207 protein-coding genes, 1 tRNA gene and 3 pseudogenes (1 of these 211 cut by a window edge) are annotated in these 229,377 nt (G+C 63.7%); 132 read left to right on the top strand and 79 right to left on the bottom strand.

Annotated elements, in window-relative coordinates; genetic code table 11:
• The 3 genes and pseudogenes from ABIB91_RS12220 to ABIB91_RS12230 all read right to left on the bottom strand — a co-directional run.
• A protein-coding gene (locus tag ABIB91_RS12220; RefSeq protein ID WP_354161060.1) for an AAA family ATPase crosses the window boundary here: on the bottom strand, positions 1-4,741 show its 5' portion. The gene continues 1,139 nt to the left of window position 1, outside the view; 4,741 of the gene's 5,880 nt are visible here — the first part of the coding sequence; the start codon lies at positions 4,739-4,741; its stop codon lies off the left edge, out of view.
• A 510-nt stretch (positions 4,742-5,251) separates the two neighbouring features.
• Complete coding sequence (locus ABIB91_RS12225; RefSeq protein WP_354161063.1) at positions 5,252-5,518, bottom strand: hypothetical protein; 267 nt, start codon at positions 5,516-5,518, stop codon at positions 5,252-5,254.
• A 17-nt stretch (positions 5,519-5,535) separates the two neighbouring features.
• Positions 5,536-5,862: pseudogene (locus ABIB91_RS12230) on the bottom strand (alpha/beta-hydrolase family protein); the annotation flags it as partial.
• A 72-nt stretch (positions 5,863-5,934) separates the two neighbouring features.
• Here ABIB91_RS12230 and ABIB91_RS12235 point away from each other — a divergent pair.
• The 4 genes and pseudogenes from ABIB91_RS12235 to ABIB91_RS12250 all read left to right on the top strand — a co-directional run.
• Positions 5,935-6,054 (top strand): annotated as a pseudogene (locus ABIB91_RS12235) (hypothetical protein); the annotation flags it as partial.
• A 122-nt stretch (positions 6,055-6,176) separates the two neighbouring features.
• Positions 6,177-6,287: pseudogene (locus ABIB91_RS12240) on the top strand (hypothetical protein); the annotation flags it as partial.
• Positions 6,288-6,299: 12 nt separating this feature from the next.
• Positions 6,300-6,707 carry an AMP-binding enzyme gene (locus ABIB91_RS12245; protein ID WP_051058399.1) on the top strand — a complete coding sequence of 136 codons (408 nt, stop codon included), beginning with the start codon at positions 6,300-6,302 and terminating at the stop codon, positions 6,705-6,707.
• 241 nt (positions 6,708-6,948) lie between these two features.
• Positions 6,949-7,719 (top strand): hypothetical protein, encoded by a 771-nt coding sequence (locus ABIB91_RS12250; protein ID WP_354161066.1) that lies wholly within the window; start codon positions 6,949-6,951, stop codon positions 7,717-7,719.
• A 759-nt stretch (positions 7,720-8,478) separates the two neighbouring features.
• Here ABIB91_RS12250 and ABIB91_RS12255 read toward each other — a convergent pair.
• Entirely contained in the window at positions 8,479-9,333 is an 855-nt protein-coding gene (locus ABIB91_RS12255) for a caspase family protein (protein WP_354161069.1), read from the bottom strand.
• Positions 9,334-9,456: 123 nt separating this feature from the next.
• On the opposite strand from ABIB91_RS12255, the gene dusA reads away from it, so the two are divergent.
• A complete protein-coding gene (gene dusA / locus ABIB91_RS12260) occupies positions 9,457-10,452 on the top strand; it encodes a tRNA dihydrouridine(20/20a) synthase DusA (RefSeq protein ID WP_083869798.1) in 996 nt (331 codons plus the stop codon).
• Positions 10,453-10,485: 33 nt separating this feature from the next.
• Here dusA and ABIB91_RS12265 read toward each other — a convergent pair whose 3' ends face one another.
• The 5 genes from ABIB91_RS12265 to ABIB91_RS12285 form a co-directional block, all read right to left on the bottom strand.
• The gene (locus tag ABIB91_RS12265) at positions 10,486-11,040 is read right to left on the bottom strand and encodes a TIGR02281 family clan AA aspartic protease (protein ID WP_007592605.1); all 555 of its coding nucleotides are present in this window, start codon (positions 11,038-11,040) and stop codon (positions 10,486-10,488) included.
• Between the two features lie 28 nt (positions 11,041-11,068).
• A complete protein-coding gene (locus ABIB91_RS12270) occupies positions 11,069-11,272 on the bottom strand; it encodes a DUF1289 domain-containing protein (RefSeq protein ID WP_354161533.1) in 204 nt (67 codons plus the stop codon).
• A 44-nt stretch (positions 11,273-11,316) separates the two neighbouring features.
• Positions 11,317-12,912 (bottom strand): sensor histidine kinase, encoded by a 1,596-nt coding sequence (locus ABIB91_RS12275; protein WP_354161074.1) that lies wholly within the window; start codon positions 12,910-12,912, stop codon positions 11,317-11,319.
• A gap of 137 nt (positions 12,913-13,049) precedes the next feature.
• Entirely contained in the window at positions 13,050-14,327 is a 1,278-nt protein-coding gene (gene nhaD, locus ABIB91_RS12280; protein ID WP_354161077.1) for a sodium:proton antiporter NhaD, read from the bottom strand.
• Positions 14,328-14,349: 22 nt separating this feature from the next.
• Positions 14,350-15,222 (bottom strand): NAD(P)-dependent oxidoreductase, encoded by an 873-nt coding sequence (locus ABIB91_RS12285; RefSeq protein WP_354161080.1) that lies wholly within the window; start codon positions 15,220-15,222, stop codon positions 14,350-14,352.
• Between the two features lie 182 nt (positions 15,223-15,404).
• On the opposite strand from ABIB91_RS12285, the gene ABIB91_RS12290 reads away from it, so the two are divergent.
• The 5 genes from ABIB91_RS12290 to ABIB91_RS12310 all read left to right on the top strand — a co-directional run bounded on the left by ABIB91_RS12290 (position 15,405) and on the right by ABIB91_RS12310 (position 19,984).
• Positions 15,405-15,842, top strand: coding sequence for a VOC family protein (locus ABIB91_RS12290; RefSeq protein ID WP_354161083.1), 438 nt, complete (start codon positions 15,405-15,407; stop codon positions 15,840-15,842).
• Between the two features lie 53 nt (positions 15,843-15,895).
• Positions 15,896-17,038 carry an Mrp/NBP35 family ATP-binding protein gene (locus tag ABIB91_RS12295; RefSeq protein WP_354161086.1) on the top strand — a complete coding sequence of 381 codons (1,143 nt, stop codon included), beginning with the start codon at positions 15,896-15,898 and terminating at the stop codon, positions 17,036-17,038.
• Positions 17,039-17,255: 217 nt separating this feature from the next.
• The gene (locus ABIB91_RS12300; protein WP_007592593.1) at positions 17,256-18,347 is read left to right on the top strand and encodes a TRAP transporter substrate-binding protein; all 1,092 of its coding nucleotides are present in this window, start codon (positions 17,256-17,258) and stop codon (positions 18,345-18,347) included.
• Between the two features lie 411 nt (positions 18,348-18,758).
• Positions 18,759-19,109: a YunG family protein gene (locus ABIB91_RS12305; RefSeq protein WP_354161090.1), complete on the top strand. Its 351-nt coding sequence runs from the start codon at positions 18,759-18,761 to the stop codon at positions 19,107-19,109.
• 122 nt (positions 19,110-19,231) lie between these two features.
• Positions 19,232-19,984, top strand: a complete 753-nt coding sequence (locus ABIB91_RS12310) for a molybdate ABC transporter substrate-binding protein (protein ID WP_007592588.1) — start codon at positions 19,232-19,234, stop codon at positions 19,982-19,984.
• 179 nt (positions 19,985-20,163) lie between these two features.
• Here the strand turns inward: ABIB91_RS12310 and ABIB91_RS12315 are convergent, their stop codons facing one another.
• Positions 20,164-21,228, bottom strand: a complete 1,065-nt coding sequence (locus ABIB91_RS12315) for an alpha/beta fold hydrolase (RefSeq protein WP_354161096.1) — start codon at positions 21,226-21,228, stop codon at positions 20,164-20,166.
• A gap of 316 nt (positions 21,229-21,544) precedes the next feature.
• Here ABIB91_RS12315 and ABIB91_RS12320 point away from each other — a divergent pair, with 316 nt between their 5' ends.
• Together ABIB91_RS12320 and ABIB91_RS12325 are read left to right on the top strand one after the other, a co-directional pair.
• Complete coding sequence (locus tag ABIB91_RS12320) at positions 21,545-22,219, top strand: response regulator (RefSeq protein WP_354161099.1); 675 nt, start codon at positions 21,545-21,547, stop codon at positions 22,217-22,219.
• Position 22,220: 1 nt separating this feature from the next.
• Complete coding sequence (locus ABIB91_RS12325) at positions 22,221-23,630, top strand: sensor histidine kinase (protein ID WP_007592580.1); 1,410 nt, start codon at positions 22,221-22,223, stop codon at positions 23,628-23,630.
• A gap of 165 nt (positions 23,631-23,795) precedes the next feature.
• Here the strand turns inward: ABIB91_RS12325 and ABIB91_RS12330 are convergent, their stop codons facing one another.
• On the bottom strand, positions 23,796-25,097 hold the full coding sequence (locus ABIB91_RS12330; protein WP_354161103.1) for a M20/M25/M40 family metallo-hydrolase: 1,302 nt from the start codon (positions 25,095-25,097) through the stop codon (positions 23,796-23,798).
• 279 nt (positions 25,098-25,376) lie between these two features.
• On the opposite strand from ABIB91_RS12330, the gene ABIB91_RS12335 reads away from it, so the two are divergent.
• Positions 25,377-26,465, top strand: coding sequence for a TRAP transporter substrate-binding protein (locus ABIB91_RS12335; protein WP_354161106.1), 1,089 nt, complete (start codon positions 25,377-25,379; stop codon positions 26,463-26,465).
• A 77-nt stretch (positions 26,466-26,542) separates the two neighbouring features.
• On the opposite strand, the gene ABIB91_RS12340 is transcribed toward ABIB91_RS12335, so the two are convergent.
• From ABIB91_RS12340 to ABIB91_RS12360, 5 genes are all read right to left on the bottom strand, one after another.
• Positions 26,543-28,198 (bottom strand): TRAP transporter large permease, encoded by a 1,656-nt coding sequence (locus tag ABIB91_RS12340; protein ID WP_354161109.1) that lies wholly within the window; start codon positions 28,196-28,198, stop codon positions 26,543-26,545.
• 27 nt (positions 28,199-28,225) lie between these two features.
• Entirely contained in the window at positions 28,226-28,807 is a 582-nt protein-coding gene (locus ABIB91_RS12345; protein WP_354161112.1) for a TRAP transporter small permease subunit, read from the bottom strand.
• 169 nt (positions 28,808-28,976) lie between these two features.
• Positions 28,977-30,011 carry a GTP 3',8-cyclase MoaA gene (moaA, locus tag ABIB91_RS12350; RefSeq protein WP_354161115.1) on the bottom strand — a complete coding sequence of 345 codons (1,035 nt, stop codon included), beginning with the start codon at positions 30,009-30,011 and terminating at the stop codon, positions 28,977-28,979.
• A 108-nt stretch (positions 30,012-30,119) separates the two neighbouring features.
• Positions 30,120-30,620, bottom strand: a complete 501-nt coding sequence (locus ABIB91_RS12355; protein ID WP_354161118.1) for a hypothetical protein — start codon at positions 30,618-30,620, stop codon at positions 30,120-30,122.
• 136 nt (positions 30,621-30,756) lie between these two features.
• Positions 30,757-31,446 carry an HAD-IA family hydrolase gene (locus ABIB91_RS12360; RefSeq protein ID WP_354127838.1) on the bottom strand — a complete coding sequence of 230 codons (690 nt, stop codon included), beginning with the start codon at positions 31,444-31,446 and terminating at the stop codon, positions 30,757-30,759.
• A 175-nt stretch (positions 31,447-31,621) separates the two neighbouring features.
• On the opposite strand from ABIB91_RS12360, the gene rpiA reads away from it, so the two are divergent.
• From rpiA to gor, 3 genes are read left to right on the top strand one after another with little or no spacing between them, the layout of a single operon-like run.
• Entirely contained in the window at positions 31,622-32,335 is a 714-nt protein-coding gene (gene rpiA / locus ABIB91_RS12365) for a ribose-5-phosphate isomerase RpiA (protein ID WP_219682536.1), read from the top strand.
• A 2-nt stretch (positions 32,336-32,337) separates the two neighbouring features.
• Entirely contained in the window at positions 32,338-32,856 is a 519-nt protein-coding gene (locus tag ABIB91_RS12370) for a DUF2059 domain-containing protein (protein WP_354161122.1), read from the top strand.
• A 55-nt stretch (positions 32,857-32,911) separates the two neighbouring features.
• A complete protein-coding gene (gene gor / locus ABIB91_RS12375; protein ID WP_354161125.1) occupies positions 32,912-34,300 on the top strand; it encodes a glutathione-disulfide reductase in 1,389 nt (462 codons plus the stop codon).
• A gap of 9 nt (positions 34,301-34,309) precedes the next feature.
• Here gor and ABIB91_RS12380 read toward each other — a convergent pair whose 3' ends face one another.
• From ABIB91_RS12380 to ABIB91_RS12410, 7 genes are all read right to left on the bottom strand, one after another.
• A complete protein-coding gene (locus ABIB91_RS12380) occupies positions 34,310-35,449 on the bottom strand; it encodes a hypothetical protein (RefSeq protein ID WP_354161128.1) in 1,140 nt (379 codons plus the stop codon).
• Positions 35,450-36,036: 587 nt separating this feature from the next.
• Positions 36,037-37,260 carry a carboxylate-amine ligase gene (locus tag ABIB91_RS12385; RefSeq protein WP_354161131.1) on the bottom strand — a complete coding sequence of 408 codons (1,224 nt, stop codon included), beginning with the start codon at positions 37,258-37,260 and terminating at the stop codon, positions 36,037-36,039.
• A gap of 21 nt (positions 37,261-37,281) precedes the next feature.
• A complete protein-coding gene (locus ABIB91_RS12390; protein WP_354161134.1) occupies positions 37,282-38,109 on the bottom strand; it encodes a class II glutamine amidotransferase in 828 nt (275 codons plus the stop codon).
• A gap of 92 nt (positions 38,110-38,201) precedes the next feature.
• Complete coding sequence (locus tag ABIB91_RS12395) at positions 38,202-38,828, bottom strand: FMN-binding negative transcriptional regulator (RefSeq protein WP_354161137.1); 627 nt, start codon at positions 38,826-38,828, stop codon at positions 38,202-38,204.
• 74 nt (positions 38,829-38,902) lie between these two features.
• Positions 38,903-40,369: a MocR-like pyridoxine biosynthesis transcription factor PdxR gene (pdxR, locus tag ABIB91_RS12400; protein ID WP_354161140.1), complete on the bottom strand. Its 1,467-nt coding sequence runs from the start codon at positions 40,367-40,369 to the stop codon at positions 38,903-38,905.
• A gap of 50 nt (positions 40,370-40,419) precedes the next feature.
• Positions 40,420-41,016, bottom strand: a complete 597-nt coding sequence (locus ABIB91_RS12405) for a redoxin domain-containing protein (protein WP_354161143.1) — start codon at positions 41,014-41,016, stop codon at positions 40,420-40,422.
• A 15-nt stretch (positions 41,017-41,031) separates the two neighbouring features.
• Positions 41,032-42,786, bottom strand: coding sequence for an MOSC domain-containing protein (locus tag ABIB91_RS12410; RefSeq protein ID WP_354161146.1), 1,755 nt, complete (start codon positions 42,784-42,786; stop codon positions 41,032-41,034).
• A 165-nt stretch (positions 42,787-42,951) separates the two neighbouring features.
• Here ABIB91_RS12410 and ABIB91_RS12415 point away from each other — a divergent pair, with 165 nt between their 5' ends.
• From ABIB91_RS12415 to ABIB91_RS12435, 5 genes are all read left to right on the top strand, one after another.
• A complete protein-coding gene (locus tag ABIB91_RS12415; RefSeq protein WP_354161149.1) occupies positions 42,952-43,332 on the top strand; it encodes a nuclear transport factor 2 family protein in 381 nt (126 codons plus the stop codon).
• Between the two features lie 276 nt (positions 43,333-43,608).
• Complete coding sequence (locus tag ABIB91_RS12420; protein ID WP_354161152.1) at positions 43,609-44,082, top strand: TerB family tellurite resistance protein; 474 nt, start codon at positions 43,609-43,611, stop codon at positions 44,080-44,082.
• Positions 44,083-44,084: 2 nt separating this feature from the next.
• Complete coding sequence (locus ABIB91_RS12425) at positions 44,085-44,447, top strand: hypothetical protein (RefSeq protein WP_354161155.1); 363 nt, start codon at positions 44,085-44,087, stop codon at positions 44,445-44,447.
• Complete coding sequence (locus tag ABIB91_RS12430) at positions 44,444-45,079, top strand: TerC family protein (protein ID WP_007592545.1); 636 nt, start codon at positions 44,444-44,446, stop codon at positions 45,077-45,079. Before ABIB91_RS12425 ends, ABIB91_RS12430 begins: the two co-directional genes overlap by 4 nt.
• Positions 45,080-45,112: 33 nt before the next feature.
• A complete protein-coding gene (locus ABIB91_RS12435; protein ID WP_354161158.1) occupies positions 45,113-45,697 on the top strand; it encodes a TIGR00645 family protein in 585 nt (194 codons plus the stop codon).
• A 38-nt stretch (positions 45,698-45,735) separates the two neighbouring features.
• Here the strand turns inward: ABIB91_RS12435 and ABIB91_RS12440 are convergent, their stop codons facing one another.
• Both ABIB91_RS12440 and ABIB91_RS12445 read right to left on the bottom strand, forming a co-directional pair.
• Positions 45,736-46,683: a helix-turn-helix domain-containing protein gene (locus ABIB91_RS12440; protein WP_354161161.1), complete on the bottom strand. Its 948-nt coding sequence runs from the start codon at positions 46,681-46,683 to the stop codon at positions 45,736-45,738.
• A 95-nt stretch (positions 46,684-46,778) separates the two neighbouring features.
• Positions 46,779-47,717: a LysR family transcriptional regulator gene (locus ABIB91_RS12445; RefSeq protein ID WP_007592541.1), complete on the bottom strand. Its 939-nt coding sequence runs from the start codon at positions 47,715-47,717 to the stop codon at positions 46,779-46,781.
• Between the two features lie 157 nt (positions 47,718-47,874).
• Here ABIB91_RS12445 and ABIB91_RS12450 point away from each other — a divergent pair, with 157 nt between their 5' ends.
• A complete protein-coding gene (locus tag ABIB91_RS12450; protein WP_354127846.1) occupies positions 47,875-48,450 on the top strand; it encodes a hypothetical protein in 576 nt (191 codons plus the stop codon).
• 33 nt (positions 48,451-48,483) lie between these two features.
• Here the strand turns inward: ABIB91_RS12450 and ABIB91_RS12455 are convergent, their stop codons facing one another.
• Positions 48,484-49,566, bottom strand: coding sequence for a substrate-binding domain-containing protein (locus ABIB91_RS12455; RefSeq protein ID WP_354161165.1), 1,083 nt, complete (start codon positions 49,564-49,566; stop codon positions 48,484-48,486).
• 108 nt (positions 49,567-49,674) lie between these two features.
• On the opposite strand from ABIB91_RS12455, the gene ABIB91_RS12460 reads away from it, so the two are divergent.
• Together ABIB91_RS12460 and ABIB91_RS12465 are read left to right on the top strand one after the other, a co-directional pair.
• Positions 49,675-51,159, top strand: coding sequence for an aldehyde dehydrogenase family protein (locus ABIB91_RS12460; RefSeq protein WP_354161168.1), 1,485 nt, complete (start codon positions 49,675-49,677; stop codon positions 51,157-51,159).
• A gap of 188 nt (positions 51,160-51,347) precedes the next feature.
• On the top strand, positions 51,348-51,611 hold the full coding sequence (locus ABIB91_RS12465) for a hypothetical protein (RefSeq protein WP_354161171.1): 264 nt from the start codon (positions 51,348-51,350) through the stop codon (positions 51,609-51,611).
• 130 nt (positions 51,612-51,741) lie between these two features.
• Here the strand turns inward: ABIB91_RS12465 and ABIB91_RS12470 are convergent, their stop codons facing one another.
• Positions 51,742-53,499 (bottom strand): adenylate/guanylate cyclase domain-containing protein, encoded by a 1,758-nt coding sequence (locus ABIB91_RS12470; RefSeq protein ID WP_354161174.1) that lies wholly within the window; start codon positions 53,497-53,499, stop codon positions 51,742-51,744.
• A gap of 187 nt (positions 53,500-53,686) precedes the next feature.
• Positions 53,687-54,583 carry an alpha/beta hydrolase family protein gene (locus ABIB91_RS12475; protein WP_354161177.1) on the bottom strand — a complete coding sequence of 299 codons (897 nt, stop codon included), beginning with the start codon at positions 54,581-54,583 and terminating at the stop codon, positions 53,687-53,689.
• A 181-nt stretch (positions 54,584-54,764) separates the two neighbouring features.
• Between ABIB91_RS12475 and ABIB91_RS12480 the strand changes: the two genes are divergently transcribed.
• The 3 genes from ABIB91_RS12480 to ABIB91_RS12490 all read left to right on the top strand — a co-directional run bounded on the left by ABIB91_RS12480 (position 54,765) and on the right by ABIB91_RS12490 (position 58,367).
• Complete coding sequence (locus tag ABIB91_RS12480; RefSeq protein WP_219682552.1) at positions 54,765-56,153, top strand: class II 3-deoxy-7-phosphoheptulonate synthase; 1,389 nt, start codon at positions 54,765-54,767, stop codon at positions 56,151-56,153.
• A gap of 4 nt (positions 56,154-56,157) precedes the next feature.
• On the top strand, positions 56,158-56,511 hold the full coding sequence (locus ABIB91_RS12485) for a diacylglycerol kinase (RefSeq protein WP_354127850.1): 354 nt from the start codon (positions 56,158-56,160) through the stop codon (positions 56,509-56,511).
• Between the two features lie 98 nt (positions 56,512-56,609).
• Complete coding sequence (locus ABIB91_RS12490) at positions 56,610-58,367, top strand: NAD+ synthase (protein WP_354161181.1); 1,758 nt, start codon at positions 56,610-56,612, stop codon at positions 58,365-58,367.
• 166 nt (positions 58,368-58,533) lie between these two features.
• Here the strand turns inward: ABIB91_RS12490 and ABIB91_RS12495 are convergent, their stop codons facing one another.
• On the bottom strand, positions 58,534-59,721 hold the full coding sequence (locus tag ABIB91_RS12495; protein WP_035992901.1) for a DUF2865 domain-containing protein: 1,188 nt from the start codon (positions 59,719-59,721) through the stop codon (positions 58,534-58,536).
• 130 nt (positions 59,722-59,851) lie between these two features.
• Entirely contained in the window at positions 59,852-60,157 is a 306-nt protein-coding gene (locus tag ABIB91_RS12500) for a hypothetical protein (protein WP_354161184.1), read from the bottom strand.
• 293 nt (positions 60,158-60,450) lie between these two features.
• Between ABIB91_RS12500 and cysS the strand changes: the two genes are divergently transcribed.
• The 4 genes from cysS to ABIB91_RS12520 all read left to right on the top strand — a co-directional run bounded on the left by cysS (position 60,451) and on the right by ABIB91_RS12520 (position 64,568).
• Positions 60,451-61,833 carry a cysteine--tRNA ligase gene (gene cysS / locus ABIB91_RS12505; RefSeq protein ID WP_354161187.1) on the top strand — a complete coding sequence of 461 codons (1,383 nt, stop codon included), beginning with the start codon at positions 60,451-60,453 and terminating at the stop codon, positions 61,831-61,833.
• A 115-nt stretch (positions 61,834-61,948) separates the two neighbouring features.
• A complete protein-coding gene (locus tag ABIB91_RS12510) occupies positions 61,949-62,458 on the top strand; it encodes a GNAT family N-acetyltransferase (RefSeq protein WP_354161190.1) in 510 nt (169 codons plus the stop codon).
• Positions 62,455-64,053 (top strand): citramalate synthase, encoded by a 1,599-nt coding sequence (cimA, locus tag ABIB91_RS12515; RefSeq protein ID WP_007592513.1) that lies wholly within the window; start codon positions 62,455-62,457, stop codon positions 64,051-64,053. Before ABIB91_RS12510 ends, cimA begins: the two co-directional genes overlap by 4 nt.
• A gap of 140 nt (positions 64,054-64,193) precedes the next feature.
• Positions 64,194-64,568: a VOC family protein gene (locus tag ABIB91_RS12520; RefSeq protein WP_007592511.1), complete on the top strand. Its 375-nt coding sequence runs from the start codon at positions 64,194-64,196 to the stop codon at positions 64,566-64,568.
• On the opposite strand, the gene ABIB91_RS12525 is transcribed toward ABIB91_RS12520, so the two are convergent.
• Positions 64,565-65,170 carry an LOG family protein gene (locus tag ABIB91_RS12525; protein WP_007592508.1) on the bottom strand — a complete coding sequence of 202 codons (606 nt, stop codon included), beginning with the start codon at positions 65,168-65,170 and terminating at the stop codon, positions 64,565-64,567. The two genes, ABIB91_RS12520 and ABIB91_RS12525, sit on opposite strands and share 4 nt — an antisense overlap.
• 203 nt (positions 65,171-65,373) lie before the next feature.
• Here ABIB91_RS12525 and ABIB91_RS12530 point away from each other — a divergent pair, with 203 nt between their 5' ends.
• The 13 genes from ABIB91_RS12530 (at position 65,374) to ABIB91_RS12590 (ending at position 82,864) form a co-directional block, all read left to right on the top strand.
• Positions 65,374-67,329 (top strand): ABCB family ABC transporter ATP-binding protein/permease, encoded by a 1,956-nt coding sequence (locus ABIB91_RS12530; RefSeq protein WP_354127855.1) that lies wholly within the window; start codon positions 65,374-65,376, stop codon positions 67,327-67,329.
• Positions 67,330-67,406: 77 nt separating this feature from the next.
• Positions 67,407-68,111 carry a phosphatidylserine decarboxylase gene (locus ABIB91_RS12535; RefSeq protein ID WP_256375820.1) on the top strand — a complete coding sequence of 235 codons (705 nt, stop codon included), beginning with the start codon at positions 67,407-67,409 and terminating at the stop codon, positions 68,109-68,111.
• 86 nt (positions 68,112-68,197) lie between these two features.
• Positions 68,198-69,079 carry a CDP-alcohol phosphatidyltransferase family protein gene (locus tag ABIB91_RS12540; RefSeq protein ID WP_007592503.1) on the top strand — a complete coding sequence of 294 codons (882 nt, stop codon included), beginning with the start codon at positions 68,198-68,200 and terminating at the stop codon, positions 69,077-69,079.
• A 131-nt stretch (positions 69,080-69,210) separates the two neighbouring features.
• Entirely contained in the window at positions 69,211-69,930 is a 720-nt protein-coding gene (locus tag ABIB91_RS12545; RefSeq protein ID WP_007592501.1) for an RraA family protein, read from the top strand.
• Between the two features lie 357 nt (positions 69,931-70,287).
• Positions 70,288-71,061, top strand: a complete 774-nt coding sequence (locus tag ABIB91_RS12550) for a motility protein A (RefSeq protein WP_007592499.1) — start codon at positions 70,288-70,290, stop codon at positions 71,059-71,061.
• 23 nt (positions 71,062-71,084) lie between these two features.
• Positions 71,085-71,915: an OmpA/MotB family protein gene (locus ABIB91_RS12555; protein ID WP_007592497.1), complete on the top strand. Its 831-nt coding sequence runs from the start codon at positions 71,085-71,087 to the stop codon at positions 71,913-71,915.
• Positions 71,916-72,188: 273 nt separating this feature from the next.
• A complete protein-coding gene (locus tag ABIB91_RS12560) occupies positions 72,189-74,087 on the top strand; it encodes a potassium transporter Kup (protein WP_354161198.1) in 1,899 nt (632 codons plus the stop codon).
• A gap of 140 nt (positions 74,088-74,227) precedes the next feature.
• A complete protein-coding gene (locus tag ABIB91_RS12565; protein ID WP_354161201.1) occupies positions 74,228-76,156 on the top strand; it encodes a potassium transporter Kup in 1,929 nt (642 codons plus the stop codon).
• A 171-nt stretch (positions 76,157-76,327) separates the two neighbouring features.
• Entirely contained in the window at positions 76,328-76,654 is a 327-nt protein-coding gene (locus ABIB91_RS12570) for a rhodanese-like domain-containing protein (protein ID WP_007592491.1), read from the top strand.
• An 8-nt stretch (positions 76,655-76,662) separates the two neighbouring features.
• Positions 76,663-77,841 carry an aminotransferase gene (locus tag ABIB91_RS12575; protein ID WP_007592485.1) on the top strand — a complete coding sequence of 393 codons (1,179 nt, stop codon included), beginning with the start codon at positions 76,663-76,665 and terminating at the stop codon, positions 77,839-77,841.
• A gap of 5 nt (positions 77,842-77,846) precedes the next feature.
• Positions 77,847-78,953, top strand: coding sequence for a polyamine ABC transporter substrate-binding protein (locus ABIB91_RS12580; RefSeq protein WP_354161205.1), 1,107 nt, complete (start codon positions 77,847-77,849; stop codon positions 78,951-78,953).
• 717 nt (positions 78,954-79,670) lie between these two features.
• Positions 79,671-80,651, top strand: a complete 981-nt coding sequence (locus ABIB91_RS12585; RefSeq protein ID WP_354161208.1) for a hypothetical protein — start codon at positions 79,671-79,673, stop codon at positions 80,649-80,651.
• A gap of 80 nt (positions 80,652-80,731) precedes the next feature.
• Positions 80,732-82,864, top strand: a complete 2,133-nt coding sequence (locus ABIB91_RS12590) for a DNA/RNA non-specific endonuclease (protein ID WP_354127858.1) — start codon at positions 80,732-80,734, stop codon at positions 82,862-82,864.
• 241 nt (positions 82,865-83,105) lie between these two features.
• Here the strand turns inward: ABIB91_RS12590 and ABIB91_RS12595 are convergent, their stop codons facing one another.
• The 6 genes from ABIB91_RS12595 to ABIB91_RS12620 all read right to left on the bottom strand — a co-directional run bounded on the left by ABIB91_RS12595 (position 83,106) and on the right by ABIB91_RS12620 (position 87,950).
• The gene (locus ABIB91_RS12595) at positions 83,106-84,038 is read right to left on the bottom strand and encodes a lipid A biosynthesis lauroyl acyltransferase (protein ID WP_219682562.1); all 933 of its coding nucleotides are present in this window, start codon (positions 84,036-84,038) and stop codon (positions 83,106-83,108) included.
• An 8-nt stretch (positions 84,039-84,046) separates the two neighbouring features.
• Entirely contained in the window at positions 84,047-85,324 is a 1,278-nt protein-coding gene (locus ABIB91_RS12600; protein WP_007592479.1) for a beta-ketoacyl-ACP synthase, read from the bottom strand.
• Positions 85,325-85,423: 99 nt separating this feature from the next.
• Positions 85,424-86,629: a beta-ketoacyl-ACP synthase gene (locus ABIB91_RS12605; RefSeq protein ID WP_007592478.1), complete on the bottom strand. Its 1,206-nt coding sequence runs from the start codon at positions 86,627-86,629 to the stop codon at positions 85,424-85,426.
• Complete coding sequence (locus tag ABIB91_RS12610; RefSeq protein ID WP_007592477.1) at positions 86,626-87,096, bottom strand: 3-hydroxyacyl-ACP dehydratase FabZ family protein; 471 nt, start codon at positions 87,094-87,096, stop codon at positions 86,626-86,628. The genes ABIB91_RS12605 and ABIB91_RS12610 overlap by 4 nt, the downstream gene beginning before the upstream one ends.
• Before the next feature lie 10 nt (positions 87,097-87,106).
• Positions 87,107-87,394, bottom strand: a complete 288-nt coding sequence (locus ABIB91_RS12615; RefSeq protein ID WP_007592476.1) for an acyl carrier protein — start codon at positions 87,392-87,394, stop codon at positions 87,107-87,109.
• Between the two features lie 214 nt (positions 87,395-87,608).
• A complete protein-coding gene (locus ABIB91_RS12620; RefSeq protein ID WP_007592473.1) occupies positions 87,609-87,950 on the bottom strand; it encodes a hypothetical protein in 342 nt (113 codons plus the stop codon).
• A gap of 270 nt (positions 87,951-88,220) precedes the next feature.
• Between ABIB91_RS12620 and ABIB91_RS12625 the strand changes: the two genes are divergently transcribed.
• Both ABIB91_RS12625 and ABIB91_RS12630 read left to right on the top strand, forming a co-directional pair.
• Positions 88,221-88,844, top strand: coding sequence for a ParB-like protein (locus ABIB91_RS12625; protein WP_211399711.1), 624 nt, complete (start codon positions 88,221-88,223; stop codon positions 88,842-88,844).
• Between the two features lie 150 nt (positions 88,845-88,994).
• The gene (locus tag ABIB91_RS12630; RefSeq protein WP_354161218.1) at positions 88,995-89,138 is read left to right on the top strand and encodes a hypothetical protein; all 144 of its coding nucleotides are present in this window, start codon (positions 88,995-88,997) and stop codon (positions 89,136-89,138) included.
• 17 nt (positions 89,139-89,155) lie between these two features.
• Here ABIB91_RS12630 and ABIB91_RS12635 read toward each other — a convergent pair whose 3' ends face one another.
• The 3 genes from ABIB91_RS12635 to ABIB91_RS12645 all read right to left on the bottom strand — a co-directional run bounded on the left by ABIB91_RS12635 (position 89,156) and on the right by ABIB91_RS12645 (position 92,719).
• Positions 89,156-90,097: a hypothetical protein gene (locus ABIB91_RS12635; RefSeq protein WP_354161221.1), complete on the bottom strand. Its 942-nt coding sequence runs from the start codon at positions 90,095-90,097 to the stop codon at positions 89,156-89,158.
• Positions 90,098-90,297: 200 nt separating this feature from the next.
• Complete coding sequence (locus ABIB91_RS12640; RefSeq protein ID WP_219682566.1) at positions 90,298-90,876, bottom strand: peroxidase-related enzyme; 579 nt, start codon at positions 90,874-90,876, stop codon at positions 90,298-90,300.
• Positions 90,877-90,979: 103 nt separating this feature from the next.
• Complete coding sequence (locus ABIB91_RS12645) at positions 90,980-92,719, bottom strand: ATP-binding protein (protein ID WP_354127860.1); 1,740 nt, start codon at positions 92,717-92,719, stop codon at positions 90,980-90,982.
• Between the two features lie 438 nt (positions 92,720-93,157).
• Here ABIB91_RS12645 and ABIB91_RS12650 point away from each other — a divergent pair, with 438 nt between their 5' ends.
• On the top strand, positions 93,158-94,126 hold the full coding sequence (locus ABIB91_RS12650) for a catechol 2,3-dioxygenase (protein ID WP_007592461.1): 969 nt from the start codon (positions 93,158-93,160) through the stop codon (positions 94,124-94,126).
• Here ABIB91_RS12650 and ABIB91_RS12655 read toward each other — a convergent pair.
• Together ABIB91_RS12655 and ABIB91_RS12660 are read right to left on the bottom strand one after the other, a co-directional pair.
• Entirely contained in the window at positions 94,123-97,653 is a 3,531-nt protein-coding gene (locus ABIB91_RS12655; RefSeq protein ID WP_354161226.1) for a molybdopterin cofactor-binding domain-containing protein, read from the bottom strand. The genes ABIB91_RS12650 and ABIB91_RS12655 overlap by 4 nt on opposite strands.
• Positions 97,653-98,135: a (2Fe-2S)-binding protein gene (locus ABIB91_RS12660; protein ID WP_354161229.1), complete on the bottom strand. Its 483-nt coding sequence runs from the start codon at positions 98,133-98,135 to the stop codon at positions 97,653-97,655. Before ABIB91_RS12660 ends, ABIB91_RS12655 begins: the two co-directional genes overlap by 1 nt.
• A gap of 278 nt (positions 98,136-98,413) precedes the next feature.
• Between ABIB91_RS12660 and ABIB91_RS12665 the strand changes: the two genes are divergently transcribed.
• The 9 genes from ABIB91_RS12665 (at position 98,414) to ABIB91_RS12705 (ending at position 107,046) form a co-directional block, all read left to right on the top strand.
• Complete coding sequence (locus ABIB91_RS12665; RefSeq protein ID WP_354161232.1) at positions 98,414-99,871, top strand: 6-hydroxynicotinate reductase; 1,458 nt, start codon at positions 98,414-98,416, stop codon at positions 99,869-99,871.
• Complete coding sequence (locus ABIB91_RS12670; RefSeq protein ID WP_354161235.1) at positions 99,868-100,767, top strand: UPF0280 family protein; 900 nt, start codon at positions 99,868-99,870, stop codon at positions 100,765-100,767. Before ABIB91_RS12665 ends, ABIB91_RS12670 begins: the two co-directional genes overlap by 4 nt.
• 27 nt (positions 100,768-100,794) lie before the next feature.
• Positions 100,795-101,379 (top strand): amino acid synthesis family protein, encoded by a 585-nt coding sequence (locus tag ABIB91_RS12675; protein WP_354103794.1) that lies wholly within the window; start codon positions 100,795-100,797, stop codon positions 101,377-101,379.
• A 25-nt stretch (positions 101,380-101,404) separates the two neighbouring features.
• Complete coding sequence (locus ABIB91_RS12680) at positions 101,405-102,607, top strand: ABC transporter substrate-binding protein (RefSeq protein WP_354161238.1); 1,203 nt, start codon at positions 101,405-101,407, stop codon at positions 102,605-102,607.
• Positions 102,608-102,764: 157 nt separating this feature from the next.
• The gene (locus ABIB91_RS12685) at positions 102,765-104,654 is read left to right on the top strand and encodes an ABC transporter permease (RefSeq protein WP_354161241.1); all 1,890 of its coding nucleotides are present in this window, start codon (positions 102,765-102,767) and stop codon (positions 104,652-104,654) included.
• A complete protein-coding gene (locus ABIB91_RS12690) occupies positions 104,651-105,442 on the top strand; it encodes an ABC transporter ATP-binding protein (RefSeq protein ID WP_354161244.1) in 792 nt (263 codons plus the stop codon). The genes ABIB91_RS12685 and ABIB91_RS12690 overlap by 4 nt, the downstream gene beginning before the upstream one ends.
• Positions 105,439-106,143, top strand: a complete 705-nt coding sequence (locus ABIB91_RS12695) for an ABC transporter ATP-binding protein (RefSeq protein WP_007592446.1) — start codon at positions 105,439-105,441, stop codon at positions 106,141-106,143. Before ABIB91_RS12690 ends, ABIB91_RS12695 begins: the two co-directional genes overlap by 4 nt.
• A 14-nt stretch (positions 106,144-106,157) precedes the next feature.
• Entirely contained in the window at positions 106,158-106,613 is a 456-nt protein-coding gene (locus tag ABIB91_RS12700; RefSeq protein WP_354161247.1) for a MarR family winged helix-turn-helix transcriptional regulator, read from the top strand.
• Between the two features lie 43 nt (positions 106,614-106,656).
• The gene (locus ABIB91_RS12705; protein ID WP_354161250.1) at positions 106,657-107,046 is read left to right on the top strand and encodes a hypothetical protein; all 390 of its coding nucleotides are present in this window, start codon (positions 106,657-106,659) and stop codon (positions 107,044-107,046) included.
• 58 nt (positions 107,047-107,104) lie between these two features.
• Here the strand turns inward: ABIB91_RS12705 and ABIB91_RS12710 are convergent, their stop codons facing one another.
• A complete protein-coding gene (locus tag ABIB91_RS12710) occupies positions 107,105-108,301 on the bottom strand; it encodes an amidohydrolase family protein (protein WP_354161253.1) in 1,197 nt (398 codons plus the stop codon).
• A 156-nt stretch (positions 108,302-108,457) separates the two neighbouring features.
• On the opposite strand from ABIB91_RS12710, the gene ABIB91_RS12715 reads away from it, so the two are divergent.
• The 8 genes from ABIB91_RS12715 (at position 108,458) to ABIB91_RS12750 (ending at position 112,323) form a co-directional block, all read left to right on the top strand.
• The gene (locus ABIB91_RS12715; RefSeq protein ID WP_354161255.1) at positions 108,458-109,231 is read left to right on the top strand and encodes a ferredoxin--NADP reductase; all 774 of its coding nucleotides are present in this window, start codon (positions 108,458-108,460) and stop codon (positions 109,229-109,231) included.
• A 106-nt stretch (positions 109,232-109,337) separates the two neighbouring features.
• Entirely contained in the window at positions 109,338-109,664 is a 327-nt protein-coding gene (locus ABIB91_RS12720) for a hypothetical protein (protein ID WP_007592438.1), read from the top strand.
• An 89-nt stretch (positions 109,665-109,753) separates the two neighbouring features.
• The gene (locus tag ABIB91_RS12725; RefSeq protein WP_354161258.1) at positions 109,754-111,010 is read left to right on the top strand and encodes a cytochrome P450 family protein; all 1,257 of its coding nucleotides are present in this window, start codon (positions 109,754-109,756) and stop codon (positions 111,008-111,010) included.
• A 133-nt stretch (positions 111,011-111,143) separates the two neighbouring features.
• Complete coding sequence (locus ABIB91_RS12730; RefSeq protein ID WP_007592434.1) at positions 111,144-111,326, top strand: hypothetical protein; 183 nt, start codon at positions 111,144-111,146, stop codon at positions 111,324-111,326.
• A gap of 9 nt (positions 111,327-111,335) precedes the next feature.
• Positions 111,336-111,536, top strand: a complete 201-nt coding sequence (locus ABIB91_RS12735; protein ID WP_007592432.1) for a hypothetical protein — start codon at positions 111,336-111,338, stop codon at positions 111,534-111,536.
• 3 nt (positions 111,537-111,539) lie between these two features.
• Positions 111,540-111,767, top strand: coding sequence for a hypothetical protein (locus ABIB91_RS12740; protein ID WP_219682579.1), 228 nt, complete (start codon positions 111,540-111,542; stop codon positions 111,765-111,767).
• 15 nt (positions 111,768-111,782) lie between these two features.
• Positions 111,783-112,046 (top strand): hypothetical protein, encoded by a 264-nt coding sequence (locus ABIB91_RS12745; RefSeq protein ID WP_035992883.1) that lies wholly within the window; start codon positions 111,783-111,785, stop codon positions 112,044-112,046.
• A gap of 34 nt (positions 112,047-112,080) precedes the next feature.
• Positions 112,081-112,323, top strand: coding sequence for a hypothetical protein (locus tag ABIB91_RS12750; protein ID WP_007592431.1), 243 nt, complete (start codon positions 112,081-112,083; stop codon positions 112,321-112,323).
• Positions 112,324-112,361: 38 nt separating this feature from the next.
• On the opposite strand, the gene ABIB91_RS12755 is transcribed toward ABIB91_RS12750, so the two are convergent.
• A complete protein-coding gene (locus tag ABIB91_RS12755) occupies positions 112,362-113,612 on the bottom strand; it encodes a DUF763 domain-containing protein (RefSeq protein ID WP_354161264.1) in 1,251 nt (416 codons plus the stop codon).
• Between the two features lie 127 nt (positions 113,613-113,739).
• Here ABIB91_RS12755 and ABIB91_RS12760 point away from each other — a divergent pair, with 127 nt between their 5' ends.
• Complete coding sequence (locus tag ABIB91_RS12760; protein ID WP_354161267.1) at positions 113,740-114,888, top strand: mechanosensitive ion channel family protein; 1,149 nt, start codon at positions 113,740-113,742, stop codon at positions 114,886-114,888.
• A gap of 86 nt (positions 114,889-114,974) precedes the next feature.
• Here ABIB91_RS12760 and ABIB91_RS12765 read toward each other — a convergent pair whose 3' ends face one another.
• Positions 114,975-115,955, bottom strand: a complete 981-nt coding sequence (locus tag ABIB91_RS12765; protein ID WP_354161270.1) for a tripartite tricarboxylate transporter substrate binding protein — start codon at positions 115,953-115,955, stop codon at positions 114,975-114,977.
• A 115-nt stretch (positions 115,956-116,070) separates the two neighbouring features.
• On the opposite strand from ABIB91_RS12765, the gene ABIB91_RS12770 reads away from it, so the two are divergent.
• The 7 genes from ABIB91_RS12770 to ABIB91_RS12800 all read left to right on the top strand — a co-directional run bounded on the left by ABIB91_RS12770 (position 116,071) and on the right by ABIB91_RS12800 (position 122,302).
• Complete coding sequence (locus tag ABIB91_RS12770; protein WP_354161273.1) at positions 116,071-116,781, top strand: TetR/AcrR family transcriptional regulator; 711 nt, start codon at positions 116,071-116,073, stop codon at positions 116,779-116,781.
• Positions 116,782-116,810: 29 nt separating this feature from the next.
• Positions 116,811-117,695 (top strand): amidohydrolase family protein, encoded by an 885-nt coding sequence (locus ABIB91_RS12775; protein WP_354161276.1) that lies wholly within the window; start codon positions 116,811-116,813, stop codon positions 117,693-117,695.
• Positions 117,692-118,990, top strand: coding sequence for a C4-dicarboxylate transporter DctA (dctA, locus tag ABIB91_RS12780; protein ID WP_354161279.1), 1,299 nt, complete (start codon positions 117,692-117,694; stop codon positions 118,988-118,990). The genes ABIB91_RS12775 and dctA overlap by 4 nt, the downstream gene beginning before the upstream one ends.
• 42 nt (positions 118,991-119,032) lie before the next feature.
• On the top strand, positions 119,033-119,746 hold the full coding sequence (locus tag ABIB91_RS12785; RefSeq protein WP_354161282.1) for a PIG-L deacetylase family protein: 714 nt from the start codon (positions 119,033-119,035) through the stop codon (positions 119,744-119,746).
• Positions 119,743-120,426, top strand: a complete 684-nt coding sequence (locus ABIB91_RS12790) for a 4-carboxy-4-hydroxy-2-oxoadipate aldolase/oxaloacetate decarboxylase (protein WP_354161285.1) — start codon at positions 119,743-119,745, stop codon at positions 120,424-120,426. The genes ABIB91_RS12785 and ABIB91_RS12790 overlap by 4 nt, the downstream gene beginning before the upstream one ends.
• Positions 120,427-120,509: 83 nt before the next feature.
• Positions 120,510-121,379, top strand: a complete 870-nt coding sequence (locus ABIB91_RS12795; protein ID WP_354161288.1) for a substrate-binding domain-containing protein — start codon at positions 120,510-120,512, stop codon at positions 121,377-121,379.
• Positions 121,379-122,302, top strand: a complete 924-nt coding sequence (locus ABIB91_RS12800) for a DUF1932 domain-containing protein (RefSeq protein ID WP_354161291.1) — start codon at positions 121,379-121,381, stop codon at positions 122,300-122,302. Before ABIB91_RS12795 ends, ABIB91_RS12800 begins: the two co-directional genes overlap by 1 nt.
• Before the next feature lie 12 nt (positions 122,303-122,314).
• Here ABIB91_RS12800 and ABIB91_RS12805 read toward each other — a convergent pair whose 3' ends face one another.
• Positions 122,315-122,626: a hypothetical protein gene (locus ABIB91_RS12805; RefSeq protein ID WP_354161294.1), complete on the bottom strand. Its 312-nt coding sequence runs from the start codon at positions 122,624-122,626 to the stop codon at positions 122,315-122,317.
• Positions 122,627-122,840: 214 nt separating this feature from the next.
• On the bottom strand, positions 122,841-124,082 hold the full coding sequence (locus tag ABIB91_RS12810) for an amidohydrolase family protein (RefSeq protein ID WP_354161297.1): 1,242 nt from the start codon (positions 124,080-124,082) through the stop codon (positions 122,841-122,843).
• Between the two features lie 143 nt (positions 124,083-124,225).
• Between ABIB91_RS12810 and ABIB91_RS12815 the strand changes: the two genes are divergently transcribed.
• Positions 124,226-124,645 (top strand): nuclear transport factor 2 family protein, encoded by a 420-nt coding sequence (locus ABIB91_RS12815; protein ID WP_354127875.1) that lies wholly within the window; start codon positions 124,226-124,228, stop codon positions 124,643-124,645.
• A 178-nt stretch (positions 124,646-124,823) separates the two neighbouring features.
• Positions 124,824-125,732, top strand: coding sequence for an amino acid ABC transporter substrate-binding protein (locus ABIB91_RS12820; protein ID WP_354161300.1), 909 nt, complete (start codon positions 124,824-124,826; stop codon positions 125,730-125,732).
• Positions 125,733-125,943: 211 nt separating this feature from the next.
• Here the strand turns inward: ABIB91_RS12820 and ABIB91_RS12825 are convergent, their stop codons facing one another.
• Both ABIB91_RS12825 and ABIB91_RS12830 read right to left on the bottom strand, forming a co-directional pair.
• Positions 125,944-127,155 carry an acyl-CoA dehydrogenase family protein gene (locus tag ABIB91_RS12825; protein ID WP_354127877.1) on the bottom strand — a complete coding sequence of 404 codons (1,212 nt, stop codon included), beginning with the start codon at positions 127,153-127,155 and terminating at the stop codon, positions 125,944-125,946.
• Between the two features lie 43 nt (positions 127,156-127,198).
• Entirely contained in the window at positions 127,199-128,824 is a 1,626-nt protein-coding gene (locus tag ABIB91_RS12830; RefSeq protein WP_354161303.1) for a long-chain fatty acid--CoA ligase, read from the bottom strand.
• A gap of 177 nt (positions 128,825-129,001) precedes the next feature.
• Between ABIB91_RS12830 and ABIB91_RS12835 the strand changes: the two genes are divergently transcribed.
• From ABIB91_RS12835 to ABIB91_RS12885, 11 genes are all read left to right on the top strand, one after another.
• Positions 129,002-130,855: a flavin-containing monooxygenase gene (locus tag ABIB91_RS12835; protein ID WP_354161306.1), complete on the top strand. Its 1,854-nt coding sequence runs from the start codon at positions 129,002-129,004 to the stop codon at positions 130,853-130,855.
• Positions 130,856-130,893: 38 nt separating this feature from the next.
• A complete protein-coding gene (locus ABIB91_RS12840; RefSeq protein WP_354161309.1) occupies positions 130,894-131,712 on the top strand; it encodes a lytic murein transglycosylase in 819 nt (272 codons plus the stop codon).
• A gap of 196 nt (positions 131,713-131,908) precedes the next feature.
• Positions 131,909-132,130: a hypothetical protein gene (locus ABIB91_RS12845; protein ID WP_007592399.1), complete on the top strand. Its 222-nt coding sequence runs from the start codon at positions 131,909-131,911 to the stop codon at positions 132,128-132,130.
• A gap of 12 nt (positions 132,131-132,142) precedes the next feature.
• Positions 132,143-132,565: a hypothetical protein gene (locus tag ABIB91_RS12850; RefSeq protein ID WP_007592397.1), complete on the top strand. Its 423-nt coding sequence runs from the start codon at positions 132,143-132,145 to the stop codon at positions 132,563-132,565.
• Between the two features lie 381 nt (positions 132,566-132,946).
• Positions 132,947-133,393 carry a MaoC family dehydratase gene (locus ABIB91_RS12855; protein ID WP_354161313.1) on the top strand — a complete coding sequence of 149 codons (447 nt, stop codon included), beginning with the start codon at positions 132,947-132,949 and terminating at the stop codon, positions 133,391-133,393.
• Between the two features lie 93 nt (positions 133,394-133,486).
• On the top strand, positions 133,487-133,999 hold the full coding sequence (locus ABIB91_RS12860) for a hypothetical protein (protein ID WP_354161316.1): 513 nt from the start codon (positions 133,487-133,489) through the stop codon (positions 133,997-133,999).
• Between the two features lie 320 nt (positions 134,000-134,319).
• Complete coding sequence (locus ABIB91_RS12865; RefSeq protein WP_354161319.1) at positions 134,320-135,477, top strand: helix-turn-helix transcriptional regulator; 1,158 nt, start codon at positions 134,320-134,322, stop codon at positions 135,475-135,477.
• A gap of 231 nt (positions 135,478-135,708) precedes the next feature.
• A complete protein-coding gene (locus tag ABIB91_RS12870) occupies positions 135,709-136,680 on the top strand; it encodes a helix-turn-helix transcriptional regulator (protein ID WP_007592387.1) in 972 nt (323 codons plus the stop codon).
• A gap of 82 nt (positions 136,681-136,762) precedes the next feature.
• Complete coding sequence (locus tag ABIB91_RS12875) at positions 136,763-137,011, top strand: DUF6894 family protein (protein ID WP_007592384.1); 249 nt, start codon at positions 136,763-136,765, stop codon at positions 137,009-137,011.
• Positions 137,012-137,162: 151 nt separating this feature from the next.
• Positions 137,163-138,281, top strand: coding sequence for a helix-turn-helix transcriptional regulator (locus tag ABIB91_RS12880; protein ID WP_354161322.1), 1,119 nt, complete (start codon positions 137,163-137,165; stop codon positions 138,279-138,281).
• Positions 138,282-138,393: 112 nt separating this feature from the next.
• Positions 138,394-139,512: a helix-turn-helix transcriptional regulator gene (locus ABIB91_RS12885; RefSeq protein WP_219684631.1), complete on the top strand. Its 1,119-nt coding sequence runs from the start codon at positions 138,394-138,396 to the stop codon at positions 139,510-139,512.
• 242 nt (positions 139,513-139,754) lie between these two features.
• Here ABIB91_RS12885 and ABIB91_RS12890 read toward each other — a convergent pair whose 3' ends face one another.
• Complete coding sequence (locus ABIB91_RS12890) at positions 139,755-140,018, bottom strand: hypothetical protein (RefSeq protein WP_219684632.1); 264 nt, start codon at positions 140,016-140,018, stop codon at positions 139,755-139,757.
• A 165-nt stretch (positions 140,019-140,183) separates the two neighbouring features.
• Here ABIB91_RS12890 and ABIB91_RS12895 point away from each other — a divergent pair, with 165 nt between their 5' ends.
• Positions 140,184-140,912 carry a sulfite exporter TauE/SafE family protein gene (locus ABIB91_RS12895; protein ID WP_354127889.1) on the top strand — a complete coding sequence of 243 codons (729 nt, stop codon included), beginning with the start codon at positions 140,184-140,186 and terminating at the stop codon, positions 140,910-140,912.
• Here the strand turns inward: ABIB91_RS12895 and ABIB91_RS12900 are convergent.
• Together ABIB91_RS12900 and ABIB91_RS12905 are read right to left on the bottom strand one after the other, a co-directional pair.
• Complete coding sequence (locus ABIB91_RS12900; RefSeq protein ID WP_007592372.1) at positions 140,909-144,097, bottom strand: efflux RND transporter permease subunit; 3,189 nt, start codon at positions 144,095-144,097, stop codon at positions 140,909-140,911. The two genes, ABIB91_RS12895 and ABIB91_RS12900, sit on opposite strands and share 4 nt — an antisense overlap.
• Before the next feature lie 151 nt (positions 144,098-144,248).
• Positions 144,249-145,490 (bottom strand): efflux RND transporter periplasmic adaptor subunit, encoded by a 1,242-nt coding sequence (locus ABIB91_RS12905; RefSeq protein ID WP_354161327.1) that lies wholly within the window; start codon positions 145,488-145,490, stop codon positions 144,249-144,251.
• Positions 145,491-145,690: 200 nt separating this feature from the next.
• On the opposite strand from ABIB91_RS12905, the gene ABIB91_RS12910 reads away from it, so the two are divergent.
• Complete coding sequence (locus ABIB91_RS12910; protein WP_007592368.1) at positions 145,691-146,296, top strand: TetR/AcrR family transcriptional regulator; 606 nt, start codon at positions 145,691-145,693, stop codon at positions 146,294-146,296.
• A gap of 21 nt (positions 146,297-146,317) precedes the next feature.
• Here the strand turns inward: ABIB91_RS12910 and ABIB91_RS12915 are convergent, their stop codons facing one another.
• A complete protein-coding gene (locus tag ABIB91_RS12915) occupies positions 146,318-147,808 on the bottom strand; it encodes an amidase (RefSeq protein ID WP_502916971.1) in 1,491 nt (496 codons plus the stop codon).
• Positions 147,809-148,073: 265 nt separating this feature from the next.
• Here ABIB91_RS12915 and rnz point away from each other — a divergent pair, with 265 nt between their 5' ends.
• Complete coding sequence (gene rnz, locus ABIB91_RS12920; RefSeq protein ID WP_219684637.1) at positions 148,074-148,976, top strand: ribonuclease Z; 903 nt, start codon at positions 148,074-148,076, stop codon at positions 148,974-148,976.
• A 58-nt stretch (positions 148,977-149,034) separates the two neighbouring features.
• Here the strand turns inward: rnz and ABIB91_RS12925 are convergent.
• Positions 149,035-149,108: transfer RNA gene (locus ABIB91_RS12925), tRNA-Gln, on the bottom strand.
• A gap of 299 nt (positions 149,109-149,407) precedes the next feature.
• Between ABIB91_RS12925 and ABIB91_RS12930 the strand changes: the two genes are divergently transcribed.
• Positions 149,408-149,770 (top strand): DUF1428 domain-containing protein, encoded by a 363-nt coding sequence (locus ABIB91_RS12930; RefSeq protein ID WP_007592362.1) that lies wholly within the window; start codon positions 149,408-149,410, stop codon positions 149,768-149,770.
• Positions 149,771-150,086: 316 nt separating this feature from the next.
• On the opposite strand, the gene ABIB91_RS12935 is transcribed toward ABIB91_RS12930, so the two are convergent.
• The 3 genes from ABIB91_RS12935 to ABIB91_RS12945 all read right to left on the bottom strand — a co-directional run bounded on the left by ABIB91_RS12935 (position 150,087) and on the right by ABIB91_RS12945 (position 155,035).
• Positions 150,087-150,653, bottom strand: a complete 567-nt coding sequence (locus tag ABIB91_RS12935) for an invasion associated locus B family protein (RefSeq protein WP_354161335.1) — start codon at positions 150,651-150,653, stop codon at positions 150,087-150,089.
• A gap of 66 nt (positions 150,654-150,719) precedes the next feature.
• Positions 150,720-153,866, bottom strand: a complete 3,147-nt coding sequence (locus ABIB91_RS12940; RefSeq protein WP_007592357.1) for a multidrug efflux RND transporter permease subunit — start codon at positions 153,864-153,866, stop codon at positions 150,720-150,722.
• Positions 153,863-155,035: an efflux RND transporter periplasmic adaptor subunit gene (locus tag ABIB91_RS12945; RefSeq protein WP_354161339.1), complete on the bottom strand. Its 1,173-nt coding sequence runs from the start codon at positions 155,033-155,035 to the stop codon at positions 153,863-153,865. Before ABIB91_RS12945 ends, ABIB91_RS12940 begins: the two co-directional genes overlap by 4 nt.
• 364 nt (positions 155,036-155,399) lie before the next feature.
• Here ABIB91_RS12945 and ABIB91_RS12950 point away from each other — a divergent pair, with 364 nt between their 5' ends.
• The 6 genes from ABIB91_RS12950 to ABIB91_RS12975 all read left to right on the top strand — a co-directional run bounded on the left by ABIB91_RS12950 (position 155,400) and on the right by ABIB91_RS12975 (position 161,304).
• Positions 155,400-155,639: a hypothetical protein gene (locus ABIB91_RS12950; protein ID WP_007609012.1), complete on the top strand. Its 240-nt coding sequence runs from the start codon at positions 155,400-155,402 to the stop codon at positions 155,637-155,639.
• Positions 155,640-155,867: 228 nt separating this feature from the next.
• Positions 155,868-158,393, top strand: a complete 2,526-nt coding sequence (locus ABIB91_RS12955) for a TonB-dependent receptor (RefSeq protein WP_354161344.1) — start codon at positions 155,868-155,870, stop codon at positions 158,391-158,393.
• A gap of 20 nt (positions 158,394-158,413) precedes the next feature.
• On the top strand, positions 158,414-159,103 hold the full coding sequence (locus ABIB91_RS12960; RefSeq protein WP_354161347.1) for a Fe2+-dependent dioxygenase: 690 nt from the start codon (positions 158,414-158,416) through the stop codon (positions 159,101-159,103).
• Positions 159,100-160,020, top strand: a complete 921-nt coding sequence (exbB, locus tag ABIB91_RS12965; protein ID WP_354161350.1) for a tonB-system energizer ExbB — start codon at positions 159,100-159,102, stop codon at positions 160,018-160,020. Before ABIB91_RS12960 ends, exbB begins: the two co-directional genes overlap by 4 nt.
• Positions 160,021-160,023: 3 nt before the next feature.
• Positions 160,024-160,479: a TonB system transport protein ExbD gene (exbD, locus tag ABIB91_RS12970; RefSeq protein WP_354161353.1), complete on the top strand. Its 456-nt coding sequence runs from the start codon at positions 160,024-160,026 to the stop codon at positions 160,477-160,479.
• A gap of 9 nt (positions 160,480-160,488) precedes the next feature.
• Positions 160,489-161,304 carry an energy transducer TonB gene (locus tag ABIB91_RS12975; RefSeq protein ID WP_007592345.1) on the top strand — a complete coding sequence of 272 codons (816 nt, stop codon included), beginning with the start codon at positions 160,489-160,491 and terminating at the stop codon, positions 161,302-161,304.
• Here the strand turns inward: ABIB91_RS12975 and ABIB91_RS12980 are convergent.
• From ABIB91_RS12980 to gntR, 7 genes are all read right to left on the bottom strand, one after another.
• Complete coding sequence (locus ABIB91_RS12980; RefSeq protein ID WP_354161536.1) at positions 161,292-161,714, bottom strand: hypothetical protein; 423 nt, start codon at positions 161,712-161,714, stop codon at positions 161,292-161,294. The two genes, ABIB91_RS12975 and ABIB91_RS12980, sit on opposite strands and share 13 nt — an antisense overlap.
• 63 nt (positions 161,715-161,777) lie before the next feature.
• On the bottom strand, positions 161,778-162,458 hold the full coding sequence (locus tag ABIB91_RS12985) for a site-2 protease family protein (protein WP_354161356.1): 681 nt from the start codon (positions 162,456-162,458) through the stop codon (positions 161,778-161,780).
• A 145-nt stretch (positions 162,459-162,603) separates the two neighbouring features.
• A complete protein-coding gene (locus ABIB91_RS12990) occupies positions 162,604-162,996 on the bottom strand; it encodes a GFA family protein (protein ID WP_211396363.1) in 393 nt (130 codons plus the stop codon).
• Between the two features lie 7 nt (positions 162,997-163,003).
• Positions 163,004-163,750: an SDR family NAD(P)-dependent oxidoreductase gene (locus tag ABIB91_RS12995; protein WP_354161360.1), complete on the bottom strand. Its 747-nt coding sequence runs from the start codon at positions 163,748-163,750 to the stop codon at positions 163,004-163,006.
• Between the two features lie 16 nt (positions 163,751-163,766).
• Positions 163,767-164,498 carry an SDR family oxidoreductase gene (locus tag ABIB91_RS13000; RefSeq protein WP_354161363.1) on the bottom strand — a complete coding sequence of 244 codons (732 nt, stop codon included), beginning with the start codon at positions 164,496-164,498 and terminating at the stop codon, positions 163,767-163,769.
• A gap of 112 nt (positions 164,499-164,610) precedes the next feature.
• Positions 164,611-166,440 carry an IlvD/Edd family dehydratase gene (locus ABIB91_RS13005; RefSeq protein WP_354161366.1) on the bottom strand — a complete coding sequence of 610 codons (1,830 nt, stop codon included), beginning with the start codon at positions 166,438-166,440 and terminating at the stop codon, positions 164,611-164,613.
• A gap of 122 nt (positions 166,441-166,562) precedes the next feature.
• The gene (gene gntR, locus ABIB91_RS13010) at positions 166,563-167,663 is read right to left on the bottom strand and encodes an HTH-type transcriptional regulator GntR (protein WP_007592329.1); all 1,101 of its coding nucleotides are present in this window, start codon (positions 167,661-167,663) and stop codon (positions 166,563-166,565) included.
• Positions 167,664-167,865: 202 nt separating this feature from the next.
• Here gntR and ABIB91_RS13015 point away from each other — a divergent pair, with 202 nt between their 5' ends.
• The 14 genes from ABIB91_RS13015 to ABIB91_RS13080 all read left to right on the top strand — a co-directional run bounded on the left by ABIB91_RS13015 (position 167,866) and on the right by ABIB91_RS13080 (position 180,793).
• The gene (locus ABIB91_RS13015) at positions 167,866-168,927 is read left to right on the top strand and encodes an ABC transporter ATP-binding protein (RefSeq protein WP_007592328.1); all 1,062 of its coding nucleotides are present in this window, start codon (positions 167,866-167,868) and stop codon (positions 168,925-168,927) included.
• Between the two features lie 78 nt (positions 168,928-169,005).
• Positions 169,006-170,319 (top strand): ABC transporter substrate-binding protein, encoded by a 1,314-nt coding sequence (locus ABIB91_RS13020; RefSeq protein WP_354127903.1) that lies wholly within the window; start codon positions 169,006-169,008, stop codon positions 170,317-170,319.
• Between the two features lie 66 nt (positions 170,320-170,385).
• Entirely contained in the window at positions 170,386-171,333 is a 948-nt protein-coding gene (locus ABIB91_RS13025; protein ID WP_354161371.1) for a carbohydrate ABC transporter permease, read from the top strand.
• A 2-nt stretch (positions 171,334-171,335) separates the two neighbouring features.
• Positions 171,336-172,211, top strand: coding sequence for a carbohydrate ABC transporter permease (locus ABIB91_RS13030; protein ID WP_007592322.1), 876 nt, complete (start codon positions 171,336-171,338; stop codon positions 172,209-172,211).
• A 79-nt stretch (positions 172,212-172,290) separates the two neighbouring features.
• Positions 172,291-173,277 carry a D-erythronate dehydrogenase gene (gene denD, locus ABIB91_RS13035; RefSeq protein WP_354161374.1) on the top strand — a complete coding sequence of 329 codons (987 nt, stop codon included), beginning with the start codon at positions 172,291-172,293 and terminating at the stop codon, positions 173,275-173,277.
• A gap of 23 nt (positions 173,278-173,300) precedes the next feature.
• Positions 173,301-174,269, top strand: coding sequence for a sugar kinase (locus ABIB91_RS13040; protein WP_354161377.1), 969 nt, complete (start codon positions 173,301-173,303; stop codon positions 174,267-174,269).
• A gap of 13 nt (positions 174,270-174,282) precedes the next feature.
• Positions 174,283-174,933 (top strand): bifunctional 4-hydroxy-2-oxoglutarate aldolase/2-dehydro-3-deoxy-phosphogluconate aldolase, encoded by a 651-nt coding sequence (gene eda / locus ABIB91_RS13045; protein ID WP_007592316.1) that lies wholly within the window; start codon positions 174,283-174,285, stop codon positions 174,931-174,933.
• 59 nt (positions 174,934-174,992) lie between these two features.
• Complete coding sequence (locus ABIB91_RS13050) at positions 174,993-176,162, top strand: acetyl-CoA acetyltransferase (protein ID WP_027569542.1); 1,170 nt, start codon at positions 174,993-174,995, stop codon at positions 176,160-176,162.
• Positions 176,163-176,291: 129 nt separating this feature from the next.
• The gene (locus tag ABIB91_RS13055; protein ID WP_027517389.1) at positions 176,292-176,498 is read left to right on the top strand and encodes a hypothetical protein; all 207 of its coding nucleotides are present in this window, start codon (positions 176,292-176,294) and stop codon (positions 176,496-176,498) included.
• 121 nt (positions 176,499-176,619) lie between these two features.
• Positions 176,620-177,843, top strand: a complete 1,224-nt coding sequence (locus ABIB91_RS13060) for a CaiB/BaiF CoA transferase family protein (RefSeq protein ID WP_354161382.1) — start codon at positions 176,620-176,622, stop codon at positions 177,841-177,843.
• A complete protein-coding gene (locus tag ABIB91_RS13065) occupies positions 177,840-178,976 on the top strand; it encodes a thiolase family protein (protein WP_354161385.1) in 1,137 nt (378 codons plus the stop codon). The genes ABIB91_RS13060 and ABIB91_RS13065 overlap by 4 nt, the downstream gene beginning before the upstream one ends.
• Positions 178,973-179,332, top strand: a complete 360-nt coding sequence (locus tag ABIB91_RS13070) for a Zn-ribbon domain-containing OB-fold protein (protein WP_354161388.1) — start codon at positions 178,973-178,975, stop codon at positions 179,330-179,332. The genes ABIB91_RS13065 and ABIB91_RS13070 overlap by 4 nt, the downstream gene beginning before the upstream one ends.
• Before the next feature lie 605 nt (positions 179,333-179,937).
• The gene (locus ABIB91_RS13075) at positions 179,938-180,465 is read left to right on the top strand and encodes a carboxymuconolactone decarboxylase family protein (protein WP_007592305.1); all 528 of its coding nucleotides are present in this window, start codon (positions 179,938-179,940) and stop codon (positions 180,463-180,465) included.
• 25 nt (positions 180,466-180,490) lie between these two features.
• Positions 180,491-180,793: a nucleoside triphosphate pyrophosphohydrolase family protein gene (locus ABIB91_RS13080; protein ID WP_007592303.1), complete on the top strand. Its 303-nt coding sequence runs from the start codon at positions 180,491-180,493 to the stop codon at positions 180,791-180,793.
• A gap of 5 nt (positions 180,794-180,798) precedes the next feature.
• On the opposite strand, the gene glsA is transcribed toward ABIB91_RS13080, so the two are convergent.
• The 4 genes from glsA to ABIB91_RS13100 all read right to left on the bottom strand — a co-directional run bounded on the left by glsA (position 180,799) and on the right by ABIB91_RS13100 (position 186,533).
• The gene (gene glsA, locus ABIB91_RS13085; RefSeq protein WP_354127905.1) at positions 180,799-182,646 is read right to left on the bottom strand and encodes a glutaminase A; all 1,848 of its coding nucleotides are present in this window, start codon (positions 182,644-182,646) and stop codon (positions 180,799-180,801) included.
• Between the two features lie 22 nt (positions 182,647-182,668).
• The gene (locus ABIB91_RS13090) at positions 182,669-184,744 is read right to left on the bottom strand and encodes a TRAP transporter permease (protein WP_354161393.1); all 2,076 of its coding nucleotides are present in this window, start codon (positions 184,742-184,744) and stop codon (positions 182,669-182,671) included.
• Positions 184,745-184,977: 233 nt separating this feature from the next.
• Positions 184,978-186,144: a TAXI family TRAP transporter solute-binding subunit gene (locus ABIB91_RS13095; RefSeq protein ID WP_354127907.1), complete on the bottom strand. Its 1,167-nt coding sequence runs from the start codon at positions 186,142-186,144 to the stop codon at positions 184,978-184,980.
• 167 nt (positions 186,145-186,311) lie between these two features.
• Positions 186,312-186,533: an acyl-CoA carboxylase biotin carboxyl carrier protein subunit gene (locus tag ABIB91_RS13100; protein WP_354161396.1), complete on the bottom strand. Its 222-nt coding sequence runs from the start codon at positions 186,531-186,533 to the stop codon at positions 186,312-186,314.
• Positions 186,534-186,627: 94 nt separating this feature from the next.
• Between ABIB91_RS13100 and ABIB91_RS13105 the strand changes: the two genes are divergently transcribed.
• The 6 genes from ABIB91_RS13105 to ABIB91_RS13130 all read left to right on the top strand — a co-directional run bounded on the left by ABIB91_RS13105 (position 186,628) and on the right by ABIB91_RS13130 (position 195,564).
• Positions 186,628-187,602, top strand: a complete 975-nt coding sequence (locus ABIB91_RS13105) for an IclR family transcriptional regulator (protein WP_354161399.1) — start codon at positions 186,628-186,630, stop codon at positions 187,600-187,602.
• The gene (locus ABIB91_RS13110) at positions 187,532-189,091 is read left to right on the top strand and encodes an acyl-CoA carboxylase subunit beta (RefSeq protein WP_354161402.1); all 1,560 of its coding nucleotides are present in this window, start codon (positions 187,532-187,534) and stop codon (positions 189,089-189,091) included. The genes ABIB91_RS13105 and ABIB91_RS13110 overlap by 71 nt, the downstream gene beginning before the upstream one ends.
• Positions 189,092-189,513: 422 nt before the next feature.
• Complete coding sequence (locus ABIB91_RS13115) at positions 189,514-191,211, top strand: GMC family oxidoreductase (RefSeq protein WP_354161405.1); 1,698 nt, start codon at positions 189,514-189,516, stop codon at positions 191,209-191,211.
• A 264-nt stretch (positions 191,212-191,475) separates the two neighbouring features.
• Positions 191,476-192,990 (top strand): ATPase domain-containing protein, encoded by a 1,515-nt coding sequence (locus tag ABIB91_RS13120; RefSeq protein ID WP_035992861.1) that lies wholly within the window; start codon positions 191,476-191,478, stop codon positions 192,988-192,990.
• Entirely contained in the window at positions 192,987-194,696 is a 1,710-nt protein-coding gene (locus tag ABIB91_RS13125; protein ID WP_354161408.1) for a response regulator, read from the top strand. Before ABIB91_RS13120 ends, ABIB91_RS13125 begins: the two co-directional genes overlap by 4 nt.
• 304 nt (positions 194,697-195,000) lie before the next feature.
• Positions 195,001-195,564, top strand: coding sequence for a hypothetical protein (locus ABIB91_RS13130; RefSeq protein WP_007592281.1), 564 nt, complete (start codon positions 195,001-195,003; stop codon positions 195,562-195,564).
• Positions 195,565-196,280: 716 nt separating this feature from the next.
• Here ABIB91_RS13130 and ABIB91_RS13135 read toward each other — a convergent pair.
• The gene (locus ABIB91_RS13135; RefSeq protein ID WP_354161411.1) at positions 196,281-197,456 is read right to left on the bottom strand and encodes a patatin-like phospholipase family protein; all 1,176 of its coding nucleotides are present in this window, start codon (positions 197,454-197,456) and stop codon (positions 196,281-196,283) included.
• Positions 197,457-197,711: 255 nt separating this feature from the next.
• Here ABIB91_RS13135 and ABIB91_RS13140 point away from each other — a divergent pair, with 255 nt between their 5' ends.
• From ABIB91_RS13140 to ABIB91_RS13150, 3 genes are all read left to right on the top strand, one after another.
• Complete coding sequence (locus ABIB91_RS13140; RefSeq protein ID WP_354161414.1) at positions 197,712-198,491, top strand: acetoacetate decarboxylase; 780 nt, start codon at positions 197,712-197,714, stop codon at positions 198,489-198,491.
• Between the two features lie 109 nt (positions 198,492-198,600).
• Positions 198,601-199,617: a transporter gene (locus ABIB91_RS13145; RefSeq protein ID WP_354161417.1), complete on the top strand. Its 1,017-nt coding sequence runs from the start codon at positions 198,601-198,603 to the stop codon at positions 199,615-199,617.
• Between the two features lie 22 nt (positions 199,618-199,639).
• Positions 199,640-201,043 (top strand): carbohydrate porin, encoded by a 1,404-nt coding sequence (locus tag ABIB91_RS13150; RefSeq protein WP_354161420.1) that lies wholly within the window; start codon positions 199,640-199,642, stop codon positions 201,041-201,043.
• Here the strand turns inward: ABIB91_RS13150 and ABIB91_RS13155 are convergent.
• From ABIB91_RS13155 to ABIB91_RS13165, 3 genes are all read right to left on the bottom strand, one after another.
• Positions 201,040-202,335 carry an MFS transporter gene (locus tag ABIB91_RS13155; protein ID WP_354161423.1) on the bottom strand — a complete coding sequence of 432 codons (1,296 nt, stop codon included), beginning with the start codon at positions 202,333-202,335 and terminating at the stop codon, positions 201,040-201,042. The genes ABIB91_RS13150 and ABIB91_RS13155 overlap by 4 nt on opposite strands.
• A 110-nt stretch (positions 202,336-202,445) precedes the next feature.
• Positions 202,446-203,642 carry an acetyl-CoA C-acyltransferase gene (locus ABIB91_RS13160; RefSeq protein WP_354127912.1) on the bottom strand — a complete coding sequence of 399 codons (1,197 nt, stop codon included), beginning with the start codon at positions 203,640-203,642 and terminating at the stop codon, positions 202,446-202,448.
• 265 nt (positions 203,643-203,907) lie between these two features.
• Positions 203,908-204,678, bottom strand: coding sequence for an enoyl-CoA hydratase (locus tag ABIB91_RS13165; protein WP_354161426.1), 771 nt, complete (start codon positions 204,676-204,678; stop codon positions 203,908-203,910).
• Between the two features lie 148 nt (positions 204,679-204,826).
• On the opposite strand from ABIB91_RS13165, the gene ABIB91_RS13170 reads away from it, so the two are divergent.
• Positions 204,827-205,366, top strand: a complete 540-nt coding sequence (locus tag ABIB91_RS13170) for a PaaI family thioesterase (RefSeq protein ID WP_354161429.1) — start codon at positions 204,827-204,829, stop codon at positions 205,364-205,366.
• Positions 205,367-205,425: 59 nt separating this feature from the next.
• Positions 205,426-206,049: a TetR/AcrR family transcriptional regulator gene (locus tag ABIB91_RS13175; RefSeq protein WP_354161432.1), complete on the top strand. Its 624-nt coding sequence runs from the start codon at positions 205,426-205,428 to the stop codon at positions 206,047-206,049.
• A gap of 52 nt (positions 206,050-206,101) precedes the next feature.
• Here the strand turns inward: ABIB91_RS13175 and ABIB91_RS13180 are convergent, their stop codons facing one another.
• Positions 206,102-207,016, bottom strand: a complete 915-nt coding sequence (locus ABIB91_RS13180) for a LysR family transcriptional regulator (protein WP_354161435.1) — start codon at positions 207,014-207,016, stop codon at positions 206,102-206,104.
• A gap of 101 nt (positions 207,017-207,117) precedes the next feature.
• Between ABIB91_RS13180 and ABIB91_RS13185 the strand changes: the two genes are divergently transcribed.
• The 8 genes from ABIB91_RS13185 (at position 207,118) to ABIB91_RS13220 (ending at position 216,493) form a co-directional block, all read left to right on the top strand.
• The gene (locus tag ABIB91_RS13185; RefSeq protein ID WP_007592262.1) at positions 207,118-208,614 is read left to right on the top strand and encodes a CoA-acylating methylmalonate-semialdehyde dehydrogenase; all 1,497 of its coding nucleotides are present in this window, start codon (positions 207,118-207,120) and stop codon (positions 208,612-208,614) included.
• A gap of 119 nt (positions 208,615-208,733) precedes the next feature.
• A complete protein-coding gene (locus tag ABIB91_RS13190; protein ID WP_354161440.1) occupies positions 208,734-209,879 on the top strand; it encodes an isobutyryl-CoA dehydrogenase in 1,146 nt (381 codons plus the stop codon).
• Entirely contained in the window at positions 209,876-210,943 is a 1,068-nt protein-coding gene (locus ABIB91_RS13195; protein ID WP_219683316.1) for an enoyl-CoA hydratase/isomerase family protein, read from the top strand. The genes ABIB91_RS13190 and ABIB91_RS13195 overlap by 4 nt, the downstream gene beginning before the upstream one ends.
• Before the next feature lie 30 nt (positions 210,944-210,973).
• Positions 210,974-211,864, top strand: a complete 891-nt coding sequence (mmsB, locus tag ABIB91_RS13200; protein WP_354161444.1) for a 3-hydroxyisobutyrate dehydrogenase — start codon at positions 210,974-210,976, stop codon at positions 211,862-211,864.
• Entirely contained in the window at positions 211,864-213,582 is a 1,719-nt protein-coding gene (locus ABIB91_RS13205) for an AMP-binding protein (protein ID WP_354161447.1), read from the top strand. Before mmsB ends, ABIB91_RS13205 begins: the two co-directional genes overlap by 1 nt.
• Positions 213,583-214,062 (top strand): MaoC family dehydratase, encoded by a 480-nt coding sequence (locus ABIB91_RS13210; protein ID WP_219683313.1) that lies wholly within the window; start codon positions 213,583-213,585, stop codon positions 214,060-214,062. It begins immediately after the preceding gene.
• 290 nt (positions 214,063-214,352) lie between these two features.
• Positions 214,353-215,270, top strand: coding sequence for an SDR family NAD(P)-dependent oxidoreductase (locus tag ABIB91_RS13215; protein ID WP_219683312.1), 918 nt, complete (start codon positions 214,353-214,355; stop codon positions 215,268-215,270).
• Complete coding sequence (locus tag ABIB91_RS13220) at positions 215,267-216,493, top strand: BaiN/RdsA family NAD(P)/FAD-dependent oxidoreductase (RefSeq protein ID WP_354161539.1); 1,227 nt, start codon at positions 215,267-215,269, stop codon at positions 216,491-216,493. The genes ABIB91_RS13215 and ABIB91_RS13220 overlap by 4 nt, the downstream gene beginning before the upstream one ends.
• 9 nt (positions 216,494-216,502) lie before the next feature.
• On the opposite strand, the gene ABIB91_RS13225 is transcribed toward ABIB91_RS13220, so the two are convergent.
• Positions 216,503-217,720, bottom strand: coding sequence for an MFS transporter (locus ABIB91_RS13225; RefSeq protein ID WP_354161451.1), 1,218 nt, complete (start codon positions 217,718-217,720; stop codon positions 216,503-216,505).
• A gap of 91 nt (positions 217,721-217,811) precedes the next feature.
• Here ABIB91_RS13225 and ABIB91_RS13230 point away from each other — a divergent pair, with 91 nt between their 5' ends.
• On the top strand, positions 217,812-218,714 hold the full coding sequence (locus tag ABIB91_RS13230) for a LysR family transcriptional regulator (RefSeq protein ID WP_007592243.1): 903 nt from the start codon (positions 217,812-217,814) through the stop codon (positions 218,712-218,714).
• Here the strand turns inward: ABIB91_RS13230 and ABIB91_RS13235 are convergent, their stop codons facing one another.
• The 3 genes from ABIB91_RS13235 to ABIB91_RS13245 all read right to left on the bottom strand — a co-directional run bounded on the left by ABIB91_RS13235 (position 218,715) and on the right by ABIB91_RS13245 (position 222,170).
• Positions 218,715-219,794 (bottom strand): alanine racemase, encoded by a 1,080-nt coding sequence (locus ABIB91_RS13235; protein ID WP_354161455.1) that lies wholly within the window; start codon positions 219,792-219,794, stop codon positions 218,715-218,717.
• Positions 219,795-219,858: 64 nt separating this feature from the next.
• Positions 219,859-221,664: an ABC-F family ATP-binding cassette domain-containing protein gene (locus ABIB91_RS13240; protein WP_354161459.1), complete on the bottom strand. Its 1,806-nt coding sequence runs from the start codon at positions 221,662-221,664 to the stop codon at positions 219,859-219,861.
• A gap of 8 nt (positions 221,665-221,672) precedes the next feature.
• Positions 221,673-222,170: a YaiI/YqxD family protein gene (locus ABIB91_RS13245; protein ID WP_007592237.1), complete on the bottom strand. Its 498-nt coding sequence runs from the start codon at positions 222,168-222,170 to the stop codon at positions 221,673-221,675.
• 141 nt (positions 222,171-222,311) lie between these two features.
• Here ABIB91_RS13245 and ABIB91_RS13250 point away from each other — a divergent pair, with 141 nt between their 5' ends.
• Positions 222,312-223,112 (top strand): hypothetical protein, encoded by an 801-nt coding sequence (locus ABIB91_RS13250; RefSeq protein ID WP_354161463.1) that lies wholly within the window; start codon positions 222,312-222,314, stop codon positions 223,110-223,112.
• 179 nt (positions 223,113-223,291) lie between these two features.
• Here ABIB91_RS13250 and ABIB91_RS13255 read toward each other — a convergent pair whose 3' ends face one another.
• The gene (locus ABIB91_RS13255; RefSeq protein ID WP_354161466.1) at positions 223,292-225,664 is read right to left on the bottom strand and encodes a xanthine dehydrogenase family protein molybdopterin-binding subunit; all 2,373 of its coding nucleotides are present in this window, start codon (positions 225,662-225,664) and stop codon (positions 223,292-223,294) included.
• Positions 225,665-225,875: 211 nt separating this feature from the next.
• Between ABIB91_RS13255 and ABIB91_RS13260 the strand changes: the two genes are divergently transcribed.
• Both ABIB91_RS13260 and ABIB91_RS13265 read left to right on the top strand, forming a co-directional pair.
• Positions 225,876-226,943 (top strand): Ppx/GppA phosphatase family protein, encoded by a 1,068-nt coding sequence (locus ABIB91_RS13260; protein ID WP_354161469.1) that lies wholly within the window; start codon positions 225,876-225,878, stop codon positions 226,941-226,943.
• A gap of 1 nt (position 226,944) precedes the next feature.
• Positions 226,945-227,631 carry an RlmE family RNA methyltransferase gene (locus ABIB91_RS13265; protein WP_007592230.1) on the top strand — a complete coding sequence of 229 codons (687 nt, stop codon included), beginning with the start codon at positions 226,945-226,947 and terminating at the stop codon, positions 227,629-227,631.
• Positions 227,632-227,735: 104 nt separating this feature from the next.
• Here the strand turns inward: ABIB91_RS13265 and ABIB91_RS13270 are convergent, their stop codons facing one another.
• Positions 227,736-229,226, bottom strand: coding sequence for an MFS transporter (locus tag ABIB91_RS13270; protein ID WP_354161472.1), 1,491 nt, complete (start codon positions 229,224-229,226; stop codon positions 227,736-227,738).
• Between the last annotated feature and the right edge of the window lie 151 nt (positions 229,227-229,377).

Genomic DNA, 229,377 nt, shown 5'->3' on the forward strand with positions numbered 1-229,377 from the left:
TCAGGTCAACGACAAAGGAGACGCCCTGGTCTCGTTGTTCGTCGAACGCAGCCATGCCGATCAACACCGACACGCGGCTTCCGTCCTTGCGGAAATACTCTTTCTCGAACGGCTGCACGCTACCCATCTTTTTTAGTTCCGGGATCCACCATCGCTCGTGGCGGTCGAGCCATTCAGGCGGCGTCAGGTCAGTCCAGCGCAGGCGGCCCGAGACGAGATCCTCACGGTCGTATCCCACGATGCTGAGAAACGCATCGTTGGCCTCCAGAATCGAACCTTCAAGCTCCCAGATGATGATTCCGATGATGTTGGCATCGACAAGGCGTCGGATTTTCGCTTCCCGTTCTCCGAGATCGCGGTACAAAGCCGCATTTTCCAGCGCGATTGCTGCCTGTGAGGCGAGCAGCTTCAGCACCGCAATTCGCGCCGGTGCAACAACGTAGGGCGTCAGTGTATTCTCGAGGTAAAGCACGCCGATAACTTTCGCACGGTTGATCAGGGGCATGCAGAGAATGGAACGAGCGTTGCGCTGATTAACGTAGGGGTCCGTGGCAAAGGGAGGCTGGACCGTGGCATCCCCGAGAACCGCGCACTCTCTAGTTCGCAGTACGTAATGGAGAACGGATTCGGGAAGGAGATCCGCGGCCACCGCTGTATTGCGCAGTTCAACAGTAACTTTATCGCCGGTTGTCGTGGCTTCCGCTTCAATGCGCGGCTCGGTGTCGTGCGACAGGATCAGCAGACCGCGTTCAGCCCCTGCTTGTTCGATGGCAGTGCGCATGAGCGTCTCGATAAGCGTCTCCAGCACCATCTCACCTGACACCGCTTCCGACACCTTGATGACAGTGGCGAGGTCGAGATGCTCGATCGGCGCTCCAATCGTGCTCATCGGGCCTGGCTCTGATCTCGCCTCCCTGAGGTGCGGGTGCATATCCTCAAGTTGCCGCACTTTGCCGTCTGCCCCCCAACGAACATAGCAGTCGCGCGCTCTCCGCAAATAGATGCCAGCAAATTCTTCGAAACCACGCGCGCCGTAAAACCGCGCGGCCAATTCATAAGCGATCGCCTCGTGGTGGACGAAGCCGTTGTCGCGAGCGGAGCGGATGGCTTGTTCATAGAGACGCTCCGCGTCCAGTTCTCTGCCTTGGAGACGGGCGATCTCGGCGCCCGTTAGAATAGCGCGGTCCGCGAAATTCTCCGGGCAATTCTGTGCCCACAAATCGAGCTGCGTGTGGTGCCCAGTCAAGGCCTCAAGGTGCCCTTGACGTTGTTCGGGGTGTGCCGAATTCCAGCATGCAGCGTGCGATAGCGCTGCATAGAACTCGTATTCCACCGTCTCGAGTAGCTGCGGTGGTGACCACGGCAGTCTCCGCGCCTTCGATGCGGCGTCGACGGCCGGCGAATAGTCGCCGGCAAAGAAGCACGCTTGCAGCTTGCGGATCCAATACCAGCTCTCGGGCAGCGCGAATGCCGGATCGGCGGCCAAACTCCGTTCGAACCGAAGCTCGTCGGACGGGTCGTCGTGCAGAGCGCCGAAACGCCGCGTCAGGCCGCGCAGCATACGGATTAGCCCAAGCTGCGGCATTATGATGTCGGCCACCAACGCAAACTTCGCCTTCTTGCTCAACTGCAACCCGTGCTCGGCTTCGCGCTGCGCTTCTGCAAGCGCATCGCCCGCCGCAAGGAAATTCGTATTCAAGCTGGCGCAACTGAAGGCCGCGAACGTGACGTCGCCACTGCTGCTCGCGGCCTCAAATGCGCGCTGAAAGGCGTCTCGGGCATGCTGGAGGTGCTTGGTCCATGAAAGGACAAGGTTGCCATAGTTCAGGTAGGTCCTGGCGTGCACGCGCGAAAATCCGCGCCGCTCGACCAGCTCAGTGCCGATACGGCTGAATCGAAGGCCCGCCTGATAGTCGCCGAAGCGCGCGCCGGCAATGGCGCCGAACATGACGTAAGGAACGCATGAAGCATCGTTGTTCCCCCACTCGAGGCTGATCTCCACCGCTTTTAGGGCCACCAGCGAGCGAAGGTTCGCATCAGTGAAAAACGCCGGCGGCATGAGCGCCGTCAAAAGATCTATGGTCGCTAGTGCGAGTGCATCACTCATCAACGGCAGATCCAATAGCTCCTCGACCGACCGATTCCCGAGCCGAGATCGGACGTGCTCGTATTCGCGTCGGACGTCATCATCGCTTGGGTGGACTACCCATCGAATCCCGAGTTGTTCCAGATAGCTGAGACCGGCGCTAACCGCGCGGTCCGGCTCACTGAGCGCCGTGTACAGATCCACCCGGCGGCGCGCGACGACAGCAAGGTCGGCGGCGGTCGCGGTTCGCGTCGTCAGCTCCTGCAAGCGCTGTTCTGCCTCCAGGACCGAGCCAGTCACGAACTCGCATTCGGCGCGATGCAACTCGAACGCAAAGGCAAGCTGCTGGCGTTGCTCCCAGCAGTCGTCTGGTAACAACGCGGCACCGGCAGCGGCATAGTTGAGCGATGCCGCGTAGGCCGCCGCCCCCCACGCGCGCAGGCTGGCTGTCAGATTAAGCTCTGCGAGTTGCTCGCGTTCGTCTCGCGAGGTGATCAAGGGCTCGCCACGGTTGAGCTGGTTGACGATCTCGAAAATAGCCCTCTCCCACTTCTCCCGGGGGGTCTGCGCCAGCAGCTCCCGACCGATTCGCAAATGCAGCGCCGCGCGTTGATCATCCGCAATCAGCGAGTAGGCGGCTTCGTGCACTCGATCGTGGACAAACCGATACACTCCTGGCTGGTGCTCGACCAATTCCTGGCGAATGGCCTCCCACAGATCCGCGTGTACCCGCTGCTCGGAGCGACCGAGGACGATCGAAATTGTCCTCGTGTCGGCGATGTTGCCGAGACAGGCCAGCCGCTGCAGCGTGATCTGCGTCTCGGCAGGCAGGCGGGTCAGCTTTGCGATCATCAGATCCACGACATTGTCGGTGTGGCCCTTGACGTGAATGCGAGCGAGATCCCAGCACCAGCACCGTGCGTCGTGATCGAAGCGGACCAATCCCTCTTCGGCAAGCGCCTGAAGGAATTGAATCACAAAGAATGGGTTGCCAGCCGTCTTATCGTGAATCAACTTCGCGAGTGGCGCGGCACGCGTCGAATCGCAGCGAAGAGCATCGGAAATCAAACGCGAAATGTGTGAGCTGGCAAGCGGCGCTAGAATGATCTGCTGCACGTTAGCGCCAGCACTCTTTATGGCCTCAAGCCTGTACCACAATGGATGAGCGACGGTGACCTCGTTGTCGCGAAAGGCGCCGATCAGCATCAGGTATTGCAGTTCGGAGCGGGTTAAAAGGTCCTCAATCAGATCGAGCGTGGCGGCATCGACCCACTGGAGATCGTCGAGGAACAACGCCAATGGATGCTCGGACTGTGCGAATACCCCTATGAAGCGCCGGAGCACGAGACGGAAGCGGTTCTGTGCTTGCTGCGGAGGGAGCTCAGGGAGGGGTGGCTGCTCTCCGATGATCAACCGCAATTCAGGGATCAGATCGGTAACAAGTCGTCCATTGGCGCCCAGCGCACCACGAAGCGCTTGGCGCCAGTGCGTCAGCTCGGCTTCGTTGTTGCTCAGAAGGAACCGCACGAGACTCTGAAAAGCCTCCACTACCGTTGAATAGGGAATATCGCGTTTGTACTGGTCGAACTTGCCTGATGCGAACAGCCCGTGGGACGGAACAAGGCGACGATGGAGCTCATTGACTACCGAGGATTTACCAACGCCGGAATAGCCGGTAACCAGCATCAATTCCGGCGCGCCGCTCTTGATCATCCGGTCAAAGGCGGCCAGCATGGCTTCAATCTCGCGGTCTCGTCCGTAGAGCTTCTCAGGGATCCGCAGTCGGTCGGGCGTGTCGTATTGTGCGAGCGCGAACTCTTCGACGCGGCCTCCGGTTTCCCATTCAATCAGGCAGCGGCGTAGATCATGTTCGAGGCCTGAAGCGCTCTGGTAGCGTTGCTCGGCGGATTTGGCGAGCAGCTTGAGGACTATGGTCGAGATTGCAGCCGGTACAGTGCTTACCCGCTCGCCGGGCGCCACTGGCTTTCGCGCAATGTGGCAATGCACCCACTCCATGGAATGTGCCGCTGAGAACGGCAACGAGCCGGTCAGCATCTGATAGAGCGTAACGCCAAGTGAATAGAGGTCACTCCGGAAATCGATCGACCGGTTCATCCATCCGGTCTGTTCGGGAGCCATATAGGGCAGCGTGCCCACGATGAATTCCGGCGGCCCAGGGGCGCGTCGCTCGCGGGCGAGGCGCGAGGCGATACCGAACCCGGTGAACCGGACCCGTCCGTCCTCGCAGTTCACCATAATATGCGCCGGCTTCACGTCCTTGTGGACGAGGCCGCGTTGGTGCACCTTGTTCAGGGCTGCGGCGATGCCGATCGCGAGCTGCAGAAAGCGTCCGATGGCCATGGGCGCACCAAGCAACTGTTCGAGCGGCTGGCCACCAGGATCCTCGAGCACCAGCACTGGACGGTCACCATCGCACTCCAGCCCGAGCGGCCGCATTGCCCAAGTCTCATCTAATTGGTCTTTCAGCGCAAACTCGTGATCAAGACGATCGAGGAGGCCGGACGAAGCGTGTTTCGCCTTGGGAAGTACGGCCAATACAGTTCTGCAGGCGCCATCGGAAGCCGGACGCAATGGCCGGCAAAAGATGCGGTCATCGTCCTCCCATAGCACTTGGAACCGGCTATCCATGCGCATCAACCCAAAACGCTGGGTTCAACCCCGAAGCCTCCGCGTGACCAATATCGGGCGAGGAGGTACTGTGTTGCGCTCTGTGGCTACATCGACACTGCCATAAAAGCGGGCTTCTGCCCAGCGTAAGCTGCGGCGCCAGGCAGATGACGGCGAGAAAGCCGAAGCGCCGCTAGCCGGACACCAACCGTGTTCGCGCGCGAGCCGGCGGGCGAATTCAGCTGCGTATCGAACTCGAAATATGCTGCCCGATGCGTCGCCACAACTTCTGCTGGCCGTCCGGACCGGCTCGAATGCGAACGGCTTCTGCGGCTCAGGTGTGGTCTGGGCACCGGATTGCTATGCGGTGCGGCCCACGAGCTGATTGGCTCATAAAGCGGAAGCGCACCGCCTTTGATTCCGGTCGCCTTCATCCCACTCTATGGTAGCAATCCGTTGTTAATGTCCACCATCATTCAGAATTCAGAGCATTTGTTAGTTGGCGTCGTGTGCACCGGGACATCAAACAAAATCTCTCTAAAGGCGGCGGAGGCAGGCGAAAGAGAAGCGGATGTGTGCGCCACTGCAGAATGGCTGGCGGGCGATGCAGATCGAAGGTGTGATGGAGCAGCAAACCCAACCCGCCAGCACCACAGCTTGAACGATCAGCGAAGAATTCCTCGCACTCGCCGATATCGTTGACAAAGCTGAGGTCAACTTGATCTTGTCGAAGTGAAAAGCGGTGCAGATGGCCGAGTGATTAATTCTCAGTGCCGAGGCATTGAGCGCAACGCGAGCGGCCATTATCTTTCCCTGTCGAATTAGGGATTGTCGCCGCAGACGCCGGCAGAGACGTTCGCAGCCCTTCCGAGATGACTCTTAAGTCTTCCAAGTGCCTCGGCCGGCCAATTTCGGAGATTGGCCACAGCAACCCATGCATCGGGATAGTGTTCTGGCGCGTAGACATGGCCATAACCGAAGGGCGTGCCGGTTGCGACCGCCATGTCAACGGCGATCTGCAGCATGGTCACGACCGGATACCATCGAAGTTCAGGCGAAACGTCCCGACCGCGCGGTGCATTCATCTAGGCCGGGCGCCGGTAGGCGTACCGATAATCGAAGAATACGATCGGGTCACTTGCAACCTGCTGGTGGCCGGGCGAGTTTCCGGACTGCTTCGCCAAAATCGTCCATCCGACCGCATCTACGGCGTGCTGCCGATGTCTCACATCGTCGGCTGTTCCATTCTGCTGATTTCGACGCTGATGCACGGCAGCACCTTGCACGTCATCGCCAAGGCCGATCCGGCTGCGCTCGCTCATGCCATCGCCGAGGAAGGGATTACCAGCCTGTTCGGCGTGCCGGCCACGTATCAGCGCTTGCTCGAATACAAGGCGGTCAAGGGCATCCAGATCGAGGACGAGTTTTGTATTCCGCTCCTGAACAATTATGGCATTACCGAATGTTCACCGGGTCTCTCCGGTGTCCGCTCAGACCTGTTCCAGACGAGTCGGTTGGCCCCTTTCTTCCCGGTATCGAGCACCGGATCGTGGACGGGCAAGGCAGGACGGTTGCGATCGGCGAAGTGGGCGAGCTGCACGTTCGCGGCCCCAACGTGATGCTGGGCTACTATCGTGCTCCGGAGCTGACGGCGGCGGCGATCGACAGCCAGGGCCGGTTCAACACAGGGGATCTCGCCCGGGTGAACGGTGAGGGCCATCTCTACATCGCCGGCCGCACCAAAGAACTCATCATTCGCTCCGGGTTCAACGTCTACCCCGCCGAGGTCGAGGCGGTTCTGAATGCGCACGATCAGGTCGTGCAATCGGCCGTGGTGGGACGATCTGTCGATGGCAACGAGGAAGTCGTTGCGTTCGTCCAACTGCTGCGAAGCGGGATCTGCAAAGGCGTTGGGAAGGTCCGCGCCTGTCCAAAGAATGTAGTCGTCGGGTTGGCCCGCCACGCCAATTTCGAGGAAGCGCGCATAGTTTAGGCCATCTATCGTAAATTGCCTGTTTGAGAAATTCTGCTTCAGTAATGTAATGCCGTGGAAGATTGATTTAAGCGCTTCCGCAACTTTTTCCTGTGCCACTGTCGGAAAGTCTTTCTTATCTGTCCGGTTCTGGATACAGCGCCTTGAAGCGTTCCGCCACCGGCGCGGGCAGTCTTTGCAGTCACCTCAGAATCTTGGCATAAGGACGTAATTCGCTCAAGAAAATGAAATTGAGGAACTGATGTCTGCCGGGTCATCCAATCGGGGCTACTTCATTTTAACGCTCGCACCCTTATCGGGAGACGCGGAATACACGGACGCTGGCACCTTCGATGATTTCGATGAAGCAATGCGTGAGGCGGAAAAGCTTAGCGGAGCTAATCAAGACAAGGGCGTCTACCTGAGCGAAGCTGCGGTGTTCAAAGTCGGACGTTCCTCAAAGGAGGAGCCGATGATGTTCTGGTGGAACAAACCCTACGCTGACATGCTCGAAGAGGTGCCTCGCGCCAGAGGATACGGCTACCACACGCCTAAGAGGGGCGGCGCGAGATTTATCGAGTACGAACCAGACCCAGCTTTTCAAACATTCGAAGATTTGGAAGAACAGCTAGGCGATGCCGATGAAGCAGAGTCGGACGAGGCCGAGTACGCCACAGGACATTGCGAATCCTGCGGCAAGATCGTTCCCCTTTACGAGCTGAGCGATTTCACCACCAGCGAAGAAGCCGGTCGTTTATCGGGATCAACTCGCACAGGACGGTCTTCCTCGAGACGCACTTCGCCTAGGAGCTCTTCATACACTAGCGGCTCTTCGTCTTCGAGTTCGTCCGGGCGCGGAGAAGGCGACGCGGGAATGGACGAAATCCCAGCCAGCGCCGCGTCTCTTGTTCGGACCACTGGCGAGAAGAGCCGGGTCGCTGAGCCGGGACAGGTCGACCACGTAAAGCCCTGCATCGCCTCGGAATGGCGCTCACCACCGGACGGTTCGGCTGCGCCTTCGCGCGGCGCCTGATGCACTCCGCCGAATTAACTTCCAACAGCAACATACGATTCACATATGTGGATGCTGGAACAACGTCGGCGGATTTCAGTCTCCGTTGCATCATTTTCCCGATTGGTCCACCGGCGGGCCATGATCCAAGCTTGTTAGAAGGCTTGGTTGGGGGTTACACGACATGCGTGAATATCCCGGTCCAGCGGCTGACGCCATTGTGCGGCTGCATGAGCGTCTAGAACAGCTTACGTCTCAATTGTCCGAACTGGAGTGTCTTCGGGCCCGCGTGCTCGAAGCGGAGCGGAGCGTACTGATCACTGTCGAAACCGCTCCGTCCCGTTCGCGAGCGCCATCGCGGCATACGCGTTTTCCAGTTTCCCCAGTCCGTTCATCTCTTTGAAGTTGTGGCACGCGAACTTTAGCCTCCCCTTGACCTCGTCCGAGGCTCTGGCAGAGGCCGCTAGCGACGGTGCCGCGTTGGAACGCTTCGCCGATTACCGAATGTTCCCGGCACACGGCCCCAAAGTGGGCAATGCAGTCGTGCCCCAGCTCCCCCAATCCCTCGGAGCCGGGGCAACCCAGTCCACCACCATGTTTAGAGGTTTTGCTATCGCGCTATTTGGGCTGACCATTCTTTCGCAGCTCGATCAGGCGCTCTTCCTATGGTCGAAATACTGACGCTGCGCGCAGGCTTGTGCGGCAGATTAGTCGCAGTTTTGGGTTGTAGGTGAGCCGTGCTGCCATCATTCGCGCGAGGCATGTGAGCTTCCTCAACGGCTACTTCTTCAACAGTATCCCTACCTGAACAGACGAAGCGTCCGGGAATAATGCATTGTATTCGGTGCCAGGCCGCAATACCGGAACCGCTATTTCCCCTTCAACGTGACCAAACATAACTGGGGTTTGCACGTATCCAAATAGCGCAGCATCCGCGCGCACTCGTACGGTAGTGTCATGAACCAGCTTTACAACACTGTTTGCGATATCGCCCTCCTGAAGGAGCGCGATGATTGCTTGGGTAAAATGCCCATGTTGAGAAATCGGATCCTCAAGCGCCTCTTCGGTCACACCGCACGCAGCGAATAGAACGCGCCCATTACCGGTAATCTCCACAAAGGCTGACCCAGCGTCGCGAGGAATTGGGCTACCTTCGAGAACGCGCGCCGGGGCGCCACCACTAAAGCAACAATCGAGGAAACAAATGACGGCCTTTGCGCGTGAGACCTTGAATCGACGGGCTAGCTCATCCATTGGGAGAGTCGTGGCGGCTAGGTCAGAAAATTGCGTGTCATGAGTGACTAGGCGATGGTCATGGGTACCATGGCCTGCGAAACTCAGAATGACCGTGTCTTCAGGTCCTGCTGCATCAAGTGTTGAAGTGAGCAGGTCGCGGATGGCTGCAAGGGTATCCTCGACGTGAAGGTCGATGATGTCGCCGAACGTTCGAGCCTGCACAGCAGCCTTCGGTTTTGGTGATCCACCGCGGTCGATGTTGCGCTCCATATCGAGCGCCCAGTCCTCGCCGTCCTTGCGCCGACGGAAAGTCTCTGACACGTAGCGGTTCTTGCGGCGGACCTGGACGCGCCAGTTCCCGGAAGACAATTGCGTGAAGCTGGCGACGGCCGTGTGCACTCCCCAATTCGTGTGCGCTACGTGTGCACTGAGAGGTCAAAACAGGTACAAACGTGTGCAAATTCGGCTAGTTTGGAGTGCACACGTTCATGCTTCATCCTATTGAAAGCACAAGGTAAATCATTGAAATCGCAACACTATCGCTTTTCTGTGGCGCCCATGATGGATTGGACCGACCGGCATTGCCGGGTGTTCCACCGTCACCTGACGCGGCGGGCGCTGCTCTATACGGAGATGCTGACCACTGGTGCCATCATTCATGGTGACCGGGAGCGGCTGCTTGGGTTCGACATGGTCGAGCACCCGGTCGCGCTTCAGCTTGGCGGGTCGGATCCGCGCAAGCTGGCGCTGGCGGCGCGGATCGGCGAGGAGTTCGGTTATGACGAGATCAACCTCAACGTCGGCTGCCCCTCCGACCGCGTAAAGGACGGCCGTTTCGGCGCTTGCCTCATGGCAGAGCCTGATCTCGTGGCCAGGTGTGTCGAGGCGATGAAGGGTGCGGTGGCCGTGCCCGTGACCGTGAAGTGCCGCATCGGTATCGACGACCAGGATCCGGAGGTCGCACTCGACAAGCTTGCGCGCGCGGTCGTCGCCTCCGGCTGCGATGCGCTTATCGTGCATGCCCGGAAAGCATGGCTCAACGGTTTGTCACCGAAGGAGAATCGCGACATCCCGCCGCTCGACTATGATCGCGTCTATCGCCTCAAGCGCGCGATGCCCAATGTGCCTGTCATCATCAACGGCGGCATCCCCGGTGTCGACGAGGCCAAAGCACATCTCGATCACGTTGACGGCGCGATGCTCGGACGGGCCGCCTATCAGGAGCCATGGCGGCTGCTCTCCGTCGATACCGACATTTTCGGCGAGGAGGCGCCGCATGCCTCGATGCAGGATGCGCTCGAAGCGATGATGCCCTACATCGAACAACAGCTCGCGCGCGGCACGCGGCTGCACTCCATGACGAGGCATTTCGTCGGCGCATTCCATGCCGTGCCCGGCGCGCGCGCCTTCCGCCGCCATCTTGCCGAGCAGGGGGTGAAGCCGGGCGCCGGCCTCGAGGTGCTGCGCGATGCGATTGCACGTGTCGGTGCCCGCGCGCCGGCAGAGGCGGCGGCCTAGCCGTAGTCGCATGACGAGCCGGATTGCAAAAGTCTAGTCGACTGCCAGGCGCGAGCGGCGGTGACTGGTCTGGAGCTCCGGATAACCGGTGAGCATCAGCTTGTCGGCGCGCACGCCCCAGCTCTCCAGGCGATCGAGGAAGCTCATGCCGAGCAGGTTGGTCTTCATCTGTCCGCGCTGCACGACGAGGGCCGGCACCGATTTCTCGACGAGGTGGCCGACGGAGAGACGGTCGATCGTGAGGCGGGCCGCCTTGGTGTGACCGCCCGCGGTTTCGAGATCGACGTCGTATTCGAGCATCTCGAGCGGCAGCCCGATCGCTTTCGCGGTTTCCCAGGTCAGCACCACCGAGGTCGCGCCGGTGTCGATGACCATCGGTGCGGCCACGCCGTTGATCTTGGCGCGCAGCGCGAATTCGCCGCCCTGGCCGCGCTGAATCTGCACGGCGGGGGCGGGCGCTGCGGTCTGCGTGCGAAAGATATGCGAGACCTTGCTGCTCGCGCGCGCGATTTGGTCGGAATCGCCATAGGCGACGACGGCACCGGCCGTGCAGGCGAGCATGATGAGAACGAGCAGGAACCGGATCATTGCGCATCTCCCGATGCGCTCAGGCCGGTCAGCTGCGTTTCGGCGATCCCGCGATGGGCGCAAGTCCAGCCTGATTCATGCGCGCCGGCAACAGCGCCATGAGCGCGAGCCGTTCCGCGCTCTCCATGGCGTGCCAGCGCGCGATCTCCGGCAATGTGCGTCCGCAGCCGAAGCACAGCCTGGTCTTGGGATCGATCATGCAGACGGCGACGCACGGCGTTTCGTTGCTCATTCGGAGATAGTGGCGGATGGTCGGGCATGTCTGCAAGCATCTCGTTACGAGCCCGTACCTGCGCTCATGATCGGCTTGCGACGGGGCCGGCGCTTCTCGTCCGCTACCGCAGAACTCTCGGGCTGGAGCGGCGGAGAATCATCCGACATCGGTGCCAGCGCGCTCATCACGCGCTCGGGCGGCAAGGTGACGATCACTTCGGTGCCGATGCGCAGCTTCGACTTCAGCGTGAACGTACCGCCATGCAGGTCGATCAGATTCTTGGCGATCGGCAGGCCGAGGCCGGCGCCCTGTTCGGCCGACTTGATCGAATTGGAGCCTTGGCCGAACGAGGCCAGCACGACCGGGATCTCGTCCTCGGGGATTCCGGAGCCGGTATCCTTCACCGAGAGATATTGTCCGCCTGAGGCCGTCCAGCCCGCTTTGAGCCAGATCTCGCCGCCTTGCGGAGTGAATTTGATCGAGTTGGAGAGCAGGTTGAGCACGACCTGGCGGATCGCGCGCTCGTCGGCCCAGAGCCGCGGCATTGCCTGCTCGAACACCTCGTGGATGGTGATGCCACGGCTCGAGGCGCGCAGCTTCATCAAATGATGGCAGTCGGCGACGATGCCGACCAGCGAGACCGCTTCCTCGTTGAGCTCGTAGCGGCCAGCCTCGATCCGCGACAGATCGAGGATCTCGTTGATGAGGTTGAGCAGGTGGACGCCGGAATTGTGGATGTCGGCCGAGTACTCCTTGTAGACCGGCACGGCATGCGCGCCGAAAATCTCGCTCTTCATCACCTCGGAGAAGCCGAGGATCGCATTGAGCGGCGTCCGCAGTTCGTGGCTCATCTGCGCCAGAAAGCGCGACTTGGCGACATTGGCGGATTCGGCGCGGTGGCGCGCCTCGTCCGAGATCGCCTTGGCCTGTTCGAGCTCGCCGATCAGCGCGTCCTTCTCGGCGCGCGCCTCGAGCGTGGCGAAGGTCGAAGAGTGCAGACGGTGGGCCAGCAGCACGAAATAGCCTTCAGCGGCGAGGGCGAGCGCGGCCAAGATGTAATTGTCCAGCGAGCCGGTCATCACGAAGCTCAGCGCCATCGCGACCGCGACCGGTGCGGTGGCGGCGAGGGCGGCGATCGGCAGATTGGCGGCCAGCATGCTCGATACTGCGATCACCAGCAGCATCAGGAACATCATCAGCGATTCCGTGATCATGTCGAGCACGGGATGGATCAGGATCGCCATCCAGCAAAGGCCATAGAGCAGGTCGAGGACGACGAAGCGTGTCTGCCATGCGCGCGTTCCCGCGGGCGAGGCGGGCTCGGCCAGGAAGCGATGGCAGCTGCGGATCATCGCGGCATGGATGCAAAGCATGCCGGCGGTCCAGGCCGCGGCCGGGATCGGCTGCATCCACAGCCCAAACAGCACGCCCGTCGCGACCACAAGCAGCATCACGACATAGGAGGCCGACAGCCGGGTCTGGGCGTAATGGCGCAGCATCTCGGCGTCGAAAGCCGGCCGGGTTCCACTGGTCGACGTTAACTTGTCGCGCGCCTCGCGCACCCGCTGTGCCGCAGCCCGGCGATGGCTCGCCGACGGCACGCTCACCGGCTCGGCCGGAAGCTGCACAACCTCGGGCTTTTCAGCGGGTTTACTCATCGCACAACAACAATTCCTGCCCGCGCGGGACGGGCCTTCTGCATTGTCTATCTCTGGCAAGAAATCCTTAAGAGGTGACTTAAGGAGCTAAAGAATTACGTTAACCCGGCGTTAATTTTGGATCCGGCGTCAGCCGCTCAATGCAGCGCGGCGTGCTGTGCGATGTACACCACTGCTCCCGCCAGATAGCCGGCGAGCGCCGGGAGGGCGATGCGACGGGCGTACCAGAGGAACTCGATGCGCTCGAGCCCCATGGCGGCGACGCCCGCGGCCGAGCCGATGATCAGGATCGAACCGCCGGTGCCGGCGCAATAGGCGATGAACTCCCAGAGGAAGCTGTCGGGTGGATAATGCGCCAGGTCGTACATTCCCATCGTCGCGGCGACCAGCGGCACGTTGTCGATGACTGCGCTGAGCAGCCCGAGCACGATCACGATGATGTCCTGTCGGCCGATCGCGGTGTCCAGCCATTTGGCCAGCATGGAGAGCAGGCCGGCATGTTCGAGGCAGGCGACCGCGAGCAAGATGCCGAGGAAGAACACGATCGAGCCCATGTCGATCCGCGTCAGCGCATTCGCCAGCGTGAGCGGACCGCGGACGTGCTCATCCTTATTGCGATGAACGATCTCGCCGACCAACCACACGATGCCAAGCCCGAGCAGGACGCCCATGAACGGCGGCAGGTGCGTGACCGTCTTGAAGGCGGGCACCGCAATCAGCACGCCGAGTCCGAGATAGAACATCACGTTCCGCTCGAACGGATCGACGCCCTGCAATCCGTCCTCTTTCGGCGGCGGTGCGATGGTCTTGCCCTTGAGCGAAAAGCTGATGAATGCGAGCGGCACCAGCAGGTTCAGCAGCGAGGGCAGGAACACCCCGCCCATGATTTTTAGGGGCGAAATCTGTCCGCCGATCCACAGCATGGTCGTGGTGACGTCGCCGATCACGGTCCATGCACCACCGGCATTTGCGGCGATGACGATGAGTGAGGCGAACAGCAAGCGGTCGTCGCGCTTGGCGATCAACCGCTGGATCAGCGAGACCATGACGATGGTGGTGGTCAGATTGTCGAGGATTGCGCTGAGGAAGAAGGTCACGAAGCCAATCAGCCATATCAGACGGACCTGACTGGTCGTGCTGATGCGGGAGGTGATGACCTCGAAACCGTCATGGGCGTCGATGACCTCGACGATGGTCATCGCGCCAACCAGGAAGAACACGATCTGCGCGGTGGCGGCGACGGACTCGTCAAGCTGACGGCCGACCAGCGTGTGGTCGCCGGTCGCGAGCGCGTAGATTGTCCAGAGCACGCCCGCGCCGAGTAGCGCAGACGCGCTCTTGTTCACCCCGATCGGATGCTCAAGCGCGATCGCCGCATAGGCGAGGACGAAGATTGCGGCGAGTGCGATCAGCAAGGCAGGATCACTTCGTCAGGTGTCAGCGATTAAGGCGCGCGAGCAGGCTCGACGTATCCCAGCGCTTGCCGCCCATCTTCTCGACCTCGGCGTAGAACTGGTCGACCAGCGCGGTCACGGGCAGGTTGGCGCCGTTGCGGCGGGCTTCAGCCAGTGAGATCGAGAGATCCTTGCGCATCCATTCGACCGCGAAGCCGAAATCGTACTTGTCCTCGTTCATGGTCTTGTAGCGGTTCTCCATCTGCCAGGACTGCGCGGCGCCCTTTGAGATGGTTTCGATCACGGCGGCGACGTCGAGGCCACTCTTCTTGGCGAAGTGAATACCCTCGGAGAGGCCCTGGACGAGGCCGGCGATGCAGATCTGGTTGACCATTTTGGTCAGCTGGCCGGAGCCGGCGGGCCCCAGCAATTTGCACATCCGCGCATAGGCGCCCGTGATGATCGGCTCGGCACCCGCATAGGCGTCCTGCGTGCCGCCGCACATCACCGTCAGCACGCCGTTCTCGGCGCCGGCCTGGCCGCCGGACACGGGTGCGTCGATGAACTTGAAGCCGGCCTTGGTCGCGGCAGCATCAAGCTCACGCGCGACCTCGGCGGAAGCGGTGGTGTGGTCGACGAAGGTCGCACCCTTCTTCATGCCGGCAAACGCGCCGTGGGCACCGATCGTGACCGCGCGCAGATCGTTGTCGTTGCCGACGCAGCACATCACGAAATCCTGGCCCTCGGCCGCGGCCTTCGGGGTCGCCGCGGTCTTGCCGCCGATCTTGTCCGCCCACTCCTTCGCCTTGGCCGCGGTGCGGTTATAGACGGTGACCTCATGGCCCCCTTTTTTCACGAGGTGTCCGGCCATGGGGAAGCCCATCACGCCGAGACCGAGGAAAGCGACTTTAGCCATCTGTGGTACCTTGTCCGTAGTTTGGGTTTTACGGTTCTTGCCGGGCGAGGGGCGCCCGGTTCCGCCATTGCGGCAGATCGGCCGCACCATAAACCCTTGAGGCCGGAGGGCAACGGCTTCGTTTGGCCCCTGCCTGTGCTAGGATGGCGGACTTAAGGACTTCAAAAAATTGGAGCGAAGGCATGGGCGGCGTAAGCGTGGGCGTGCTCGATCATTTCAACATCCGGACCCGGAATCTGGCCGAGACCGTCCGCTTCTACGAGGACGTGCTGGGCCTGGAAAAAGGCCCCCGGCCGAATTTCGCCTTCCCCGGCGCCTGGATGTACAGCGAGGGTAAACCGGTGGTGCACCTGGTCGATATTTCTCCGACTGCCGAGCCACAAAAGCCGGATTCCGGCGTTGTCCACCACGTCGCCTTCGCCAGCCGCGGCTTTGACGGCATGAAACAGCGGCTGGCCTCAAAGGGGATGAAGTTCGACTCCCGCCAGGTGCCCGGCGGCGAACTCTGGCAGATCTTCGTCCATGACCCGAACGGGGTCATGATCGAGCTGAACTACGAAGCGGCCCTGGAGCAGGGCGCCGCGCCCGCCGAGATGGCTGACGATATCGGCAGGCAGTAGCCTTTTGGGCGTTTCCGCTCTAATGGGGCATCTTGAATTCTAGGAGATGCGCTTTGAGCGTGACGCAGCAACAGGTTCTCGACAGCCTCGCCAGGATCAAGTCGCCCCGCGGGGTTGCGCTCACCAATGCCAATGTGCTGAGCGCGATCAGCGCGGCCGACGGCAAGGTGTTCTTCTCGATCAATGTCGATGCCGCCGAGGCGCGCGCCTGGGAATCCGTCCGAGCCGAGGCCGAGGCCGCTGTGCGCGCCATTCCCGGCGTCACCACCGTCATGGTGGCGTTGACCGCCGAGCGCAAGGCCGGCGCGGCACCACCACCGCCGCCAACTCCCAGCCGCGGCGCGCCGGGCGTGCAGCCGGTCCATGCCCACAAGCCGCCGCCGCAGGGCGGCGCCCAATCGCCGATGGCGCGGCAGTCCGAGATTCCGGGCGTCGCGGCCGTGATCGCGGTTGCCTCGGGCAAGGGCGGCGTCGGCAAGTCCACCACTGCTCTCAATCTTGCGCTGGGCCTGCGCGATCTGGGCCTCAAGGTCGGGCTGCTCGATGCCGACATCTACGGCCCCTCGGTGCCGCGGCTGACGGGCCTGCATGAGAAGCCGGAGCTGGATGGCGACCGCAAGATGATTCCGCTCAGGCGCTTTGGCCTGGCCATCATGTCGATCGGCTTCCTGGTGGAGGAAGAGACGGCGATGATCTGGCGCGGGCCGATGGTGATGTCGGCGGTGACGCAGATGTTGCGCGACGTCGCATGGGGCCAGCTCGACGTTCTCGTCGTCGACATGCCGCCAGGGACCGGCGATGCCCAGCTCACGCTGGCGCAGAACGTCCCTTTGAAAGGCGCCGTGATCGTCTCGACCCCGCAGGACCTGTCGCTGATCGACGCAAGGCGGGGGCTTGCGATGTTCAAGAAGGTCAACGTGCCCGTACTCGGCATCGTCGAGAACATGAGCTATTTCCAGTGCCCGCAATGCGGCACCAAATCCGACATTTTCGGCCATGGCGGCGCGCGTCACGAGGCCGAGAAGCTCGGGGTACCGTTCCTGGGCGAGATCCCCCTGCACATGGCGATTCGCGCCACCTCGGATGCGGGCACGCCCGTGGTCGACAGCGAGCCGGACGGTCCTCATGCGGCGATCTACCGCGCCATCGCGGGACAGGTTCGGGACCAGCTCAAGGGCGTCATCGCCGCCGCCTGAGCGGACCCAGTCAATCCCTTCAAACCAATACCCTGGGGACATGCGACTTTCGTAGAGCCCTGTCATGCCAATGTCGCGTTTCGAAAGCAGGGCTTCCGTGTTAAAGGCCCACGGCAGTCAAGCCCCTTCGGTTCGACGCGGCCCAAGAACGCGTCGCCGGAATGAGCGGCAGCAAAGAGGAAGTTAGGGGAAACGCCCCAACAAGGAGAGACTGAAGATGAAGCGTCGTGATTTTCTGAAAGTGTCGGCAGCCGGCGCGGCGGCGACCGCCGCGGTGGCCTCGCCGGCAATCGCGCAGTCCTCGCCCGAGATCAAGTGGCGCCTGACATCGAGCTTCCCGAAGTCGCTCGACACCATCTATGGCGGTGCCGAGCAGATGGCGAAGTACGTCGCCGAGATGACTGACAACAAGTTTCAGATCCAGGTCTTCCAGGCGGGTGAAATCGTCCCGGGCCTGCAGGCGCTGGATGCGACCCAGAAGGGCACCGTCGAGATGTGCCACACGGTGTCGTATTACTACGTCGGCAAGGACCCGACCTTCGCGATCTTCGCGTCGGTGCCATTCGGTCTGAACGCACGCCAGCAGAATTCCTGGCTCTACCAGGGCGGCGGCAACGAGCTCGCCAACGAGTTCTTCAAGAAGTCGAACGTGATGGGTTTCCCCTGCGGCAACACCGGCACCCAGATGGGCGGCTGGTTCCGCAAGGAAATCAAGACCGTTGCCGACCTCTCGGGCCTCAAGATGCGCATCGGCGGCATTGCCGGCCAGGTGCTCCAGAAAGTCGGCGTGGTACCGCAGCAGCTCGCCGGCGGCGACATCTATCCGTCGCTGGAGAAGGGCACCATCGACGCGGCCGAGTGGGTCGGTCCCTACGATGACGAGAAGCTCGGCTTCGCCAAGGTCGCCAAGTACTACTACTACCCGGGTTTCTGGGAAGGTGGTCCGACCGTTCACGCCTTCGCCAACATCGACAAGTGGAACGAGCTGCCGAAGAACTACCAGGCGATCCTCACCAACGCGACCGTCAACACCAACACCTGGATGGCCGCGCGCTACGACATGGTGAACCCCGGCGCCCTGAAGCGTCTGGTCGCCGGCGGAACGCAGCTTCGCCCGTTCACCAATGAAGTTCTGGAAGCCTGTCTCAAGGCCACCAACGAATTGTGGGGCGAGATCTCGGCCAAGAATCCCGACTTCAAGAAGTCGATCGACGCCATGCAGGCCTACCGCTCCGACGAATATCTGTGGTGGCAGGTCGCCGAATACACCTACGACAGCTTCATGATCCGCTCGCGCACCCGCGGCTGATCTTCGAACAAGTCGCAAGACGACACGCCCGGTCTCGTTCGCGAGGCCGGGCTTTTCTTTGGGGCGACGCGGTCGGAATAGGCGAGGCCGATGCCGCCGAGCGGCGGTGTCGCCGGGGGACGGGCGGCGCCTCCAACAAAAAATCTGAAAAACAACCCCATGCACAGTAGACGAGGGTTGAGAGGACAAGGCGTTGCGAGTGCAGCCAACAGCTTGATGCGATGGAGCTAATTGGGAGGCAGGCCCGAGCATCGCGCGGTCGATGGCAACTTTGCATTTTGGGAGCGAAAGCGGGAGGCGCACCAAGCGCGTGCTTCAGCGAGACCGTTTGACTCGTCGGGCAAAACAGTGGCATAAAGGCATTATCGCAAAATCCGAAATGAGCGCCTCGGCGGCTGGCCTGGGTTGACGATGAGCTTCGATCCCGATGAGGTTCAAAGCGCGCTGCGCAAGGCCTGGTCGTCGTCGACATCAAGCCAATGGACGGTAGACAATCCAGCCGCAGGGCAATGCAACGTCACCGCGTTACTGATTCACGAACTGTTCGGCGGCAAGCTGCTGAAGACGCCGCTGCCGGCCGGCGACCATTTCTACAATCGGATCGGAGGCGAGAGGTACGACTTCACGGCGAGCCAGTTCGATCGGCCGATCGCCTACATGGACGTGCTGACGGATCGGGCCGACGCAGAGCTGGGTGCAGCACACGATCAGTTGGCGGAACTTAGGGCCGCTTTCCGGGTGCACTGTCCGCACTCGGACTAGGGTGTGTCTTCATAAACGTCGGCTTGCCAACGCAAAGCGGACATTAGGGGGTGGACCTGAAACAACGTAGCGCCCACCTGCGATCAAAGCGCTCAGTTGAGCTTAAGCTCTTGGAGGGTCATATGAGGACGCGTTCTTTCGCGGCAGTAGGTATCCTGGCAGGTATGATGCTGTCGTCGGCCGCGAACGCAGCTGAGTTGAGGGTGCTGGCCGGCGGTGCCATGACAGCGGTGTGGTCGGTTCTAAAGCCGAACTTCGAGCAAACTTCAGGCCACAAGCTTGACGTCTTCTTCGGCACCACACCGAACCTGATCAAGGAAGCGACGTCCGGCAAGCCGTTCGATGTCGGCGTCGTGCCGGTCGAGGTAATGAGGGACGCCGCCGCGCGATCACACTTCGCAGCCGGGCCGACGCTGGACATAGCTCGCGTTGGCCTCGGTGTCGCGGTTCGCGACGGTGCGCCGAAGCCCAACATCTCCACGCCCGACGCGTTTAAAGCTGCCTTGCTTAACGCGGAATCGGTCGCCTCGATTCCGGAAAGCGCAACCGGCTATTCAATCGCGAAGGTATTCGAGCGTCTCGACATCACCGAGCCGATGAAAGCCAAGATGAAAGCGCAGCCGACCCCCGCACAGGTCGTCGCTGTAGTCGCCAACGGAGAGGCTGAACTAGCGCTATTCCTGATGAACGTCTTGACGGCACCGGGTTTGGATGTGGTTGGACCTTTCCCCGCTGACTTGCAGCAGGATGTCGTATTCACGGCCGCGCTCGGTGCGGGCACAAAGGAAGCGGCAGCCGCGAAGGCGCTCCTCGATTACCTGAAAACGCCGGACGCCGTATCGGTGATCAAGGGCAAAGGTATGACGCCGGGGTAACAATCAGCCGTTTCGTCACGCAACGACGTTCTGATCAACAGCGGATGCTTTAAAAAGCGGGCCGCTGGCGCATGTCGGCTGACGCCAACGTCCTAGCATCGCCGAAGGACCGCTTTTCAGGAGCATCGTACGAAGCAGGTCAGGGCCAAATAGGTGACATTCGACTTTCCTCGCGCTCGTCAGGCGCCGGAAGTCTCTCGCGACTGCTGTACGCCCGGACCTTCACTCCCATGGGTCAACACGGCCTCGGCAGCAGCTTCGTCGATGGCCGCCATTACCTGAGCGGTTGCGGAATGATGAATCATGTGTCCCGCGCCGTCGATCCGGCGCAATTTGCTCTGCTTGATCTCGCCATGCAGCCTGACCGACTGCTTGATATCGATCATACGATCGCCCTGGCCCGCGATAATGATCGTGGGCATCTTGAGTTCTGCATAAGTCTTCGAACCCGAGAATGCGGCAGGGATCAACATCGTCGCTTCAGCGGCTGTGGCCCGCATCTGTGATGGGCGGAGCGCCATTTCTTTCGGAAAGCCCGTGAACTTGTTCGGGACCGGCCGGGGCCCAAACAACTTGCGCAACGTCGCGGGCCACATCATCCGACCGGCTAGCGGCGAAATCGTGGAGCTGATGAGGTCCCCGAGCACCGGTAGGGCGGACAGCACTGACGCGGCGCTGTCCGAGCGGGGAGTCGGGAAATAATAGCCCGAGGCCAGCACGAGAGCCTGCACGAACGAAGGATGTCTTGTCGCCAGCGCAACCGCAACCGCAACCGACGCTCCCCACGAATGGCCAAGGACGATCGCTTGAGAGACGCCGAGCTGATCGAGCGCCTTCTTGAACAGGTCCGCCTGGGCATCCGGAGTCCAGACGACGTGCCTCGGCCGCGAGCTATGCCCAAAACCGGGGCGATCGAACACCATAACCCTGTAGTTCTCGGCTGCGAGATCGATCAATCCACTCGAGTCGAAATCCTGGACCAGGCTGCCATTGCCGTGAAACAAAACCAGCGGCTTGCCCCTGCCGCGTTCCAAATAGTGCAGGCGAACCCCCTCGACATCGATGAACCGACCCTGCGGAGGATTATCGCGTTGCGCTTTGTTCGCGAGCCGCCGATTTACGATTGCGGTAGCCGCAATGAGGGTACCTGCGGCAGCAAACGCGGCGACGCCCGGACGTCGCGTGATGGCGGTCAAGCAATCGGATAGAAGGGAGCTGGAACGTGTTCGTCGTGCAAGGCGCATGTGCATTACCTTAGGTGGTCTGCACGACGCCCCATCAAATGAGAAATGTTGCAGCTGAGTTGAACGGTTCGCCGGGGTGTTCGTTCCTTGGCAGGATCGATGCGGCGCCGGCGGCGGGGCCCAAGGGGGCAAACGTCCGCGCCATCCGCGACCTCATCCGCAGGTGCCCTGATTGGCTTACAGGAACCTGACGGAAGGGAGCGGCGCCCCGCCGGGAAGTGCTTTTTCGCTGGCCGAGATGCCCCGGATGGTGGAAGACAGCGAAGATGCGGCGCGAGCCGTGCGGTGATACCGGAACATCCCGCGGGAAAATGCGATGCGCCTTCTGATCGTCGAGGACAATGCCGAGCTGTCACGGCTCGTTGCCGGCGGGCTGTCGACGGCCGGCTATGAGAGCGACATCGTCGGCAGCGCCGCCGAGGCGCGCGAAGCCGTGAGCAGTGTCAGCTATGCCGCGATGATCCTGGACCTCGGACTACCCGACGGCGATGGCCTGTCGGTGCTGCGCGAGCTGCGCCGGCAGATGGAGCCCTTGCCGGTGCTGGTGCTGACCGCGCGCGGCGGCTTGCAGGACCGCGTCAGCGGACTGCGCAGCGGCGCCGACGACTATCTCGCCAAACCGTTCGCGATGGAGGAACTGGTGGCGCGGCTGGAGGCGATCCTGCGCCGTCCGGGCCAGTTGCTCGGCCGCTCGCTGCGCCTCGCCAACCTCGTCTATGACACCGAAAGCCGTCAGATCTTCGTCGACGACCAGCCGCGCATCATCTCCGCGCGCGAGACCTCGGTGCTTGAGATCCTGCTGCGCCGGCAGGGCAGGGTGGTGCCGAAGAAGAACGTCGAGGACCACATCTTCGGTCTCGACGGCGAAGTCGCCTCCAATGCGGTCGAGGTCTACGTCTCGCGGTTGCGCAAGCAGCTCGCCGAGCACGGCGCCAAGGTCGTGATCCACACCATCCGTGGCGTCGGCTATCTCATGGCCGAGGAGAAATAGCGTGGCCCGGATCGGATCTCACGCCGGATTCCGGGCCGGAATCCATGCGAGGTCGCCAACGTTCAAATCGCTGATCTGGCGCATCGTGTTCCTGCACATCGTGGCGGTCGCGGTGGTCGCGATCTTCCTGCCGCTGGTGCTGTTCTGGCTGCTCAATTCCGAGATCGACCAGTTGCATCGCGATGCCATGCGCGCGCAGGCCGAGGTGTTGGCCGAGCGCATCGTCGCCCAGCCCGACGGGCTGTTGACGTTCAACCTGCCGGACAGTCTCAAGGGCCTTTATTCGGAAGCCTATGGCCGCTACCAGTACGACATTCGCGATGCCGAGGGGAATCTCCTGTTCTCGTCGCGGCGCAAGACCGGCACTGCCACGGCCGCGCCTCCGCCGCTCTCCGAAACGATTTCCGGCGCCGGCGTCACTCGCATCATCGACGGCAAGGTGATGCGCATTCGCGTCGCGGAGGACCTCGCGCACCGCGACGTCATCATCGATGACATTGTCTCGAACTTCTTCCGGCGGGTCGGGTGGATCACGATTCCAATCCTGCTGGTCCTGCTCGCCATCGACATCATCATCTTTCGCCGCGCCGTCGCGCCGCTGTGGAAGGCCTCCGAGGAGGCAAGCAATATCGGCCCGGCGCGCACCGACATCCGCCTGCCGACGGAGCAGATTCCGCGCGAGATCATGCCGCTCGTCACCGCCGTCAACCAGGCGCTCGACCGCCTCGAGGACGGCTTTCGGGTGCAGCGGCAGTTCACCGCCGACGCCGCGCACCAATTGCGTACGCCGCTCGCGATATTGCGCACGCGCATCGAGACGCTCGGCGACGGCGCCGCAAGGCAGGCGCTGCATGCCGACATCGAGGGCATGAGCCGCATCGTCGCGCAGCTGCTGGAGATCGCCGAGCTCGACACGCTGGTGCTCGATCCCGGCGAGACCGCGGATTTGCGCGCGGTCTGCGCCGAGGTGGTCGGTTCGATCGCGCCGCTCGCGATCGCGCAGCACAAGGATATCGCGCTTAGGGGCAGCGAGGCGCCGGTGCTGATCCACGGCAATTCGGTGATGCTCCAGCGCGCGATCTTCAACCTTGCCGAAAACGCCATCAAGTTCACGGCAAAGGATACGTCGGTCGATGTCGATGTGAGCGAGAACGGTGCGGTGCGCGTGCGCGATTGCGGACCGGGAATTGCGGAAGCCGAGCGTGAATTGATCTTCCACCGCTTCTGGCGCGCCGACCGCCAGCGCAGCGACGGCGCCGGCCTCGGGCTCTCGATCGTGCGCGCGGTGGCGGATGATCACGCGGCGACGGTCGCGGTGGAGAATCTTCCGGGCGGCGGCGCGCAGTTCACGCTGCGGTTCAGGCTGGCGGAGAAGCGGGGCGACGTTGATTTGAACGCAGTGCGGCACTGACGCTGCACCCTCGCCCCTTGTGGGAGAGGGTGGCTCGCCGCGACAGCGGCGAGCCGGGTGAGGGGTCTCTCTCCGCGAGTCCGACTGCGAGTTGAATGCGCGGAGGCAACCCCTCATCCGGCGCTTCGCGCCACCTTCTCCCACAAGGGGAGAAGGAAGAGAGCGCTATTTCAGCTTGCCGGTGGACAGATCCATGATCATGCGCGTGGTCAGATAAAGGCGCGGCACGATGCTGTCGAGTTTGACATATTCGGCGTCGTTGGAATGCGCGCCGAAACCCGACAGGCCCATGCCTTCGACCACGGCTCCGCTGGTCTTCAGCGCGGCAAACGCGGCATCGGTGCCGCCGCCGGTCGCCTTCTCGTCGACCTTGAGGGGCAGTCCGATCTCCCCATAGATGGTCTTGCCGTGGGCCGCGACGCGGCGCGAGGCGTCGTTGGCCTCCAGCGGCGGGCGACGCACCTCGAATTTGAGCGCGACCTTGGAGTCGGGCAGCAGGTGATTTTTGATCTTCTCCTGAAGTGTTTTCTCCAGCTCGCCGAAATCGGCAACCTTGAGTGCGCGCGCATCGGCCTGGGCCGTGGCCTCCGCGGGGATGACGTTGCGGTTGGTACCGGCCTTGGAGACCGTCCAGTTTAGTTTCAGGCCCTGCTCCGGTTTGGACAGGTCCTTCATCTGCAGCAGCTGGTGCGAGAGTTCGTACAGCGCATTGACGCCGCCCTCGGGCGGCGAGCCTGCATGCGACGACTTGCCCTGCACCGTGAGATAGGCCGAGCCGATGCCGCTGGTGGCCAGCCGCAGCGTGCCGTCGGTGCCGCCGCCTTCAAACGAGAACACCACATCCTGATCCGCGGCGAAGCTGGTGATGGTGCTGCGCCAACCGGGCGATGAGATCTCCTCGTCGCCATTGGTGAGCACCGTCAGCGTGCCGTAATCCCGGAAGCTCAGCTTCTGCAGCAACGCTACGGTGTGAAGAATGAGCGCGACGCCCTGCTTGTCGTCGGCAATGCCGAGGCCGTAGGCCTTGTCGCCGTCGATGCGGAACGGTTGATCCTTCAGCATGCCCTTCAGGTACACGGTGTCCATGTGGGCGATCAGCATGATCTTCTTGCTGCCTGTGCCCTTGAATACGGCGTGTACGGCCGGGCCGATCTTCTCGGGTGTGTCGTCGAGGCGATAGACGTCGGTGGGCTGCAGGATCTCCACCGTGCCGCCGAGCTGCTTGAGCTGGCCGGCAACGCGCTCGGCGATCTGATTCAAGCCTTCGACATCCTTGCTGCCGGATTCGATGCTGACGAGATCGCGCAGCGTGTCGAGCAGCGGCTGCTGCTCCTTTTGCGCCAGCGCATGGACGTCGGCCACGACATTCGCACTGGGCTCCGCATGCGCCGGCATTGCCGCACATGCCAGCCAGAGCGACGCGATCAACGGAGCAACGAGCGATGGAGCAGGGTGGGATCGAGACATTCGTGGCGGCCCTAGGTTGGGGGGATGGCGCGGTATGCCCGTGTTTCCGGCGCTTGTCACGCGCCCGGGGCACCCGGCATGCCCGGCCGAGGCGGACGTGATGGGAAGGGCCAGGGCGCCGGCCGCCTAAGCCTAAAGTCGTAGGATCGGATGGCGTGGGAGCTGAGCATTTTTGTCCCTCACATCGTGAGGGATGGAAATCGGACGACACTTGTTCCATGCTGGCCCCCAAGCCTCGGCAAGAAGGCCCACCGTCACAATCCATCAGGGTAGGAAATCATGAAAAGACGAGATTTTATCAAGGTCACCGGGCTTGGTGCGGCGGGTGTCGCCACGCTCGCCGCTCCAGCGATCGCGCAGACGACGCCCGAGATCAAATGGCGCATGCCGACGAGCTGGCCGAAATCACTCGATACGCTCTATGGCGGCGCCGAGATGATGGCCAAGATGGTCGCGGAAGCGACCGACAACAAATTTCAGATTCAGACATTTGCCGGCGGCGAGATCGTGCCGGGCCTTCAGGTGCTCGATGCCGTGCAGAACGGCACCTGCGAAATCGGCCACACCGCGTCCTACTATTATTTCGGTAAGGACCCGACCTTTACTTTCGGCTCGGCTGTGCCGTTCGGACCGAACATGCGCATCAACCAGGCCTGGTACATGCTGGGCGGCGGCAGGGACATCCTCAACGAGTTCTACAAGAAGTACAACGTCGTCTCGCTGCTTGCTGGCAACACCGGCTGTCAGATGGGCGGCTGGTTTCGTAAGGAGGTCAAGACGCCTCAGGACTTCAACGGGTTGAAATTCCGCATCGGCGGCTTCGCCGGAAAAGTGATGGCCAAGCTCGGCGCGGTGCCACAGCAGATCGCCGGTGGCGACATTTATCCTGCGCTGGAGAAGGGCACCATCGACGCCGCCGAATGGGTCGGCCCCTATGACGACGAGAAGCTCGGCTTCGTCAAGGTCGCGCCGCATTATTACTTCCCGGGCTGGTGGGAAGGCGGGCCCATGCTGCTCGCCTTCGTCAACCAGGACAAATGGAACGCGCTGCCGAAGCACTATCAGAGCATCCTCGAGCAGGCGGGACACTACGCCAACAACTGGATGATGGCGAAGTATGACCAGTCCAATCCGCCGGCGTTGCGACGCTTGCTCGCGGCCGGCGCCAAGCTGCATCCGTTCTCGCCGGAGGTCATGCAAGCCTGCTTCAAGGCGGCAAAGGAGCTGCACACCGAAGTCTCGGCCAGCAACGCGGACTTCAAGAAGGTTTACGAATCGCTGACCGCGTTCTCGAACAACGGATATCAGTGGTTCCAGGTTGCCGAAGTCGGCTATGACAACTTCATGGCGCGCAACTCGCAGAGCTGATCGCAGAGCGCACGATCGGCCCAGACAAAAAACCCGGAGCGCAAGCTCCGGGTTCTTTTTTGCGGGTGGGCCGGGCGCTATTGCTTCGGCTGGCCGAAGTCGAGCGGCGGCAGATCGATCTGGGGAATCTCGATCTTGATGCTGTTGGGATCGACGGTGGACTGCACGCCCTTGTAGTGCATCACCATCGACGGGAACATGATCACCAGAAGCACCATGATCATCTGGATGACGACGAACGGCACCGCACCCCAATAGATCTGTCCCGTCGTGACCGGCTCCATGCGCTTGCCGGTCACGCGATCGGTATAACGTTCCTTCGGCGCGACCGAGCGCAAATAGAACAGCGCAAATCCGAACGGCGGATGCATGAACGACGTCTGCATGTTGACGCCGAGGATGACGCCGAACCAGATCAGGTCGATGCCGAGATGCTCGGCCGCGGGCCCGAGCAGCGGGATCACGATGAAGGCAAGCTCGAAGAAATCGAGGAAGAACGCCAGCACGAACACGAAGGCGTTGACGAAGATCAGGAACCCGATCTGGCCGCCGGGCAGGGAGGTCAGCAGGTGCTCGACCCAGACGTGACCGCTGACGCCGTAGAAAGTGAGCGAGAACACGCGCGCGCCGACCAGGATGAAGACGACGAACGCGGACAGCTTCGCCGTCGATTCGGTGGCCTGACGGATCAGGTCCCATGTCAGTCGCCGCTTCGCGGCTCCGAGAATGAGGGCGCCGGCTGCACCCATGGCGCCGCCTTCGGTGGGCGTCGCGACACCGATGAAGATCGTGCCCAGCACCAGGAAGATCAGGAACAGCGGCGGCACCATGACGAAGGTGGTCTGTTGCGCCATCTTCGAGAGGAAACGGAAGCCCGTCAGCTTGTCGATGGCCCAGTTCGCGATGGCGACGAAGAACGCGAAGAGGATGCCGAAGAACATGCTGAGCACGACGAAGTCGGCGCCGTGTGTCTCCGAATTCCGCATCATGAACCAGCCGAACACACAGCTCGCCAGGAACAGCACGCCGAGCGACTTCAGGCCGCGGTCGCCGCTCTCCTCGCGGAAGCCGATCGCTTCTTTGGGAAGACCCGGCGCCGCCTTCGGGAAAATCATGGTGACGAGGAACGCGTAACCCGCATAGAGGCCGGCGAGCACCAGGCCCGGAATGAACGCGCCCTCATACATGTCGCCGACCGACTTGCCGAGCTGGTCGGCCATCACGATCAGGACGAGCGAGGGCGGAATGATCTGCGCCAGCGTGCCGGAGGCCGCGATGATGCCGGTCGCCACGCGGCGGTCGTAGCCGTAACGCAGCATGATCGGCAGCGAGATCAGGCCCATCGAGATCACCGACGCCGCCACGACGCCGGTGGTCGCCGCAAGCAGCGCGCCGACGAACACCACCGCGTAGGCGAGGCCGCCGCGGATGGTGCCGAACAACTGACCGATGGTGTCGAGCAGATCCTCGGCCATGCCGGAGCGCTCGAGCACCAGTCCCATGAAGGTGAAGAAGGGAATGGCGAGCAGCGTGTCGTTGTTCATGACCCCGTAGACGCGCTCCGGCAGCGCCTGGAGAAAGTCCGGGTGGAATTGCCCGAGTTGAACGCCGATGATGGCGAAGAACAGGCCGACGGCGCCGAGCGAAAATGCCGCCGGGTAGCCGAGCAGCAGCACGACGACGAGCGTCGCGAACATGATAGGCGCCAGATTGGCGATAATAAACGCGGTCATGACTTCCCCCTAAACCGTCGCCAACGGCTACTTTTTTTCGATCGCTTCGACGAGGTGCTCGACCTCGGCCTCCAGTGCGGACACCTGCGACTCGTGTGGGTCCGGGATCATGCCGCGCATGATCGCAATTCGCTTGATCAGTTCGGAAATGCCTTGAACGAGCAGGAGGGCGAAGCCGATCATGATCAGCGCTTTTGCCGGCCATTGCGGCAGGCCGCCCGCATTGCCGGATTGCTCGTTGATCTGGAGCGAGCGCAGGAAGAACGGTACCCCGGTGACGATCATGACAATGGTCAGCGGGATCAGGAAGAAGATGTGGCCGATGATGTCGATGATGTTGCGAACCCGCTTCGGCATCATGCTGTTGAAGATGTCGATCCGGATGTGCTCGTTATCGAGCAGCGTCCACGACGAGCACAGCAGGAATACGATGCTGAAAAGCACCCATTGCAGCTCGAGCCACGAGTTGGAGGACGTGTCCAACGTCTTCCGAATGATCGCATTCAGCGCCGAGATGACGACGGCGAGCAGGATCAGCCAAGCCAGACGCTTGCCCGTCCAACGTGTGAACGCGTCAATTCCATTGCTCAGCTTCAGGAGCGCTTGCAAGATTGGTCCTCCCCGATTTGCCCCGGCCGTCTTGACTGCGCCGAGTGGCGCGTTGGCTTGTCTCGCCGCGCAGGCATGAGGCAGCCGCACCAAACCAGCGAGTTTGCCGCCAGTCAATCGGAAGTTTGTTGATAGTTAAGGGGAATAAGCCGCGGCCGGCCCGCCGATGCTAGCCGCCGGTGACGCTCATGTGCCTGGAGACGCTGGGGCGGTCGTGGCGGCGGTCGATGATGAAATCGTGGCCCTTGGGCTTCAGCCCAATGGCGCGGTCGATCGCATCCGCAAGCAGCGAATCGTCGTCCGATGCACGCAGAGGTTTGCGCAAATCGGAGGCATCCTCGTGGCCGAGGCAGGTGTGCAACGTTCCCGTGCAGGTGACGCGCACGCGGTTGCAGGATTCGCAGAAATTATGAGTCATCGGGGTGATGAAGCCGAGCTTGCCGCCGGTCTCGGCGACGCTGACATAGCGCGCCGGCCCGCCGGTGCTCTCGGCCAGATCGGTCAGCGTGAACTGCTGGGCGAGGCGCGCGCGCACCAGCGACAGCGGCAGGTATTGGTCGATTCGTCCGGATCCGATCTCGCCCATCGGCATGACCTCGATCAGCGTCAGCCCCATGCCCTTGCCGTGGGCCCAGCGCATCAGGTCGGGAAGCTCGTCCTCGTTGAGGTTCTTCAGCGCAACGGCATTGATCTTGACCGCGAGGCCCGCAGCGCGTGCCGCCTCGATACCTTCCAGCACTTTGTCGATCTCGCCCCACCGGGTGATCTCGCGAAACTTTTGTGGGTCGAGCGTGTCGAGCGAGACGTTGATGCGGCGGACGCCGCAATCGGCGAGTTCGCTCGCGTATTTCGCAAGCTGGGTGCCGTTGGTGGTCAGCGTCAGCTCGCCCAGCGCACCGCTCTCGAGATGCCGCGACAGCGAGCGCACCAATGTCATCACGTTGCGGCGGACCAGCGGTTCGCCGCCGGTGAGCCGCAGCTTCTTCACGCCCTTGGCAATGAAGGCCGAGCAGAGCCGGTCGAGTTCCTCCAGCGTCAGCAGGTCCGCCTTGGGCAGGAACGTCATGTCTTCCGACATGCAGTAGAAGCAGCGCAGGTCGCAGCGGTCGGTGACGGAGACGCGCAAATACGAAATGGTCCGTCCGAACGGATCGGTCATCGCGCTCGACAGCGCGGCGCGGGGGCTCGCGGAAAGTCCGTTCATACCAAATGCCTTGTCACTTGCGGCAACGCGAGCAGTTTTGCTTCAGCGGTGTCCTGGAAGCAATCTAAGCATCGAACGCGTCAGAGACAATTGGGGCGTTAGCGGAGGTCAGCGCTTGCCCGTGTTCGGATCGGGGAACGGCGAGCCCGCAGCCGGTGCGGCAGCAGCAGCCGGGGCGGTGGCGGGCGCCGCCGGTTTCGGCTTCTTCGGCCGGTGCGGCTTGCGGACCGGTTTCGGCGGAACGGCCGGCTGGAGCTCCGCGAAAACCGGGTTGGGGTCGGTGGTGACCGAGGCGGGCGTCGTGAAGTCGCCGGGGTTCTTGATGACGTTCACCGGCACGCTTACCGGCTGGTATTTCGGCAGCGCGAAAGCGACCGTGAAGGGGACGTCGGGGGCGGGAACCGATACGGAGCAGGGGGTCTTGCAGCCCTGTCCGAGCGAGGTCGTGGCGTCAGCACCCGCAGGATTGGATTCGAGCCGGACCTGGACGGTCGGCGGGGCCGATTTGAACATGTTCCAGGAAGTTGAAGACATCGAGGAGCAGCCGGCAAGGCTCGTTGCCCCGAGGACGCTCACTCCAGCTAATGCAAACGAGATGACACGACGCATGACATTCACCTAGTGCGGCGAACCGCCACACCCCGGACAAACTTAGGAGTGTCGTTCCGAGCGAGCAACCGGCGGGCCTCGCATAGTTAATAGATGGTTAACGCGGGATTTCTGCGGAATAATCAAGCTATCTCAGCTATTTGAGATCTGCCTGCGCAGTCATCAGGCTGCTGGCGGCTGCCGGCAGGTCGCGCATGTGATGGATCAGCCGGTCCGGCTTCAGCTCGGCGATCGGGACGTCCGTATAGCCGAAGCTGACCCCGATCACGGGAACTCCGGCGCGCCGGGCCACGCCGACATCGGGTCCGGCGTCGCCGACCATGATGCTGGCTTTGACCTCGCCGCCGGCCCGCGCCACCGTTTCGCGGAAAATGGTCGGATCGGGCTTTTGGACGCCAAAAGTGTCGGCGCCGCAGATCGCGGCGAAGCGTCGGCTCAGGTCGAGCTGGTCCAGCAGGCGCTTCGACAGCCATTCCAGCTTGTTGGTGCAGACCGCGAGACGATGGCCCTGGGCCGCAAAATGGTCGAGTGCGGCCTCCAGTCCCTCGAAGGGCCGGGATTCGACGGCGATATTGTCAGCGTAATAAGCGATGAAATCGGCCGTCATCCGGTCCATGTCGGCAACCGTGACGCTGCGGCCCTCGGCCTCCAGCCCCCGCTCGATCAGCTTGCGGGCGCCGGCGCCGATCATGTTGCGGGCCGAGGCCATCGGCACGGGCGGCAGCCCTTCGCGGTCGAGCACGTAATTGAGCGCGGTGATCAGGTCGGGCGCCGTATCCACAAGCGTGCCGTCGAGATCGAAGACGATGGTGTGGGGGGAGGTCATGGTCCAGCGCTACCGGCCCGGCCCCGCCCGCGCAAGGGCGGAAGCCATAAGATCACCTTATAAGGTGGGGCGGGAGGCCTGTTCCCCAGACCCTGTTCTCCGAGGGAAAACGAGGCTACACAGGCCGCCGCGAGCCTATAAGGCACGACACTCGTAATTCAGGGACGGCGCAAACGTGAATATGGACCAGTTGAAGCGGCAGGCTGCGGCGCGCGCCCTCGAGGACGTCCGTGACGGCATGCAGCTCGGGCTCGGCACCGGCTCGACCGCAAAACATTTCGTCGAGCTGCTCGGCGAGCGGGTCCGCGCTGGACTCAAAGTGATCGGCGTGCCGACCTCCGAGGCGACGCGCCTCGATGCAATCCGCTGCGGCGTGCCGCTGACCACGCTGGACGAGATCGACCATCTCGACATCACCGTCGACGGCGCCGACGAGATCGATCCCGAACTCAATCTGATCAAGGGCGGCGGCGGCGCGCTGTTGCGCGAGAAAATCGTGGCGGCCGCCTCGGATCGCATGATCGTGATTGCCGACGACACCAAATGGGTCCCGACACTTGGCCGCTTTCCGCTGCCGGTCGAAGTCATCCCGTTCGGGCTCGGCGCAACGCGGCGCGCGATCGAGAAGGCGTTTGCGGAATGCGGCGTTTCCGGGCAGATGGCGGTCCGCAACGGCAAGGACGGCCACGTTTTCGTCACCGATGGCGGCCACTGGATCGTCGATGCCCAGCTCGAAAAGATTGAGGATCCCGCCCGCCTTGCCACGGCGTTGAGCGCGATCCCCGGCGTCGTCGAGCATGGTTTGTTCATCGGCTTGGCCAGCTCGGCTGTTTTGGCGGGTGGCGAAGGAATTCGCGTGATTGAACGGCGAAAGCCGAAAGGAGACTAGGAATGAAGAGCGTTTTGAAATTGTTGCCGGTCGCGACTCTCGCTGTGGGACTGGCCCTCTCGGTCACCCCGGCCGGGGCCCAGCAGGCCGCGGCGCCGAAATCGTCGCCGGCCGCCGTCGCGGCCGCCAAGGAGATCCTGGCGATCAAGAACGCCAGTGCGATGTACGCCAACGCGGTGCCCGGCCTGGTCGAGAAGACCAAGATCGCGCTGATCCAGCAGAACCTGAACTACCAGAAGGACCTCACCGAGGTCGCCCAGATCGTCGCCCAGCAGCTCAAAGGCCGCGAGAGCGAAATCGGCGATGGCATGGCGCAGGTCTATGCCAGCGAGTTCACCGAGCAGGAGTTGAAGGATCTCGTCACCTTCTACAAGTCGCCGCTGGGCAAGAAGCTGATCGAGGCCGAGCCGCGCGCGATCGGGCTGAGCATGGCCTTCATGAACTCCTGGGCCCAGAACTTCTCCGAGACCGTGATGGGCAACTTCCGCGCCGAGATGCGCAAGCGTGGCAAGGAGATCTGACAGTTCCTATCTGATCAGAATCCGGATCATGTTCTGAAAGAGGTCGGAGTGGACAATGGCTGAATTCGACGTCGACCTCTTTGTCATCGGTGGCGGTTCGGGCGGCGTGCGTGCCGCCCGCATCGCGGCCGGCTACGGCGCCCGCGTCATGATCGCGGAAGAGTACCGCATGGGCGGGACCTGCGTGATCCGCGGCTGCGTACCGAAGAAGCTGTTCGTCATCGGCTCGCATTTCCGTCACGAGATCGAGGACGCCGCCGGCTTTGGCTGGACCGTTCCGCCTGCGACCTTCGACTGGCCGACGCTGATTGCCAACAAGGACAAGGAGATCGCGCGTCTGGAGGCGGCTTACACCGCCAATGTCGAGAAGTCAGGCGCGCAGATCGTCAAGAGCCGGGCGGTGATCGAGGACAAACACACGGTCCGCCTGCTCGAGAACGACCGGAAGATCACCGCAAAATACATTTTGATCGCCACCGGCGGCGCGCCCAATCACGGTGCTCCGATTCCCGGCATCGAGCACGTGATCTCCTCCAACGAGGCGTTTCACCTGACCAGGCTGCCGAAGCGGATCGTGATCCAGGGCGGCGGCTACATCGCGCTGGAGTTCGCCGGTATCTTCGCCGGCTTCGGCTCCGACGTCACAGTCATCTATCGCGGCGACAACATTCTTCGCGGGTTTGACGAGGATGTTCGCGCTCACGTCCGCGCCGAGATGGAGAAGCAGGGCATCACCATCCTCACCGGCTGCACGGTGACGAAGGTCGATCGGCACGGCGAGGAATTCACCACGCATCTGTCGAACGGATCGAGCCTTGCCTCCGACCAGGTGATGTTCGCGATCGGCCGCCATCCGGCGGTGGCCAATCTCGGCCTGGAGAAGGCCGGCGTCGCCATCAATCCGCGGAACGGCGGCATCGCCGTCGACCATTTCTCCAAGAGCTCGGTCGACAGCATCTATGCGATCGGCGACGTCACCCATCGCTTCAACCTGACGCCGGTCGCGATCCGCGAGGGCCATGCGTTCGCCGACACCGTGTTCGGCAAGCGCGAGGTGCAGGTGGATCACGCCAACATCCCGACGGCCGTGTTCTCGCAGCCGGAGGTCGGCACCGTCGGCCTCACCGAGACCGAGGCCCGCGCGCAATTCAGCCACGTCGACATTTACAAGACCACGTTCCGGCCCATCAAGGCGACGATGTCGGGCCGCGATACCCGCGTGCTGATGAAGCTCGTCGTCGACGGCGCCTCCGACCGCGTGCTAGGCTGTCACATCGTCGGCGATGCCGCGGCCGAGATCACTCAGGCGGTCGCGATTGCGGTGAAGATGAAGGCGACCAAGGCCGATTTCGATGCGACGATTGCGCTGCATCCGACCGCGGCCGAAGAGCTCGTCACCATGCGCACCCCGACCGCCCGCCACGTCCGCCAGGCGGCGGAGTAACCCCGGCGCTCAGCCGTAGAGGTACCCGACCGGCTTGCCCTCGGTGCGCAGAGGACGGATGTCCTTCTGCGTGATGATCTGACCGGCGAGGCCGTCGATCTCGTGTCTTTGCGTCGGCGTCCAGCTGCGGAGGTCGTTCATGCCTTTGAGAAGGCCGAGCCGAAGGACCTGCGTGTTCTCACCGATACCGACGAGGCTTGTGGCGTTCTTGCCTGCCGTCACCACGTCGCCGGCCGTGAGCTCAAAGGTCTCGCCAGTCTTGTTCCTGAATTCGGCCGTGCCGCGGATCACGCGGTAGATCACGACCTCGCCCTTGGCGAAACAGGTGGTGTCCGCCGCTGCCGACGTGCTCTTGGGCAACAGCGATTGGCCGCGCGGGTCGGTTGCGATGATGTGGCCGGCGACGAGATGACCGCTCGGCACTTCGATGCCGATGTCGCGCACATAGACCGGCATGGATGATTTGACCGGGCTGTCGGTGAGCGGCTTGAACAGCGCATCGAGCGCCAGCGGGTCCTGGAGCCAAAAGCCTGCGTCCGCAGGGCGATCATGCAGAGAGTGGCTCCACGCCACCCGTGGCGTCTCGTCTTCGTTGATCTGATCCGGGCCGACAATGGTCGGGTTTGGAAAGGTCGTCGGATCGGTGATGAAGGCTTCGAGGAATTTGCCGGAATAGCCCATGGAAATTGGATCCGGCGCCACCGTTTGTGGCGTCTTCAAATTCTCTTCGGTCGACAGTCCCGACCAAGTGTAGAACAGCTGGCGGTGCACGATCGCGCTTTGCAGCATCACCGCGCCGGGGCCGACATTGTAGAAGCGCCCGTCATAGTCGAAGGTGAACGCGCCCGAGGTGACCAGTACGAGCTGAAAGCCGCCCGGTGGCAGATGAAGATGGAAATCTGTCGGACCGGTGTCGGGCAGATAGATCGGCAGGTTGGTCGCGACCTCGTGCAGCAGGAAAGTTTCGTTGTTGGCGTGAAAGCCCTCGTTGGCGCGATTGTAGAGGGCCTGCGGCCGGTACGTCGCCTCGAACTTCGCATTCCGGTCGCGGTCGATCGCCACGAAATCCCGGTCGTTGAGGCGAAGGGGGGCGCCGTCCGGGCGGGTCAGGCCGGTGATTTTGAGATCGCCGGCGGCATGCACGTTCATGGCAGTCTCCGATTCTAGGCCGCTCACCCGGTCTCTCTCGGCGCACGCATCTTGCTGCTGCAATCAGGAGAGCAGGGGATCAGGCCTGATGCTGCCTTGCGAATTTTGGGCCAGTCGAGGAGCCAGGCGGCACGAAGGCTTCGCAACGAGCCGCCACGCGAAGAAAAATCGAGGTTGCACCTGAGGTTAGATGACACGCTTGACCAGCCTGCATGGCCGTGTTCGCGAAGTCTGCCAGCCCGGCGATGAGAGGTGTCTTGTCTATTTTGTCGGCATTCTGGCGCGGACGTGCAGCTGCGCCGATCAGGAGAAGTCGGCGGCCCGGTGTCCGAAGCCGTTCATTCGAAAGATCGACGGACGGTCCGCTCGGGCTTGCCGTACGGGCTGTCGGCCCACTTCGCCATGTCCGCCGCACGCGCCTCGATGAGCTCGCACCACAGGCAGCTGAGCTCCGCGCGCCCTTTGGCTGAGAGCATCGGAATGAGTCCATGGCCGCAGCCAGCGCAACATTTGATGCGATTCATGGTTCTCTCCGCCACCTTCCGAATTCAGGAGCGACATTGTTGCTCCCGAAGCTTGCGCGGGCGCTATGAGGGAGCAGCAACGCCTGCGGTCGAGACGCTCGTGCCCGAGATCGTCGCGTTTGCAATCCAGCGCGCCACCGCGGCGATGTCCGCATTGTCGCGGAAGGCGCGAAGCTGAAATTCCGCCGAGCTGCCGCGTTCGACGATGGTGCGACAGTGTTCGACCTCGGTGGCGCAGTTCAGCGCGGCCGCGTCCCCGGCGATGTCCTCGATCACGCGGGAGAGCAGCTCGGAGATCTCGACCGGCCCGTCCTTGGACGCAAAGATGCAATCGGTGCCGTAGCGCTGGGCGCGCCATTTGTTCTCCACCGCAATCGCGCGTTCGACCGCGGTGACCTCTTTCGAGAGATGAGGTCGGAGGTACAGATAGCGGGTGAGGCAGCGATAGAGCGAGGCAATGGCAACGGCGTCGTCGACGAAGGTGCAGGTGTCGGGCGCACGCAGCTCGAGGGTGGGGTGCTTCATCGAGGGGCGCATGGCCCACCAGATGTGGCTTTCATCGGGGATCACGCCGGAGCGCTGCAACGCGCCGACATATTCGTCGTATTCCTGGCGGCTCTCGAATAATTCGGGCAGGCCGGTGCGCGGCAGCTCGGAATAGGCGGCGAGCCGATAGCCCTTCAGCCCGGTCTTGTGTGAATTCCAGAATGGGGAGGAGGCCGACAGGGCGATGAACAAGGGCAGATGCGGCAGCGTCGCTCGCATCACCGCCATGCGCTTCTCGGGATCGGGCAACTGGACGTGCACGTGCATACCGCACATCAGGTTGCGGTGACCGATGCTGCGCAGATCCTCGATCATCTCCTCGTAGCGCGGCTTCGGGCTCGGCTGCGACATGCGCCAGACCGCGGTCGGATGCGTGCCGCAGGCCATGATCACGAAGCCGTATTGTGCTGCGACGTTTGCGACTTCGCGACGCAGGAAGCGAAGTTCTTCGCGCGCGTCGGCGACGTCGACATGAACGTTGGTGGCGACCTCGAGTTGCGACTGCAACATCTCCCGCATCGCCTGGCCGCCTGTCGACCAATTCGCAGATTCGAATAGCTCATTGGGGGTCTGGATCGCGACCTCCAGGCTGCGGCGATCGGCGAGGAAGTATTCCTCCTCAATACCGAACGAATATTCCGCAGCCTTGCCGCGTCCGCCGGCCGAGCGAATGACGAGGTGCTGCTTGCCTTCCGAGGAATCGAGTCGCAGCAGTTTCAAGACGTCTGACGCCAATGTCATCGTGCCACCCGACCAAGGTATTTACCCGCGGGCGATAATCCTTCTGGCAGGAGCGGGTTCCGCGTCGGCCTCACTGGAAATTGCAAGATCGAACGGAACAATTTTCGCGCTTTCGGACGCACGTGCGATCAGTGCGTGATTCGCGGGCACTTCCGTCCAGTCCGTTTCCTTGTCGAAAGGCTCGGACACGACGATGACCTGGCCGCCAGCCTCACGAAAATACAGTGTGTTGGCGGCATCGTTGACCGCAACCCGGAAGGCATAGAGATCCCGGCCGTTGGCGATGGCGCTGGTGAAGCGTAGCCGCTCCCGAAGCTCGCCTTCGTTGACGAGGCCGACAAGGGATCGCAGCACGCGATGCGTTGCGCCGAGCGGATCGGCGTCGAGACCCGCGCCCATCATGGCGAGAAATACGGCTTCCGAATCGGTCGTGCCTGTCCGCGAAGGATAGTAGGCGTCGGGGATCAGCGCCTCGACCTTGCGCCGCAGGCGATTCCAGCTGCCGACGAAACCGTTATGCATGAACATCCAGTGGCCGCAGGCAAAGGGATGACAGTTCTGCCGTGTCACCGCCGTGCCGGTGGCGGCGCGCACGTGGGCGAAGAAGAGGTGCGAGCGCAGATGTCGGCAGAGATAGCGGAGATTCTCGTCCGACCAGGCCGGGCGTGTTTCACGATAAAGCCCAGGCTCCGGATGCTCGCCGTACCAGCCGAGACCAAAACCGTCGCCATTCGAGCCGGCCGTCGACTGGAGCGAGCGGATGCTTTGCGCGATCAGCGAATGCTCGGGCTCGGTGACATAGGGCTCGAAAGACGTGGTCTCGCCACGGTATGCGATCCAGCGACACATGGGAATCCTGTCAGGAGATGCTTGCTGAAATGTATCAACGAACCTGACAGGAGGATGGTTCCCGACAGCGAGTGTCGGGAACCAAGTGGTCACTACACCGGCACCGGAATCAATGGAGCAACCTCGCGATCACCTGCGCTCTCGCTCAATGCGAGACCTTGCGCGACGCCGACCCGGTCGGCCTCGGGACGGTTCTGGCTCATCTTGCGCTTGCCTTCGAACCGCACGACGGGAATGCGCACGCCGACAATTCCACGCAATTGCGCGGCGATGAAATCCGCAGGGGCATCCGTCACGGCCCACGGCTTTGCACGCGATCCTTCGTGCCTGTTCGTGAGCCGCGTCACGACGTCGAGCAGGCGCTCGGGCTCCTGGAAGAATTCGACCGGGCCGTAGGCATGCACCGCGACGTAGTTCCAGGTCGGCACGACCTTTTCGGTCTCCTGCTTGGTCGCGTACCAGGACGGCGTCACATAGGCGTCGGGACCGCTGAAGATCGCCAGCGCATCTCCGATCGGCGGCAGTTTCCATTGCGGATTGGCTTTCGCCACATGTCCGTACAGCACGCCATGCTCGCCTTCGCTCTCATCGAGAAAGAGCGGCAGCGGTGTGGCGACCGGGCCTTCGGTGGTGGCCGTGACCAGACTGGCGAGGCGGGCGCCGCGAATGGTCGCCCGGATGCTCTCGATATCGTCCTTGAAGGCGGGAGGGATGTACATGGTCTATCTCCGGTGTTGGTCTGGAGATAGCCGGAATCTGGCCTATAATAAACTGCCAGTTATCGCCTATTTAATCAGTCCAGTTCGGCGACGGCCTGTGCGAGAAGCCTGCAGCCGCGCTCGATCTGTGACACCTCCAGTGCCGAATAGCCCATGACGAGGCCGACTGTCTTCCGCGGTCGGCGAGGTCCGACGAACAGTGCCGAGACGGGATAGATGCCGACGCCCTTTGCATGGGCCGCCTTGATCAACGCGTCCTCTCGCTTCTGTGGCAGGTTGTCGAACCACGCCACGATGTGCAGGCCGGCGGCCGTGCCCTCGATCCGGACGCGATCCCCGAACCGGCGGCGAAGCGCGTCGAGCAGCGTGCGCTGGCGTTCGGCGTTGCGCCGGCGCACGCGTCTGATGTGGCCGTCATAGGCGCCGCTTTCCAGCATCGACGCGAGTGCGTCCTGTTCGATCAGCGGCGTGTGCCGGTCCATGATCTGCTTGGCGGCGGCGAACAGGGATCGCAGGGCGCTGGGCACCACCAGATATCCAATCCGCAAGGTCGGCGACAGCGTCTTGGAGACGGTGCCGAGATAGATCACGTTGCCGCCGCCTTCCAGCGCATGCAGCGGCGGGATCGGCTTGGTGTCGTAGCGATACTCGCTGTCGTAATCGTCCTCGATCACGTAGGCGTCGTTTGTCCGGGCCCAGGCGAGCAATTGGTGCCGGCGTCCGATCGGCATGACGCCGCCGAGCGGATATTGATGCGACGGCGTGACATAGGCGAGGCGGGCTTCGACGCCATCGAGCCGCGCTGTCTCCAATCCATCCGCGTCGACGGGAATCGGGATCGTCTTGGCGCCCGTCGCCGCAAAAGTATGCCGCGCCATCTGATAGCCGGGATCCTCCATCACGAAGCGGTCGCCGGCATCGAGCAGCAGGCGCGCGCAGATGTCGAGGCCTTGCTGCGAGCCGTTGACGACGACGATCTGATCGACCTCGCAGCGGACGCTGCGCGACCGCCACAGATAGCCTTGGAGCGCGGTCCGCAGCCGCAGCGCGCCGCAGGGGTCATCATAGGCCAGCCGCTCGGGCTTGCGTGCCATCGCAGCAGTCACGGCCTTCTTCCATGCCACTACCGGGAAATCCGACGGCGCAAGCTCGCCATAGCGGAAGTTGGCGACGAGCCCGCGCGGCGGCTCGGTCCAGCGCGGCGGGTCTTGAAGCAACCGGTCCCCGAAAGCCGACAGCCGCACCTTCCGCGCCGACGGTCGCGACACTACGCGCGCGTGTCCTCGCTCGACGACGGCGCGAGCCACACGCGGCCGCGCGCCATGGCGTGTCTCGATGAAGCCTTCGGCGGCGAGCTGTTCGTAGCCGATCGTCACGGTCGAGCGTGCCACGCCCATCTCGCCGGCCAGCGCGCGGGAGGACGGCAGCAAACCGTCGATCCCGTACACCCGCGCCAGGATCTGATCTCTCAAGGCCTCGTAGATCTGGCGCGCGCCCATGCGGTCGGCACGGGGCGCGGGATTGGTCTTCATCTGGGTCATCCACATTCCAAGCCGGCATTCGCCCGAGCGGACGATGTCGGAATGTGGTTCTAATCCCGTTCGCCGAGAGTTTCGACGTAAGCCTTGCCGTAGGGATGAAAATGCTCCTTGCGGCCCTGGTCCCACAGTGCCCTAAGGCCGGGCGTCGTGATGTCCCAATCCGGCCGGCACTTCATGCCGACTGCCCTGAGGTCCTGGCGGAGCTCTTCGACGGTTGGACGGCCGAAGAACCAATAGCCGTTGTAGATCTTGTGAATGACGAGGCCGGGCTCGAGCACGATCACGTGCGGAATCATCGGATTGTGGACGGGGTCGGTGTATTCGGCGATGTCGAGATCCTTCTGAACGAGGCGCCGCGAATCCGAGAGGAAGGGCCAGTGCGCTCCGACGCCGCTGCGATATTCGCTGGTCTGGGTGATGTTGTCGGTCGTGATCGTGACCATCCGGCAATAGCCCACCTCCATCTCGCGATGGAGCTGGAGCAAGCCTTCGGCCTGGCGGCGATCCTTCGGACAGTATCCGCCGCGGCCGAGCACGAGCACCATGGGATCGCCCGCCTGCAGTTCGGAGAGCTTTCGGTGCTTGCCGGTGTGGTCGCTGAGCTCGTAATCCGGGAAGGTTACTCCCGGCATGATGTCAGGTCGCATTACGCTCTCCCAGTTTTACAGATCAATCACGACGTCGTTTCGGGGCCGTGCGCAGCAGATCAGGACATTGCCGTCCGCCGGCGGATCGAGCGGATCCGGCGCATAGTCGACCGTCCCCGCGATCAATCCGCTCTCGCAATTGTGGCACACGCCGGTCCGGCACGACCAGCGCACGGGGACGTCGCAAGCTTCGGCCAATTCCAGCAGGCTGGCATAGGCCGGTCCCCAGCACACGTTGAGGCCGCTGCGGGCGAACGAAACCATCGGGCCGGGGCCAGGAGCGCCGACCGGCGAGTGCGCTCGCTTCTGCGGGGAGGACGCTATGCCAGGCGTCAAGGATGGTCCGGCGCCGAACAATTCGGTGTGGATGCGATCCGGTGCGATGCCCAACGTGGTGAGGCCAGCTTTCAGATCGCTCATGAAAGCTGCCGGTCCGCACAGATAGAAATCGCCGTCGCGCGGCACGCTCAGGCTCTGGAGCAGGCGTGCGTCGAGATGTCCGACCGTATCGAACGCCACATTGAGACGATCGCCCGGGTCAGGCGCGCTGTAGCAGACGTGGCTATGGTGATGAGAGAGCCCACCTAGCAATTCGCGCGTCTCGGCGGCGAACGCATGTTCGCGGCCGTTGCGGGTGCCGTGCAGCCACCATACGTCCCGCGTCGTGCCTTCGGCGGCGAGAGCGTGGAGCATCGCGAGCACCGGGGTGACGCCGATACCGGCGCTCAGCAGGATGACAGGCCGGGCCCCCGGTCGTAGCGTGAAACTGCCGCGTGGTGCACCGAGCTGCACGGCAGCGCCGTCCACCAGCTCGTCGGCGATGTAACGGCTGGCGGCGCCGTGAACTTCGCGCTTGATGCTGATGCGATAGGACGCGGCATCGGCGCAGCTCGAGAGCGAATAGCTGCGCGTCATCGCCTGCGCACCGGAAGGTTCGAGCCTGATGACGACGAATTGACCGGGCAGGGCGGCCGCCACGGGATGCCCGTCGGCGGGTTCGAGGATCAGCGACGTCACGTTGCCGCTTTCGGCGATCTTGCGCGCCACGCGAAAGGAGCGCAATCCGCGCCAGGCCGGAGGAGGGCTCGCCGCCGGCCCAAGCCCGGCGTTTCCCGCGGTCTTGTTGTCCTTCTGCTCGAGCAGCGCCTCGAAGGAACGGTGCCAGCCGCGACTCAGCGCGGGGATCCGCAGCGCGCGCTCGAGGCGTTCGCGCGGATGCGGCGGCAGATAAAGCAGCGCATTGATCTCGGACACGCTCATGCGCTCGGGTCCCACGGCGATCTGCGTGATCTCGTCACCGGCCTCGACGTCGCCTTCCTCGATCACGCGAAAATAGAACCCGGGCCGGCCGTGCCTGACGAGCAGTGCGGCCATGTCCGGCTCGTCCATGCGAATGCCGAGCCGGTAGCAGGTGACGCGCGGCTGGGTCACTTCGAACAGCGCGGAGCCGATCCTGTAGCGGTCTCCGATGCACACGCTGGTGTCGGCGAGGCCCTCGACCGTAAAGTTCTCGCCGAACTGGCCATGAACGAGGTTCGATCGACCCAGATGCTCCTGCCAGTACCGGTAGGATTCCTCCTGATAGACGAATACGGCACGATGTTCGCCGCCATGCCCGGCCGTATCGCCCTGGCCGTCGCCATCGATGTTGAGCCGGCGCACCCTGCGCGGGCCTGCGACCTGCGCCTTCCAGATGCCGGTGTGGACGGTCCGACCCTGCCAGGCGACGTCGCGCGGCAGGCCGACATTGACCGAAAGCAGATTTGCCATTGCGTGTTCCCGATCTGACTGCGCGGTTCTGCCGTCATCCTTGCATTCGGATGGGGTTTTTGGCTCGTTAGTCGTTGTTAGACGTTGCGAGCAAGCCTTGCCACCGGCGGCCTTGAGGCCAATCTCAGATGGCATAACGAGAACACAGTCAAACGGGAGATCACGATGGATGATCAGGGTAAGCTGGCCGCGCTCCAGCGCCATTGGGACGCTTCGGACGCGAACGATTTCGAGGCCGAGCACGACATCTACCGCGAGGACGCGGTGCTCGACTATCCGCAATCCGGCGAGCGGATTCGCGGTCGCAGCAACATCCAGCAGAGCCGGTTCGTACAACCGAACAAGAAGCGCTTCACGGTTCGGCGCATCGTCGGCGGTAACGATCTCTGGGTGAGCGAATTCGTGCTGACCTATGACGGCGTGCCGTCCTACGTCGTGAGCATCATGGAATTCCGCGACGGCCTCGTGGCGCACGAGACGCAGTATTTCGGCGACAGGTTCGAGCCGTCACCCTCGCGGGCGCATCTTGTCGAGCGCGTGGGGTAACACGGGCTCGGTCGCAACACGGAACCCGATGCGGCGGCTGGTCGCAGTCGCGTCGTCTTGATTCCGACAGCCCCATCTTTATGTGTGAAACGAACAAGAATCCGGGCCCCTCTGGCGAGGACGCCGACGCTGTCGGCAAAACCTCGTGATGTCGGATGACCTGTCCCGCGCGAATGCGATGGATCGGCCGATCGTCGGGCCTTCTTGAGAGCCTCTCCGACCCAATCGTCCCCATCGCAGCTCCGTGCGGTCATTTCGCAAGATAAGGGAGCAACGATGTCCGACGCCAAGCATTCCAATCCGATCGAAATCGAAATCACCGAGCCGTCCAGCCTGAACGAGCAGGCTGCGGTGGCGCTTGTGATCGTCGGCGCGCTGGTTGCCGTTGCCGACCGGCAAGTTTCGCCGGTCGAACGCGACGAGGTTGTCCGGTTCATCCGGGATCGCAAGCTGGCACCGCACATATCGGACGACCGGCTCTACGCGATGTTCGACGAGCTTGCCGAACGTCTCGAGGAGCCGGATTTCGCCAATGTGGTGATCGACAATTTGCGTCCGGTTTCGGACCTGCCGCTGTCGTCTCACCTCATGGAACTGTCGGAGCGCGTCGCGGCCGCGGACGAGGACGTGCATCCCCACGAAGTGCAGGCGATCAAGCTGTTGCGCCTGCTGACGCTGGTGCTGCCTCGTGCAAAGCAGGTGGCGCCCCGTGCAGTGCGCGCCGAACAGCGCATCGCCGCCGAGGAGTAAGCATGAGCGCAGTTTCGGACGAGGATAAGACAGGGACTGCTGGCGCTACCGGCCAGATGGCCGGCGGCGACCGGCGCCTCGACAAGCTCGTCCGTCGCCTGCCGCCGCGCATGGGCGACAGCGTCGCCTATCTGCTCAAGCCGTCCAGCCGCTGGGTGAGAATCCCTTCGGGCGCGCTGCTCATTGTCGGTGGTGTGCTCTCCTTCCTGCCGGTGCTCGGCGTCTGGATGCTCCCGCTCGGCCTCGCTTTGCTCGCGGAAGACGTGCCCGCGCTGCGATCCGCGCGCAGCAAGGTTTTGGATTGGGTCGAGCGGAAGAAGCCGCAATGGCTCGATCCGTCCGCACCGAAAAATGACCAATCATGACTGAATTCATCACCACCGAAGCGCTGACCGCGCTGCTTCAGGTCGTCCTGATCGACCTCGTGCTCGCCGGCGACAACGCCGTCGTCATCGGCCTTGCCGCAGCCGGCCTGCCGGCCGAGCAGCGCCGGCGCGCCATCGTCGTCGGCATCATCGCCGCGACCGCCCTGCGCATCGTCTTTGCCGGCGTCGCGACCCAGCTTCTGCAAGTGATCGGGCTGTTGCTCGCCGGCGGCGTGCTGCTGCTCTGGGTGTGCTGGAAGATGTGGCGGGAGCTGCGCGAGCAGTCCGCGCATGCGAACGAGCTCGCGTTCAGCCATGGTGGCAGCGGCGCTGCTCCTGCCTCCCGAAAGACCTTCAGGCAGGCGGCCGTGCAGATCGTCGCCGCCGACGTCTCGATGTCGCTCGACAACGTGCTCGCGGTCGCGGGCGCCGCGCGCGAGCATCCCTACATCCTCGCCTTCGGCCTGTTATTGTCGGTCGCGCTGATGGGCGTCGCCGCCGATTTGCTCGGCCGCGTGCTCCAGAAGCAGCGCTGGATCGGCTATGTCGGCCTCGCCATCATCGTTTACGTCGCCTTCGAGATGATCTATCGCGGCTCGCTCGAGCTCGCGCCTGTGATCGCGAGTCTCTGAGGCAGCGCGCCTGTCCATCATCCGGAGTGATCAATGACGTCCGAATCCAAAGCACCTTCGGTGGATACCGTGTCGGCGCCGCAAATCGGCCCGTTTGCCCAACTCATCTTTGGCTCGCGCTGGCTGCAGGTCCCGCTTTATGTCGGCCTGATCGTCGCGCAGGCCGTCTATGTGCTGCTGTTCCTGAAGGAGCTCTGGCACCTGGTCGTGCACTCGTTCGACGCCAGCGAGCAGCAGATCATGCTGGTCGTGCTCGGGCTGATCGACGTCGTGATGATTTCGAACCTGCTGGTGATGGTGATCGTCGGCGGTTACGAGACCTTCGTCTCGCGCCTGAACCTCAGCGGTCATCCGGACGAGCCGGAATGGCTGAGCCACGTCAACGCCAGCGTGCTCAAGATCAAGCTTGCGATGGCGATCATCGGCATCTCCTCGATCTCGCTGCTCAGGACCTTTATCGAGGCCGGCAATCTCGGCACGACGCGGAGCAATTTCACCGAGAGCGGCGTGATGTGGCAGGTGCTGATCCACCTGACCTTCATCATCTCCGCCATCGGCATTGCCTGGGTCGACCGCCTCAGCGAGGGCGGCCAGGGCAAGGGGCCCGGCCACGGCTGAGTGTGACAATACGGCCGCTCAAAGCCCGAAGGCTGCGCTCAGGGACGTCGGCTCCGCGCCAGCGTCTCGGAGGGCGTCTCGCCGAACGCCAATCTGTAGCCGCGCGAGAACTCACCAAGATGCCAGAAGCCGTTGCCGAGCGCTGCGGCCTTGACGCTCATGCCGCCGCCTCCGACCATGAGCTGGATGCGGGCGGACCACAGCCGCTTGAGACGCAGATAGTGGTGCAGGCTCACGCCGTGCACCGCGTGCGCGGCGGTCTGGAGCGTACGCACGGATACGCCGAGCGCAGAGGCCAGGTCGTCACTGTAGAGTGCCTTGCTGCCGGACCACATGACCATTTCATCGAGGCGCGCGATCAGCTTGCGGTGCTTGGCGAACGATCCGCGTCGCGCGGTCAGCCCGCCGGCCGGCGCCATGGCATCGTCGAGACAGGCGAGCAGCGTCTCCTGGATGGGTCGGTTGAGCGCCTCGAATTGCCGGGGATCGTTGCACGCCGAGGCGAGTGAGAACATCTCCAGGATAGCGGCGCGCAATCGCGCCATCGGATGGTCCTGCGCGCGAACATATGCGAGGCCCGTGTCGAAATCCGTCCAGCCGCGATGACGCATGTCCGAGTTGAAGCGCAGCATCAGGTAAGTGTTGGGATGATGCTCGATCGCGTCTACGGGGGTTTTGCCGCGCATGATCGCAATCGTTGAATTGTCGACCTCGCGGCCGTTGGAGGTGGAGTGAAACGTGAGGGGGACAACGAGGCCGACACCATTGTCCGTGCCGATCTCGGCCTCAAATCGCCGTGCAAAGGAGCGCTGGAGCACGAACAGCCCATCCTGGAGCGGCAGGATGGCGCGAGACAGCGAGAATTCGCGCGGGCGGAGCGGCGTGCTGATGCCGAGGCCGAGCACCTCGTTGGCGCGAAACTCGGCGAAATCCGAGAAGCGCTCGATGCCGAGGATTCGCGAAGGCTTCAGCCGAGCTAGCGGCATTTCGGGATCCTGGCGCGAGGGATGAGCCGCAAAATACAAACGGTATCAGATGGTCGACCGTCGGCCCTATCCCGGGAAACTACTGCGACGCTTCATCACGCAACCTGCGGATAGGCCGCGTTTTCCCGCCGCTCGCGCTCGCCCAGCTCGCGCACCAGCTCCTGGAGGAAGGATTCCGTGTGGGCGGGCAGGGTGCGCTCGGCGCGAACGTAGATGCCGAGATCTGACCACACCGGACTGCCGGCATTGTCGAGTGGCAGGAAGACGAGCCGGCTGTCGCGCGACAGCCTGTCGATGCCGAGCTGGGTCTGGAAGGCGACGCCGACGCCGCGCGCGGCGAGCTCGCGCATCAGGTCGATCGAGTTGGCCTGGATGGCAGGCTCCGGCGTCTCGGACAGCTGCGCGATCAGCGGCTGGAGCAGATGATAGATCGACAGCTCCGGCAGCGCGTGGATGACGGGAAAGGCGAGACATTGGGTTAGGGTGACCGTCTTGCGGCGCGCCAGTGGATGCTCGCGCGCGACGACGGCGCCGAGGCGAAACCGTTTCAAGGCGACCTGGCGCAGGTCCGGCGGATGGCGCAGCGCCATGGCGATGCCGATGTCGGCCTCGCCGCGGCTCAGGGCCTCCAGCACATCCGACGATCCCTTCACCTCGGTGGTGAAGCTGACGCGCCGGGCGCGGCCGCGATGTGAGGCGATCAGGTCCGGCAGCACCGATTCCGTGAGCGACTCGATGCAGGCAATGCTGACGGTGCCGTGCCAGGTCCCCGACAGGGACGCGACGTCCGAGCGGAAGCGGTCGAGGTCCTGGAGCACGTTCATGACGTGCCGGGCCAACATCTCGCCGACCGTCGTCAGCGTCAGGCCGCGCGCATTGCGCTCGAACAACGGTGACCCAACCTCCTGTTCGAGCTTGAGAATCTGGCGGCTTACGGCCGACGAGGCAACGTTCAGCAGGCGCGCCGCGGCCCGAATCGAACCGGTGCGGCGGACGGCGTGGAAGTACTGGATGGCCGGTGAGTGAAAGCGCATGGGATCCCCGGCCCACTATAGCTGTTGCCGAAACGGCATCAATATGTACGAAATTCTGTGCTTTTCGAGCACGCTCCTCCCACCTAGGTTCGCGCCCGGCTTGGCCGGTCCCGCCGGACCGTCATGCCATGCGCAACGAGGCGCCAGGGGATCCGGGGTGGACGAGAACATTGTTTGCGAGGTCGCGCCGGATACGCGTCTGGTCGATCGCCGTCGCGCGGCGGCCTATGTCGGCGTCACCGCCGGACGCTTCGAGCAGCTGGTGCGCGACAGCGTCGTGCCTGCACCTGTCATGGTGGACAACAAGCGGCGCTGGCCGCTCGCGTTGCTCGACGTCGCGAAGGACGCGGTTGTCAGCAGCAGCATGCCGTGCCTGCCGCAGGTAACGGTCGAGATTGCGCAGGACGCGCGTCCCTGCGAACGGGCCCCGGCACCGGCCTTGCACGAACTGCCGGACCAAAATTGGTTCGAGCAGCGCGCGCGGTTCGTTCAGCGCGTGCGCCGGTCGCTGCTGTCGGGCAACGAGATCCGTCTCTTGCGCGAGTTCAAGCTGCTCAGGCAGAACCAGATCAGCATGTTCGGCTATTACGGCAGCTTCGAAGCCCTGATGGTGCGCGGCTACATCGTCGAGCTCGCGCGAAAGCCGCCGTCGAGCCGTCCGCTGGTGACGTACCGGCTGACCGCGCAGGGCGAGCGGGTCCTGTCGGCGCTGAAGGACGAGCCGGCGATCTGACCGGCGCGGACAAGGCGACGGCATCGCTCGGCATCATCGCACGGCATGCAGCTCCAGAAACGCCTTCACGCCGGTGACGGTGCCGGTGTCCGACGGCACATAACCCGGCAGGGTGGCGACGGCCGCGCGAAAATCGGCGCCGCGGATGATCTCCAGGATGCGCTGCATCGGCCCGGTGTCCAGGAACGCGCGCTTGCAGACGAAGAAATAATCCTCGGTCAGGAGCCGGATGAAATCGAGGCCGAAATGCCGGGCGGCGGCTTCGACGCCGAAGCTCGCATCCGCCATGCCGCTGGCGACATAGGCTGCGACCGCGGCGTGGGTGAACTCGATCTGCTGCGCGCCGTTGATGCGGCTCTCGTCAATTCCGCTTGCCGCGAGCAGTTGGTCGAACAGGAGCCGCGTGCCGGAATCGTGGTCGCGGTTGACGAAGCGGACTTTTGGTCCGGTGAGATCATCAAGTGAAGCGATGCGCAGCGGATTGCCGCGCGCGACCATCAATCCCATTTCGCGTGTGACGAAGCTGATGATTCGATCCTCGCGCGGATCGAGCCATTCGCGCGCAGCCCTGATGCCCTGGGCGCGCAGCGCGCCGTGCGGCAGGTGCAGGCCGGAGAGATCGCAGGCGCCCTGCGCCAGCGAGACCAGCGAATGCTGGTTGCTGACATATCGCAGATCGACGCCGATGCCGGGCTCGCGGTCGAGGAATTCGCGCAGTTTTGCGACCGCAAAACCGTGGCTGGCATGTACGCGGATCACCGACGGGCGCTGCTCGAGGAACGGTTTGATCTCGCTCGCCAGTTCCTGCGCGAGGTTTTCAAGCTGAGGTCCGAGCCGGGCCTGCATGCGCTCGCCCGCCCACACCAGCCGCTCGCCAAACGGTGTGAGCTTTGAGCCCTTGCCGCGCTGGGTCTCGACCAGCGGTGTCCCGAAGAACTCCGACCATTGCTCGATCAGATTCCAGACATGGCGATAGGAGAGGTGCGCGTCCTTGGCCGCGCTGGTGATCTTCCCGGTCCTCCGGATTTCGTTGAGGACGCCGAGCATGATGATGGCTGTGCGCGGATTGCCCTCGCGGCGAAACCGCCATACGGCCTCGATCTCGATCTGAAGCATTGGTCCTCTTTATGAACTGGACTTCATATCAGGAGCGTCCATTTGCAAACCATATCATATTTACTCCGCTCGACAGACATCTGGCATACCAGAACTGGAGGAAATATGATGTCTGTTGCATATGACTTTGCACATTTGCCGGCCACCGAGTTCATGTCCCGGCCACAGCATCTGCTGATCGACGGCCGCCGCGTCGCGGCGAGCTCCGGTCGCACCTTCAAGTCGCTCAATCCGGCCACCGGGCAGGTCATCGCCGTCGTCGCCGAAGGCAACGAGGCCGATGTCGAGCATGCGGTCGCCGCCGCGCGCCGGGCTTTCGAAGGCTCCTGGCGCACGATGCGGGCGTCCGAACGCGGCCAGATCCTGCTGCGCTGGGCTGACCTGCTCAAGGCCCACGCCGAGGAGATCATCGAACTCGAATCGATCGACGCCGGCAAGCCGATCTCCGCGACATCGCGGCAGGATTTTCCGGCCGCCGTCGACACGCTGATCTACTACGCCGGTTGGGCCGACAAGATCAGCGGCGACGTCGTGCCCGTGCGCGATGATGCCCTGACCTACACCGTGCGCGAGCCGGTCGGCGTGGTCGCGGCGATCGTGCCCTGGAATTTCCCGCTGATGATCGGGATGTGGAAGCTTGCGCCGGCGCTGGCCTGCGGCTGCACCATCGTGATGAAGCCGGCCGAGCTGACCTCGTTGTCGGCGCTACGCATCGCCGAGCTCGCGCTTGAAGCCGGCCTGCCGGCGGGCGTCTTCAACGTCGTCACTGGCCCCGGCCGCGTCGTCGGCGACGCGCTGGTCAATCACCCCGACGTCGACAAGGTCACCTTCACCGGCTCTCCCGGTGTCGGGCGGGGAATCATGAAGGGCGCCGCAAGCAACTTCAAGCGCGTCTCGCTCGAGCTGGGCGGCAAGTCGGCCAACGTTATTTTCGACGATGCCGATCTCGAAGCCGCATCGAAAGCTGCGGCTTCCGGCATCTTCTTCAATGCCGGCCAGGTCTGCTCGGCCGGCTCCCGCGTGCTGGTGCAGGAGAAGGCCTATGACGAAGTCGTCGAGCGACTGGCAGCGCGCGCAAAGTCGCTCAGGATCGGCGACCCGCTCGACCGCAAGACGACGCTCGGCCCCGTCATATCCGAGAAGCAGATGAAATCGGTCCTCGATTATGTTGATATCGGCCGGAAGGAGGGCGCGACCCTCGTCACCGGTGGCGAGAAGGTAGGCGATCGCGGCTACTTCATCAGCCCCGCGGTGTTCGCGAATGTCGCGCATGAGATGCGGATCTCGCAGGAAGAGATCTTTGGCCCCGTCGTCAGCGTCATCAAGTTCAAGGACGAGGCCGACGCTTTGCGGATTGCCAACGGCACGGCTTACAGCCTCGCCGCCGGCGTCTGGAGCCGCGACATCGGCAAGCTGCAGCGCTTCGCCAAGCGGGCGCGCGCGGGCACGGTCTGGATGAACACCTATGGCTACACCGACGTGCGCCTGCCCTGGGGCGGCGAGCGCGACTCCGGCCTCGGCCGCGAGCACGGCACCGCCGCGCTCGACAATTTCACCGAGCCCAAGGCTGTCTGGATGAATCTGGCCGTTTGATACCTCCCGAGCGGCCAAGCCTTGAGCCCGCCTGATCACCCGGTCCGGCGGGCTCTTTTTTCGAGATCGGTAAAATTGTCTGCATTCCGCTCAGCGGCGGCAAACCCTGCGGACAAGAACTATACGGCCATAAACCCCGGCTTTGGAACCGGCGTGCATCCTGCCTGCAACAGCGTGGGGCATCAGCAATGTCAGTTCTCAGGGAGGTCGTCGTCGCGGTCGCGGGAGTCTACGTACTTCTGTTCGCGTGCGACGCAATGTTCGGGATCGGCGAGGCGCGCTTCGACGATGCTTATTACAGCGCCAGCTTCTACGCGCCGCGGCCAAAGGAGTTTCGTTTCGCCGGCGATACGCCGCCGGCCGTCCGCGTCAGCGACGCCTTTGCGCAATTCGCGCCCGGCGAAGCCAAGCCGAACAAGCGCTATTCGTCGCTGACGACAATCATTCGCTAGGACGCATACTCGTCGTTCCGACTGCAACCGCGGCGGTTCGCGCCCAGGCCGGCGGCTTGCCGCTTGCGTCGGACCCCGCGCTACATCACCGACACGACGGGCCGTGAATGGAAATCGGTCAACTGCCTCTTCAATCCTCCCAACCGGCTTTACGAAGACCGTCCAACATGAGGGCGTGATCTTCTGGCCGAAACCACGGTGGCCGTTGACGGACCTGAAACTCGAAGGATGCCGATGAAATTGCGATTGCTTTCTGCAGCGCATCGTCGGCTTCAGCGGTTCGACCGAGTTGGCCGAGAGCTGCGGCAAGCCAGCGGTAGGGGGAGGGAAAATCGGGAAATGTTCGGATCGCGCGCTCCGCCGCCTCGACTGTGGCCGTGTAGTCCCGGCAAAAATAGTGAGCCAACGCGACCTGGTTCAAGCGATTCACCAGCGATGGGTCACGAGGGTCCAGCCGAATGCACGTCTCGAGGGCGACGAGGCCCTCTTTGGGACAGCCAGAATACGCGAGAATGACGCCCAGCGCTCCGTGAGCCGGTGCGAGATTCGGGCAGAGTGCCAGCGCACGCTCGGCCTGCGCACGTGCTCCGCCGTGATCGCCCCGAGCGTTGAGCGCCAGCCCCAGGCGTGAGTGGGCGTCTGCGTTGCCGCGATCCAGAGCGACCGCGCGTCGCGCCAATTCTTCTTCTTCGACTTGTGTTCCTTTCGACCGACTGAGCACGGTGGAGAGCCCGATATATCCGGACGCGAACATCGGATCGAGATCGATGGCCCGCTGAAAGAATTCTCCGGCAAGCGCATCATCCTCGGTACTCGCTTTGCCGAGATGCCACATCCCACGCTGGTAGGCACCCCAGGCATCAAGACTTGCGGGTGGCTTGCGCATTGCCCGCTGTTGCTCGGCGCCGGCAATGACCGGCGCAATGGCGATGGTCGTGGACTGCGCGATGTCATCCTGTACGGAGAAGATGTCGGCTATATCGCGGTCGTAGCGTTCCGCCCAGACATGATTGCCTGTCTCTGCTTCGACAAGCTGTGCGGTGACTCGGACGCGGTTGCCGGATTTTCGCAGGCCGCCCTCAAGCACATAGCGAACGCCCAGTTCGCGGCCGACTTGTTTTACGTCTACCGCGCGTCCCTTGAAGGAAAATGACGAATTGCGGGCGATGACGAACAGTGAGGAATATCGCGACAATGCCGTGATGACGTCCTCCGCGATTCCGTCCGCGAAGAACTCCTGGTCCGGATCGGGACTCATGTTCTGGAACGGCAGCACCGCGATGGACGGCTTGTCCGGAAGCGCCAGCGGTTGCGCAATTTCGGGCGCTTGTGCTGGCGTTGATGCTGCAGAGGAATTCGCATCGACAAGGAGGCGCCATGCATGCATCGGTTCGGCGATATTCTTGAGTGCTTGCAGACCCATATCGTTATAGACGACGTCTATCTTGCCGCGAATCTGCCGACGAGCATCGTCGGAGATACAGATGCCGCCGGGGTCGGCTATTCCTTCAAGGCGCGCGGCAATGTTGACGCCATCGCCGAAGATGTCGTTGTCATCGATGATGATGTCGCCGATGTGGATGCCGATCCGGAAATCGATCCTCATTGCCGCGGAGACGTCGGCGTTCTGCGCCGCCATTCTGCGCTGGACTTCGACCGCACTGCGCGCGGCGTCCACCGCACTCGCAAACTCGACCAGCATGCCGTCGCCGGTGGTCTTGACGATGCGGCCGCGATGCGCAGCGATCGTGGGGTCGACAACGATCCTTCGAGCCGCCTTCAGCCGGGCCAGCGTGCCTTCCTCGTCAGCGCCCATGAGACGGCTGTAACCGGCGACATCGGCAGCCAATACCGCTGCAAGTCGTCGTTCCACGCGCTCGCCGGTCAAAATGGCCTCTAATAAAATGGCCTCTAAAATAAGATATATGGCCCTGCGCATCAAAGCACGCAGAGCTGCTTTCGGCTAGCACCGACGTTCGTCCGGGGTCACAAGACGAAATGCCGGATCATCGTGCTCAGGTCTGCTTCACTCAGGGAAGGAGCATGTGTCGGTCCACGCCTTTCATGCTGTATTCTCATTCCCCCTGGATCCATTCCGCGACGCCACGCCACAGCGTGTCGCGATGGTCGGGGCGGAAGAAGCCGAAATGGCCGATCGCCTTGGCGCCGACGTCGGACGGCTTCACGTTGAGCACCTCCGGCTTGATCGCGGTGAATCCGCTCGCAAGCAACTCGACCGCGGGCTGCGTTGCCCAGGGATCGTCGGAGAAGCAGAGTGTGCGCAGCTCGCCCTTGAATCTGGCGAAATTCTCCAGCGCCGGCAGCTTTGAATCGAAGAGATAACGGGGGCTCGAAACCCACTCGGCCCATTGCAGGAAGACGCCCTTGGGTAAATCCTCACCGATGCCGGCCCAGCCCGGCGCGTAACCGAGCGCGTGGACGAGCGGCACACCGACAAGATTCATGAAAGCGAAGACGCGGTATTTTTCCGGCGATGTCATCAGCCGCCAGGTCGCCGCCTGCGAGGCCACGAACGCGGCGCGCGAGATGTCCGCGTTGTTGGCGATCAGCCCGAGCGCCTGGCCGCCAAAGGAGTGACCGACATAGGCTAAGGGCAGGGTGTTGTAGCGCTCCCGCATCCAGTGCACTGCGGCGGTGACGTCGAGCGCGGCCCAGTCCGACATCGAGGCCTTGAAGCCGACCAGCGATTTCGGCTGGTTGTAGCCGACCATCGCCGGCAGCCGGGAGTCGCCGATGCCGCGATAGTCGTAGGTCAGGACCGCGCAGCCGCGATGGGCGAGATAGGAGGCAAAGCCGCGATAGATTTTTCGCGGGACGGCAGTCGCCGAATTCACCAGCACGGCATGGCGTTTGGTGCCGCGCGGCAGAAATAGCGTGCCGGCCAGCGCATACCCGTCGGTCGCCGGGAAGCTGATCTCGTCGATGAAAACGTCGTCCAGTGCCACGCCCATGGGCAGAAGGTATCCTGCCGGTTTCCTCGCCGTTTCCCAGCAAATGCGAATTTGGCTTTCCCCGCAAGGCTTTGCAGTGCCAATTGGATTTACAACTGGCGGCCGGTGGCCAGCCTGTGTATAAGGCGACCCTCGCAACCCACAGATCAGGTTGTGCTTTTTGCTTCACGGAGAGATTGCGATGTCCGAGCGGTGGACGCCCGAATCCTGGCGCAGCAAGCCGGTGCTACAGGTGCCCGATTATCCCGACGCCAAGGCCCTGGCCGACGTCGAGGCGCAGCTTGCGACCTTTCCGCCGCTGGTATTCGCGGGCGAGGCGCGCAATCTGAAGAAGGCCTTAGCGCGGGTCGCGGCCGGTGAGGCCTTCCTGCTGCAGGGCGGCGACTGCGCCGAGAGCTTTGCCGAGCACGGTGCCAACAACATCCGCGACTTCTTTCGTGTGCTGCTCCAGATGGCGGTGGTGCTGACCTATGCCGGCGCCGTCCCGGTGGTGAAGGTCGGGCGCGTCGCCGGCCAGTTCGCAAAACCGCGCTCCTCGCCGATGGAGAAGATCGACGGTGTCGAGCTGCCGAGCTATCGCGGCGACATCGTCAACGACATCGCCTTCACCAAGCAAGCGCGCATCCCTGATCCGCAGCGCCAGCTGATGGCCTATCGCCAGTCGGCCGCGACGCTGAACCTGTTGCGCGCGTTCGCGACCGGCGGCTACGCCAATCTCGGCAGCGTGCATCAGTGGATGCTCGGCTTCCTCAAGGACTCGCCGCAGTCCCGCCGCTACAAGGAATTGGCCGACCGCATCTCCGATGCGCTCAACTTCATGCGCGCCTGCGGCCTCGATCTCGAGGCCCACCCCGAGCTGCGCGCCACCGATTTCTACACCAGCCACGAGGCCCTGCTGCTCGGCTACGAGCAGGCCATGACCCGCGTCGATTCCACTACCGGCGACTGGTACGCGACCTCGGGTCACATGATCTGGATCGGCGACCGCACCCGCCAACTCGACCACGGCCATATCGAATATTTCCGCGGCATCAAGAATCCGATCGGGCTCAAATGCGGCCCGTCGCTCAAGCCCGACGAACTGCTGAAGCTGATCGACGTGCTCAATCCCGACAACGAACCGGGCCGACTAACCCTGATCGGGCGGTTCGGCTCCGACAAGATCGGCGAGCACCTCCCGAACATGATCCGCGCCGTGAAGCGCGAGGGCAAAGTGGTGGTGTGGTCGTGCGATCCCATGCACGGCAACACCATCACCTCGACGTCAGGCTACAAGACGCGGCCCTTCGACCGCATTCTTTCCGAGGTGAAGTCGTTCTTCGCGATCCACGCCGCGGAAGGCACCCATGCCGGCGGCGTGCATCTGGAGATGACCGGCCAGGACGTCACCGAGTGCCTCGGCGGCGCCCGCGCGATCACCGACGAGGATCTCAACGACCGCTACCACACGGTCTGCGATCCCCGGCTCAACGCCGAGCAATCCATCGACATGGCTTTCCTGGTCGCAGAACTGCTCAAGCAGGAACGCGCTGGCAAGGTCAGGCCGATCCCGGTCGCAGCGGGGCTCTAAGACCTTGCTGCGGATCTGGAAGGCCACGATCAATTCCCGTAACGGTCTGGCCTTTGCGTTCCGCTCGGAGCAGGCGGTCCGCGAGGAAATCGTTGCGCTCCTCTTGTCGCTGCCGCTCGCGTGGTTCGTCGGCGCGACTGCGATGCGCGCGGTCGAGCTGATCTGCGCGGTCGCGTTCGTGCTGGTGGTCGAGCTGCTCAATACTGCGATCGAGAAGCTTGCCGACCGGCTGACCATGGATCACGACAAGCAGATCGGACGGGTCAAGGACATGGGTTCGGCCGCGGTCGGTCTTGCGCTCCTGATGGCCGGCGCATTCTGGATCATCGCCATCATCGAGCGATTGGGATTCCTCTAAAGCGCTAATCGCGCTTTAGGTTGTTGTTTTGAGCATGATCTTTTCGGAAAACCGCTTCACACTTTTCCGGATCATGCTCTGATCGGAGCGCGGTGGCCATGACCGAACGTCTCAATGCATTCGCGGTCACGCTCGCCCAGCTCAATCCCACCATGGGCGACATCGACGGCAATGCCGCGAAAGCGCGCGCGGCGCGCGTGCGGGCAGCCGCCGACGGCGCCGATCTCGTGCTGTTTCCGGAATTGTTCATCGCCGGTTACCCGCCGGAAGATCTGGTGCAGAAGCCTTCGTTTCAGGCCGCCTGCCGCGCTGCGATCGAAGCGCTGGCGCGCGAGACCGCCGATGGCGGGCCGGCGATGCTGATCGGCACGCCCTGGGTCGAGGAGGGCAGGCTCTACAATGCCTGTGCGCTGCTCGACGGCGGCCGTATCGCTGGCTTGCGCTTCAAATGCAATCTGCCGAACTACGGCGTGTTCGACGAGAAGCGGCTGTTTTCGCGCGGTCCCGCGGCCGGCCCCGTCACCGTGCGCGGCGTGCGCATCGGTGTGCCGATCTGCGAGGACATCTGGCTGGAGGAGTCCGAGAACTACGAGAACGTGGTCGAGACGCTGGCCGAGACCGGCGCGGAGATCATCCTTGTGCCGAACGGCTCGCCTTATGCCCGCGACAAGGCCGACGTGCGCTTGTCGGTCGCGGTCGCGCGCGTCACCGAGAGCGGTCTGCCGCTGGTCTATCTCAACCAGGTTTGCGGCCAGGACGAGCTGGTGTTCGACGGTGCTTCCTTCGCGCTCAACGGCGACCTTTCGCTCGCGGCGCAATTGCCGGCGTTCGCGGAGAGCATCACCACACTGCACTTCACGAGAAGCGGCGACGATTGGCGCTGCACCGGTCCGATCGCCGCGCAGCCCGAGGGCGACCACGCCGACTACGCGGCTTGCGTGCTGGGCTTACGCGACTACGTCGCCAAGAATGGCTTTCCCGGTGTGCTACTCGGCATTTCCGGCGGTATCGACTCTGCCCTCTGCGCGGCGATCGCGGTCGATGCACTCGGTGCCGATCAGGTGCACGGCGTGATGCTGCCTTATCGCTACACCGCGGCACACTCGATCGCGGACGCCGGCGAGCTCGCCGGCCATCTCGGTATCCGCTACGAGGTCCTGCCGATCGCGGAAGCGGTGAATGGGTTCGAGACCATCCTGTCCGGCATCTTCAAGAATCTGCCGCCCGATGTCACCGAGGAGAATCTCCAGGCCCGGACCCGCGGTACGCTGCTGATGGCGATCTCCAACAAGACCGGTCTGATGGTGGTGACCACCGGCAACAAGTCGGAGATGTCGGTCGGCTACGCCACGCTCTACGGCGACATGAATGGCGGCTTCAATCCGATCAAGGACATCTACAAGACGCAGGTGTTTCGGTTGGCAAGCTTGCGCAATTCGTGGAAGCCCGAGGGGGCGCTGGGGCCGGACGGCGAGGTGATCCCGCCCGACATCATCACGCGGCCGCCGACGGCGGAGTTGCGCGAGAACCAGACCGACCAGGATTCGTTGCCGGCTTACGACGTGCTCGACGCAATCCTGGAGCGTCTCATCGAGCGCGAAGAGCCGCTCGACACAATCATCGCCGCCGGCTTCGATCGCGAGACGGTCACCCGCATCGATCATCTCCTCAACGTCGCCGAATACAAGCGCCGCCAAGCCGCGCCCGGCGTCAAGGTCACAGCCAGGAATTTTGGCCGCGACCGCCGTTATCCCATCACCAACCGCTTTCGCGACAAAGGCGAGCAGCTCGCCGCCCCGGACGAGACGCTGGTGTCGCGTGGGAGCAATGCCTCGATCGACGCGTTCGAGGGGTAAGGCTGGCCGAAGGTCGTGGGATGGACGGTGTCGTCACGTACGACGCTGTCATCATCCGCGAAGGCGGATGATCCAGTACGCCGCGGCGGACGTTGTCGAAACCAACTGCCGCCGCGGAGTACTGGATGCCCGCCTTCGCGGGCATGACAGTTGAATTTGTGGCCGCCTACTTCTGCTGTTGCGGCAGGAAGCTTGGCCCGACCGAACGGATCGGCTTGTTCTCGGACGAGGTCGTAGCGGTGCCGGTTTCCGCCGGCGGCGTTGCTGCCGGCGCGCCAGCCGTCGTCGTCGCCGGCGCTGCGCCCTTCTTGGCATTCGCGGGCGTGCCCTTGTTGAGCTGCCGCTGCTGCATCTTCTTGGCGCTCTCCTCGGTGACGATGATGTCACCCTGCTGCTCGGCCGACGCCTTGTCGTCGGCGGATTTGAGCGCGTCCGCCCAGGTCTGGCCCGCGGCCTTGCAGGAGCAGGACGGGTTGAACTCGCTGCGGAATTTGAACGCGGTCGGCAGCGCCGTGTAGGGCTGGCCGCTGGTGGAGACCGCGGAGTTCATGTCCTCGCCGGGATTGCGATGGGTGTAGAGCACGGCTTCGGCGGCCGGGCACAGCGCCTTGCAGGTCTTCTCGTCGTCGGGGAAGCGCGCCGGCACGGTCGCAAACGAGACCGGGAAATACGCGCCGTCGCAGGTGCGCACGCACACGGTGCGATAGGTGCCTGATTGCGGGCCGAGATCGGACGGCGGCACACTTTGCGGATTGTTGGGGTTGTTGCCGCCGAACAGATTGCTCAGGAAGTTGCCGCCGCCTTGCGACTGCGCGGCGTTGGCATATTGCGGGCCGCAATTGTTCTGCGCCAGTGCTGCCAGCACCGAGCGGCGCTGGTTGTCGCGCTCGGGGCTGAAGCCGCCGGCGCCGCCGCGCAGGCGTTCGAGATTGCCGGTGATCTGGTCCAGATTGGCGCGCATCTGCTGGATCTGGGTGTTGACCGGACCGCATTGCGCGGACTGGCCGCTGAACAGCGAGAAGAAGCCGGAGGAATCGCAACCCATGCGCTTGGCCTGCATGGTGACGCGGTCGAGCTCGGCCTGCTGCTTGCTCTGCGATTCCTGATAGCGGCGGATCTGGTCTTCGCGCGCGGGATCACCGCCGTTGCCACGATCGAGACCGGCGAGCTGGCCTTCCAAGCGCGCGCACATCGGGTTGGGTCCGAGCCCGTTCTGGCCGGGCTGAGGCGGCGGTCCCGGCGGGCCGGCCTGTGCGGAGGCACCATTGGCGAGCACGACCGTGCTCAAGAGCACGGCGCAGGCAAGGATCGAGCGAGCACGGGAGAGAGACAAAAATTCAGGCATATCCGCCATTCTAGCGAGGTCACGGCCACGCGTGATGTGGGGGGCCGAAGCGCGCCCTCCCATAGCCGCTTCCTGCGGCATCGTCACGTCGTTTCAGAGGCCAGCGATTGGGCCTAAGGTACGCCAGTTCCGAGCGAATTCAGCGCTGGCAGGTGATTGCGACATATTCATCGCAATGGCCATGGGAGCAGTTTGCGCCGGATTTGGGGACAGAGCCGGTAATTTCGTCGGGATCGACCCGGCGATAGGCCGAAGCCTGGGCAAAATCGCGTGACTGGCAGTAGGTGCTGGCGACCTGCGCGCCGCATTTGTCGCTCTTGGCCAGGCACTGATCGACGCCGTAGCCGTCCGCCTGGTTGGGGATGATGAAGACGCGGGTCTCGGCGAGAGCGCTGGAAACGACAAGCATGGAGGCGCAAGAAATGAGCGCGAGCAATGATCGCATGAAAACACCGGAGGGCAAAAAATAGGAACTGCCAGTTCCAGAATGGGCTCAAATGGTTAAGGATATGAACCATCTATGCGCGGCGGCTGCGCATTGCGGAGATAAAGCGGCATTTTCGCGGCTCTCTTGACGCGGGGCCGCCTCATAGCCCATATGTTCCGTCATGAACGGTCTCCTCGTCATTTGCGCCATTTGCCGCGAGATTACGAGCTAGCGATTCGCTGGCTGGAGCCGTCTTTTCTCAAAACCATTGAGAGCACTGGACGCCCGGCCAACAGCCGACGGGTATCCTTATGGAATTGCGCCTTTACGATACGCTGAGCCGGGAAAAGCGCACCTTCGTGCCGCTCGATGCCAAGGACGTCCGCATGTATGTCTGCGGACCGACCGTCTATGACTTCGCCCATATCGGCAACGCCCGGCCGGTGATCGTGTTCGACGTGCTGTTCCGGCTGCTGCGCCATCTCTACGGTGAGGCGCACGTCAAATATGTCCGCAACATCACCGACGTGGACGACAAGATCAACGACCGCGCGGCGCGGGATTTCCCTGGCCTGCCGCTGAACGAGGCGATCCGGAAAGTCACGGAGCAGACCGGCAAACAGTTTCACGCCGACGTTGACGCGCTCGGCGCGCTGCGGCCGAGCGTCGAGCCGCGCGCGACCGAGCACATCGGCGAGATGCGCGAGATCATCGAGCGGCTGGTTGCCGGCGGCTTTGCCTATGTTGCGGAGGATCACGTCCTGTTCTCGCCGCAGGCGATGAACGCGGCGAATGCCGGGCTGCCGCGCTATGGCGCGCTGTCCAACCGTTCGCTGGACGAGATGGTCGCCGGCGCCCGCGTCGATGTCGCGCCTTACAAGAAGGGCAACACCGACTTCGTGCTGTGGAAGCCGTCCAAGCCCGGCGAGCCGTCATGGCCATCACCGGCCGGCGTCGCCGCGCAGGGGCGGCCGGGCTGGCACGTCGAGTGCTCGGCCATGGCCTGGAAGCATCTCGGCGAGCACTTCGACATCCATGGCGGCGGCATCGATCTCGTGTTTCCGCATCACGAGAACGAGGTCGCGCAGACCTGCTGCGCCTTCCACCGCGAGCGCATGGCTAACTACTGGATGCACAACGGCTTCCTGCAGGTCGAGAGTGAGAAGATGTCGAAGTCGCTCGGCAACTTCGTCACGATTCACGAGCTGCTCGCGGAATGGCCGGGCGAAGTGCTGCGCCTGAATATGCTCAAGACGCATTACCGCTCGCCGATCGACTGGACGACGAAGTCGCTGGAGGAGAGCGCCAGGACGCTCGACGACTGGTATCGGGTTGCGGCTGACGTCGTACCCGGCAAGCCCGCCCCGTCGGTGATCGAGCCGCTGCTCGACGACCTCAACACGCCGCTGGCCATCGCGGCGCTGCATGGCCTGCGCGGCAGCGACGTTGGTGCCCTCGCGGGTTCGTTGCGGCTGCTCGGCTTTCTCTCCGAGAGCGCCGCACAGTGGGAAGGGCGCAAGCAGCAGGCGAGCGGCGTCGATGCCAAGGAAGTCGAGCGGCTGATCTCGGAGCGGACGGCGGCGCGTGCGCGCAAAGACTTTGCGGAATCCGATCGTATCCGCGATCTGCTTGCCGCGATGGGCGTTGCGATCAAGGACTCCAAGGAAGGCACGACGTGGGAGGTCGCACGATGAAGCGGCCCGACACGCCTTTTCCGCGGCACTGGTTCTATTACATCGCGCTGAAAATCCTGCTGCTCGGCGCCGCCGTGGCGCTGGCACTGAAACTCTATGGGATGTGGTAAAGACGATGGCACAAGCACTCCCAAAGCCCGGCTTGCGGCCCTTCCTGCCGGAGGACGTGCCGGTTCTCGCCGCGATCTTCACCGCCAGCATCGAAGAGCTGACCGGCGACGACTATAGCGAAGCGCAGCAGCAAGCATGGATGGCGGCGGCGGAGGACGAAGAGTTCGGCAAGGGGCTCGCCTCCGACCTGACGCTGATCGCAACGCTGGAGGGATCACCGGTGGGCTTTGCCTCGCTGCGCGGCAAGGATCATATTCGCATGCTCTATGTGCATCCGGCGGTGGCCGGGCAGGGCCTGGCGACGATGCTCGTCGATGCGCTGGAAAAGCTTGCGGGCGGCCGCGGCGCCGACAAGCTGACGGTCGACGCCAGCGACAACGCCCAGGGCTTTTTCGCCAAGCGCGGCTATGTCGCCATGCAGCGCAACAGCATCACCGTCAACGACGAGTGGCTGGCCAACACCACCATGCAGAAGACGCTGGGCAGTGGACCCGCGACGGGAGCGCTGCAATGAGCAAGGAGCGTCTCTATCTGTTCGACACCACGCTGCGCGACGGTGCGCAGACCAATGGCGTCGATTTCACGCTGACCGACAAGCAAATCATTGCCCAGATGCTCGATGAACTCGGCATTGACTATGTCGAGGGCGGCTATCCCGGCGCCAATCCGACCGACACCGAGTTCTTCGGCACCAAGCCGAAGTTTTCGCATGCGCGCTTCACTGCGTTCGGCATGACACGTCGGGCGGGGCGCTCGGTCTCCAACGATCCCGGCGTGGCCGGGCTGCTTGAGGCAAAAGCCGACGTGATCTGCTTCGTGGCGAAGTCGTCGGCCTATCAGGTGCGCGTTGCGCTGGAGACGACGAAGGAGGAGAACCTCGCGTCGATCCGCGACAGCGTTGCGGCGGCGAAGGCCGCCGGCCGCGAGGTGATGCTCGACTGCGAGCATTTCTTCGACGGTTACAAGGAGGATTCCGGTTTCGCGCTCGCCTGCGCGAAAGCTGCCTATGACGCCGGCGCGCGCTGGGTGGTGCTGTGCGACACCAACGGCGGCACCATGCCCAACGAGATCGAAGCGATCGTTGCCGAGGTGACGAAGCACATCCCCGGCGATCATCTCGGTATCCACGCCCATAACGACACCGAGCAGGCGGTGGCGAATTCGCTCGCTGCGGTGCGCGCCGGCGCGCGGCAGATCCAGGGCACGCTGAACGGCCTCGGCGAGCGCTGCGGCAACGCCAATCTGTGCTCGCTGATCCCGACCTTGAAGCTGAAGGCCGAGTTTGCCGACGCCTTCGAGATCGGCGTCACGGCGGAGAAGCTCGCAACTCTGGTCAAGGTGTCGCGCACGCTTGACGACATGCTCAACCGCGTGCCGAACCGGCATGCAGCCTATGTCGGCGAGAGCGCGTTCGTCACCAAGACCGGCATCCATGCCTCCGCCGTGCTGAAGGATCCGCAGACCTACGAACACGTCCTGCCGGAACTGGTCGGCAATCACCGCAAGGTGCTGGTGTCCGACCAGGCCGGACGCTCCAATGTCATCGCCGAGCTCGACCGCGCCGGCATCGCCTACGAGAAGAGCGATCCGAAACTATCGCGGCTGGTCGAGGAGTTGAAGGAGCGGGAGGCGCAAGGCTACGCCTATGAATCCGCCAACGCCTCGTTCGAGCTGCTGGCGCGGCGCACGCTCGGCAAGGTGCCGCATTATTTCGAGGTCGAGCAGTTCGACGTCAATGTCGAGCAGCGTTACAATTCGCATGGCGAGCGCGTCACCGTGGCGCTGGCGGTGGTCAAGGTCAACGTCGCCGGCGAGCATCTGATCTCGGCGGCCGAAGGCAACGGTCCCGTCAACGCGCTCGACGTCGCGCTGCGCAAGGATCTCGGCAAGTACCAGAAATATATCGAAGGCCTGACGCTGATCGACTATCGCGTGCGTATCCTCAACGGCGGCACCGGCGCGGTCACGCGCGTCCTGATCGAGAGCGAGGACGAGAACGGCGACAGCTGGACCACGGTCGGCGTGTCCCCCAACATTATCGACGCCTCGTTCCAGGCGCTGATGGATTCGGTGATCTACAAGCTGGTGAAGTCGGGCGCGCCGGCGTAGGACCCACAATGGCTGTCATACCCCGCGAAAGCGGGGTATCCAGTACACCGTGGCTTCTCCGTAGCTCTCTGGTGTCTCGGAATACTGGATCGCTCGGTCAAGCCGGGCAATGACAGCTGGGGGTGAGGAGGGACCAAGGCATGATCGACCACATCTCCGTCGGCGTCAGCGATCTCGAACGTTCGGCGACATTTTACGAAGCAACGCTCGGGGCCCTCGGACTCACGCGCATCGTCACGCGGCCGCGGACGATCGGCTTTGGCAAGGCCTATCCCGAATTCTGGATCAATCTGCGCGAGGGCATGCCGCACGTGCCGCCGGAGAGCGGCGTGCATATCTGCCTGCGGGCCAAGACGACCGCCGAGGTCGATGCATTTCACGCCGCGGCGCTGTCCGCCGGCGTGTCCGACGGCTCGCCGGGTATCCGCCCGCACGATCGCGTGCGTTATTACGCAGCCTTCGTCCTCGACCCCGATGGTAACCGGATCGAGGCGGTGACGTTTCCTGCGGACTAGAGCTTGCGCGCCATTTCCGGGGCGATCTGCTTTTCCGCATCTTCGATCTGCGCTGCCGCCGATTTCAGCTTCGGCAAAATCTCTTCGATCCGATCGGCCTTGAGGATGTCGACCGAAAGCCCGGCGCGGATGAATTCCGTCTGGCGCATGTGCGACAGCAGCGAGAACAGCGGCTCCCAGAAATTATCGATGTTGGCCAGCAGCACCGGCTTGGCGTGACGTCCGAGCTGCTTCCAGGTCAATTGCTCGACCAGTTCCTCCAGCGTGCCGACGCCGCCCGGCAGCGCCACGAAGGCGTCGGAGCGTTCGAACATCAGCCGCTTGCGCTCGTGCATATCGGGGGTGACGATCATCTCCTGCACGCGCGTCAGCGCGTTTTCGCGCATCCGCAGGAAATCGGGGATGATGCCGGTGACAGTGCCGCCGTGATCGAGCACGGAGGTCGCGACCGAGCCCATCAGGCCGAGCGAGCCGCCGCCGTAGACGAGGCGGATGTTGTTCTCGGCGAGCGCCTTGCCGAACGCCTTGGCGCCTTCGGTGAAACGGGGATTGGTTCCTGGGCCGGAGCCGCAATAGACACAGACGGTTTTGATCGTGCTCATTGGTGCCATGATGCATTGCAGCGGAGAGGCGTCAAGCCCAATCGGTGATTCGGGACTTCCGGAAATCTACCGGTAAACGACGGCGAACAATCGAAGATTCGCCATCTGGCGGGGTGCATGGGCATCGGTAAGGCTCTATATGACAATCGAAAATCCTTAATAGCAACGCAGCCCGCATCCCACGGGCTTTTTCAGGCTTCTTGATGGACCAAGCTCAATTGCCCGCCGGCCCCAACGTTCCTGATCCCGCCGGGGGGCCGCTGGAGCGGGCCACGCTGATGGGCACGCTGGCGCATCTGTGGCCCTATATCTGGCCGGGCGACCGCTTCGACCTGAAGATGCGCGTGGTCTGGTCGATGGTGCTGCTGCTCGCCGCCAAGCTGATCACGCTGACGGTTCCTTTCAGCTTCAAATGGGCGACCGACGCGCTGACCGGCGCCAACACCGCGCCGGTTCAGGCCGACAATTGGCACCTCTGGGTGATCGCCTCGCCGCTGCTGCTGACCGCCAGCTATGGCGTGATGCGCATCGTGATGGCGGTGCTCACGCAATGGCGCGACGGTATTTTCGCGCGCGTTGCCATGCATGCGGTGCGCAAGCTCGCCACCATCACCTTTATCCACATGCACGAGCTGTCGCTGCGCTTCCACCTGGAGCGCAAGACCGGCGGCTTGACGCGCGTGCTCGAGCGCGGCCGCGAGGGCATCGAGGTCATCGTGCGCATGGTGATCCTGCAGCTGATCCCGACCATCGTCGAAGTCTCGCTGCTGATGGCCGTGCTGCTGTGGCAGTTCGATTGGCGCTACGTGCTCGCGACCCTCGTCACTGTCGCGGTCTACATGTACTACACCTACATCGCGACCGAGTGGCGGATCGGCATCCGCCGCAAGATGAACGATGCCGACACCGAGGCGAACACCAAGGCGATCGACTCGCTGCTCAACTACGAGACCGTCAAATATTTCAGCGCCGAGACCCGTGAGGCGCAGCGCTACGACCGATCGGTCGCGCGTTACGAGGAGTCGAGCGTCCAGGCTTACACTTCGCTTGCCGTGCTCAACACCGGACAAGCCGTGATCTTCACGCTGGGGCTGACCGCGACCATGCTGATGTGCGCGATCGGCGTGCGCAACGGCACCAACACGGTCGGCGATTTCGTGCTGGTCAACGCCATGATGATCCAGCTCTACCAGCCCTTGAATTTCATGGGCATGGTCTATCGCGAGATCAAGCAGGCGATCATCGACATCGAGAAGATGTTCAACGTGCTTGGACGCGAGGCCGAGATCAAGGACGCGCCGGGCGCGAAGCCGCTGGTGGTCTCCGCGGGCAATGTGCGTTTCGAGGACGTGCGCTTTGCCTATGAGCCGTCCCGTCCGATCCTCAAGGGCATCAGCTTCGAGGTGCCGGCCGGCAAGACGGTCGCGATCGTCGGCCCGTCAGGTGCGGGCAAGTCGACCATCTCGCGGCTTTTGTTTCGCCTCTATGACATTTCCGGCGGCAAGATCCTGATCGACGGCCAGGACATTCGCGAAGTCACGCAGGCGAGCTTGCGCGCGTCCATCGGCATGGTGCCGCAGGACACCGTGCTGTTCAACGACACCATCCGCTACAACATCCGCTACGGCCGTTGGGACGCCAGCGATGCCGAGGTCGAGCAGGCAGCGCAGCTGGCGCAGATCGATCACTTCATCCGCATGGCGCCGAAAGGCTACGAGACCCAGGTCGGCGAGCGCGGCCTGAAACTGTCAGGTGGTGAAAAACAACGGGTCGCGATCGCGCGCACCGTGTTGAAGGCGCCGCCGATCCTGGTGCTGGACGAGGCGACCTCCGCACTGGACACCCACACCGAGCACGAGATCCAGGGCGCACTCGAGCGCGTGGCCAAGAACCGCACCTCGCTGGTGATCGCCCATCGGCTCTCGACCATCGTCGGCGCCGACGAGATCATCGTGCTGGACCAGGGCCGCATCGCCGAGCGCGGCACCCACGCGAAACTGCTCGCGGAGGAGGGGCTTTACGCCAGCATGTGGAACAGGCAGCGCGAGGCCGAGGCGGCGCGCGAGAAACTGGCCAGGATGGCCGACCCTGACGAGGCGCCCAACCGGGAGCCACCGCCGGTCGCCGATGTCCTGACGACGCCTGCGGCGGCGGAGTGACCTTGTCTCAGGTCCCAACTCTGGCCTAAACAACACCACCGCGCGGGACGACCTGCGCCATCAACCCTGAGCGGCAGATAGCGATGTCCATTCTCGATTCGATCCAGCGTCAGATCCCGCCGATCCACAAGGAGGGTTATCCCTTCATCGGCGGCTTTGCGCTGGCAAGCCTCGTCCTGTTCTGGCTGTGGTCGCCTTTGGGGTGGATCGGCACCATCCTGACCGTGTGGTGCGCGCTGTTCTTCCGCGACCCCGTGCGTGTGACTCCTGTGCGCGAGGGGCTCGTGGTGTCGCCGGCCGACGGCCGCGTCTCGATGATCACCATGGCGCTGCCGCCGGCCGAGCTCGGGCTCGGCGACCGGCCACTGCCGCGCATCTCGGTGTTCATGAGCGTGTTCAACTGCCATGTGAACCGCAGCCCGATCACGGGCCGGGTGGACCGTATCGCCTACCGTCCCGGCCTGTTCATCAATGCCGAGCTGGACAAGGCGAGCGAGGACAATGAGCGCAACTCGCTGGCGATCACGACGCCGACGGCGCGGATCGGCGTGGTCCAGATCGCAGGGCTCGTCGCCAAGCGCATCGTCTGCTTCGTCAAAGAGGGGCAGGCAATCGGCGCCGGTGAGCGCTTCGGTCTGATCCGCTTCGGCTCGCGGCTCGACGTCTATCTGCCGCTGGGCACCAGGGCGCTGGTCTCGGAAGGCCAGACCGCGATCGCCGGCGAGACGATTCTGGCCGATCTCGCCGGAGACGACCCGAGCCGCGCCTACCGCTCCAATTAACCATTAAGTCGGCCCGAAGGGTCTTCCGCCGCAATGGCGGAGGGGAACGCGGCTTGCTATATCTCGCCCCAAGGTGAGGACGAGCCATGACGCCCTACGACTTCAAAGATCCTGATGTGCGCCGCCGGCGGTTCCGCCCGATCCCGGTGCGCATGCTGGTGCCCAACGTCATCACGCTGCTGGCGATCTGCGCCGGCCTGACCTCGATCCGGCTCTCGATCGAGGGGCGGATGTCGCTCGCGGTCTACGCCATCGTGTTTGCGGCGGCACTCGACGGCATCGACGGCCGCATCGCGCGCATGATCAAGGGGCAGTCCAAGTTCGGCGCCGAGCTCGACAGCCTCGCCGACTTCGTCAATTTCGGCGTGGCGCCCGGCCTGATGCTGTATTTCTGGCAGCTGCACGAACTCGGCAATGCCGGCTGGATCGCCGCCATGGTGTTCGCGATCTCCGGTGGCCTCCGCCTGGCGCGCTTCAATGCCACCATGGACGATCCCAACAAGCCGGCCTTCGCCGCCAATTTCTTCACCGGCGTGCCGGCGCCGGCGGGCGCGATCACGGTGCTGCTGCCGATCTATGTCGCGTTCCTCGATCTCGGCCGGCTGCCTGCGGCGGTGACGGCTGCCTATACGCTGCTGATCGCCTTCCTGATGGTGTCGCGCCTGCCGGTGTTCTCCGGCAAGACCAAGCGCATGCGCGTGCCGCCCGAACTGGTGCTGCCCGCGTTCGTCGCGGTGATCGTCTTCATCGCAATCCTGATCGCCTATCCCTGGCACGTGCTGTCGATCGGCACGGTGCTGTATCTGCTCGCTTTGCCGCTCGGCTACAAATCCTATCGCGACCAGGCGCGCGCGATGGAAGCCACGGCGCCGGCGGGAGGCGAGGTCTCGTCGCCGCCGTCGGCACCGACGCTGGCAAACCTGTCGGAGCCGCCGCGCGACGACGACCGGCCTGACCGGCTGCACTGAGCCACTTAAGCAGCAAGACTTGGATATCTGCCATGAGGTGCCCTGAGTTGGGTTGAGGCCCGATCTCGGCTATATCGCCTGGTGACGGCGGCACCGCGCCAACAGCGGCCGCCAATCTGGGAGAGAACGCCGTGACGAATATCGCGACCGGGCCGCTGCCCGCTTCCGTCCTCGAAGCGCTGGGCCGCTATGACACGCCGACGATCTGCAATGCCATGGAGATCGTGGCGCCCGAGCGCCGGCTGATCGGCTACACCACCAAGCCGCTGGTCTGCCCATTTCCCGATCTGCCGCCGATCGTCGGCTATGCCCGCACGGTCGCGATCCGCTCGGTGCTGAAAAACTCGCTACCGGCGGAAGAGCAGTCCAAGCGCCGCATCGACTATTACGAATATGTCGGTACCGGCCACGGTCCGCGCATCTCGGTGATCCAGGATATCGACGGTCCCGACGTCGGCTACGGCGCGTTCTGGGGCGAGGTGCAGAGCAACGTGCACAAGGCGCTCGGCTGCCTCGGCGTCATCACCGACGGTTCGATCCGCGACATCCCGCAATGGGCGCCGGGCTTCCAGGCACTGGCCGGCTCGATCGGCCCGTCGCATGCATGGGTGCATGCCGAGAGCTTTGGCGGCGAGGTGCGCGTTGCCGGCATGACCGTGAAGTCGGACGATCTGATCCACGCCGATCTGCACGGCGCCATCGTGATCCCGCACGACATCGCAGCAAAGTTGCCCGAGGCAGCCGAGCTCTGCGGCCGCCGCGAGACGCCGATCCTCGAGATCGCCCGCAGCCCCGACTTCTCGCTGGAGAAGCTGAAGGCCGCACTGAAGCGTTCGGCGGAGATCCACTAGCGGCGGGACCGGAACGATCTAAGGCTGCGACGTCGCTCGCTGGCTGCCCTGTTCCGTCAGGAACAAGGCGGCCTGATCCGGCTCGCCAAACACCGCGGCAGCGCAGCCGAGGACTTCGCGCGCGTCCCGCGTTGGGTGACGGTGCGGGGCCGCCGTATGGTTAGCAAAATATTGAAATCCGTGTCGGCAGTCGGCAAAAGCCGGCGCCTTTCAGCACGCTGCGGCCGCCAGGCGCGCCGGCTCAACTTAACCTTTACGCGTCTTTAATCGCGGCTCACTAGGGTTTCCGATGCGGTTCGGGGTTGGGCCGCGCCATCGGCCAGGACGGCCGTTGTTGCGTTCGCGTTGGAGTCTCCCATGGATATCATGACGAGCATCGGGCTCGTGGCGGGCATTGTCGTCATCGCGACGATGATGCTGCTGGGCGGCGATCTCCACATGTTCATTTCCGAGCATGCGATGATCATCATCTTCGGCGGCTCGACGGCTGCGACCATGATCCGCTTTCCGCTCTCGACGCTGATCCACGGCCTGCCGCTCGGCGCCAAGTTTGCCTTCACGATGAGCCGTCTGTCAGCGCATGATCTGGTCGACGAACTCGCCCGCATCGCCGAGATCGCCCGCAAGCAGGGGCCGGTGGGTTTGGAAAAGGTCGAGACCGACGAGCCGTTCCTCGCCAAGGGCATCCGCTACGTCGCCGACGGCTACGACCTCGATTTCATTCGCGACAATCTCGAGCGCGACCGCGACAATTTCCTGATGCATCTGGACGAAGGCAGCAAGATCTACCGCGCCATCGGCGACTGCGCGCCTGCCTTCGGCATGGTCGGCACGCTGATCGGCATGGTGCAGATGTTCGCCAACATGACCGACCCGTCAAAGCTCGGGCCGTTCATGGCGACCGCGCTGCTCGCGACTCTCTACGGCGCGCTGGTCGCCAACCTGTTCTGTATCCCGATCGCGGACAAGCTGCATGGCAAGCTCCTGGACGAAGAGACCAACCGCACGCTGATCATCGACGGCATCCTGATGATCCGCGACTCCAAGAGCCCGACGCTGGTCCGCGAAATGCTGCTGGCCTATCTGCCCGAGAAGCACCGCCACGCCGAAGGCGAGCCGGTGCCGGCCTGAGGCCGCGCGTCGGGATTTGACACATGGCCAAGAAGAAGCGCGGCGATTCACACGGAGGCGGTCACGGCTGGTTCGTGACCTTCGCCGATCTGATGGGCCTGATGATGAGCTTCTTCGTGATGCTCGTCGCGTTCTCGACCCAGGATGCCAACAAGCTGAAGGTCGTCGCAGGCTCCATGCGCGACGCCTTCGGTGTCCAGACCGAAGCGCGCTATTCCGGCATCGTCGAGTCCGACGGGCTGCCGACCCGCCCTCGGCTGAAGAACGTCGATCACATTCAGCCCGAGGACTCCTCCAACACGCCGACGCCGGACCAGGAGGATCGTGACCGCACCTCGGGCGCGAAGATCAAGGTCGACCGGAATTTTGCACTGGCGGCGGCCTCGCTGCGCCAGGCGTTGCAGGACATGCCGGAACTGACCGAGATGTCCAAGCACATCATGTTCGAGGAGACCAAGCAGGGCCTCAACCTCGAGATCGTGGACCAGGACGGCCGCTCGATGTTCGCCGACGGCTCCAAGGTGCCCTATGACCGCACCCGTCGCCTGATCGAGAAGCTTGCTGTTCCGCTCAAGGCGACGCCGCTGCGCGTCTCCATCGCCGGCCATACCGCGGCTGGATTCGTGCCGACCCGCAGCGACTACGGCGCCTTCGACCTGTCGGCCGATCGCGCCAATGCCGTGCGTCAGATTCTCGAACGCGAGGGCTTGCCGGCCGCCCATGTCTTCGCCGTCGCCGGCAAGGCGGACACCCAGCCGCTGTTTCCGGACGATCCCTCGCTCGCGGCCAACCGGCGGGTGACCATCACCCTGATGCGCGAAGATCCGCCGCTGCCGCCGAATCTGAAGCCGTAGGGCGCATTCGAGCGAAGCGGGCCCTGTTTCGCGCGAAGAAAGCGCGACAAAACAAGGATGTAGAGCCAATTCCCGTTCAATCGGGAACGGAAAGGCTTTGGGCTCTTGTGCCACCATCTTACCTGAGGCATGTCGTCGCGTGGGCGACGACCGTTGCTGCGCCGTCACAGCATCCGTCCCGGCGCCTGCTATGGTGATGTGCCGATTGACAGGGGCGCCGGAACCGTCAAAAGGCGCCGGATCAATTCTCGGGCAGAAGCGTTCCAGTTTCATATGACGGCGAGCATCACATCGACCGAAGCTCAGGACGGGCCGGTCACCTCTGGTTTCTGGGGCCTGACGCTCGGGAGCATCGGCGTTGTCTTCGGCGACATCGGCACGTCGCCGCTCTACGCATTCCACGAGGCCGTCAGGGGTGCCGCCCATGGCCAGCCGGTCTCGCGGGTTATGGTGCTCGGCGTGCTCTCGCTGATCCTCTGGGCGCTGCTGATCGTCGTCACCGCCAAATACGTGCTGCTGCTGCTGCGCGCCGACAACAACGGGGAGGGCGGCACGCTTTCCCTCATGGCGCTCGGCCAGCGCGCGCTCGGGCGGCGGAGCTGGTTCCTGATGGCGCTCGGCGTGGTCGGCGCCTCCATGTTCATCGGCGATTCCATGATCACGCCGGCGATCTCGGTGTTGTCGGCGGTCGAGGGTCTGAAGCTCGCCACGCCCGCCTTCGAGCACTATGTGGTTCCCCTGACCGTGCTCATCCTGGCGCTGCTGTTCGCGGTCCAAAGCAAGGGGACGGCGCTGGTGGCCTCGGCCTTCGGGCCGGTGATGGTCGTCTGGTTCACCGTTCTTGCCGTGTTGGGCGTCGTTCACATCGCCGACGATCCGTCGGTGCTGGCAGCGATCAATCCCTATTACGCGCTGCAATTCCTGCTGTCGCACGGCACGATCGGCCTGGTGACATTGGGCGCGGTGTTCCTCGCGGTGACCGGCGGTGAGGCGCTCTACGCAGATCTGGGCCATTTCGGCCGCAAGCCGATCCAGTCAGCCTGGATGTTCTTCGTGCTGCCCTCGCTCCTGATCAACTATTTCGGGCAGGGCGCGCTGGTGCTGTCCGATCCCAGCGCGATCGAGCACTCTTTCTATCGCATGGTCCCCGAGCACTTCGTGCTGCCGCTGGTCGGGCTTGCGACCGCGGCGACGGTGATCGCGAGCCAAGCGGTGATCACAGGGGCCTATTCGCTGGTCTATCAGGCGGTGCAGCTCGGCCTCCTGCCGCGCTTCGAGGTGCGCTTCACCTCGGAAACCCACGCCGGCCAGATCTATCTGCCGCGTGTCAACCGGCTGCTCCTGATCGGTGTGATGCTGCTGGTGCTGTTGTTCCACACCCCCAGCAATCTGGCTTCGGCCTACGGTATTGCGGTCTCCACCACCATGGTTGCCGACGGCATCATGGGCTTCATCGTGATCTGGAAATTGTGGAACTGGCGCGCCGCGACGGCCGCAGCGGTGATCCTGCCCTTCGTCGTGGTCGACATAAGTTTCTTCAGCGCGAATCTTCTGAAGCTGCTTGAAGGCGCCTGGGTGCCGCTGCTGTTCGGCGCGATCATGGCCGGGACAATCTGGACCTGGCGGCGAGGATCCGCGATCCTGATCCAGAAAACGCGCCGCATCGAGGTGCCGCTGGACGATTTGATCCGGAGCCTGGAGAAGCGGCCGCCGCACATCGTCAAGGGCACCGCGGTGTTCCTGACCAGCGATCCCTCCTTCGTGCCGACCGCGCTGTTGCACAATCTCAAGCACAACAAGGTGCTGCACGAGCATAACGTGGTCCTGACCATCGAGACCGCGCATACGCCGCGGGTCGATCTGTCGGAGCGTTTCCGGATGGAGAAGATCAGCGACAAGTTCTTCAAGGTCCGCCTGCGCTTCGGCTACATGGAGCAGCCGAACGTGCCCAAGGCGCTCGCGATCGCGCGCAAGCAGGGCTGGCAGTTCGACATCATGTCGACCTCGTTCTTCGTGTCGCGGCGCTCGCTGAAGGCGTCGGCGCAGTCCGGCATGCCGCTTTGGCAGGACCATTTGTTCATCGCGCTGAGCCGGTCCGCCAACGACGCCACCGACTATTTCCAGATTCCCACGGGCCGGGTGGTTGAAGTCGGAACCCAGGTCACCATCTAAGCGGCGATTGGCAGAGACATGCCAAATTGCATACCTAAGCCCCAAAATCGGGCTAGGCTATGCCGGTAGCGCAGGCCTATAAGCCCCGCGCTCCCCGCCGTTGTGCAGTGAAGCATTTTTAGAGGCCATCAGGCTCTCCCATGACAAGTGATGTAGCGATTTCCGCCCCGGAAACGGCGGCGGCCAATGGGCATGGCGACGCCCACACCACCGCCGGTTTCGGTGCGCTGACACTCGGCAGCATCGGCGTCGTCTATGGCGATATCGGCACCAGCCCGCTCTACGCGTTCCGCGAGGCGGTGATGGCGGCGTCCGGCGCGGAGGGGGTGCCGACGCCGGCGGCCGTGCTCGGCGTGCTCTCCCTGATCCTGTGGGCGCTCATCATCGTGGTGACGCTCAAATACGTCGTGATCCTGCTCCGTGCCGACAACAACGGCGAGGGCGGCACGTTGGCGCTGATGGCGCTGGCCCAGCGCGCAGTCGGCACCCGCGGAACAACCATCGTCCTGCTCGGCATCATTTCCGGCGCCCTGTTCTATGGCGACGCCGTGATCACGCCGGCGCTCTCGGTGCTGTCGGCGATCGAAGGCATGAAGGACATCACCCTGCACTTCGAGCCCTACATCGTACCGCTGACCGTGATCATCCTGGTCGGTCTGTTTGCTGTGCAATCCCGCGGCACCGCTCGCGTCGCCGCCTTCTTCGGCCCCATCATGTGCGTCTGGTTCGCTGTGATCGCGATCGCGGCGATCCACCCGATCATCCAGCAGCCGCAGGTGCTGTTGGCGCTGAACCCGCTCTACGCGGTGTCGTTCATGCTCCACCACGGCATCATCGGATTCGTGACGCTGGGAGCGGTGTTCCTGGCAGTCACGGGCGCGGAGGCGCTCTATGCCGACCTCGGCCATTTCGGCAAGCGGCCGATCCAGACCGCCTGGCTGTTCATCGTGCTGCCGTCGCTGGCGCTGAACTATCTGGGGCAGGGTGCGCTCGTGCTCGGCGATCCCGGGGCGATCGTCAGCCCGTTCTTCCAGCTCTTTCCGCAAGGTTTTTTCCGCGGCTGCATGGTCGTGCTGGCGACCGCCGCAACTGTCATCGCGAGCCAGGCGGTCATCACCGGTGCCTATTCGCTGACGCGTCAGGCGATCCAGCTCGGTCTGTTGCCGCGCTTTGAAATTCGCCATACGTCTGAAGCCCATTCCGGCCAGATCTTCATCCCGCGCATCAACCAGCTCCTGCTGGTCGCGGTGGTCCTGCTGGTGCTCTTGTTCCGCTCCTCCAGCGCACTGGCCTCGGCCTACGGCATCTCCGTCACCGGGACCATGGTCGTCACGGCGATGATGGGCTTCGTGGTGATCTGGAAGGTATGGCGGTGGTCGCCGTTCACGGCTGCCACCCTGATCGCGCCGTTCCTGTTTCTCGACCTCACCTTCCTGGCCGCCAATCTGCTCAAGGTGTTCGAGGGCGGCTGGGTGCCGCTGGCGCTCGGCGCGCTCATGATCATCCTGATGTACACGTGGCGGCGCGGCAGCCGGCTGCTGTTCGAGAAGTCGCGCAAGCTCGAATTCCCGCTCGCCGACCTCGTGGCGATGCTGGAGAAGCGGCCGCCGCAGCGCGTGCCCGGCACCGCCGTGTTCCTGACCAGCGATCCCCTCAGCGCGCCCACGGCGCTGATGCATAGTCTGAAGCACTACAAGGTGCTGCACGAGAAGAACGTCATTCTCACCATCGAGACCGCGCAGACCCCGCGCATCGATCCGGCCGAGCGGGTGAAGCTGGAGCAGATCTCGCCGACCTTCTCCAAGGTGACGCTGAAGTTCGGCTTCATGGAATCGCCCAATGTGCCGAAGGCGCTGGCGATCGCCCGCAAGCTCGGCTGGCAGTTCGACATCATGTCGACCTCTTTCTTCCTGTCGCGGCGGGCGCTCAAGCCGGCCGCCCATTCCGGCATGCCGCGCTGGCAGGACCGGCTGTTCATCTCGCTCAGCCGTTCCGCCAACGACGCCACCGACTATTTCCAGATCCCCTCCGGCCGCGTTGTCGAGGTCGGCACCCAGGTCACCATCTGAAGCGACGATCTGATCCTCCATTTGAAGGTCGCGCTTCAAGTCGCTGCGATTTAGCTTTAACTTGCGCAAGGCAGCTCAAGCCTTTGTAGCGCTTGATTTTCACCGGCCGAGAGGCGAGGTTGCCGGCCGCCGGGATCGCCCCGGCAGCGGCCCGCGACGTTGGAGGATGATGTGGCAAATCAAGTACAGGATCTGACCCCGGACGAGGTCTCCAAGGGTGTCGCGGAGGGCCGCTATCTCCTCGTCGACGTGCGCGAGCCGAACGAGGTCGAGGCCGAAGCCTATCCTTTCGGCGTGGTCGTGCCGCTCTCGACCTTCGATCCCAAGGCGATCCCCGATCCCGAGGGTAAGGAGGTCGTGTTCGCCTGCCGTTCGGGCAAGCGTTCTGTGACGGCCTCGCTGGCGGCGCAGGCGGCAGGGCTGCCGTACGACAAGCATCTGGCCGGCGGCATGCTCGGCTGGAAGGCGGCGGGTCTTCCCAGCAAGGTCGGCGGCTGACCCCGCCGATGTCCAAGAGCTCGTCCCTCAACAAGGTCTTCGCGGACCTTCCGGTCACCATCTTCGAGGCGATGTCGCAGGCCGCGCGCGACAATGCCGCCATCAATCTCGGCCAGGGCTTTCCTGATGATCCCGGCCCCGAGGACATCCGCCGCGCCGCGGCCGAGGCTTCGCTGAACGGCTACAACCAGTACCCGTCGATGATGGGCCTGCCGGAGCTGCGCCAGGCGATCGCGACCCATTACGGCCACTGGCATGGTCTCGAGCTCGATCCGATGAGCGAGGTGATGGTGACCTCCGGCGGCACCGAGGCCCTGACTTCGGCCATCCTCGCCGTCGTCCAGCCCGGTGACGAGGTGGTGTGCTTCCAGCCGGTGTACGATTCCTACCTGCCGATCATCCGCCAGGCCGGCGGCATTCCGCGCCTGGTCCGGCTCGAGCCGCCGCATTGGCGGCTGAATGAGGACATGCTGAAAAGCGTCTTCAATTCAAAGACCAAAGCGGTGCTCTTCAACAACCCCCTGAATCCGTCCGCAGTGGTGTTTCCGCGCGAGGACCTCGAGCTGCTGGCGCGCTACTGCCAGGAGTTCGACGTCATCGCGATCTGCGACGAGGTCTGGGAGCACGTCACTTTCGACGAGCACAAGCACATCCCGCTGATCACCATCCCCGGCATGCGCGACCGCACCATCAAGGTCGGCTCTGCCGGCAAGATCTTCTCGCTGACGGGCTGGAAGATCGGCTTCGTCTGCGCCGCGCCGCCGCTGCTGCGCGTTGCCGCCAAGGTGCACCAGTTCCTGACCTTCACCACCGCGCCGAACCTCCAGGCCGCCGTCGCTTACGGGCTCGGCAAGCCGGACGAGTATTTCCTGTCGATGCGCAAGGACCTGGCGCGGAGCAGGGACCGTCTCGCCAAGGGGCTGGAGAGCCTCGGCTTCCCGGTGCTGAAGTCGCAGGGCACCTACTTCCTCACCGTCGACCTGTCCCCGCTCGGGCTGAACGAGAGCGACACCGAGTTCTGCTGGCGGATCGTGAAGGACTACAAGGTCGCGGCAATTCCGGTGTCGGCCTTCTACGAGCAGGACCCTGTGACCTCGGTGGTGCGCTTCTGCTTTGCCAAGAAGGACGAGACGCTCGACACCGCGCTGGAGCGGCTGTCGGACGCGGTGCGCGGGCGCAAGAGGTAGGAGAGATGACGAACGTCAGCCGCTTTGGTTTTGGCCTCGCGATCGCCGCCGCGCTGACGTTGCTCTCCGCCCCCGCAGGGGCCGAGGAGCGGGTCGTCAACTTCTACAATTGGTCGAACTACGTGGCGCCCGACGTCCTCGAGGCCTTCACCAAGGAGACCGGCATCAAGGTCGTCTACGACACTTTTGATGCCAACGAGACCCTGGAGACGCGCCTGATGGCCGGCAAATCCGGCTATGACGTCGTGGTGCCCACCGCCTATTTCCTCCAGCGCCAGATCAAGGCCAACATCTTCCAAAAGCTCGACAAGTCGAAGCTGCCGAACTTGGCCAATGCCTGGCCGGTGGTGACCGAACGTCTCGCGATCTACGACCCCGGCAATGTCTACGCCGCCAATTACATGTGGGGCACGACGGGCATCGGCTACAACGTCGCCAAGCTGAAGCAGATTCTCGGAGCGGATGCGAAGATCGACAGTTGGGACATCGTGTTCAAACCTGAGAACCTTGCCAAGTTCAAGGATTGCGGCGTGCACATGTTAGACTCCGCCGACGACATCTTTCCAGCGGCGTTGAACTATCTCGGGCTCGATCCGAACTCGACCAAGCAGGCCGACCTCGAAAAGGCCGCCGATGTCGTCGCCAAGGTGCGGCCCTCCGTGCGCAAGTTTCATTCGTCCGAATATTTAAGCGCGCTCGCCACCGGCGAGATCTGCTTCGTGGTCGGCTGGTCCGGCGACATCATGCAGGCCCGCGCCCGCGCTGCCGAAGCCAAAAGCGGCATCGAGATCGGCTACGCCATCCCGAAGGAGGGCGCGCAGATGTTCTTCGACAATCTCGCGATCCCCGCGGACGCCAGGAACGTTAGGGAGGCCTACGAGCTGATCAACTATCTCTACCGTCCGGACGTGGCCGCCAAGAATACGGACTTCCTGTCCTACGCCAACGGCAACCTCGCCAGCCAGAAGCTGGTCGACCCGAAGGTCCTGAACGACAGGAACATCTATCCGGACGAGGCGACGCTCGCAAAGCTGTTCGTGATCACGGCGCGTGATCCGGCGACCCAGCGGGTTATCAATCGGCTCTGGACCAGGGTGAAGACGGGAAGGTGAGACGCCGCGGTCGTGCTGGGATTAACCCGGCAAGTCATTTTCTGCAAAACAACCCCATCACAGTAGAATCGCGACTGGCGCGCCGCTGGCAGTGCCCAAGCCGTAGTGCGGCTTGGCTTAATCGACGCGCCGGCGCAATGACCCGAAGCAGCGCGCGTGCGGGCGCGAAATGAAGCGCGATGGAGGCCGAACGCGCGTGACGTCACAGGCTCCGGTCATTTGCCTCGTCGGCAAAACAGCGGCAAATTGCATCGTGGCCATCGGGCTTAGATAAGTGACGCGCTGGACGCGTAGCCGTCAGGTCGATCAATCGTTCGCAGCAACTTCTTGAATTTCTTGCCACTGGAACACAAGCACGGATCATAAACCTTCGTGTTCGCGGCAAGCTCGACCGCACTGCTGTCTCGGCGAAGCCCAGGGGTCATGCGCCGCTGTTTGCGCATACGCAAACCCCCGTCCAACGAAGGAGAAGTTTGTGCAAAGGAGCTTGCGTGCTCCGACGTCAATACCGAATTACCGTCTCATGGCCCCCACCGGATCGTTGAAAAAGCTCAACCTAGGCTAGACGGCACCTAGCCGAGGTGAAACAGTACGAGCTTTCAATCGTGGGGTGAATTTAACGTCGGGAGTTTGGGGGCTGCTTTGTTTAAGTGTGCATTTGTGCTGTCATCCGTTTTCTTGTCCGTGTTGTGTGGGGCTTGTACCCGAGCCGAGCTCGTGAACAAGGCCGATGCTTACGACGCGGCCATCTGGGACTCCAACAATAGGCAAATCCTGTTGAATGCCGTTCGTGCGAGCCAGCGCGCGCCTATGTCGTTCGTGGGGCTCGGCGATGTCTCCGCCAGTCCGGTGTTCTCAGGCAGCACCAACGGTACTTTCAATTTAAGCCCGAGTGCCCTCACAGGCTACTCTTTGAATCCTACCGTGTCCTATGGAGGAGGGTTCACGTCGTTCCAGATGAACAATCTGAACCATGTGCAGTTTGCGAGCACGATGCATCAGCCATTGAGCCGCAAGATCGTTGATTACTTCAATTCAGAGAAGTGGCCCGAAGAAGTCGTTCAGCGCATCCTTTTTCAGCGGGTTGAATTGACACCTGCAGAATATGCCAAGGCTCGCAGCATGAAGGACCTCAAATGCCGCGAGTCCGATCCGCGCACCATGGAAATATGCCGTCAAATTGCGGAAGATGAATATCTACAGGACCATTCCGAATTCAATTGTCCGCCGCCCCGCCTCTCGAAGGGACGCTACGAATTTGTCAACTCGGCACGTGAATTCTGCTCGATGAACCAGTTTCAGATTTTGCTGAGAACATACCGACTGTTGGGTTATGAATTCAAATCCACCTACATGCGGTCGGCAGAAGGCATTCTATATTTCTTGGGCGAACTCATCGCTGCGCAGAACTACTCGGCACAAGGTTATGAGCCGAAGGTCCTTCTCGGAGGCCCGGACGGACACCATCATCTGGTGAACTTGTTTGTCGTCAGGCGCGGCAACCCCGGACCACCGGTCGCGGCCGTACAAGTCAATTTCAACGGTGAAGACTTTTTCATACCGCGACCGCAGCTCGGCGCTCTTGATGAAGACCGATCGCTTCAGGTGCTTGATCTCGCCGCGACGGCGATCGTCTTGGCCACCCTCAAGGAAGACTTGCCGAAATCGAGCAATATCAACTTGGTCTCGGCACGGTAATCCAGCGCGCACTACGGTTCATTCGCTCTGATTGTCGCATAAATGAAACTTGCGACATCTAACCTGTCTTCGGAGGCGACATGTCTGAAATCGATAGAGCCCGCGACCGCAGATTAGAAGTCGTGCGCACTGCCGCCAAACGCTGGCAAGCCCGCACACAGAGCCGAACGTCCGATGCCGCTACGATCGCGCGTTCGGGGCCGGGCACGGCGGACAGTCCGATGCGGCAGGCGAGGTTTGCCGTACGGCAAGACCTTCTGGCGCATGCCGCCAATCTCCGCGAACGAGGCCGACTTCCAATCTTCATCGAGCGAAAAATTGGTCCGACACTCGACTTGATTTCGATGGCACCGAGCGAGGCGGCCCGCAAGGTTGGGCGACCCGTCGCTCGCATCGTCAGCTCTGTCGATCCAAGGGTCCAACCGGAGGGGTTTGCGTCGGGGTTCCTGGTCTCGCCGAGGCTGCTTTTGACGAACTGTCACGTGTTTCCAGATGCAGCCTCGTCTCACGGTACTGGCGCCAATTTCTTGCACGAGTTCGACGAGCATGGTCTCAAGGTGGGTGTGACGTTTGCGATCGATGCCAGCAGCTTCTTTGTCTGTGACAATCATCTTGATTTTGCCTTGGTCGGGGTTAGCCCCATCGCGAATACGGGTGAGCCGATCGAGAGCCTCGGAGCAATCCCGCTCTCGGAGGCAACGTCCAAAGTCCTCAAGGGCTACCCCATTGAGGTGATCCAGTATCCTGACGGCGGTGGCAAGCAATATGCCATCATGAACAACCGGCTGCTCGACGTTCTCGATGAAGGCTTCCTACATTACGAGACCGATACTTTGGAGGGATCATCAGGATCGCCGGCCTTCAGTGAGGCGTGGGAACTAGTTGCCCTTCACCACGCCGGGATACCTGAAATGCGGGGCGATGACATCGTCGCAACCGATGGCTCCGTCTGGACCGAAGATATGGGTGAAGACAAGGTTCATTGGGTCGCCAACGAGGGTATCCGCATCAGCTCAATCGTCCAGGCGTTGGGCAAGGTCAAATTGACCGATGCCAAACAGGCGAAAATCCTAAGCGATCTGCTCGCGGGCACGACGGACCCCGCCGATGATGTCAGTCAAATGCTGAGGGGAGCCGCTCCTACCAGTCTCTTTGCGGCAAGCTCTGGCGGCTCGGAAAACAACCAATTACTAACCCAAAGAGTGGCATTTGAGGAGAGAAGCATGTCCGGTACAAACATGAATTTTAGTGGCCCTGTCACCATCCATGTTTATGCGGAGCAAACGGCTCCGCCACAGCCGGGTGCGGAGTCCGCTGTCGCCGCCCTCGAAAAGACGTTGCGGTTCGATCCGAACTATGAGGATCGCGAGGGTTATCAAGAAGCATTCTTGGGTACTGACGTGGTCGTACCCGTTCCAGGAATCGTGGCCGCGCGGTCTGGCGAGATGTACAAGGAAAATGGTGAAATCCTAATTCTCAAATATCACCACTATAGCCTTGCGATGAATAAAGCTCGTCGGCTCCAGATGTGGTCGGCCGCAAACGTGGACTACAATCCCGATCTTCGAAAACAAAATGGTCGGGCATTTTTCGGAACCGACCGCTGGGTCGCCGATCCGCGGATACCCAACAAATTCCAAATTGCCGATCCAGATTTCTATAAGCCTGCCGGGCAGATCGATCGTGGACATATCGTTCGCCGCGAGGATAGCGCCTGGGGCGAAACCGCAAAAGAACTCGAGTTCTCGAACTCGGACACCTTTCATTGGACGAATTGCACGCCACAGCACCAGGCTTTCAATCGTGAGTCCCCCGGGTCGGCGTACGGCGGCATCAAGGGCCTGTGGGGCGGCTTCGAGGCCTATATTCAAAAGAGCCTGCAGCACGATGATACGAGGGCTTGCATCATCGCTGGGCCGATCCTCGCCGCCGATGATCCAACGGCGGACTTCGGCTCAGGACCGATCGCTTACCCTGTTCTGTTCTGGAAGGTTGTGGCGGTGGCCGCCAAGGACGCTGGAAGCCGATCGCGGCTCTTAACCTACGGCTTCCTTCTTAGTCAGAAGAACGTGGTCGACGATTTCGGCATCGAGTTTGCCCCCGGTCAGTATGCTCGGTATCAGCGGCCACTTGCCGAAATTGCCGAGCTTGCAGGTGTCACTTTTGATGAAAGACTTCTGGCCGCCGATGCCAAGGCACAAGCCGGAGCCTGATTGCGACCGACTGCGCGGCTGCGGCCCGGCACGACCTGGCTCAACGTCTCGCCGCCGATGAAGAACGCGCAAGTCCGATCTGTATCGCAGCCTGGGATCGCGTCGTTCAGGCCGAAGTCGGCGCGGAACTGCCGGAGCGGTGAGTTCTCCGTCATCCGGGATGGTGCGTCAGCACCAGACCCGGAATCTCGAGATTCCGGGTTCGATGCTTTCGCATCGTCCCGGAAAGACGATCGAGCGCCTACCGCCACCTTCGGTGCAGCCACAGCCACTGCTCGGGATGCTCGCGCACCCAGCCTTCCACCACGCTCGTGATCGCCTGGGTCGTGCCCTGGATGTCGATCTTGCCGTCGGCGTCGCGCACCGGCTGGACCTCTTCGGTGATCTCGGCGGTGAAGCGGCCGCCGGGCAGGCGGATGACGCGGACGCCGTGGATCGGGCATTCGACCTGGCGCAACAGGCGCGCCAGCATTGGATTGGCGCGGGTCTTGCGGCCGAAGAAGGTGACCTCGACGCCGCCAGTCAGATATTGGTCGATCAGCATCGCGACGTGCTTGCCGTCTTTGAGCGCCTGCGCGAGCCGCAGCGGCGCGTCGCGCCCCGCGGGGATCAGTGTGCCCATGTTGACCTGGCGCATCTCCTGGATGATGCGGTCGGCGGAGGCGATGTTCGGGCGGCGGTAGAGGATCGCCGCATCGAGCCCGTGTGCGACGGCGGCGAGCGCCGGCAATTCCCAATTGGCCAGATGCGCGGCGAAGATCAGCGCCGGCTTGCCGTCGTCGCGGATGCGGTCGAACAGCTCGATGCTGCGGTCGGGCAGTTCGATCCGGCTGTTGTCGGGATGATCGCGGTCATAATCCCAGACGTGGTCCATGTGGGCGAATTCGGCGCCGACGCGGCCGAGATTGTCCCAGACGCCCATCAGGATGGATTCGATTTCCTCGGGCGACTTGTCCGGAAAGGCGGCGGTGAGATTGGCGCGGCCGATGCGGTGCTCGCGAAGGCGCGGCCCGATCAGCCTGGTGGCGCGTGCGAAAAAGTCCGAGGTCTTGGCCGGATCGAAGTAACGCGTGGTGCGCAACATGCCGACGGTGGCAGCCCCGATCAGGCCTCCACCGATCGATTTGGCCGTCTGCCGCGCGCGCGCCTTCGTCCTCGCAGGAAGCAGCGCCATGCGTCCGGTCAGGCCGGTTCGCGGGTCAGGATCAGCGAGGCGTTCTGGCCGCCGAAGCCGAACGAGTTCGACATCACCGCGGTGACGCGGGCATCGCGTGCCTTGTTGCCGACGACGTCGAACAGGATCGTGGGATCCGGATTGTCGTAGTTGATCGTCGGCGGGATGCGCTGATGCTCCAGCGTGAGCAGCGAGAAGATCGCCTCGACCGCGCCGGCGGCCGAGATGGTGTGGCCGACCATCGACTTGTTGGAGGTAACCGGAATCTTCGACACGAGTTCGCCGAACACGGCCGATGTCGTATTGTATTCCATCTTGTCGTTCTCGGGCGTCGCGGTGCCGTGCGCGTTGATGTGGTCGATCTGGTCCGGCGTCATGCCGGCATCGGCCAGCGTCTTGTTCATGCAGCCGATGATCGGCTTGCCGTCGGGCGAGGAGCGGGTGCGATGGAAGGAGTCGGTGAGCTCGCCGCAGCCGGCGATCACGCCGAGGATTTTTGCGCCGCGCGCGGTGGCGGCTTCATAGCTTTCGAGCACCAGCGCACCTGCGCCTTCGGCCATGACAAAACCGTCGCGGTTCTTGGAGAAGGGACGGGAGGCCGCCTGCGGCGGGTCGTTCTGGGTCGACAGCGCCGAGAGCAGCGAGAAGCGCACGAGCGCCTCCGGATTCACGGTGCCGTCGGTCGCCACGCACAGCGCGGCATCGGTTTCGCCGCGGCGGATCGCCTCGACGCCGAGTTGGATCGAGGTCGCGCCCGAGGCGCAGGCCGTCGACAACGAGATCGGCGAGCCCTTAGTGCCGAAGGTCTCGGCGAGGTAGGCCGCGACCGAACCGAACATGAAGCGGTGGTGATAGGCGCTGTACTTGCCGCCGCCGGAGATGCGCAGCAGATCGTCGTAGTTGAAGTCGAGCTTACCGACGGCGCGGCCGAGCTCGCGGCGCTGCGGCCATTCGACTTCGACAGGTGCGACCGCAAGGAAGAGAGGACCCGGGAAATCCGCCTTGGCGCCGATGCCGGCCTGGTCCAGCGCCTCCTGCGTCACCAGTTCGGCCATCCGCTCGGACAGGGCGGTGGAGGAGAACGGATCGACGCTGACGAAATCCACCGTGCCGGCCATCGTGGTTTTCAGGCCGTCGACCGGAAAGCGCGTGATGGTGCGGATGCCCGATTCGCCGGCGACGAGCTTCGCCCAATTGTCGGTCTTGCCGTTGCCGAGCGAGGTCATGATGCCCATGCCGGTGACGACGACGACGGGACGCCCGAGTTTGTCGCGTGGTGCAGTCATGTCGATCCCCGCTTGAGCTGGAGCAAGATCCGAAAAAGCGTGAAGCGGTTTTTCGAGAAGATCATGCCCAAACAATAACCTGCCAAAGCGCAACGCGCTTCAGCTTACTGCCTCGACCAGCGCCATGCCTTCGCCGCGCCAGTGTCCGGCCCCCACCACCACAATCTGGGTGGGCGCTCCCTGCATTTCAATCTCGGTGCCCGTGGAATCGTTCGGCGGAAACAGGGCGCCGCGCGAGATCGACAGCGCGGCGAGCGCGATGCCGAGCGGGAATTGCGTCTCCATGGTGTGGCCGAACATCGTGCCGGTCGAGCGCACCGGGAACTCGGCGTGGCCCTTCAGGAAGCCGCGCTCTTCCGATGTCGCCGGCTCAGCGCCGGTCGCACCCGATATGATCGCGCCCTTGCCGTCGCGCTTCGGCAACTTTGCCCAAAGCTTCTCCAGCGTCGCGGCCATGTCGCCGGGGGTCTTGCGCCGGGCAAGGTCGGCAACGACGCTCGACAGCTTCGCGAATGGCTTTGCGCCGCGCGCTTCCGCATGCGCCTTCGACTCCAGCACCAGGAACGCGCCAGCGGAGCCGAGCGCGAAGCCGGCGTGGTCCTTGCGCGCCCACACGGGGGCGAACTTGTCCTTCAGATTGAAGTCGCCGAATTCGTAGAGGACCATCAGGTCCTTGCGCTCGCCATTGTGCGAGCCGCCGATCAACGCGATGTCGCTCTCGCCGGAGGCGATGCGCGACAATGCAATGCGGGCGGCATCGGCGCCGGCAACCTCTTCACCCATGAAGGTGCGCGAGGTGCCGCCAATGCCATGCACGATGGCGATATTGCCGGCGAGCAGGTTGGAGAGCTGGGCCAGGAACAGCGTCGGCCTGAGATCGCTCATCAGCCGCTCGTTGAGGAAGCCGGGCGCGTTGGCGCCCTTGGCCTCGGCCGTGAGCACGCCGGTGTCGACGTTGAGATCGCGCTCGCCGCCGCCGGCGGCGACCACCATGTCGATCTTCGACAGGATGTCCTTGTTGCCCTTGATCCCGGCGGAGTCGAGCGCAAGCCCGGCCGCATAGGTGCCGATGCGCTGCCAGGCTTCCATCTGGCGCTGGTCGCCCTTCTTCGGAATCTGGCTGTCGAAGGTAACAGGCATCAGGGGGTGCACGATGTAGGGCGCAAAGCCCTTCTCGTCGACATTGATGCGCTTCTCCTGAAGCGCGGCCCAGTTGGCGTCCAGGCCCTCGCCGAGCGAGGTGGCGAGGCCAATGCCGGTGATCCAGACTTCCGTCTGGGCGGGCTTCGAAGCAGTCTCGGTCATGGCGATACGGCCTGTTGCGGAAAGCCGACGCGTTTGGCGACCGCGTCCATGTGGGCGCGCATATCCGCATGGGGGAAGGGAATCTGCGTGAAGGTCAGCGTCGAATTCGCGCGCAGCTTGCCGCCGACCTTGATCTTGGCTTCGGTCACGGCGTAGCCCGAGCCCTGATGGGTCAGGCTCGCCTCGATGCTCATGAGATCGCCGGGGAAGACCGAGCCGCGGACCTTGGCCTCCTTGACGGCAGCCAGGATCGGCATGCGCTCGAATTTGAGCACGCCAAGCTGAAGCCAGCCCGAGGCCTGCGCCATCGATTCGATCAGGAGCACGCCGGGCATCAGGGGATAGCCCGGGAAGTGCCCCTCGAAGATGGTGCTTTCCATCGGGACCTGAGCCTCGACGACAATCGTCTTCGCGTCGACGTTGAGGTCGACGACGCGATCTATCATGTGAAAGTATTCGAGTTGCATGACCGCGCGCTTAGGCGCTCGCGCCCTTGGCCGCAACCAGTTCGTCGATGCGGGCACACAGGTTTTTCAGCACGAAGTACTGCTCGGTGGTCGCTTTGCCGTCGTTGACCTCCTGGGTCCACTTCTCCAGCGGCAGCTTGATACCGAACTGCTTGTCGATCGCGAACGCGATGTCCAGGAAATCGAGGCTGTCGATGCCGAGGTCATCGATGGCATGGCTATCCGGCGTGATCGTGTCGCGCGGGATGTCGCAGGTTTCAGCGATGATCGTAGCGACCTGATCGAATGTGGAGGACATCACTAAGCCTTTGATATTTTGCAGATATTTGTCAGATTGTCCAGAGTGGAACGGTGGGTGGGCATCGCGCCCCGATGACGCCCTCAACCCCCCTCTGGCCGGGTCGAAAGCCCGTATATCGGAGCGCCGCCCTGAGTTCAATGGAGCCGGCGGGTGTGGGGACAGGGCAGGGATGCCCGGCTGAGCCGTTTGTCTTGCTCGCCAGACGCCTTGCCTAGATGTGCGGCGTCGTGATCTTCACGCAGTCGCGGCGGCCCATCAGCACGCAATCCTGGGTCCGACGCAGGTCGGCGATGCTCACCGCGAGCCATATCCCGATCGCGGTCAGTGCGATGGTGAAGGCCAGCGCCGCGATGTTGGCGAGCATGCGATGGCGGAAATCGTCCGGTTCAGTGCGGGGCTGCTCGTAGCGCGACAGGTCGAGCGGCTCGGGCGCGACGCGCAATTGCTGCACGCTACCGTTGCCGCGGTAGCCCGTCGGGGAAGGCGAGGTGCGCGGCCTGAACTGGAGCACCCGGTGCTCGTCATCCGAGCTTATGGGCCGCTGGGTTGTCATGGTGCAGGGATCACTCCGAAGCAGCGATTTTTAGATAGCATACGTGGTGAACGCGTTGCAGAAAATCTTCTCAACGCGCACGTGCATTGCGCGTCCGCACTATCCTGCAGGGCTGCGAACGAAGGATCGTGGAACCGTGGTCGTTCCGGCATGCAGAGGGTGCGATGCAATAATACCCACCGAACCGAATGCATTTGCCGGCGCGATGCCCATGGCATAGTCCAGGGAACCTGACCACGCAGTTGCAACCATGTTAAAGGCCTTTCGACCATGACCAATACGCGCGAACCGAGAGTGCATCCGGTGTCGATCCTGTCGCTGCGGCCGACGCAGATGACCGTCGGAATGCGCGAGGTCAAGGAGAAGCGCAAGCGCTGGCGCGAGCACGACAAGAAGAAGCAGGCCGATCTGCTCGGCAAGCATATGATCCCCGTCGTGCACGGCCCCGACGAGCGCTATTACGTGATCGACCATCATCATCTCGGTCGCGCGCTGCACGACGAGGGCGTCAAGGAGGTGCTGGTCACCATCGTCGGCGACCTCAGGATGGTCGAGCGCGAAGCTTTCTGGGGCGTCATGGACAACAAGCGCTGGGTTTACCCCTACGACGCCAAGGGTGAACGGCGACCGTTCCGCGATTTGCCCAAATCCGTCGTCGATCTCAAGGATGATCCCTTCCGGAGCCTTGCCGGCGAGCTGCGCCGCATGGGCGGCTTCGCCAAGGACACCACGCCGTTCTCCGAATTCCTGTGGGCCGATTATCTGCGCCGAAAGCTGTCGCGCAAGGCTGTGGATGCCAATTTCGACAAGGCACTCGAGAAGGCGATGTCCTCAGCCAAGAGCAAGGATGCGATCTATCTGCCCGGCTGGTGTGGGCCAGCGGAGGATGATTAGACGCAACGCTCGCAGCAGTACGGCATGCAGCTGCGCAAACCTGATCTGATCACAGCCTCTTGAGCGAAACCATCTTCCGTCCGCGCGAAGCCGTGCTGAAACAAAACCGTGCCATCTGTTGGGGTTGTCGAGCTCTCATAGGAGGCCGAAATGCGCCGTCTGATTTTCGCCGTTGCCCTGCTCGTGGTCGCTTCAGCCGGGATATCGGCATCGTTCGCGGCAGTTCACCATGCCAAGACATTGACGTTTTCAGAGCGCTTTGCCCCGGCGCTCGAGTTGATGGCGAACCGCTAGGACAGATTCACGCCGGTTCAACCAGCAGCGTCGCGATCGATTTTGCGCAGCCGCACAAAGGCGGCCCAGGCCCGCGGATAATCCTTGTCCGTGGGATCGATCGTAAGAAGCGCGCGGCATGCTTCCTTGATCTCCTCAGGCGAAGGACGCTTGGCCGGAACGCCGGATGATTTGGCGTCCTCCCATCGACCCTCGATATCTTTCGCGAAAGCCAGGGCCTCGGCGCTCGTCCGCTTCTGGGTCGATTTCGCCAGCGGATGGTCCGACGGGAAATTCGGCCATGCGTTCGGCGGCTGGTCGACACGCCACGTCAGTTCATCTGCTTGTCGTGCCTCCACGCCCGAACTCGAATGCTGGGCTGCTGGCGCCCATCCTGCCCCTGCGGAGCCTGCCGAACCCGATGAGCCGGCCGATCTCCGCGCGACCGCCGAACCTGGCGCGACCGCCGCTGTCTGTCCGGCCAGCTGGCCAAGCTGTTGTTCCATCGTTCCGCCGCTGGACTTGGGGATGATTTTTTCGACGGTCTTGATCATCGACAGCGCTCCTGGCGATATCAGCGTGTTCTGGTCGGCAATTTTGTCGTCGGCCGCGTCTGGGCAGGGCCTGTAAGCAGAGCGCTGCGACGTCATCCGGCCGTCGTCGTCGATACGGGCAAAATCGATCGCGACAGTGTAAACGAACGCGGCCTCGACATACTGCCTCTCCTTATCCATCGCCTTTACGGAGCCGCATACGTATCTTGCCTTGTCTGCATCGATCGTTCGCAGGCCGTTGAAGTTAGCTGAATTCGGCGCAATGAGGACGCGTAAGACGGCAGCCCGCGCCTTGCCATGCTCCGATTCGAACATGCTCCATATCTCGTTCGCGTTGATGATCTCCGGCTGATAGTTCCAGGCGTATCCGGCCGCGAAGAATGCCGTGCCGATACAGGTCGCGACAACAAATGCCCGCACGTTCATGAGAAGCCCCCAACAGGCACGACTCATCCACGTCTCCGGTGACGGAAACTACGTAAGTTGTGCCAAAGCGTTTGTGCTAGTTGAGGGTGAGATTCTTAATAAAACGTATGCGATTGCGAAAACACAGAGTTCCCGTCAAACGGGAACTCATCCGCTGCATTTGTCGGCGACCCGGTCCTTACCGCGTTCGCTGCAGTCGGTCATTTCTTCGGCAGCCGTCCCATCAGATAGAATTCGTCATTCGGCCGCATGCCGGTGAAATTCGCCAGCCGGTTCGACAGTGCGAAGAAGGCTGAGATTGCGGCGATGTCCCAGATGTCGTCGTCGCTGAAGCCATGCGGCGCGAGCGCGGTGAAATCGTCCTCCGAAATCCGCTGCGCATCGGCCGAGACCTTCATCGCGAAGTCGAGCATCGCCTTTTGCCGCGGCGTGATGTCGGCCTTGCGGTAGTTCGTGGCGATCTGGTCCGCGATCAGCGGGTTCTTGGCGCGGATACGCAGGATCGCGCCATGCGCGATCACGCAATACTGGCACTGATTGGCCGCCGAGGTCGCGACCACGATCATCTCGCGTTCGGCTTTGGTGAGGCCGCCGTCCTTCTCCATCAGCGCGTCATGGTAGGCGAAGAAGGCGCGGAACTCGTCCGGGCGGTAGGCCAGCGTCAAGAACACGTTCGGCACGAAGCCGCTCTTCTCCTGCACGCCGAGGAGACGCGTGCGGATGTCGTCAGGGAGCGCATCGAGGGCGGGAGCGGGGAAGCGTTGCGCGGGCTTTGTCATGGGCATGGATTCCGGCTTGGGGCCGGCAACCATAGTCGATGCCGGTGCCATGCTCAACGTGACGCCGGGCTGGCAATGCCGGAGCTGGAAAACGAGCGTTGCTTTACCGCAGCGGCTTCTTCAGCAGCGAGAAGCGGTCCGGATCCAACCCCATCGACGGTTGCAGCATCGGGGCTTCGACGTTGGAGAGCGTCTTCGCGGGCGGCGCCGAGAACAACGGATCGTTCGGCACGTCGCGCTGCGAGGTGGCACCGCGCCAGCGCTCGAGCACGGCGCCGACGAAATGCATGTCGTGACCGGAGGTGACGGACGGCACGCTGCTGATGGTGGCTTCGCCGCGCGGCAATTGATGCGGCGGTACCTCCTTGAAGCGCAGCCGCGTCGGCAGTGCGACACCTTCGCCGAACGCCAGCACTTCGCGGGTACCGAGCGAGGGCACGAACGAGAGCAGGTTCGCGGCCGCATCCGACACCGCGGCGCGCAGCAGCGCCTGGTCGCGCTCGTTGGCAAGACGCATCGTGAACAGCGTGTTGCACTGGGAGATGATGGTGGCGTCGAGCTCGGCCGGACGCTGGGTGATGAGCCCGAGATAGACGCCGTATTTGCGGCCTTCCTTGGCGATGCGCGACACCGCCTTGCGGGTCGGCCCGAAGCCGACATTGCGATCGGCGGAGGCGTAGCGGTGAGCCTCTTCGCAGACGAACAGCATCGGCGAAACGCCGTCGCTCCACAGGCCGAAGTCGAAGGCCATGCGGCAGAGCACCGAGACGACGGAATCGATGACCTCGGCCGGGAAGCCGGCGAGCTGCATCACCGTCATCGGCTTGCCATTGGCCGGCAGGCGGAACAGATGGCTGATCACCTCGGCCATGGTGTCACCGCCGACATTGGCGTTGTCGAACATGAAGGCGTAGCGCGGGTCGTTGCGGACCGCCTCGATGCGGGAGATCAGCTTGTGATAGATGATGCGCGAGGAGCGGTTCTCGAGCTTGCCCATGCGCTCATCGATCAGCGACATCAGATCGACCAGGCGATAGGGCACCGGCGTATCGACGGTGTAGCCGATCTGTTTGGGATCGATGCGCTTCAGGCCGATGCGGTCGGCGTTCTGGTATTGGGTGTAGACGCCCTTGGCGAGCGGAATGACTTCTGCGAGGACGTCGAGCTCCTCAGGCACGCCGGCGCGGCCACCGAACAGCACGTCGACGATTTCCTCGAAATTGAACAGCCAGAACGGCAGTTTCAGATTGCGCGGGTTGAGCACCAGCGCGCGGTCGCCGAAGCAGCGGCCATATTCGTTGTGCACATCGAGCAGGAAGATGCGCAGGTTCGGGCGTGCCTTGAGAATCTCGTTGAGCAACAGCGACACGCCGGTCGATTTGCCGACACCGGTCGATCCCAGCACCGCAAAGTGCTTGGAGAGCATTTCCTCGATGTCGACATAGGCGACGACGGAGCTGTCCTGCTGGAGGAAGCCGACATTGATCTGGTCGGAACCGGTGGGCGCGTAGATCGTGCGCAGCTCCTGGCTCGTGATCAGATCGACCGAATCGCCGATGGTCGGATAGTTGGTGACGCCGCGCTGGAATTTGGCCTTGCCGGTCGCGTTGAGGATTTCGCCCAGCAGGTCGACCGAGGCGATGGCGATCAAATTGTCGTTGCTCGAGAGGTTCTCGCAGGACACCTCGGTGATCATGGCGACGATGACCGAGCTGGCGCAGCGGATGCTGACGAAGCGGCCGACAGTGGCCCGAACTTCCGAGACCGGCATCCGGCTTTCAGCCAGCAGCCCGACCCGGGCGAGCGACCCGCGAACCGAAATCACGCGTCCAAAGGATGTCACAATGAATGAACCTGGCAAGAGCAACGGGTTGCCCCGGACTATGCACGGCCGCCGCTGGACAAACGGTTAAACGGCAGGCGCCGGCGCTTCGTTAAATCCGCGACAATTCGGGTGCGAGGTTTGTTCCCAATGCAAACTTTCTGGCAGAAGCGGCCGTAAAATGCTGCTTTTTCCCGGCCGGCGGGCCTGGGAGTGCTTAAGGAAGATTTTACCATTCAGGCAGTCGGTCCGCCGGTCGGGGGACGAGTTGCCATCCTGGATGGCCCGTCATTCGCTCGGGGGCGATGTTTGATTTGTTGACGGGACCTAATCATTTGTACATTAGTACAAATGAACCGGCGACCCCGGTGCCGCCCGCCGGCGCGTGAGCGGATTACAGCCGGCGCCAGATCGCGGGATCCGGTCCAGCGGATCGGAAGCCACGCCTCGGAGGACACCATGCAGCCCGAACCGATCCTCGATCTCGCTCATCTCGGCCACATGGAGCTGTTGACGCCGAAGCCGGACGAGAGCCTGAAATTCTTCGTCGACGTCATGGGCATGACCGTCAGCGGACAAAAGGGCGAGTCGGTCTATTTGCGCGGCTGGGACGATTACGAGCGCTATTCGCTCAAACTGACGGCGTCGAAGACGTCAGGCATGGAGCACATGGCGTTGCGTGCGCGCAGCCAGCAGGCGCTGGAGCGCCGCGTTGCGGCGCTGAAAGGGTCCGGCTTCGACATCGGCTGGATCGACGGCGATATGGGGCAGGGGCCGACCTTCCGCTGCCGCGATCCCGATGGACACATCGTCGAGCTCTATTACGAGACCGAATGGTATCAGGCGCCACCCGAGCTGAAGCCCGCACTGAAGAACCAGGCGCAGCGCTTTCCCGCGCGTGGCGTCAACGTCCGGCGCCTCGACCACCTCAATTGCCTCGCCGTGGACATCAAGGCGAACCGCGAGTTCTTCGAGAATTATCTCGGCTGTCGGCTCACCGAGCAGATCGTGCTCAACGACGGCCGCGAAGCGGCGATGTGGCTGACGATGTCGAACAAGAGCTACGATTTCGCCTATTCGCTCGACCATTCCGGCACGCCCGGCCGCTTCCACCACGTCACCTACGCGCTCGACAGCCGCGAGGAGATCTTGCGCGCCGCCGACATCTTCCTGGAGAACGGCATCCACATCGAGACCGGGCCGCACAAGCACGCGATCCAGCAGACTTTCTTCCTCTATGTCTATGAGCCCGGCGGCAATCGCGTCGAAGTCGCCAATGCCGGCGCGCGCCTCATCCTCGCGCCCGACTGGAAGCCGATCGTGTGGACGGAAGAGGAGCGCAAGAAGGGGCAGGCCTGGGGCCTGAAGACGATTGAGTCGTTCCATACGCACGGCACGCCGCCGGTGGACGTGAAGAAGCACGCTTAATGTGCTGAGGTCCGGAGGCGCGTGACTGTCTCGCGCACGCCGGTCCATGCTGGCCTGTCCGGTGCGAACTGCTTGCGCAGGAACGTGACGAGTTCCTCGACCTGTGCGTCGCTCATGCTGTTCTTGAATGCCGGCATGTAGCCGAGATCGCTCGACACCGGCTCGGCGATGCCGTGCAGGATGATTTGAACGAGATTGTCCGATGTCGCGCTGTGCAGATTGCTGTTGAGCGCGAGCGAGGGGCGGCTGCCGAACAGCGGCAGGCCGCCGACCTCGTGGCAGACGGCGCAGGCGCCCTGATAGAGTCGCGCGCCGGCTGAGGACGGCATCGTGACTTGCGTTGAAGCTTCGAGCTTCAGAGCAATCGCATCCTGGGCTTTCCCGTCGGTCGCGGCGTCATTGAACGAGTTGAGATAGACGGCCATGGCGCGGATGTCCTGGTCGGGCAGGGCCGCGAGATCCCTGACGATCGGCGCCATCGGTCCGGCGGCGACGCCATGATATCGCGAGTGGCCGGTGCGCAAATAGGCGAAGAGCTCGTCCTCGCTCCATGGGATCGGCGCATGCGAGAGCGAGGTCAGCGGCGGCGCCTCCCAGCCTTCGGCAAAGCCGCCGGCGAGATAAGCGCCACGCTGCTCGGCGCCGAGTGCGTTGCGCGGCGAATGGCAGCCGCTGCAATGGCCGAGGCCCTCGACGAGATAAGCGCCGCGATTCCAGACCTCGGATTTGGCGGGATCAGGCTTGAACTCCCGCGTCTGGTGGAACAGCGCATTCCATCCGGCAAGTAGCGGGCGGAGGTTGAACGGGAAGGCGAGCGTATTCGCAGGCTGCGTCGCTCGCACCACTGGCTGTGCCATCAGATAGGCATAAAGCGCCTGCATGTCGGCATCGCCAGTCTTCGAAAAGTGCGTGTAGGGGAAGGCGGGATAGAGTTGCCGTCCGTCGCGATGCAGCCCGTCGCGCATCGCGCGCTCGAAGGCGGGATAGGACCAGGCGCCGATGCCGGTCTCGACGTCGGGCGTGATGTTGGTTGCGTAGATCGTGCCGAACGGCGTCTCCAGGGCGCGGCCACCGGCGTTGAGCGCACCGCCGATCATGGTGTGGCACTCCGCGCAATTGCCGAGTGCGGCCAGTTGTTGCCCGCGCGCGATCGTTGCGGCGGAATAGACAGATGCATCGGGTCGGGTGATCGGCGCGATGGCCCGGCCCGGCAAAAGAGCCGCACCGATGCCGATTGCCGCGGTGCAGACTGCCGCGATCGTCGCGAAGACGCCGGCGCGTTTCGCGAAGGGATTTTCCCAGAGACGGGCTGGCTGTGGCGTAGCGGGAGCGGGCAACGCCTGCGGCGTGGCTGGGGCGCCGCCGTGCAGCCCCTTGAGGATACGCTCGGGCGTGAACGGCGGCTCGCGAAAGCGCACGCCGGTGGCATCGAAGATCGCGTTCGCAATCGCAGCCGCACTTGGGACCGAGGCGGACTCGCCGACGCCGAGCGGCGGCTGGTCCGGCCGCGGCAGCAACAACACGTCGATCTTGGGCACGTCAGGGAAGGGGATGATCGGATAGGCACCCCATTCGCGCGCCGAGACTGCGCCGCGCTCGAACGAGACCTCCTCCATCAGCGCGCGGCTGGTGGACTGGATGACGTTGCCATGGATCTGGTGGCGCACGCCGTCCGGGTTGATCATCAATCCGGAGTCCTGCCCGGCGACCACGCGCGTCACGCTGACGTCGCCGGTGGCCTTGTTCACGGCAACGTCGGTGACCCAGGCCGACCACGCCGCGCCGTAGCCGGGGAATTTGCTGTGGACGTAGAGCGCATAGGCAAAGCCGCGCCCATGCACGATCTCGCCGTCTTTCTCTTCGCGCACCGGCCGCGGCGTCCAGCCCGCCCGCTCGGCGACCGCATGGACGAGATCGACGGCGCGCTGGTCCTTCAGGTAACGCAGGCGATATTCGATCGGATCGACGCCGGCCTCGGTCGCAGCTTCGTCGATATAGGATTCATGCGCAAAGGTGTTCGGCAGGGCCGAGACGCCGCGAAACCAGGACGCGCGCACGATCGGCGCCATGTCGTGTGCGACGACGCGCATGTGGCCGTAATCGTAAGGCGGGATCGCGGTCCGGTCGCCCATCTGGAGGACGTCCGGCTTCGGCGATATCCGCCCCGTCAGCAACAGCGCCAACGTCGGGGCGGCATTCGAGGGATAGCGCGTGGCGAGATCGTAGGCGGCGACGTCGCCCGCCGCGTCCAGGCCGCCATTGACGTCGATGAGCTGCGCGGCGCCCTTGGGCTCCCAGGCGTGCTCCTGCTCGCGCGTCAGCTGCACGCGCACGGGTCGGCCGACAGCGCGCGAAAGCAACAACGCGTCCGCGGTGACATCGTCGGCGCAGTTGCGGCCGTAGCAGCCGGCGGCCTCCAATCTGATGACCTCGATCTCGCTCTCGGGACGCTCGATCAGCAGCGACAGGTCTGCGCGCAGCACGTGCGGGTTCTGCGTGCCCGACCAGACGCGGATGTTGCCGTCCTGGAAGTCGGCGACCGCGCAGGACGGGCCGATCGAGGCATGCATCTGATAGGGCCAGAGGTAGGTGCGCCGCATCGGCTTGGCTGCGCCGGCAATGGCAGCGTCGACGTCGCCCTTGTCGATCAGCGTCCGCGGCGTCGATGGATTGGCGCGCAGCGCGTTCTCGACGTCGGCGAGATCGGTCAGTTCAGGCGTCGGTCGCCAGCTCACCGCAAGCTGCTCCGCCGCGCGGATCGCGTTCTCCTCGCGCTCCGCGACGACGCCGACGAAATCGCCAATCCGTACGACGGCCATGATGCCGGGAATGTCGCGCACCGAGGATTCGTCGACCGAAATCAGGCTGGTGCCGACGAACGGGCCGGCGTCGACCCCGGCATAGGGCGGGCGCACCACGCGGCCGTGCAGCATGCCGGATACGCGGATGTCGTGCACGAAGGTCAGCTCGCCCGTGGCTTTGGCCGGGAGGTCGATGCGGGGCATCGACTGGCCGACAATGGCGTAATCGTCGACCGGCTTGACAGCGACGTCGTCGGCAAGCTCGAGACGAATGGTCTCCCCGCTGATCAACTCGCCATAGCTGATGCTGCGATTGTCGTGCCCGCGCACGAGGCCGTCTTCGATCCTGAGATCGGCTGCCGGCAGCTCCAGGTGCTCGGCCGCACGTGCGATCAGGAAGTGTCGCGCCTGCGCGGCGGCTTTGCGCAGGGGAACGGCGGTAATCTGGATGGTCTCGCTCGCGATCGTCGCGCCCTGGTTCGGCACCGTTGCGGTGTCGCCGAGCACGACGACGACGCGGGCAAAGGACACATCCAACTCCTCGGCCACGATCTGGCCAAGCGCCGTGCGGATGCCGGTGCCGAGATCGACATGACCATTGTAGGCGCTGACCAAACCCTCCGCGGTAATGCGGACGAAGGTCTCGGAGGTGCACTCGTCCACCGTGCGGACGACGACGAGCGAGCCGGATTGCAGCTCAGCCCCGTTCGGATGCGGGGAGGCCATCAATCACCGGCCTCGGCGAGCTGGCCAGACGCACGCATCACGGCGCGAAGAATTTCGATATGCGTGCCGCAGCGACAGAGATTGTAGCGCAGCGCCGCCAGCGCCTCCTGCTCGGTGGGCCGCGGGTTGATCGCAAGCAGCGCCTTGGTGGTCATGATCATGCCATTGAGGCAATAGCCGCATTGCGCGGCCTGCTCGTCGATGAAGGCTTGCTGCACCAGATCCGGCTTGTCGCGGGTACCGAGCCCTTCGAGCGTCACGACGTCGCGACCGGCGCAGCCACTGATCGGAATGACGCAAGAGCGCGCCGCGGCGCCATCGATCAGGACAGTGCAGGTGCCGCATTCACCGAGGCCGCAACCGTATTTCGGACCGTTGAGCGCGAGATCGTTGCGCAGCACGTAGAGCAGCGGCGTGTCTCGCGCCGCAGTGATCTCGTGGATCCTGCCGTTCACGGTGATGCGGATCGGTGTCTGCGTCATCCTCGTTCCCAAGTCGACTTGTTGAGCGCCGCCAAAGCTTCGCGAATTCCAAGTCCGCTCAAAATCTACGTTGCGACGATACCGTTTGTACACAAACGTGCAAGCCGTGCATGCCGCAGTGCAGCGCGAATGCCTTCTTTGTGGACAGGGCGAGTAGGCAAATGAGGTTTTATGCGGCAGGCGTATGTTTTGCGCCGCACCGCCGCTTGACAGCCATCGGGAGGGCGCGCAACATCGTTCGTGTACAAATGATAACTGCACTGTCGGCTGGCTTTGACATGGTGACTGAACCTACGAGCGCCGCCATCGACAAGATCCGCTGCGATGCGTGTCCGGTGATGTGCTACATCAAGCCGGGCGCGGCGGGCGCCTGCGACCGCTATGCCAATCACGAGGGCAAGCTCGTCCGCGTCGATCCGCATGTGATCCTGGAGCGCACCGTGTCGCATGGCGGCAAGCTCGTTCCGTTCAGCCGCACCGAAGATTGGGACGGCAAGATCGTCCACGAGCCTTCCACCTTTGTAACGGCGATCGGCGCGGGGACGACCTATCCCGACTACAAGCCGGCGCCGTTCATCGTCTCGGCGGAGGTCGACGGCGTCGACATGGTGACTGTCGTCACCGAGGGCATCTTCTCCTATTGCGGCATCAAGGTGAAGATCGACACCGACCGCTATCTCGGGCCGGAGACGGCAACCGTCCGTGCACAAGGCGAGGCGGTCGGTCATGTCACCACCAGCGAATACGGTTCGCAGATGCTGTCGCTCGGCGGCGTGCATCATCTGACCGGCGGCTCCAAGAAGGAGGGCCGCGTCACCTGCGACACGCTGATGGATCTCGCAAATTGCAAGGCGGTCGAACTCACCATCGACGGTGGCGCGAGCGTGGTGGTGCAGGCCGGCCAGCCGCCGATCGTCAACGGCATGAAAGAAGAGCGCATGCGCGTCGGCTGCGGCTCGGCGACGATCGGCATGTTCGCCAAGCAATGGCACGGCAAGGTCGACGAGGTCGTCGTGGTCGACGACCATATCACCGGCGTGCTCTCGGAGCACCAGGCCGGCAAGCTGCTCGACATCGCCGATACCGGCATCAAGATGAAGGGGCGCCGCTCGACGCCCGGCCGCTATTTCCAGGTCGCCGATCCCGGCACGGGTTGGGGCGGCACCAATATCTCCGATCCGCTCGCAATCCTGGGACCGTTCGACGCGAAGGAGGCCAACCCTGGCCTCACCATGCTGATGGTCTCCACGACGGGCGAGCATTCGTCCTATTACGTGCTCGACGAAGCCTTGAAGCCGGTCGAGACCGAGATGCCGGATGACCTCAAGTTTTCGGTCGAGCGCATTCAGGAGAATTGCGAACCGGCGCTGTGTACGGTGCTGTTCATGGCGGGCGCCGGTGGTTCCTTGCGGGCGGGCGTGACGGACAATCCGGTGCGGCTGACGCGCTCGGTGAAGGACGCCCTGACGCGCGTCACCAGTGGCGGCGCGCCTGTTTATGTCTGGCCGGGCGGCGGCATTACCTACATGGTCGACGTGACGCAGATGCCGGCGGGGGCATTCGGTTACGTGCCGACGCCGGCGCTGGTCGCGCCGATCGAATTCACGATGAAGCTGTCGGACTATGCGGCGCTCGGCGGGCACATGGATTATGTGAAACCGCTCTCCGAAGTTCAGGGCGGCGAGGATGTCCGCCAATTGCCCTGGCAGAACCCGATTCCGGGGCCTCGGGCATGACAAGGCTCCCGCAAATCGCGTTGCTGTCTGATGGCCGGCGGCTGCATTTGCAGGATGGACCGATTGATTTGGTCGTCGAGGCGAGGGGGGCCGCCGACGCAGTGCGTGCGGCCTATGAGGCTGCGGCCCGGCGCTTCACGGGGTTGCTCGACGAGCTCTGCGCGGAACTGCCCGAACTGCGGGCGGCGGCTGAGCCGAAGCGGACATTGCTGGTTGGCGTCGTGGCGCGCCGCATGCACGCCGCGGTGGCGCCTTATGCCGCTGATGATTTCATTACGCCGATGGCGGCGGTTGCCGGCGGCGTGGCGGAGGAGATTCTCGGCGCAATGCTGAACGCTGCGGCGCTCGATCGGGCCTATGTCAACAATGGCGGCGACCTTGCTCTACATCTCGGCCAGGGCCGGCATTTTTCGGTCGGCCTGATGGACCGGCCCGATCGCGACGGCGTGATGCGGACGATCAGGGTGGACGCCGATGATTCCGTGCGCGGCATTGCGACCAGTGGACGGCACGGCCGCAGCTTTTCGCTTGGGATTGCCGATGCGGTGACCGTGTTGGCCGGAACGGCCTCGCAAGCCGATGCCGCCGCGACGATCATTGCGAATGCCGTCGATTTGCCGGGGCATCCGGCGATCATCCGAAAGCCAGCGTGCGAGCTTCAGCCCGACAGCGATCTCGGCGCGCGGCTCGTGACCCGCAACGTTGGTGGATTGTCGCAGAACGAGATCGCCACCGCGCTCGAATCTGGCGCGGAATGTGCACGGCAATTATTCGATCGCGGATTGATCGAGGGTGCCGTGTTGCAGCTTTGTGGTGATATGCTTGTCATCGGGACCAAGGATATTGAACGGCAACGATCGCGCCCGCTTGTACAAGAGAACGCGGTTCATGCCTGAACAGGGAAGCGGCTCGAGGAAAAAATCATGAGCGCGATCATCCGCAAGATCGTCACCGTTGTCGAAGAGACGCAGATGGAGATGGGCCGCCAGGTCTCGCCGCCGACGCGGCGTGCGGCGGCAATCGCCGTGATCGAGAACCCGTTTGCCGGAAAATATGTCGAGGATCTCTCGCCGCTGATCGCGATCGGCGAGGAGCTCGGCGAGCTGCTGTCGAAGCGCGCGGTGGCGGCGCTTGGCATCGACGGGTCCAAGGCGCAGAGCTATGGCAAGGCCGCGGCCGTCGGCGAGAACGGCGAGCTGGAGCATGCAGCCGCCATCCTTCACCCGAAAATGGGTGCGCCGGTGCGCAAAGTGCTAGGCAAGGGCGCTGCGCTGATCCCGTCGTCGAAGAAGCGCAGTGGACCCGGCACGACGCTGGACATTCCGTTGGGCCACAAGGATGCAGCCTTCGTGCGCAGTCATTTCGACGGCATGGAAGTGCAGATCAACGACGCGCCGCGCGCCAACGAGATCATGGTCGCGGTCGCCGTCACCGACAGCGGCCGTCCTTTGCCGCGCGTCGGCGGGCTGACCGTTGCGGAGATCAAGGGCGAAGACGGACTGCGTTAATCTTTTCAGAAAAGTGGAGGTTGGGATGCGAGCAAAGAACTATTTTGTCGGCGCGGCGTTCGCGCTGTTGGCAAGCGGCATGGCTCATTCGGCCCTGGCGGAAGACATCAAGATCGGCGAGATCAACAGCTACTCGCTGCTGCCGGCATTCACCGAGCCCTATCGCAAGGGCTGGCAGCTTGCGGTCGAAGAGATCAACGCAGCCGGCGGCATCAACGGCAAGAAGCTCATCGTCGTGTCCAAGGACGACGGCGGCAAGCCGGCGGATGCGCAGACCGCGGCCAACGAGCTGGTGTCGAGCGAGGGCGTGGCGATGCTGACGGGTACGTTCCTGTCGAACATCGGTCTTGCGGTCAGCGACTTCGCCAACCAGAAGAAGGTGTTCTTCCTGGCGGCCGAGCCGCTGACGGACGCCATCACCTGGTCGAAGGGCAACAAGTACACGTTCCGACTGCGCCCCTCCAATTACATGCAGGCGGCGATGCTGGTGGAAGCAGCCAGCAAGCTGCCGGCAAAGCGCTGGGCGACGATTGCGCCGAACTATGAATACGGCCAGTCCGCGGTCGCGGTGTTCAAGAAGCTGATGTCGGAGAAGCGGCCCGACATCCAGTGGGTCGACGAGCAGTGGCCGCCGCAGGGCAAGATCGACGCCGGCCCGGTGGTGCAGGCGGTTGCCGCGGCCAATCCCGAAGCGATCCTCAACGTCACCTTCGGCGCGGACCTCGTGAAGCTCGTGCGTGAAGGCAACACCCGCGGCCTGTTCAAGGGACGCGAGGTCGTCTCGTTCCTCACCGGCGAGCCCGAATATCTCGACCCGCTCAAGGAGGAGACGCCAGAGGGCTGGATCGTCACCGGCTATCCCTGGTACTCGATCAAGACGCCCGAGCATGATGCGTTCCTGAAGGCCTATCAGGCCAAGTACAACGACTATCCGCGCCTCGGCTCGATCGTCGGCTACCAGACCATCAAGTCGGCGGCGGCGATCCTGGCGAAGGCCAATTCGACCGATCCGGAGAAGCTGATCACTGCGGCGGAAGGGCTGTCGATGCCGTCGCCGCTGGGCGAGATCACCTTCCGCAAGATCGATCACCAGTCGACGCTCGGTGCCTATGTCGGCAAGACCGCGCTGAAGGACGGCAAGGGCGTGATGGTGGACTCGTCTTACAAGAAGGGCGCGGATTATCTGCCAAGTGATGCCGAAGTCGAGAAGCTGCGTCCGAAGGATTGATCTCCGCTGCCGTAGGGTGGGTTAGCCGGAGGCGTAACCCACCACGGTCTGTACCCGCAGAACCAGAAGAGGTGGGTTACGCTGCGCTAACCCACCCTACGAAGCTCTCTCTCCCCGCAAGCGGGGAGAGGTGATGCAACACTAACCCGGACCGCCGATGGCCTTTTATGTCGTACAGTTTCTGACCGGTCTCGCCAGCGCAGCGTCGCTGTTCCTGGTGGCGTCGGGCCTGTCGATCATCTTTGGCGTGACGCGGATCGTGAATTTCGCGCACGGCGCCTTCTACATGATCGGCGCCTATATCGCCTTCACGCTCACCGAGCGCCTATCGGGGACGTTCGGCTTCTGGGGCGGGATCGTCATCGCAGCGCTTGCCGTGGCAGTGATCGGTGTCATTGTCGAGATGGTGCTGCTCCGGCGCATCTATCACGCGCCCGAGCTGTTCCAGCTGCTCGCGACCTTCGGCCTGACCTTGATGGTCGAGGACCTCGTCGTCCTGATCTGGGGCCCAGACGATCTCGTCGGGCGCCGTGCACCCGGCTTCAAGGGGGCGATCGACTTCTTCGGCCAGAACATCCCGAGCTATGATTTGTTCCTGATCGTGCTCAGTCCGGTCGTGCTCGGCATCCTCTGGCTCCTGTTCCAGCGCACGCGCTGGGGCGTGCTGGTGCGCGCAGCGACGCAGGACCGCGACATGGTCGCAGCGCTCGGCGTCAATCAGAAATGGCTGTTCACGAGCGTGTTTGCGGTCGGCGTTTTCCTCGCCGCTCTCGGCGGTGCGCTCCAGATCCCACGCGATGCCGTGCATCATGCGATGGATTTGCGCATCATCGTCGAGGTCTTCGTTGTCGTGGTGATCGGAGGCCTCGGCAGCATCATCGGTGCTTTCGTCGCGGCGGTGCTGGTCTCCGAGCTCAACGCCTTCGGCATCCTGATCTTTCCCAAAATCTCCATCATCCTGGTGTTCCTGGTGATGGCGGCGGTGCTGATCGTGCGGCCCTGGGGCCTGTTCGGCAAACCAGAGGCCCCCGCGCGCAAGACGCCGGGTCTCACCGTCAATCCCTGGCGGCCGCTGACGTCGAATGAGCGGCTGGCTGCGCTTGCAGCGCTCGTCATCGCAGCGACGCTGCCGCTGTTCGCCGGCAACTATGCACTGACCGTCGGCTCGGAGATCGCGATCTCCGTGATCTTCGCCGTCAGCCTGCACTTCCTGATGTCGGTCGGCGGGCTCGCGTCCTTTGGCCACGCCGCCTATTTCGGCCTCGGCGCTTACGGCGTCGCTTTCCTCGCCAAGATGGCGGGGCTGCCGATGATCGTCTGCCTGTTGCTCGGGCCGCTGCTCGGCTGCATGGGCGCTGCCGTGTTCGGCTTCTTCGCGGTACAGCTCTCCGGCGTCTATTTTGCGATGCTGACGCTCGCGTTCGCGCAGATCGTCTGGTCGATCGCGTTCCAGTGGGTGAGTGTCACCGGTGGTGACAACGGCATCCTGGGCGTCTGGCCCTCGAGTTGGGCGGCGAGCCCATCGCATTTCTATTGGCTGTCGCTCGGCGTTGCCGCGCTCGTGACGATCGCGCTGCGGGCCATGGTGTTCTCGCCATTCGGCTATGCGCTGAGGGCGACGCGCGACTCGCTGCTGCGCAGCGAAGCGGTCGGCATCAACGCCAAGCGGATCCAGTGGACCGCCTTCGTGATCGCGGGCACGACCGCGGGCATCGGCGGCGCGCTGTTCGCCTACCTCAAGGGCAGCGTCTTCCCGGACAATCTCGGCATCTCGCTGTCGGTCGATGCGCTCGTCATGGTGCTGCTCGGCGGCGTCGAGACGGTGTCGGGCGCGGTGATCGGCGCCATCGTCTACAAGGCCTTGAACATCTGGCTGGTCAGCCAGACCGATCTGTCAAAACTCGTGCTCGGCGGTTTCATCGTTCTGATCGTCGTCGTCTTCCCCAAGGGCATCGTCGGCATGCTGGAGATGCTGGCGCAGCGCCGCAGGAAGACATCGCCTCCCGGGTCGCCCTTGCTTGCCAAGCCGATCGAGTCCGCCGAATGAGCGTCGCCCCACCACTTCTCGCGGTCGAAGGACTGACCAAATCCTATGGTGGCGTGCACGCCGTGCGCGGCGTCTCGTTCTCGCTGCGATCAGGCGAGATCCTGGCGCTGATCGGACCGAACGGCGCGGGCAAGAGCACTTGTTTCGATATGCTCAACGGACAGAACAAGCCTGACACCGGCCACGTCCGCCTGCTCGGCGAGGACACAACCGGCAGGAAGCCGCGCGAGATCTGGCGGATGGGCGTGGGCCGCACCTTCCAGATCACCGCGACCTTCGCGACCATGACGGTGCGCGAGAATGTGCAGGTCGCGCTGATCTCGCATGGCAAGCAGCTGTTCAATCTCTGGGGCTCGGCGCCGAACTTCGACTGTGGCGAGGCCGGGCGACTGCTCGAGCTGGTCGGCATGGGCGGCTATGCGGATCGCCCTTGCGGCGAGCTTGCCTATGGCGATCTCAAGCGGCTCGAGCTTGCCGTCGCGCTCGCCAACCAGCCAAAGCTGCTGCTGATGGACGAGCCGACCGCCGGCATGGCGCCGCGCGAGCGCGTCGATTTGATGCGGCTGACCGCGCAGATCGCCCGGGAAAAATCGATCGGCGTTCTCTTCACCGAGCACGACATGGACGTGGTGTTCGAGCACGCCGATCGCATCATCGTGCTCAACCGCGGCACGCTGATCGCCGAGGGCTCGCCGGCCGAGGTCCGCGGCAATCCGCAGGTGCAGGCGGTCTACCTTGGCGAAGGCCTGCTTTACGATGCCGGGCATCGCGAGGGAGCATCGGCATGAAGCTCACGGTGCAAGACCTCAATAGTCATTATGGCCCGGCCCATATCCTGTTCGACATCGGCTTCGAGGTCGGCGAGGGGGAAGTCGTGGCATTGCTCGGCCGCAATGGCGCCGGCAAGTCGACGACGTTCCGCTCGATCGTCGGGCTCGTCGCGCAGCGCTCAGGACGGATCATGTTCGAAGGCAAGGATGTCTCGGCGCGTCCAACGCATGAGATCGTGCGCGATGGGCTTGGTTACGTGCCGGAGGAGCGGCGTATCTTCACCGATCTGACGGTGGAAGAGAATCTGGAAGTCGGCCGCCAGCCGAAGCGCCCGAACGCGCCGCACTGGACCCGCGACAAGCTGTTTTCGCTGTTCCCCAACCTCGGCGAGATGAAAAATCGCCCGGGTGGCCGCATGAGCGGCGGCGAGCAGCAAATGCTCACCATCGCACGCACGCTGATGGGCAATCCGTCGCTGGTGCTGCTCGACGAGCCCTCGGAAGGCCTGTCGCCGAAGATCGTGGAGCAGATGGTTGAGGCCATCCTGACCATGAAGAAGGAGGGCGTCAGCATCGTCGTCTCCGAGCAGAATCTGCACTTTGCGCGGCTGATCTCCGATCGCGCCTATATCATCGAGCGCGGCCGCATCTGTTTCGGCGGCACCATGGCCGAGCTCGATGCGCGTCCGGATATCCGCGACGCACATTTGTCGTTGTAGGGGGCGGGGAGCGGATGGCGAGAAGCGTCGCGGCGAAGAAAAGCGTCAAACCGGCAAAGCCGGCTTACGTGCTCGACGAGCAGATTGGCTTCATCCTCCGCCAGGTCTGGCAGCGCCACAGCGCGATCTTCTCTCGCGAGATCGGCACCAATATCACGCCGACGCAATGGGCGGCGCTATCGAAGCTCGCCGAGGCCGGGCCATGCTCGCAGAACCAGCTTGGACGCCTGACGGCGATGGATGTGGCGACCATCAAGGGCGTGATCGATCGCTTGACGGCGCGCGGCCTCACCGAGACCAGCCAGGATCCCGAGGACGGGCGACGGCTTCTGGTCAGCCTGACGCGCGCGGGCCAGCAGCTGGCGGAAAAGGTCGCGCCGAATGCGCTCGCGATCACCCGGGAGACGCTGGCGCCGCTCGAGGCAAAGGAGCGCGAGATGCTGATGGCGCTGTTGAACAAGCTGCGGTGAGGCGCGACTAACCTCGATGAAGGTCTTGTCGAGGTTTTTCGGTATGAGAGCGGCGACCCGCTTTGCGATGGTTCTGAGTATGAGTGCGGTGCTGGCAGGCCAGTGTGCTCACGCCCTTGCGGCGCAAGCCTATGAGGGGTTCTGGGCGTCAACCAAAAAGGATTGCCGCGACCAGGACAGCGCCAACCGGATGAGCATCGAGGGCGGCAACCGTCTCTATTGGTACGAGACCAGGTGCCGCGCCAGCGAGATCACCGCTGACGGGAAGCTCAGCTGGAAAATGAAGCTCGCCTGCGAAGGCGAGGGCGAGAAATATCGCTCCAGTCCCAAAATTTCAGTCGCGGCGGATGGGCGGCTGATGATCGAGAACGGTCCGGTCGGGCAGGCCAAGCGGCAATTCTACGTTCGTTGCGAAATCCCAAAACAGCGCTGATCGCGTGATCAGCTTTTTCCCGAGGAGTTATGCGGAGCGGCGAGCCGCTCCGGCTGCGTCACTTCGCCACCACCTCCGGGACCCTGCCGGCCGGCGGGGTGTTGCGGCTGCGCTGGGTGCGCACGATACCGTCGATGATGGTCATGCCGATGCCGGGGAGGTCGCCGAGCTGGACGCTGTCCAAAATGTTCTTGCCGGCCGAATGCTGCGCCTTGTCCATAATGACGAAGTCGGCGGAACGGCCGACTTCGATCAGGCCGCAATCCAATTCGCGCATCCGCGCCGTGTTGCCGGTGGCCAGGCAAAACGCGACCTCTGCCGGCAGGTCGCCAAGCGAGGACAGCATCGACACCATGCGGAGAATGCCGAGCGGCTGCACGCCGGAGCCGGCCGGCGCGTCGGTGCCGAGGATGACGCGGTGCAGATCGCCCATCTCGCGCGCGATGCGCAACGTGAACAGCGCCGAGCGCTCATTGCCATTGTGCACCAACTCGAGGCCGCGCTTGCAGCCCTCGCAAATGCAGCGGATCTGGTCGTCGGGAAGCGCGGTGTGGCCGCCATTGATGTGGCCAACCACGTCCGTGTCGGCCTCCAGCACCACGTCCTTGTCGATCAATCCGGAGCCGGGGATCGAGGGACCGCCGGTGTGGATCGTGCTCTGGATGCCGTATTTGCGGGCCCAGCCGACCATTTTTCGCGCTGTGGGGCCGTCCTTGACGCCGCCCAGGCCCACTTCGCCGAGCAGCTTGACGCCGGCTGCGGCCAACTCCTTGAAGTCCTCCTCCACCATCTCGCACTCGATCACAGGCGCGCCGGCGTGAACCTTCACGCCGCCAGGCCGCAGATTCCAGAATGCGCGCTGGGCGAAGATTGCCATCGCCTTCAACCCGACGACGTCGCGCGGGCGGCCGGGCATGTGCACCTCGCCGGCGGAAATCATCGTGGTGACGCCGCCATGCAAATTGCTGTCGATCCAGCCGATCTGGTTCTGGCGCGGCGTCCAGTCGCCCGCAACTGGGTGGACATGGCTGTCGATCAGGCCGGGCGCCACCGTGGTGCCGTTGGCCTCGACGATGGTGGTCGCGCCTTCGGTGTTGAGGTCCTTGAAGCGGCCGATCGCGGTGATCTTGCCGTTCTCGGCGACGATGGTGTCGCCGTCCAGGATCGGCTTTTCCAGCGCGCCGGACAGGATCAGGCCGATATTGCGGATCACGAGCTTCGAGGGTCCGGGGGCCTGGGGTGCGTCATGCGCCATGGAATGGGTCCTTATCCTTAACTGCAACGCTTCCGATCTTGGGCAGCCTTGACCCCGGGATCAAGCCGGATTATTCATTAGTATACAAATGATCGTGTACAAACGACGCATAGCTGCCGCCTTGAAAACCGCCACGACGCGCCACGGAAGGGTGAGATGAGCAATTTCAATCAGGAAGCCGTTTTGAGCGTCCACCACTGGACCGACACGCTGTTCTCCTTCAAGACCACCCGCAGCCCGACCTTCCGCTTCCGCAACGGCGAATTCACCATGATCGGGCTCAAGGTCGGCGAGAAGCCGCTGCTGCGGGCCTATAGCGTCGCCAGCGCCAATTACGAGGACACGCTGGAGTTCTTCTCGATCAAGGTGCCGGACGGCCCGCTCACCTCACGGCTCCAGCATCTGAAGGAAGGCGACGAGATCATCGTCAGCCGCAAGGCCACCGGCACGCTGGTGATCGACAATCTGGAGGACGGCCGCAACCTCTACCTCATCGGTACCGGTACGGGCCTTGCGCCGTTCCTGAGCGTGATCAAGGACCCCGAGACCTACGAGCGGTTCGAGAAGGTCGTGCTGCTGCACGGTTGCCGGCACGTGAAGGAGCTCGCCTATGGCGAGATGATCACCGAGACGCTGCCCAAGGACGAGCTGATCGGCGAGTACATCCGCAACCAGTTGATCTACTATCCGACCGTGACGCGCGATCCCTTCCGCAATCGCGGCCGCATCACCGACCTCATCACCTCGGGCAAGCTGTTTTCCGATATCGGCCTGCCGGCCTTGGAAGCCGCCCACGATCGCGTCATGATCTGCGGCAGCCCGGCGCTGGTGGCGGATACCCGCGTACTCCTCGGCGAGCGGGGTCTTGTCGAGGGCAATCACGGCGACCCGGCCCAATTCGTGGTCGAAAAGGCCTTCGCCGAACGCTAGGCCCGGAATTTTCGCGCAATAAGACCGTATTTTCGCCGCCGGACGCCCGTTGCGGCGCCGATTCGGCGCGCGATACACTGTGGGAACGAATCAGCGGAGTTCCCACATGGTTGCGGACAGCGACAGCAACATCGCCTGGCACCGGGTTCAGTTGAAGAAGAACCGCGCCGAGCTGAAGGCGCTCGAGACCGCGCGCTTCACAATGGGCGAGATCGCGTCTTCGAAACGGAACGGCCAAACCCAGAAGGCGGTCGGGGAACTCAGGCGCAAGATCGCGCAATCCGAGCGCGCCATCGCCGATCACGACAAGCGCACGCGCCGTCCGCTCACCACCGACCTGCAAAGCCTCAGCAAGGGCAGCTGGAGCAATTGGGACGCCTACACCAACCAGCAGCAGCGCAAGATCAGCCCGCGTTCGCCGGGGCGGGGGTAGGCACCCAGCTCATCGCGCCGCTTCCGGCCCTTGCGGGCCGCCCTGTGCGCACCATCTGGTTGAGGTGGCACCAGCCACTCGGTGATCACATGGCACCACGCCTCGATTTCACTAGCGAGGCCTTCTTTCGCGATCCACCCAGGGCGATCGCGACGTTGCGCATGTCCGGTGCTGTTGTCGCGGTGCGATTTCCTCTCGTCGGCGATGTCTGGATCACCACGACCTATGAGGCCGCGGCGCAAGTCCTGAAGGAGGGCAGCAATTTCACGCTGCGCAAGGAGGATGGCGACGTCGCAGGTTTGCGCTGGTGGATGCCGAACTACGTTAGAACCATCGCCAACAACATGCTGACGATGGACGAGCCTGACCACACAAGGCTGCGCAGCATCGTGGACGAGGCGTTCCGCCGCCGCGCGATCGTCGCGATGGAGCCGCGGATCCGCGCCATCGCGGACGGTCTCGCCGACGAGCTGTTCCTGGCAGGAAGCCCGGCCGATCTCGTCCAGCGCTATGCCCGCATCCTGCCGCTCGCGGTGATCTCCGAGCTGCTTGGGTTGCCGTTGGCCGATCGCCCTCGCTTCATCGCCTGGGCCAATACGATGTCCTCGCTCACGAACGTCGCCAGCTTCTTCCGGCTGCTGTTCGCGTTCCGCAAGATGCGAGCCTACCTCGAACGGCAGCTTCAGATTGCGCGCGCGCGGGGCGGCGAGGGCCTGATCTCGGAGCTGGTCCAGGTCGAGCGCGAGGGCGGCCAGATCACGCCGGACGAAATGGTGTCGATGGTGTTCCTGCTGCTCGCGGCGGGCTCCGAGACCACCACGCATCTCATCAGCGGTTCCGTCTACGAGCTCCTCAGAAATCCTGGCGTCCGCGACTGGCTGGCACAGGACTGGAGCCGCGTCGGGCTTGCGGTGGAGGAATTCCTGCGCTTCGTGTCGCCGGTGCAGTTCTCCAAGCCGCGCTATGTGAGGCGGGATATCGAGCTCGCGGGCGTGCGTCTCAAGAAGGGCGATCGCGTCATGGTGATGCTCGCCGCGGCGAACATGGACCCGGCGGCGCATGATCGTCCCGACAGCCTCGATCTCGCGCGCAAGCCGAACCGTCACATGTCCTTCGGAACGGGAATCCATTTCTGCCTCGGTCATCAACTTGCCCGGATCGAGGCGGCGTCCGCCCTGGAGGCGTTGTTCGTGCGATGGCCGAAACTTGGCCTTGCTGTGGACGTGTCTCAGATCCACTGGCGCAAGCGACCGGGCATGCGCGCGATCGCGAACCTCCCTGTCGTGCCCGACGGCCACGGAGCAGCTGGATCGATGATGGTTCGTTCCCAGCCAGCGGCCTGCTGAGACTTACACGCTTGCGGAATTTCTCTGGACTCGTCGGTAGGAACGGCATGCCGTTGCTCTAGTTGTTTTTGCGACATCGAAAGCCGGATGAGTTCCTCCGGTCGATGTCGTGTCAACAACAGGAGACAGCATCATGACCGGCAAGATGCCACCTGTTCCGGCCGAGAACCAAAGCCCGAAGGGAACCGGCGACAGCAAGCAAGTGTCCTCGACTGCCCCGCACGGCCAGCAGCGTGCGCAAAATCCAGACCAGCAAGGGCAGCAGGGCAACATCAAGCAGAACACCACCAACCAAGGCTATCAGCAGGATCGCTGAGGAGGTGACATGTCGACATCCACCAAGACACCGAACAGCATCCGTCAGGGCGGACCTGGCGCTTCGCATGAGAATGCGAAGGCACCGCTCGAAGTGAAGAAGCCACCGGCGGACGACCCGCAGCGCAACCACAGCCGCGTCTCCGGCGGAGGTGGCGAGCACGATTCACACCACAGGCATGACGAGGCCGGAAAGGGCGGAGGCAGGTGAGGCATGACCAATAAGCAACCCAAACTCTACGCACCGACCGAAAAGGATCTGCACGAAAATCCCCTGATCGGCGGATCGAAGGGCGCAACGATGGCCGGTATCTCGCCTGAGGACCTCGAGGACGCCCTGGGCGAGAACACGATCGAAGGCGACGTCGAGAACGACGTGAACGCCACTGGCGGCATCGACAAGGACGTCGCGCGCAGTGGCACGCACCGACGAGACCGATAGCTCCGGAGGACGAGCATGCAAGGCAAGAAGACCCACGAGCAACAGGTTCGCATCCTCGAGCGCAAGCCGGATGTTCCAGACGCGCGAGAGCTTGACCAAGCCATCGGCCACAATCCGGAGGACACGGCCGTCCATCGCGCGCGACCCGAGGCGCGGCAGAGTGAATTTCCGGTGAGCCGGGGCGGCCTCAACCAGGAGAGCGACCACAACAAGCACAACGACACCGGCCAGAGCGGCCACAAGCCCCCGAAACCGACGCCGGCCCAGCAGAAGCACTGAGCCTCACGGGCGATCAAAGCAAGAGGAGAAAAAGATGCCAGGTGGTCATGGCAGCAAGACGCATTTCAGATCGGGCATGCACGGCAAGGGCGACGGCACCGGCGCCATGACGGACGTGTCCAAGGACAAGATCGGCGACAACATGGTCCTTTCGAACCGCGACAAGAAGCAGCATTCGGACATTCGCGGCATGGACGGCAAGTCGATCCAGACGGATCAATATCAGGATCACTCGGCCAACCGACTCGATGAGGAGCCGGGCAGCGACGAGACCTGAGAGCGGCGCTGCTTTCCGCTGAACTCGCGGACCGGTTTTCAGCCGGTCCGCTTTTTTGCCGGCCCGAGATCGCGCTCCCAGCCGAACACGGAGCGGCCGTCGAGATCGGGCGAGGCGGCACGCTCTCCGGCGATGAACGTATCGACGGATGGCCCGTGCGCGGTGCGCTCCAGCCGCCGCGCCTGGTCGTCGAGGCGCTTGATCGCCTGCATCTCTTCCTCGCGCCCGAGCTTTGCGTTCTGAATCGCTCCCTTCAGCACGCGAATGGTTTCGTCATAGACCTTGATTGGAACAGGGTAGGGATGCCGGTCCTTGCCGCCGTGGGCAAGCGAGAAGCGGGCGGGATCGTTGAAGCGGTAGGGCGCGCCGTGCACGACTTCGGCGACCATCGCCAGCGAACGCACCGTGCGCGCGCCAACGCCGGGCGTCAGCAGCAGCTCCGGAAAGTCGACCGGGCCGCGCTCGGCCGCGGCCGCGAGTGTGCCGTGCAGGCGGCGCGCGAACACATCTTTTGGCCGGACGTCGTGATGCGCGGGCATGATCAGGTGCGGCAGCATCGCCTGCGCGGGCTCTGGCGCAGTCCCGCTGAGCCGCTCGAATTCGGAAAGAATGCGATCGGGGCCGAGATCACTCAACAGTTCGAGCTGCGCGGAGCGCGAGATATCAGCGCGATGGTCGGTGAGGTTGACGATCTCGCCTTGCAGCGGCCCGTCGATCGCGCTGTGCGGTGAGTCGACAAAACTCTTCAGTGCCTCGGAATGCCAATGATAGCGGCGGGCCTGCCGCTTGTCGCCGTTCATGCCCTGCTGCACCACGGTCCATTTGGCGTCGGCGGTGACGAAGAATCCGTGCAGGTAGAGGTCAAAGCCGTCCTGGACCGCGGCGCTGTCAACCTTCGCAACGAGGCGACTCGCACGCGTGAGCATTGCGCCGTCGAAGCCGACGCGGTCGCCGAGCTGCATCAGTTCGTCCGGGGTCTTGCGCGAGTGCTGGCCGCGCCCGCCGCAGACGTAGATTCCGAGCTCATCCTGCAGCGGGCCCAAACCCCGCTTCAGCGCGCCAATCACCGACGTCGTGATGCCGGAGGAGTGCCAGTCCATTCCCATTACGGCGCCGAACGACTGGAACCAGAACGGGTGCGAGAGCCGCTGAAGGAATGCATCTCGTCCGTAGTGATGCACGATCGCCTGGGTGACGATCGCGCCGAGCGAAGACATGCGGGTGGCCAGCCAGGGTGGAACCCGGCCTGTGTGAAGGGGAAGATCGGCGCTGCCGGTCCGTCGAGTCATGATTGACCACAAATAGCGCAGTTCGGCGATGATTGCACCAGAGGGATGCTGCGTTGCACAGAGCGGGGGAGCGAACCACGCTGCGACGCGTTGAACGGCAAGCGCGAATGCAAATGCGGGGACTTTAATGAATCGGCAGACCCTTTTGGCCGACATCGACAGGATGTTCGGGTGGATACCGTCGTGGTTCATCGGCCTGTGTCTGGTCGTTGGCGCGATCCTGATGGCCCTGTCGATCTACCGTCTCGCGGTTTGGCTGTTCAACCGCGCGTTCGGAACCCGTCTCCCGCTCGTGACCGTGTTCATCGAGCGCACGGCGGGCCCTGCTCAGCTGGCCGTCTGTCTTGCCGCCGTGGCGTTGGTGCTGCCGCTCGCGCCGCTGGACGACGCCTTCCGCACGCCGCTGACGCGCCTGTTCGTCGTTGCTTTCATCGCGCTGATCGGCTGGATCTCGATCCGGATCGTGGATATGAGCGCGGCACGGTATCTCCTGAACTTTCGCGACGTCACCGAGAATTTCGTCGCGCGCAAGCACGTCACCCAGGTCCGCGTCTTCAAGCGCGTCACCGATATCATCATCGTCATCATCACGGTCTCGACGGCGCTGATGACATTCGACTCGGTCAGGCAATACGGCGTCAGCCTGTTCGCCTCCGCCGGAGCGGCCGGTATCATCGTCGGTCTTGCCGCCCGGCCGCTGCTGAGCAATCTGATCGCGGGCATGCAGATCGCGATCACACAGCCGATCCGCATCGAGGATGCCGTGATCATCGAGAACGAGTGGGGCTGGGTCGAGGACATCGCCTCGACCTATGTCGTGATCCGTCTGTGGGACTGGCGCCGCATGGTGGTGCCGCTGTCCTATTTCATCGAAAAACCATTCCAGAACTGGACCCGCGACACCGCGTCCCTGATCGGCGTGATCGCGCTCCACGTCGACTACCGCGCGGACGTTCCGCGGATCCGGCGCTGGCTGGAAGAAGCAGTGAAGGAGTCCAAGCTCTGGGACGGCGAGGTGGTCAATCTCCAGGTGATCGACGCGGATTCTCGCACCATCGAACTTCGCGCCCTCGTCAGCGCCAGGAACGCGCCGCAGTCCTGGGATTTGCGCTGCGAGATGAGGGAGAAGCTCATCGCCTTCATCCGCGACGAGATGCCGGAAGCGCTGCCGCGCGAGCGCGCGATCCTGATCCCGTCGGGGCGAGGCGACGATGACGCCGATTTCGTGCGGCGTCCCGCGCCGCCGGAGAAGAGGCGGGCGAGCGCACGCAATTGACCTACTCGCGCGCCGCCTTCGTCGCGCCGCGCAAGCCCGCTCGCTGCTGGATCGTGTCGAGCGCGTCGGTCCTCATGCGAAGCACCTCATTGCGCGCGGATGTCGGCGGCCTTCAGCACCGGCTCCCATTTGGTCGCCTCGGCATGCATGTAGGCGTCGAAATCCTTGGAGGAAGAGCCGACCGGGGCCGCGCCGATCTTGCCGAGCGTCGACAGTACGTTCGAGTCCTGCAACGCCGCCTTCAGATCGGTTTCGAGCTTCGCCACGATCTCCGGCGGCATTTTCGCGGGGCCAAGAACGCCCCACCAGACGGAGACGTCGTAACCCGGCACGCCCGACTCGGCGACAGTCGGAACATTGGGCAGCGCCTTCGAGCGTTCGGCCGAAGTCACCGCGAGCGCGCGCACCGGGCCGCCTTCGATCTGGCTGATGGCCTCCGCAAGTGGATTGATGCTGAGCGGGATGTCACCGGCGATTACGGCGGTCAGCGCGGGGGCGCCGCCCTTGTAGGGGATCGCAACGATCTTGGTGCCGGACATGTATTTCAATAGCTCACCGGCGAGATGCGCCGAGGTGCCGTTGCCCGACATGCCGTAGGAGAGCTTGTCAGGGTCCTTCTTCGCCGCAGCGAGGAGATCGCCGAGCGTCTTGTAGGGGCTGTCCTTGGCGACAACGATCGCGAGCGGTGAGGAGGCGACCTCGGCGATCGCGGTAAAATCCCTAAACGTGTCGTAGGGCACGCTCGGATAGATGAACTGATTGAGGGGATGACCGCTCGCGACCAGGATCAGCGTGTATCCGTCGGGGGCGGCTTGCGTCAGGGCCTGCGAGGCGACGATGCCGCCGGCGCCGGGACGGTTGTCGATCACCGGCTGCTGGCCCCAGGTTTTCGCCAATGCCTGTGCGAGCGTGCGCGCGAGCACGTCGACCGCGCCACCGGCGGCATAAGGGACAAGGATGTGAACCGGCTTGCTCGGATAGTTGTCGGCGGCCTCGGCGCCGCCGCCTCCCAGCAGCAGACCGGCACCCAGCATCAAGCTGCCGATCTTCTTGTTCAAACCCAGCATTTCCAGCACTCCTTGCGGGCGTCTGCGCGCGGACCGTCGGTCTTTCGAGCCGTCCGGACGCTGCCCACGGTTTTTGTTGACGAGACCTGATCTTTTGTACGATAGTACAAATCACATGATACGCAACCCCACCAGCAGGGAAACGGCCCGCAAGCCGAACATGCGCGAGGCTATCCTCGCCGCGGCCGAGGAGCTGTTCGCCACCAACGGCTTCAACGCCGTGTCGGTCCGCGATATCGCACAGGCCGCCGGCGCCAATCCCGGCAGCGTCACCTATCATTTCAAGACCAAGGACGGCCTGCTGCTGGAGATCTATCGGCGCCATTGCGGGCCAATGAATTTGCGCCGTTCCGAGCTGCTCGCGGCCGCCAAACGCGTGCGCGATCTCCAGGACCGGCTCGAAGCGGTGGTGCGGGCCTATGTCGTGCCGGCCTTCACCTCGGGCAGCGATCTTGCCGGGGGCGGAGCGCGGTTCACGCGGCTGCGCGCGGTGATGTCTGCGGAGGGCAATGAGGTCGCGCGGAAAATCATCGCGCAGACTTTTGACGACACCAGCCACGCCTTCATCGACGCGATCCACGAAAGCCTGCCGCACGTTCCGCGCACCGACATCGTCTGGCGCAGCCACTTCCTGCTCGGCGCGCTCTATTATTCGCTGGTGACGCCGGATCGCGTCTCGCGCCTGTCGCGCGGCGAGGCCGACGGCAGCGATGCCGCAAGCGCCATCGAGCAATTGGTGCAAGCCACCGTGGCCGCGTTCCAGGCGCCGGCGCTCGATCAGGCTGCACCGGCACGGCGACGACCGGTCGTCAGCAGCAAGACTTGAACACTCGGTCTCGTTCGGCGGTTTATCCGATGGCAATGATGTACACACCGACCATCCCGCCGCCCGATCCGAACACGCGCACGCCGAAGTTCAAGCTGCCGAAGCTGGCTTGCGATGCGCATTGCCACATCTTCGGGCCCGGCGCGACATACCCTTACGCGCCGGACCGTTCCTACACGCCGCCCGATGCGCCGCTCGCCGATTTCCGCGCGCTACATGCCAAGCTTGGCGTCGGACGTGCCGTCATCGTCAATGCCAGTGTGCACGGCACCGACAACACGGTGGCGCTCGACGCCATCGCGCAGAGCAACGGCGCCTATCGCGCGGTTGCCAATATCGATGACACCATCACGGAGCGCGGGCTCCGCGTGCTGCACGAGGGCGGCTTCCGCGGCTGCCGCTTCAATTTCGTCCGCCATCTCGGCGGCGTTCCCGACAAGCGTGTGTTCGACCGCATCGTCGCGATGGTCGCGCCGCTCGGCTGGCACATCGACCTGCATTTCGACGCGATCGATCTGCCTGAATATGCGGACATGCTGACAAGGCTGCCGCTGAGCTACACGATCGACCATATGGGACGGGTGAAGGCGTCCGAAGGGCTCGATCAGCTTCCGTTCAAGATCCTGATCGAGCTGATGCAGCGCGACGAGAAGTGTTGGGTCAAGATCTGCGGATCGGAGCGGGTGTCATCGGCCGGTCCGCCGTTCACCGACGCCGTGCCATTCGCGCGAAAGATCGTCGAGACCGCGCCCGACCGCGTCATCTGGGGCACCGATTGGCCACATCCCAACGTCAAGGCGATGCCGAACGACGGCGACCTCGTCGACCTGATCCCGCTGTTCGCGCTGGAGCCGGAGTATCAGCAGAAGATCCTCGTCGATAATCCAGCGCGCCTGTTCGAGTTCGACCAATGACGGCGCTGGCGATCGACAAGCCGCGCGGCCGCGCCTGGTGGAAGGAGCTCTGGATCCAGGTGCTCATCGCCATGGCCGCCGGCGTCGCGCTTGGGATCGTCAATCCCGAGGCGGGCGCCAGGATGCAGCCTTTGGGCGACGCCTTCATCAAGGCGATCCGGATGCTGATCGCACCGATCATCTTCTGCACGGTCGTCCATGGCATTGCCCATATGGCCGACATGGCGCGGGTGGGCCGCGTCGCGGTCAAGGCGATCGTCTATTTCGAGATCATGACCACGATTGCGCTGATCATTGGCCTTGTTGCGGTGAACTTGCTCAAGCCCGGCGTCGGCATGAACATCGATCCAGCCACCATCAATGCCAGCGCGATCGAACCCTATGTCAAGCAGACCGGCGTGATCGGCTTCGTGCCGTTCCTGATGAACATCGTGCCCGCGACGTTCATTGGCGCCTTTGCTGAGGGCAACATCCTCCAGGTGCTCTTCATCGCCGTACTGTGCGGATTTGCGCTGGTGCAGCTCGGCGAGCGCGCCGCGCCGCTGGTCTATCTCATCGACATCGCCGCCAAAATGGTATTCACCGTCGTCGGCTTCGTGATGTGGGCGGCGCCGATCGGCGCCTTTGGCGCCATCGCCTTCACGGTCGGCAAGTTCGGCGTCGGATCGCTGGCCTCCCTCGGCAAACTCCTCGGCGGCTTTTATCTCACCTGCGTGATCTTCATCGTCGTGGCGCTCGGTCCAGTCGCGCGGCTGTGCGGCTTCTCGCTGCTCAAGCTGATCCGCTACGTCTGGGAAGAGCTCTTGATCTGCATTGCCACGACATCGTCTGAGACGGTGCTGCCACGCATGCTGACCAAGCTGGAGAAGGCCGGCTGCGAGAAGAGCGTCGTTGGCCTGGTGATCCCGACCGGCTATTCCTTCAATCTCGACGGCACCTGCCTGTACCTGGCCGCCGCCTCGGTTTTCCTGGCGCAGGCGACCAACACGCCGCTCGGGCTCGCCGAGCAGATCGAGTTGCTTTTGATCCTGCTCGTGACCTCCAAGGGCGCGGCGGGAATCGCGGGCGCCGCCTTTGTCGTGCTGGCGGCAACGCTGTCCGCCACCGGCAGCATTCCGGTGACGAGCGTGGCGCTGGTGCTCGGCATCCATCGCTTAATGTCGCAGGGGTTGACGCCGACCAATCTGATCGGGAACGCGGTTGCGACGATCGCGATTGCCAAATGGGAAGGCGCGCTCGATGGCGACCGCCTCAGACGCGTGCTCGACGGCGAGGAACCCGCTGTCGCGGCTTGATGAACTTATGACGTTGACGAACAAAAGAGGGGAGTTTGTCCCATGAAAACAGGTCTCGTGATCACGGCCCATCCGGGCGATTTCGTCTGGCGCGCTGGAGGTGCCGTCGCGCTGCATGCGAAGAAGGGCTATCGCATGAAGATCGTCTGCTTGTCCTTCGGCGAGCGCGGCGAGAGCCAGTTCGCCTGGAAGGAGAAGGGCGCGACGCTGGAATCGGTCAAGGCCGGCCGCAAGGACGAGGCGGAGCGTGCTGCAAAACTGCTCGGCGCCGAGATCGAGTTCTTCGACTGCGGCGACTATCCGCTGAAGCTGACCGAGGCGCATTTCGACCGCATGGTCGACATCTACCGCGAGCTCAATCCGAGCTTCGTGCTGACGCATGCGCTGGAGGACCCCTATAATTTCGACCATCCGAACGCGGCGCATTTCGCGCAGGAAACCCGCGTGGTCGCGCAGGCCATGGGTCACAAGCCCGGAGCGCAGTACAAATATTCGGCGCCGCCGGTGTTCCTGTTCGAGCCGCACCAGCCGGAGCAATGCAATTACAAGCCGGACCTGCTTCTCAAGATCGACGAGGTCTGGAAGGAGAAGTACGAGGCGTTCCAGATCCTCGCTGCGCAGAAGCATCTCTGGGGCTATTACGAGCGCGTCGCGCTCAATCGTGGCATCCAGGGCAGCCGTAACACCGGCGTGCCGATGACCTATGGCGAGGCCTATCAGCGGCTGTTCCCGACGGTAGCGGAGGAGCTGGCATGAAGCCAGTCGTCGTTCGTAACATCAAGCGCGCCGATCCCGCCGCCGTGGCGGAGTACGGCGTCTCGACCGTGCACGAGGCCTATGGCCGGCTCGGCCTGATGAAGCCGTATCTGCGGCCAGTCTGGCCGGGCGCGGCGATCGCCGGTCCCGCCGTCACTGTGCTGGCGCAACCCGGCGACAACTGGATGATTCATGTCGCGGTCGAGCAGTGCAGGAAGGGCGACATTCTCGTCGTCGGCTGCACCACCGACAACACCGACGGCATGTTCGGCGAGCTGCTCGCAACCTCGCTGCAGGCGCGCGGCGTGCACGGGCTGATTATCGATGCCGGCTGCCGCGACGTCAAAGCGCTGCACGAGATGAAGTTTCCGGTGTGGTCGCGCGCGGTTTCGGCCAAGGGCACCGTGAAGGCCACGCTTGGCTCGGTCAATGTCCCCGTGGTCTGCGCCGGCGTCAACGTCGATCCCGGCGACATCGTCGTGGCCGATGACGACGGCGTCGTGGTCGTGCCGAAGCGCTACGCCGCCGAGGTCGCCGAGAAGGCGAAGAAGCGCAACGCCGACGAAGGCGGCAAGCGCAAGCGGCTGGCTTCGGGCGAGCTGGGCCTCGACATGTACAGCATGCGTGAGGCCTTGGCGAAAGCGGGGCTCGTTTACGTCGACGATCCCGAGGATGTCTGAGCGTAGTATTTTTTGAGCATGATCTATTCGGAAAACCGCTTCACACTTTTCCGGATCATGCTCTCGAGAAGCGGAGTGGGCCGATGGATCGTCTCAAGCTGAAGGCCGTGCTCGGCAGTCACCGCCATGTCGAGGCGGTGAAGAGCGGCGAGCTCCGCTCCGACCGCTTCGACCTCGACTTTATCGAATACACGCCGACCAACACTGCGTTCAAACCGATGGTGCGCGAGCAGGCCTTCGACGTCTGCGAGATGGCAATCGTCACCTATCTGATGGCGAAGGCGCATGGCAAGCCGCTGGTGCTGCTGCCTGCAGCCATGCTCGGCCGCTTTCAGCACTCCTACGCGCTCTATAATCCTGCGCGTGGAACGCTTGGGCCGTCCGATCTGGAAGGCAAGCGCATCGGCATCCGCTCCTTCACGACCACGACCGGAGCCTGGATCAGGGGCATCCTCGCCAACGACTACGGCGTCAACCTCGGCAAGATCCGCTGGGTCACCTTCGAGGATCCGCACGTCGCCGAATATGTCGACACCACCGAGCGCGCGCCGAAGGGCAAGAAGATCTTGCAGATGCTGCTCGACGGCGAGCTCGACGCCGTCCTCGGTGAGGCCTCGAGCGATCCGAAACTGAGGCCGCTGTTCCCCGATCCGGCCGCGGAAGCCGCCATATGGTACGCGCGCCGCGGCGTGGTCCCGGTCAACCATCTCGTGGTCGTGACCGAGCAGCTGGCGAAATCGCGTCCTGACGTGGTTTCGGGCGTCTATGATCTGCTCAAGCAAAACAAGGCGCAGGCGGGGCCTGCGGCAACGCCGGACCTTGTTCCGTTCGGAATCGAAGCGAACAGAAGGTCGCTGGAGCTGATCGTCGACTACGCGTTCCAGCAGGCGCTGATCCCGCGCCGCTATGCTGTCGAGGAGCTGTTCGACGCAACAACACGAGGACTGAACTGATGGCGGGCGATCCCAGGCGATGGCAGATCGGACTGGTCGGTTACGGCGAGGTCGGCAGGATCCTGGCCGAGGATTTGCGCCAGCAGGACATCACGGTCACAGCCTTTGACATCAAGCTCGGGGGCGAGCAGGGCGCACCGCTGATGGAGCATGCGGCGAAATTCGGTGTGGCGCTGGCGGCGTCTCACGCCGAGCTGGCCGCGAAGTCCGATTTCATCATCTCCGCGGTCACGGCGAGCCAGGCCGTCCCGGTGGCAGAGGCCTGCGCGGCCGCGATCAATCAAGGCACCTGGTTCCTGGATTTCAATTCGGCGTCTCCCGGCGCCAAGCAGTGCGCTGCCGCGCTGATCGATGGGGCCGCCGGACGTTATGTCGAGGGCGCGGTGATGACGTCGGTGCCGCCTTATCGCATCAAGGTGCCGTTGCTGCTCGGTGGTCCCGACGCCAGGGAACTCGAGCCGCTCTTGAACGCGATCGGTTTTGCGGCAAAGGTTGCGAGCGACAAGCTCGGGGTTTCCTCGGCGGTGAAGATGTGTCGCAGCATCATGATCAAGGGCCTGGAGGCCATGGTGATCGAGAGCTTCACCACCGCGCGCGCCTATGGCGTCGAGGATGCGGTACTGGCTTCGCTGGCGGAAACCTTTCCCACGATCGATTGGGAGAAGCAGGGCGCTTATTGCTTCCAGCGCGTGATCGAGCATGGCCGCCGCCGCGCCGAGGAAGTACGCGAGGTCGCCGAGACCGTGCGTGAAGCGGGGCTGACGCCGTGGTCCGCGCAGGGCACCGCCGAGCGGCAGGCCTGGGTGGCGGACCTCGCCGATGAGGGCCTGTTCGGAACGAAAGGCACCAAGGAGTTCGCCTGCAGCGCTGATTGGCGCACCGAGGCGGACCGAATCCTGGCGAAGATCAATCGCGAGAGCTAGGGTGGCTCCTGCTCAGGACTTTGCCGTGCGAGAGCCAGTGAGCTCGTCGCGGGCGCGTTCGATCAACGCCATCAGGTCTTCCGTCTTGCGGGCCAGCCGATCGTTCGCGGCTTCGGTCCGGAATTCTGCGCGGATCGATCGAATACACTTGTCGGCGGTATCGAGCGTCAGGAGCATGCGCGTCAGGTCATCCTGTGTCCGGACGCCCGCCAGATCGAGGTCCGACAGGACGTGCCCGATGCCGTCGAGCCGCTTCAGGGCGGCCTCGCTTGGCGTTCTCGTTCGAATGGAGTGAGTGTCGATGCTGCTGAATGCGCTGAACATGTCGATGCTTCCCCGTTGAATGCAGACTTCAGTGCAGGCCCTACTATTGGCCGGTACCGCGGGACTTGCAATGCGCGCAGCTATCGAGAATCAGCAAGAATCTACTATCCGGGAATCTACCGGATTTGGAATTGCGGAACGATCAGCGGTAACATCGAACGGAAGCTGCTCGGTAATAAGCTGCCCTTCAATGCAGATATGCATTGAGAGCGGATCAGGAACCAGGGCGAAATAGAGTGGGCCGTTGCCATGCAAAAGTCTGTCGGCCGCTCTTGAAGCCCATCACGATATCCGGCAGCTCGGCGATGGCGAAGCGGCTGTCTTGCGTGTCGAGCACAACGAGATCGGCCGGATTCCCAACCTCGATGCCGTAATCCCCGAGGTTCATCAGCCGCGCCGGCAGCTCGGTCACGAGATCAAGGCAGGTATCGAAGTCGTTGACCGAGGCATGCGCGACGTTGGCGTAGAAATTCGCCATTCGCAGCAGTGAGGCATCACCGAACGGCGTGAAGGGATTGAGCACGTTGTTGGTCGCGATCGAGCACAGCACGCCGTCGCCGGCGAGCTTGTGGACGAGCGTCAGCCCGCGTGGCACGTTGTGGGTCGCCTCGCGCCCCATCAAATAGAGATCGGTTGCCGGCAGCACGGTGACGGCTACGCCGGCCTTCTCCAGTTGCGCAGTGGCGGCCCTCAGCCGCTCCGGTGGCAGTGCGGAGAGCTTCGTCGCATGGCCGATTGCCACGCGGCCCCCGTAGTTGCGCCGCTCGGTCTGCCGGCAGACCTCGTCGAGGTGCCACCAGGAGGGATTGAGATCAAAATCGAGATGGAGATCGACGTCCACGTCGAACGCCTCGGCGAGGTCGAAGATGCGTGCGAGATGGGCGTTCGGATCGGTGTCCGTGTAAGGACAGCCGCCGATCACCGCGCCCCCATCGCGCAGCGCCTTGATCAGAAGCTCCTCGCTGCCGGGATCGTTGGTGAGGCCTTCCTGCGGAAAGACACAGAGCGACAGGTCGATCGCCCAGGCATAGTCACGCTTCAGCGCCTTCACCGCCTCGAATCCGCGCAAGCCGATGCGCGGATCGATCTCGACGTGGGTTCGCATGCGCGTGGTGCCGTGGACGATGGCACGTTCGAGCACCCGGGCGCCGCGCGCGTAGACGTCCTCGACCGAGAAATCCTTCTTCATCCCGGAGACGGCGCGGATCGCTTCGGAGACGCTGCCGTGATCATGCCCGCAGCGGCCGAGCAGGCAGGCCTTATCGAGGTGGATGTGGCTGTCGACGAAGCCGGGCAGGGCGAGACGCCCTCCGACATCGACCTCAACGGCCTCGCAGGCGAGCGTCGGTTCGATGGCGGTGATCCGGCCGCGCGTGACGCCGATGTCCATCGGGTCGGCGGCACCACGCAGCAAGGCGTTGCGAAAGATTAGGTCAAAGGCGGGTTGCGTTGTCATGGCTCTTGGGGAAGGAATTTAGTGCATTCGGCCGCGTTTGGCGGCTCCAGATTGTCGGCAGTGTAGCGACGGAAATGTTCAAAATATATGCACGTATTCCCCGAGAGCGGCGGTAGTATTCCGCAACCCCGGGAGAATGAGCCATGTCCGCTACCGCAAAAGCCGAAGCCGGTCCGTCGTCCGACGCCGAGATCGTTGAAGCCTATCTCACGGCGTCGATGATCCCCGATCCGGACGCCGCGGCGGCCTATATGGCGCCGGGCACGGTGATCACCTTTACCGGCGGGCGCGAGTTCGATCATCCGCGGGGCCCGACCGGGTTCAACGCCAAGCGCTACCGCTGGGTCAAGAAGAAGATGGATCGGTTCGACGTCTGCCCCGGCGACGGCGAGACCGTGGTCTATAGCGTCGGCACGCTCTACGGCGAATGGATGGATGGGACCGCGTTCGAGGGCAACCGCTACGTCGACCGCTTCGTGGTCCGGAATGGCCAGATCACCAAGATGGATGTCTGGAACGACAGCGCCGAGCGGATCCTGGTCCAGCGCGGTATCGATGCGTAAGCGCCATCCTGGCGCTTGAGCTGCCCTGACTCCACAGAGACAAACGGCCGGTCACCATATCGCAAGCCGCGATAGCTGATAGATGCAAGCTCGTGTGGCGGCTGTCGCGGGCCTGCGCTATCAAGGGAGCGATTGCTGCGCCCGGCATGGAGGCGCGAGCCTCCTCGAGGAGTTCCCAATGCGTTTACCCACTGTTGTCCTGGCCTTCACATGCCTTGCAACTGCCGCCTCCGCCGAAGACCTGTCGGGTACGCTTCAGAAAGTCAAAGAGACCAAGAAGATCACGCTGGGCTATCAGGAGGCCTCGGTCCCGTTCAGCTATCTCGATGGCAACCAGAAGCCGGTCGGCTTTGCCATGGATATCTGCCTCAGGATCGTGGATGCCGTGAAGAAACAGCTTGGTATGCCCGACATCGCCGTCGACACCATCGCCGTGACGTCGTCGAACCGGATTCCGCTGATGGTCAACGGGACGCTCGACCTGCATTGCTCGGCGACCACCAACAATGCCGATCGCCAGAAGCAGGTCGCCTTCACCAACACGCACTTTCTCAGCGCGACGCGATTTGCGGCCAAGAAAGCCGCGAAGATCAACACCATCGACGATCTCAAGGGCAAAGCGGTGACGGCGGTGGCTGGCTCGGTCAATTTGACGCAGCTCGCCAAGGTCAACACCGAGCGCAATCTCGGCATCAACGTGATGCCGGCCAAGGGCCAGGCCGAGGCCTTCCTGTTGCTGGAAACCGACCGCGCCCAGGCCTACGCGCTCGACGACGTGCAGCTCGCGGTCGCGATCGCGCGCTCGAAGGAGCCGCAGCTGTTCATGATCAGCGAGGAGACGTTCTCGAAGCCCGAGCCTTACGGGATCATGCTGCGGCGGGAGGACGCGCCGTTCAAGGCGCTCGCCGACCGCGCCACCGCGGAGCTATACGCCAGCCAGGAGATCGAGGTCCTCTACAAGAAGTGGCTGGAATCGCCGACGCCGCCGAACGGCCTCAACTACAACGTCCCGATGTCGGGCGCCTTGCGCAACGCCTTCAAGAAGCCGAGCTCCAGCTTCGATCCGGATGTGTACGTGGTGAACTGAGGCGAGGGCGCCAAGGCGCTGGTTGCAATCGGCTGCTTGTCATTGTGCCCTCGCCCCTTGCGGGAGAGGGCATCTCCGCTGGTTGATGCACGCTCACTCGGGTGAGGGGTCTGTCTCCGCGGATAGATACCCCTCATCCGGCGCTTCGCGCCACCTTCTCCCGCAAGGGGAGAAGGGAAGATGGCACTGTGCTTCCGGCGAGTGCAGTGTTTTACGCGTTCGAATATTTCTTCAGCTCGAACCGCGCGATCTGGTTCCTGTGGACCTCGTCCGGGCCGTCGGCGAGACGCAGCAAGCGCGCGGTCGCGTAGGCCTGCGTCAATCCGAAATCGTTCGACGTGCCGCCGCCGCCATGGGCCTGGATCGCCCAGTCGATGATCTGGCAGGCCATGTTGGGCACAGCGACCTTGATCATCGCGATCTCGGCTTTCGCCACCTTGTTGCCGACGGTATCCATCGCGTGGGCGGCGTTGAGCGTCAGCAACCGGGCCTGCTCGATCATGATGCGGGCTTCAGCGATTCGCTCCTGCGTCACCGTCTGCTCGGAAACCGGCCTGCCGAAGGCGACGCGGCTGCGCACCCGGCGGCACATCTTCTCCAGTGTGCGCTCGGAGAGCCCGATCAGCCGCATGCAATGGTGGATGCGGCCGGGGCCGAGGCGTCCCTGCGCGATTTCGAAACCGCGGCCCTCGCCGAGCAGCATGTTCTCCTTGGGCACGCGCACATCGGTGAAGACGACCTCGGAGGCACGGTCGGGCACGCCGTAGAAGCCGAACACGGGCAGGGGACGCTTGACCTCGACGCCCGCTGTGTCCATCGGCACCAGGATCATGGATTGCTGCTTGTGGCGGTCCGCATTGTCAGGATCGGTCTTGCCCATGAAGATGCAGATCTTGCAGCGCGGGTCGGTCGCGTTGGTGGTGTACCATTTGCGGCCGTTGATGACGTAATGGTCGCCGTCGCGGACGATCGAGCTTTCGATGTTGGTCGCATCGGACGATGCGACGGCGGGCTCGGTCATGGCGAAGCAGGAGCGGATTTCGCCAGCGAGCAGCGGCTTCAGCCAGCGCTCCTTGTCGTTCTCCGTGCCATAGCGCTCCAGCACCTCCATGTTGCCGGTATCGGGCGCCGAACAGTTGAAGACTTCGGGCGCGAGATGCGAGCGGCCCATGACTTCGCAGAGCGGGGCATATTCGAGGTTGGTGAGGCCCGCACCGTAGCCGGAGTCCGGCAGGAACAGATTCCAGAGGCCTTCAGCGCGCGCCAGCGGCTTCAGCTCCTCGACGACCGGATAGACCTTCCAGGGGCCCAGCTCCTCCGCCTCGCGATAAAAACGTTCCTCGTTCGGATAGATGTGCCGGTCCATGAAACTTTCGAGCCTGCGCTTGAGCTCAACGATTTTGGGGGACATCGAGTAGAGCATCTTTGGTCTCCTCAATCGATGGACAGGCCGGTGCGCAATCGGCTCAGGCGACGCGATACTCTTTGAATTTCTCGCGCAGCGCGGATTTGAGCACCTTGCCGGTGCCGGTCATCGGGAACTCGTCCATGAACTCGACGGCGTCGGGCATCCACCAGCTCGCGATCTTGGGGCGCATGTGGTCGAGTAGCGTCTTGCCGTCGACGGTCGTGCCCTTCTTGCGGACGACGAGGAGCAGAGGCCGCTCCTGCCATTTCTCATGGTTGATCGCGACCACGGCGGCTTGCAGCACATCGGGGTGAGACAAGGCGACGTCCTCGAGCTGGATCGAGGAGATCCATTCGCCTCCGGACTTGATTACATCCTTGGAGCGGTCGGTCAGCGTGACGTGGCCCTGTGGGTCGATCACGGCCATGTCGCCGGTGATCAGCCAGCTGTCGCGGTCGAGGCCTTCGTCGAGTTTCATGTAGCCGGACGCAACCCACGGTCCCCGCGCGCGCAGATGGCCGACGCTCTTGCCGTCGCGCGGCAGCTCGTTGCCGCCGTCGTCGACGATGCGCAAGGCGGTGCCGAAACAGGCGCGGCCGGACACCTGGCGGCGGTCGAACCTCTCCTTGTCGTCGAGATGCTCGGAGCCCGGCCGCAGGCCAGGCATCGAGCAGCCCAAGGCTTCGGTCATGCCCCAGGCCTGGACGTAGTCGACGTCGTACTCGCGCTTGAGCTTCTCGACCATTGCGCGCGGCGGTGCCGAGCCTGACGACAATGTTGCACGAAGTGTCGAGAACCTGTTGCCGGTGCGCCCTAACCAGTCGAGCAGGATCAGCCAGAAGCTCGGCACGCCCGCGGACAGCGTCACCCTCTCGCCTTCGAGCAATTCGTAGAGCTTGTCCGGCTCGTAATTGCGGCCGGGCAGCACCAGCTTCGAGCCGGTATAGGGCGCGGTGAACGGCATGTTCCAACCGTTGCCGTGGAACAGCGGCGCCATCGGCATCATCACCTCGCGCACGCCTTCCAGGTGCCCGGGCAGGAAGTCGAAATTGCAGGAGACCATGGTCTGCAGGATCGCGGCGCGGTGCGAATAGATTACGCCCTTCGGATTGCCGGTGGTGCCGGAGGTGTAGCAGATCGTGGACGCCGACTTTTCGTCGAACTCCGGCCAGACGAAGCCGGCGTCGTGCTCGTTCTCCAGCAGGTCCTCGTAGCAATGGACGTTGGCAAGCCTGGTCTCCGGCATCCGCTCGCGCGAGGACATCACGACATAGGCTTCGATCGATGTGAGCTGCGGCGCGATTGCCTCCACGATCGGCAGCGTGGCGCGGTCGATGAACAGCAGGCGGTCCTCGGCGTGATTGACGATGTAGACGAGTTGTTCGGGAAACAGCCGCGGGTTGACGGTGTGCAACACGTAGCCCATGCCCGGCGCGGCATAGAACATCTCGAAGTGACGGTGCGTATTCCAGGCCAGCGTGCCGACCCTGTCGCCGGGCATCATGCCGAGCCTCTTGAGGGCCAATGCCATGCGCTTGATGCGCGGATGGGCGTCGGCATAGGTGTAGCGATGGATGTCGCCCTCGATCTCGCGGGCGACGACCTCGGCCTCGCCGTGATAATCGGCCGCATACTGGATCAGGCCGCTGATCAGGAGCGGCATGTCCATCATCAATCCCTGCATCGTCTCCTCCGGACCGCCATGTCGTTGCATGGCGTGCGCTTGTGATGTGCGCTTGAGGTTAGCGGAACGCCACGCGACGTTCACGTAAAAAGCGAGGGACGTGATTGCATGCGTCTCTTTTTCAGGGCTAAGTGATGCGAGCTGCCGGCGAAGCAGTTTCCGCCCCGGAGGAAATGAATGTCAGCGGAAAGACACAAGACCGGTGCAGCCGGCGAATCTACACTCGACATTGACGCACTCCGTGCGCGCTATCGCGACGAGCGCGATCGGCGCCTGCGCGCCGAAGGCAAGGCGCAATATGTCGAGATGACCGGCGAGTTCGGGCGCTATCTCGACGATCCCTGGGCCAATTCCGGATTCGCGCGCGAGGCCGTCAGCGAACAGAACGAGGTGCTCATCGTCGGCGGCGGCTTCGGCGGCCTTCTGTGTGGCGCGCGACTGCGCGAAGCCGGCATCGATGATTTCCGGGTCGTGGAAAAGGCCGCCGATTTCGGCGGCACCTGGTACTGGAATCGCTACCCTGGTGCGGCCTGCGATACCGAGAGCTACATTTACCTGCCGTTGCTGGAAGAGACCGGCTACATGCCGGTGCGCAAATATGCGCGAGCACCCGAGATCTACGAACATTCGCGCCGCATCGGCCGTCACTTCGGCCTCTATGAGCGCGCTCTGTTTCAGACCGTCATCACGCGCATGGAATGGCAGGAGTACGAGGCACGCTGGCTGGTCGAGACCGATCGCGGTGATTGCATCGGCGCGCGCTTCGTCATCCTCGCTGGCGGCCCGTTGAGCCGTCCGAAGCTGCCGGGTATTCCCGGCATCGAAAGCTTCAGAGGACACAGCTTCCACACCAGCCGCTGGGATTACGCCTACACCGGAGGCACGGCCGAAGGTGGTCTGACCGGTCTTGGCGACAAGCGCGTCGGGATCATTGGCACCGGCGCCACCGCCGTGCAATGCGTGCCGCATCTCGGCCGCTCGGCCAAGGAGCTCTACGTCTTCCAACGTACGCCGTCGGCGATCGGCGTGCGCGACGACCGCCCGACGGATCAGAGCTGGGCGCAGGGGCTCAGGCCTGGCTGGCAGCGCGAACGCATGGACAATTTCACCGCCGTGATCTCGGGCGAGCCATTCGAACAGGATCTGGTGCAGGACGGCTGGACCGGCCTGCTCGGCGAGATCCTGCTGGCGCCGCGCCGCCAGCCCCAGCCGGTGACCTCGATCGAGGAGGCGCTCAAGGTCATCGAGCAGGCTGATTATCGCAAGATGGAAGAGATCCGGGCGCGCGTCGATGCGATCGTCAAGGATGAGATGACTGCTTCGGCGTTAAAGCCCTGGTACAAGGCCTTCTGCAAGCGGCCGTGTTTCCACGACGAATATCTCGACACGTTCAATCGTCCCAATGTGCATCTCGTCGATACCAGGGGACAGGGCGTCGATCGCATCACCGAGAATGCCGTCGTGGTCGACGGCCACGCCTACGAACTCGACTGCCTGATCTATGCCAGCGGTTTCGAAGTCGGTACCGATTACGCCCGTCGTATGGGCTTCGAGATTTATGGACGCGATGGCACGCGCCTGTCCGAGCGCTGGCGCGACGGCATCAAGACGATGCATGGCTTCTACAGCCGCGGCTTCCCGAACTGCTTCCTGATCGTCATGGTGCAGGCCGGCCAGAGCGCCAACTTTCCGCACATCATCGACGAGCAGTCGCAGCACATCGCCTATGTGATCGCCGAGGCGCGCAAGCGCAAAGCGCGGACGCTGGAGCCGACGCTCGATGCCGAGAACGCCTGGGTCGAGGAGGTGGTCAAAGCCGCGCTCGGCCGCCAGACCTATCTCGCTGAATGCACGCCCGGCTACTACAACAATGAAGGCGTGTTCGATCCGATCGCGGCGAGAAACAGCCAGTATTGGCGCGGGCCGGTGGCATTCCTGCGGCTGCTCGACAAGTGGCGTAAGGAGGGCAATTTGGACGGACTGGAACTGTCGTATGATCACGCCATGGAGTCGGCGCCTTCGTCCGGGTAAGCTCGGGCATTGGATCGCGCCAGAGAGAGGACATCGAGATGATCAGGGGCAGAACTGTGGCGGGGGCGGTTTTTGGGGCGATGACGCTGCTCGGCTGCCTGGCGCCCGCCGCCCACGCCGCGCAATGCGGCAGCTCGTCGGCAGGCTTCGAGACCTGGAAGCGCGAGTTCAGTGCGGAAGCGCAGGGCAAGGGCATCGGCCAGACCGCGCTCGCGGCGCTGATGCAGACCAATTACGCGAGTGCCACCATCGCGGCCGACCGCGGCCAGCGCAGCTTCTCGCTGTCGCTCGACCAGTTCCTCGCCAAGCGCGGCGCCACCACCATCGTCGCCAAGGGGCGTCAGCTCAAGAACTCGCAGGCCGCCTTGTTCGCCTCGATCCAGCAGCGCTATGGCGTCCCGCCGGGGCCGCTGATCGCGATCTGGGGCATGGAGACCGGATTCGGCAGCCAGCGCGGCAACCAGAACATGCTCTCCTCGATTGCGACGCTCGCCTATGACTGCCGCCGTCCCGAATTCTTCACCGAGCAGCTCTATGCGGCGCTGAAGCTGATCGATCGCGGCACGCTGTCGGGGGCAACCCGCGGCTCGATGCACGGCGAAGTCGGTCAGACCCAGTTCATGCCCAAGAACATCCTGGCCTACGGCACCGGCAATCTCGAAGTTGCCGCCAATGCGCTGAACTCGACAGCGAATTTCCTGAAAGCCCATGGCTGGCGTGCCGGAGCGGGTTACCAGCCGGGCGAGCCGAATTTCGCCGCCATCGAAGCCTGGAATGCCGCCGGCGTTTATCAGAAGGCGATCGCCCTGATGGGACGGCAGATCGATGAGGGCGGAGGTACGGCCGCCTCGCGCTGACCAGAGCCCCGTTTCGAACGGGGCTCTGGCTCCTTGTTTTGGCGCGTTTTCCTTAGGCGAACCGGCATCCACTTCGCTTGGACACGCTCCTGCTCAGCAAGGCGTGATGCGCGGGCAAGAGAAAGTTGTTGCCAACTGGAACCGACGGCACGAGGTTTGCTTTGATCGAACAGGGCTGGGCATGAGGAGACTCAACATGGCAACCCAGATCGTGATGGACCAGACTGGCGACACGCGCCACGAGTTTGATCCTGGCAATGCCGAAGCGCTGGCTCGGGCCGAGCGGCGCTTTCGGGAGCTGACCGGAGCGGGCTTCACCGCCGCGCTGCGAACCGGACCTGGCGAAGTCACCCGGATCCGATCGTTTGACCCGACCGCGCAGGAAACGCTGTTCTATCCCCGCCTGGTCGGCGGTTGATCTGAGCTGCTCATGATCGCGGCAGTCTGGCTCCGCGCGCCGGCGCGTGCGCGTTTGCATGCGCTACGCGAACTCTATCGGCGCTTCTTCGGCGAGAACACGCCGGATGCCCGGGGTCGCCGGCTCCTGGCCGAATGGCTGTCACCGGCGCAGCGCGCGCAATTCGAGCAGTACCGGCATTTCGATGTCGTCGGCTGCGATACCGGCAAGACGTATCGCATCCATTATGGCACCGCCGCAAATGTCCATGAGATCGACGCGGCCGGAAATGCGACGATGGGGTGGTGCTTCGTCCCGTCAGGCTTTCTCGTCCCCGGCGACGTCATGCTCGCACAGAAGATCGCGCTCGAGACCGACGAAAGGGGAGCTCTCGCGCTCGCCAACAGGTTTCCGCCGGCAACACATTCGGAGCACTTCTACCGGCGGCCGTTCTAGGGTGGGCCTATCAGTGCCTATCAGTAATGTGTGGTGCGATAGGCATCTACCGCGTGCGCTGCAAAAACGCCGACGCTGCAAAGCGCAAGCAAGGCCGAGATCAGTTCGATCATAGCTCGTCCTCCTGCAGCGGTAGGGCGACGAGGTGCTGACAGCAGGAGTAATCCCAGATCAGGTCGAGGAAGAATTGCATGATGGCCGTCCCTGTATGATTTTGACAACTAGATAACCGGCCATCTGTTTCAGGCGTGTTTCGTCGCATCTGGAAACGGGTTTCTTGGGGGAGCCCCAGGCTGGTTTGTGCGCTGCGGAGCCGCTACATCCCGCTCTTGCTCAACCCTGTTAGCCGCGAGGCGGCGCATCACATTGCGAGGCGAAATCATGGCGCAGGTCGAGTGGTTCGACGATCTCACCATTGGAATGCAGTTCAAATCCCCCGAAGTTCACGTCACCGAGGCCGACATCAAGCGGTTCGCGGCCGAGTTCGATCCGCAGCCGATGCATCTCGACCATGAAGCCGCCAAGCGGACCCTGTTCAGGGGTCTCGCTGCCTCGGGATGGCACACCGCCGCGATTGCCATGAGCCTCGCGATCCAGACCCGCCCCTTCGGCCCGCATCCGCTGATCGGCGCCGGCGTCGACGGGCTGCGCTGGACCATCCCGGTACGGCCCGATGACCGCCTGCATCTGGTCGGGGAGGTCATCAGCCTCACGCCGTCGAAGTCGAAGCCGCAGGGCATCGCGCTGGTGAAATGGACCATGTTCAACCAGAACGGCGAGGAGGTTTACACCTTCACCCCGATCGCGATCGTGCCGCGGCGGGAGTAGGGCAGGGTCGGCGCCCTACGCAGCCGCCCGAAGCCCTTGCGGGTCACCGGCAGAGGTGGTCATCTCGGTCCGGGGAACACGCTGGAGGCTGACATGAAACGATCTCTTCTCGCCGCCGGGTTGCTGGCCGGCGCCTTGAGCGCAGTCGCTTTGACCGCAAGACCGGTGCAGGCGCAACAATCCAAAGTCGGCGACTGGACCATCGAGAAGCGCACGCAGGACGCACATTGCAATGCGAGCCGCGGCTACAAGGACAAGGAAGACGAGAACCGGGACTACGTCATCGTCATCACCTATTCCGAGAAGGCGATCGTCATCGTCATGATCTATGACGGCTGGGAGTGGGACAAGGCGGGCGAGATCCTCCGAGCCGATGTCGGAACCGATGACGCCGATATCATGAAGAAGGCCAAGTGGGAGGTCATGGACAAGACCACCGTGCGCGGCATTTTCGAATACGATCAGTCCATGATGGACCGGCTGTCCAGGGCCAAGCGTCTCTCGCTCGATTTCGAGGACGATGACGACGACAGCATCGAGATACAGGTGCCGCGTGCCGGTGAAGCGCTGGCGGCGCTGAAATTCTGCGAGGAGAATCGCAAGTAGGTTGCCGGGGCCGGATGCGAGGCCGGCGGGATCGGTGGCGAAAGGGTTCTGCAGCGCGACCGGCGCCTGACGCATCGCACACGTGACTCATCGCACACAGTCCGCGCGCTGTTCGCATTTATCCTAGTCTTTGGCGAAAACGTCCAAGCCGCATCCTGCGGTTGACGTTACGCAAGGACGATGTTCGATATTCCAGCATTTCGTTGCAACGTTTTCTCCGCGTCGAAGGCGGCGATTGACCGGCCCGTCTCCTCCGCCTGGCCCCGGATCGCGATCTCTCTCTCGCGCGCGAGCCATACGCAGATTGCATCGTCCGGCCGATGACAATCCTCCACGCAAATCGATTTTCGTCCCTCGTCGGCGAGATCTACGACGCGGCGGTCGATCCCGCGTTGCGCAGCGGGGTGCTGGAACAGGTTTCGCATTTCGTCGGCGGATGTGCCGCGACCATCCTGTCCAGGGACAGAGCCCGGCTCTCGATCGAGATCCACGAGCATTTTGGCACCGAATCCCGCTTCCGCCAGCTTTATCGCGACCGATATGTGGAGCTGGACCCTCTGCTGGATCGTCATCTCACGCTCGCGGCGGAGCAGACGATCGGCGTCGCCGACATCATGACTCAGGCGGATTTCCTGGCAACGAGCTTCTATCGCGAGTGGGTGGAACCACAAGGAGCGATTGACCTTGCAACCGTCGCGCTCGAGAAGTCGGAGACACGCACCACGATCCTGCAGGTGTTGCGCCACCGCTCGCGCGGACTCGTTGACGAGCCGATGCGCGAGCGCATGCGGCTGCTCGCTCCGCACCTCCAGCGTTCCAGAATCATGGGCCGGCAGATCAGGGCACGCTCGCATACCGTGGACGACCTTGCCGATGTCCTCGATGGGCTGAGCACGGCGATCTGCCTGCTCGACGCAGATGGCCGGGTCGTGCATGCCAACGCAGCATCCCGCGGGCTGTTCGCCGATGCCAGCCTGCTCGCAATGGTCGGTGACCGGATCGTGGCCCGCAACACCCAGACGGACAAAATATTCCGCGGCCTGTGCGAAATCGATGCGGGCAACGAAACTCGTTCCGCTGCCCGCCGTCAGATCGAGCTTGCGACATCAGTTGATGGGCAGCACTATCTGCTCCACGCTTTTCCCTTGAAGCGCGATCGCACTCCATCGCGAGATGCTGCAGCCACGGTGCTGTTCGTTCAGAAGGCATCGGCGGCGACATGGCTCGCAGCCGATGCGATCGCTGCGGCCTTCAGGCTGACACCGTCCGAATTGCGCGTATTGATGGCAATTATCGAGATTGGCGGCGTTCCCGACATTGCGGCAAAGCTCGGCATCGCCGAAACGACCGTGAAGACGCATCTCGGCCGCCTGTTCGAGAAGACTGGCGCCGGCAGGCAGGCCGACTTGGTCAAGATTGCCACCGGCTTTGCCGTTCCATTCGCGCATCGCACGAACGACGGTGACGATGCCTTGTGATTTATTTCACATGGTTCGCCGGCTATGTGCCGCAATCTCAATCCATTGTGATGAGCCAAGCTCCGGTGTCCTCCGAATGCAGGACGCGAGTCATTTGAGACTTTCGTATATCGCGTTCTAGAAAAGTGAAGAGCAGCGAGCGCCGGCGAAGAGATGCCGCGACAGCGTCGAACGCGAGTGTGAGGAAACGACAGCGCGCGGCCGGACCTGCTCGTCGGTTGGAGGATTGCAGTGACCCAGTTTGATTTTTCCGTTATCAATGTTTCAACGAACGAAATTCCCGAAAACGAGCGTATCCCGCTGCTTCGCGATTTCTACTGTCGCGGGGTGTTGAAGGCGGAGGTCGAGGTGAGGGAAGGAAAGCCGTTCGCGGCGAGCTTCACGTCCCACGTCTTGCCGGAAGCCCAATTGCTGATCGGAGGATTGTGCGGAGCGCGGATCATTCGCACCAAGCACCTGATTGCCGATGGCGATGATAGTCTGGCCCTGATCGTGAATCGATCCGGCGTGCTTGGGATATCCGAGCGAGGGCACGATCTGAGCCTCCGTGCCGGAGAGGCTGTCCTGACGAGCGCGGAGGACGTCACGACGTTCGAGCGATTGTCGCTGGGTAGCTGTTTCTCGCTGCGTGTGCCGAGACGCGTGCTGGCGCCGATGATCGTGGATGTCGATGACGCCGTGATGCGGGTCATGCCGGAGAGTTCAACGGGACTTCGGCTGCTGGTCGATTACGCGGTGACGCTGGTACGGGAGAAGGCATTCGCGATGCCCAATTTGCGCAAGCTCGGGGTCGGGCATCTGCACGATCTTCTGGCAATCGTCCTCGGTGCCACCAACGAGCCGCGGGAGCTGGCCGGGCGGCGCGGCGTCAAGGCGGCACGGCTGCAGAAGGCCAAAGTCTCCATCGCCAACAATTGCTGGCGGCAGGACTTGTCGGTGGCCACGGTTGCCCAGGAACTCGGCGTGACGCCGCGTTATCTCCAGCGCCTGTTCGAGGCCGACGGCAAGACGTTCTCGTCCTTCCTGATCGAACAACGCGTCAAGCGTGCGCATCGCATGTTGCGCGAACCCGGACACGCCGAGCGGACGGTCAGCTCGATCGCCTACGATGTCGGTTTCGGCGATCTCTCCTATTTCAACCGCTGCTTCCGGCGGACTTATGGCGCCACGCCCAGTGACGTCAGGAGCCGCGAGATGTCGTGAACGCGCGCGATTGAATGTCAGGTCAAATGCCGATTGGAGACGGCACGGGCGTGCGCCGCCCGCAGTTGGAGTGTTGTGTTGCATGCGCCGTTTTTTCTTTGATCTTATGCTCGGCAATATCGTGAAGATCGATCCGGGTGGCATGGTGTTCGAATGCCCCGAAGCGACATTCGTGGTAGCCAACGAGATGGCAAGCCACCTGTTCGTCTGGCGCGACGATTTGCGCGGCCGCGATGCCTGCATCCGGGTCAGAGACACCGACGGGCGCGAGATCTATCGCGCCGCCGTCTGGTCGGAGAATCTGGAGAAGGTCGGCTGGGACGAGGTGTGAGCGGCCCGGTGCGCTATCGCGACTCTGCATCAGTAGCACCCGAAACGGATATCCGTTCGTTGCCCGGCCGGCGCCTCCTCCGATCGGAGGATGCCGCATGCTGTGGTTGTGGTATGCTTGGTGATATTGATCACATAGGCCATTTATAGCTATGCACGGACCGCGGAAGCTGCCCGACCTCGTCGAGGCCATCTACGATGCCGGACTCGATCCTTCGCTGTGGAACAACGTCGTCACCGGCATCCGCGACTTCGTGGGCGGCCAGGCCTGCGGACTGTTTTCCAAGGATTCCATCAGCAAATTCGGCGTCACGCACTATTATTGCGGGGCGGACCCGCACTACATCAAGCTCTATTCCGAGACGCATTCGAAGTTCGATCCGCTGACGGTCCTGCCGCCGCACGGCCAGATCGTCAGCATTCCCGATCTCGTCAATTTCGATGAATACCGGGGCGGACGCTTTTACCAGGAATGGATGCAGCCGCAGGGTTGCAGCGATGCGGCCAACGTCGTGCTCGAGAATTCGAATGCGAGCTGCCCCGTGATGATGACGGTGCTGTCGGGCCGCCGGATGGTGGATCCGGTGATGAAGCACCGCCTCTCGCTGGTCGTGCCGCACGCCAGCCGTGCGTTGCTGATCAACCGCGCCATGACCTCGCAACTGACGTTGGCGACGGCGTTGGCGGAGGTCCTGGACAATCTTGCCTGCGGCATCTTCCTCCTCGATGGCTTCTGCCGGCTGGTACACGCGAATTCCGCGGGGCACGCCTTGCTTGCGGCCGACGATCTGGTTCGGTCCGTTGCCGGGCAACTGGTGACCAGCAGTGCGGAGGCCAATCAGACGCTGCGGGAAGCGTTCGCGGCCCGCAATGAAATTGCCCTGCTTGCCGCGAAGGGGCAGGCGTTTTCGCTGCTTTCGCCCTCGGGCGAGCGCTACGTCGCGCACATCCTGCCGCTCTCCTCGGTCCTGCGGCACGGCAGCGAGCGGGTGGTCGATGCCGTCGGTGCGCTGCTCCTGCGCAAGGTATCGCTCGGCGGACAGTCCTACGGCGAATTGATCGCGCGGACTTTCGACCTTACACCGGCCGAGCTGCGCGTCTTCCTGTCGATCGTCGAGGTTGGCGGCGTCCCGGAGACGGCAGTCGCGCTCGGTATCGCAGAAACGACGGCGAAGACGCATCTGCATCGCGTGTTCGCCAAGACGGGCGTTTCGCGTCAGGCCGATCTCGTCAAGCTCGCGGCAGGATTCTCCAATCCGCTGGTCAACTAGGCGGCTCATTGCGCCCTCAGGATTGAACCTTTCCCTCCCTCGCCAGACTCACAGGAGCCGCCGGGCATGAAGAACATGTCGCCATCTCCATGTGTCACTACTGGCTCTTCCGATGCCCCGACTTCCAAAACCGTCCGAGTTGATTGAGACTATCTATGACGCAGGTCTCCACCCGGAGTTGTGGAGCGAGGTCGTTGTCAAGCTCAATGCCTTCATCGGCAGCCAGGCCTGTGGTCTGATTTCGAAGGACCCGGTCAGCAAATCAGGCGCGACGCATTATTATTGCGGGGTCGATCCGCACTACATTCAGCTCTATGCGGAGACCTACTCCCGGTACGACCCGCTTGCTCGGCTTCCGCGCTATGGCGAGGTGCGCAACATCCCCGATCTCGTGGATTTCGACGAATATCGCCGCGGCCGCTTCTACCAGGAATGGCTGCGCCCCCAGGGCTGCGTCGACGTCGCCAACGTGGTGCTGGAGCAGTCGAAGTCGCCGTCTCCGATGCTGATGACCGTGATCCCGGGCAGGGAGATGCTCGATGCCGAGCAACGGGCGCGGATGCAGTTCCTGGCTCCGCATGCGAGCCGGGCGCTGTTGATCAACCGGGCGATCGAGCGGAAGCAGCAGCGCGCGATCGCGCTCGCCGACGTCGTGGACCAACTGAATGCCGGTGTCATCCTGCTCGATTCGACCTGTCATATCGTCCACAGCAATCCGGCCGCGGCGACGATCCTGGCCGTCGACGATGTCCTGCGGTCTGTCTCGGGCCGGCTGGTGGCAAGATCCTCCGCTGCTAATTCGGCCCTGCGCGATATTTTCCGTGACACAAGCGAGGTCGCGTTGGCGGCATCTTCGGGACGGAAAATTCCGCTGATGTCGCATGACGGTTCTTACTACGTCGCGCAAATCATCGCGCTGCCATCACTGCTGCGCGAGGGTAGGGCCGAGCGCAGTTCGGCCGTCGGAGCCTTGTTCATCTGGAAAGCGGAGCTCGACGGCCGCTCGTGTGCCGGTCTCATTGACCGCACCTTCGAACTCACGCCTGCGGAACTGAGGGTCTTGCAGTCGATCGTCGATGTCGGCGGCGTGCCGGAGACGGCGGTTGCGCTCGGTATCGCGGAGACGACGGTGAAGACGCATCTGCATCGCGTGTTCGCCAAGACCGGCGTTTCTCGTCAGGCCGATCTCGTCAAGCTCGCAGCTGGATTTTCCAATCTGCTCGTGCACTGAGACGCCTTCAAAAACACACGCGAGTCGCTGCAGCTCGCAATAGGTTCAATCAGAAGCATCATTAGAAAGTTATCGCACGTCGTTCGATCGAATGACGCGATTTTCCACGCGCTATTCTACTGAACATCACACGGTCTGTTGTTCGACGCGTCAGGCATTTGTGTGAAGCAACTCACTGTAGGCGGAAGTGGATCCCGTCAATCTCTCGAACAGGTTGAGAGGAGATTGTCATGCGAACGACGTCACCGGTTCTGACAGGCAGGTTCCGCGATATCGTCGCCCGCATAGGCGCGATACTCCGCGCGCAGCGGGAAATCGACGCGCAGCGCGTGTTGCAACGCTATCGCCACCTGCTGGACCAGCCGCACGAAGCGCCGTGTTTGAATGAAATTATTCCCGTCTCCCGTGAAGAGGATACTTTTGAAAATGCCAACGGAGTTGATCCGCGCGAGCGCACGACCGGCCACCCCAAATTCGAACGTGCGTAACGTCAGCATCGTCGCCATTGCGCTGACCGCGGCGCTCGTTGCTCTCCAACTGGTCGGCCTCGCGATGCTGGAGCGATCTCATGCTTACGCGCATCCGTCGGCTCCACTCGAGCCGGCCGCTTGCACGGAGAGCGCCGATATCTCTGTCTCGCAAATTCCCTACGACTGACCGGAGGGCGGATTGTGCCTGATGTCACGACTCTGATGCTGCTCAGCGTTGCCGTGTTCGCCGGTGCCTTCGTCTCCGGGCTCTCGGGATTTGCCTTTTCCGCAGTGGCGGGCGCCATCCTGCTCCGGGTGTTTCAGCCGCTCGAAGCCGTGCCGCTGATGATGGCGTGCAGCATCGGCGTGCAGGCGACCAATCTGTGGGCGCTTCGGCGCAATATTCGCTGGGAAGGCAGTCTGCTGCTGATCGTCGGTGGCTTGATCGGCGTTCCCATCGCGGTATCGCTGCTCCAGAGCACTGATACGCATCTGCTCCGGCGCGGCTTCGGCATTATCGTTGCACTCTATGCGGCCTACATGCTGCTGCGGCCGACTCTGGTGACGGCCGGCGAGGCGGTCGGGCGGCACTGGGTCGCGTTGATCGGGTTCGGGGGAGGGCTGGTCGGCGGGCTGACCGCGATGCCCGGCGCGATCCCGACGATTTGGTGCGACATGCGCGGCATGCCCAAGAGCGAGCAGCGCGGCCTGGTGCAGCCGTTCATCGCCGCGATGCAGGTGTTCGCGATCGCGCTGCTGGTCGGACATCAGGACCTGTCGTCGAAAGTCTTCGTCGATCTCGCGGTCAGCCTGCCGGCGCTGTTCGCAGGCTCCGCGCTCGGCGTGATCGCCTTTCACCGAGTCAACGAGACGGTCTTTCGGAAGACCGTGCTCGTTCTGTTGTTGCTGTCGGGGATTTCCCTGATCTAGTGCCCGGCGCCCTGAACCGGTGCCGCGCTGATGTCGCTGCCGTGATGGACCAGCGGCTTCATGCCGGTAACGGTCCGCAGCAGCACATAGAACACCGGCGTCAGGAACAGGCCGAACACGGTGACGCCGATCATGCCGGAGAACACGGCAACGCCCATGGCGCGCCGCATCTCCGAGCCTGCACCGGTCGAGAGCACCAGCGGCAGCACGCCCATGATGAACGCCATCGACGTCATCAGGATTGGACGAAGCCGTAAGCGGCTCGCCTCGATCGCAGCCCGGATCGGCGTGCGTCCCGCAAATTCGAGCTCGCGCGCGAATTCGACGATCAGGATCGCGTTCTTGGCCGAGAGGCCCACCAGCACGATCAAGCCGATCTGGGTGAAGACGTTGTTGTCGCCCTTGGAGATCCAGACGCCGAACATCGCAGCCAGCAGGCCCATCGGCACGATCATGATGATCGAGAGCGGCAGGGTCAGGCTCTCATAGAGCGCGGCCAGCACCAAGAACACCAGGAGGATCGCCAGCGGGAACACCCACAGTCCGGAATTGCCGGCGATGAACTCCTGATAGGTCAAGTCGGTCCATTCGAAGGCAAAGCCGGGCGGCAGCGTCTCCGCCGCGATCCGCGTCGCGACCTCCTGCGCCTGACCGGAGGAGAAGCCGGGCGCAGCCGCCGCGTTGATGTCGGAGGACAGGAAGCCGTTGTAGCGGATCGCGCGCTCGGGACCTGCGCTCTGGCGAACGCTCAACAGCGCCGAGAGCGGCACCATGTCGCCCGAGGACGAGCGCACCTTCAACTGCCGGATGTCGTCGGCGCGGGCGCGGAACGGCGCGTCGGCCTGCACCCGGACCGAATAGGTGCGGCCAAACTTGTTGAAGTCGTTGACGTAGTAGGAGCCCAGGTAAATCTGCAGCGTGTTGAACACCTCCGTCACGGGCACGCCCAATTGGAGCGCCTTGGTGCGGTCGATGTCGGCGAACAGCTGGGGCACGTTGACCTGGAAGCTCGAGAACACGCCGGCGATCTCCGGCGCCTTCTGCATCGCCGCCATGAACGCCTTGGTCGCCTCGTTCAGCGCCTCATAGCCGAGACCGGCACGGTCCTCGATCTGCAGCTTGAAGCCGCCGATGGTGCCGAGGCCGTTGACCGGCGGCGGCGGGAACATGGCGATGAAGGCTTCCTGGATGCCGGCATATTTCTTGTTCAGCTCGGCCGCGAGCGCGGGGCCGCTGAGCGAAGGATCTTTGCGCTCGTCGAACGGCTTGAGCGTGGAGAACACGATGCCAGCATTGGAGGAGTTGGTGAAGCCGGCGATCGACAGGCCCGGAAAGGCGACCGAACTCTCGACACCGGGCTGGGTCAGCGCGATGTCGCTCATCTTGCGGATCACCTCTTCAGTGCGATCGAGCGCTGCACCGTCAGGCAGCCGCGAGAAGCCGACCAGATATTGCTTGTCCTGGCCCGGCACGAAGCCACTCGGCACCTGCTGGAACAGGAGCGCGGTCACGCCGACCAACACCACATAGAGCCCCATCACCGCAGCCTTGCCCGAGATCACCTTGGTGACGGTGCCGCTGTAATTCTCTGACGAGCGTGTGAACACCTTGTTGAATCCGCGGAAGAACCAGCCGAGGCCCTTTTCCATGATGATCGTCAGCCGGTCCTTAGGCTCATTGTGTCCCTTGAGCAGCAGCGCCGACAGCGCCGGCGACAGCGTCAGCGAATTGATGGCGGAGATCACGGTTGAGATCGCGATCGTCAGCGCGAACTGCTTGTAGAACTGCCCGGTGAGGCCGGAGATGAAGGCGAGGGGCACGAAGACCGCGATCAGCACCATCGCGATCGCGATGATCGGGCCGGAAACTTCACGCATCGCCTGATAGGTCGCATCGCGCGGCGACAGCCCGCCCTCGATATTGCGCTCGACGTTCTCGACCACGACGATGGCGTCGTCGACCACGATACCGATCGCGAGCACGAGCCCGAACAGGCTGAGCGCGTTGATCGAGAAGCCGAACACGTGCATCACCGCGAAAGTGCCGACGATCGATACCGGCACCGCGAGCAGGGGAATGATCGAAGCGCGCCAGGTCTGCAGGAACAGGATCACCACCAGCACCACCAGCGCGATCGCCTCCAGCAGCGTGTGGATGACGGCCTCGATCGAGGAGCGCACGAACTGGGTGGGATCGTAGACGATCTGGTAGGACACGCCTTCCGGCATGTTCTTCTTGATCTCGGCCATGGTGGCACGGACGTGATCGGAGATCTCCAGCGCGTTGGAACCGGGCGCCTGGAAGATCGGGATCGCCACCGCCTGCTTGTTGTCGAGCAGCGAGCGCAGGCCGTATTCGGACGCGCCGAGCTCGATGCGGGCGACGTCGCGCAAGCGCACGACTTCGCCACGCGTACCGGTCTTGACCACGATGTCGCCGAATTGCTCTTCGTTCGCGAGCCGCCCTTCCGCATTGACGGACAGCTGCAGGTCGATGCCCTTGACGTTCGGGGAGGAGCCGACCACGCCGGCAGCCGCCTCGACGTTCTGCGCCTGGATTGCCTTGACGATGTCGCTCGCAGTCAGTCCGTGTTCGGCGGCCTTCTGCGGATCGACCCAGACCCGCATCGAATAGTCGCCGGCGCCATAGAGCTGGACATCGCCGACGCCGTCGATCCGTGCAAGGCGGTCCTTGACGTTGAGCACGGCGTAATTGCGCAAATAGGTCATGTCGTAGCGCCCGTTGGGCGACAACAGATGCACGACCATGGTGAGGTCGGGCGACGACTTCTTGGTGATGATGCCGAGCTGGCGCACCACAGCGGGCAGGCGCGGCTCGGCCTGCTGCACGCGGTTCTGCACCAGCTGCGTCGCCTTATCGGGGTCGGTGCCGAGCCGGAACGTCACCGTCAGCGTCATCGCGCCGTCGGTGGTGGCCTGGCTCGACATGTAGAGCATGCCTTCGACGCCGTTGATCTGCTCCTCGATGGGAGTCGCCACCGTCTCGGCGATCACCTTGGGATTGGCGCCGGGATAGGTCGCGCGCACGAGGACGGAGGGCGGCACGACGTCGGGATATTCCGAGATCGGCATCGCGAACAGCGAGATCAGGCCGGCGAGGAAGATCAGGACCGACAAGACGCCGGCAAAAATCGGACGATCAATGAAGAACTTCGAGAGATTCATGGCTTTGCCCCTGCGCGAGAGACAGCTCTCCCGTCATTCCCGGGCGCGGGCAAAGCCCGCAAACCTGGAAATCCAGAAGTGATGTCTTGGTAGTTCAACCAATTCGACAATCCGGCTCGCGCTGGCCGCGCGTTCCGGCATGGCGGAGACGCTAACGCTGCACGACGTCCTGATTACTGTGGTTGGAGGCCTGCTGCGGCCCGCGCGCGCCCATTGCCGCGATCTCCGTCTTAAGCAGGGCGCCCGGGCGCACGCGCTGGAGGCCGTTAACGACGATGCGGTCGCCGGACTTCAGGCCCGCGGTGACGATGCGCAAGCCATCGACCGCGCCCCCGAGCGTGATCGGCCGATAGACCGCGCGGCTGTCGTCGCCGACCGCCATCACGAACTTCTTGTCCTGGTCGGTGCCGATCGCGCGCTCGTCGATCATGACCAGCGCCTGCTGCTTTGGCTGGCCCATGCGCACGCGGGCGAACTGACCGGGGATGAGACGCCCGTCCTCGTTTCTGAACACCGCGCGGACACGGATGGTGCCGCTCTGGCCGTTGACCTGGTTGTCGATGAGCTGGATGTGGCCCTTGGCCGAGAGGCCGCCTGAGGTCGTCATCTCCACCGGGATCTGGTCTAAATTGCCGCGCTTGCCGGAGGCATCTGCGATCGAGTTCAGCGCCCGCAGCACCACCTCCTCATCCGCATCGAACGACGCGTAGATCGGATTGACCGAGACCAGCGAGGTCAGCACGGGGGAGGCGGTGCCGGCGGCGACGAGATTGCCGACGGTGATCTCGATCTTGCCGACGCGGCCGTCCACGGGCGCGCGCACCTCGGTGTAGTCGAGATTGAGCTTTGCGGTCTGGAGCGTCGCCTCGGCCGCCTTCACGTTGGCGATGGCCTCGCGGTAGGCATTGTCGCGCTGGTCGTAGTCGCGCCGCGTCACCACGGCGTTGCCGACCAGCTGCGCGCCGCGCTCGAGCTCGCTCTGCGTGAACACCACGCGCGCTTTCGCCGCTTCGACCTGGGCGGCGGCCTTGTCGACCTCGGCCGCGTAAGGCGCCGGATCGATCTTGAACAGAACGTCACCGGCCTTCACCAGCGCGCCTTCGGTGAAGTTGGCCGACAGGATCGCGCCAGCCACGCGCGGGCGAAGCTCGACGCGTTGGATCGCCTCGAGCCGGCCGGAGAAATCGTCCCAGAGCACCGTCTGCTTTGGTTCGATCAGCGCGACAGTGACGGGGACGGCTTGCTCGGCCGCGGCGGTCGCGGTCGCCTGCGCGGCACGAAAGTAATGGCCGGTCGCGATCGAGCCGGCTACGACGAGAGCGCCCACGATGGCGACACCGCCGAGAAGGCGGCGGACACGGTCAGGGCGAGAGGTATTTTGGGAGGGGGGCATTTGCGCGCTCCAGATATGTAGTGTTCACTACAGATGTGGAGCTGGATACCGCAGCGCAAGATACTTATGTACCGTCCGCTAAGAAAATTGTAGCCGCTTACCGCAAGAGTTGGCAAGTGGAAGAGAAAATAAAGCGAGAACAAATAGATAGGATCAGGCGTTAGGTCAGGGACGACGCCGATTTCGAGGAGAACAGGCACATGGGCATGGGACGCCCCCGCGAATTCGACGCCGAGACGGCGTTGGATCAGGCGATGGAAGTGTTTTGGCGCCATGGCTATGAGGGTGCCACGATCGCTCAGTTGACCGAGGCTATGGGCATCAATCCGCCCAGCCTCTATGCCTGTTTCGGCAACAAGGAAGGGCTGCTGAAGGCCGCGCTCGACCGCTATACAAAACTGCGCAACGTCTGGATGGACGAGGTGGTGGCTGCGCCCACCGCCCGCGACGTCGCCGAACGGATGCTGATGGGCATCGCCGACAAGCAGACCGATCCGGCCAACCCGCCCGGCTGCCTGCTCGTGCAGGGCGGCATTGCGTGCGGCACCGGATCAGAGAGCGTCCCCTTCGAGCTCGCCGCCCGCCGCGCGGAGAACGAGGACCAGCTTCGCGACCGTTTCATCCGCGCCAAGGCCGAAGGCGATCTCAAGCCGACCTCGGATCCCGCGGCACTCGCGCGCTACGTCTCGGCCGTCTCGGTCGGCATGGGCGTGATGGCGTCCTCAGGCTCCGATCGCGAGGCATTGCAGCAGGTCGCGAGCGTGGCCGTGCAGGCGGTCGAGGCACAGTCGGCCGACAGAACTTAATCGCCCTCGATCAGCTCGCCATTACTTTGCAGCCAACAACGGCGGCGGGACGAAGCCGCCGAACGCGCGTTCGATCAGTCCGGCGAGCGCAATCGTCGTGCGATCCTCGAGATAAGGCCCGATGATCTGGACGCCGATTGGCAGGCCCGATGGCGTGCGCTCGATCGGAACGGCCGTTGCAGGCAGTCCGCAGGTCGAAGCGGGGTCTGCCCAGATGAAGCACGCATCGGCATAGGGATAGAGCTGTCCATCGATATCGAGTTGCCGCGCGTCGAACGGCTCGGACTGGTCCTGTGGAAAGGCCGGCACGGCGGCGGCCGGGTAGATCACTGCGTCGAAATCGCGGAACAGCTCCTGCCACCGTTGTTGCAGCCGCAAGCGCGTCGCATCGGTCGCGAGCCATTCGCGATGGATCATGCCCCAGCCGCGCGCGCGCTCGGCCTGCAGGCTGCGGTCGTCGGGCGAGAGTGCCGCGGCAACGCCTTGCGCCTCTGCGAAGGCGGCCGGTGTCAGGCGTGGACTTCGCGCCGCGTTCAACAGCTTCATGTAGAGCCGCGCGGATTCGGCGAGATCGGGCAGTGACGCACTCGAGCGCGCGACCCGTGCGCCTGATCGTTCGAGCCGTTCCGACAGCCGCCCGATGGCGGAACGCACGGCATCGCCCGTCGGCATCAACGGATGCGTATCGATCACGAGGATCCTGAAATCCCTGAGCTGGTCGTGTCGCGGGGCCGGCAGCGCAAGACGATAGCCGATCCCGTCGCGCGTCTCATCCGGCCCCGCGATCACGTCGAGCGCGAGTGCGAGATCCGAGGCGGTGCGCGTCATCGGCCCGACGACAGCCAGATCGCCCTGGCCAGGCACGGGCGGCGCCGGCGGCAGGTTGTATCCGCGCAGCGGGACCAGGCCGTGGCTCGGCTTGTGTCCGAACACACCGCAGAAATGTGCCGGCACCCGGATCGAGCCGCCGATATCCGAGCCGATTGAGAGCGGACCGAACCCTGCGGCCAGCGCCGCGCCCGATCCGCCTGAGGAGCCGCCGGGCGATCGGCCGAGATCCCACGGATTGTTCGTCGTCCCGTAGATCTCATTGTAGCTCTGAAAATCCCGCAGACCGATCGGGATATTGGTCTTGCCGATGATGACAGCACCCGCCGCCTTCAACCGCGAGACGACAAGGGCGTCCTCCGCCGGTTGGAAATCTTTGAAATGCGGAAAGCCCCATGTCGTCGGCAGGCCGGCGACGTTGAACGGTTCTTTCAACGTCACGGGGATGCCGAGCAATGGCTGCCGCTCGCCGCGGCCAAGCGCGGCATCGGCGGCGCGCGCGGCGTCTCGTGCGTGATCGAAATCGCGAACGATGACGGCATTGATCCGCCCGTCCAGCGCCTCGATGCGCGCGATCGTATGCTCGATCAACTCCGACGCAGAAATGTTGCGCGCGTGTAGGGCGCTCAGCAATGTGCTGATCGAACCATAGTCCCAGTCAGTGGCGGTCGATCCGGGCGGCATCACGATCTCCATTGTCTTGCATCGCCGCGTCGATGTCGCTCGGCTGCAAATCGATCCGAGTATCGAGCATGCAATTTGGCAGATGGGATGAGGAGGCCGCGCAACGGGAACCAGATCTGTCCGCCGGTCGGGGGCCGAAGGCGGCGCCCGGCCATCAGATCGCGGGATACGCACTTCTTGCCCCGCTCTATGCGCGATCGATGGGCTCTGTACGCGCTGCTACTCACGTGGCATTGGGGGCGGTGAAGCCTAGATACTGACGAGCATGTTCGCCCTGACATTCCTTGGGACCTCCGCCAGCGTTCCGTCGGCGGAGCGCAACCATCCGGCTCTCCTGGTGGGGGCGGCGGGCAAGCGCGTCCTCATCGATTGCGGCGAGGGTACGCAGCGCCAGTTGCTGCGCAGCGGCGCGGGCTTTCGACGGCTTGACCGCATCCTGCTGACGCATGCCCATCTCGATCACGTGCTCGGCATCCCCGGTCTCTTCTCGACGCTGGGGTTGCGCCAGCAATCGGACGTGATGACCGTCCATGGAGGGCAGGGCACGCTCGACATCGTCACCCGCATGCTTGCCGGCCTGTGGGGCGCGGGCAGGGCGCCGATCCCCGTGGAGTTCGCACCGCTAGCCGAAGGACAGGTTATCGACGCCGGCGACTTCACCATCGACTGCTTTCCGGTTCGCCACCGCGACACCGACAGCTTTGGTTTTTGCTTCCAGAGTCCCGCACGTCGCCATCTTGAGCGGGAGCGCCTCGCCGAACTCGGTGTTCCCGATGGGCCGCTACGTGGAGAACTGGCCGCGGGACGACCAGTCGTGATCGCCGGCCGTACGATCGATTCGGAAGACGTTCTGGGGCCGCCGAGCGGCGGCAGGAAGCTCGTGGTCATCGGCGACACCGAAACTACCGACGGGCTGTCCGAACATGTCGCCAACGCCGATCTGCTGGTGATCGAGGCGACCTTCCTCGATCGCGACGCCGCGACCGCACGGGACTATGGCCATCTCACCGCACGCGAGGCGGCTTCATTTGCTGCCGCGAACAACGTCGGGCAACTCGTGCTGAATCACATGTCGGGGCGTTATCGGGACGAAGAGATTTTGGCCGAAGCGACCATGATTTTTCCGAACACGCGGATCGCCGCCGACTTCGATCGCATCGTGATTTAGCGGCCGCTCAAATAGAGCGCAACCTCTGACGATCTGATTGTGAGCTGCCTATCTGGAGTGGCTGGGGAACTAGGATTCGAACCTAGACAAACAGAGTCAGAGTCTGTTGTGCTACCGTTACACCATTCCCCAACGGAATAGCCGAACAAATTCAATGACTTGTTGATTTGTCCGGCTGTGGCCGATGGCACTTATCGCGCAAATCACGGCTCAGGCGTGGGAGGGTTTCTACCCGCTCGGCTGTGGGCTGGCAAGCGCTGCGACGCAGGGTGTTTTGCGGTCCACTTGGGGCGTGCGGGCCGTGGGATCGCGGACTCCGGCGGCGCGCCCCGGCGGCGCGCGACCGTTTGCCTCATCCGAAAATCACGCTTCCTGGTCGGATCGTCAGGCGCCGCATCGTCCTTCGGACACACACACCAAGGAGATCCGTGATGCCCTATGTCGATGGTTTCGTGCTGGCCGTGCCGAAGGACAAGATCGAGGCTTACAAGGCGCTGGCGAAAACGGCCTGCGCGATCTGGATGGAGCACGGTGCGCTCGATTACGTCGAATGCATCGGCGACGACGTGCCCTATGGCGAGCTCACCTCGTTTCCGCGTGCCGTGATGGCGAAGGAGAACGAGATCGTGGTGTTTTCCTGGATCGTCTATCGCGACCGGGAGACTCGCGACGCCGTCAACAAGAAGGTGATGGCGGACCCGCGGCTGAAGTTGGACGGCATGCCGTTCGACGGCAAACGCATGATCTATGGCGGCTTCACGACGCTGCTGAGGGCGAGCGACCCCGTGTGGTGAGGGGGCTGACCAGGCCCACACGTCGGTGCTTGTCAATGCAGCCTCGTGGCAAGCCGTCACTTGCCGATATAGCCTTTACGTCAAGGCCGGCCATCTCGTGCACGACCTCAACATCGGCGGCAGTCATCAGATCGTCCGCTCGGAGCGCAAGATGCCGTCGGCCGCGACCGAGGCAGCCCGGTGTCGCATTGCGTGACGCCGTTCGAATTCGAAGGACGGCTCTCGCGCGTCACCGTCACCATGCACGACGACCAGAAGCTCGACGGCGACGCCGTCGGCAACGCGCAGATGGCGCGGCAGTGAACGCGCGAAAGAGCTACTTGATCTTGTCGTAGGCCGCCGCGAAATCGCCGAGCGGCATCGGGATCGCGATCGTTTCCTTGGCCATGTTCTGGAAGGAGACCTTGAGCTGTTTGCCCGACCGCAAGGTCGCAAGCAGGTCCGGTGCGATCGGCGTCGAGGCGTAGCAGCCGCGGTTCTCGCAGGTCTGGATTGGGAGATCGACCGTCTTGCCGTCGTCGACCTGGAGCTTGGCGCCGATGGGAAGGTTGAGGCCGAGCGGCAATTGCAGCAGCGCCACCGGTGTGCGGGTGTCGGGCGCGATGCGGATGTTGATCAGGACGATGGTCTGGCCGGTCTTGGTCAGGACCGCGTTCTGCTCCATCGCGCATTCGAGCGGTGCGTCGCGGCTGACGCTGGTGCAGCGCACGACCCAGCCGGGCTGCTGCGCCGGAGCGCCGTCAGCCTGCGGTTGCGCCGGAGCCGGCTGTGCCGCCGGGGCAGAGGGAGCCGCGTTCTTCTTGGCGCCTTGCTGGGCATGCGCGGCACCCGCCGACAACAGGACAGCGGCGATAAGGGCGACAAGTCTGGATTGCATGGGCATGGCAAAACCGCGTTGACGTGAAGCGAGAGCCTCGCTGTAACGTCGTGAGGCGCGCGGTGCAAGCTGCTACTCGGCAGCTTCCTTAACGGTGCCGTGCTCGACTGTCTCGTCGCCTTCGCCGTCACCCTTACGGCCCCAGCCCGAGAACCAGTTGTTGAGCTCGTCGAGATAGAGATAGACGACCGGGGTGGTGAACAGCGTCAGCGCCTGGCTGACGATCAGACCGCCGACCATGGCGTAGCCGAGCGGCTGGCGAATCTCGGCGCCGGTGCCGTGGCCGAGCATCAGTGGCACGCCGCCGAGCAGGGCAGCCATCGTTGTCATCATGATCGGACGGAAGCGCAACAGCGCCGCCTGCCGGATCGATTCCGCCGGTGTCTTGTGCTCGTCGCGCTCCGCAGCGATGGCGAAGTCCACCATCATGATGCCGTTCTTCTTCACGATGCCGATCAGCAGAATGACTCCGATCAAAGCAATGAGGCTGAACTCGAAGCCCGCCGCCATCAGGATCGCGAGCGCGCCGACACCGGCCGAGGGCAGGGTCGACAGAATCGTGATCGGATGGATGTAGCTCTCGTAGAGGATGCCGAGGATCAGATAGACCACGACCAGCGCAGCGAGGATGAGGAGCGGCACGGTGCCCAGCGACTGCTGGAACGCCTGTGCCGTGCCCTGGAAGCTCGAATTGAGCGTCGGCGGCGCGCCGAGATCGGCCATCGCCTTCTGCACGGCCTCCGTGGCCTGACCGAGCGCGACGCCCTGGGCGAGGTTGAAGCTGATCGTGATCGCCGGGAACTGGCCCTGGTGGCTGATCGAGAGCGGGCGGACCGGATCGGTGCTCCAGGTCGCAAATGTCGACAGCGGCACCTGGTCGCCGGTCAGCGGAGATTTCAGGTAGAGCTTGTTCAGGCTCTCGAGGCTGCCCTGCATCTCCGGCAGGATCTCGAGGATCACCTTGTAGGTGTTGAGCTGGGTAAAATACTGCGTGACCTGACGCTGTCCGAAGGCGTCGTACAGCGTGTCGTCGATCAGCTGCGGCTGGATTCCATAACGCGCTGCGGTATCACGATTGATCTTGAGCTGAACCGTGGTGCCCTGGGTTTGCTGGTCTGTCGCGACGTCGCGCAGTTGCGGCAAGGTCTGCATCTTGGCGAGGATCTTCGGCGCCCAGTCGTTGAGCTCGGTGAGATCGGCGTCCTGTAGAGTGAACTCGAACTGCGTACGCGTCGGGCGGCCGCCGAGCCGGACGTCCTGAGCCGCCTGCATGTAGAGGCGGGCGCCGGACACCTTCTCGAGCTTGGGACGCAGCCGGGCGATGATCTGCTGCGCGGAGGCTTCGCGCTCGTTGCGCGGCTTCAGCGTGATGAACATGTTGCCGTTGTTGCCGGCGCGGCCGCTGCCGCCGATGTTCATCGCGATGGATGCGATGTCGGGATCGTCCATCACGATCTTGCCGAGCTCGACCTGGCGGCGCTGCATCTCCGCGAACGAGATGTCCTGGGAGGCTTCCGAGGTCGCGGTGATCAGGCCGACGTCCTGTTGCGGGAAGAACCCTTTCGGGATCAGCACGAACAGATAGACCGACAGGGCGAGAGTCGCGAAGAAGATCGTGAGCGTGGTGCGGCGCCAGGCCAGGGCATGGTCGAGCACCCATTCGTAGCCGCGCAACATCGCATCGAAGCCGCGCTCGCTCCACTGGTAGAATTTGCCGTGGGTGACCTCGCCATGGGCGCGTAGGAAGCGTGAGGCCATCATCGGCGTCAGGGTCAGCGACACGAACATCGAGACGAAGATCGTCATCGCCAGCACGACGGCGAATTCGCGGAACAGGCGTCCGATGATCCCGCCCATCAGCAGCAGCGGAATCAGCACCGCAACCAGCGAGATGCTGATCGACACGATGGTGAAGCCGATTTCCTTCGAGCCCTTGAAGGCCGCCGCCATCGGCGATTCGCCTTCCTCGATGTAGCGCGTGATGTTCTCCAGCATCACGATGGCGTCGTCGACGACGAATCCGACCGCGATGGTGAGCGCCATCAGCGACAGATTGTCGAGCGAATAGCCGAACACCCACATCAGCGCGCAGGCGCCCAGCAGCGCTAGCGGCACCGTGATGGTGGGAATGACGGTCGCCCAGAAGCTGCGCAGGAAGATGAAGATGACCATGACCACCAGCGCAATGGTCAGCAGCAGCGTGAACTGGACGTCTTCGACCGCGGCGCGGATTGTCGTGGTGCGGTCGCTGATGACCTCGATCTTGATCGCGGGAGGGATCGCTGCGACGAGGCGAGGCAATGTCGCCTTGATCCGGTCGACGGTCTCGATGACGTTGGCGCCGGGCTGCTTGAACACCACCAGGAACACGCCGCGTTTGCCGTTGGCCCAGGCCGCCTGCTTGGCGTCCTCGGGGCCGCTGACCGCCTGGCCGATGTCGCGGATCCGCAACGGACCGCCGTTGCGATAGGCGATGATGACGTCGTTCCAGTCCTTGGACTGGGTCAGCTGGTCGTTGGCGTAGATCGTGTAGGCGCGTTTGTCGCCGTCGATGTTGCCCTTCGGACTGTCGACCGTGGTGATCGCGATCTGGCTGCGCACGTCCTCCATCGACAGGCCCTTGGCGACGAGTTTCGCCGGGTCGATCTGGATGCGGATAGACGGCTTCTGCTGGCCGCCGATGAAGACCTGCGCCACGCCGGAAAGCTGGCTGATCTGCTGGGCGAGCTGGGCATCGACCGCGTCGCTGACGCTGGTCAGCGGCATTGTCTCGGAGGTTGCCGACAACAGCAGGATCGGCGCGTCGGCCGGGTTGACCTTGCGGTAGGTCGGCGGCGAGGGCAGGTTCTTCGGTAGCTGACCGCTCGCGGCGTTGATGGCGCCCTGCACGTCGTTGGCGGCGCCGTCGATGCTGCGGTTGAGGTCGAACTGGATGGTGATCGACGCGGTGCCCAGATAGCTCGTCGAGGTCATCTGGGCGATGCCGGGAATCTGGGCGAATTGCCGTTCGAGCGGCTGGGCCACCGACGAGGCCATGGTCTCCGGGCTGCCGCCCGGCAGATTGGCGGTGATCTGGATGGTCGGGAAGTCCACCTGCGGCAGGGGCGCGACGGGCAGCAGGGGATAGGCGACGAGACCGACGAAGAGAATGCCGGCCATCAGCAGCGAGGTGCCGATGGGATAACGGATGAAAGGTGCCGAAATCCCGCCCGCGTTCATTCCCGTCGAACCTTGTTCTGGGCCGGATCCGTACTCGCCACGGCCGTGGAGACGAGGCTTCCCGGCTGGACCTTGAATTGGCCGCCGGTGATCACCTGCTGTCCGGGCGTGAGCCCTTCGTCGACGACCGAACGTCCGTCGATGGCGTAGCTGACCTTGATCTTGTGCACCTCAGCCTTGTTGTCCTGATTGACAGTATAAGCGTAGAGGCCGTTGGTGGAGTGCTGGACCGCGTCATCCGGGACAACGGTCGCATCCTTCAGGGTGCGCACCAGCAGGCGCGTCGACACCGATTGACCGGGCCAAAGCGCGTGGTCCTTGTTCTCGAACACCGCCTTGAGCCGGATCGTGCCGCTGCTCGTGTCGACCTGGTTGTTGATGACCGCGAGCTTGCCCTCGGCCAGCGTCTTCTTGCCGTCGGTGGTGAAGGCGATCACCCTGAGCGCGCCAGTTTTCTGGCCCTCGCTGATATAGGGCAACTGATCTTCCGGCGCGGTGAAGATCACCGAGATCGGCTCGACCTGCGAGATCGTGACGATGCCGGTCTGCGTCGAGGAATTGACGATGTTGCCGACGTCGACCTGGCGCAGGCCCGCGACGCCGGTGATCGGCGCCTTGACCTGGGTGTAGTCGAGCTGCGTCTGCGCGTTGGAGATCGAAGCTTCGTCGGCGGCGATCTGCGCGGTGAGCTGGGCGACCGTGGAGCGCTGGGTGTCGACCCGCTGTGCGGTGGCGAATTCGCCGAGTTTCATGGCGCGCTGGAGCTCGAGATTGGCGTTGGCCAGATTTGCCTCGTCCTGGGCCTTCTTGGCCTTGGCCTGGTCGAGCGTGGCCTGATAGGGGCGGGGATCGATCGAGGCGAGGAGCTCGCCCTCCTTGACGATCTGGCCTTCGGTGAAGGCGATCTTGTCGATCTGGCCGTCCACCCTGGTCCGGACTTGGACGGTGTTGAAGCCCGCAACCGTGCCGAGACCGGTCAGGTAAACCGGAAAGTCCACCTTCTGGACCGGCGAAACGCTCACGGGGACGGCGGGCGGGCGCTGCGGCCCCTTCTGTGCGGTCTGGGTTTTTCCGGCGTCGGGCGAGCCGAATTTCTGCCAAGCATAGTAACCCGCGGAGGCCACGGCCGCGACGATCAGAATCCAGAGGATCGGCCGGGACTTTTTCATTTCGTCTCGTGTCGGCTGGTATGCCCTTAGTTACGAATTTTGGGGCAATCATAGGGTTCCAGCGCGCTTGTATAATACACGCCAAGTTCCAGTGTAAACAGCACTATCGGCTGAGAATCCTAAACAATTGGAAAGCTTTGCACTGCTTAGGCAGCTCCGTGTCACTACGGTGTGCAGTGCTGCATTCCCCCGCGGCGAACGATCCGCGAGTAAATCTTGTGCAATGCTCGGAAGCGGTGTGCGCGGGATAGGGATGCGCTGCGCGGGGCGGCTCGCAAGAACGGTTCTAAGTCGCGCGGAGGCCGTTTCGGTTGTCAGGCAAACCGGCATCAGTCATATCGGCGCGCCACAACGGGAGCGCAGCATGGACGAACTGAACGGCAAGCTGATCGCGTGTCAGATCCTGATCACGGGACTGATCGCACGCGTCGCCAACGAGCAGCGTGATCCCTTGCGCTTTCTCACCGACTTCCGCGACGAGATCAGAGCCGTCGTCAACGGCGTCAACATCGCGGGCATGGACGACAGCGATCGCGTGCGCGCGGTGGCGCGGAAGACCGTCGACGAATTGTTCTCGCTGATGAAGCCGCCGAGCAGCGATTGAGGATGCGCGCGCGACCGCCGATCTCGCGGCATTTTCGTGCGCTCTTTAGAACCACTCCAATCGTGCTTTAGAACGATTTCAAACTGCAGTTTAGAATCCCTTTGATCTGGACTTATTCAAGCGTTCTCGCGGCTTGCTCGCATTGACCCGCAATTTTGCGGCCGATACCAACACTCCAATCGCTCATCGAAGTGAATGGGCGAACAGGAATATGGGGCGTGTTTGGTAATGGGGCAGGTGGTCGCACCGAAGTCGTTGCGTTCGGTCGCAGCATTCGATGAAAAGTTCACGAGCGTTTCCGGCAAAAAGGTCTCCGCTGTCGCGGGCCTGATCGCAGCAGCATCGGTGTCGAGCGGCGCGGAGGCGCAGCAGTCGAACCTGCCGCCGGTAACGGTCGATGCGCCGGTCGCGCGTCCGCGCCCGGTGGCTTCGAAGCCGACGGCGGACCAGGTCCGCGCGCGTAATGCGCTTCGCCGCGCCGCGCAGCGCCAGCAGGCGGCGCAGCAGACCGCTCCCACCACGCCGTCCGGCCCCGCCGACGCCAATCCGTATGCGGATCCGGCCGCGCCCTACAAGGTCGATCACGTGCAGGCCAGCGGCAAATTCCCGGAGAAGCTGGTCGATACGCCGAAATCCATCACGGTTCTCAGCAAGGAAGTGCTCGCGGACAAGAACGCCACGTCGCTGAAGCAGGCGATTCTGAGCACGGCCGGCGTGACGCTCGGTTCAGGCGAGGGCGGCAATGCGTTCGGAGACCGTTTTTTCATTCGCGGCTTCGATGCCCGCAACGACATCTTCATCGACGGCGTACGCGATTCCGGCGTGAGCGTTCGCGAGAACTTCTTCACCGAGCAGGTCGAGATCCTGCGTGGTCCCGGCTCGACCTTTTCCGGCCGCGGTATCGCTGGCGGTGCGATCAACATCGTCACTAAGCAGGCAAATTCGGACAAGAGCTTCTACAACATGGACACGACGTTTGGCACCGACCAGACCAAGCGTGTCACGCTCGACGTCAACCAGGTGATCAACCCGACGCTCGCCGTTCGCGCCGGCGGTCTGTTTCAGGACGCCAATGTTGCCGGTCGTGACTACGTTACCGACAACCGTAATGGCGCTTTCGTCGCAACGACGTGGAAGCCGACCGAGGCGATCAAGATCACCGGCAACTACATCCATACCGAGCTGACCGGGCGCCCAGATTTCGGCGTGCCCTATTACCGGCCGAGCACGACGTCGACCGCCGGCGGTCCGTTTCCGGACTTCGGCGTCAACCGCAACAATTGGTACGGCTTCGTCAATCGCGACTTCTTCCGGACCGGTCAGGACATCGGCACCCTCAACGCGGAAGTGCAGATCACCCCCGATCTGGTGGTCAGCAACAAATTGCGCGCTTCGCGGTCGAGCCAGAACTACATCGGGACGCTTGCTGAAGCGCCGAAGCTCGTCGGTCCGCCCTCGGCCTGGACACTGAGTGCAAATCCGCAGAGTCGCTTCCAGGTCACGGATGTGTTTGCCAACCAGACCGAGGCCACATACAAGTTCAACGACGATGCGGGCTTCAGGCACACATTGCTTGGCGGTGTCGAGTACGACCGCGAGAGATCGTCGATCGACAGCTATACCGGCCTCAGCTCGGAACTGACCACCGGTGTGCCGTTTAGCGGTAGCGGCTCGAAGACCGATGTCAGCGCATTCGCTCCGCAATATGCGAATCTTCCCTTCGGAATTCCGAGCCTCACCGGAACCCCTACCAAGATCGGCATCGACACCGTCAGCGGCTACGTCATGGATAGCGCGAACTATCGTGACTTCGTGATCCTCAATGGCGGCTTTCGCTATGATGACTACAGCGTCAAGACGTCGAAGGTCGGCACCGGTGGCCAGCAATCGGCGGAATTCCTGATCCCCAACTTCAATCTTGGCCTTACGCTCAAGCCTGCACCGAACGGCAGCGTCTATGTGGCGTACGCGACCTCGGCGAACCCTGTCGGCGCCGAGTTCGACGGCACCAGCACGGCCTATGGCGGCCTTAATCCAACCCTCGCCGGCGGCAACACGCAGATATTCGGTCCCGAGAAAAATAAGGCCATCGAACTCGGCACCAAATGGGAGCTGTTCGATCGTCATCTGCTTCTGACCGCGGCGCTGTTCCAGACCACGAAGGAGAATGCGCGCGAGTCGCAGAACGTCGGCAGTGCGGCCGCGGCTGCGCCCTTGGGATGCGTTTATCCGACTGGAACGACTGGCAACATATCGTGTATCACGGCGGGGGCAGCCTACCGCATCCGCGGGATTGATCTCGGCGTTGGCGGCAAGATCACCGACAAATGGAGCGTGTTCGGCGGCCTGGTGCTGATGCAGTCGGAAGTGACGAAGTCGCAAGCGCCGTCGGCTAACACGACGCTGTATCCGACCAATGTCGGGCTGCCGCTCGCCAACATTGCGCATCAGTCGTTCAGCATGCTGTCCAAATACCAGCTCACCGATGTCTGGGAGCTTGGCGGACAGGCAGTCTACCGCTCCGGGATCCGCGGCGGCACGTTGCTTGCGGCGAACCAGGGAACATCCATCCCGGGCTATTGGCGGTTTGACGCTTTTGCGGAAGCCAAGATCAACAAGAACTGGCAGGTCAAGCTGTTCGTCAACAACATCTTCGACAAACGCTACTACGACGCACTGTACCAGAGCGCTGCGCCCTTCGTGCTGGAAGCACCGGGTCGCGCCGCCTATCTGGTGATCTCGGCGCGCTACTGATGAAGCCATAACGAGGGGCCATGCTGACGTGCATAGACGGTGTCCTGAGCAAGGATGATGTGGCGGATTTCCGCCGCATCATGGACGCCAGCAATTGGGAAGACGGGCGCTCCACCGCGGGCTCGCAGTCGGCGATGGTCAAGCGCAACGAGCAATTGCCGCCGGACAGCGAGGTCGCGCGCAAGCTCGGCAACCGCATCATCTCGGCATTGACGTCGAACCCGCGCTTCATCGCGGCCGCGATCCCGCTCCAGATCTTCCCGCCGCTGTTCAACCGCTATGCAGCCAGCAGCGGCCACCATTTCGGCCTGCATGTCGACAATGCCATCCGCGGCGACCGCCTGACCGGCCTTCGCATCCGCACAGACCTCTCGGTGACGCTGTTCCTGGCCGAGCCGGAGGAGTACGACGGTGGCGAACTTGTGATCGAGGACAGCTACGGTTCGCACGAAGTCAAGTTGCAAGCCGGGGACTGCGTGCTCTATCCCTCGACCAGCCTCCATCTCGTGACCCCGGTGACCAGGGGAACGCGGGTTGCATCTTTCTTCTGGCTTCAGAGCATGATACGGGACGATCAAGCCCGGAGCATGATCTTTGACCTCGACACCGCGATACAGGCGCTGGTGGAACGGCTCGGGCGTGACGATCCCGAAACGGTCAAATTGACGGGTATCTATCACAACCTCATTCGCTACTGGGCCGAAGTATGAAGATCATGTCCTTCCAAGCAAGCCTTGCCGCAGCTCTGGTGCTGGCGGCCGCCTGGCTTGCATCCCCTGTTTCTGCCCAGACGCAAGCCGCGCCCGCGGCACCGGTCCAGTCGACGGCTCAGCCGTCCGCGCTCGGCCCGGCCCCGGTTGTTGCTCCGCCTGCGGCGCCCCAAGCTGCCGCGCCCGCGGCTGCAAAGTCTGATACCGCAGCCGGCATTGCGCCCGCCATGAAGGAATTGTCGCCCTGGGTGATGTTCATGTCGGCGGACATCATCGTGAAGGCGGTGATGATCGGGCTCGCTTTTGCATCGCTGATGACCTGGACGGTGCTGATCGCCAAGTCGATCGAATTGTCGATCGCCGCGACCAGGCTTCGTTCGGCGCTGAAGAGGATCGCAGAGGCGCGCTCGCTCGCGGAAGCGCAGATGGCGCTCGGCGCCAAGGGGGGCATCCTGCCGGCCTTCCTGGCTGCGGCGTTGCGCGAGGCGCGGATGTCGGCCGGCCTCTCCAGCGATACCGGTATCAAGGAGCGCGCGGCTTCGAGCTTCTCCGAGATCATGCGCGCGGAGGCGCGGCGCATCCGCGTCGGCATGGGCGTGCTCGCAACCATCGGCTCGACCTCGCCGTTCGTCGGTCTGTTCGGCACGGTGTGGGGCATCATGAACAGCTTCATCGGCATCTCGAAGTCGCAGACCACGAACCTCGCCGTCGTCGCGCCCGGTATCGCCGAGGCGCTGCTCGCCACCGCGATCGGTCTGGTCGCCGCCATTCCCGCCGTCATCATCTACAATTACTTCTCGCGCGTGACGAAGAGCTATCTCGAACTCGTCAGCCGTGCGTCGGGCGCGGCGGGGCGGTTGCTCTCGCGTGATCTCGACCGCAGCCACGGCAGCGTGCATTCGCGCGCGGCGGAGTGAACCATGGGCGTTTCGCTCGCAGACAATGATGACGACGACGATTTCGGCGAAACGCATGAGATCAACGTCACGCCGTTCATCGACGTCATCCTGGTGCTGCTGATCATTTTCATGGTCGCAGCGCCGCTCTCGACCGTCGACCTGCCGATCGATTTGCCGACGTCGAGTGCGACGCCGCAGAAGAAGCCGGATAAGCCAACCTATCTCAGCATCAAGCCCGATTTGACGCTTGCCATCGGGGAGAACCCGGTGCAGCGCGCCGAGTTGATCGGTACCCTCGACGGCCTGTCCGACATGAGCAAGGACAAGTATGTCTTCCTGCGCGCCGACCGCTCGGTGCCGTATGGCGAGTTGATGGGCGTCATGGAGCTGTTGCGCTCAGGCGGCTATTCGCGGGTGAAGCTGGTTGCGCTGGAAGGCGCTCCGGGGGCGCCTGCGGCAGGCGCCGCTCAGCCTTAGAGGCCCGCTATGTCGGACGAGTCCAGACCAGCCCGGACGCTTTGGATTTTGGCAGCTCTGGCGGCGCTCGCGCTGCATCTGGGCGGTGCCGCGCTTGCGCTGGCGCACCTGCGGGCCGATGACGGCGACGATGGCCTCGGCGCGGCCGGCGCGGAGTTCGCAGTCGAGATGGCCTCGCCGAAGGCGCCTGACACCGACCTTCCGCCGGGACCGGATAGCGAAGCGATGCAGGAGCAGCAGGCGCTTCCCGAGCAAAAGGCCGAGACCAAGGAAACCGAGCTTCCAAAGGATCAGTCGCAACAGGTCGACGATCCCGATCGGGTCGTCACCGAAAACATCTCGAAAAAGCCGCAGGACGAGGATCCGAAGATTGCGGCGGTCGAAACGCCCGCTGCGGAAGCTTCGCCGAAGTCCGTTGCGACGGCGCGGCAGACACTCGACGAGGACGCGCGCGAGGCCGAGAAGGCGCTGGCGCCTGTGCTCGGCATCGGCAAGGATATTTTGAAGCTGACAGCCGACTGGAATCGCAAGATCAGCGCGCATCTCACGGCCCACAAGGTCAACCCGGAGGGCAAGGAGCCCAACAATCAGAAGGTCAAGGTCAGCTTCGCGATCAATCGGCGGGGCAACGTGCTTTCAGTCGACGTTGTCGAGTCGTCCGGGGATGCAGCTTACGATGCGGCCGCGATCTCGATCGTCCGCAAGTCCGATCCGATCCCGCAGCCGCCTGCCAGCCTGACCGACGACCGGTTCGAGCGCACCGTCGACATCATCTTCACGCCGCCGGACGCAAAGAAAAAGAAGAAGACGGCTCAGCGCCAGTAGAGCCTGATCCCGACATAGACCACGACCAGGCAGGCGAAGATCAGGGCCACCGGGAGCGGCCGTTGCTGGTTTGTGCCCGCGGTCGCTGCCCCGAAGAAACCGGTCTTCTTCGGCTTCGGTTCTGGGCGGCGGAAAGCGGTAACATTGTCCGCAGCCGGTTCGGCCGCCCGAGGGCGGACGTCAGGCGGGGTTCCCGCGCCGCCCATCTCGGCATAGTAGGCCTTGTAGATGGCGCCGATGGTGGCCTCGGTAGCCTCACCCTCGTTCATTTGCGCCTGCAGGTTCTTGTAGCTCGCGAGGAACTCCTGCGCGCCCGGAGGCAGCGCGGACGACCCGTTGAGCTTGGCCATCATCTTCCAGGTGGCGAAATCGGCGCGGGCGCGGGTATCGGCGCGTCGCGCGATCAGCATATCGGCAGCTTTGACCAAGTCGGCCTCTGGCCCTTCGGCTTGTGTTCGGGTGTGGCTGTTCAACTAAGCATTGCCGGTCAGAAAGAGAACAGCCTGAATCACATAACCGGTCAACGTTCGCAGTATTGCTGAAATAACATCAAGATTTAGACCGAACTGCGAGCCCGCCAGCGGTAGCAGGATCAGCAAGCCGATCAGGATCAGCATCCCGAACGGCTCGAGCCGGGCCAGCGGCAGGGCGAGCGGCCGGGGCAGCAGCCCGACCGCGACGCGCCCGCCGTCGAGCGGCGGGATCGGCATCATGTTGAACACCGCTAGCACCGCGTTGATCAGCAGTGCGTTCTCGAGATTGTCGACGATCCATTGCGCCGAGTTGGCCGGAGCCAAGGGCAGGGCGTGCAGGGCAAGAGCTGCCGCCAGCGCCAGCAGGATGTTGGTGGCGGGCCCGGCCAGCGCCACCCACACCATGCCGAGCCTGGGGTTGTTGAGCTTGCGGAAATTCACGGGCACGGGCTTGGCATAGCCGAACAGGAACGGCGAATGCGCGAACAGCAGCATCGCCGGCAATATCAGCGTGCCGAACGGGTCGATGTGGCGGAGCGGGTTAAAGCTGACACGGCCGAGCTGCCATGCGGTATCGTCACCGAGACGATATGCGACGAAGGCGTGCGCAGCCTCGTGGAAGGTGATGGCGAGCACCAGCGGCAGCACCCACACCGAGAGGTCATACAAAGAAATGTTCACGGCTCGTCCGTCCCGGTTTGCCTGCGGTCTTGCAGCCGACCAGCCAACCGGTGCAGCAACGCTTCACCTCAACATAGGGTGGCCGGTTCCGAAATGCCACGCCGCAAATGATCGGCGCCCCGAACCTGCCGTGCACTTGTGCAATTCATGCAGGAATCGTCCCCGGATACTGCGTCAGCCCGTCGTCAAGCTTCAGCCAGGCGAGCTTCTCAGAGACCCAGATGTGCTCGGTCGGCGCGAAGGCGTTGCGATCGTCGAACGTCGTCAGTGCGACGCCCGCCAGCGTGCCGTTGCGTCGCCAGGAGAACAGCCGCGTGCCGCAGCGTTTGCAGAACACGCGGTCGATGTTCTCGGACGACGCATAGCGGGCGGTATCGCCCTCGACCGTCAGTGCGCGCTGGTCGAACTGCGCGCGGACGAAGTAGGGCGAGCCCATTGCCTTCTGGCACATGCGGCAATGGCAGATGCGAACGTTGAGCGGCTCACCTTCCGCCTTGAACCGCACCGCGCCGCACAGACATCCGCCCTCTCTGATCATGGCTGCCTCAATAGGTTGCCCGTCCACCCGAGATGTCGAACACGGCGCCGGTCGAGAACGCGCAGTCCTCGGATGCGAGCCAGCTCACCATGGCGGCCAGCTCTTCCACCAGCACAAAGCGGGCCTTCGGGATTTTCGACAGCATGAAGTCGATATGCTGCTGCGTCATCTGGTCGAAGATCGCGGTCTTCGCAGCCGCGGGCGTCACCGCATTGACGAGGATGTCGTGCGTGGCCAATTCCTTGCCGAGCGACTTCGTCAGCGCGATCAGACCGGCCTTGGACGCCGAATAGTGCGAGGCGTTCGGATTGCCTTCCTTGCCGGCGATCGAGGCGATGTTGATGATACGTCCGTATTTCTGCTTCAGCATCGCGGGCACGACCGCCTTGCAGCAGATGAAGGGGCCATCCAGGTTGATGCGTAGAACTTTGCGCCATTCCTCGAGATCGGTCTCCCAGACCGGCTTGTTGACCCCGGCAATGCCGGCATTGTTGACGAGGATGTCGATCTTGCCGAAGGCGGCAAGCGTCGCGTCGCGGGCCTGCTCGACGGCCGCGGTATCGGTGACGTCGACCTTGAAGACGCGGGCGTTGTCGCCGATTTCCTTTGCCGTCTTATCGGCCAGCGTGGCGTCGAAATCCCAGATCGCGACCTTGGCGCCGGAGGCGACGAAGCGCTGAACGATGGCGCGGCCGAAGCCTTGCGCACCGCCGGTGACGACGGCGACACGGTCGTTGAGATCGATCTTGTTCATGCCGGATGCCTTGGCGTCAGAGCATGTAGCCGCCGTCGACGACAAGGTCGACGCCGGTGGTGAAGGCGCTCTCGTCACTGCCGAGATAGACCGCCATGGACGCGATCTCGTCGGCGGTGCCGAGCCGACCCATCTTCTGGCGGGAGACGAACATCTCCTTGCCCTGCGGTCCTTGCGCCGCGGCGCGGTCGAGCATCGAAGGCGTCTCGACGGTGCCGGGGCAGATGCTGTTGCAGCGGATGCCCTTGGTGATGAAGTCGAGCGCGACCGCGCGCGTCAGCAGCGACACGGCCGCCTTCGAGGCGCTGTAGACGTAGCGGTTGGCCGGCGGCCGCAGCGCCGCGCAGGAGGAGATGTTGACGATGCTGCCGCCGCCGCCGGCGAGCATGTCCGGCAGGAAGGCCCTGATGGTCCGGTGCATCGACTTGACGTTGAGGTCGAACGAGAAATCAAAATCCTCTTCCGAGCATTCGAGGATGGTGCCGTGGTGCACGAAGCCGGCCGCGTTGAGCAGGATGTCGACCTTGCCGACACGCTTGGCGAAGGCGTTGACGTCGGCGGTGTTGCGGACGTCGAGCTTGGCGACCTCGGCGATGCCTTCCTTGGTCAGGCCCGCGATGCCGCTCTCGTTGATGTCGGTGGCGACGACGGTTGCGCCTTCACGCGCGAATGCGATGGCGCATGCGCGTCCGATGCCTGCCGCTGCAGCCGTGATGACGGCGCGCTTTCCCTTGAGGCGGTCTGCCATTTGTTGTTCTCCTCGATGCTCAGTGCCGTAGCCCGGATGAGCGCGCGAGCGCGATATCCGGGAGCGGATGTCCCGGGTGTCGCTTCGCTCACCCGAGCTACGTGTTCCTAACTCAGTGATTATCCCGCGCTACACCAAAGCTGCCGGCGACGTTCTGGTAGCGCGTGGCGAGCTCCATGCAGGCGCCGGTCGCGTGCTGGCCGACGGTGTTGCGATAAAGCTCCTGCCACGGCGTCTGGTTCGGCGGATGCTTGAAGCCGCCATTGGCCTTGAGCTCGGCGTGGCGCTTCTTCACCTCGTCGTCCGAGATGAGAATGTTGGCGCTGCCCTTGTTCAGATCGACGCGCACCTTGTCGCCGTTCCTGAGGATCGCGAGCCCGCCATTGGCGGCGGCTTCCGGCGAAGCATTGAGAATCGAAGGTGAGCCCGAGGTGCCTGACTGCCGGCCGTCGCCGATGCAGGGCAGGGACATGATGCCGCGCTTGATCAGCGCCGCAGGCGGCTGCATGTTCACGACCTCGGCGCCGCCGGGATAGCCGATCGGGCCGGTGCCGCGGATGAACAGCACGCAGCGCTCGTCGATCTCGAGCGAGGGATCGTCGATCCGCTCGTGATAGTCCTCAGGCCCCTCGAACACGACGGCGCGGCCCTCGAAGGCATTGAGATCGGTCGGATTGCTGAGGTAGCGATCGCGGAATTCCTTGGAGATCACGCTGGTCTTCATGATCGCGGAATCGAACAGATTGCCCTTCAGCACCAGGAAGCCGGCGTCCTTCACCAGCGGCTTGTCGTAAGCCCAGATCACGTCGTTGTCGGGCTTTGGTGCATTGGCGCAATTCTCGCCGATGCCGCGTCCGTTGACCGTGACCGCGTCCTCGTGGATGCGCTTGTGCTTCATCAACTCGCGCACCACGGCCGGCACGCCGCCGGCGCGGTGGAATTCCTCGCCGAGATAGAAGCCGGCCGGCTGCATGTTGACCAGCAGCGGCACGTCGTGGCCGACCTTCTGCCAGTCGTCGATGGAGAGCTCGACGCCGATGTGGCGCGCCAGCGCGTTGATGTGGATCGGCGCGTTGGTCGAGCCGCCGATCGCTGAATTGATCACGATGCAGTTTTCGAACGCCTTGCGGGTCAGGATGTCCGAGGGCTTGAGGTCTTCCCAGACCATGTCGACGATGCGTTTTCCCGTCTCGTAGGCGATCTGGCCGCGCTCGCGATAGGGGGCGGGGATCGCCGCACAGCCCGGAAGCGAGAAGCCGAGCGCTTCGGCAAGCCCGTTCATGGTGGAGGCGGTGCCCATGGTGTTGCAATGGCCGACCGAGGGCGCCGATGACGCCACGATTTCCATGAATTCTTCATAGTCGATCTCGCCAGCGGCGAGGCGCTCGCGCGATTTCCAGACGATGGTGCCGGAGCCGGTGCGCTCGCCATTGTGCCAGCCGTTCAGCATCGGCCCGCCCGACAGCACGATCGCGGGCAGGTTGACGGTGGCCGCCGCCATCATGCAGGCCGGCGTGGTCTTGTCGCAGCCGGTGGTCAGCACCACGCCGTCGAGCGGATAACCGTAGAGGATTTCGACGAGGCCGAGATAAGCGAGGTTGCGGTCGAGCGCCGCGGTCGGGCGCTTGCCGGTCTCCTGGATCGGATGCGTCGGGAATTCCATCGCGATGCCGCCGGCCTCGCGGATGCCTTCGCGAACGCGATGGGCAAGCTCGATATGGTGGCGGTTGCAAGGGGAGAGGTCGTTGCCGGTCTGCGCGATGCCGATGATCGGTTTGCCGGACTGGAGCTCGGTGCGGGTGAGACCATAGTTCAGATAGCGCTCCATATAGAGCGCGGTCATGCCCGGATTATGCGGATTGTTGAACCATTCCTGCGAGCGGAGGTGGCGGCGAGCGCCGTTGCCGGCGGGGGCATGCCCATTGGTTGGTTTTTTTGTCATTGGTTTCTCCTGCAATGCAAACGCACTGGCGTCCGTTTTATGGTATCGGCTTGTGCGATGCCCAACGGCGCGAGCGACGATTTGCCTGCCCGCTGGCGGGTCGTTTCCTCACAAATCCGATACTAGTCATGGCCGCTTGGTAACGCTACCATTTTGTTCGCAGCGCCTGTGCCTGAAGCGGCTGGCCGGTTGTCCGACCGCCGGGCCGACGAGCTTTGCCGCTCGATCACCTTGAAGCCGAGATCGAGCACCGGATGCTCCGGACGCCGTCCGTCGATCGCGTCGATCAGCATGCTGGCTGCCGTGTTCCCCATCTCGTAGCGGTTGGTGCGTACGCTCGTGAGAGTCGGAACGGCGGAGGCCATGAATTCGAGATCGTTGAAGCCGACGATCGCGATCTGTTCGGGGATGGCGATCTCGCGGCGCCTGCATTCGAACAGCACACCCAGCGCGAGGTCGTCATTGGCGCAGAACACCGCGTCCATGCCTGGCTCCCGCGCCAGGAGATCGGTGAACAGGGCGCCTCCGAGCGTCACCGAGGTCGGAGTCGCTGTCGTGACGACGAGGCGTTGCTCGAATAGTCCTGCGTCCTTCATGGCCGAGACGTATCCGTCGAGTCGCCGCTGTACCCGCGGATCCATCCGCGCGCCGACGAAGCCGATCTTGCGGTGACCTTGCGCGAACAGATGTGCAACCGCCGCACGGGCTGCGTCATAGTGCGAAAAGCCGATCATCATGTCGACCGGATGGGGCCCGATCTCCATGATTTGCACGATCGGGCAGTCGGCGGCATCGAGCATCGCGCGCGATTCCGTGGTCTGGTCGATGCCGGTGACGATCAGCCCGGCCGGCTTCTGCGCGAGAAACAGGCGCAGCAGCTTCTCCTCCTGGAGAATACTGTAGCGTGTGTTGGACAACTGGATCGAGTAACGGCTGTTTTCGGAGGCGTCGTAGATGCCGCGCAGCACGTCGGAGAACACATTATTGGTCAGTGACGGAATCAAGACACCGATCACCTCGGTGCGCTGCGAAGCCAACGCGCGCGCCGCCAGGTTCGGCACATAGCCGAGCTCCCTGGCCGCGCTCTCGACCCGTGTCCGTTTGGCGAGCGACAGCGCCTCGGGATTGCGGAAGAAGCGGGACGCTGTGATCGGGCTTACGCCGGCGAGCTCGGCGACTTCCGCCAGCCGGATTTTGCCTGACTTGGTGCGGTTTCGACCCATTTGCTGCTCTTAACACACTCACTGTGGCAAACAAAGGAACGTTGACAGCGCTACCAGCACGGACTAACCAAAGACAAATTGCCAAAACCGCACAAACTGCCGACAATGTCGCCCGCTAAGGTCGGGCTTCGTTCGGTGAAGTCTGAAAAAACAAGACGGTCGCGGCGCGAGATGCGTCGTGGACTTTCGAGGAGGGAGCTAGATGTCGTCTGTGCAAATCCGCGACGTGCGGAAATCGTTCGGCAATTTTGAAGTCCTGCACGGCGTTTCGATTCCGATCGAGGACGGCCAGTTCGTTGTCCTGGTTGGTCCCTCCGGCTGCGGCAAGTCGACGCTTCTGCGCATGCTTGCCGGTCTCGAGAACATCACCTCTGGCACGATCTCGATCGGCGACCGCGTCGTCAACAATGTCCAGCCCAAGGAGCGGGACATTGCGATGGTGTTCCAGAACTACGCGCTCTATCCGCACATGACGGTCGGCGAGAACATGGGCTTCTCGATGAAGCTGCGGGGCGAAAGCACCGAAGAGATCAACAAGCGCGTCAAGCGCGCCGCCGAGATCCTGGCACTGTCGCCGCTGCTCGAACGCTATCCGCGCCAGCTCTCCGGCGGCCAGCGCCAGCGCGTCGCCATGGGCCGCGCCATCGTGCGCGACCCGCAGGTCTTCCTGTTCGACGAGCCCTTGTCGAACCTCGACGCCAAGCTGCGCGTCGCGATGCGCACCGAGATCAAGGAGCTGCACCAGCGGCTGAAGACCACGACGGTCTACGTCACCCACGATCAGATCGAGGCCATGACCATGGCCGACAAGATCGTCGTCATGCATGACGGCATCGTCGAGCAGATGGGTACGCCGCTCGAGCTCTACGACAAGCCCGAGAACCAGTTCGTCGCCGGCTTTATCGGCTCGCCGTCCATGAACTTCCTGAAGGGGCATGTGCGCGTCAACGGCGTTGCGACCTTCGAGGGGCCGAATGGCGTGAAGCTGCCGCTCAGGAACGCGCCGGCGGCGTCCGACGGGCGTCCTGTCGTTTACGGCGTACGCCCAGAGCATTTCACCATCGCTGACGACGGCGCCGATGCCGAGATCGTCGTGGTCGAGCCGACCGGCTCGGAAACGCAGGTGTTTGCGAAGCTCGGTGGTGAGCAGGTCGTCGCGGTCTTCCGCGAACGTCACCAGTTCAACCCGGGTGACAAGGTCAAGCTGAAGCCCGATCCTTCCGTAATTCATCTGTTCGACGAGGCGACGGGCAAACGCGTGTAGCGACGCCGAAGAACTGCCCAAGCAGAACTGCCCAATAAAAGACGACCCAATACAAATATAAAATTTAGGGAGAGAACGATGAGCGATTTCGACAGGCGAAGTGTGCTTAAAGTCGGTCTGGGCGGCGCGGCGCTGCTGGCCGGCCCGGGCATCGTCCCGGTGCGCGCGGCGGAGTGGACCAACACGCCCGAGGCGAACGCCTCCATCCGCGTGCTGCGCTGGAAGCAGTTCATTCAGGCCGAGTTCGACAAATTCGCCGAGCAGACCAAGGCGTTTTCCGAGAAGACCGGCGTCAAGGTCAAGCTCGAGGCCGAGAGCTGGGAGGACATCCGCCCGAAAGCCGCGGTCGCCGCCAATGTCGGCGCCGGTCCCGACCTGATCATCGGCACGCTCGATGATCCCCACAAGTTCCCGGAAAAGCTGATCGACATGACTGACGTCGCCGACTATCTCGGCGCGCAATATGGCGGCTGGTATCCGGTTGCTGAACGCTACGGCAAGAAGGGCAACAGCTGGATCGCCATTCCGCAGGGCGCGACCGGCGGCTGCCTCAACTACCGCGTCAGTCACGTGAAGGCCGCCGGCTTCGATGAATTTCCCAAGGACACCGCCGGCTTCCTCAAGCTCTGCCAGGCGCTGAAGAAGAACAACACGCCGGCCGGCTTCGCGCTCGGCCACGCCACGGGTGACGCCAACGGTTGGTGCCAGTGGGCGCTGTGGGCCTTCGGCGGCAAGGTCGTCAACGAGAAGAACGAGGTCGTGATCGACTCGCCGGAGACGATCGCCGCGCTCGAATACGTCAAGCAGCTCTATGAGACCTTCATCCCCGGCGTGCTGTCGTGGAACGACTCGAACAACAACAAGGCGTTCCTCAACGGCGAGCTTAGCCTGACGCTGAACGGCATCTCGATCTGGACCGTCGGAAAGAACTCGACCGACCCGAAGCAGCAGGAGATCGCCAAGGACATGAACCACGCGCCGATGCCGATCGGGCCCGTGGGCGTGTCGACCGAGCAGCAGAACGTACTCGTCTATTACGGCTACAAGCACTCGAAGTATCCGAAGGCGGTCAAGGAATACATCAAGTTCATGATGGACAAGGCGAACTACGACGCCTGGGAGGTCTCTTCCAACGGCTACGTGTCGCCGCCGCTTCCGGCCTACAACGACAACCCGGTGTGGACGTCGGATCCGAAGATCACGCCGTATCGCGACTGCCTGAAGCGCTGCCGCGATAACGGCTATGCCGGCGATCTCGGCTATGCCTCAGCCGCCGTGATGGGCGACTTCGTCGTCGTCGACATGTTCGCCGAGGCGGCGTCGGGCTCCGTGACGCCGAAGGCGGCAGCCGCACGCGCAGCCGAGCGCGCCAAGCGCTACTACCAGGTCTGATCAGCTCCAATCTGCACGGCGTCCGGTTCGCCGGACGCCGCGACTTTTCGTCGAGGGGAATCCGACATGGCAGTTATGGCCGAGTCCACTGTCGCGCAGGCCAAGCGCAGCAGCCTGTGGACCAGAGCATTCGAGAGCCGGCATTTCCTCGGCGCGATGTTCATGGTGCCGGCGATCGCCATCCTCATTCTGTTTCTGGCTTACCCGCTGGCGCTCGGCTTCTGGCTCGGCATGACCGACACCAAGATCGGCGGTGCCGGGCGCTACATCGGCTTCCAGAATTTCGTCTCGCTCTCGAAGGACTCGGTGTTCTGGCTGTCGGTGTTCAACACCATCTTCTACACGGTCGCTGCCAGCGCGGTGAAATTCGCCATCGGTCTCTATTTGGCGCTGCTGCTGAACGAGCGGCTGCCGATGAAGTCGATGATCCGGGCAATCGTGCTGTTGCCCTTCGTCGTGCCCACGGTGCTCTCTGCGATCGCGTTCTGGTGGATCTATGACAGCCAGTTCTCGATCATCTCCTGGGTGTTGATCAAGGCCGGCCTGATCACACGCTATATCGATTTCCTTGGCGATCCCTGGAATGCGCGCTGGTCGGTGGTCGCCGCCAATATCTGGCGCGGCGTTCCTTTCGTGGCGATCACGCTGCTGGCGGGACTTCAGACCATCTCGCCCTCGCTCTATGAGGCCGCCAATCTCGACGGCGCCACCAATCTGCAGCGCTTCCGCCACATCACGCTGCCGATGCTGTCGCCGATCATCGCGGTCGTGATGACGTTCTCGGTGCTGATGACCTTCACGGACTTCCAGCTCATCTACACCATCACGCGGGGCGGGCCGATCAACTCCACCCATCTGATGGCGACGCTGTCGTTCCAGCGCGCCATCACCGGCGGCAATCTGGGCGAGGGCGCGGCGATCTCGAACGCGATGATTCCGTTCCTGGTCGCGGCGATCCTGCTCAGCTTTTTCGGGCTTCAGCGTTCCCGCTGGCAGCAGGGCGGGAGGGACTGACCATGACCACAGCGGACGACCAAAGCGTCGGAATGGACTATCTGGAAAGTTTTCCGCGGAAGTTTTTTCGCGTCTACCTTCCGCTCGGCCTGATCATCTTCTTCCTGCTATTCCCGTTCTACTGGATGGCGGTCGCGACGTTCAAGCCGGACGCGGAGATGTACGACTACGAAAAGTACAATCCGTTCTGGATCGTGCATCCGACGCTGGAGCACATCAAGAAGCTGTTCTTCGACACCGACTATCCGCTCTGGATGTGGAACACCGTGATCGTCTCGGTGTCCTCGACCTTCATCTCGCTGTTCGCCAGCGTCTGCGCCGCGTACGCGATCGAACGCCTGCGCTACAAGGGCTCGCGCTATGTCGGCCTTGCGATCTTCCTCGGCTATCTCGTGCCGCCCTCGATCCTGTTCATTCCGCTGGCGGCGATCGTGTTTCAGCTCGGGCTGTTCGACGGCAACCTGGCGCTGATCCTGACCTATCCGACCTTCCTGATCCCGTTCTGCACCTGGCTCCTGATGGGTTATTTCCGCACCATTCCCTATGAGCTGGAGGAGTGTGCGCTGATCGACGGGGCGACGCGGCTGCAGATTCTGATGAAGATCACGCTGCCGCTTTCGCTGCCGGGCGTGATCTCGGCGGGCATCTTCGCCTTCACGCTATCCTGGAACGAGTTCATCTACGCGCTGACCTTCATCTCGTCGTCCGAGAACAAGACGATCCCCGTCGGCGCGATCACCGAGCTCGTCAATGGCGACGTCTACCATTGGGGCGCGCTGATGGCGGCGGCCCTGACCGGCTCGGTTCCCGTAGTTATCCTTTATTCCTTCTTCGTGGAGTATTATGTGTCGGCGATGACCGGCGCCGTGAAGGAATGATCGCGGGGCCTGCCTTGAGAGCGCGCCAGGACGAATCGCCGAAATCGGCGCGTTCCGGCCAATAAAAAGGAGTAGGCTCTTGCACATTCTGGTTCTGGGCGCCGCCGGCATGGTCGGCCGCAAATTGTGCGAACGGTTGTTGCGCGACGGCCGGCTTGGCAAGAGCGACATCACCAAGCTGACCATGCATGACGTGGTCGAGCCGAAGGCGCCGGAAAAAGCCGGTTTTGCCATCGAGACGGTGTCGAGCGATTTCGCCATGCCGGGTGCGGCCGAAAAGCTGATCGCCGGCCGTCCGGACGTGATCTTTCATCTCGCCGCGATCGTCTCGGGCGAAGCCGAGCTCGATTTCGACAAGGGCTACCGCATCAATCTCGACGGCACGCGGATGCTGCTCGATGCCGTCAGGCTCGCAGGCGGCGGCTACAAGCCGCGCGTGGTCTTCACGTCCTCGATCGCGGTGTTCGGCGCGCCGTTCCCGGATGCGATCGGCGACGAGTTCTTCCACACGCCGCTTCTGAGCTACGGTACGCAGAAGGCGATTGGCGAACTGCTGCTGGCCGACTATTCCCGCCGCGGCTTCCTCGACGGCATCGGCATCCGCCTGCCGACCATCTGCATCAGGCCCGGCCTGCCCAACAAGGCGGCATCGGGCTTCTTCTCCAACATCCTGCGCGAGCCGCTGGCCGGCAAGGAAGCGGTCCTTCCCGTGTCCGAAGACGTCCGCCATTGGCATGCCACGCCGCGCTCAGCCGTCGGCTTCCTGCTGCATGCCGGCACCATGGACCTCGCCGCGGTGGGGCCGCGCCGCAATTTGACCATGCCGGGCCTGTCGGCGACGGTTGGCGAGCAGATCGCTGCGCTGAAACGCGTCGCCGGCGACAAGGTCGCCGCCCGCATCAAGCGGGAGCCAGATCCTTTCATCGTCGGCATCGTCGGCGGCTGGCCGCGCAACTTCAATGCAAAGCGGTCGCTCGAGCTCGGCTTCACCACCGCTGAGAAGACTTTCGACGACATCATCCGCATTCACATCGAAGACGAGCTCGGCGGCAATTTCGTCGCGTGATCTCTGACTGAGCGGGTAAAGTGATGGCGAGCGTTGCTTGCATCGGCGAATGCATGGTCGAGCTCCGGCAGGCCCAGGGTGGACAATCCGGCGGGCAGGGTGGCGGCCTCTACTCGCGTGGATTCGGCGGCGATACTCTCAACACGGCCGTGTACCTCGCGCGGCTCGAGGTCAAGGTCGACTATCTCACCGCGCTCGGCGACGATGCCCTGAGCGATGAGATGATCGCGGCCTGGACTGCGGAGGGCGTCGGCACGAGGCGCGTCGCGCGGCTGCCGGGCAAGCTGCCCGGCCTCTACATGATCCAGCTGGATGCGAAGGGCGAGCGCCAGTTCTTCCACTGGCGCGACAGTGCGGCGGCGCGCCAGCTGATGAATCTGCCGGAGACGGACGATCTCCTCAACTCCCTGATGAGCTACGACATCGTCTATCTCTCTGCGATCACGCTCTCGATCTACGACGCGGCCGGGCGCGAGCGCCTGTTCGCGGCGATCAAGCGTGCGCGCCTGCTCGGCACCCGCTTCGTGTTCGACACCAATTTCCGCGCGCGCGGATGGCCGGATCGCGATGTCGCGCGCGAGGTGTTTTCGGCTGCTTTCGCGGCTGCCGACATCGTGCTGACCTCGACCGAGGATCTGCTCGCTCTCTATCCCGGCGAGAGCCACGAGCAGTTGATGGCGCGCATCCCGAGCCCTGAGCTGGTGTTCCGGCTCGCCGAGCCGGTCAGCCTGCTGCGTTTTCCCGGGGGCCCCTACGAGGTCCGCGCCGAGCCCATGACCAAGCCCGTGGTCGACACCACCGCGGCCGGCGACAGCTTTGCGGCGGCCTATATCGCGGCACGGCTCGCCGGTTCCGACCCGGTCGAGGCCGCCCAGGCCGGGCACCGCCTCGCCAGCCTCGTGATCTGCTATTCCGGCGCCATCATTCCGGGTTATGCCATGCCACCGAAGAAACGGCACCGGCCGGCGACCACGCGTCAAGCGACCAAGTGAAACGAAAGCCAAGATGACCACGACTGCCCAACAGAACCACCTCGCCGCGCTGTTCAAGGCCGCGACCGTCATTCCCGTCCTCACCATCGAGCGTATCCAGGATGCTGTGCCGCTGGCGCGTGCGCTGGTCGCCGGCGGCGTCCGCACGCTGGAGGTGACCATGCGTACCCCCGTTGCGATCGAGGCGGCGAGGGCGATGATGGCCGAGGTGCCCGAGGCGATCGTCGGCATCGGCACGATTCTCAATCCGGCCGACTTCACGCGTGTCGAGAAGCTCGGTGTTGCGTTCGGCATCAGCCCCGGCTTGACCCCGGACCTGTTGAAGGCCGCCACCCATAGCTCCTTGCCGTTTGCGCCCGGTATCGCCACGGCGTCCGAGCTGATGATGGCGCTGTCCTACGGCTTCGACATCGCAAAATTTTTCCCGGCCGAGCAGGCTGGCGGCATCAAGGGGCTGCGCTCTCTGGGTGGGCCGTTCCCGAACGTGCGGTTCTGCCCGACCGGCGGGGTCGGCGAGGCCAATGCGGCAACCTGGCTCGCGGAGCCCAATGTGGTCGCGGTCGGCGGTTCCTGGCTGTGCCCGACGGCGGAGATCAGGGCCGGGAACTGGGCCGGCATAACTGCCATCTGCCAGCGCACCCTCCAGGCGCTTAAACCCGCGTGAAGTCTTGCCATCCCTGAGCTAAGACTTAGGTCAGCAAGAGACCGCCAGGGAGAAAGACCATGACCGCCAGCATCGTCGGATGGGCGCATACGCCGTTCGGCAAGTTCGACACCGAGACCGTGGAAAGCCTTGTGGTGAAGGTCGCCAATGAGGCGCTGGCGGATGCCGGCATTTCGGCTGGCGATGTCGACGAGATCGTGCTCGGCCATTTCAACGCCGGCTTCTCGCCGCAGGATTTTACCGCCTCGCTGGTGCTCCAGGCCGACCCGAAGCTGCGCTTCAAGCCGGCGACCCGGGTCGAGAACGCCTGCGCCACCGGCTCCGCCGCCGTCCATCAGGGCGTGCGCGCGATCGCGGCCGGCGCGGCCAGGATTGTTCTCGTTGTCGGCGTCGAACAGATGACGCGCACGCCGGGGCCGGAGATCGGCAAGAACCTGCTCAAGGCGTCCTATCTGCCCGAGGACGGCGACACCGTCGGCGGCTTCGCCGGCGTGTTCGGCAAGATCGCCAGCTCCTATTTCCAGAAATACGGCGACCAGTCCGACGCACTGGCGCTGATCGCGGCCAAGAACCACAAGAACGGTGTCGCCAATCCCTTCGCCCAGATGCGCAAGGACTTTGGCTTCGAGTTCTGCCGCGCCGAGAGCGAGAAGAACCCCTACGTTGCCGGGCCCCTGAAGCGCACCGATTGCTCGCTGGTCTCGGACGGTGCCGCTGCCCTGGTGCTGGCCGACGCGGAAACCGCCAAGGGCATGAGCAAGTCGATCGGCTTCCGCGCCACCGCGCACGCCCAGGATTTCCTGCCGATGTCCAAGCGCGACATCCTCCAGTTCGAGGGCTGCACGGTCGCCTGGCAGCGCGCGCTGGAGAAGGCGGGCGTTACACTGTCGGATCTCTCCTTCGTCGAGACCCATGACTGCTTCACCGTCGCCGAGCTGATCGAGTACGAAGCGATGGGGCTGACGCCGAGGGGGCAGGGCGCCCGCGCCATCAAGGAAGGCTGGACGCTCAAGGACGGCAAGCTCCCGGTCAATCCGTCCGGCGGCCTGAAGGCCAAGGGCCATCCGATCGGCGCCACCGGCGTCTCCATGCACGTGATGACCGCGATGCAGCTCGCCGGCCAAGCGCCCGAGGGCATGCAGCTCAAGAATGCAAAACTCGGCGGCATCTTCAACATGGGCGGTGCGGCGGTTGCCAACTACGTCTCCGTGCTGGAGCCGCTGAAGTAAGCTCCGACCTTGTAGGGTGGGCAAAGGCGCAGCCAGCGCCGTGCCCACCATCTTGTTTGCGCTAGATCATGGTGGGCACGCTTCGCTTTGCCCACCCTACGGCACTGATTGATTCGCGGGACATGCATCATGAGCAATGACTACGAAGATTCGCTGTCGATGGACGCACTCAACGATCGCATCGCGATTCTCGAGGACAATATCCGCCAGCTCATCGAGCAGGCCGCGGCGGCCTCGGGTGAGCAGAACGAGTCGCGGATCGCGGATCGCATCAACCAGCAGAATGAGGAGCTCGACCGTCTCCTCAAGATTCGCGAATCCCGCCAGAAGAAATAGCCACCTTTCGCCGGCGGCGCATGCGGCCATACGCCGGCTGCCCTTGCGTACGCGCCGCCGCTGCCGTTAGCTGGACCGAAATCGCAGGGCTCACTTGAGCCCGCGCAATCGGGAGTGAACGATGGGGCCGCTGAAGGGCATCAAGGTCGTCGACATGACCACCGTGCTGATGGGTCCCTATGCGACCCAGATGCTCGGTGACTACGGCGCAGACGTCATCAAGGTGGAATCTCTGGACGGCGACGTCACGCGCCTGATCGGTCCGATGCGGCACGCCGGCATGGGCCCGGTGTTCCTCAACACCAACCGCAGCAAGCGCTCGATCTGCCTCGACCTGAAGAAGCCCGCCGGCCGCGAGGCGGTGCTGCGCTTGCTGAAAGACGCCGACGTTCTCGTCTACAACGTCCGCCCGCAGGCAATGGCGCGGCTTCAACTCGGCTATGACGTTGTTGCCAAGATCAATCCGCGTCTGGTCTATGCCGGCGTGTTCGGCTTCGGCCAGGACGGGCCGTATGCGGCAAAACCCGCCTATGACGATCTGATCCAGGGCGCCACCGCGCTGCCGGCCTTGATGGCGCAGACCGGTGACGGCGTGCCGCGCTACGTGCCGAACGCACTGGTCGATCGCATCGTAGGCTTGACCGCCGTGGGCGCGATCTGTGCCAGCCTCGTGCACCGCGACCGCACCGGACGCGGCCAGCGCGTCGACATCCCGATGTTCGAGACCATGGCCGGATTCGTCATGGGCGACCACATGGGCGGGCTCACCTACGAGCCCCCGCTCGATAAGGGCGGTTACGCCCGCCACCTCTCGCGCGACCGCCGGCCCTACAAGACCTCGGACGGTTATCTCAGCGTCATCGTCTACAACGACAAGCAGTGGGAGAACTTCTTCAAGGCGACGGGACGCGACGACCTGCGGGCCGACGCGATGTTCGCGACATTCGCCGGCCGCGCCGCCAATATCGACGTCGTCTATGCCGAGCTCGCGCGCATCTTCGAGACGCGCAGCACCGAGGAATGGATCGACCTGCTGACCAAGGCCGATGTGCCCGTGATGCCGATGCACGACCTCGCGTCGATGCTGCATGATGAGCATCTGGAGGCGACCAACTTTTTCCCGGTGGTGAACCATCCAACAGAAGGGCCGATCCGGAGCATGAGGGTGACGGCGACCTGGTCCGAGACCGAGGCCGAACCGGTGCGGCTCGCGCCGCAGCTCAACGAGCACGGCGCGGAAATCCTGCGTGAGACCGGCTATTCCGCCGACGAGATCGACGCCATGGTCCGCGATGGCGTCACCCGTTCGCCGCCCCGGAATGACGATGCACTGGTGCGCCCATGAGCTTTATCACCGGCGTCGGCCTCACGCCTTTCGGCAAGCACGAAGGCTCGTCCTCGCTGGACCTGATGAGTAAGGCCGCGCAGGCCGCGCTCGACGATGCCGGGCTCGAGCGCGCCGAGATCGACGGCATCCTCTGCGGCTACTCCACCGTTTCGCCGCACATCATGCTGGCGACCGTCTTTGCCGAGCATTTTGGCATCCGCCCCAGTTACGCCCATGCCGTCCAGGTCGGCGGCGCGACCGGGCTCGCGATGACCATGCTCGCCCATCATCTCGTCGAAGCAGGCGTCGCCCGCAATGTGCTCGTCGTCGCAGGCGAGAACCGTCTCACCGGGCAGAGCCGCGATGCTTCGATCCAGGCGCTGGCGCAGGTCGGCCATCCCGATTACGAAGTGCCGCTCGGACCGACGATTCCCGCCTATTACGGCTTGGTCGCGAACAGGTACATGCACGAATACGGCGTGACGGAAGAAGACCTTGCCGAATTCGCGGTGCTGATGCGCACCCACGCCTGCACTCATCCCGGTGCGCAATTCCAAGATCGCATCGAGGTCGCCGACGTCATGGCCTCGAAGCCGGTGGCGATGCCGCTGAAGCTGCTCGATTGCTGCCCGGTGTCCGACGGCGGCGCAGCCTTCGTCGTTAGCCGCGAGCGGACCGGAGAGGCCGGCGTGCGCATTCGCGGCTGTGCCCAGGCCCATACCCATCAGCACGTCACTGCAGCGCCCGCCCTGAGCGAGCTCGGCGCCGAGATCTCCGTCGCCCACGCCAAGGAGGCCACCGGCCTCGCGATTTCGGACGTGCGCTACGCCGCGATCTATGACAGCTTTACGATCACGCTCGCGATGCTGCTGGAAGACCTTGGCCTTGCTGGCCGGGGCGAGGCAGCCGCGCGCGTGCGCGCAGGCCATTTCAGCCGCGACGGCGCGATGCCGCTGAACACCCATGGCGGCCTGCTCAGCTACGGTCATTGCGGCGTCGGTGGCGCGATGGCGCATCTTGTCGAAACGCATCTGCAGATGACGGGGCGGGCGACGAATCGTCAAGTGCGTGACGCCTCGATCGCGCTCCTGCACGGCGACGGCGGCGTGCTGTCGTCTCACGTCAGCATGTTCCTGGAGCGGGTGCGATGAGCGAGCGAATCGCGGATTGGACCCAAGGTGTGCAAGTCATCACCTTTCAGACCTGCACCTCCTGCAGCCATGTGCAGTATTTCCATCGCGCCTTCTGCGCCGCCTGCGGTGCGCCCGATCCGCACGAGCAGCGTGCCAGCGGCAAGGGCAGGGTCTACGCGACGTCGCTGGTCTGCCGCGCCGCGACGCCTGAGACGCGGTCGCACGTGCCCTTCAACATCCTGCTGGTCGATTGCGCCGAGGGTTTTCGCATGATGGCGCATGGTGAGAATGATCTCGCCATCGGCGATGAGGTCAGTGCGAGCTTCAAACCGTTCGCTGGCAGGCTGGTGCCGTTCTTCGCCAAAGATGGATAGTGAAATTTGGATGCTCGAATGTAGCCCGGATGGAGCGCAGCGAAATCCGGAATTTTCACCTCACCGATAGACTTTCCCGATTGCGCTTCGCTCCATCCGGGCTACTGCAAAGCCAGCGGTGGGATTCGTCATTCGGGGGCGGTCCTGAGAGACCGAGCCTGGAACGGGAATTCTGGGCCTGGCCTGTGCGAGGGCCACCCCGGAATGACGAAAGCTCTCACCCGACTCTTAACTAGCGCCCGTAGAACAGGATGCTGGCGATGACGAGCATCGCCATCACCGCCAGCATATGCGCGAGCGCCTCCGAGGCCGCCCCCTTGGTGGCTTCCTTCATGCCATTTTCTCCCTAGACTTGGGCGTGACTCATCGATGCGCGGTTAGCGCCCAACGGCCAATTGTTTTTACTCGGAACACCCCTTGCGAGTATCCGCCGCGATCAAGTCCCCACGCGGCGAATATCGACTGTACCAAGGTCGTTCAGCAATGCGGCGGCATTTTGACTCGATGTTGTTGCTCCTGCGGACGCGCAAGAATACAGTTTCGTGGAACTTTCGCCGCTAACGACAAAAAGCATTAAAGGCTTAGGGAAAAACTTCAGGAAAATCATGGCCCGCATCAACTACAGCGACCCGTCCAAGGCATCCGACCGCACCCGCGAGATCCTCGACAAGAACCGCAACGCCAACATCTTCCGGATGATGTCGCATTCGCCGAGCTATTTCGAGCAGTACTGCCGGCTCGGCGGCGCCATCCGTCACAAGGGCGAGCTCGATCCTATCGTGCGCGAACTCGCGATCACCCGCACCGGAATTTTGTGCGAGGCGCCGTACGAGATCGTCGCGCACAAACGCATCGGCAAGAATGTCGGCGTCACCGACGAGCAGAACGAAGCGCTCGAGAACTGGCAGGACGCCAAGTGCTTCGACGAGGTGCAGCGTGCCGCGCTCGCCTTCACCGACGAGATCGTGAAATTGAACAAGCCGACCGCGGCGATCTTCAACGCGATCGCATCGAAGCTGACACCCGCCGCACTCGTCGAGTTGCAGCTTTCGGTCGGCTTCTACATCATGACGTCAAAGTTTTTGGAGACGTTTGAGATCGATCTTCAGCCGGTCACGGAAGTGGTTGGCTGATCCAAAGCCGCGGCGAGGGATGCCGATGACGATCGATGAATATGCGGCCTGGGCCGCCACCGTTGCAAAAGTCGATGAGCATCCGTCCAACGAACGGCTGTCCTATCTGGGCCTCGGTCTCGCCGGCGAATCCGGCGAGGTCGCCGAGCACATCAAGAAGCTGCTGCGCGATGACTGGCTCGACCAGGCAGGCCTCGTCGAAGAGCTCGGCGATGTCATCTATTACTGGGCCTGCCTATGCGCAGCGACCGGCCAGCAGCCGTCCGAATTGCTCAAGGCGAGTGCGGCCAAGATCAATCGGCGGATCAGTGAGGCGGCGGGCCGCTAGGCCGCTCAGGTCGAGGTCAAGATATCCACCCTGGCGTTGGCGACGATCAGACGGTCGGCGAGAAGCTGCGCAAGATTGCGCATGATGCGTTCGCTGGCGTGCGGGTGCTGCTTGCGGAAGCGCTCGAACGCTTTCAGGGGCGCTTCGAACGCGGTCGCCGCCATGTCCACGAACACGTCGGCGGAGCGAGTGGTCTCGATCAGGGCCATTTCGCCGAAGGCCATGCCGGCGGTGAGCGTCGCCAGCCGCACGCCGTCGGGCAGCGTGACATGCACGGCGCCGCTGCGCAGGAAGAACAGAGCATCGGCGGGATCGCCCGTGGTGAGGATCTTTGTCCCGGATTGATAGGTCCGGATCGTGCAGATCGAGGCGAGGTCGGTCAGCTCTTCCTCGCTCATGCCGGCCAGCAGCGGCTGTTCGGCAAGCTCGGTGGTCTCGTGGAAATCGATCGAGCCTCCGTACCGATAGATGATCTGGTCTTCGGCCCATTCGATCGCGGTGTCGAGCAAATAGAAGTCGCGGACGTTCTTGAGCTCGGCGGTCCATTCCCGCAGGCTGTCCCATTCCTTGGAGGCGCGCCTGACGCCGGACAGTACGACGGTCACATTCAGCGCCGCCAGCTCCTCGAACGCTTCGGCTACCAGCCGCGCCCCGGCGCGGGTGGTGGAGGTGACGCGGTGGAGATCGAAGATCACGAATTGCGGCCGCGGCCGGCCCGCAAGGCGGCGCGAGACATAGTCGACCGCCGACAGCGACAGTGTGCCGACCAGCTCGATGATCCGCACCTCCTGCTCATGCGCCGCGAGAATATCGCGCTCCTGTGGGCGGCGCACGCGCCGCGACGGGCTCTTGCCGATGTCGTAATCGGCGATGACGGCATTGCGCGCATCGTCACTGCGGTTGAGCATGTGCAAATCGTAGTGCGAGGACAGCGCCTCGCAGACCTTGATGCCGCGCACGCTGTTGCCATGCTTGTCGAGCCTTGGCGAATAGCTGCCGAGCCCGAGGCGCGCGGGGAGGGCTGCGAGAATTCCGCCGCCGACGCCGCTCTTGGCGGGGATGCCGATCCGGTAGATCCATTCGCCGGCATAGTCGTACATGCCCGACGACGTCATCACCGACAGCGTGCGCGAGATTGCGTAAGGCGTCAGCACCTGCTCGCCTGTGACCGGGTTGACGCCGCGGTTGGCGAGCGTTGCCGCCATCACCGCGATGTCGCGCGCGGTGACCAGCACCGCGCATTGCCGGAAATAGACGTCGAGCACGGCAGCGACATTGTCCGAGATCACCGCGTTGGTCTTGAGGAGATAGCCGATGGCGCGGTTGCGGTCGCCGGTCTGGCTTTCGGAAGCGTAGACGGCCTCGTCGACGGCGAGGTCGCGGCCGGCAAAACGACTGAGCGCGAGGCGAATTTGCTCGAAGGCGTCCGTACCCTTGCTGTCGTGGATCAGCCCCGTGCAGGCGATCGCGCCGGCATTGACCATCGGGTTGAACGGATGGTTCTCCGAGTTGAGCCGGATCGAGTTGAAGGGATCGCCTGAAGGCTCGACGCCGATCGCGCTCTCGACCCTGTTTGCGCCGAGCAGGTCCAGCGCGAGTGCGAACACGAACGGCTTTGACATCGACTGGATGGTGAAGGGCGCCCTGGAGTCGCCGACCTCGTAGACATGACCGTCCAGGGTCGCGAGGCTGATGCCGAAACAGGCAGGATCGGCCTTGCCGAGCTCGGGAATGTAGTCGGCGACCGCGCCCGAGGTCTCCGCCGAGAATTCGCTGAGGCAATTGTCCAGAAACCGCAGCAAAGGCGGCTTGGAGCGGGTCCAGGCGGTGGCGAGAGGCGAAAGCTGTTTCATCGCCTCTCTTTGTGCAACGCAATCAGGGCACGCGCAACCCGTCCGGCACCATGGTCTGCCGCCGGACCAGCAGCAGGGCGAGCAAAACCGTGGGGACGAGGATGGCGAGGCCGAGCAGCGTCACCTGCATCTGCGACAGCGGCATGATGCCGCCGCCGGGGGTGGCCACCACGAACCCGCCGATCACCAGCAGTACGCGGATCGGCCATTCCAGCGCACCGGCGCCGCGGAGATCGCCAACGAAGGGCTGGTAGCCCTGAATGCCGCCGCAGATGAACAGCGTGCCGAACGCCGCGAGCGCCATCAGCCCGAGACCGGCGAGATAGGGGCTCGGCCCCTGCAGCACCAGCGCGGGATTGAGCACGAAGAAGAACGGGATGAAATAGATGATGCTGCCGACCCACATCGATTCCCAGCCCGTCTTCATCGCCGGCGAACCGGCAATGCCTGCGGCCGCGAACGAGGCGATCGCGACCGGCGGGGTGATCGACGACAGCATGCCCCAGTAGAAGATGAACATGTGCACGGCCATCTTGTTCAGCCCGAGTTTCTCCAGCGCCGGTGCGACCAGGATGGCGAGGAAGATGTAGCAGGCCGTCGTGGTCAACCCGAGGCCGAGGATCAGGCTGGTGAGGGCGCACATGCCGAGCAGCAGGAACGGATTGTCACCGGCAATGCGCAGCAGGTCGTTGGCAAGGCTCGACACCACGCCTGTCATCGAGAAGGCGCCGATCAGCAGGCCGCAGCCGGCGAGGATGCCGACAAGCTCGACGAAGGTGCGGCCGTTGACCTCGAGGAATTTGCCGATGGTCGCGACAGTCCAGCGCGTGTCCTTCGAGAACAGCTGGTTGAGGACCAGAAGCAGGGCGGTAGCGTAGAACGGCGCATGGCTCTCGCGCTTGAAGTAGAGCAGCATCACGATCAGCAGCGCGATGACGAAGACGTAGTACCAGCCGTCCTTGATTGTATCCATGACCCGCGGCAGCTCCGCGCGCGGAATGCCCTTCAGCCCGTGTCGTGCGGCGTAGGAGTCGACCTGCATGAACAAGCCGACGTAATAGAGCGCGGCGGGAATGATGGCCGCGATCGCGACATCGGCGTAGCTGACATTGAGGAACTGCGCGATCACGAAGGCGGTCGCACCCATCACCGGCGGAGCCAGCACCGCGCCGGTCGAGGCACACGCCTCGATCGCGCCGGCGTAGGAGGCGCGGAAGCCGCTCTTCTTCATCACCGGAATGGTCATGGTGCCGGCGGTGAGCACGTTGGAGATGATCGAGCCCGACATCATGCCGAGCAGGCCGCTGGCGAAGATGCAGACCTTCGCCGCGCCGCCGCGGAAGGTGCCGCACAGCGCGAAGGCGAGATTGATGAAGAACTTTCCGGCGCCGGTCATCATCAGCGCCGTGCCGAATACCAGGAAGCCGATCACGGTGTCGGCAAACGCCTGGATGGGAATGCCGAGCAGGCTCTCGCCCGACAGCACGTGATAGGCGGTCGCCTGCTCCAGCGTCGATTGTGTGCCGCGGAACGGCCCGAGCCAGCTGGATTCCGCGAACAGCGGATAGACGGTGAAGGGGAGCACGCTCAGTAGCAGGCTCCAGCCCCCGGTCCGCCGCAGCGCCTCCATCAGCATCACCCACATCACGAGACCCGCCGCGGTCACGCTGTTCGGCGCGCCGCCGAATTCCCAGCCGGCCTCCGCGGCTTTGCGCACGTTCAACATCAGCAGCAGCGCCGCGGCAAAAGTTACGACGAAGCAGAGAAGGTCGTACCAGGGAATGCGGTCGAGCGGCGCGCGCGGGGTTCCCGGGAAGATCAGGAACGTGAACGGCAGCATCAGGGCGATCAGGAGATAGAAATACTCCGTGTTGAGCTGGGTGTAGCCGACGAAGAAGCGCAGCGAGAATTGCTGGTTGATGCAGAGCAGGATGGTCGCGGCGGTCGCGACGACGAGCGTCCAGCGCCACGCGCCGCGCAAGCTTCGCACGCGCGTGACCTCCGCTTCCTGCATGTTGGCGGCGGCGCCATGCGGATCGTCGAACACGATCCGCTTGGCCTCGTCCTGCGGAGCGGTGGACTCTGAAGCAGACGACATGATCGACCCCGCGCGTGGGTTGCTAAGTGCTGACGAATGCGAATGGGTTGAAGCGGTCGGGCCGTGGGCTCCTCAACCTCTCCCGCTTGCGGGAGAGGTTGCGCCGAAGGCGCGGGTGAGGGCTCTCTCCTCTGGGGGAATCCCAACGTTGAGGCACCCTCTCCCCAACCCTCTCCCGCAAGCGGGAGAGGGAGCGCAGCTCGCGCGTGGCAACCATCAGGCCCATCGCGAAATTATTCCTCGAACCCGTTCGGCATGTCGGCCTTCGCAAGCGCTGCGGCACGCGCTTTCATCCAGCCGTCGAGAAACGCCTTGTCATCCGCAGGCGGGTTGGACTTTCCGTAGTCGGTCCACGCTGCGCCAAGCACCTCCTGGCGCTTGATCAGTCTGTTGTTGTGCGTGTCCTGCGCGTCGCTCCATTGCCCGGCTTCCTTCAGCGCCTTTACCGCGCCGGGATGCACCGGCACCACCCAGTTCTTGGTCTGGCGATCGGCCGCAAGCCCGCCGGCGCCGGGTGCGGCGTCCTTGTAGGAATCGTAGTTCACGATCATCGCTTTGGTGATCGCATAGACCTGGTCGGGGGCTTGCGAGGCGTAGGCGACGAAAATCGGGTAGGGGTAGTTGCCGAGCTCGATCGGTTTGTCCGGCGAGATGCCGGCGCCGCAGGTCGCGGTCTGCGGGAAGAAGAACGAGCCGACCTTCTGCATCCGCGCCCAGCCTTCCTTGTCCTTGGCGGGCAGCGGCGGCCAGATCAGGCCGCGCGGCGAGGTCTCGGCTTCCTTGGCGGGGCCGGTGATGGTGGTGCCGAAGGCTGCGTCGGTGTCGTTGTTGATCAGGCCCTTCCACATCGCGCCGTAGCTTGCGAACTCGACGACCTTGACGTCCTTCTGCGTCAGGCCGGCGAAGGCGAGCACCGCGAGCGAGTTCTGGTTCAGAGCCGGCGAGCCGACGACGAAGCCGACGCGCTTTCCCTTGAGGTCCTTGAGCTCCTTCACGCCTGTGTCCGCGGCCACGCCGAGCGTGCCGCAATTGCAGTCGACGGATGAGAGCATGATCTGGAGCGGTTGCGGGCCCCATTCCCTGGAGCCGAACTCGAACACGCCTTCCTGCGCGAAATAGGTACCCGATCCCATCGCGGAAGAAACCGCGCGCTTGGCGCGCAACGGCGCGAGACGCGCGACGTCGTTGCCTGCGGGGAGCACGCGCACGTCGGTTGAGTATTTGTCCTTCATCATTTTGCCGACGCCGACCGCGATGTTGAAGCCGGCGGTGCCGGTGTCATAGGCCGTGAACGTCAATGTCGCCGGCAGCTTGATGTCTTCGGCGGCTGCATAGCGTGTAGACGCAAAAGAAAGGCCCGCGACCAAGGCAGGCGCGAGCATGACCAGCCCACGACGCATGTTTCCCTCCAATGATCCTCGCGTTTGCCGCGACGATTTTCTTTCTTTGTTTGAAACAGGTTTTTGTTTGAAACGGATCATGTCATCGCGATCAGGCGATGGCAACGGCGTACCGCGAACGCAGCAATGAGGCTGACAGAATGTCGCGGAAACGACGGGTAATGCAGTCAGTTCGCGACGATCGCGATCGTCTGTCCCTCGGCAACGACGTCGTCGAGCTTCACCAGAAGCGATGTGATCTCGCCGCTCGCAGGAGAAAGCACAGGGATCTCCATCTTCATCGCTTCGACCACCACAATCTCATCACCATCCGCAACGGTTCCTCCAACTTGCACGGGAGTTGAGCAGATGCGACCCGCGATCTCCGTGACGATCTTAATCTCTGGCATGCCATCGCCTTCTTCTTGTGGTCGCAAAATGCCTGAGGTAGTTTCTTCTGCAAGCGGAATTTAATTCCGCACAGCGGAACAAGCGGTAGGGATCATGGGACGACGTTCAGAGCGGTTGAGTAGGCAAGGTGCGCTCGCTGGCGAAGCCGGTGAGGGTGATGTCATCCAGGTGGTGTCGCGCGCGTTCGACGTGTTGCGATGCTTCGAGGGCCACGATAGCAGGCTCGGCAATCTCGAAATTTCAAACCGCTGCGGCCTGCCGCGCTCGACCGTGTCGCGGCTCACGCACACGCTAACGCGGATGGGTCAGCTCGTGTACCTGCCGCGCGATCAGAAATACCGCATCGGTCCAAGCGCTGTGGCGATGAGCGCCTCGATGATGAAGGGCGCGCAGCTGCGCAGCATGATCCGTCAGCGGCTCCAGGAAGTCGCTGAGCAATTGCCCGGCACGGTCGGCTTCGTCGTCCCCGATCGCTTCCATCTGGTCTATCTCCAGTTCGCGCGTTCGGCGACTGCACTGGGCCTGCACGAGGGCACCGGCAGCCGAATCTCGATGGCCTCCACTGCTGCGGGCGCAGCCTACACCGCGGCATTGGCGCCCGAGGTCGGCGATGCCTTCATCGCGGACATGGAGCGGGAAGCTCCCGAGGCTGCAAAGATCCTCAAGCCCCGCATCGAGGCCAACCGGCAGTCGCTGCATGAGCGCGGCTATGTCGTGGCCTGCGGCTTGTGGAGCCCGCACATCAACGGGCTCGCGGTGCCGATCTGGTCGCCGCAGTACCAGACCTTCGTTGTCATCACGATCGGTCTGCTCTCGGCGATGTATGACGAGCAGCGTCTGCATGCCGAAGTCGCCCCGTTGATGGTCGCGCTCGGCCGTTCGCTCGGCAGCCTGATGGATGGCGCAGAGGGCGACGTCTTCAACGCCCGCATCCCGCGCAAACCGGTCGCCATGGCCATGCACAACAATAACAAGCCGATCAATTCGGAGGGAGTGAATGAACTGGAAGCCGGAACTCGACGAGCTCGCCCGGCGCGAAGCCTTCGCGCGGGAGATGGGCGGCGTTGACAAGGTCAAGCGTCAGCATGACCAGGGCCGACTGACTGTTCGGGAACGTATCGACAGACTGACCGACAAAGGCAGCTTTCACGAGATCGGCGCCGTCTCCGGCGTCGGCGAATACGATTCCAGCGGCGAGTTGCAGAAATTGACGCCGGCGAACTGCGTGTTCGGCCGCGCGCGCGTCGAAGGCCGCACCGTCATTGTGGTCGGCGACGATTTCACCGTGCGCGGCGGCTCGGCGGACGCGTCCATCTCCGCAAAACCGCTGATGGCGGAGGAGATGGCGCATGATCTCCGGCTGCCCATCGTCCGCATCATCGAAGGCTCCGGCGGCGGCGGCTCGGTCAAGACCATCGAGACCAAGGGCGCGGCGAACTTGCCGGGTGGCATCGGCGGCACACGCTGGTATCGCTTCACAACGGAGAATTTGTCGCGCGTGCCCGTGGTCGCGCTCGGCCTCGGCTCGGTCGCAGGGCTCGGTGCCGCGCGTCTTGCCGCCAGCCACTATTCCATCATGACCCGGAAGTCCGCGATGTTCGTCGCAGGCCCGCCGGTGGTGAAGGCGCTGGGGCAGGACCTCTCGAAGGAAGAGCTCGGCGGCGCCGACATCCAGACCCGCGCCGGCGCGGTCGATCATGCCGTCGAAACCGAGGAGGAGGCCTTTGCCTGCGCGCGGCGGTTCCTGTCCTATCTGCCGTCGTCGGTTGACGGGCTGCCGCCGACCTTGCCCTGCACCGACAATCCGGAGCGCACCGAAGAGGCGCTGATGAGCGCAGTGCCACGTAATCGCAAGCAGGTCTACAAGATACGGCCGATCGTCGAACAGGTCGTGGACAAGGGCTCGTTTTTCGAGGTCGGCAAGAATTTCGGCAAGCCGATCATTGTCGGCCTCGCGCGGCTCGAGGGCAGGGCGGTGATGGTGCTTGCCAGTGACAGCTTTCACTATGGCGGCTCCTGGACGGCGGACGCCTGCCAGAAGGTGGTCCGCTGGGTCGACTTCGCCGAGACCTTCCATTTGCCGATCGTCTATCTCATGGACTGCCCCGGCTTCATGATCGGGCTCGATGCGGAGAAGGCGGGCACCATCCGCCATGGCGTTCGCGCCATGGCCGCGGTCAACCAGACCACGGTGCCCTGGTGCACGGTGATCCTGCGCAATGCCTTCGGCGTCGCCGGCGTGGTGCATCAGCCGGCCGACCGCTTCTCGATCCGCTACGCCTGGCCGTCGGCCTATTGGGGCTCGCTCCCACTGGAAGGCGGCATCGAAGCCGCCTACCGCGCGGACATCGACGCGGCCGAAGACAAGGCGGAGAAACTGAAAGAGATCGAGGACCGCCTTAACAAGCTGCGCTCGCCGTTCCGCTCCGCCGAAAAATTCTGGGTCGAAGAGATCATCGATCCCAGGAAGACGCGGTCGCTGCTGTGCGAGTTCGCGCGGCTGGCGGAGCCATTGCGAAAGCCAGGGCCGCCGGGGAATTTTTCGATCAGGCCGTAGCTTCAGCGGCCCCTGCGAGCCGCGGATGCCGACCTCAGCCCAATTGCGATTGGGCAAAATTGATCTAGCGCAACGCCACGCGTCCCATTGTCTGCAAGCGTCTCGTTTGGAACGAGGGAGAGACGTCATGACAAATGCGGGTAACGCGCTGCTTTGGACGGCTATATTTTTCTGTCTGTCGTTCGCTGCAATTTTTGTAGTCTGGTTTGCCGAGCGGTTGCGCGCGGGCTTCGTGAGGAAGCCGTAAAGCGCCCTGGGTTCGCGCCCTCGTCACCTGCTGACCGGACGGCGGATGCCTGCCGCCGGGCGGTGCCTTCGGCGTCGCCGGCATCTGTGCTCGCGCTTTGCCGTGGCAGCGATGACGTGACCTCAAAACAATAACGCGCTACGCTTCCCGGGCAAGAACAAGGGAAGCGCCAATCGTGTACGACTTCATTATCGTGGGCGGCGGCTCGGCGGGGTCCGTGCTGGCCCACCGGCTCTCGGCGAGGAGCGCCAACAAGGTCCTGCTCTGCGAGGCGGGACAGGACACACCGCCCGGAGACGAGCCGGCCGAGATCAGGGACAGCTATCCGGGGACGGCCTATTTCGATCCGCGCTTCCACTGGACCGAGCTCAAGGTCACGACCCAGATCGTCAGCCACAACAATCCGAACGAAGGACGTCCGCCCTTACGCAAATACGAGCAGGCACGCGTGCTTGGCGGCGGCTCCTCGATCAACGGCCAGATGGCCAACCGCGGCGCGCCGACCGACTACGACGAATGGGACGCGCGCGGCGCTGCGGGGTGGAGCTGGAACGATGTGCTGCCCTTCTTCAAGAAGGTCGAGCGCGACCTCGATTTCGACGGTCCCTACCACGGCAAGGACGGCCGGATCCCGGTCCGCCGAATCCCCAGGGAGCACTGGACGCGGCATTCGCAGGCGTTCGCGCAAGCCTTCCAGCAGGCCGGACATCAGTTCCTGCCCGACCAGAATGGCGAATTCGTCGACGGGTTTTTCCCGGTGACGCACTCGAACCAGGCCGAGCAACGCGTCTCGGCTGCCATGGGCTATCTCGATCGCGACACGCGCAAGCGCGCCAACCTCACGATCTCCACCAACACGCAAGTCAGGGAATTGCTGTTCGAAGGCACGCAATGCGTCGGCGTGAAGGCTGTGGTCGACGGGCGGGAGCAGGAATTCCGCGCCCGCGAGATCATTCTCTCCAGCGGCGCCATCCATTCGCCGGCGCATCTGTTGCGCGCTGGCATCGGTCCGGTCGGTCACCTCAAGGACATGGGCGTTCCCGTGCTGATGGGGCTGCAGGGCGTCGGCCAGCGCCTGATGGATCATCCCTCGATCTCGCTGTCGTCCTTTGTCCGCCGCGGCGCGCGGATGAACGAGCACACCAGGCGCCACATGCAGCTTGGCTTGCGTTACTCGTCCGGGCTCCAAGGCGTACCGAAAGGCGATATGTTCGTCGTCCTGCTCAGCAAATCGGCCTGGCACGCCGTCGGTGAGCAGATCGGATCGCTGCTGACATTCGTCAACAAGACCTATTCCGAGACCGGACAGGTCAAGCTTGCCTCGCGCGATCCGGTCGTCGAGCCGATCGTCGAGTTCAACCTGTTGTCCGACCGGCGCGACCTCGATCGGCTGATGAGCGGTTTCCGCAAGATGGCGGCCGTGCAGATGAGCGACGTTGTCAGGGCCGTGACGGACAAGCCGTTCCCGGCCTCCTATACCGACCGCGTGCGCAAGATCGGCGTGGTCAACACCAAAAACAGGATTCTCACCAGGATCGCCGCGGCCCTGATGGACGGACCGGCAGTGCTGCGCCACTACATGATCGACAATTTCGTGGTCGAGGGCTTCACCTTCGACGACGTCATCAACGACGACGAGGCGCTGGAAGCCTTCGTGCGCAAGGCGACCATCGGCGTGTGGCACGCCTCCTGCTCGTGCCGCATGGGCCGGGTTGACGATCCGATGGCGGTGGTCGATCCAGAGGGGCGCGTCAAAGGCGTGCAGGGCCTGCGCGTCGTCGATGCCTCGATCTTCCCGGTGGTGCCGTGCGCCAACACCAATTTTCCGGTCCTGATGTCGGCGGAGAAGATCGCAGCCGCGATCATGCAGTGAGCTGGCATGGCTTTTCGCGCCGGCGACTGCCTTGTCGATGCTGACCCTCCAGGACCGCTAGTCGGACCGCAATAGCTGAAATGGTGGGCGAGAAGGGTTCCGCGGCCGACGGTCTGGCGGACATGCGCCCGGGAGGCGGAACTTGGAACCCGGCTTGGGCGTTCTTTGCCAGATTTCGTCTTACGGCTGAGACAGGGCCGCTGATCGCGCGTCCCATCTCGGGGCCGGAGCGCATTTTCGGCGACGGAGCTTCACGGGGGTTCAATGATCAATTCATCGAGCCGGGCGCAAACCAGCGAGCCCGGAGAGTTGCCCAGGATTTCGACCGGCAGTGACGGTCTCGACGATATCCTCTACGGCGGGCTCGATCCCAATCGCATGTACCTCTACGAGGGCCGGCCCGGCTCGGGCAAGACCACAATGGCGCTGCAATTCCTTCTCGAGGGCGCCCGCTGCGGTGAACGCGTGCTCTATATCTCCTTGTCGGAAACCAAGCGTGAGTTGACGCTGGTTGCACAGCGGCACGGCTGGTCGCTGCAAGGCGTCGACATCTTCGAACTGGTGCCGCCGGAGACGACGCTCGATCCGGAGCGCGAGCTTACCGTCTTCCACCCCGCCGAAATGGAGCTGAGCGAAACCACGGGCCTGATATTCAAGGAGGTCGAACGGATCAATCCCGCGCGCGTGGTGCTGGACAGCCTGTCAGAGCTGCGCCTCCTTGCGCAGAATCCGCTGAGGTACCGGCGCCAGGTTCTGGCCCTGAAGCACTTTTTCACCAACCGCAATTGCACGGTCATTCTCCTCGACGATCTCTCGTCCTCCCAGGACGATCTGCAGCTCCATTCCATCGCGCATGGCGTGGTGATGCTCGAACAGCTCGCCATTGATTATGGCGCAGAGCGCCGGCGGCTTCGGGTGATCAAGATGCGCGGCATTCGATTTCGCGGCGGCTTCCACGATTTCACGATCGAAGCGGGAGGGGTGCGGATATTCCCCCGCCTGGTGGCAGCGGAACATCACACCTCGTTTATTGGTGAGTTGACGCCCAGCGGCAATGCGCAACTCGATCAACTCCTTGGAGGAGGGCTCGAGCGCGGCACCAGTGCGCTGCTCTTGGGCGCCGCCGGTGTCGGCAAGTCTTCTCTCGCGCTGACCTATGCGATCGCAGCGGCAGATCGCGGTGAGCATGCGGTGTTCTTTGCCTTCGATGAAGGTCGCGGTACGGTGGAGGCCCGGGCTCGAACGCTGGGCCTGCCCCTTGAAAGCCATCTGCAATCGGGACTCATCCGATTTAAGCAAATCGATCCCGCCGAGATGTCGCCCGGCGAATTCGCCGCCAATGTGCGCAACAGCGTCGAAAAGGATAACGCCCGAATTGTTATCATCGACAGTCTGAACGGCTACCTCAACGCAATGCCGGATGAGCGATTTCTCATCCTCCAGATGCACGAGCTGCTGAGCTATCTCGGGCAGAAAGGCGTGCTGACCGTCCTGATCCTCGCTCAGCATGGGCTGGTCGGTCCGATGGAGACGGCTCTCGATATCAGCTATTTGAGCGATGCCGTGCTCATGCTGCGCTATTTCGAAGTCGGCGGAGCGGTGCGGCGGGCCCTCTCGGTCGTGAAGAAGCGCAGCGGCAATCATGAAAATTCCATCCGCGAGTTTCGTCTTGGCAGTGCCGGCATCACGGTAGGTCCTCCGCTGAGCGGGTTCAGCGGCATCTTTTCCGGGAATCCACGTTACTCGGGCACGGAGATGCCGGAAGGGCTGTCGGAATGAGCGCCGACCGCGATCATTGCGTCCTCGTGTTTGCTCCGATCGGCCGCGATGGACCGGCATCGGTCGAGCTTTTCCGTAATTCGAATCTCCTGGCAATCAATTGTCGTGGTCTGCCTGAACTGGTCAGCGAGATGTCGGCGGGCGTGGGCGCGGTGCTTCTCGCCGAGGAGGGCCTGTTCGGAAAGGATACCCAGCCGCTGGCACATTGGATCGAGCGGCAGCCGCCCTGGTCCGACCTGCCCTTTGTCATTCTCACCAGCCACCGCGAGCAGCCGGCGGTGGTTGCCTGGCGCCGCAGCATCGTCGAGACGCTCCGCAACGTGTCGCTGCTCGAGCGCCCGGTTCAGCCGATCACGCTGACGAGCGCAATTCAATCCGCAATGCGGGCCCGCCGGCGGCAATATGAAATTCGAACCTTGCTGCAGGCGCGCGAGCGGACGGCCCAGGAGCTCGAGAAGCTCGTGGTCGAGCGCACCCGTGCCCTCGAGGAGGCCAACAAGCATCTGCGGGCCGAAATGGAAGAGCGCGCCCGCGTCGAGGAGACCCTCCGTCAGGCCCAGAAGATCGAAGCCATCGGACAATTGACCGGCGGAGTAGCTCACGACTTCAATAATCTGCTGATGGTGATCTCCGGCGGATTGGACATGCTCGACCGGCAGACAGATCCTGATCGGCGGCGTCGTCTGTTGGAAGGAATGGTTCAGGCGGCGCAGCGTGGTGCGGGCCTGACCAGGCAGCTTCTGGCTTTTTCACGGCGGCAGAAGCTCCGGCCCGAGGCCGTCGACATCCCAGCGCAGATCGGCGGCATGCGCGAATTGCTCGATCGGAGCCTGAGAGGCGACGTTCACGTCGAGTTCGATTTTCCAGAGGGGCTTTGGCCGGTTGAGGTCGATCCGGGGGAGCTCGAACTGGTCATTCTCAATCTGGCGGTCAACGCCCGCGATGCGATGCCGAACGGTGGCACGATCGTTGTCCGCGGCGAGAACTTGGCCGGCCTGGCCGAGGACGAGATCGCGGGCGATTACGTTCGCCTGTCCGTGGTCGACAGGGGCGTTGGAATGAGCCCCGAGATCCTGGCGCGGGTCTTCGAACCGTTCTTCACGACCAAGGACGTCGGTAAAGGCTCAGGCCTGGGGCTTGCTCAGGTCCACGGATTTGCGACGCAGTCACGCGGAATGGTTCGAATAAAATCGATCGTCGACGAGGGCACCAGCATTGAGCTCTATTTGCCGCGATCCAGGAATGTCCCCTCGGGTGAACGGCATCTCATCGACCTGAACAGGGCGCGTCCCAAGAGGGCTAATCATGGCCGGGTTCTTCTCGTCGAAGACGACGACGAGGTCGCCGCGCTGGTCAGCGAGATGCTTGCGCAGCTCGGTTACCAGGTCACGCGCGCGGCCAGTGCCGCGGCGGCTCTCGGTGCCCTAGCGGACGGCCGCTCCGTCGATCTGGTGTTTTCCGATATCATGATGCCGGGCGGCATGAACGGTGTCGAACTCGCGTCCGAGATCAAGAGAAGGCGAAGCGACATCCCGGTCCTGCTGACGAGCGGATACGCCGAAGCCGCGGTTCACGACGCCGAAATGGCCGGCATCCGGATCCTGTCGAAGCCCTACCACATCGACGAGCTCGCCGCAGCGCTCAGCGCTGCAAAGTTGGACTTTGCGACAACCGCAGGATCTGCCTTAGCGAAGACTCGGGGCTGACCATTCGCGCGACAATCAACGGCGGGGCTAAGGCTTGCGGGCGCCCCTCCGCAATTGTGCGCTCGGCCATCGTGCCGCGGCGTACAACAATGCGACGCACGAATGCAACGCGGTCGCCTCTCGGTTGCGAAGACACGCATTCGTTCTCTGCGAGTTAGACATTTCCGCCGCTACGCTTGGGCTGTGATGATTGCCAAAATCGGCCCGCAAATGCAGCCACTTTCAGTCGCTATTTGAGACCATTTCAGCCAAACTGTTATTGGTTTCTTTGCAGGGGCAGGGACCTTCAGCTAGGAGCCCTGCAATGTTCAAGTCGGTTCTTTCCGCGTGTCTCGTCGTTGCCTTTAGTTTCGTCGCTTCTGAAGCACGGCCCTATCGCATTCATCAAGCAGCCGAATGCAACGTCACGATGCCCTGCGACTTCTCGTATTCGCAAACGCGCCGTGAGAGGACTTCCAGGTCGTTCCTAACTCCCAGGTCCTCACTCCAATCCTATCGCGCGACGCAACTGACAGCGGCCGACGCAGGCGGCGCCGCGACGGCGAGCCTCTCGGGCGGTCGCATCGTCGGTAGTCGTCCCGCAGGTTGCCCTTCCTCCTTCTGCGGCTGCGGGGCTGCTCTGCGCGTGTTCGGCCGTATCGTGCCGGAATTGAATCTTGCGTCGAACTGGCTGCGCTTCCCGCGGACATCACCCGCACCGGGAATGGTCGCAGCCCGACACGGACATGTGTTCGTCCTCGAGCAACACCTAAGCGGGGATACCTGGCTGGCTTACGACGCCAACTCGGGCGGACACGCGACGCGAATGCATGCGCGTTCATTGCGTGGCTACACGATCGTCAACCCGCGCGGCGGTTCGGTCGCTTGAGACGCCGGGCGACAGGTGCGTCACGAGACCTGGTGCGCCATCGCGCGAAACACCTTGTCAACCCCGCACTGAAGTAATATTCGTATTTACAGAAGTTCGGATAAGGCGTAGTTTGCGCGCATCCCAGCCTGCTACAAGGGCGTTTCGCGATCGTCACGAGACGTGGGCCGGGAGGCGGTGGCCGCGACTGCGTCGACGCGCTGGGCAGGCTGCAGGGCGGGTTTTCCCGTGAGCAGCTGCACACGCGGTACGACACGGCGCTGACAGCCTCCTCGTTCGGTCTCGATGGCGAGCGCACGCCAGGCATCGAGGACAGGGGCGGGGAGGTGCGCGGACGGCAAAATCGTGTGGTCCTGACGCCCGGGGTCTGTGCGTCAAGTCTTGTGGTGATGCTCTGCCCAACCGGGTCAGCACATCAGCCATCCGCAAGGCGACGGGGGCAATAGTGCATCGCTCCCCGGGGAGAGCGCGTCATAAGCCGTAAAACCATTCGCGCAGGGAAGGCCGGTTGCCGGCGTCACCTGTCGTCCACCCCGTGCGCGTCTTGCTCGCACACGGGACTACGGGTGCCAGCCGGCGCCCGGCCTTCCCTGCGCCCTTTCTTTCGAGAGGGTGCTAAGACTAGAGCAAAGCTCGGGCAAAATGAGCCGCGAGAATGCGAAAGTGTGCCTGCAAGCCGGGAACGGGAATTGGGTGATCGCGACGGGACGATAGAGCTACGCGCTCTCCGTCTCCCGGTGCACGTCGTGCACCACGAGGCCCATGCCTTCGTCGGGCATCTTGATCCAGTCGCGGCGCTTGAGGGTGCGCTTGGTGTCTTCGTAGCCGGAGGTCCAGTGCTCGCGCATCGAGGTGCCCGAGAATTCGTGGTCCTTGGCGTCGCCCTCATAGGCCTTCTGCTGGTAGATCAGATGCAGGATCGCGATCTCAGGCATGTGGCGCAGGCTCGACTTGAGTTTGCGCTCCTCCTCGGAGAGCTGCTCGTCGGGCAGCTTGGCCAAGGCCTTGTAGAGCAGGACCTTGAGGTTGTGGGTGCGGCGGTAGACGTCGGTGTTGTGGCGGGTGCGCGAGGAATACATGATGTCCTTGTGGCGGGCCATCACGTCCTGGATCGAGCGCGGCAGCACGCCGCGTGCGCTGAACAGGTCGACCTGGAACACCAGCGAATTGAGCGCGTCTTCCTGGTCGAGCAGGTGCTGAAGCGGCGTGTTGGAGACGATGCCGCCGTCCCAGAAATGATCGGTGCCGATCCGCACCATCGGCAGTGCCGGCGGCAGGGCGCCGGAAGCCATGATGTGCTCCGGCTCGATCTCGTCGTGGGAATTGTCGAAATAGATGAAATTGCCGGAGAGCACGTTCACGGCGCCCACCGCGAAGCGAACCTTCTTCTCGTTGATGAGGTCGAAGTCGACGAGCTCGAGCAGGCTCTCTTTCAGCGGCATCGTGTCGTAATAGCTGGTGGCGGTCCGGGCGCCGACCGGGCTCAGCCAGGGATTGACCTGATGCGGGCTGAAGAAGCCCGGTTGGCCCATCGCCGACGTCATCCACGCGCTGGTGAGATTGCGCCACTGGCGGAAGATGTCTCCGTCAGGCGTGTAGTGCCAGATCTTGCGGTTGGTGATGCGCTCCCAGAAGATGCGCAGCGCCTCGAGCCGCTTCTCCGGCTTGTTGCCCGCGATGATGGCGGAGTTGATCGCGCCGATCGAGACGCCACAGACCCAGTCGGGCTCGATGCCGGCCTCGTGCAGCGCCTGGTAGACGCCGGCCTGGTACGCGCCGAGCGCGCCGCCACCTTGCAGCACCAGCGCAACGCGGTCGCAGCGCTCGGGCCGCCAGCCTCGTGCGGGAGGCTGATGCGTCTGATGAGCCGGTTGCGACGTTCGGGCGTCCATGGTGTGCCTCCTGGCAAGCATGGAGATCATGCTTCAATGACAGAGGCCAAACGATTGCGTCGGGCGGTGACGGCGTGATGACATTCTGGCGCCGATGCATCGCTTGCATGCACCATGACCGCCTTGGGAATGGCTGCGGTCGTGCGGCTGACGGAAATCCTTCACATCGAAGTCAATGACGGCGGCTAGCAATCTGCATCGCCGCCTGACGCTGCCGGGCGGGCATCACGTGAGCGCCACTAGAGGAGACCAGCGATGCGCAGGGAAGAGCTGCTGAGACTTCCGTCCATGCCGGCGGCCGGGCCGAGCTATCCGGCCGGGCCCTATCGCTTTGTTGACCGCGAATTCCTCGTCATCACCTACGAGACCGATCCGAACCTGATCCGCGCCGGCTTGCCGGAGCCGCTGGAGCCGATTGACCAGCCGGTCGTGCACTACGAATGGATCAGAATGCCGGACTCCTCCGGCTTCGGCAGCTACACCGAGTCCGGCCTCGTCATCCCCGCGCGCTTGCACGGCGAGGAGGTCAACTTCGTCTCGCAGATGTATCTGGACGATGATCCGCCGATCGCCGCCGGCCGCGAGATATGGGGCTTTCCCAAGAAATACGCTCATCCCAAACTCGAGATCGTCAAAGACACGCTGACGGGCACGCTGGAATATGCCGGCCAACTCGTCGCCATGGGCACGATGGGCTACAAGCACGAGAGCATGGCCGGCAACGGCGATCTGACCCGGGCGACGCTGTCGAAAACGCAGATCAATCTGAAGATGATCCCCGGCGTCGACGGCCGCCTCGAGATCTGCCAACTGGTCGCGATCAACCTCATCGACATCGTGCCGAAGGGCTCCTGGATGGGGCCCGGCCGGCTGCATCTGGTGCCGCATGTCAATGCGCCCGTCGCCGATTTCCCGGTCCGCCGCTGCCTCGGCGCGCATCATTACATCGCCGACCTGACGCTGCCGTTCGGCCGCGTCGTGCACGACTACATCAGGGAAGCCGAGTTGGCCACTACCGGGCTGGCCGCCGAGTAGGGCGTCATCATCAAACTGTAACAATGCCGTAATTGAGTACCCGCGAAGGTCCGGAAGATGCCGTCAGCCATCTTCCGGAGCGGGGCATTCGTTGACGGTGGGAGTTGGTATGGCCGAGCCGGCTAAGCTTGTCAGCGCGATATCGGATTCCGTGCCTTGCATTCCCGGCCTGGTGTGGGCATTCCGCCTCCACAGCGACGGCGGCGCCGAGGCGCTGCCGATCGACCAGCCGATCGAGTTCAGTCATGACGGCCGGCTCTGGCTGCATTTCAACCTCACGGACACGCGCGCACGGCCGTGGATCGCCGCGTCACAGCTGCCGCCGCTCGCGCGCGAGCTCTTGCTGTCCAACGACACCTTCCAGCAGCTTCACGTCATCGACCACTGCGTCTACGGCGTGTTCTCCGACCTCGTGCGCGACATCGGCAGCGCGACGGAGGAGACCGCGTTCCTGCGCTTCGCCATGACCGAGCGGCTCCTGATCAGCGGCCGCCATCAGGCGCTGTGCTCGGCGGATGCGACACGCCGGGTGCTCGAAGGCGGCTACCGCGTCGACAACGTCGCCCATCTCCTCGAAAAGATCGTCGATGAGGTCGCCGACACGCTTGATAGGATGGCCGATAAGCTCGGTCAGGAGATCGACGAGATCGAGGAGCGGATTCTGGCCGACGAGGCCAAGCCGGAGATGCGCCGCAATCTTGGCCGGCTGCGCCGGACCTGCGTCAGGCTGCATCGCCAGCTCACCGGCCTGCGTACGCTGTTCCATCGCCTCGACCAGAAGAACACCGACCACCTTTCGCCGGACCTGCGTATCCAGGCCGGCAAGCTGGCGCAGCGGCTGGACGGCCTCGACCACGACATCGTGGAGCTGCGCGAACGCAGCCGCCTGCTCGAGGAGGAGCTGCGCTTCAAGAACGAGGAGCAAAGCAACAACCACCTCCACACGCTCTCGATCGTGACCTCGCTGCTGCTTCCGCCGACGCTGATCACCGGCATTTTCGGCATGAACACCAAGGGCCTGCCTCTGACCGAGGTCGAGAGTGGATTTTTCTGGGCGGCTCTCCTGATGGCCTCGTCAGTCGGCGCGGCCTATCTCTTCATGCGGCGTACCGGTATCTTCAAGTAAAGCACGCCGGTCGGTATCAGCCGTGATCGGGACCGCACATCTATTTCCGCTGCGAAATGCGGCCGCGATTGTGCTGGCCTGGACGATCGCGAGCACCAGCGCGCTGGCCGGCGCCAAGGACGAGAACGCGGCGGAGTGGCTAGCTCCAAAATGGTTCAACGAGTGGCATGACGGCCTCGCCAACAAGGGCCTGAATTTCGGCGCCGCCTACATCGCCGACAACATTGGCAATTTGTCCGGCGGCGTTAGGCGCGGCGCTATCCATTTCGGCCGGCTCGATCTTTCGGTCGATGCCGATCTCGACAAGCTGGTCGGCTGGAGCGGCGGCCGCTTCTACGCCAACGCGTTCGTGATCTACGGGCGAGGCCTCAGTCGCAACTGCATCATGAATCTCGCGACCATCAGCGAGATCGAGGCGTTGCCGGACCAGCGGCTCTACAATGCCTATTTCGAGCAGAGCTTCTTCAACGACCGCTTGAACATCAGGGCCGGCCAGCAGGCCGCCGATGTCGAGTTTTTCGACAGCCAGACCGACGATCTCTTCATCAACGGCACCTTCGGCTGGCCCGCGATCAAGGCCTCGAACCTCCCGGCCGGCGGCCCGGCGCCGCCGATCGCGGTCCCCGGCATTCGCATCAAGGCCGCGCTGTCGGACCAGGTCACCCTGTTCGGCGCAGTGTTCAATGGCGATCCGTCAGGCCCGGGCAATCAGGATCCGCAGCTGCGCGACCATCATGGTCTTGCCTTCCGCGTCAACGACCCGCCTTGGGTGATCGGGCAGGTCCGCTTCAACTACGACCTCGATATCGGCGGCCGTTCGCTCGCCGGCAATTTTACGCCGGGCGCCTGGAAGCATTATGGCTCGTTCGACAGTCAGCGCTTCGCCACGGATGGGCGGTCGATCGCCGATCCCGACGGCAGCGGCATTCCGGCAAAGCTTCGCGGCAATTACGGTATCTTCGCGGTGATCGAGCAGGTGCTGTACCGGCCGCCGGAGGTCAGGGAGAGCACCACTTCGGCCTCGATCCCGGGTGTCACCGCGTTCGGCCGCATCGCCTACAGCCCGCCGGACCGCAACCTGATCGATCTCTATCTCGACGGCGGCATCGGCTTTGTCGGCTTCGTATCCGGTCGTCCGCTCGATCGCGTCGGCGTGGCGGCGGCCTACATGCGCATCTCGAACTCCGCGCGCAACCTCGACGTCGATACCCAATTCTTCACGGGCATCCAGAGCCCAGTGCGCAGCAACGAGACCCTGATCGAGATGATCTATGAGGCGCACATCAAGCCGGGCTGGCTGATCGCGCCGTACTTCCAATATGTGTTCCGTCCCTCGGGCGGCATCCCGAATCCGGACGACCCGAGCGGTGTTGCGCGGATTGGTGACGCCGCGGTCTTCGGCGTCACCACCACGATCAGGTACTAAGCCATCGCGGCTTGCGGCTTTGGCTTCGGTTGTCGCGAGAGCGTCAGCACGATCAGCGAGGCGAACACGCAGAGCGCGCCGGCGATGAAGAAGGCGGGCAGGTAGCTCTGATAGACCGTCCGCGAGAAACCGGCCCCGAAGGCGGCGGTGCCTGCACCGAGCTGGTGGCCGGCAAAGATCCAGCCGAACACCAGATTGGCGCGCTCGGGCCCAAATTTCTGCGCGGTGAGGCGCACCGTGGGCGGTACGGTTGCGATCCAGTCGAGCCCATAGAACATCGCGAAGATCGAGAGCCCATAGAACGAGAAATCGCTGAAGGGGAGGAAGATCAGCGAGAGCCCGCGCAGGCCGTAATACCAGAACAGCAAATAGCGGTTGTCGTAGCGGTCCGACAGCCAGCCCGACATGATGGTGCCGAAGAAGTCGAAGATGCCCATCGCGGCCAGCAAGCCCGCGGCCTGCACCTGCGGGATGCCGAAATCGAGGCACATCGGAATCAGATGCACCTGCACCAGGCCATTGGTGGATGCACCGCAGACGAAGAACGTCGCAAACAGGACCCAGAACGCGCTGCTCTTCGAGGCGTCGCGCAGCGTGCCGAGTGCAACGCCGGTGATCGAGCCATGGCTGACGGGCGGCGCGGGCAGGGGTGTGGTGCCTTCGTCGCCAAACGGGCGCAGGCCCAGATCGCTCGGACGGTCGCGCATCGCGAGCAGGACCGCCAGGGCAGAAACACCGAGCGCGATGCAAACAAAACCGAGCGCAAGCCGCCAGCCGAAACGTTCGGTCAGGCTTGCCAGCAGCGGCAGGAACACGAGCTGACCGGTGGCGACGCTCGCGGTCATGATGCCGACGACGAGGCCGCGCCGCGCCGCGAACCAGCGCGTCGCGATGGTGGCGCCCAGCACCAGCGCAGTCATGCCGGTGCCGATCCCGATCACGACGCCCCACAGCGCGACGAGCTGCCAGACCTCTGTCATGCCGAGCGAGAGCACCAGCGCCGAGACCACGATGAGCTGTGCGGTCAGGGTGACGTTGCGCAGGCCGTAGCGGTTGAGCAGGGCAGCCGCGAACGGCGCCATCAGTCCGAACAGGATGAAGCGGATCGACAGCGCCGAGGAGATCTCCGCCGTGCTCCAGCCGAACTCTTTCTGAAGCGGAACGATGAACACGCCGGGCGCGCCGACCGTGCCGGCGCTGATCAGCGCGGTGAGGAAGGTCACGCCGACCATCACCCAGCCGTAGTGGATATTGCGGCGGCCGAGCGTTGCCGCGAGCCAGTTCGAGATCATTGGGCCTCAATCTTGATGGGCAGGATTTGAAACACCTGCGCGAGTTTGCAGGATGGCACGGGACCCGTCTGTCTGAAATGACGGAGTTCCCTCATTTCCGGACTTTCACGTCAGTGCGTCAGGCGCTCCACCGCGATCGCGGTGGCTTCGCCGCCGCCGATGCAGAGCGCCGCCACGCCGCGCTTGAGGTTTCGCGCCTCGAGCGCATGCAGCAGCGTCACGATCAGCCGTGCGCCGGTGGCGCCGATGGGATGGCCGAGCGCGCAGGCGCCGCCGTTGATGTTGAGCTTGTCGCGGGGAATGCCGAGATCGCGCTGGGCCGCCATCGCCACCACGGCGAAGGCTTCGTTGATCTCGAACAGATCGACATCGCCGGCGCTCCAGCCGATCTTGTCGAGCAGCTTGCGGATCGCCGGGATCGGCGCCGTGGTGAACCATTGCGGCTCCTGGCTGTGGGTGGCGTGGCCCTTGATCTCGGCGAGAGCCGGCAGGCCGCTGCGATCGGCGAGCGAGCGCTTCGTCAGCACCAGCGCGGCGGCGCCGTCGGCGTTGGCGGAGGAGGCCGCCGGCGTGATGGTGCCGTTGGCGCGGAACGCCGGCTTTAGCCCCGGGATCTTTGCGGGATCGACCTTCAGCGGATGCTCGTCATTGGCAACGATGCGGGGACCTGCCTTCTCGCTCAGCGTGATCGGCGCAATCTCGGCCTTGAACGCGCCGCCCTCGACCGCCTTGCGCGCGCGGCCCAATGTTTCCATCGCATAGGCGTCCTGGTCCTTGCGGGTGAACTGATAGGCTTCGGCGGTAGCCTCGCCGAAATCGCCCATGGAGCGGCCGGTCTCGTAGGCGTCTTCGAGGCCGTCCATCATCATGTGGTCGATGATGCGGTCGTGGCCGGCGCGGTAGCCGCCGCGCGCCTTGGCGAGCAGATACGGCGCATTGCTCATGCTTTCCATGCCGCCGGAGACGACGATCTCGGCCGAGCCGGCGCGAATGATGTCGTGCGCCAGCATGGTCGCTTTCATGCCGGAGCCGCAGACCTTGTTGACGGTGGTGGCCCCGGTGGCGTCGGGCAAGCCGGCGGCACGCGCAGCCTGGCGCGCCGGGGCCTGGCCTTGGCCCGCGGGAAGGACGCAGCCCATGAAGACCTCGTCGACCTTCTCCGGCGCAAGCTTGGCACGCTCGAGTGCCGCGCCGATCACGTGCGATCCGAGCTTGTGCGCGGGGAGCGGCGACAGCTCGCCCATGAAGCGGCCGAGCGGGCTACGGACGGCGGAGACGATGACGACGGGATCGGCGGCTTCGGCCATGGTGGAGACTCCCTATGATGTCGGGTATGTAAGATTATGATCATCATATGATGCGGCGCAAAAAATGCAACCGCGTCCGGCATGAGAAATTGTCGTGGCTCAGATGAGATTTGCTCGTTCGATCGGACGAGGTTGTCCCACAACTTGCTGTCATGCCCCGCGCAGGCGGGCGATCCAGTACGCCGAGGCAGTTGTGACTGAACCGATGGCGCGCGGCGTACTGGATGCCCCGCCTTCGCGGGGCATGACATCGTTGCTGATGGCCCTACCGCTTCCGATTCACGAACGCGCCCATCAGTCGCGTCGGCTCGTCCGTCAGGAACGACTCGCCGAACACCTTGACGCTCAAATTCACCGATTCCGTCAGCGGCAGCTCCTCCCATTGTCGCAGTAGTGCTTTCTGCGAGCGCAGCGCCTCGGGGCCGCATTCGAGAAGGGCCTTCACGAGGTGCTCGACCTCGGCATCGAGCCCGCCCTCCGGCGCGACCTTGTCGACCAGTCCCCACGCCAGAGCCGTCGCCGCGTCGATGTTCTCAGCGGTCATCACCAGCCAGCGCGCGCGGGCCCAGCCGATCAGACGCGGCAGCAGCGCGGCATGGATCACTGAGGGAATGCCGACGCGCACCTCCGGCATGCCGAAATGCGCATCATGGGCTGCGATCCGGAAATCGCAGGCGGCAGCGACTTCGAGCCCGCCGCCGAGGCACCAGCCGGGCATGCGCGCGATCATGGGAGCCGGGAAGGCGCGCACGGCCTCGCAGAGGTCGCGCAGGCGGCTGATGAAGGCTTCGGCGGACTTCTGGTCGAGCCTGGCCATCTCCTTGATGTCGGCGCCGCCGATCATGCTCTTCTCGCTCTGGCCGCGCAGCACCGCAACCCGGATGCTGCGGTCGGACGAGAGCTGCTGCAAGCCTTCGCGCACCGCATCGGTGACGGGCGAGCCCAAGATGTTCAGCGAGCCGGCGTTGCAGATCGTGACATGAACCACGCCGCGCGCATCGCGCGTCGCGCCGCAGTGGTGGTTGAGCATTTCCATGAGGGGATCTCTGGGTTTCGTGGACGTGCGAATACGCCGGTCGGATCACACTTCCGGGCCGAAACGCATGCTTGTCAAGCGGGCGGGAGGGAGTTGCCAGCGCGAAGTCCGCAGCATAGTATGATGAAAATCATACAAAGAGGCCGCGATGACCAACGTCGATCAACTCGACCTGTTTTCGCCCGCGCAGCGGCGCGAGCGTGTGGTGGAGTGGCAGGTGCCTGCGCCGGTTGCGAAAGTGGCGATGGGCCTGTCAGGCATGGATGCGATGCTGGGCATCCGCGACGGAAGGCTGCCGCCGCCACCCTTTGCCAAGTTGATCGGCTTCGTCATGGCCGTGGTCGAGCCGGGCCGGATCGTCATGGAACTCGAGCCGCGCGAGGATCTCGAAAACACCATCGGGCTCCTGCACGGAGCCACAGCCGCCGCGCTGATCGACACCGCCATGGGGTGTGCGATCTCGACCCGGCTGGAGCCCGGGCAGGGCTCCGTCACCCTCGATCTAAAAATGACCTTCCTGCGTCCGCTTTCGGTTCGGTCGGGGCTGATCGCCGCCGAAGGCAAGGTGATCAAGCTGGGACGCCAGACCAGCTACGCCGAGGGCTTCGTCCGCGACGGTAAGGGGGCGCTTGCGGTGCACGCAACGGCGACCTTTTCCATGATCGGCAACAATTTTACCGGGAATTAATGCGCCGTCCGACCGATATCCGTGTTATTAGATGACCTCCGACATTCAATGAGATCCGCATGCGCTATTCCCGGGAACACAAGCAGGAAACCCACGACCGCATCGTGAAGAAGGCTTCCGTGCGGCTGCGCGAAAAGGGTGCCCACGGCATCGGTGTCGCCGACCTCATGAAGGAGGCGGGCCTGACCCATGGCGGCTTCTATGCCCATTTCAATTCCCGCGAGGCGCTGGTGATCGAGGCGTTCGACTACGCCATGGATCGCTCGATGGAGCACTGGCGCAAGCAGTCCGATCAGGTCGCGCCGGAGAAGCAGCTCAATCAGATCGTCGAGACCTATCTCTCCACGGTGCATCGCGACAACCCCGGTCACGGCTGCTCGATCCCCGCGCTCGGCGCCGAGATCGCCCGGGAGAGCCCGAAGACGCGAAAGGCCTTTGCCGGCAAGCTCGACGAAATGATCGAGATGATCACGGACTTCATCCCGAATCTGCCGCGCAAGGCTGCGCGCAAGCAGGCGATCGCGACCCTGGCGACCATGGCCGGCACCATGTTGCTGGCGCGCATCGCCGGGTCGAGCGAGCTGTCGGACGAGGTGCTGAAGACTGGCAAGGACAGTGCGCTGGACGGCGCGCGGCGTGAGCCGAAGGCTGCTGCGGTTGCGAAGAAGCCGAAGCAGAGTTAGGCCGAGGTGCCGTTGAATGTGTAGGGTGGGTTAGCCGAAGGCGTAACCCACCCTACGAAGTCCGCCCCGCAAACAACGTCCGCTCGCGCTCCACAATCTCGGAAATATAATCCGCCACCGCGCGGATCCGCGCCAGGTCCTTGCTGTCGGCGTGCATCAGCATCCAAAAGGTGCGGGTGATCGAGACCTCTTCCGCCAGCACCGCAATCAGCTTCGGATAGTCGGCCGCCATGAAGTGCGGCAGCACCGCAATACCGAAACCGGCGAGCGTGGCGTTGAGTTGCGCGATCAGATTGGCGCTACGCAAGCGTGCGGAGATCTTGGTCGACACCTGCGGCAGATAGTCGAGCTCGGGCGTGAACAACAGCTCCTCGATATAGCCGACGAAGCGATGCTGCGGCAGGACCTCGCGCGAGGTGATTTTCGGGAAGCGGTCGAGATAGGCGGGCGCGGCATAGAGTCCGAGGCGGTAGTCGAGCAGCTTGCGGCCGACGATGCGGCCTTCCTTCGGCATGGTCAGGCTGATGGCGATATCGGCCTCGCGCTTGGAGAGGCTGAACAGCCGTGCGGTCGCGACCAGCTGCAAATCGAGGTCGGGATACCGGTCGGCGAACTGAGCGAGCCGCGGCGCCAGGAAGGCGGTCCCGAAGCCGTCGGGGGCGCCGATCCGCACCGTGCCGGTCAGCCGCGCCACCGAGCCACCGACCTGCTCCTGGTTGGCGACGATGGTCGATTCCATGGCTTCCGCGCTGTCGGCGACGCGCTGGCCCGACTCTGTCAGCAAGTAGCCGGTCTTGCGCCGGTCAAACAGCTTGGCCGAGAGGTGCTTTTCTAGCCGGTCCACGCGGCGGATCACGGTAGCATGGTCCACGCCGAGCTGCTTTGCCGCAGCCGAAACCGAGCCGCCCCGCACGATGGCCAGCACGAAGCGGAAGTCATCCCAGTCGATAGCGCCTTGATCCAGCATTTTCGCACATCTATGGTGCATTATCTCAGACTTGAATCCTATAAAATGCAGGTCGATAGGATTTGTCAAAGCGTTCAAGCTCGCCTTAAGGAGACCGTTCCATGCGTTCAGTCGGACATTTCATTGGTGGCAAGGAGGTCAAGGGCACCTCGGGCCGCACCGCCGACGTTTTCGAGCCGATGACCGGTGACGTCCAGGCCAAGGTGGCGCTGGCGTCCAAGGCCGAGGTCCGCGCCGCCGTGGAAAACGCCCGCGCTGCTCAGCCGGAATGGGCTGCGACCAACCCGCAGCGCCGCGCCCGCGTCATGATGAAGTTCGTTGAGCTGGTGCAGCGCGACTACGACAAACTGGCCGAACTGCTCGCCCGCGAGCATGGCAAGACCGTTCCTGACGCCAAGGGCGACATCCAGCGCGGCCTCGAAGTGGCGGAATTCGCCTGCGGCATCCCGCATCTGATGAAGGGCGAATACACCGAAGGCGCCGGCCCCGGCATCGACATCTACTCGATGCGCCAGGCGCTCGGTGTCGTCGCCGGCATCACGCCATTCAATTTTCCGGCGATGATCCCGATGTGGAAGTTCGCGCCTGCGATTGCCTGCGGCAACGCCTTCATCCTGAAGCCGTCGGAGCGCGATCCCGGCGTGCCGATGATGCTCGCGGAACTGATGATCGAGGCGGGCCTGCCGGCCGGCATCCTCAATGTCGTCAACGGCGACAAGGAAGCGGTCGACGCCATCCTCGACGATCCCGATATCAAGGCCGTCGGCTTCGTCGGCTCCACGCCGATCGCGCAATACATCTACGAACGCGCCGCCCAGACCGGGAAGCGCTGCCAGTGTTTTGGCGGGGCCAAGAACCACGCCATCATCATGCCCGACGCCGACATGGACCAGGCGGTCGACGCACTGATCGGCGCCGGTTACGGTTCGGCCGGCGAACGCTGCATGGCCGTGTCCGTCGCGGTCCCCGTCGGCAAGTCCACTGCCGACCGCTTGATGGAAAAGCTGGTCCCGCGCGTCGAGTCGCTCAAGATCGGCACCTCGATCGATCCTTCCGCCGATTACGGTCCGCTGGTGACGCGCGAGGCGGTCGAGAAGGTCAAGGGCTATATCGACATCGGCATCAAGGAAGGCGCGACGCTCGCGGTCGACGGCCGCGGCTTCAAGATGCAGGGCTACGAGAATGGCTTCTATCTCGGCGGTTCGCTGTTCGACAACGTCACCAAGGACATGCGGATCTACAAGGAAGAGATTTTTGGCCCCGTGCTCTCCGTCGTGCGCGCGCATGACTACAAGGAAGCGCTGGCGCTGCCGTCGGAGCATGATTACGGCAACGGCGTTGCGATCTTCACCCGCGACGGCGATGCCGCGCGCGACTTCGCGGCCAAGGTCAATGTCGGCATGGTCGGCATCAACGTGCCGATCCCGGTGCCGATCGCCTATTACACCTTCGGCGGCTGGAAGAAGTCCGGCTTCGGCGATCTCAACCAGCACGGTCCGGATTCGGTCCGCTTCTACACCAAGACCAAGACGGTGACCTCGCGCTGGCCGTCCGGTGTCAAGGAAGGCGCGGAGTTCTCGATCCCGCTGATGAAGTAAGGCTGTAGCCCAGCCCGTCATTGCGAGCGTAGCGAAGCAATCCAGACTTTCTCCTCGGACACATTGGATTGCTTCGTCGCTTCGCTCCTCGCAATGACGAGAACAGTGAGCAGCCCATCATGCAGTTCGCTCTGAACGAGGATCAGATCGCGGTTCGCGACATGGCATTGGCGTTTGCGGCGGAAAAGATCGCGCCGTTCGCGCTGCGCTGGGACGAGGAGAAGCATTTTCCCGTCGAAGTGATGCGCGAGGCAGCAGCGCTTGGCATGGGCGGCATCTATATCCGCGACGATGTCGGCGGCTCCGCGATGTCGCGGTTCGAGGCGGCGCTGATCTTCGAGGCGCTGGCGACGGGCTGTCCGACCACCTCGGCCTTCATCTCCATCCATAACATGGCGTCCTGGATGATCGATGCCTACGGCAGCGACACCCAGCGCCACAAATGGTTGCCCAAGCTCTGCACCATGGAGCTGATCGCGAGCTACTGCCTGACCGAGCCGGGCGCCGGCTCGGACGCGGCAGCGCTCCGCACCCGTGCCGTGCGCGACGGCGATCATTACGTCCTCAACGGCCAGAAACAGTTCATCTCCGGCGCTGGCGGCACCGATCTGCTGGTCGCGATGGTGCGCACCGGCGGCGATGGCCCCGGCGGCATCTCGACGCTGGTGATCGACGGCAAGACGCCGGGCGTCTCGTTCGGCGCCAACGAGCGCAAGATGGGCTGGAACGCGCAGCCGACCCGCGCCGTGATCTTCGAGAACGCCCGCGTGCCGGTCGCCAATCGCTTGAGCGAGGAGGGTGTCGGCTTCAAGATCGCGATGGCCGGCCTCGACGGCGGCCGTCTGAACATCACGGCCTGCTCGCTCGGCGGCGCGCAGACCGCGCTGGACAAGGCGCGCGCCTACATGAAAGAGCGCAAAGCGTTCGGCAAGCGTCTCGACGAATTCCAGGCGCTGCAATTCAAGCTCGCCGACATGGCGATCGAACTCGAGGCCGCACGCACGTTCCTGTGGCGTGCCGCCGCCGCGCTGGATCGCAAGGACCCCGACGCCACCATGCTCTGCGCGATGGCCAAACGCTTCGGCACCGATGTCGGCTTTGAGGTCGCCAACCAGGCGCTCCAGCTTCATGGCGGATACGGCTATCTCAGCGAATACGGCATCGAGAAGATCGTGCGCGATTTGCGCGTGCACCAGATCCTCGAAGGCACCAATGAAATCATGCGGCTGATCGTGGCGCGCAAATTGATCGAGGGCGCACGATGAGTGGAGTGGAGGAGGGCGATCTGGTCGCACGGGTCGAGGGCTCGGCCGGCATTGTCAGGCTCAACCGCCCCAAGGCGATCAACGCCGTGACGCTGGAGATGTTTCGCGACATCGATAAGGCGCTCGACCGTTTTGAGGCCGATCCAGCCGTTGCCGTGATCGTGCTGGAAGGTGCCGGCGAGCGCGGCCTGTGTGCCGGCGGCGACATTCGCGCGCTCTGGGAGAGCTCGAAGGTCGACGGCGATCTCGGCAAGATTCTGTGGCGAGAAGAGTACATCCTCAACGCCCGGATCAAGAAATTCCCGAAACCCTATGTCGCCTTCATGGACGGCATTGTGATGGGCGGCGGCGTCGGACTCTCGGCGCATGCGAGCCATCGCATCGTCACCGACCGCACCAGGCTTGCGATGCCCGAGGTCGGGCTCGGTTTCTTTCCCGACGTCGGCGGCACCTGGCTGTTGTCACGCTCGCCGGGCGAGATCGGCACTTATTTTGGCCTGACCGGCCAGACCATGAACGGCCCCGATGCGATCCACGCCAGGTTTGCCGATGCGGAGGTACCGGCGGCCAAATGGCCCGAGTTGCGCGACGCGCTGACCAAGGTTCGCCAGGGCGTCACCGCGGCCGATGTCAGCAAGCTCATCAACGGTTTTGCGACGGGGGAGACCGCGGGGCCGGTCGCCGCAAAGGAGCCGGCGATCGACGCACTGTTCGGCTTCGACCGCATGGAAGACATTTTTGCCGCGCTGAAGCGCGACGGTTCCGAGTTCGCGCTGGCGACATTGAAGAGGCTCAACGAAAAATCGCCGCGCGGCATGGTGGTGACGCTCAAGCTGCTGCGGCTCGGGCGCACCGCGTCGAGCCTGGAAGAATGCCTGGTGCGCGAATATCGCGCTGCGCTGGAAGTTTTCCGCAGCGACGACTTTCGCGAAGGCGTGCGCGCCGCCGTGATCGACAAGGATCGCAATCCGACCTGGTCGCCGCCCCGCATCGAGGATGTCACTCCGGACCTGCTTGCGCCGTATCTCGCCGAGATTGGCGCCGACGAATTGAAGTTCAACTAACCAACGAAACGTTCAGCGGAGGAAACCAAGATGGCCACGATCGCATTCATCGGTCTCGGCAACATGGGCGGGCCCATGGCCGCCAATCTGGTCAAGGCCGGCCACAAGGTCGTCGCTTTCGACCTCGCCGAGGCCTCCCGGAACCAGGCCAAGGCCGACGGTGCCGGCATCGCCGACAGCGCGGCGGGCGCCGTGAAGGGCGCCGATGTGGTCGTCACCATGCTGCCGGCCGGCAAGCATGTGCTCGGCGTGTGGGGCGAGGTCGTGCCCGCCATGACCAAGGGCACGCTGATCATCGACTCCTCCACTATCGACGTCGAGAGCGCGCGCCAGGCGCATGCGCTGGCGGCCAAGTACGGGGTGCTTTCGGTCGACGCGCCGGTCTCCGGCGGCACCGGCGGCGCCAAGGGTGCGACGCTCACCTTCATGTGCGGCGGCGAGGACAACGCGTTTGCAGCGGCAAAGCCCGTGCTGGAGAACATGGGCAAGAAGATCGTGCATTGCGGCGGGGCCGGCGCAGGCCAGGCGGCAAAAATCTGCAACAACATGATCCTTGGCATTTCCATGATCGCCGTGAGCGAGGCGTTCGCGCTGGCCGAGAAGGTCGGGCTCTCGCACCAGGCGCTGTTCGATGTGGCCTCGACCTCGTCGGGCCAGTGCTGGTCGCTGACGACCTATTGCCCGGTGCCCGGTCCAGTGCCGACCTCGCCCGCCAACAACGGCTACAAGCCGGGCTTTGCCTCGGCGCTGATGGTGAAGGATCTGACGCTGGCGCAGGACGCGGCGAAGGCCGCGGGCGCCGCAACCCCGCTCGGCAAGCATGCGCAGGAGATCTATCAGTCATTCGACGCAGCCGGCCACGGCGGGGTGGATTTTTCCGGAATTATCGAGCACGTTAGGAGTCTAGCCGGGAAAGCTTGATGACGACATTTCAGGAAGCGCGCGCGCTTCTGCTTCACAACCGCACGGACTATGAGACAGCGGTCAAGGACTTCCGCTGGCCTGATCCGGTCCCCTTCAACTGGGCACTCGACTGGTTCGACGCCGAGCTGGCGGCGAATGCGGACAGCAAGGATCGTCCTGCGCTTTGGATCGTCGATGCCGCGCAGGACCGGCAGACCAAGCTCTCGTTCGGGGCGTTGTCACGCCGCTCCAACCAGGTCGCGAATTTCCTCCGAGCACAGGGCTTGAAGCGCGGCGATCATCTCCTGCTGCTGCTCGGCAATGTCGTTCCGCTGTGGGAGACGATGCTAGCCGCGATCAAGCTCGGCGTCGTCGTGATTCCCGCGACGACCCTGCTCACCGCCGACGAGCTGCGCGACCGGCTCGATCGCGGCAAGGCGAAGGCGGTGGTGGCAGCGCAGGACCAGGTTGCGAAGTTCGCAAGCCTTGGCGCCGACGAAATCGTCCGCATCGTCGTGGGCGAGGCCTCCGATGGCTGGCTTTCCTATGATGAGGCGGCAAAGGCGTCGGAGAGCTTTGCAGCCGACGGCCCGACCAACGCTGACGACCCGATGCTGCTCTATTTCACCTCGGGCACCACCGCAAAGCCAAAACTGGTGCGGCACAGCCAGCGCAGTTATCCCGTCGGCCATCTCTCGACCATGTACTGGATCGGACTGAAGCCCGGCGACGTCCATCTCAACATCTCCTCGCCCGGCTGGGCCAAGCACGCCTGGAGCTGTTTCTTTGCGCCTTGGAATGCGGGCGCGACCGTGTTCGTGGTCAACCAGCCGCGCTTCGACGCCAAGGGGCTGCTTGCCACCATCGGCCGCTGCGGCGTCACCACGCTGTGCGCGCCGCCGACGGTGTGGCGGCTGTTCATCCAGGAGAACCTTGCGTCGTTCAAGGTGGCCTTGCGCGAGGTCTGCGGCGCCGGCGAGCCGCTCAATCCTGAGGTGATCGACCAGGTGCAGGCCGCCTGGGGCCTCACCATTCGCGACGGTTATGGCCAGACCGAAACGACGGCGCTCGCCGGCAACTCGCCGGGGCAAAAGATCAAGATCGGCTCGATGGGCCGGCCGCTGCCGGGCTATCGCGTGCGGGTCAGCGACGCCGATGGTCATCCGGCCAAGGAGGGCGAGGTGGCTCTGGTGCTCGGCGAAAACCGTCCCGCCGGCCTGATGCAGGGCTATCAGGGCGACAACGGCGGGCTGTCCGGCGCCGAAGGCGAGCTCTATCGCAGCGGCGACGTCGTGTTCGAGGACGATGACGGCTATCTCACTTTCGTCGGCCGGTCCGACGACGTGTTCAAATCCTCCGACTATCGCATCAGCCCGTTCGAACTTGAGAGCGTGTTGCTCGAGCACGAGCTCGTCGCGGAAGCCGCAGTCGTGCCGAGCCCGGATCCGATCCGGCTCGCGATTCCCAAGGCCTTTGTGCTGCTGACATCCGGCGCGGAGCGCTCGCCGGAAACCGCGCTCTCCATCTTCAAGCATCTGCACACGCGCCTGGCGCCGTTCAAGCGCATCCGCCGCCTCGAGATCGTCACGGAGCTGCCGAAGACGATCTCGGGTAAGATCCGCCGCGTCCAGCTCAGACGTCTCGAGCGTGACGACGATCGCAACGATCCCCTGCGCGGCCGGGAATTCCGCGAAGAGGATTTTCCGGAGCTGCCGAAAACACGGAGTGAGACCTAAGTGAACGAAGTCTGGAAGAAGCCGCCGATTACGCTTCAGGCCTACCAAGCCATGGTCGGCAAGGAGATCGGCGTGTCGTCATGGCACCTGGTCGATCAGCCACGCATCGACACCTATGCCGACGTGATCGAGGATCATCAGTTCATTCACGTCGACCCGGAGCGTGCGAAGAAGGAGACGGCGTTCGGCACCACCATTGCGCACGGTTTCCTGACGATGTCGCTGCTGTCGATCATGTCCTACGAGGTGATGCCCGTCATCGCGGGCACCACGATGGGCGTCAACTACGGTTTCGACAAGCTGCGTTTCATCTCGCCGGTGCGTTCAGGAAAACGCGTTCGCGGCCGTTTCGTGTTGGCGGAAGCCAAGCTGCGCAAGCCGAATGAATTGCAGTCGCGCACCAACGTCACCGTGGAGATCGAAGACGAGGACAAGCCCGCGCTTGTCGCGGAGTGGCTGGGATTGATCTATTTCGCCTGACGCCGCCTGTCGTTGCCAGGCTTGACCCGGCAAGCCATGGCTGCTCAAAAGCTGTTCAAATCGCTCGCGAAGCCTTCTCACCCTCTCCCCCTGCGGGAGAGGGTGGCTTCGCGGAACGCGAAGCCGGGTGAGGGGTATCCCTCCACGAGCTCCGCTGTCGATGGAGACCCCTCATCCGGCGCCGTAGCCAACGCTACGCGTTGGCGTTTTAACTGGGAACGGCGGCCGTTGGCCGCCTATGCCACCTTCTCCCACGAGGGGAGAAGGAAGAAGAAGCAGGAACTGCACTCATGGCAATCAGGTTCGACGGACGCGTCGCCATCGTCACCGGCGCGGGCAATGGTCTCGGCAAGGCGCATGCGCTGGGATTGGCGAGCCGCGGCGCCAAAGTCGTGGTCAACGATTTCGGCGGCGCGCGCGATGGCAGCGGCGGCTCGCTGTCGCCGGCGGAAGCCGTGGTCGAGGAGATCCGTAAAGCGGGCGGCATCGCCATGGCCGACGGCGCCGACGTCTCCAATTTCGAGCAGGTCACCGCGATGGTTGAGCGCGCCACCAAGGAGTGGGGCAGCGTCGACCTCTTGTGTGCCAATGCCGGCATTTTGCGCGACAAGTCGTTCGGCAAGATGGAAGCGGCCGATTTCCAGAAGGTGCTCGACGTGCACCTCGTCGGCACCTTTTATTGCTGCAAGGCGGCCTGGGCCGGCATGCGCGATCGCAACTATGGCCGCATCGTCCTGACGACGTCGTCCTCCGGCCTCTACGGCAATTTCGGCCAGGCCAATTACGGTGCGGCCAAGTCCGGCATGGTCGGCCTGATGAACGTGCTGGCGGAAGAGGGCCGCAAGACCGACATCCGTGTCAACATCATCTCGCCGACGGCGGCAACCCGCATGACGGAAGAGCTGCTGCCGCCGCAGGCGCTGCAGTTGATGAAGCCGAACGCGATCACGCCCGCGGTCGAGTACATGCTGAGCGAGGACGCGCCGACCCGCACCATCATGGGCGCCGGCGCCGGCTCGTTCGCGGTAATCAAGATCGTCGAGAGCGAAGGCATCAACCTGCCGGAATCCGAGTGGACCCCGGACGCGGTCGCGGCGCATTTCGCCGAGATCAGCGACATGTCGAAGGCGAAGGCGCTGCAGGGGGCTTTCGAGCAGACGCAGAAATATGTGGCGCAAGCCGCTGCGCGTGCCGGGGTAAAACTCTGACAGCCGTCGCCGTCATCGGCGCCGGCCCTGCCGGGCTGATAGCGGCCGAAGTGCTCGTGCAGGGTGGTGCTCGCGTCACCGTCTACGATTCGATGCCGTCCGCTGGCCGGAAATTCCTGATGGCCGGCCGCGGCGGGCTCAATCTCACCCACAGCGAACCGCTGCCGCAGTTCATCACGCGCTACCGCGAGGCGGCGCAGAGGTTGCAGGCTGCGATCGACGCGTTTCCGCCGGACGCGCTGCGCGCGTGGAGCGAGGCGCTGGGCGAGCCGACTTTTGTCGGCTCCAGCGGGCGTGTGTTTCCGAAAGCGTTCAAGGCGTCGCCCTTGCTGCGCGCCTGGCTGCGACGCCTCGATGCGGCCGGCGTCCGCTTTGCCTTTCGCCAGCGCTGGATGGGGTGGGATAGAGACGGACAACTGGTCTTTGACACACCCTGCGGCGGCGCCGCCATCGCCGCGGATGCCACGGTGCTGGCACTCGGCGGCGCAAGCTGGCCGCGACTAGGCTCCGATGGCGGCTGGACGACGATCCTCGCCGACAAAGGCGTTGCGATCTCGCCGCTGCGGCCGGCGAACTGCGGCTTCACCGTCGCCTGGTCCGAAATCTTCAGCACGCGCTTCGAAGGCCAACCGCTCAAGGCCATCGCGCTGTCCTTCGGCCCACAGCGCGCGCGCGGCGAGGCCATGATCACAACCGGCGGGATCGAAGGCGGGGCGATCTATGCGTTGTCGGCCGAACTGCGCGAGGCGATTGCGGCGAACGGCGAAGCGGTCCTGCACGTCGCGTTGCGGCCGGATGTCCATCATGGCGAACTCGTCCAGCGCCTGTCCGCCGCGCGCGGCAAGCAATCGTTCTCCAATTTCCTGCGCAAGGCTGCACAGCTGTCTCCGGTCGCGGTCGGGCTGTTGCAGGAAGCTGCCATCAGTGCTGGCCAGTCGTTGTCGGCGATGTCGGCTGAGCGATTGGTGGAGCTCATCAACGCCGTGCCGGTCAAGCTCACGGGCGTCGCGCCAATCGCGCGCGCGATCTCCAGCGCCGGCGGGATTTCCTTCGGTGAACTCGACTCGGAATTCATGATCCGCAAGCTGCCGGGCGTGTTCGCGGCCGGAGAGATGCTGGACTGGGAGGCGCCGACGGGTGGCTATTTGCTCCAGGCCTCGTTCGCGACGGGGGCTGCGGCGGGTAGGGGTGTGTTGCGACGGCTCGCCCAACTGTCGTCCTGACCATCCGCATCATGACGTCCCGGTCCGGGTTGCGAGATCCGTGAGGAGGCCGAGCACGCCGAAGCTTGCCGCCACTGCGCAGACCATCGTCCAGCCGCCAAAACTCCAGGCCAGCGATGCCGCCGCCGCGCCGACGCCACCGCCAATGAAGAACAGCGCGACGAACAGGCCGTTCATGCGACCGCGGGCCTCGGGGCGCAACAGGTTGATGGCGCGACGGCCCAACGTCTGGTCGGTGGTGATGCCGACGTCGAGCAGGATCGTGCCGAGGCTCAGGACCAGCAGACCGGTGATCTGGGATTCAAGCACGCTCGCCCAGGTACAGAGCGCAAGCGACCCGATGATGAGCAGATGGGCGGCAAAGAACATCGGCCGCGCCCGGCCCCTGTCGCCCCAGCGGCCGGCCATCGGTGTCGCCGCGGCGCCCGCCACGCCGATCAGTGCGAAGGCGGCAACTCCCTTGGCGTCGAGGTCGAACGGCGCCTCCGGCAGCCGCAGCGCGACCGCCGACCAGAACGCCGTGAAGGAAGCCATGACCAGCGATGCGGTCCAGGCCCGCACGCGGAGCACGGGCTCTTCGCGGAGCAGTCTTGGAAAGGACAGGAGCAAGTCGGCGTAGCTCGCGCGTCCCGTCGGTTGAAGGGTTGGAAGGTAGCGGGCGAGCGCGCAGGCAAGCAGGGTCATCAGAATGGCCGAGACGACATAGTAGGCGCGCCAGCTCCAGAGATCGGCGATCAGGCTCGCCGCAGGTCGCGACAACAGGATGCCGATCATCAATCCGCCCATCACCTCGCCGATGGCCTGGCCGCGGCGATCCGGCGCCACCATCGATGCGACAAGCGGAACCATCATCTGGATCGCCGCGCAGCAGGCGCCCAGGATGAAGGTGGCGAGCAGCAGGAGCGCGGGCGTCGGCGCGAGCGCCGTCGCAAGAGCGGCAAGGATGGCGCAGCCAAGCGTGCGGAGGATGACAAGCCGGTTCTCGACCAGATCGACCAGAGGCACGAGCAGCAGCAGGCCGAGTGCGTAGCCGAGCAAGGTCAGCGTGCTGATCAGGCCCGCCTGCCACGCGGGCATGGACATTGACCGGCCGATCAGGCCGAGCAGGATCTGCGGCGCGAACAGATTGGTGACGACGACACCGGCGGTGATTGCGCCGAGCCAGATCAGGGGCCGCTCGGCGAGTTGGTTTCGGGAGGCAGGCCTGGTGGCTTCGGAGGTAGTCATGGGACCTCGCAGCTGTGGCGCGAGACCCTTTAAGCGGAGTGGTCAATATGCTACAATTCAAATAAGCCGATAAAGAATATGCGGGTTTGTTATGAATACCCATGACCTCGTCGCTTTCGTCGCCGTCGTCGAGACCGGATCGATTGTCGCAGCTTCGGCGCGTCTCAATCTCACCCAGCCTGGCGTGACCCGACGTATCCAGAATCTCGAGGAGATGCTGGGGGCGCAGCTTCTGGATCGGCTCTCGAAGCCCCTGAAGCCGACGGCGGCGGGCCATGAAGCCTACGAGCAGGGCAGGCGCCTGCTCAGGATGCTGGACGACCTCAAGTCGGGCGTGGCCAACGACGGAATGGTTCGCGGCGAGTTCAGGCTCGGTCTGACGCCGTTTCTCTCGGAGGCGGGCCTGACCGCACCACTCGATGCGGTGCGCGCCGAATTTCCCGCGCTGGCGGTGCGGGTGGTCTCCGGTTGGTCGCCGAACCAGCTCGAGCGTGTCTGCCGCAACGAGCTCGATGCAGCCGCGATTTGTCTCCCCGACGGTGCAGTGCCGCCCGCCGATCTCGCGGCCGACGATCTCGGCGCGCAGCCCGTCGTCTTCGTCGTCGCACGAGAGATGAAGATCCCGCGCACCGTCGACCTGGAACGGCTGTCCCAACTGTCGTGGGTAATCAACCAGGATGGCTGTGGATTTCGCGATACGCTGAAGCGAAAATTCGATGCCTCGCATCTGCCGTTCAACATCGCGGTCGAGGCGCTGGATAGTGAGCTTCGCCTGTCGCTGGTGTCGCGTGGTCTCGGCGTCGGGCTGGTCACCCCGATCGCCCTGAAACGCAGCGCATTTCGCGACAAGCTCAAGCCGGTCGCTGCGCGCGACTTCAAACCCGCGGTGCGCGCATGGGTGGTGCATCGCGCCCCCGCCGGTCGGCTGGAGCGGCCGATCAAACTCTTCCGCGATGGATTGGTCCGGGAACTCCAGGCACTGATCGGGGGCTAGCTACCTCAGCTTCCCCCGTGCCGCCACCGGCAGCGTGCCGATGATCTCCTCGCCGCGCACCATCACCACTTCGTCCATCATGTTGACGACGACGCAGACATGATTTGGCACGACCCGCACGATGTCGCCGACATTCGGCCGGGTGTTGCTGCGGGAGAGGTCGAGGAAGCCGTGCTCCTCGGCGAAGCGTGCGATCTTGGCTTCGGGGTGCTCCAGGATGAGGCCGTGGCCGTCGAGGCCGCCGGTGTCCGTCGTCAGAGTCTTCGAGCCGGCGTCGAGGATGCCGCGCTCAGGCGCGGCGCGGCTGACCACGGTCGAATAGATGTGCAGCGCGCAGTCGTCCCAGGTGGCGACGCCGGCCGCGACCTGCATGCGGTCGTTGTAGATGTAGGTGCCGAAGCGATGCTCGGTGCCGCCCTTGAGCTTGCCGAGGTTCTTCAGGTTCGGCGTCCCGCCGGTCGAGACGATTTTTGCATCCAGCCCGTGTGCGCGCACGCCGGCCAGAGCTTCGTCATAGAATTTTTGTGCGTCGGCCCAGCCGGTCTCGGTCGGATACATCATGAAGCCGGCGAATTGCAGTCCCTTGGATGCGGCAATCTCCTGCGCCAGGGCAATCGCCTCGGCGGGCGTCTCGACGCCGGCGCGCTTGCGGCCGGTATCGCATTCGACCACGACCGACAGCGGTCGGCCTGAGGCCGCAGCGGCCTTGGGCAGGCCGGCAACGACGGTCGAATTGTCCGCGGCGACCGTCATGTTGGCCTTCGCCTGCAGCGCCCCTAACCGCGCCATCTTTTCTTCGCCGAGCAAATTGTAGCTGATCAGGATGTCGTCGATCCCGGCATTGACCATGATCTCGGCTTCACCGAGCTTCTGGCAGGTGATGCCCTTCGCGCCGGCCGCGATCTGCATCCTCGCGATCGTGGGGTTCTTGTGCGTCTTGATGTGGGGACGGTTGGCAACTCCGGCGTCGTCGCAGGCCTTCTGGATCCGCGCGATGTTGCGCTCGACCTTGTCCATGTCGATGACGGCGCAGGGCGTGCCGTATTCGCGGGCGATCTTGGCGGCAAGGGTCGTTGTCATGGAAGTCTCTGAGTTGGCGCGCATCCCGTTTGCAAAAGCGGTGCCCACTTTTGCGAAATGCACGCTAGGCCTGTTCAATCTCTTCGCGCCGCACTTCGAGCTCCAGCCATTTGTCCTCGGCCTCGGCCAGTTCCTTTTGCGCCTTCGTCAGAGCGTCGGAGGCCTGATCGAAGCGCTTGCGATCCTTCCGGAACAGATCGGGGTCGTCAAGGAAGCGCTGCTGTTTGGCGATCTCGGCCTGCAGCTTGGCGATGGTCTTGGGCAACGTCTCCAGCGCGTGTTGCTCGTTGAAGGTCAACCGTCGCTTCGCGACGCCGGAAGGCGCGACGGTTCGCTGCTCTCTCGTCTCTTCGACGGCCTTCGCTGTCGCGCGCTTCACGTCAGCGCCGCGCTGGGCGAGCATGTCGGTATAGCCGCCGGCATATTCGAGCCAGCGTCCGTTGCCCTCGGGCACGATCACAGACGTCACCACGCGGTCGAGAAAATCGCGATCATGGCTGATCAGAATCACGGTGCCCTCGTAGTCGCTGAGCATTTCCTCGAGAACGTCGAGGGTCTCCAGGTCGAGGTCGTTGGTCGGCTCGTCCAGCACCAGGAGGTTCGAGGGCTTCGCCAGGGCGCGCGCCAGCATCAGCCGGCCGCGTTCACCGCCCGACAGCACCTCCAGCGGCGTGCGCATCTGTTCCTGGGCGAACAGGAAGTCCTTCATGTAGCTGACGACATGCTTCGGCTTGCCGCCGACCATGACATGGTCGCCGCGGCCGCCGGTGAGCGCCTCGGCCAGCGTCGTCTTCGGATCGAGACTTTCCCGATGCTGGTCGAGCGTGGCCATCTCGATGTTGGCACCGAGCCGTATGCTGCCGCTGTCCGGTACGCTGCCGCCGGTCAGCATCTCGATCAGCGTGGTCTTGCCGGCGCCGTTCGGGCCGACGATGCCGATGCGATCGCCGCGCTGGACGCGGATCGAGAAGCCGTCGACGATCTTTCGCTCGCCATAGGACCGGCTGATATTCTTGGCCTCGATGACGAGCTTGCCGGATTTGTCGGCTTCGGCAGCCGCGAGGTTGGCGTTGCCCGTCGCGCCGCGATGGGTGCGGCGCTGGTCGCGCAGCGCGTGCAGGTTCCCCAGCCGCTTGACGTTGCGCTTGCGACGGCCCGAGACGCCGTACCGCAACCAGTGCTCCTCGTTGACGATCTTGCGGTCGAGCTTGTGCTGGTCGCGCTCTTCCTCCGCGAGCACCTCGTCGCGCCAGGCCTCGAAGGCGCTGAAGCCGCGGTCGATCTGCCGGATTTGGCCGCGGTCGAGCCAGGCGGTGCTGCGCGAGAGATTGCCCAGGAAGCGCCGATCATGGCTGATGATCACCAGCGCGCAGCGGCGGCTCTCCAGTTCGCTCTCCAGCCATTCGATGGTCGGAAGATCCAGATGGTTGGTCGGCTCGTCCAGCAGCAGGATATCGGGCGAGGGCGCCAGCACGCGCGCCAGCGCGGCGCGGCGCGCTTCGCCGCCGGAGACATGCGCCGGATCTTCTTCACCGCTGAGACCGAGCTGCTCGACCAGATAGCGCGCCTGATAATGGTCGTCGCCGGCATTGAGGCCTGCCTCGACATAGGCCAGCGTGGTGGAGAAACCGGAAAAATCCGGCTCCTGCGGCAGGTAGCGAATGGTGGCGCCGGGTTGCACGAAACGGCTGCCGCCATCCGGTTCGACCAGGCCGGCGGCGATCTTGAGCAGCGTCGATTTGCCGGAACCGTTGCGGCCGATCAGGCAGACGCGCTCGCCGGTCGAAACCGACAGTTCGACGCCCGCCAGGAGCGGCGTGCCGCCGAAGGTCAGCTTGATATCGCGCAGTTGAATCAGCGGTGGCGCCATGCGGTGTCTCAGTCCTGTCTTGTTGCGGCCTGGTCGGCGCGGCGGCGCTGAATGCGGCGGATGGTCTGGTCGAGCGTCGACAGAAACGTCGAGCGGTCGCGCGGTGAATACGACTTCGGACCGCCGGTAACTTCGCCGGCCGAGCGCAAATCGGTCATCAGGTTGCGGACGGCGAGCGTCATCCCGATCGACTCCTCGGTGAACGCCTTGCCGTTGGATGCGATCACATCGGCGCCGGCCTTCACGCAGCGGCTCGCGAGCGGAATATCCGAGGTGATGACGATATCGCCGGGCCCGGCGCGTTCGGCGATCCAGTCATCGGCTGCGTCCATGCCGGACCCCGCGGCGACCCGCTCGATCAGCGGATCCTGGGGCACGCGGATGAAATTGCCCGCGACCACGCTCACGGGCAGGCCGTGTCTGCCGGCGACGCGATAGATCTCGTCCTTCACCGGACAGGCGTCGGCGTCGACATAGATGCGGGTGGTGTTTTGAGGGTTCGTCATTGTCCGTAGATGAGGCTTGCGAAGCGGTTCCGCAGCAGCCGCGTGGTACCCCATTCGGCCCGCAAAGGCGAGGGGATTGACCCCGGTTCCTCAGGGCCTACGATCGGCCCGAAACGACAAGAAATTGGGGAAAGCCAAGCCATGCCGAACCGGCTCGAGACCTATCGTGTCGAGGCCTACAACACGGCCAAACAGTCCGAAAACAAGATGCATGACGACAATGTGGCGCGCCGCTTCGGGTTTTCCGGCGGGCTGGTCCCCGGCGTCGACGTCTTCGCCTACATGATGCATGTGCCGGTGGCGCGCTGGGGCCGCGATTTCCTCTCGCGCGGGCTGATCGAGGCGCGTTTCATCAAGCCGATCTATGACGGCGAGACCGCCGAAATCGATGCGACTGAGCACAACGGCCTGCTCACCATCGAGGTGTTCAGCCGCACCGAGCTCTGCGCGACGGGGACGGCGTCGCTGCCGGCGATTGCGACTGCGGTGTCGTTGAGCGACTATGTCGCAGTCCCAGCAGTCGCGGAGCGCAAGCCGGTCAGCCCGGCAACATTCGAGACCGGCAAATGGCTCGGTACGACGCCGCGCCGCTGGGCCGGGCAGGATGCCGCCGACTATCTCGCCGACATCCGTGAGGCCGATCCGATCTTCGCGCGCGAGGGGCTCGGCCACCCCGGCCTGATCCAGCGCGTCATGAACCGCGTGCTGGTGGACAACACGATCCTTGGCCCGTGGATCCATGTCGGCAGCCGCATGCAATTGCTGTCAGCCGCACGCGCCGGTGATGAGATCACCGCGCGGGCCAAAGTCACCGGGAACTACGAGAAGAAAGGCCATCGCTTCGTAGAGCTCGACGCGCTGGTGGTCGCCAACGGCACGACGCCGCTGGCGCACTGCCAGCACACCGCGATCTACCAGCCGCGCGAGCAGGCGGCGGCGTAGGCACGGGGTAAGGGCACAGCGCGTCCTCACGCGCGCTGTCATTCCACGCGAAGGCGGGGAATCCAGTACGCTGAGGCATCTCCGTATCCCACGACCGTCTCTGGAATACTGGATCGTCCGCCCCAGTGCGCAAGTGCGCACAAGGCGGACGATGACAGCGGTGTTTCTGGCGACGCCCGCTACGCCGCTTTCCCCTTCGCGTCCTGGATCGCGCGCCACACACGCTCCGGCGTCAGCGGCATGTCGATGTGCTTGATGCCGTAGTCGGAGAGCGCGTCGATCACTGCGTTCACGACCGTGGACAGGCTGCCGGCGCAGCCGGCTTCGCCGCAGCCCTTGCTGCCGAGCGGATTGGTCGTGGCCGGCACCGGGTGGTCGCCGACCGTCATGTTCGGAGCGTCCTCGGCGCGCGGCAGTGCGTAGTCCATCAGCGAGCCCGTGATCGGCTGGCCGTTCTCGTCGTAGCGGACGTGCTCCATCAGCGCCTGGCCGATGCCCTGGACCACGCCGCCATGGAGCTGGCCCGCGACCAGCAGCGGGTTGATCACCGTTCCGAAATCGTTGACCGCGCTGTAGCGCACGATCTGCACCACGCCGGTCTCGGGGTCGATCTCGACCTCGGCGACATGGCAGCCGTTCGGGAAGGCCGACGGCACCGGTTCGCTGGTGTGATCGACGTCGAGGCTGTCGGGCACCCCCTCAGGCATCTTGCTGTCATGCAGGCGTTTGGCGAGCTCCATGATGTCGATGCTGCGATCCGTGCCGGCGATCGTGAAACTGCCGCCTTCGAATTCGATGTCGGCTTCGGATGCCTCCAGCATGTGCGCGGCGGCGCGCTTGCCCTTTTCAATCACGAGCTTGGCGGCGCCCACGATCGCCATGCCGGTCGCGGTGATCGAGCGCGAGCCGCCGGTGCCATTGCCGGTGTGCACGATGTCGCTGTCGCCCTGCACCAGCTTGACGCTGTCGAAGGGGACGCCGAGCTGCTCGCACAGCACCTGCGCGAACGGCGTGGCGTGGCCCTGACCGTAATCGAGCGTACCGGTGATGAGCTGCACCGAGCCATCGGGATCGAACACGATCTTGCCGAGCTCGACGCCGGGAGGTGCGGTCACCTCCAGATAGGAACCGACAGCGATGCCACGCAGCTTGCCGGACTTCTTGCTCTCCTTCTTGCGCTTGGCAAAGTTCTCGTGGTCGGAGATTTCGAGCGCCTTGTTGAAGACAGCCTGGAAGTCGCCGCTGTCATAGGTGACACCGGAGGACGCGGCGAAGGGCATCTGGTTCTGCTTGATGAAGTTGCGCTTGCGCATCGTCAGGCGGTTGATGCCCATCTCGTCGGCGGCGCGGTCGATCAACCGTTCCATGTAGTAGTTGGCCTCGGGCCGTCCGGCGCCGCGATAGGCGCCCATCAGCGTGGTGTTCGTCAGCACCGTCTTGATATCGACGGCCATCAGCGGCGTGCGATAAACGCTGGAAAAGTTCTTGCTGGTGTTGAGCGAGAGCGGACTGGGAGCAACGCCAGTGATGTAGGCTCCGAGATTGCCGTAGCCCGAGAGCTTGGCGGCGAGGAAATGCCCCTCGGCGTCCAGCGCGAGCTCGGCGTGAATCTTCTGCGCACGGCCGTGGCTGTCGGACAAGAAGCTGGACGAGCGTTCGTCCAGCCATTTCACCGGCCGCCCCAATTCCTTGGCCGCGTAAAGGATGCACATGTACTCGGGATAGTTGACGTTCTTCATGCCGAAGGACCCGCCGACATTGGCGGTGAGGATGCGCACCTTTTCGTTCGGCACCTTCAGGTTCTTGGCGAGGTTGGCGCGGTTGCCGGCGACGCCCTGCGTCGGCATCTGGATGGTGTAACGCTCGGTCTTCTTGTCGTAGGAGGCAAGGCCGACGCGCGGCTCCATCGAGACCACGGCGACACGGGTGTTTTCGATGTCGACCTTGGTCACGTGAGCGGCGCTGGCGAAGGCCGCATTGACCTTCTCGATGTCGCCATAGTGGTAGTCGAGCGCGACATTGTTCGGGATGTGGTCGTAGAGTTGCGGCGCGCCGGGTTTTGCGGCTTGCTCGGGATCGGTCACCGCCGGCAACGGCTCGATGTCGAGCTCGACCGCCTCGGCCGCGTCGCGCGCCTGGGCCAGCGTCTCCGCCACCACGAAGGCGACGGGATCGCCGACGAAACGGACCTTGTCGGTTGCGAGCGGCTGCCGGTTGGTCTGGAGCAGGGGCGAGCCGTCGCGGCTCTTCAGCGGCAGGCCGCAGGTGAAGGGGCCGTAGCCGGCCGCATCGAGGTCTTTGCCGGTCCAGACCCCCAGCACGCCCGGTATCGCCCTGGCTGCGTCGACGTTGATGCCGCGAATGACGCCGTGGGCATGGGTCGAGCGGACGATCACGGCATAGGCCTGGCCGGGCAGGTTGAAATCGTCGGTGTAGCGGCCCTTGCCGCGCACCAGCGTATCGTCCTCCTTGCGGCGGACCGGCTGCCCGACACCATATTTTTGCAGTGCAATAGCGTTTTCGAGCGTGGAGGATTTGGTGTGTTCTTGCATGGAATTGACCTGAAAAGCCGGCAATTGCGCGGTTTTGGGGGGCGCCTGGGGGCCGGACCCCTCAAAAATAACCCACCGGCCCGTTCACGACAACGCACGAATGGGCATGGTCCCATGTGATGCGTTGTTGCGCAGGATTGGCGCGCTGCTAATGTTTCAGGCGAAAAAGCAATTCCAGCTCGGCCTAACCGGCCGCGGAAAGACAGTTTGTATGAATGACCACACGCGGCTCCGCGACGGCCTTGCGCCGCACGGTGAGCTGGGGTCGATGGCGGCGGCGTTCGCCACTGAACCGGCCGTCGGCGCGCAAGCGCCGGGAACCGGCGTCTACGCGGCGCTCGACCTCGGCACCAACAATTGCAGGCTCCTGATCGCCTGTCCGACCCACGACGGCTTTCGCGTGGTCGATTCCTTCTCGCGCATCATCCGGCTCGGCGAGGGCGTCTCGGCAACCGGGTGCATCAGCGAGGCCGCGATCGAGCGCGCCATCGTGGCGCTCGGCATCTGCCGCGACAAGATCAACCTGCGCAAGGCGCGGCGGCTGCGGCTGATCGCCACCGAAGCCTGCCGCGCCGCCTCGAATGCCGAAGGCTTTCGCAGCCGCGTCGCGGCCGAGACCGGGATCGAGCTCGAGGTGATCGACCGCGAGACCGAGGCGGCGCTCGCCGTGCTGGGCTGCTCGCCGCTGGTCGATCCCAGGGGGCGCGGCGCGATCCTGTTCGACATCGGCGGCGGTTCGACCGAGCTGGTGCGGATCGAGCGCGACGCCGCAAATCCGGAGCCGCGCATCAAAGCCTGGATGTCGATCCCATTCGGCGTGGTCACGCTTGCCGAGCAGTTCGGCGGACGCGACGTGACGCCGGAGATCTACGCCGCGATGGAGCGCGAGGTCGCCCATCACATCAGGCCGTTCGCCGAACAGCATGGCGGCGATCTCGCCGACATGCATCTGCTCGGCACCTCAGGCACGGTGACGACGCTCGCCGGCATCCATCTCAACCTCGCGCGCTACGACCGCCGCCGCATCGACAGCGTCTGGATGAACGATACCGACGTCACCGCGACCATCAACAAGCTGCTCGGCATGAGTTACGAGGAGCGCGCCGCGAACAGCTGCATCAGCGTCGAGCGTGCTGATCTCGTGCTGGCCGGCTGCGCCATCCTCGACGCGATCCGCCGCGCCTTTCCGCTGCCGCGCCTGCGCGTCGCCGACCGGGGCCTCCGCGAAGGCATGCTGGTCGAGATGATGCGCGAAGACGGCGCGCTCAGGAGCTGGTGAGATGGCCAAGGACACCACCGGCCGCTTGCACGTCCAGGTCAAGACCCACGGCAAGCGAAAATTGTCGTCGAAGCTCTGGCTGGAGCGGCAGCTCAACGACCCCTATGTGGTGAAGGCGAAGGCGCTGGGCTATCGCTCGCGCGCCGCTTTCAAGCTTCTGGAGATCGATGACAAATACCGGCTGCTGAAGCACGGCATGGCGGTGGTCGATCTCGGTGCCGCGCCGGGCGGCTGGAGCCAGATCGCCGCCAAGCGCGTCGGCTCGGTCGACGGCAAGGGCAAGGTCATTGCGATCGACCTGCTGGAAATCCCCGAGATTGCCGGGGTCGAGTTCGCGCAGCTCGACTTCATGGACAATGACGCGCCGGACAAGCTCAAGGCGATGCTCGACGGTGGCGCCGACATCGTGATGTCCGACATGGCTGCCAACACCACCGGTCACCGCAAGACCGACCAGCTTCGCATCGTCGGCCTGATCGAGACCGCCGCCGCGTTTGCCTGCGATGTGCTGAAGCCGGGCGGGACCTTTCTGGCGAAGGCGTTCCAGAGCGGCGCCGACGCCGAGCTGCTCGCCCAGCTCAAGCGCGATTTCGCAACAGTGCGTCATGTGAAGCCCGCCGCGAGCCGTGCGGATTCCTCGGAGCGCTACGTGCTGGCGACGGGATTTCGGGGCGGGGCGACGGAATAGCAACAAACTCCGTCATTGCGAGGAGCTCTTGCGACGAAGCAATCCAGACTGTCTCCGCGGAGGGATTCTGGATTGCTTCGCTTCGCTCGCAATGACGAGATAGGCTACCCCAGCCGCTGATCCCGCACGTCCTGCGTATCCTCGGTCGCCGCCTTGACGGCCGCCTTGGCCGCGCCCTTGCCGGCACCCTTGCGGCTCGCGATCTCCACGGCCTTGCGGCCGGAGACTTCGTGACCGGCATCGGCGGGCATCTGCCAGAAGAACCAGCTCGACGCCGCCGAGGTGAGCGCGACCACGACGAAGGCCGGCGCAAACACGGTGGCATTGAGCTCGCTGGCGTGGCTGAGCCACATCGTCGTCTCGACGGACGCAGCGCCGACGGCGACGCCGGCCGAGACCGCGAGCTGCTGATTGACGCTGACGAGCGTGGTGGCGCGGCTCATCTGCGCCTGCTCGACCTCGGCATAGGCAACCGTGTTGATCGCGGTGAACTCGAGCGAACGGAAGAAGCCGCCGACCACCAGGATGATCATGATGATCAGCAGCGGCGTCGTCACGGTGAAGAGGGCGCAGGCGGCGAGAAAGACGGCACTGATGATCGCGTTCACCGTCATCAGGTTGCGGAAGCCGAAGGCGCGGATGATGCGTGCGGCCAGCGCCTTCATGCCCATGGCGCCGAGCGAGGAGCCAAACGTGACGAGGCCGGACTTGAACGGCGAGAGGCCGAAGCCGATCTGCATCAGCAGCGGCAACAGGAACGGCAGCGCGCCGATGCCGAGCCGGAACATGAATCCGCCGAGAACGGCGGCGCGTAGCGTCGGCAGCCTCAGCAGCGTGAAGTCCAGCACCGGCGACCCCGTTCGCCGCGCGTGAAGGACATACAGTGTCATCGAGATTGATCCGCCGACGACCAGGGCGGCAACTGTGCTCCATGGCAGCAGATTGAGTCCGGCAACCGACAGCCCGAAGGCGATGCCGGCGAGCCCGAGGCCCGCGAGCACCATGCCGTAGAGGTCGAACGGCTCTCGTTCCTCGCTTTTGATGGGATCGATGAAGCGCAAGGCCATGAAGATGCCGAGCAACCCGATCGGGATGTTGATCAGGAAGATCCAGTGCCAGGACGCATAGGTCGTGATGAAGCCGCCGAGCGGCGGCCCGATCACGGGGCCGATCAGGGCAGGAACCGTCACCCACGCCATGGCATTGACCAGCGCGCTCTTATCGACCGACCGCAACAGCACGAGGCGCCCGACCGGCGTCATCATCGCCCCGCCCATGCCTTGCAGGATGCGCGCGAACACGAAATCGGTGACCGATGTCGAGAGCGCGCAGCCGACCGAGCCGACCATGAATACGCCGACGGCAATCGCAAACACCATGCGCGCGCCGAACCGGTCGGCGGTCCAGCCGCTCGCCGGGATGAACACCGCAAGCGACAGCAGATAGGAGGTGATCGCGAGCTTGAGCGTCAATGGGCTGGTGCCGATGTCGGCTGCGATCGCGGGCAGCGACGTGGCGATCACCGTCGAGTCCATGTTCTCCATGAAGAGAGCAGTGGCCACGATCAGCGGAATGACGCGTTGCTTGTCGACCATAACGGATTGGTAATGGAAATCGGAAGGAAGGGCGAGAATTGCGGCTTATCACCGGCACTGGGCCGCGACCATTGCGGATCGACGCATAGCACCTAAATCCTGCGTGACCCGAGGTGAGTGCGCCCGCGCCGGAGACCGTGATGATCGGCCG

Source organism: Bradyrhizobium sp. JR4.3, assembly GCF_040547695.1.
Lineage (GTDB): Bacteria > Pseudomonadota > Alphaproteobacteria > Rhizobiales > Xanthobacteraceae > Bradyrhizobium > Bradyrhizobium canariense.

Coding starts and splice junctions, on each gene's coding strand:
- ABIB91_RS12225 (WP_354161063.1), bottom strand. CDS start 5,518: ATGGCCGCTCGCGTTGCGCTCAATGCCTCGGCACTGAGAATTAATCAC.
- ABIB91_RS12250 (WP_354161066.1), top strand. CDS start 6,949: ATGTCTGCCGGGTCATCCAATCGGGGCTACTTCATTTTAACGCTCGCA.
- ABIB91_RS12265 (WP_007592605.1), bottom strand. CDS start 11,040: ATGATCCGGTTCCTGCTCGTTCTCATCATGCTCGCCTGCACGGCCGGT.
- ABIB91_RS12270 (WP_354161533.1), bottom strand. CDS start 11,272: ATGAGCAACGAAACGCCGTGCGTCGCCGTCTGCATGATCGATCCCAAG.
- ABIB91_RS12275 (WP_354161074.1), bottom strand. CDS start 12,912: ATGAGTAAACCCGCTGAAAAGCCCGAGGTTGTGCAGCTTCCGGCCGAG.
- ABIB91_RS12285 (WP_354161080.1), bottom strand. CDS start 15,222: ATGGCTAAAGTCGCTTTCCTCGGTCTCGGCGTGATGGGCTTCCCCATG.
- ABIB91_RS12290 (WP_354161083.1), top strand. CDS start 15,405: ATGGGCGGCGTAAGCGTGGGCGTGCTCGATCATTTCAACATCCGGACC.
- ABIB91_RS12300 (WP_007592593.1), top strand. CDS start 17,256: ATGAAGCGTCGTGATTTTCTGAAAGTGTCGGCAGCCGGCGCGGCGGCG.
- ABIB91_RS12305 (WP_354161090.1), top strand. CDS start 18,759: ATGAGCTTCGATCCCGATGAGGTTCAAAGCGCGCTGCGCAAGGCCTGG.
- ABIB91_RS12310 (WP_007592588.1), top strand. CDS start 19,232: ATGAGGACGCGTTCTTTCGCGGCAGTAGGTATCCTGGCAGGTATGATG.
- ABIB91_RS12315 (WP_354161096.1), bottom strand. CDS start 21,228: ATGCGCCTTGCACGACGAACACGTTCCAGCTCCCTTCTATCCGATTGC.
- ABIB91_RS12320 (WP_354161099.1), top strand. CDS start 21,545: ATGCGCCTTCTGATCGTCGAGGACAATGCCGAGCTGTCACGGCTCGTT.
- ABIB91_RS12330 (WP_354161103.1), bottom strand. CDS start 25,097: ATGTCTCGATCCCACCCTGCTCCATCGCTCGTTGCTCCGTTGATCGCG.
- ABIB91_RS12335 (WP_354161106.1), top strand. CDS start 25,377: ATGAAAAGACGAGATTTTATCAAGGTCACCGGGCTTGGTGCGGCGGGT.
- ABIB91_RS12340 (WP_354161109.1), bottom strand. CDS start 28,198: ATGACCGCGTTTATTATCGCCAATCTGGCGCCTATCATGTTCGCGACG.
- moaA (WP_354161115.1), bottom strand. CDS start 30,011: ATGAACGGACTTTCCGCGAGCCCCCGCGCCGCGCTGTCGAGCGCGATG.
- ABIB91_RS12355 (WP_354161118.1), bottom strand. CDS start 30,620: ATGCGTCGTGTCATCTCGTTTGCATTAGCTGGAGTGAGCGTCCTCGGG.
- ABIB91_RS12360 (WP_354127838.1), bottom strand. CDS start 31,446: ATGACCTCCCCCCACACCATCGTCTTCGATCTCGACGGCACGCTTGTG.
- ABIB91_RS12370 (WP_354161122.1), top strand. CDS start 32,338: ATGAAGAGCGTTTTGAAATTGTTGCCGGTCGCGACTCTCGCTGTGGGA.
- gor (WP_354161125.1), top strand. CDS start 32,912: ATGGCTGAATTCGACGTCGACCTCTTTGTCATCGGTGGCGGTTCGGGC.
- ABIB91_RS12380 (WP_354161128.1), bottom strand. CDS start 35,449: ATGAACGTGCATGCCGCCGGCGATCTCAAAATCACCGGCCTGACCCGC.
- ABIB91_RS12385 (WP_354161131.1), bottom strand. CDS start 37,260: ATGACATTGGCGTCAGACGTCTTGAAACTGCTGCGACTCGATTCCTCG.
- ABIB91_RS12390 (WP_354161134.1), bottom strand. CDS start 38,109: ATGTGTCGCTGGATCGCATACCGTGGCGAGACCACGTCTTTCGAGCCC.
- ABIB91_RS12395 (WP_354161137.1), bottom strand. CDS start 38,828: ATGTACATCCCTCCCGCCTTCAAGGACGATATCGAGAGCATCCGGGCG.
- pdxR (WP_354161140.1), bottom strand. CDS start 40,369: ATGACCCAGATGAAGACCAATCCCGCGCCCCGTGCCGACCGCATGGGC.
- ABIB91_RS12405 (WP_354161143.1), bottom strand. CDS start 41,016: ATGCGACCTGACATCATGCCGGGAGTAACCTTCCCGGATTACGAGCTC.
- ABIB91_RS12410 (WP_354161146.1), bottom strand. CDS start 42,786: ATGGCAAATCTGCTTTCGGTCAATGTCGGCCTGCCGCGCGACGTCGCC.
- ABIB91_RS12415 (WP_354161149.1), top strand. CDS start 42,952: ATGGATGATCAGGGTAAGCTGGCCGCGCTCCAGCGCCATTGGGACGCT.
- ABIB91_RS12420 (WP_354161152.1), top strand. CDS start 43,609: ATGTCCGACGCCAAGCATTCCAATCCGATCGAAATCGAAATCACCGAG.
- ABIB91_RS12425 (WP_354161155.1), top strand. CDS start 44,085: ATGAGCGCAGTTTCGGACGAGGATAAGACAGGGACTGCTGGCGCTACC.
- ABIB91_RS12430 (WP_007592545.1), top strand. CDS start 44,444: ATGACTGAATTCATCACCACCGAAGCGCTGACCGCGCTGCTTCAGGTC.
- ABIB91_RS12435 (WP_354161158.1), top strand. CDS start 45,113: ATGACGTCCGAATCCAAAGCACCTTCGGTGGATACCGTGTCGGCGCCG.
- ABIB91_RS12440 (WP_354161161.1), bottom strand. CDS start 46,683: ATGCCGCTAGCTCGGCTGAAGCCTTCGCGAATCCTCGGCATCGAGCGC.
- ABIB91_RS12445 (WP_007592541.1), bottom strand. CDS start 47,717: ATGCGCTTTCACTCACCGGCCATCCAGTACTTCCACGCCGTCCGCCGC.
- ABIB91_RS12455 (WP_354161165.1), bottom strand. CDS start 49,566: ATGCTTCAGATCGAGATCGAGGCCGTATGGCGGTTTCGCCGCGAGGGC.
- ABIB91_RS12460 (WP_354161168.1), top strand. CDS start 49,675: ATGTCTGTTGCATATGACTTTGCACATTTGCCGGCCACCGAGTTCATG.
- ABIB91_RS12465 (WP_354161171.1), top strand. CDS start 51,348: ATGTCAGTTCTCAGGGAGGTCGTCGTCGCGGTCGCGGGAGTCTACGTA.
- ABIB91_RS12475 (WP_354161177.1), bottom strand. CDS start 54,583: ATGGGCGTGGCACTGGACGACGTTTTCATCGACGAGATCAGCTTCCCG.
- ABIB91_RS12480 (WP_219682552.1), top strand. CDS start 54,765: ATGTCCGAGCGGTGGACGCCCGAATCCTGGCGCAGCAAGCCGGTGCTA.
- ABIB91_RS12490 (WP_354161181.1), top strand. CDS start 56,610: ATGACCGAACGTCTCAATGCATTCGCGGTCACGCTCGCCCAGCTCAAT.
- ABIB91_RS12495 (WP_035992901.1), bottom strand. CDS start 59,721: ATGGCGGATATGCCTGAATTTTTGTCTCTCTCCCGTGCTCGCTCGATC.
- ABIB91_RS12500 (WP_354161184.1), bottom strand. CDS start 60,157: ATGCGATCATTGCTCGCGCTCATTTCTTGCGCCTCCATGCTTGTCGTT.
- cysS (WP_354161187.1), top strand. CDS start 60,451: ATGGAATTGCGCCTTTACGATACGCTGAGCCGGGAAAAGCGCACCTTC.
- ABIB91_RS12510 (WP_354161190.1), top strand. CDS start 61,949: ATGGCACAAGCACTCCCAAAGCCCGGCTTGCGGCCCTTCCTGCCGGAG.
- cimA (WP_007592513.1), top strand. CDS start 62,455: ATGAGCAAGGAGCGTCTCTATCTGTTCGACACCACGCTGCGCGACGGT.
- ABIB91_RS12520 (WP_007592511.1), top strand. CDS start 64,194: ATGATCGACCACATCTCCGTCGGCGTCAGCGATCTCGAACGTTCGGCG.
- ABIB91_RS12525 (WP_007592508.1), bottom strand. CDS start 65,170: ATGAGCACGATCAAAACCGTCTGTGTCTATTGCGGCTCCGGCCCAGGA.
- ABIB91_RS12530 (WP_354127855.1), top strand. CDS start 65,374: ATGGACCAAGCTCAATTGCCCGCCGGCCCCAACGTTCCTGATCCCGCC.
- ABIB91_RS12540 (WP_007592503.1), top strand. CDS start 68,198: ATGACGCCCTACGACTTCAAAGATCCTGATGTGCGCCGCCGGCGGTTC.
- ABIB91_RS12550 (WP_007592499.1), top strand. CDS start 70,288: ATGGATATCATGACGAGCATCGGGCTCGTGGCGGGCATTGTCGTCATC.
- ABIB91_RS12555 (WP_007592497.1), top strand. CDS start 71,085: ATGGCCAAGAAGAAGCGCGGCGATTCACACGGAGGCGGTCACGGCTGG.
- ABIB91_RS12560 (WP_354161198.1), top strand. CDS start 72,189: ATGACGGCGAGCATCACATCGACCGAAGCTCAGGACGGGCCGGTCACC.
- ABIB91_RS12565 (WP_354161201.1), top strand. CDS start 74,228: ATGACAAGTGATGTAGCGATTTCCGCCCCGGAAACGGCGGCGGCCAAT.
- ABIB91_RS12575 (WP_007592485.1), top strand. CDS start 76,663: ATGTCCAAGAGCTCGTCCCTCAACAAGGTCTTCGCGGACCTTCCGGTC.
- ABIB91_RS12580 (WP_354161205.1), top strand. CDS start 77,847: ATGACGAACGTCAGCCGCTTTGGTTTTGGCCTCGCGATCGCCGCCGCG.
- ABIB91_RS12590 (WP_354127858.1), top strand. CDS start 80,732: ATGTCTGAAATCGATAGAGCCCGCGACCGCAGATTAGAAGTCGTGCGC.
- ABIB91_RS12595 (WP_219682562.1), bottom strand. CDS start 84,038: ATGGCGCTGCTTCCTGCGAGGACGAAGGCGCGCGCGCGGCAGACGGCC.
- ABIB91_RS12600 (WP_007592479.1), bottom strand. CDS start 85,324: ATGACTGCACCACGCGACAAACTCGGGCGTCCCGTCGTCGTCGTCACC.
- ABIB91_RS12605 (WP_007592478.1), bottom strand. CDS start 86,629: ATGACCGAGACTGCTTCGAAGCCCGCCCAGACGGAAGTCTGGATCACC.
- ABIB91_RS12610 (WP_007592477.1), bottom strand. CDS start 87,096: ATGCAACTCGAATACTTTCACATGATAGATCGCGTCGTCGACCTCAAC.
- ABIB91_RS12615 (WP_007592476.1), bottom strand. CDS start 87,394: ATGTCCTCCACATTCGATCAGGTCGCTACGATCATCGCTGAAACCTGC.
- ABIB91_RS12620 (WP_007592473.1), bottom strand. CDS start 87,950: ATGACAACCCAGCGGCCCATAAGCTCGGATGACGAGCACCGGGTGCTC.
- ABIB91_RS12625 (WP_211399711.1), top strand. CDS start 88,221: ATGACCAATACGCGCGAACCGAGAGTGCATCCGGTGTCGATCCTGTCG.
- ABIB91_RS12630 (WP_354161218.1), top strand. CDS start 88,995: ATGCGCCGTCTGATTTTCGCCGTTGCCCTGCTCGTGGTCGCTTCAGCC.
- ABIB91_RS12635 (WP_354161221.1), bottom strand. CDS start 90,097: ATGAACGTGCGGGCATTTGTTGTCGCGACCTGTATCGGCACGGCATTC.
- ABIB91_RS12640 (WP_219682566.1), bottom strand. CDS start 90,876: ATGACAAAGCCCGCGCAACGCTTCCCCGCTCCCGCCCTCGATGCGCTC.
- ABIB91_RS12650 (WP_007592461.1), top strand. CDS start 93,158: ATGCAGCCCGAACCGATCCTCGATCTCGCTCATCTCGGCCACATGGAG.
- ABIB91_RS12655 (WP_354161226.1), bottom strand. CDS start 97,653: ATGGCCTCCCCGCATCCGAACGGGGCTGAGCTGCAATCCGGCTCGCTC.
- ABIB91_RS12660 (WP_354161229.1), bottom strand. CDS start 98,135: ATGACGCAGACACCGATCCGCATCACCGTGAACGGCAGGATCCACGAG.
- ABIB91_RS12665 (WP_354161232.1), top strand. CDS start 98,414: ATGGTGACTGAACCTACGAGCGCCGCCATCGACAAGATCCGCTGCGAT.
- ABIB91_RS12670 (WP_354161235.1), top strand. CDS start 99,868: ATGACAAGGCTCCCGCAAATCGCGTTGCTGTCTGATGGCCGGCGGCTG.
- ABIB91_RS12675 (WP_354103794.1), top strand. CDS start 100,795: ATGAGCGCGATCATCCGCAAGATCGTCACCGTTGTCGAAGAGACGCAG.
- ABIB91_RS12680 (WP_354161238.1), top strand. CDS start 101,405: ATGCGAGCAAAGAACTATTTTGTCGGCGCGGCGTTCGCGCTGTTGGCA.
- ABIB91_RS12685 (WP_354161241.1), top strand. CDS start 102,765: ATGGCCTTTTATGTCGTACAGTTTCTGACCGGTCTCGCCAGCGCAGCG.
- ABIB91_RS12690 (WP_354161244.1), top strand. CDS start 104,651: ATGAGCGTCGCCCCACCACTTCTCGCGGTCGAAGGACTGACCAAATCC.
- ABIB91_RS12695 (WP_007592446.1), top strand. CDS start 105,439: ATGAAGCTCACGGTGCAAGACCTCAATAGTCATTATGGCCCGGCCCAT.
- ABIB91_RS12700 (WP_354161247.1), top strand. CDS start 106,158: ATGGCGAGAAGCGTCGCGGCGAAGAAAAGCGTCAAACCGGCAAAGCCG.
- ABIB91_RS12705 (WP_354161250.1), top strand. CDS start 106,657: ATGAGAGCGGCGACCCGCTTTGCGATGGTTCTGAGTATGAGTGCGGTG.
- ABIB91_RS12710 (WP_354161253.1), bottom strand. CDS start 108,301: ATGGCGCATGACGCACCCCAGGCCCCCGGACCCTCGAAGCTCGTGATC.
- ABIB91_RS12715 (WP_354161255.1), top strand. CDS start 108,458: ATGAGCAATTTCAATCAGGAAGCCGTTTTGAGCGTCCACCACTGGACC.
- ABIB91_RS12720 (WP_007592438.1), top strand. CDS start 109,338: ATGGTTGCGGACAGCGACAGCAACATCGCCTGGCACCGGGTTCAGTTG.
- ABIB91_RS12725 (WP_354161258.1), top strand. CDS start 109,754: ATGGCACCACGCCTCGATTTCACTAGCGAGGCCTTCTTTCGCGATCCA.
- ABIB91_RS12730 (WP_007592434.1), top strand. CDS start 111,144: ATGACCGGCAAGATGCCACCTGTTCCGGCCGAGAACCAAAGCCCGAAG.
- ABIB91_RS12735 (WP_007592432.1), top strand. CDS start 111,336: ATGTCGACATCCACCAAGACACCGAACAGCATCCGTCAGGGCGGACCT.
- ABIB91_RS12740 (WP_219682579.1), top strand. CDS start 111,540: ATGACCAATAAGCAACCCAAACTCTACGCACCGACCGAAAAGGATCTG.
- ABIB91_RS12745 (WP_035992883.1), top strand. CDS start 111,783: ATGCAAGGCAAGAAGACCCACGAGCAACAGGTTCGCATCCTCGAGCGC.
- ABIB91_RS12750 (WP_007592431.1), top strand. CDS start 112,081: ATGCCAGGTGGTCATGGCAGCAAGACGCATTTCAGATCGGGCATGCAC.
- ABIB91_RS12755 (WP_354161264.1), bottom strand. CDS start 113,612: ATGACTCGACGGACCGGCAGCGCCGATCTTCCCCTTCACACAGGCCGG.
- ABIB91_RS12760 (WP_354161267.1), top strand. CDS start 113,740: ATGAATCGGCAGACCCTTTTGGCCGACATCGACAGGATGTTCGGGTGG.
- ABIB91_RS12765 (WP_354161270.1), bottom strand. CDS start 115,955: ATGCTGGGTTTGAACAAGAAGATCGGCAGCTTGATGCTGGGTGCCGGT.
- ABIB91_RS12770 (WP_354161273.1), top strand. CDS start 116,071: ATGATACGCAACCCCACCAGCAGGGAAACGGCCCGCAAGCCGAACATG.
- ABIB91_RS12775 (WP_354161276.1), top strand. CDS start 116,811: ATGGCAATGATGTACACACCGACCATCCCGCCGCCCGATCCGAACACG.
- dctA (WP_354161279.1), top strand. CDS start 117,692: ATGACGGCGCTGGCGATCGACAAGCCGCGCGGCCGCGCCTGGTGGAAG.
- ABIB91_RS12785 (WP_354161282.1), top strand. CDS start 119,033: ATGAAAACAGGTCTCGTGATCACGGCCCATCCGGGCGATTTCGTCTGG.
- ABIB91_RS12790 (WP_354161285.1), top strand. CDS start 119,743: ATGAAGCCAGTCGTCGTTCGTAACATCAAGCGCGCCGATCCCGCCGCC.
- ABIB91_RS12795 (WP_354161288.1), top strand. CDS start 120,510: ATGGATCGTCTCAAGCTGAAGGCCGTGCTCGGCAGTCACCGCCATGTC.
- ABIB91_RS12800 (WP_354161291.1), top strand. CDS start 121,379: ATGGCGGGCGATCCCAGGCGATGGCAGATCGGACTGGTCGGTTACGGC.
- ABIB91_RS12805 (WP_354161294.1), bottom strand. CDS start 122,626: ATGTTCAGCGCATTCAGCAGCATCGACACTCACTCCATTCGAACGAGA.
- ABIB91_RS12810 (WP_354161297.1), bottom strand. CDS start 124,082: ATGACAACGCAACCCGCCTTTGACCTAATCTTTCGCAACGCCTTGCTG.
- ABIB91_RS12815 (WP_354127875.1), top strand. CDS start 124,226: ATGTCCGCTACCGCAAAAGCCGAAGCCGGTCCGTCGTCCGACGCCGAG.
- ABIB91_RS12820 (WP_354161300.1), top strand. CDS start 124,824: ATGCGTTTACCCACTGTTGTCCTGGCCTTCACATGCCTTGCAACTGCC.
- ABIB91_RS12825 (WP_354127877.1), bottom strand. CDS start 127,155: ATGCTCTACTCGATGTCCCCCAAAATCGTTGAGCTCAAGCGCAGGCTC.
- ABIB91_RS12830 (WP_354161303.1), bottom strand. CDS start 128,824: ATGCAGGGATTGATGATGGACATGCCGCTCCTGATCAGCGGCCTGATC.
- ABIB91_RS12835 (WP_354161306.1), top strand. CDS start 129,002: ATGTCAGCGGAAAGACACAAGACCGGTGCAGCCGGCGAATCTACACTC.
- ABIB91_RS12840 (WP_354161309.1), top strand. CDS start 130,894: ATGATCAGGGGCAGAACTGTGGCGGGGGCGGTTTTTGGGGCGATGACG.
- ABIB91_RS12845 (WP_007592399.1), top strand. CDS start 131,909: ATGGCAACCCAGATCGTGATGGACCAGACTGGCGACACGCGCCACGAG.
- ABIB91_RS12850 (WP_007592397.1), top strand. CDS start 132,143: ATGATCGCGGCAGTCTGGCTCCGCGCGCCGGCGCGTGCGCGTTTGCAT.
- ABIB91_RS12855 (WP_354161313.1), top strand. CDS start 132,947: ATGGCGCAGGTCGAGTGGTTCGACGATCTCACCATTGGAATGCAGTTC.
- ABIB91_RS12860 (WP_354161316.1), top strand. CDS start 133,487: ATGAAACGATCTCTTCTCGCCGCCGGGTTGCTGGCCGGCGCCTTGAGC.
- ABIB91_RS12865 (WP_354161319.1), top strand. CDS start 134,320: ATGACAATCCTCCACGCAAATCGATTTTCGTCCCTCGTCGGCGAGATC.
- ABIB91_RS12875 (WP_007592384.1), top strand. CDS start 136,763: ATGCGCCGTTTTTTCTTTGATCTTATGCTCGGCAATATCGTGAAGATC.
- ABIB91_RS12880 (WP_354161322.1), top strand. CDS start 137,163: ATGCACGGACCGCGGAAGCTGCCCGACCTCGTCGAGGCCATCTACGAT.
- ABIB91_RS12885 (WP_219684631.1), top strand. CDS start 138,394: ATGCCCCGACTTCCAAAACCGTCCGAGTTGATTGAGACTATCTATGAC.
- ABIB91_RS12890 (WP_219684632.1), bottom strand. CDS start 140,018: ATGGCGACGATGCTGACGTTACGCACGTTCGAATTTGGGGTGGCCGGT.
- ABIB91_RS12900 (WP_007592372.1), bottom strand. CDS start 144,097: ATGAATCTCTCGAAGTTCTTCATTGATCGTCCGATTTTTGCCGGCGTC.
- ABIB91_RS12905 (WP_354161327.1), bottom strand. CDS start 145,490: ATGCCCCCCTCCCAAAATACCTCTCGCCCTGACCGTGTCCGCCGCCTT.
- ABIB91_RS12910 (WP_007592368.1), top strand. CDS start 145,691: ATGGGCATGGGACGCCCCCGCGAATTCGACGCCGAGACGGCGTTGGAT.
- ABIB91_RS12915 (WP_502916971.1), bottom strand. CDS start 147,808: ATGCCGCCCGGATCGACCGCCACTGACTGGGACTATGGTTCGATCAGC.
- rnz (WP_219684637.1), top strand. CDS start 148,074: ATGTTCGCCCTGACATTCCTTGGGACCTCCGCCAGCGTTCCGTCGGCG.
- ABIB91_RS12930 (WP_007592362.1), top strand. CDS start 149,408: ATGCCCTATGTCGATGGTTTCGTGCTGGCCGTGCCGAAGGACAAGATC.
- ABIB91_RS12935 (WP_354161335.1), bottom strand. CDS start 150,653: ATGCCCATGCAATCCAGACTTGTCGCCCTTATCGCCGCTGTCCTGTTG.
- ABIB91_RS12940 (WP_007592357.1), bottom strand. CDS start 153,866: ATGAACGCGGGCGGGATTTCGGCACCTTTCATCCGTTATCCCATCGGC.
- ABIB91_RS12945 (WP_354161339.1), bottom strand. CDS start 155,035: ATGAAAAAGTCCCGGCCGATCCTCTGGATTCTGATCGTCGCGGCCGTG.
- ABIB91_RS12950 (WP_007609012.1), top strand. CDS start 155,400: ATGGACGAACTGAACGGCAAGCTGATCGCGTGTCAGATCCTGATCACG.
- ABIB91_RS12955 (WP_354161344.1), top strand. CDS start 155,868: ATGGGGCAGGTGGTCGCACCGAAGTCGTTGCGTTCGGTCGCAGCATTC.
- ABIB91_RS12960 (WP_354161347.1), top strand. CDS start 158,414: ATGCTGACGTGCATAGACGGTGTCCTGAGCAAGGATGATGTGGCGGAT.
- exbB (WP_354161350.1), top strand. CDS start 159,100: ATGAAGATCATGTCCTTCCAAGCAAGCCTTGCCGCAGCTCTGGTGCTG.
- exbD (WP_354161353.1), top strand. CDS start 160,024: ATGGGCGTTTCGCTCGCAGACAATGATGACGACGACGATTTCGGCGAA.
- ABIB91_RS12975 (WP_007592345.1), top strand. CDS start 160,489: ATGTCGGACGAGTCCAGACCAGCCCGGACGCTTTGGATTTTGGCAGCT.
- ABIB91_RS12980 (WP_354161536.1), bottom strand. CDS start 161,714: ATGCTGATCGCGCGACGCGCCGATACCCGCGCCCGCGCCGATTTCGCC.
- ABIB91_RS12990 (WP_211396363.1), bottom strand. CDS start 162,996: ATGATCAGAGAGGGCGGATGTCTGTGCGGCGCGGTGCGGTTCAAGGCG.
- ABIB91_RS12995 (WP_354161360.1), bottom strand. CDS start 163,750: ATGAACAAGATCGATCTCAACGACCGTGTCGCCGTCGTCACCGGCGGT.
- ABIB91_RS13000 (WP_354161363.1), bottom strand. CDS start 164,498: ATGGCAGACCGCCTCAAGGGAAAGCGCGCCGTCATCACGGCTGCAGCG.
- ABIB91_RS13005 (WP_354161366.1), bottom strand. CDS start 166,440: ATGACAAAAAAACCAACCAATGGGCATGCCCCCGCCGGCAACGGCGCT.
- gntR (WP_007592329.1), bottom strand. CDS start 167,663: ATGGGTCGAAACCGCACCAAGTCAGGCAAAATCCGGCTGGCGGAAGTC.
- ABIB91_RS13015 (WP_007592328.1), top strand. CDS start 167,866: ATGTCGTCTGTGCAAATCCGCGACGTGCGGAAATCGTTCGGCAATTTT.
- ABIB91_RS13020 (WP_354127903.1), top strand. CDS start 169,006: ATGAGCGATTTCGACAGGCGAAGTGTGCTTAAAGTCGGTCTGGGCGGC.
- ABIB91_RS13025 (WP_354161371.1), top strand. CDS start 170,386: ATGGCAGTTATGGCCGAGTCCACTGTCGCGCAGGCCAAGCGCAGCAGC.
- ABIB91_RS13030 (WP_007592322.1), top strand. CDS start 171,336: ATGACCACAGCGGACGACCAAAGCGTCGGAATGGACTATCTGGAAAGT.
- ABIB91_RS13040 (WP_354161377.1), top strand. CDS start 173,301: ATGGCGAGCGTTGCTTGCATCGGCGAATGCATGGTCGAGCTCCGGCAG.
- eda (WP_007592316.1), top strand. CDS start 174,283: ATGACCACGACTGCCCAACAGAACCACCTCGCCGCGCTGTTCAAGGCC.
- ABIB91_RS13050 (WP_027569542.1), top strand. CDS start 174,993: ATGACCGCCAGCATCGTCGGATGGGCGCATACGCCGTTCGGCAAGTTC.
- ABIB91_RS13055 (WP_027517389.1), top strand. CDS start 176,292: ATGAGCAATGACTACGAAGATTCGCTGTCGATGGACGCACTCAACGAT.
- ABIB91_RS13060 (WP_354161382.1), top strand. CDS start 176,620: ATGGGGCCGCTGAAGGGCATCAAGGTCGTCGACATGACCACCGTGCTG.
- ABIB91_RS13065 (WP_354161385.1), top strand. CDS start 177,840: ATGAGCTTTATCACCGGCGTCGGCCTCACGCCTTTCGGCAAGCACGAA.
- ABIB91_RS13070 (WP_354161388.1), top strand. CDS start 178,973: ATGAGCGAGCGAATCGCGGATTGGACCCAAGGTGTGCAAGTCATCACC.
- ABIB91_RS13075 (WP_007592305.1), top strand. CDS start 179,938: ATGGCCCGCATCAACTACAGCGACCCGTCCAAGGCATCCGACCGCACC.
- ABIB91_RS13080 (WP_007592303.1), top strand. CDS start 180,491: ATGACGATCGATGAATATGCGGCCTGGGCCGCCACCGTTGCAAAAGTC.
- glsA (WP_354127905.1), bottom strand. CDS start 182,646: ATGAAACAGCTTTCGCCTCTCGCCACCGCCTGGACCCGCTCCAAGCCG.
- ABIB91_RS13090 (WP_354161393.1), bottom strand. CDS start 184,744: ATGTCGTCTGCTTCAGAGTCCACCGCTCCGCAGGACGAGGCCAAGCGG.
- ABIB91_RS13095 (WP_354127907.1), bottom strand. CDS start 186,144: ATGCGTCGTGGGCTGGTCATGCTCGCGCCTGCCTTGGTCGCGGGCCTT.
- ABIB91_RS13100 (WP_354161396.1), bottom strand. CDS start 186,533: ATGCCAGAGATTAAGATCGTCACGGAGATCGCGGGTCGCATCTGCTCA.
- ABIB91_RS13105 (WP_354161399.1), top strand. CDS start 186,628: ATGGGACGACGTTCAGAGCGGTTGAGTAGGCAAGGTGCGCTCGCTGGC.
- ABIB91_RS13110 (WP_354161402.1), top strand. CDS start 187,532: ATGAACTGGAAGCCGGAACTCGACGAGCTCGCCCGGCGCGAAGCCTTC.
- ABIB91_RS13120 (WP_035992861.1), top strand. CDS start 191,476: ATGATCAATTCATCGAGCCGGGCGCAAACCAGCGAGCCCGGAGAGTTG.
- ABIB91_RS13125 (WP_354161408.1), top strand. CDS start 192,987: ATGAGCGCCGACCGCGATCATTGCGTCCTCGTGTTTGCTCCGATCGGC.
- ABIB91_RS13130 (WP_007592281.1), top strand. CDS start 195,001: ATGTTCAAGTCGGTTCTTTCCGCGTGTCTCGTCGTTGCCTTTAGTTTC.
- ABIB91_RS13135 (WP_354161411.1), bottom strand. CDS start 197,456: ATGGACGCCCGAACGTCGCAACCGGCTCATCAGACGCATCAGCCTCCC.
- ABIB91_RS13140 (WP_354161414.1), top strand. CDS start 197,712: ATGCGCAGGGAAGAGCTGCTGAGACTTCCGTCCATGCCGGCGGCCGGG.
- ABIB91_RS13145 (WP_354161417.1), top strand. CDS start 198,601: ATGGCCGAGCCGGCTAAGCTTGTCAGCGCGATATCGGATTCCGTGCCT.
- ABIB91_RS13155 (WP_354161423.1), bottom strand. CDS start 202,335: ATGATCTCGAACTGGCTCGCGGCAACGCTCGGCCGCCGCAATATCCAC.
- ABIB91_RS13160 (WP_354127912.1), bottom strand. CDS start 203,642: ATGGCCGAAGCCGCCGATCCCGTCGTCATCGTCTCCGCCGTCCGTAGC.
- ABIB91_RS13165 (WP_354161426.1), bottom strand. CDS start 204,678: ATGGAAATGCTCAACCACCACTGCGGCGCGACGCGCGATGCGCGCGGC.
- ABIB91_RS13170 (WP_354161429.1), top strand. CDS start 204,827: ATGACCAACGTCGATCAACTCGACCTGTTTTCGCCCGCGCAGCGGCGC.
- ABIB91_RS13175 (WP_354161432.1), top strand. CDS start 205,426: ATGCGCTATTCCCGGGAACACAAGCAGGAAACCCACGACCGCATCGTG.
- ABIB91_RS13180 (WP_354161435.1), bottom strand. CDS start 207,016: ATGCTGGATCAAGGCGCTATCGACTGGGATGACTTCCGCTTCGTGCTG.
- ABIB91_RS13185 (WP_007592262.1), top strand. CDS start 207,118: ATGCGTTCAGTCGGACATTTCATTGGTGGCAAGGAGGTCAAGGGCACC.
- ABIB91_RS13190 (WP_354161440.1), top strand. CDS start 208,734: ATGCAGTTCGCTCTGAACGAGGATCAGATCGCGGTTCGCGACATGGCA.
- ABIB91_RS13195 (WP_219683316.1), top strand. CDS start 209,876: ATGAGTGGAGTGGAGGAGGGCGATCTGGTCGCACGGGTCGAGGGCTCG.
- mmsB (WP_354161444.1), top strand. CDS start 210,974: ATGGCCACGATCGCATTCATCGGTCTCGGCAACATGGGCGGGCCCATG.
- ABIB91_RS13205 (WP_354161447.1), top strand. CDS start 211,864: ATGACGACATTTCAGGAAGCGCGCGCGCTTCTGCTTCACAACCGCACG.
- ABIB91_RS13215 (WP_219683312.1), top strand. CDS start 214,353: ATGGCAATCAGGTTCGACGGACGCGTCGCCATCGTCACCGGCGCGGGC.
- ABIB91_RS13225 (WP_354161451.1), bottom strand. CDS start 217,720: ATGACTACCTCCGAAGCCACCAGGCCTGCCTCCCGAAACCAACTCGCC.
- ABIB91_RS13230 (WP_007592243.1), top strand. CDS start 217,812: ATGAATACCCATGACCTCGTCGCTTTCGTCGCCGTCGTCGAGACCGGA.
- ABIB91_RS13235 (WP_354161455.1), bottom strand. CDS start 219,794: ATGACAACGACCCTTGCCGCCAAGATCGCCCGCGAATACGGCACGCCC.
- ABIB91_RS13240 (WP_354161459.1), bottom strand. CDS start 221,664: ATGGCGCCACCGCTGATTCAACTGCGCGATATCAAGCTGACCTTCGGC.
- ABIB91_RS13245 (WP_007592237.1), bottom strand. CDS start 222,170: ATGACGAACCCTCAAAACACCACCCGCATCTATGTCGACGCCGACGCC.
- ABIB91_RS13250 (WP_354161463.1), top strand. CDS start 222,312: ATGCCGAACCGGCTCGAGACCTATCGTGTCGAGGCCTACAACACGGCC.
- ABIB91_RS13255 (WP_354161466.1), bottom strand. CDS start 225,664: ATGCAAGAACACACCAAATCCTCCACGCTCGAAAACGCTATTGCACTG.
- ABIB91_RS13260 (WP_354161469.1), top strand. CDS start 225,876: ATGAATGACCACACGCGGCTCCGCGACGGCCTTGCGCCGCACGGTGAG.
- ABIB91_RS13265 (WP_007592230.1), top strand. CDS start 226,945: ATGGCCAAGGACACCACCGGCCGCTTGCACGTCCAGGTCAAGACCCAC.
- ABIB91_RS13270 (WP_354161472.1), bottom strand. CDS start 229,226: ATGGTCGACAAGCAACGCGTCATTCCGCTGATCGTGGCCACTGCTCTC.